This window comes from Parapedobacter flavus, from assembly GCF_035818675.1.
Taxonomy (GTDB): domain Bacteria; phylum Bacteroidota; class Bacteroidia; order Sphingobacteriales; family Sphingobacteriaceae; genus Parapedobacter; species Parapedobacter flavus.
The window spans coordinates 1-183,641 of record NZ_JAYKZZ010000018.1 but is presented as its reverse complement, the minus strand read 5'-3'; the positions used below and the strand labels follow the sequence as shown (position 1 = coordinate 183,641).

139 protein-coding genes, 6 tRNA genes, 1 other RNA gene and 1 pseudogene are annotated in these 183,641 nt (G+C 50.7%); 96 read left to right on the top strand and 51 right to left on the bottom strand.

The genetic code is table 11. The features are described from left to right. The first annotated feature begins 43 nt into the window (after positions 1-43). Genes U9S71_RS16050 through U9S71_RS16035 form a run of 4 tightly spaced genes read left to right on the top strand, consistent with a single transcriptional unit; the run spans position 44 to position 4,624 of the window. On the top strand, positions 44-1,984 hold the full coding sequence (locus U9S71_RS16050) for an OmpA family protein (RefSeq protein WP_326328627.1): 1,941 nt from the start codon (positions 44-46) through the stop codon (positions 1,982-1,984). Positions 1,985-2,006: 22 nt separating this feature from the next. Beyond that, entirely contained in the window at positions 2,007-2,246 is a 240-nt protein-coding gene (locus tag U9S71_RS16045) for a hypothetical protein (protein ID WP_326328626.1), read from the top strand. Between the two features lie 35 nt (positions 2,247-2,281). Next, positions 2,282-3,745 carry a cysteine--tRNA ligase gene (gene cysS, locus U9S71_RS16040; RefSeq protein ID WP_326328625.1) on the top strand — a complete coding sequence of 488 codons (1,464 nt, stop codon included), beginning with the start codon at positions 2,282-2,284 and terminating at the stop codon, positions 3,743-3,745. An 18-nt stretch (positions 3,746-3,763) separates the two neighbouring features. Further along, positions 3,764-4,624 (top strand): Cif family virulence factor, encoded by an 861-nt coding sequence (locus U9S71_RS16035; protein ID WP_326328624.1) that lies wholly within the window; start codon positions 3,764-3,766, stop codon positions 4,622-4,624. Positions 4,625-4,727: 103 nt separating this feature from the next. Here the strand turns inward: U9S71_RS16035 and U9S71_RS16030 are convergent, their stop codons facing one another. Beyond that, positions 4,728-6,107 (bottom strand): peptidylprolyl isomerase, encoded by a 1,380-nt coding sequence (locus U9S71_RS16030; RefSeq protein ID WP_326328623.1) that lies wholly within the window; start codon positions 6,105-6,107, stop codon positions 4,728-4,730. Further along, complete coding sequence (locus U9S71_RS16025) at positions 6,108-6,962, bottom strand: peptidylprolyl isomerase (protein ID WP_326328622.1); 855 nt, start codon at positions 6,960-6,962, stop codon at positions 6,108-6,110. It lies immediately after the preceding gene. 401 nt (positions 6,963-7,363) lie between these two features. Between U9S71_RS16025 and U9S71_RS16020 the strand changes: the two genes are divergently transcribed. Both U9S71_RS16020 and U9S71_RS16015 read left to right on the top strand, forming a co-directional pair. Then, positions 7,364-8,533, top strand: coding sequence for a Gfo/Idh/MocA family protein (locus tag U9S71_RS16020; protein ID WP_326328621.1), 1,170 nt, complete (start codon positions 7,364-7,366; stop codon positions 8,531-8,533). Positions 8,534-8,578: 45 nt separating this feature from the next. Beyond that, positions 8,579-9,634, top strand: a complete 1,056-nt coding sequence (locus U9S71_RS16015; RefSeq protein WP_326328620.1) for a sugar phosphate isomerase/epimerase family protein — start codon at positions 8,579-8,581, stop codon at positions 9,632-9,634. A gap of 11 nt (positions 9,635-9,645) precedes the next feature. Here U9S71_RS16015 and lolA2 read toward each other — a convergent pair whose 3' ends face one another. Further along, positions 9,646-10,287 carry a flexirubin biosynthesis/transport protein LolA2 gene (gene lolA2, locus U9S71_RS16010; RefSeq protein ID WP_326328619.1) on the bottom strand — a complete coding sequence of 214 codons (642 nt, stop codon included), beginning with the start codon at positions 10,285-10,287 and terminating at the stop codon, positions 9,646-9,648. Continuing rightward, on the bottom strand, positions 10,268-10,933 hold the full coding sequence (locus U9S71_RS16005) for a polysaccharide deacetylase family protein (protein WP_326328618.1): 666 nt from the start codon (positions 10,931-10,933) through the stop codon (positions 10,268-10,270). Before U9S71_RS16005 ends, lolA2 begins: the two co-directional genes overlap by 20 nt. A gap of 461 nt (positions 10,934-11,394) precedes the next feature. On the opposite strand from U9S71_RS16005, the gene U9S71_RS16000 reads away from it, so the two are divergent. The 3 genes from U9S71_RS16000 to tpx all read left to right on the top strand — a co-directional run bounded on the left by U9S71_RS16000 (position 11,395) and on the right by tpx (position 12,757). Beyond that, positions 11,395-11,622 carry a hypothetical protein gene (locus U9S71_RS16000; protein ID WP_326328617.1) on the top strand — a complete coding sequence of 76 codons (228 nt, stop codon included), beginning with the start codon at positions 11,395-11,397 and terminating at the stop codon, positions 11,620-11,622. After that, positions 11,612-12,028, top strand: a complete 417-nt coding sequence (locus U9S71_RS15995; protein WP_326328616.1) for a putative toxin-antitoxin system toxin component, PIN family — start codon at positions 11,612-11,614, stop codon at positions 12,026-12,028. Before U9S71_RS16000 ends, U9S71_RS15995 begins: the two co-directional genes overlap by 11 nt. Before the next feature lie 228 nt (positions 12,029-12,256). Further along, positions 12,257-12,757 (top strand): thiol peroxidase, encoded by a 501-nt coding sequence (gene tpx / locus U9S71_RS15990; protein WP_326328614.1) that lies wholly within the window; start codon positions 12,257-12,259, stop codon positions 12,755-12,757. Positions 12,758-12,787: 30 nt separating this feature from the next. Here tpx and U9S71_RS15985 read toward each other — a convergent pair whose 3' ends face one another. The 12 genes from U9S71_RS15985 to U9S71_RS15930 all read right to left on the bottom strand — a co-directional run bounded on the left by U9S71_RS15985 (position 12,788) and on the right by U9S71_RS15930 (position 23,598). Beyond that, complete coding sequence (locus U9S71_RS15985; RefSeq protein WP_326328613.1) at positions 12,788-13,285, bottom strand: hypothetical protein; 498 nt, start codon at positions 13,283-13,285, stop codon at positions 12,788-12,790. A gap of 62 nt (positions 13,286-13,347) precedes the next feature. Next, on the bottom strand, positions 13,348-14,994 hold the full coding sequence (gene pgi / locus U9S71_RS15980; protein WP_326328612.1) for a glucose-6-phosphate isomerase: 1,647 nt from the start codon (positions 14,992-14,994) through the stop codon (positions 13,348-13,350). Between the two features lie 15 nt (positions 14,995-15,009). Continuing rightward, on the bottom strand, positions 15,010-16,581 hold the full coding sequence (locus tag U9S71_RS15975; protein WP_326328611.1) for a M28 family peptidase: 1,572 nt from the start codon (positions 16,579-16,581) through the stop codon (positions 15,010-15,012). A gap of 73 nt (positions 16,582-16,654) precedes the next feature. After that, entirely contained in the window at positions 16,655-17,098 is a 444-nt protein-coding gene (gene rpiB / locus U9S71_RS15970) for a ribose 5-phosphate isomerase B (RefSeq protein WP_326328610.1), read from the bottom strand. 2 nt (positions 17,099-17,100) lie between these two features. Then, complete coding sequence (gene tatC / locus U9S71_RS15965) at positions 17,101-18,009, bottom strand: twin-arginine translocase subunit TatC (protein WP_326328609.1); 909 nt, start codon at positions 18,007-18,009, stop codon at positions 17,101-17,103. 73 nt (positions 18,010-18,082) lie between these two features. Beyond that, positions 18,083-19,423 (bottom strand): acetyl-CoA carboxylase biotin carboxylase subunit, encoded by a 1,341-nt coding sequence (gene accC / locus U9S71_RS15960; RefSeq protein WP_326328608.1) that lies wholly within the window; start codon positions 19,421-19,423, stop codon positions 18,083-18,085. Between the two features lie 60 nt (positions 19,424-19,483). Continuing rightward, the gene (gene accB / locus U9S71_RS15955) at positions 19,484-19,963 is read right to left on the bottom strand and encodes an acetyl-CoA carboxylase biotin carboxyl carrier protein (RefSeq protein WP_326328607.1); all 480 of its coding nucleotides are present in this window, start codon (positions 19,961-19,963) and stop codon (positions 19,484-19,486) included. Positions 19,964-20,045: 82 nt separating this feature from the next. Further along, complete coding sequence (locus tag U9S71_RS15950; protein ID WP_326328606.1) at positions 20,046-21,041, bottom strand: beta-ketoacyl-ACP synthase III; 996 nt, start codon at positions 21,039-21,041, stop codon at positions 20,046-20,048. 8 nt (positions 21,042-21,049) lie between these two features. Continuing rightward, positions 21,050-21,988 carry a phosphate acyltransferase PlsX gene (gene plsX / locus U9S71_RS15945; protein WP_326328605.1) on the bottom strand — a complete coding sequence of 313 codons (939 nt, stop codon included), beginning with the start codon at positions 21,986-21,988 and terminating at the stop codon, positions 21,050-21,052. Between the two features lie 103 nt (positions 21,989-22,091). Next, positions 22,092-22,283 carry a 50S ribosomal protein L32 gene (gene rpmF, locus U9S71_RS15940; protein ID WP_326328603.1) on the bottom strand — a complete coding sequence of 64 codons (192 nt, stop codon included), beginning with the start codon at positions 22,281-22,283 and terminating at the stop codon, positions 22,092-22,094. A gap of 51 nt (positions 22,284-22,334) precedes the next feature. Next, positions 22,335-22,871, bottom strand: coding sequence for a YceD family protein (locus tag U9S71_RS15935; RefSeq protein ID WP_326328601.1), 537 nt, complete (start codon positions 22,869-22,871; stop codon positions 22,335-22,337). A 73-nt stretch (positions 22,872-22,944) separates the two neighbouring features. Beyond that, entirely contained in the window at positions 22,945-23,598 is a 654-nt protein-coding gene (locus tag U9S71_RS15930; protein WP_326328600.1) for an epoxyqueuosine reductase QueH, read from the bottom strand. Positions 23,599-23,682: 84 nt separating this feature from the next. Between U9S71_RS15930 and U9S71_RS15925 the strand changes: the two genes are divergently transcribed. The 3 genes from U9S71_RS15925 to U9S71_RS15915 all read left to right on the top strand — a co-directional run bounded on the left by U9S71_RS15925 (position 23,683) and on the right by U9S71_RS15915 (position 25,562). Next, positions 23,683-23,973 carry a nucleotidyltransferase family protein gene (locus tag U9S71_RS15925; RefSeq protein WP_326328599.1) on the top strand — a complete coding sequence of 97 codons (291 nt, stop codon included), beginning with the start codon at positions 23,683-23,685 and terminating at the stop codon, positions 23,971-23,973. Beyond that, positions 23,957-24,400 (top strand): HepT-like ribonuclease domain-containing protein, encoded by a 444-nt coding sequence (locus U9S71_RS15920; RefSeq protein WP_326328597.1) that lies wholly within the window; start codon positions 23,957-23,959, stop codon positions 24,398-24,400. The genes U9S71_RS15925 and U9S71_RS15920 overlap by 17 nt, the downstream gene beginning before the upstream one ends. 85 nt (positions 24,401-24,485) lie before the next feature. Next, a complete protein-coding gene (locus U9S71_RS15915) occupies positions 24,486-25,562 on the top strand; it encodes a hypothetical protein (RefSeq protein WP_326328596.1) in 1,077 nt (358 codons plus the stop codon). Between the two features lies 1 nt (position 25,563). Here U9S71_RS15915 and U9S71_RS15910 read toward each other — a convergent pair whose 3' ends face one another. Then, positions 25,564-26,418, bottom strand: a complete 855-nt coding sequence (locus U9S71_RS15910; RefSeq protein ID WP_326328595.1) for a transglutaminase-like domain-containing protein — start codon at positions 26,416-26,418, stop codon at positions 25,564-25,566. 290 nt (positions 26,419-26,708) lie between these two features. Between U9S71_RS15910 and U9S71_RS15905 the strand changes: the two genes are divergently transcribed. The 17 genes from U9S71_RS15905 (at position 26,709) to U9S71_RS15825 (ending at position 52,181) form a co-directional block, all read left to right on the top strand. Beyond that, complete coding sequence (locus U9S71_RS15905) at positions 26,709-27,059, top strand: hypothetical protein (RefSeq protein WP_326328594.1); 351 nt, start codon at positions 26,709-26,711, stop codon at positions 27,057-27,059. Positions 27,060-27,650: 591 nt separating this feature from the next. After that, entirely contained in the window at positions 27,651-30,539 is a 2,889-nt protein-coding gene (locus tag U9S71_RS15900) for a SusC/RagA family TonB-linked outer membrane protein (protein ID WP_326328593.1), read from the top strand. Next, entirely contained in the window at positions 30,539-32,089 is a 1,551-nt protein-coding gene (locus U9S71_RS15895) for a RagB/SusD family nutrient uptake outer membrane protein (protein ID WP_326328592.1), read from the top strand. The genes U9S71_RS15900 and U9S71_RS15895 overlap by 1 nt, the downstream gene beginning before the upstream one ends. 8 nt (positions 32,090-32,097) lie before the next feature. Continuing rightward, positions 32,098-33,213, top strand: coding sequence for a fasciclin domain-containing protein (locus tag U9S71_RS15890; protein ID WP_326328591.1), 1,116 nt, complete (start codon positions 32,098-32,100; stop codon positions 33,211-33,213). Then, the gene (locus tag U9S71_RS15885; protein ID WP_326328590.1) at positions 33,203-34,324 is read left to right on the top strand and encodes a DUF5007 domain-containing protein; all 1,122 of its coding nucleotides are present in this window, start codon (positions 33,203-33,205) and stop codon (positions 34,322-34,324) included. Before U9S71_RS15890 ends, U9S71_RS15885 begins: the two co-directional genes overlap by 11 nt. Before the next feature lie 7 nt (positions 34,325-34,331). Beyond that, the gene (locus U9S71_RS15880) at positions 34,332-37,517 is read left to right on the top strand and encodes a SusC/RagA family TonB-linked outer membrane protein (protein ID WP_326328589.1); all 3,186 of its coding nucleotides are present in this window, start codon (positions 34,332-34,334) and stop codon (positions 37,515-37,517) included. 17 nt (positions 37,518-37,534) lie between these two features. After that, positions 37,535-39,076 (top strand): RagB/SusD family nutrient uptake outer membrane protein, encoded by a 1,542-nt coding sequence (locus tag U9S71_RS15875; RefSeq protein ID WP_326328588.1) that lies wholly within the window; start codon positions 37,535-37,537, stop codon positions 39,074-39,076. Between the two features lie 41 nt (positions 39,077-39,117). After that, a complete protein-coding gene (locus U9S71_RS15870; RefSeq protein WP_326328587.1) occupies positions 39,118-39,843 on the top strand; it encodes a hypothetical protein in 726 nt (241 codons plus the stop codon). A 4-nt stretch (positions 39,844-39,847) separates the two neighbouring features. Beyond that, entirely contained in the window at positions 39,848-41,479 is a 1,632-nt protein-coding gene (locus tag U9S71_RS15865) for a DUF5008 domain-containing protein (RefSeq protein WP_326328585.1), read from the top strand. Positions 41,480-41,489: 10 nt separating this feature from the next. Beyond that, positions 41,490-43,178 (top strand): DUF4983 domain-containing protein, encoded by a 1,689-nt coding sequence (locus U9S71_RS15860; RefSeq protein WP_326328584.1) that lies wholly within the window; start codon positions 41,490-41,492, stop codon positions 43,176-43,178. Between the two features lie 12 nt (positions 43,179-43,190). Further along, on the top strand, positions 43,191-44,561 hold the full coding sequence (locus U9S71_RS15855; protein ID WP_326328583.1) for a discoidin domain-containing protein: 1,371 nt from the start codon (positions 43,191-43,193) through the stop codon (positions 44,559-44,561). A gap of 57 nt (positions 44,562-44,618) precedes the next feature. Further along, positions 44,619-45,641, top strand: coding sequence for a PKD domain-containing protein (locus U9S71_RS15850; protein ID WP_326328582.1), 1,023 nt, complete (start codon positions 44,619-44,621; stop codon positions 45,639-45,641). After that, positions 45,638-48,382 carry a hypothetical protein gene (locus tag U9S71_RS15845; protein ID WP_326328581.1) on the top strand — a complete coding sequence of 915 codons (2,745 nt, stop codon included), beginning with the start codon at positions 45,638-45,640 and terminating at the stop codon, positions 48,380-48,382. Before U9S71_RS15850 ends, U9S71_RS15845 begins: the two co-directional genes overlap by 4 nt. Before the next feature lie 229 nt (positions 48,383-48,611). Further along, the gene (locus U9S71_RS15840; RefSeq protein ID WP_326328580.1) at positions 48,612-49,190 is read left to right on the top strand and encodes an RNA polymerase sigma-70 factor; all 579 of its coding nucleotides are present in this window, start codon (positions 48,612-48,614) and stop codon (positions 49,188-49,190) included. Further along, positions 49,183-50,133, top strand: a complete 951-nt coding sequence (locus U9S71_RS15835; protein ID WP_326328579.1) for a FecR domain-containing protein — start codon at positions 49,183-49,185, stop codon at positions 50,131-50,133. Before U9S71_RS15840 ends, U9S71_RS15835 begins: the two co-directional genes overlap by 8 nt. A gap of 7 nt (positions 50,134-50,140) precedes the next feature. Further along, a complete protein-coding gene (locus tag U9S71_RS15830) occupies positions 50,141-51,664 on the top strand; it encodes a hypothetical protein (RefSeq protein WP_326328578.1) in 1,524 nt (507 codons plus the stop codon). 37 nt (positions 51,665-51,701) lie between these two features. Then, the gene (locus U9S71_RS15825) at positions 51,702-52,181 is read left to right on the top strand and encodes a hypothetical protein (protein WP_326328577.1); all 480 of its coding nucleotides are present in this window, start codon (positions 51,702-51,704) and stop codon (positions 52,179-52,181) included. Positions 52,182-52,184: 3 nt separating this feature from the next. Here U9S71_RS15825 and U9S71_RS15820 read toward each other — a convergent pair whose 3' ends face one another. Beyond that, positions 52,185-53,540 carry a TrpB-like pyridoxal phosphate-dependent enzyme gene (locus U9S71_RS15820; RefSeq protein ID WP_326328576.1) on the bottom strand — a complete coding sequence of 452 codons (1,356 nt, stop codon included), beginning with the start codon at positions 53,538-53,540 and terminating at the stop codon, positions 52,185-52,187. Between the two features lie 177 nt (positions 53,541-53,717). Here U9S71_RS15820 and U9S71_RS15815 point away from each other — a divergent pair, with 177 nt between their 5' ends. From U9S71_RS15815 to U9S71_RS15790, 6 genes are all read left to right on the top strand, one after another. Then, positions 53,718-53,972: a hypothetical protein gene (locus tag U9S71_RS15815; protein ID WP_326328575.1), complete on the top strand. Its 255-nt coding sequence runs from the start codon at positions 53,718-53,720 to the stop codon at positions 53,970-53,972. Between the two features lie 15 nt (positions 53,973-53,987). After that, positions 53,988-54,170 carry a hypothetical protein gene (locus tag U9S71_RS15810; protein WP_326328574.1) on the top strand — a complete coding sequence of 61 codons (183 nt, stop codon included), beginning with the start codon at positions 53,988-53,990 and terminating at the stop codon, positions 54,168-54,170. After that, positions 54,158-54,772: a fibronectin type III domain-containing protein gene (locus tag U9S71_RS15805; protein ID WP_326328572.1), complete on the top strand. Its 615-nt coding sequence runs from the start codon at positions 54,158-54,160 to the stop codon at positions 54,770-54,772. The genes U9S71_RS15810 and U9S71_RS15805 overlap by 13 nt, the downstream gene beginning before the upstream one ends. Before the next feature lie 248 nt (positions 54,773-55,020). Beyond that, on the top strand, positions 55,021-57,720 hold the full coding sequence (locus U9S71_RS15800; RefSeq protein ID WP_326328570.1) for a zinc-dependent metalloprotease: 2,700 nt from the start codon (positions 55,021-55,023) through the stop codon (positions 57,718-57,720). Between the two features lie 187 nt (positions 57,721-57,907). Next, entirely contained in the window at positions 57,908-58,498 is a 591-nt protein-coding gene (locus tag U9S71_RS15795) for a hypothetical protein (RefSeq protein WP_326328568.1), read from the top strand. Positions 58,499-58,738: 240 nt separating this feature from the next. Beyond that, positions 58,739-60,205, top strand: coding sequence for a hypothetical protein (locus U9S71_RS15790; RefSeq protein WP_326328566.1), 1,467 nt, complete (start codon positions 58,739-58,741; stop codon positions 60,203-60,205). A 92-nt stretch (positions 60,206-60,297) separates the two neighbouring features. Here U9S71_RS15790 and U9S71_RS15785 read toward each other — a convergent pair whose 3' ends face one another. After that, positions 60,298-61,455: a BamA/TamA family outer membrane protein gene (locus U9S71_RS15785; RefSeq protein ID WP_326328565.1), complete on the bottom strand. Its 1,158-nt coding sequence runs from the start codon at positions 61,453-61,455 to the stop codon at positions 60,298-60,300. A 162-nt stretch (positions 61,456-61,617) separates the two neighbouring features. Here U9S71_RS15785 and U9S71_RS15780 point away from each other — a divergent pair. The 15 genes from U9S71_RS15780 to mnmL all read left to right on the top strand — a co-directional run bounded on the left by U9S71_RS15780 (position 61,618) and on the right by mnmL (position 75,856). Further along, positions 61,618-61,690: transfer RNA gene (locus tag U9S71_RS15780), tRNA-Thr, on the top strand. An 11-nt stretch (positions 61,691-61,701) separates the two neighbouring features. Then, positions 61,702-61,782: transfer RNA gene (locus U9S71_RS15775), tRNA-Tyr, on the top strand. A 6-nt stretch (positions 61,783-61,788) separates the two neighbouring features. Then, positions 61,789-61,861 (top strand) — tRNA-Gly (locus U9S71_RS15770). A gap of 77 nt (positions 61,862-61,938) precedes the next feature. After that, positions 61,939-62,010 (top strand) — tRNA-Thr (locus U9S71_RS15765). 63 nt (positions 62,011-62,073) lie between these two features. Further along, positions 62,074-63,261 carry an elongation factor Tu gene (tuf, locus tag U9S71_RS15760; protein ID WP_326328564.1) on the top strand — a complete coding sequence of 396 codons (1,188 nt, stop codon included), beginning with the start codon at positions 62,074-62,076 and terminating at the stop codon, positions 63,259-63,261. 78 nt (positions 63,262-63,339) lie between these two features. Then, positions 63,340-63,410: transfer RNA gene (locus tag U9S71_RS15755), tRNA-Trp, on the top strand. Positions 63,411-63,425: 15 nt separating this feature from the next. Further along, on the top strand, positions 63,426-63,620 hold the full coding sequence (gene secE, locus U9S71_RS15750) for a preprotein translocase subunit SecE (RefSeq protein WP_326328562.1): 195 nt from the start codon (positions 63,426-63,428) through the stop codon (positions 63,618-63,620). A gap of 17 nt (positions 63,621-63,637) precedes the next feature. Next, a complete protein-coding gene (gene nusG / locus U9S71_RS15745) occupies positions 63,638-64,183 on the top strand; it encodes a transcription termination/antitermination protein NusG (RefSeq protein ID WP_326328561.1) in 546 nt (181 codons plus the stop codon). 154 nt (positions 64,184-64,337) lie between these two features. Next, positions 64,338-64,781 carry a 50S ribosomal protein L11 gene (rplK, locus tag U9S71_RS15740; RefSeq protein ID WP_326328560.1) on the top strand — a complete coding sequence of 148 codons (444 nt, stop codon included), beginning with the start codon at positions 64,338-64,340 and terminating at the stop codon, positions 64,779-64,781. 22 nt (positions 64,782-64,803) lie between these two features. Beyond that, the gene (gene rplA / locus U9S71_RS15735) at positions 64,804-65,502 is read left to right on the top strand and encodes a 50S ribosomal protein L1 (protein WP_326328559.1); all 699 of its coding nucleotides are present in this window, start codon (positions 64,804-64,806) and stop codon (positions 65,500-65,502) included. Between the two features lie 2 nt (positions 65,503-65,504). Next, positions 65,505-66,023: a 50S ribosomal protein L10 gene (rplJ, locus tag U9S71_RS15730; protein WP_326328558.1), complete on the top strand. Its 519-nt coding sequence runs from the start codon at positions 65,505-65,507 to the stop codon at positions 66,021-66,023. Positions 66,024-66,100: 77 nt separating this feature from the next. Beyond that, positions 66,101-66,481, top strand: a complete 381-nt coding sequence (rplL, locus tag U9S71_RS15725) for a 50S ribosomal protein L7/L12 (protein ID WP_326328557.1) — start codon at positions 66,101-66,103, stop codon at positions 66,479-66,481. A 181-nt stretch (positions 66,482-66,662) separates the two neighbouring features. Continuing rightward, positions 66,663-70,472 carry a DNA-directed RNA polymerase subunit beta gene (gene rpoB / locus U9S71_RS15720; protein WP_326328555.1) on the top strand — a complete coding sequence of 1,270 codons (3,810 nt, stop codon included), beginning with the start codon at positions 66,663-66,665 and terminating at the stop codon, positions 70,470-70,472. Positions 70,473-70,506: 34 nt separating this feature from the next. Continuing rightward, positions 70,507-74,787, top strand: coding sequence for a DNA-directed RNA polymerase subunit beta' (gene rpoC, locus U9S71_RS15715; RefSeq protein WP_326328554.1), 4,281 nt, complete (start codon positions 70,507-70,509; stop codon positions 74,785-74,787). A 94-nt stretch (positions 74,788-74,881) separates the two neighbouring features. Then, complete coding sequence (mnmL, locus tag U9S71_RS15710) at positions 74,882-75,856, top strand: tRNA modification radical SAM protein MnmL/YtqA (RefSeq protein ID WP_326328552.1); 975 nt, start codon at positions 74,882-74,884, stop codon at positions 75,854-75,856. Here mnmL and U9S71_RS15705 read toward each other — a convergent pair. Both U9S71_RS15705 and U9S71_RS15700 read right to left on the bottom strand, forming a co-directional pair. Continuing rightward, positions 75,817-76,284 carry a nucleoside triphosphate pyrophosphohydrolase family protein gene (locus U9S71_RS15705; protein ID WP_326328550.1) on the bottom strand — a complete coding sequence of 156 codons (468 nt, stop codon included), beginning with the start codon at positions 76,282-76,284 and terminating at the stop codon, positions 75,817-75,819. The two genes, mnmL and U9S71_RS15705, sit on opposite strands and share 40 nt — an antisense overlap. Continuing rightward, a pseudogene (locus U9S71_RS15700) lies at positions 76,281-77,009 on the bottom strand (pseudouridine synthase); the annotation flags it as partial. The gene U9S71_RS15705 and the pseudogene U9S71_RS15700, both read right to left, overlap by 4 nt. 481 nt (positions 77,010-77,490) lie before the next feature. On the opposite strand from U9S71_RS15700, the gene U9S71_RS15695 reads away from it, so the two are divergent. After that, on the top strand, positions 77,491-78,297 hold the full coding sequence (locus U9S71_RS15695) for a lytic transglycosylase domain-containing protein (protein ID WP_326328549.1): 807 nt from the start codon (positions 77,491-77,493) through the stop codon (positions 78,295-78,297). Between the two features lie 21 nt (positions 78,298-78,318). On the opposite strand, the gene lolA1 is transcribed toward U9S71_RS15695, so the two are convergent. Then, positions 78,319-78,975 (bottom strand): outer membrane lipoprotein periplasmic chaperone LolA1, encoded by a 657-nt coding sequence (gene lolA1 / locus U9S71_RS15690; RefSeq protein ID WP_326328547.1) that lies wholly within the window; start codon positions 78,973-78,975, stop codon positions 78,319-78,321. Between the two features lie 17 nt (positions 78,976-78,992). After that, positions 78,993-81,530 carry an FtsK/SpoIIIE family DNA translocase gene (locus U9S71_RS15685; RefSeq protein ID WP_326328546.1) on the bottom strand — a complete coding sequence of 846 codons (2,538 nt, stop codon included), beginning with the start codon at positions 81,528-81,530 and terminating at the stop codon, positions 78,993-78,995. Positions 81,531-81,741: 211 nt separating this feature from the next. Between U9S71_RS15685 and U9S71_RS15680 the strand changes: the two genes are divergently transcribed. After that, positions 81,742-82,479: a DUF4397 domain-containing protein gene (locus tag U9S71_RS15680; RefSeq protein ID WP_326328545.1), complete on the top strand. Its 738-nt coding sequence runs from the start codon at positions 81,742-81,744 to the stop codon at positions 82,477-82,479. A gap of 40 nt (positions 82,480-82,519) precedes the next feature. On the opposite strand, the gene tyrS is transcribed toward U9S71_RS15680, so the two are convergent. Then, positions 82,520-83,803: a tyrosine--tRNA ligase gene (tyrS, locus tag U9S71_RS15675; protein WP_326328544.1), complete on the bottom strand. Its 1,284-nt coding sequence runs from the start codon at positions 83,801-83,803 to the stop codon at positions 82,520-82,522. 124 nt (positions 83,804-83,927) lie between these two features. Between tyrS and U9S71_RS15670 the strand changes: the two genes are divergently transcribed. The 3 genes from U9S71_RS15670 to U9S71_RS15660 all read left to right on the top strand — a co-directional run bounded on the left by U9S71_RS15670 (position 83,928) and on the right by U9S71_RS15660 (position 87,135). Beyond that, complete coding sequence (locus U9S71_RS15670; RefSeq protein WP_326328542.1) at positions 83,928-84,602, top strand: hypothetical protein; 675 nt, start codon at positions 83,928-83,930, stop codon at positions 84,600-84,602. 105 nt (positions 84,603-84,707) lie between these two features. Then, positions 84,708-86,414, top strand: coding sequence for an amino acid permease (locus tag U9S71_RS15665; protein ID WP_326328541.1), 1,707 nt, complete (start codon positions 84,708-84,710; stop codon positions 86,412-86,414). 205 nt (positions 86,415-86,619) lie between these two features. Beyond that, the gene (locus U9S71_RS15660) at positions 86,620-87,135 is read left to right on the top strand and encodes a T9SS type A sorting domain-containing protein (RefSeq protein ID WP_326328540.1); all 516 of its coding nucleotides are present in this window, start codon (positions 86,620-86,622) and stop codon (positions 87,133-87,135) included. Positions 87,136-87,151: 16 nt separating this feature from the next. Here the strand turns inward: U9S71_RS15660 and ispG are convergent, their stop codons facing one another. From ispG to U9S71_RS15635, 5 genes are all read right to left on the bottom strand, one after another. After that, entirely contained in the window at positions 87,152-89,155 is a 2,004-nt protein-coding gene (gene ispG, locus U9S71_RS15655; protein WP_326328538.1) for a (E)-4-hydroxy-3-methylbut-2-enyl-diphosphate synthase, read from the bottom strand. Between the two features lie 108 nt (positions 89,156-89,263). Then, positions 89,264-89,881: an RDD family protein gene (locus U9S71_RS15650; protein WP_326328536.1), complete on the bottom strand. Its 618-nt coding sequence runs from the start codon at positions 89,879-89,881 to the stop codon at positions 89,264-89,266. Positions 89,882-89,884: 3 nt separating this feature from the next. After that, the gene (locus tag U9S71_RS15645) at positions 89,885-90,838 is read right to left on the bottom strand and encodes a toast rack family protein (RefSeq protein WP_326328534.1); all 954 of its coding nucleotides are present in this window, start codon (positions 90,836-90,838) and stop codon (positions 89,885-89,887) included. 12 nt (positions 90,839-90,850) lie between these two features. Further along, entirely contained in the window at positions 90,851-91,465 is a 615-nt protein-coding gene (locus U9S71_RS15640; protein WP_326328533.1) for a PspC domain-containing protein, read from the bottom strand. Positions 91,466-91,479: 14 nt separating this feature from the next. Beyond that, positions 91,480-92,187: an SDR family NAD(P)-dependent oxidoreductase gene (locus U9S71_RS15635; RefSeq protein ID WP_326328531.1), complete on the bottom strand. Its 708-nt coding sequence runs from the start codon at positions 92,185-92,187 to the stop codon at positions 91,480-91,482. A 358-nt stretch (positions 92,188-92,545) separates the two neighbouring features. Here U9S71_RS15635 and U9S71_RS15630 point away from each other — a divergent pair, with 358 nt between their 5' ends. Genes U9S71_RS15630 through U9S71_RS15620 form a run of 3 tightly spaced genes read left to right on the top strand, consistent with a single transcriptional unit; the run spans position 92,546 to position 95,020 of the window. Continuing rightward, positions 92,546-93,280, top strand: a complete 735-nt coding sequence (locus tag U9S71_RS15630) for an MlaE family ABC transporter permease (protein ID WP_326328529.1) — start codon at positions 92,546-92,548, stop codon at positions 93,278-93,280. A 22-nt stretch (positions 93,281-93,302) separates the two neighbouring features. Continuing rightward, entirely contained in the window at positions 93,303-94,055 is a 753-nt protein-coding gene (locus U9S71_RS15625; protein ID WP_326328528.1) for an ABC transporter ATP-binding protein, read from the top strand. 47 nt (positions 94,056-94,102) lie between these two features. Beyond that, positions 94,103-95,020, top strand: coding sequence for a class I SAM-dependent methyltransferase (locus U9S71_RS15620; RefSeq protein ID WP_326328526.1), 918 nt, complete (start codon positions 94,103-94,105; stop codon positions 95,018-95,020). Here the strand turns inward: U9S71_RS15620 and purU are convergent. Together purU and U9S71_RS15610 are read right to left on the bottom strand one after the other, a co-directional pair. After that, positions 94,989-95,831 carry a formyltetrahydrofolate deformylase gene (purU, locus tag U9S71_RS15615; RefSeq protein WP_326328525.1) on the bottom strand — a complete coding sequence of 281 codons (843 nt, stop codon included), beginning with the start codon at positions 95,829-95,831 and terminating at the stop codon, positions 94,989-94,991. The two genes, U9S71_RS15620 and purU, sit on opposite strands and share 32 nt — an antisense overlap. A 6-nt stretch (positions 95,832-95,837) precedes the next feature. After that, positions 95,838-97,697, bottom strand: a complete 1,860-nt coding sequence (locus U9S71_RS15610; RefSeq protein ID WP_326328524.1) for a DNA topoisomerase IV subunit B — start codon at positions 97,695-97,697, stop codon at positions 95,838-95,840. 196 nt (positions 97,698-97,893) lie between these two features. On the opposite strand from U9S71_RS15610, the gene U9S71_RS15605 reads away from it, so the two are divergent. Continuing rightward, on the top strand, positions 97,894-98,361 hold the full coding sequence (locus tag U9S71_RS15605) for a DinB family protein (protein ID WP_326328522.1): 468 nt from the start codon (positions 97,894-97,896) through the stop codon (positions 98,359-98,361). A gap of 8 nt (positions 98,362-98,369) precedes the next feature. Here U9S71_RS15605 and U9S71_RS15600 read toward each other — a convergent pair whose 3' ends face one another. Then, the gene (locus U9S71_RS15600) at positions 98,370-99,272 is read right to left on the bottom strand and encodes a VOC family protein (protein ID WP_326328520.1); all 903 of its coding nucleotides are present in this window, start codon (positions 99,270-99,272) and stop codon (positions 98,370-98,372) included. 651 nt (positions 99,273-99,923) lie between these two features. On the opposite strand from U9S71_RS15600, the gene U9S71_RS15595 reads away from it, so the two are divergent. From U9S71_RS15595 to U9S71_RS15535, 13 genes are all read left to right on the top strand, one after another. Continuing rightward, positions 99,924-103,241, top strand: coding sequence for a SusC/RagA family TonB-linked outer membrane protein (locus U9S71_RS15595; RefSeq protein ID WP_326328519.1), 3,318 nt, complete (start codon positions 99,924-99,926; stop codon positions 103,239-103,241). A 54-nt stretch (positions 103,242-103,295) separates the two neighbouring features. Continuing rightward, on the top strand, positions 103,296-105,170 hold the full coding sequence (locus U9S71_RS15590) for a RagB/SusD family nutrient uptake outer membrane protein (RefSeq protein ID WP_326328518.1): 1,875 nt from the start codon (positions 103,296-103,298) through the stop codon (positions 105,168-105,170). A gap of 31 nt (positions 105,171-105,201) precedes the next feature. Continuing rightward, positions 105,202-108,078 (top strand): SusC/RagA family TonB-linked outer membrane protein, encoded by a 2,877-nt coding sequence (locus U9S71_RS15585; RefSeq protein ID WP_326328517.1) that lies wholly within the window; start codon positions 105,202-105,204, stop codon positions 108,076-108,078. 31 nt (positions 108,079-108,109) lie between these two features. Further along, the gene (locus tag U9S71_RS15580; RefSeq protein ID WP_326328516.1) at positions 108,110-109,837 is read left to right on the top strand and encodes a RagB/SusD family nutrient uptake outer membrane protein; all 1,728 of its coding nucleotides are present in this window, start codon (positions 108,110-108,112) and stop codon (positions 109,835-109,837) included. Between the two features lie 37 nt (positions 109,838-109,874). Beyond that, the gene (locus tag U9S71_RS15575; protein WP_326328515.1) at positions 109,875-110,894 is read left to right on the top strand and encodes a DUF1735 domain-containing protein; all 1,020 of its coding nucleotides are present in this window, start codon (positions 109,875-109,877) and stop codon (positions 110,892-110,894) included. A 42-nt stretch (positions 110,895-110,936) separates the two neighbouring features. Next, complete coding sequence (locus U9S71_RS15570; protein WP_326328514.1) at positions 110,937-112,256, top strand: glycoside hydrolase family 99 protein; 1,320 nt, start codon at positions 110,937-110,939, stop codon at positions 112,254-112,256. A gap of 37 nt (positions 112,257-112,293) precedes the next feature. Further along, positions 112,294-113,865: a sulfatase family protein gene (locus tag U9S71_RS15565; RefSeq protein WP_326328513.1), complete on the top strand. Its 1,572-nt coding sequence runs from the start codon at positions 112,294-112,296 to the stop codon at positions 113,863-113,865. After that, positions 113,862-117,437 carry a GH92 family glycosyl hydrolase gene (locus tag U9S71_RS15560; protein WP_326328512.1) on the top strand — a complete coding sequence of 1,192 codons (3,576 nt, stop codon included), beginning with the start codon at positions 113,862-113,864 and terminating at the stop codon, positions 117,435-117,437. Before U9S71_RS15565 ends, U9S71_RS15560 begins: the two co-directional genes overlap by 4 nt. Positions 117,438-117,487: 50 nt before the next feature. Then, a complete protein-coding gene (locus tag U9S71_RS15555; RefSeq protein WP_326328511.1) occupies positions 117,488-119,509 on the top strand; it encodes a sulfatase-like hydrolase/transferase in 2,022 nt (673 codons plus the stop codon). Between the two features lie 68 nt (positions 119,510-119,577). Beyond that, positions 119,578-121,014, top strand: coding sequence for a sulfatase-like hydrolase/transferase (locus tag U9S71_RS15550; RefSeq protein ID WP_326328510.1), 1,437 nt, complete (start codon positions 119,578-119,580; stop codon positions 121,012-121,014). A 23-nt stretch (positions 121,015-121,037) separates the two neighbouring features. Further along, positions 121,038-122,639, top strand: coding sequence for a sulfatase family protein (locus U9S71_RS15545; protein ID WP_326328509.1), 1,602 nt, complete (start codon positions 121,038-121,040; stop codon positions 122,637-122,639). Further along, positions 122,590-124,209 carry a sulfatase-like hydrolase/transferase gene (locus U9S71_RS15540; RefSeq protein ID WP_326328507.1) on the top strand — a complete coding sequence of 540 codons (1,620 nt, stop codon included), beginning with the start codon at positions 122,590-122,592 and terminating at the stop codon, positions 124,207-124,209. Before U9S71_RS15545 ends, U9S71_RS15540 begins: the two co-directional genes overlap by 50 nt. Positions 124,210-124,488: 279 nt before the next feature. Further along, positions 124,489-127,074 carry a kelch repeat-containing protein gene (locus U9S71_RS15535; RefSeq protein WP_326328506.1) on the top strand — a complete coding sequence of 862 codons (2,586 nt, stop codon included), beginning with the start codon at positions 124,489-124,491 and terminating at the stop codon, positions 127,072-127,074. Positions 127,075-127,102: 28 nt separating this feature from the next. Here U9S71_RS15535 and U9S71_RS15530 read toward each other — a convergent pair whose 3' ends face one another. Both U9S71_RS15530 and U9S71_RS15525 read right to left on the bottom strand, forming a co-directional pair. Continuing rightward, a complete protein-coding gene (locus U9S71_RS15530; protein ID WP_326328505.1) occupies positions 127,103-128,080 on the bottom strand; it encodes a helix-turn-helix transcriptional regulator in 978 nt (325 codons plus the stop codon). A gap of 8 nt (positions 128,081-128,088) precedes the next feature. After that, positions 128,089-134,181, bottom strand: coding sequence for an alpha-2-macroglobulin family protein (locus tag U9S71_RS15525; RefSeq protein WP_326328504.1), 6,093 nt, complete (start codon positions 134,179-134,181; stop codon positions 128,089-128,091). 240 nt (positions 134,182-134,421) lie between these two features. Between U9S71_RS15525 and U9S71_RS15520 the strand changes: the two genes are divergently transcribed. The 9 genes from U9S71_RS15520 to U9S71_RS15480 all read left to right on the top strand — a co-directional run bounded on the left by U9S71_RS15520 (position 134,422) and on the right by U9S71_RS15480 (position 145,455). Further along, complete coding sequence (locus U9S71_RS15520; protein ID WP_326328503.1) at positions 134,422-134,904, top strand: hypothetical protein; 483 nt, start codon at positions 134,422-134,424, stop codon at positions 134,902-134,904. 134 nt (positions 134,905-135,038) lie between these two features. Next, complete coding sequence (locus U9S71_RS15515; protein WP_326328502.1) at positions 135,039-136,571, top strand: glutamate racemase; 1,533 nt, start codon at positions 135,039-135,041, stop codon at positions 136,569-136,571. A 71-nt stretch (positions 136,572-136,642) separates the two neighbouring features. Further along, entirely contained in the window at positions 136,643-137,974 is a 1,332-nt protein-coding gene (locus U9S71_RS15510) for a dihydroorotase (RefSeq protein ID WP_326328501.1), read from the top strand. 20 nt (positions 137,975-137,994) lie between these two features. After that, positions 137,995-139,011, top strand: a complete 1,017-nt coding sequence (locus U9S71_RS15505; protein ID WP_326328500.1) for a S66 peptidase family protein — start codon at positions 137,995-137,997, stop codon at positions 139,009-139,011. An 11-nt stretch (positions 139,012-139,022) separates the two neighbouring features. Further along, positions 139,023-140,498: a M14 family zinc carboxypeptidase gene (locus U9S71_RS15500; protein ID WP_326328499.1), complete on the top strand. Its 1,476-nt coding sequence runs from the start codon at positions 139,023-139,025 to the stop codon at positions 140,496-140,498. A 144-nt stretch (positions 140,499-140,642) separates the two neighbouring features. Continuing rightward, the gene (locus U9S71_RS15495; protein WP_326328498.1) at positions 140,643-141,614 is read left to right on the top strand and encodes a DUF6807 domain-containing protein; all 972 of its coding nucleotides are present in this window, start codon (positions 140,643-140,645) and stop codon (positions 141,612-141,614) included. Between the two features lie 37 nt (positions 141,615-141,651). Next, complete coding sequence (locus tag U9S71_RS15490; RefSeq protein WP_326328497.1) at positions 141,652-142,497, top strand: ThuA domain-containing protein; 846 nt, start codon at positions 141,652-141,654, stop codon at positions 142,495-142,497. Between the two features lie 29 nt (positions 142,498-142,526). After that, positions 142,527-143,948 (top strand): Gfo/Idh/MocA family protein, encoded by a 1,422-nt coding sequence (locus U9S71_RS15485; RefSeq protein ID WP_326328496.1) that lies wholly within the window; start codon positions 142,527-142,529, stop codon positions 143,946-143,948. 115 nt (positions 143,949-144,063) lie between these two features. Further along, positions 144,064-145,455: a putative oxidoreductase C-terminal domain-containing protein gene (locus tag U9S71_RS15480; RefSeq protein ID WP_326328494.1), complete on the top strand. Its 1,392-nt coding sequence runs from the start codon at positions 144,064-144,066 to the stop codon at positions 145,453-145,455. 17 nt (positions 145,456-145,472) lie between these two features. Here the strand turns inward: U9S71_RS15480 and U9S71_RS15475 are convergent, their stop codons facing one another. Further along, entirely contained in the window at positions 145,473-146,531 is a 1,059-nt protein-coding gene (locus U9S71_RS15475) for a dipeptide epimerase (RefSeq protein WP_326328493.1), read from the bottom strand. A 5-nt stretch (positions 146,532-146,536) separates the two neighbouring features. Next, on the bottom strand, positions 146,537-147,790 hold the full coding sequence (locus tag U9S71_RS15470; RefSeq protein WP_326328492.1) for a C40 family peptidase: 1,254 nt from the start codon (positions 147,788-147,790) through the stop codon (positions 146,537-146,539). A 140-nt stretch (positions 147,791-147,930) separates the two neighbouring features. On the opposite strand from U9S71_RS15470, the gene U9S71_RS15465 reads away from it, so the two are divergent. After that, entirely contained in the window at positions 147,931-148,956 is a 1,026-nt protein-coding gene (locus U9S71_RS15465) for a glycosylasparaginase (RefSeq protein WP_326328629.1), read from the top strand. Here the strand turns inward: U9S71_RS15465 and U9S71_RS15460 are convergent. Beyond that, positions 148,930-149,811 (bottom strand): cupin-like domain-containing protein, encoded by an 882-nt coding sequence (locus U9S71_RS15460; protein ID WP_326328491.1) that lies wholly within the window; start codon positions 149,809-149,811, stop codon positions 148,930-148,932. The genes U9S71_RS15465 and U9S71_RS15460 overlap by 27 nt on opposite strands. Beyond that, positions 149,798-151,351: a phytoene desaturase family protein gene (locus U9S71_RS15455; RefSeq protein WP_326328490.1), complete on the bottom strand. Its 1,554-nt coding sequence runs from the start codon at positions 151,349-151,351 to the stop codon at positions 149,798-149,800. Before U9S71_RS15455 ends, U9S71_RS15460 begins: the two co-directional genes overlap by 14 nt. A gap of 104 nt (positions 151,352-151,455) precedes the next feature. On the opposite strand from U9S71_RS15455, the gene U9S71_RS15450 reads away from it, so the two are divergent. Further along, a complete protein-coding gene (locus tag U9S71_RS15450) occupies positions 151,456-152,190 on the top strand; it encodes a copper homeostasis protein CutC (RefSeq protein ID WP_326328489.1) in 735 nt (244 codons plus the stop codon). 23 nt (positions 152,191-152,213) lie between these two features. Here the strand turns inward: U9S71_RS15450 and U9S71_RS15445 are convergent, their stop codons facing one another. Together U9S71_RS15445 and U9S71_RS15440 are read right to left on the bottom strand one after the other, a co-directional pair. Continuing rightward, positions 152,214-152,396 (bottom strand): spore protein, encoded by a 183-nt coding sequence (locus U9S71_RS15445; protein WP_326328488.1) that lies wholly within the window; start codon positions 152,394-152,396, stop codon positions 152,214-152,216. A 26-nt stretch (positions 152,397-152,422) separates the two neighbouring features. Next, a tRNA-Cys gene (locus U9S71_RS15440) sits at positions 152,423-152,493 on the bottom strand. A 228-nt stretch (positions 152,494-152,721) separates the two neighbouring features. On the opposite strand from U9S71_RS15440, the gene U9S71_RS15435 reads away from it, so the two are divergent. After that, positions 152,722-153,366: a porin family protein gene (locus U9S71_RS15435; RefSeq protein ID WP_326328486.1), complete on the top strand. Its 645-nt coding sequence runs from the start codon at positions 152,722-152,724 to the stop codon at positions 153,364-153,366. Positions 153,367-153,441: 75 nt separating this feature from the next. Here the strand turns inward: U9S71_RS15435 and rpsJ are convergent, their stop codons facing one another. The 10 genes from rpsJ to U9S71_RS15385 all read right to left on the bottom strand — a co-directional run bounded on the left by rpsJ (position 153,442) and on the right by U9S71_RS15385 (position 162,171). Continuing rightward, complete coding sequence (gene rpsJ / locus U9S71_RS15430) at positions 153,442-153,747, bottom strand: 30S ribosomal protein S10 (protein WP_090632042.1); 306 nt, start codon at positions 153,745-153,747, stop codon at positions 153,442-153,444. A 66-nt stretch (positions 153,748-153,813) separates the two neighbouring features. Continuing rightward, the gene (gene fusA / locus U9S71_RS15425; protein WP_326328485.1) at positions 153,814-155,928 is read right to left on the bottom strand and encodes an elongation factor G; all 2,115 of its coding nucleotides are present in this window, start codon (positions 155,926-155,928) and stop codon (positions 153,814-153,816) included. 130 nt (positions 155,929-156,058) lie between these two features. Further along, positions 156,059-156,526, bottom strand: a complete 468-nt coding sequence (gene rpsG, locus U9S71_RS15420; protein ID WP_326328483.1) for a 30S ribosomal protein S7 — start codon at positions 156,524-156,526, stop codon at positions 156,059-156,061. 19 nt (positions 156,527-156,545) lie between these two features. Then, entirely contained in the window at positions 156,546-156,932 is a 387-nt protein-coding gene (gene rpsL / locus U9S71_RS15415; RefSeq protein ID WP_257657656.1) for a 30S ribosomal protein S12, read from the bottom strand. Positions 156,933-157,052: 120 nt separating this feature from the next. Beyond that, complete coding sequence (locus U9S71_RS15410; RefSeq protein WP_326328479.1) at positions 157,053-157,751, bottom strand: hypothetical protein; 699 nt, start codon at positions 157,749-157,751, stop codon at positions 157,053-157,055. Between the two features lie 136 nt (positions 157,752-157,887). Then, positions 157,888-158,255, bottom strand: a transfer-messenger RNA (tmRNA) gene (gene ssrA, locus U9S71_RS15405). A gap of 49 nt (positions 158,256-158,304) precedes the next feature. Further along, complete coding sequence (locus U9S71_RS15400; RefSeq protein WP_326328477.1) at positions 158,305-159,210, bottom strand: hypothetical protein; 906 nt, start codon at positions 159,208-159,210, stop codon at positions 158,305-158,307. A 234-nt stretch (positions 159,211-159,444) separates the two neighbouring features. Continuing rightward, positions 159,445-160,731 (bottom strand): histidinol dehydrogenase, encoded by a 1,287-nt coding sequence (gene hisD / locus U9S71_RS15395; protein ID WP_326328476.1) that lies wholly within the window; start codon positions 160,729-160,731, stop codon positions 159,445-159,447. 7 nt (positions 160,732-160,738) lie between these two features. Then, the gene (hisG, locus tag U9S71_RS15390; protein ID WP_326328475.1) at positions 160,739-161,590 is read right to left on the bottom strand and encodes an ATP phosphoribosyltransferase; all 852 of its coding nucleotides are present in this window, start codon (positions 161,588-161,590) and stop codon (positions 160,739-160,741) included. A 278-nt stretch (positions 161,591-161,868) separates the two neighbouring features. Next, positions 161,869-162,171 carry a hypothetical protein gene (locus U9S71_RS15385; RefSeq protein ID WP_326328474.1) on the bottom strand — a complete coding sequence of 101 codons (303 nt, stop codon included), beginning with the start codon at positions 162,169-162,171 and terminating at the stop codon, positions 161,869-161,871. A 372-nt stretch (positions 162,172-162,543) separates the two neighbouring features. Between U9S71_RS15385 and U9S71_RS15380 the strand changes: the two genes are divergently transcribed. Genes U9S71_RS15380 through mnmE form a run of 5 tightly spaced genes read left to right on the top strand, consistent with a single transcriptional unit; the run spans position 162,544 to position 171,199 of the window. Next, entirely contained in the window at positions 162,544-165,000 is a 2,457-nt protein-coding gene (locus U9S71_RS15380; RefSeq protein ID WP_326328473.1) for a glycoside hydrolase family 31 protein, read from the top strand. 20 nt (positions 165,001-165,020) lie between these two features. Continuing rightward, on the top strand, positions 165,021-167,042 hold the full coding sequence (gene glgB / locus U9S71_RS15375) for a 1,4-alpha-glucan branching protein GlgB (RefSeq protein WP_326328472.1): 2,022 nt from the start codon (positions 165,021-165,023) through the stop codon (positions 167,040-167,042). Positions 167,043-167,059: 17 nt separating this feature from the next. Next, complete coding sequence (locus U9S71_RS15370) at positions 167,060-168,508, top strand: glycogen synthase (RefSeq protein ID WP_326328471.1); 1,449 nt, start codon at positions 167,060-167,062, stop codon at positions 168,506-168,508. Between the two features lie 6 nt (positions 168,509-168,514). Next, positions 168,515-169,783 (top strand): glucose-1-phosphate adenylyltransferase, encoded by a 1,269-nt coding sequence (locus U9S71_RS15365; protein WP_326328628.1) that lies wholly within the window; start codon positions 168,515-168,517, stop codon positions 169,781-169,783. A 21-nt stretch (positions 169,784-169,804) separates the two neighbouring features. Continuing rightward, positions 169,805-171,199, top strand: a complete 1,395-nt coding sequence (gene mnmE / locus U9S71_RS15360; RefSeq protein ID WP_326328470.1) for a tRNA uridine-5-carboxymethylaminomethyl(34) synthesis GTPase MnmE — start codon at positions 169,805-169,807, stop codon at positions 171,197-171,199. Positions 171,200-171,243: 44 nt separating this feature from the next. Here the strand turns inward: mnmE and U9S71_RS15355 are convergent, their stop codons facing one another. Next, entirely contained in the window at positions 171,244-171,393 is a 150-nt protein-coding gene (locus U9S71_RS15355) for a hypothetical protein (protein ID WP_326328469.1), read from the bottom strand. 394 nt (positions 171,394-171,787) lie between these two features. Here U9S71_RS15355 and U9S71_RS15350 point away from each other — a divergent pair, with 394 nt between their 5' ends. From U9S71_RS15350 to U9S71_RS15320, 7 genes are all read left to right on the top strand, one after another. After that, a complete protein-coding gene (locus U9S71_RS15350; RefSeq protein ID WP_326328468.1) occupies positions 171,788-174,310 on the top strand; it encodes a DUF4268 domain-containing protein in 2,523 nt (840 codons plus the stop codon). 24 nt (positions 174,311-174,334) lie between these two features. Further along, positions 174,335-175,726 carry an RNA/DNA-binding domain-containing protein gene (locus tag U9S71_RS15345; RefSeq protein ID WP_326328467.1) on the top strand — a complete coding sequence of 464 codons (1,392 nt, stop codon included), beginning with the start codon at positions 174,335-174,337 and terminating at the stop codon, positions 175,724-175,726. A 12-nt stretch (positions 175,727-175,738) separates the two neighbouring features. Next, on the top strand, positions 175,739-176,083 hold the full coding sequence (locus U9S71_RS15340) for a DUF3024 domain-containing protein (RefSeq protein ID WP_326328466.1): 345 nt from the start codon (positions 175,739-175,741) through the stop codon (positions 176,081-176,083). 176 nt (positions 176,084-176,259) lie between these two features. After that, the gene (locus tag U9S71_RS15335) at positions 176,260-178,497 is read left to right on the top strand and encodes a 2OG-Fe(II) oxygenase (protein WP_326328465.1); all 2,238 of its coding nucleotides are present in this window, start codon (positions 176,260-176,262) and stop codon (positions 178,495-178,497) included. Between the two features lie 81 nt (positions 178,498-178,578). Continuing rightward, complete coding sequence (locus U9S71_RS15330) at positions 178,579-179,094, top strand: DUF6155 family protein (RefSeq protein ID WP_326328464.1); 516 nt, start codon at positions 178,579-178,581, stop codon at positions 179,092-179,094. A 101-nt stretch (positions 179,095-179,195) separates the two neighbouring features. After that, positions 179,196-181,001: a hypothetical protein gene (locus U9S71_RS15325; protein WP_326328463.1), complete on the top strand. Its 1,806-nt coding sequence runs from the start codon at positions 179,196-179,198 to the stop codon at positions 180,999-181,001. 120 nt (positions 181,002-181,121) lie between these two features. Next, a partial coding sequence (locus U9S71_RS15320) for a right-handed parallel beta-helix repeat-containing protein (RefSeq protein ID WP_326328462.1) occupies positions 181,122-183,641 on the top strand: 2,520 nt, incomplete at its 3' end.

The following is a 183,641-nucleotide window of genomic DNA, read 5'->3' as shown; positions in this document are numbered from 1 at the left end:
CAACAGACAATAGACAACAGACACTAGACATTAGACAGTCGCCATGAGATACCATCTGAAACGATTCTTTTTTTTCGCAGTGCTGCTTTGCATGAGCGGGGCCGCAGTTTCACAAGAACAACCCAGCCTGCGCGATCGTGCGGAGGAGGCATACCGGAAGTATGAGTATGCGAACGCAGCAAAAATATACACCAAACTTGTCGATACGCGCAAACCGCGGCTGGAGGATCTAGAGCGGTTGGCGTACAGTTACGTGCAGATGAACGACTACGAATCGGCGGAGAACTGGTATGCACGGGTGGTCGCCACAGAGGGAAGTACCCCCGAAGGCCTGATCCGCTATGGCGAGGTGCTCAAAACCAATGGAAAGTACGCCGAGGCGAAGCAACAGCTGGAAGCTTATGCCGCTCAGACCGGCGATAACCGGGCTGTTGCTACCCAGATTGCCGGCTGTGATTCGGCATTGGTGTGGATGGCTAACCCAACGGACCATAAGCTGTACAATGAGGCGGCGGTGAACACCTCCCTTTCGGAGTTTTCCGCCTATCCGGAGGGTAACCGCGTGTTTTACGCAGGTGAACCCGCAGGCAACGCAAAGGAATACGGGTGGACGGGGAATGCCTTTCTGCGCGTTTATACCGCGGCGTATGCGGCAGACGGAAAGCTGGATGGGCCTGCATTGGCGGGCGATGACTTGAACAATGCAGACTACCACATCGGACCGGTGTCACGGGCGCCGTCGGGCGAACTGTTTGTGACGCGTACCCATAGCGGCCGCGAGGGGGACGTGTCGCGCGAGCAGGGCAAACGCTACCGCACGAACACCCTGGAACTGTACATGTATAACGAAGGGCCCGACGGCTGGACCGCAGAACCTTTCGCTTATAACAACGTGCGCGAATATTCCGTTGGTCACGCTACGGTAACTGCCGACGGGCAGACACTCTATTTTGTGAGCGACATGCCGGGCGGACAGGGCGGTACGGATATCTGGTATTGCGAGCGCCAGGCCGACGGCAGCTGGGGTGAACCGTTGAATGCCGGCGCGACCATCAACAGCGTAGGGGATGAGCTGTTTCCCAATATCGCCGCCGATGGCACACTGTACTATTCCAGCGATGGCTTCGCCGGGATGGGTGGCCTCGATATCTTCCGTGCTACGGGTAGCCAATCTGCTTGGACCGCCCCGCAGAACCTGAAGTTTCCCATTAATAGCGCGGGCGACGATTTTGCATACCTAACCTCCGTTGAAGACGAAGACAGATACCGTGGATTCCTGTCCTCAAACCGCAAAGGCGGTGTTGGTGGTGATGATATCTATTCGTTCAGTTTTGAGAAACCCAAGATCATCATCATCTTAAAAGGGACCACCGCCAATAAATCCACCGGCGAGCGTTTGCCGGCAGCTGCCGTAACGCTGTATGACGGCCAACGCGAAATCGTTGCCAAGAAAAACAGCGATGAGGAGGGAACGTTTATGTTTGTGCTCGACAGGAACCAAACATATACCGTGCTCGGGCAAAAACAAGGCTACCATGCCGATTCCGCCAAGGTGAGTACGATGGGCATCACCAAATCCGATACATTGGAAGTAGCCCTCCTGCTGGAGCCGATTTTCAAAGTAGGGCAGACGTTCGAACTGGAAAACATCTATTACGATTTCGACAAACATAACATCCGTCCGGATGCTGCGGAGATACTGGATGAGTTGGTTCGTACAATGCGCGATAACCCGACGTTGAAGATCGAGCTGTCGAGCCATACGGATAGCCGCGGTAGCAATGCTTACAACGAGGCGCTGTCGCAACGGCGGGCACAATCGGCCGTGGATTATTTGGTGAGCCGCGGCATTGCGCGCGACCGGATGGTGGCCAAAGGGTACGGCGAAACCAAGCTCGTGAACCGCTGTGCAGATGGCGTGCCGTGTAGCCGCGAGGAACACCAAGCCAACCGGCGAACGGAGGTGACGGTGTTAGCTTATTAAAATGATAAAACACATGGAAACGATGGAGTCACTGAAATTCGACGAATTGATTTTCGTGGTGTTGGATCATGAAGATGGCGTAAAGGCAGCTTTTGAAGGGAATCATGGCCTCGTGGTATTCGGCGAAACCGTCGATGAACTCATTGATAAAATCTCCGGAGAAGTTGATAATCATTTTAAAGGGGAATTCACCGGAGGTATCCGTATCCGCGAGTTTAAAGACACGATTGTCAAAATACCGTTCGTTTCCGGAAAATTGTAAGGGAGCTAAGCTACTTAATTTGTATTTTCGCAGCCATGGACAACCAACTGGTGCTGTATAATACACTAACACGAGCTAAGGAAAAATTTGAGCCGCTAAACCCGCCTTTCGTGGGCATGTACGTCTGCGGCCCCACGGTTTATAGCGATGTGCACCTGGGCAACTGCCGCACATTCGTATCGTTCGACCTCATATTCCGCTATCTTCAACATCTGGGCTACAAGGTGCGATATGTACGCAACATCACCGATGCGGGCCACCTGGAGGGGGATAACGACGAAGGCGACGACAAATTTGCCAAGAAGGCGAAGCTCGAACAATTGGAGCCCATGGAAATCGTGCAGAAATATACACTGGGTTTTCATGAAGTGCTACGGTTGTTCAATACACTGCCTCCCAGCATCGAGCCTACGGCCACGGGCCATATCTCCGAACAGATCGAGATGGTGAAGGAAATCATCAACCAAGGCTATGCTTACGAAAAGAACGGCACGGTATATTTCGATGTCGAAAAGTATGTCAAAACATACGATTACACCATCCTGACCAATCGTAAGTTGGAAGACATGCTCAACAACACCCGTCAGCTCAATGGGCAGGACGAGAAGCGCGGTCGCCTTGATTTCGCCCTTTGGATCAAAGCCAAGCCCGAACACATCATGCGATGGCCCTCGCCTTGGGGTGTCGGTTTTCCGGGCTGGCACATCGAATGTTCGGCCATGAGCAGTAAATATTTGGGCGATCAGTTCGATATCCATGGCGGGGGGCTGGACCTAGCGGCCACGCATCACACCAACGAGATTGCCCAATCGCAGGCCTGCAATCATACGCAGCCGGCTACTTACTGGATGCACACAAATATGCTGACGGTAAACGGTACGCGGATGTCTAAATCTGCCGGCAACGGTTTCCTGCCCCACGAGCTTTTCAGCGGTAGCCACCCGTTATTGAAACGGGGTTATTCGCCCATGGCCGTCCGCTTTTTTATGCTACAGGCCCATTACCGGAGTACACTCGACTTCTCCAATGAGGCCCTGGATGCTGCTGACAAAGGCTATAAAAGGCTGATGAATGCCATGGCGCTGCTGCCCAAGTTGAAAGCGACGGCAAAGAAGACCGAGGTAGACATCGATGGGTTGAAACAACGTTGTTATGCGGCAATGGACGACGACTTTAATAGTCCGGTGCTGATTGCCGAACTGTTCGAAGCGGTGCGCATCATTAATAGTGTGTACGATGGCAAACTGGCCATTGATGAACCGACGTTGACGGCACTCAACATGTTGATGCAGGGTTTCGTCCATGACGTGCTGGGCCTCGTTGATGACCATACCGGATCTGATGATTTCGAGAAGCTGATGGACGTCGTTATCGGCCTCCGCAATGATGCGAAACAACATAAAGATTATGCCACATCCGACCGGATACGGGAAGGTTTGAATACCATTGGTATCCAGCTCAAAGACAGCAAAGAGGGTACACTTTGGAATAAGATTTGAATGGTTGAGCGAATGAATATGATGAATAGGGTTGGCGTTATTGTTTTGTTGGTGATTGCCTCCCATTCGGCAACGGCGCAGGTACTGGGGAAAGTAGGAAGCTTGTTGATGGCCGACCGTACCGCGGCGCGGCTTTCCGAAACACAGGGGCCGCATGCGGCATTCATGTCGGTAGTGGATCGTAATTCTACGTTTTTTACCCCCGCGCCGGTGGATGCATTGGAATACCTGGAGAACCGGCCGAACATACCCGATGTGATGACGTGGCGGCCTACGTTTGCCACTATTGCTAAAAGCATGGAGTGGGGTGTAACGACCGGTACGCTTTCGTTTCAACGTGTCGGAGCAATCAAACGGTACGGCGAGTACCTTACCGTGTGGCGGCGCGACCGCAAAGGCAATTGGAAAATCGACCTCCGTGCCCAGATTGAACATAAGGGCGGTAATGACGAACCCGACATTCATTATGTGGAGCCTGATACCGCGCAGTATAGGCGGTTCAAAACGAAAGTACGCATACAGCAGCGGAAAGAAATCGTAATGAGCAATGACCAATTGCTATCTACGGTACTGAAAACCGATGCGGGGATAGCCTATGGTGAGTTCCTGGCCGATGATGCGCGGCTCTATTTCCCATGGAAGACCCCCATTATCGGTAAGTCGGCCATCCTTGATTTCGTGAAAGAACAGGATTTGGCGATGCAAGCGAAATCATTGGTGGCTAGCCGGTCGTATAGCGGCGAACTGGCTTATTCGTATGGCGAAGCTTCCGTAGCCACAGGCTCCTCCGAAACACTGCAATGCAATTATGTACGGATATGGCAGCTGCAACCCGATTTCCAATGGCGGGTGATTATAGAAATGTTATTTGAGTCGTAAGTCCTTGCTTTTTTGTGAACTTGTTAGCGTGTGAACTTGTGAGGGCCGTAACAGGCTCACTTACTCACTTGCTCACCTGTTCACAAGCTCACCAATCACGAACCTAAAGCTTCGCCACCGCCGTTTCACTATCTTTCAGCCAGATCTTCAAGTCGTCGCAATCGTGGTAGGCCTCATGGATTTCGATAAACGTCACCTCGCGGCGGCTTTCGAACCATTTACTGAGCTCCCGATTAATCTTATCTTGCAGGGCAGCTTCCTTGATTTTAGCGAAGTCCATGTCGAGACTGGCTTGGTGGGGCGGTGTCCGCGACTTCAGGTAGGTAAACCGGTATCCTGTTTTTCCGGTACGGTCGGTAAACTGCGCTGGCCTCGAATATTCACCGGGCTGAAGCGTGTCGATGGCTGTGAAGATGTTAGCATCCAGCTTGTCGGCCGGAATCAGTGTGGTACGGCTCTGGTTTTCCATGTTGAGCAACATACCGCCGTTGTATTTGGTTTCCTTATTGTCTGAATACTCCGTAGCAGCGCTATAGAAATCCAGTTTGTTGTCTACCACCTTTTCGTAAATGCTGTCGATATGCGTTTTGGCTCGTTGCAAACTCGCGGTGGTGGGTTTTATTTGAATAAGGATATGCCGTGTATGCACCTCTTCGCCCCGGCGTTCCAAGACCTCGAGGAAGTGGAAGCCGTACTCCGATTCGAATACCGGTGAGACCTCACCGGGTTTGAGCCGGAATGCAACGGCAGAAAATTCTTTCACAAACCCGTCGCGCGTGTTGAAGCCAAGATCCCCTCCGTACGGAGCTGAGCCCTTATCTTGCGAATATAGCCGCGCGATTGTGGCAAAGTCATCGCCACCAACCACCTGTTGGCGGAGCTCCTCGGCGCGATCGCGAAACTGCTGCTTTTCCTCGCGCGTGAGCTGCGGGAACACGACCAACTCGCCCACCTCTACTTCGGTGTTGAAGTACGGGAGGCTATCGGTCGCTAGCGATTCAAAATACCGCCGCACTTCCAGCGGCGTTACGCCGATACCTGCCACGATGTTTTGCTGCATTTTGTTGGCCTTGAGCTGCTCGTATACGCTAGGTCGCATTTCTTCCTTATATTGGAGCAGTGAGCGATTGAGGAACTGCTCGAGGCGTTCCTGTCCACCGGCCTGGCTCGACATGTACCGCAGGCGCGCATTGATGTTGTCGTCCACCTCGCCCTCACTCACCTCGATGGAGTCGATAGCCGCCTGTTGGGCCAGCAGCTTCTGGGTAAGCTGCTGTTGTAGGATGTAGCATTTGATGTCTTCGTTGGCTTTATTGCCCTGCGCTAAATGTTGGGCATATTGCATTTCGATTTCCGACTCCAGGATGATATTGGATCCAACCACTGCTGCCACCCGGTCAATGACCTGGGGTTCTTGGGCCGTGGCCCAATGGGATGTACCTATTAATGCCAAAACCAGGGAAATGCAGTTGTATCTACTCATTTAATTGTATATTTCAATGTTGTTCTTCTCGCGGGCATCAGCTACGATGCTCCGTTGCATGCGATCAATCAGATCAATTTTGCGTTTGTTCAAAATCAAATTGCGAATCTGCCCCTGTGCCAACGGCAGTGGCGAGCGTTCGTCCCTCAATTTCGAATCGTGCAAAATTATCAGATATAATTCATTATTTTCAATTATTTCAAAAATTCGCGCGGTTTGTCCATAATCTGCCTCATCAATCCGTGCAAGCGGTATCTCTTTCACCACATCTTCAGCGTAGTGCCATGAGGTGTCAAGCAGCGCGTAATCCGTTGCATACATGGTGCAGTATTTGGTCAGTAAATCCTGTGCTTCAAAGTCTGGTGAAACCAAGAGTCGCTTTACGCGCTCCAGTTCGGGCGCATCCGTACGTAACCGGATATAGGAACGCTTGAAGATGGGCTGCTGTAGGATAAACAGCTCCGGCCGGTCATCGTAATACTGACTGATTTCATCATCGGTAACCACCGTGTCCAGTTTCTGGCTCACCAACGCTTGCTCATATTCATATACGATGAGGCCTTTCTTATACGTTTCTACCTGTTTGTTGAGACGCTCCGTATTCATATTGACATTGCGTTGGGCATGGTAGAGCAGCGCTTGCTGGCGTAGCCATTGTTCGATATAAGCATGCACCAATTGCGTGCTATCATCGCCGGTTACCCCGGCGGGAACAACTCCCTTCAGGTCGTCAGGATAAAGAAATTGATCAAATGATCGTGCCACTGGCTTCGGTTTTTCATGGTCGCAGGCCGAAAGCAACGAGGTGAGGATCATAACCGACCATATAAACACCCTGAACATTAGCTTTTCCATGCAACGCGCGCGACCTAACTATACAAGTGGCTAAAGTACACATTCGCAATCAATGCCCGGTGAATTTAACCAATTTTAACACATTTGGAATACCCTGCGGTACGGGAGGCAAAATCTTTGTCGTAATATGCCCGATTCTTTTCATTAATGTTATTTTTGTGGGTAATGCAGGGCGACCGCATTTAAAAATATGAACGATTAATCGTCCTTGCGAGCAAGAGCGTTTGCCAGTGAAAAGGAGCGACCGCGAAGCAGCTCCGAAGGAAACCAATCTGTTTTGATCGCAGATTGCTTCAATCTCGCGCGACCCAACACAGTTTCGATGACGACAAGTTTTAAATGCGGTTGCCCTGAGATAATACCAACGAACGCAATGTATCACTTACAAAATCAATAGCACTATGGTCAGTAATCCAATCAATCGCAAACTCAGGATGGGGATGGTAGGAGGCGGAAAAGGGGCCTTCATCGGCGAAATCCACCGCATCGCGGCTGCTATGGACAGTCAGATTGAATTGGTGTGCGGTGCATTCAGTTCCGATCCGGGGCGATCGAAGGAAAGCGGCGAGTCGCTCTATCTTCCTGCCCATCGCGTGTATGGGAGCTATCAGGAGATGATTGCCGCCGAGCGCAAACTCCCTGAGGGCGAACGCATGGATTTTGTCAGCATCGTTACGCCAAACCACGTCCATTTCGACCCCGCTATGCGCGCGTTGGAAAACGGGTTCCACGTGGTGCTGGATAAGCCCATGACGCTCGACCTGCAGGAGGCTAAACAGTTGCAACAGAAAGTCGAAGAAACGGGGCTGTTATTTCTGCTCACCCATACTTATGTGGGCTATCCCATGGTCCGGCAAGCCCGGAAGCTGGTACGGGATGGCGTGCTCGGCAAGCTCCGCAAGGTCAATGTGGAGTATCCGCAGGGGTGGCTCAGCAGGCCTTCGGAGCAGGCGGGCGACAAGCAAGCCGCGTGGCGTACCGACCCGAGCAAGTCGGGCAAAAGTGGTTGCATGGGCGATATCGGTACCCACGCACTGCACCTCGCCGAATTTATCTCTGGCTTGCGCACCACGCAGCTGTGCGCCTCGTTGTACACATTTGTGGAAGGGCGCCGGCTGGAAGACGACGGCAACATCCTCTTGCAGTTTGACAACGGTGCCAGCGGCGTACTGATGGCCTCGCAAGTGGCGGCAGGAGAGGAGAACGCATTGAAAGTGCGCATCTATGGCGAGAATGGCGGACTGGAATGGAACCAGCAGGAGCCCAATACGCTAACGGTGAAGTGGCTGGATGAGCCTGCTCAAATATACCGGGCAGGGGGCAATGCCGCTATTTCGCCGGAAGCCCGCGCCTTTTGCCGTACGCCGGTGGGGCATCCGGAGGGTTACCTCGAGGCGTTTGCCAACCTATACCGCAGTTTTGCCGATGCATGGCGCGCGCAACGTAGCGGCGTGCAACATGAAGGGGCCGACTTCCCTTCCGTTGCCGACGGCGTACGCGGCATGGCTTTCCTCGATAATGTGCTGCGCAGCAACGACAGTGCCGAAAAATGGACACCCTTTACGGTGTAGTGCCGGATAGAAATGAATCGATTATTTTTTTAACTCACAGTAATTATGCAAACAATTAAAGGTCCAGGTATTTTCCTTGCCCAGTTTTTGGGCGATCAACCTCCATTCAATTCCCTCGAATCCATTTGCCGGTGGGCGAAGGACTTAGGTTTTGAAGGTGTGCAGATACCTACATGGGCTACCGACTACTTCGACCTGCAAAAGGCCGCGGAGAGTAAAACTTACGCCGATGAGATTAAGGGGCTGGTCAATGAAATCGGCCTCGAGATTACCGAGCTATCAACACACCTGCAGGGGCAACTGGTGGCGGTGCATCCGGCTTACGATCAGCAGTTCGATGGCTTCGCCCCCGAACAATACCACAACAACCCCAAGGCGAGGCAGGAATGGGCGGTGCAGCAACTGAAATATGCGGCCAAGGCGTCGGCCAACCTCGGGCTGAACGCACACGGCACGTTCAGCGGCGCATTGCTCTGGCAAACCGTATATCCTTGGCCGCAGCGGCCACAAGGGCTGGTCGATACCGGCTTTACCGAATTGGCGAAGCGGTGGCGGCCGATATTGGATGCGTTTGACGAGCAAGGCGTGGATGTATGCTACGAAATCCATCCCGGTGAAGACCTGCACGACGGCGTGAGCTATGAGCGCTTCCTCGAAAAGGTAGACAACCACCCCCGGGCTTGCTTACTGTATGACCCCTCGCATTTCGTGCTGCAATGTTTGGATTACAAAGCGTATATCGACCATTACCACGAGCGTATCAAAATGTTCCATGTGAAGGATGCCGAGTTTAACCCTACAGGCAAACAGGGGGTGTACGGCGGTTATTCCGGTTGGGTGGAACGTGCCGGAAGGTTCCGTTCGTTGGGCGATGGCCAAGTGGATTTCAAGGCCATATTCAGCAAGTTGACGGCCTACGACTTCAAGGGCTGGGCAGTGATGGAGTGGGAATGTGCGCTGAAACATCCCGAAGACGGGGCCCGAGAAGGTGCGGTATTCATTAACGATAACATCATCCGCGTTACGGAGAAGACGTTCGATGACTTTGCCGGTGGCGATGCCGACGAAGCCAGTAACCGGCGACTACTGGGGTTGGAATAGTCGGCGGATTGTTATGGCTCGAACACGGTGCCGGGTATGGTAGCATTTTTCCGCTGATTGGCAAAGGCCAGTTGCGTGGTGTCTCCCGCCGGGTCGGTGAGCGTAACCCGGGTAAGCAGTAGGCTGGTGCCGTCGAAGGTCAGCGCTACTTGCCGGATGAACCTGCTAAGGCCTTTGTCTTTCGGTACCAGTACGGCTACGTAGTCGGCCTTATCACGATAATAGGTGATGTCGAAACGGCTTTCGTCGAGCATGTTGCCGTTTTGTACCGAGCCCGCCAGAAGGTCGTTCAGCCTTTTCATCCGCCGGTTGGCGGTTAGGTTCGTTGTTTTGGTGCGACCGCCCTCAACCGTATGCATGGTCTGGCCGTCGAAGATGACCACATAATTGGTAGGCGACACGTATTCCCACCGTATTTTGCCCGGAGCTTTGAAATAGAGCTTACCTGTGGAGCGGATGGCGTTGTCCATGTAGCTGAGTTGTTTGGTTTGGGTAAAGTCACTTTGCAGCGATTGCAGGTTTTGCGTGCTGGCGGTGATTTTGGCCTTCAGTGCCGCTGATTCCTCGGTGTTGAGTGCCTTATGCTGGGCAAACCCGGTGGTACAACACAGCAGCAAGGCCAGCGCAAGTATATCATGTTTCCGTATATGCATCCTGATCGATTAATTGAGCCACGGTAACCAACGTGTAACCGCGCTGGCAGAGCTTGGGCAACAACTGTTCCAAAACGGGTACAATCCGGTCGTGCGTATCGTGCAGCAGGATGATGGCTCCGGGCTTCACTTTTTTGATTACCGTGTGGACGATTTGTGCCGGTGAGCGGTGTTCCAGCGTGTCATAAGGGCGCACGCGCCATCCGATGGTGCGATGACCGCTCGTGCGGATGGCATTGGCAAGGTGTGGTGTGGTTACGCCGTAAGGTGGCCGGAAGAACCGCGGCCTGCGGCCGATGGCCTGCTCGATAACCGCGTCGGTTTGCCGGAGTTCGTTGAGCCAGCTGTTTTTTCCATGGAAATCGATCGTTTGTGCGTGGGAATAGGAGTGGTTGCCCACGGTGTGGCCCGCATCATGGATTTGCTTCACGACATCGGGGTGCTGTCCCACGTTTTTTCCGGTACAGAAAAAAGTTGCTTTAGCGTGGTGCTGGCGCAGCAACTCCAACACCTGCGGCGTATAGACTGGATGTGGCCCATCGTCGAAAGTGAGGGCAATCTGTTGGTCTCGGGCGTCGCCTTCATGCGTGGCTTTAAGGAAAAAGTTCGCTTGGATATGGAAGGCCCCCCGGGTGATGGCAGCCATGCAGATGGCGACTAATGTAAATAATACCCACCCGATCATCGTCGTTCTGCAGATTTCTTCAAGTACTACGTGTTCATCAAATATACGGTTTATTTCGGAATTTTTGATATATAGGAAATTTTTCAGAAATACTAAAAACCTGATAATGCGGTCGTGATGGTAGTCATGCCGGAGCAATGCTTTTGCGATGGAATGCGGTAGTTGTACTTATAGATACGCTCTGCGAATTCGTCATCGTTACCGCATACAAGCGCTTGAAATTCTACGCGGCAAAAGCCTCCAAAACGACCCTGAAACTAAAATCAACTTTCGGTTAATGCAGCATGGCCCTGCCCATCGGTTGATAATTCTTGTTGGAAAAGCGGTAAAACTGGATTCGCTGAAAAGCGAGTGCTGAAGGATAGCTAAATAGGTCAAGGAAATTTTGTAAATTTGTGTTTTACAAGAGAAAGGAGAATGTTATGGATAGGATTGTATTGGAGGTAAACAGTGAGTTGGCCAAATCTTGGCGAAAGGCTCCTGCTACCGTTAGGCAAACGCTTGAAAGAGAATTGGAGAAACGTATTGCCGAGGAAATAGCAGTTGTGGAACGTGATCATTTCTTTGCCTTGCTTGATAAGGTGCAGGAGAAAGCAGGTAAGAAAGGGCTTACCCAAGAAAAGCTGGAAAAGCTCCTAGATGAAGAATAACATATTTCTATTTGATGTTAATACGCTTGTTAGTGCATTTTTGATTGGCAGCCACACGAACAACCGCGCTTTCCGTGAGGCATTGATAATTGGAAAAGCTGTTTGCACTTATGATATCAAACGGGAATTGAGCGATGTATTCCTCCGTGAAAAATTCGATAGATATGCGTCCTTGAATGAACGTATTTCTATCCTGAGTTTCCTTGAAACCCAACTTATTGAGTTGCCTAAGCCTAATCTAACCATAAAAGAATGCCGAGACCCAAAGGATAACCAGTACTTGGAATTAGCGGTTTCTGTCGCTGCTTCGTGTATTATCACAGGGGACAAGGATTTGCTGATATTGAATCCCTTTGAAAATATCCCGATTCTAAATGCGGCTGATTTCCTTAAGGTTTTTGCCTAGACTTGAAAAATAAGTGTCCGCGCAATGTCTGTTGAACCGTCATTACGGTATTATCTGGCCGTTACCTAAAATTGGTCTTGCCCGACAGTAATCGGGATCCTTTTACCAGCATAGCTGAAATTTATATCTACGGCGATTGATTGTACCCTATCATCCACCTGTCATCAATTGGACTTTGGCTTTTAAACACGGCTGGAATTTGCTATACTTACGGAAAATCAAAAAAATATGGCAACAATAACATTCAAAGGTACAGAAGTGCATACCGCCGGATCGCTTCCGGCAGTCGGAAGCAAAGCCCCGGATTTTAAATTGATAGCTGGCGACCTTTCCACGAAGTCCCTTGGCGATTACCAAGGCAAAAAAGTTATCCTCAACGTTTTCCCGAGCATTGATACAGGCACATGCGCTGCGTCCGTAAGGACATTTAACCAAAAGGCTGCCGGACTGGATAATACGGTGGTGCTGTGTATCTCAAAGGACTTACCCTTCGCACAAGGCAGGTTCTGTGCGGCAGAAGGCATCAGCAATGTGGAAACCTTGTCGGAATTCAAGGACAGCAGTTTTTCGGATGCCTATCAATTGAAGCTAGCCGATGGCCCATTGGAAGGTCTTTTGAGCCGCGCCGTGGTGGTCATCGGTGAAGACGGCACGGTGAAATATACTGAGCAGGTGGCCGAAGTTACCAACGAACCCAACTACGACGAAGCGTTGGCGGCACTGGCGTAAGCTTAGCCGCCTACCACGCGTACTTGCCAACTAATCACACGATACCGGTTGAAAGATTTGGCCCGCTTCGAAATCGATAGCGCCCCGATCCGTAAACCGGTACGTGTTTCCGTCGGGTTCCCGGTCGCCAAAGCCCCGGATCAAATCGACTCCCTGCTTGAGAAATGCTTCCTCCGTGCGGTTGTGGCTTCCCTCGGCGTGGAAATCATAAACAACCAAGAGCGTATCGCCGTGAAAGCGACCTGTTACCGTGCCTTGGCTGCCATCTATTTGGTAGTTTTTAAAGTGTAAGGTGCCCGACACACTATCGCTCACCAGGTTGATGCTTAGCCGTACCGAATCCCGTTCGTGCGTATGGAGGTAACACGAAGTTGTTGACTCCTGAACGGTTGCGCCCTGTGGTATGGTGTCGCCTTGTATAGTGTTCGCTTTTTCCGAAGAGGTGGGGCCCTGGCAGGAGCTGCCAGCCAACAACGCCGCCGCGCTGAAGATTGTCGCCAATAATCCCCAATGATGTTGTACGCTCATAGTAACTAAGCGACAAATTCCGTGCAGGAAATCCCGTTTATCGAAAAAAACCGGCTGACGGATTAGCGCCACGCTTTATAACGGTTAATCAATCCGTTGGTCGAAGTGTCGTGCGTGGATACCGGTTCATCGTTCCGCAGCTCGGGTAATATCTTTCCGGCCAGTTGCTTGCCGAGCTCCACGCCCCACTGGTCGAAACTGAAGATATTCCAGATGATGCCCTGTACGAAAATCTTGTGCTCATAGAGGGCGATCAACGACCCGAGCGTAAAAGGAGTAATCTTCTTAAGAAGAAACGAGTTGCTGGGCCGGTTACCTTCAAACACCTTGAAGGTTTTCAAGCGGGCGATTTCCTCGTCCGACTTGCCCGATGCTTTTAATTCGGCGACGACCGCTGCTTCGTCCTTGCCATTCATCAGCGCTTCGGTTTGCGCAAAGAAATTGGACAGCAGCAGCGTGTGGTGCTCACCAATGGGATTGTGGCTTTGCGCGGGTGCGATGAAATCGCAAGGAATCAACTTGGTGCCTTGATGGATAAGCTGGTAAAAAGCATGCTGGCCATTGGTGCCCGGCTCGCCCCAGATGATAGGCCCGGTCTGGTAATCCACCGGATGACCCTCGCGGTCCACGTACTTGCCGTTGCTTTCCATGTCGCCCTGTTGGAAATAAGCGGCAAATCGATGTAAGTACTGGTCGTAGGGGAGGATGGCTTGTGTTTCGGCGTCGAAGAAGTTGTTATACCATACGCCAAGCAGCGCCATGATAACCGGAATGTTTTCCTCAAACGGCGCCTCGCGGAAATGGGTGTCGCTCGCATCCGCCCCTTGGAGCAACTGCTCGAAGTTGCCGTAACCGATGCTGAGTACGATGGAGAGGCCGATAGCGCTCCATAATGAATACCTGCCCCCTACCCAATCCCAGAATTCGAACATGTTCTGCGTATCGATACCGAATTCGGCTACCGCTTTGGCATTGGTAGAGAGGGCTACGAAATGCTTGGCTACGGCTTCTGGGGCGGCACCGCTGTCGAGCAGCCACTGCCGTGCAGAATGCGCATTGGCCATGGTCTCTTGCGTGGTGAACGTTTTGGAAGCAATGAGGAACAGGGTAGTTGCAGGGTCTATTTTTTTAAGCGTCTCGGCGATATGAGTGCCATCTACGTTGGAGACAAAATGGATATTCAGGTGGTTTTTGTAAGGCTTCAGTGCTTCGGTTACCATTACCGGACCAAGGTCGGAGCCGCCGATGCCGATATTAACCACGTCGGTGATGGGTTTGCCGGTATGCCCTTTCCAATCGCCATTGATAATCCGCTCGGAAAACCCACGCATCTTCGTGAGTACAGCTTCCACATCGGGCACCACGTCCCGGCCTTCTACCAACACCGGGCTGTCGCCCTGGTGGCGTAGTGCGGTGTGCAACACAGCACGGCCTTCGGTCTCATTAATGGCATCACCGCTGAACATCGCCTTAATGGCCTCTTCGAGGTGGCATTCACGGGCCAACTGGAGGAGCAGCGCTTTGGTCGTGTCGTCGATACGGTTTTTTGAGTAGTCGAACAGGATGTCGCCAAACGCGATCGAAAACTTGGCAAACCGATCGTTGTCGGCAGCGAACAGCTCCGAGAGGTGCTTCGGCGCGATGTCGATATAGTGGTTGCTGAGGTACTTGTAAGCTTGTGTTGCTGTAAAATTGATACGGGGTAACATATGCGTTTTTTTAAGTTATTCTTTGTTGGAATCCACGACGAGCCGCTTGTCGCGGTTGGCGATTTCCCATGCGGTATGGAAAACCAGCCGGACGCGCTTGGCGAGCATCTCGAAGTTAATCTTATCTACGGTATCTGCAGGCGTGTGGTAATCGGGGTGCAGGCCACTGAAGTAGAAAATCACCGGAATGCCATGTTTCGCAAAGTTATATTGGTCCGAACGGTAGTAGATGCGCATGGGGTCTTTCGGATCGTCGTACATATAATCCAGCTCCATGTGGGTATACTCGGCGTTGGCATTTTCGTTGATCACTTTCAATTCGGAGCTCAGTTTGTCCGACCCGATGACGTGCACATAGTTGTGGTTGCCGCGGAGGTGCTTATCGTCCACCCGGCCAATCATATCGGTATTGAGGTTCACAACGGTATTTTCCAAGGGGAATACCGGATGCCGCGAGTAGTAGTTGGAGCCCAGTAGTCCTTTTTCTTCGGCGGTGACGGTCATGAAAAGGATGCTGCGCCGAGGGCCGTGACCTTCGGCCTTTGCTTTCGAAAAAGCGCGGGCGAGTTCCAGTATACCGGTAGTGCCCGATCCGTTGTCGTCCGCGCCGAAGTAGATCGTGCCGTTCTGGTTGCCTTCGTGGTCGTAATGTGCGGTAAGCACCAGCACTTCATCCTTGAGGTCGGTACCCTCGAGGTAACCCAATACGTTATCGGATGTAAACGGTTCGGTAACCGAACCGAAGGTCGTCTTCAGTCGGGTTTTAAAGGTTTTGCTGTGGGGTTTCCGGGTGTCATCGATACGTTTGGTCAATTTATCGATGGAGGTTTCGGCACGGACGAGCAGCAGGTCGGCCATTTCGGGGGTGATGTTGGCCACCGGCGTACGGCCGGCATCAGGGACGTTGTTGGCACCTTCATCCAACGCAATACGTGGCTGGGTGAGGCGGCTTCCAACACGTTCGAGGGTTTCCGACACCGAGCTGGAAACTGCGATGATGAGTTTTGGGTTTCTCGACGTGAGGTTTTGCAGGCGCTTGGTGCGCGAGGTTACCCATTCCGAAGGGGTGTCGGTACCCGTAATCAGTGAATTTCCCTGCGCATCTTTGGGCTCACCATCGCTGATTACCAATACGACTTTACCACTGATGTCGATTTCTTCCAGATCATCATACGTTGCTTCGCTGATGCCATAGCCAATGAAGATGATTTCTTTAGCATCAACGGTGGTCTCAGGGCCACCGCCCACGAAATAGAAGTCCGTCCCGTTAGTAAATGATTTCCCATTGATGGTAAATTCGCTGACGTCGAATTGCGTACGTATTAATTTGACAGGCTGGAAGTACGACCCGTCTACGGGGCCGGTCAATCCCAAACGTTTAAACTCGTTGGCGATATATTCGGCGGCCTTTTCACCCCCGGGCTCACCGGTTCCGCGGCCCTCGAATTCGGCCGAAGCCAGGACGGAGAGGTGGGCCCTGGCGGTTTCAGGGCTGATCTCGGCAGCATATTTCAGTTGTACCGGATCTTGGGCCATAATGCATCCGCAAAGGGCCGGGATAAGGAATAACGATAACAATTGCTTCATGGTGCTTTTATTTTGAGACATTAGACGCTAGACAATAGACACTAGACCACTTTCTCCGGGCTACCGAGCACGGTCACGAACAACTCATTTTACTGACGCGGTTGGCATGCCTGCCGCCTTCAAAATCGGTGGTAAGGAACTTGTCGATGATAGCCTTTGCCAGCTCCACTTCGATAAAACGGGCGGGGATACAAACGATGTTGGCATCGTTGTGTTGCCGCGCGAGGGTAGCCAATTCTTCCTGCCAGCAGATGGCAGCGCGGATACCTTGGTGTTTGTTGGCCGTAATGGCTACTCCGTTGGCGCTGCCGCATATCAATATACCGCGGTCAAATTCACCGCTTTCTACCGCTGTCGCCACGGGATGTGCGAAATCGGGATAATCCACCGAATCGGCCGTATGGGTGCCAAAATCGTTGACGGTGTAGCCTGCGCGCGTCAGGAAATCCAGCAACTCGGCTTTATAGGTAAAACCGGCATGGTCGCCGCCGATGGCGATGGTATGTGGTTTATTCATGATCAATCCGATTGGTTTTCCTCTTCTTGTTTTTCCTCTTTATTGTAGAACTCGGCATCGGCAGCCATCCGTTTCTTGTGCACCCGCGAAGCAACCACAATACTCAACTCGTAGAGTAAGAACATAGGGAAACTAACGGTGAGCATGGTAACGACATCGGCAGAAGGCGTAATGATCGCAGCAATGATCAGGATGATGACAACGGCGTACTGGCGCGACTTCCGCATGAACTGCGGAGTCATAATACCCATTTTTGAAAGGATGTAGATGACAATTGGTAACTCGAAGATGATACCGCATCCCAGCGTGAGCGTGGCCACGAACGACAAGTAGTTCTGCACGGTGATGGTATTGTCGATATCGTTACTGATGGAAAAATTAGCTAAAAAGTTTATCGACAGTGGCACCACCACGTAGTAGCCAAATAAAATTCCGAGAAGGAATAGCATGCTGGCGTAAAACACGAACCCGCTGGCGGATTTCCGTTCAATCTCGGTCAATGCGGGCTTGATGAAGAGCCATACTTCATATAGGAGGTAGGGAAAGCCCAGCATCACCGCAATGATTAGCGACGAATTGATCTGGAGGAGGAACTGCCCCGCCATCTGGGTGTTAATAATGGTTCCCGGTACTTCGGTAACACAGAAATTGGGAATGTTGAGCCATTCCGCAATCCGGCACATCACGCGATAGGTCCAGAAATCAGCGTTCTTTGGTCCCATGATGATGTCGTCAAAAATGAAATCGTAAAACGAAAATGCGACGATCACGAAGACCATGATGGCAATGGCCGATCGGATCAGGTGCCAGCGTAATACTTCCAAGTGGTCAAAGAATGACATCTCGGCCTCAAGGCTTTTGCCTTTTTGTTTGAGGGTCTCTACGAATTTTTTGCCAGATATTTTGCTCATGATGTTGTGAAAAGCAAAAATACCATTCTATTTGATAAGAATGGTATTTTTGAAGGGATGTTGTTACATTTATTTATTCACTCAAATCAAACGTCTCCATAAACTTGGTGGTAAAGTTGCCGGCCCTGAAATTCGGGTCGCGCATTAACCGCAAGTGCAATGGAATGGTGGTTTTGACGCCCTCGATAATAAACTCGCTTAATGCGCGCTCCATGGTAGAGATCGCCTCATCGCGGGTCTGGGCCACGCAAATGAGCTTGGCAATCATGGAGTCGTAATTGGGCGGGATAACGTAGCCCGAATAGGCGTGGGTATCTACCCGTACGCCGTGACCGCCGGGCGAGTGAAAGTTGGTGATTTTGCCGGGCGAGGGTCTGAAGCCATGGAACGGGTCTTCGGCATTGATACGACACTCGATGGCATGCATGGTGGGCTCGTAGCTGGTGCCCGAAATCGGGATGCCCGCTGCCACCTTGATCTGCTCTTTGATGAGGTCGAAATTGATGACCTCTTCCGTAACGGGGTGTTCCACCTGGATACGGGTATTCATTTCCATGAAATAGAAGCTGCGGTGTTTGTCTACCAGAAACTCAATGGTACCTGCACCTTCGTAGTTAACGGCCTTGGCGCCCTTGATGGCTGCGTCGCCCATGGCACGGCGTAGCTCGGGTGTGATAAACGGAGAGGGAGCCTCCTCGATGAGCTTTTGGTGACGCCGTTGGATGGAGCAATCGCGTTCGGAGAGGTGGCATACGGTGCCGAATTGGTCGCCCACCACTTGGATTTCGATGTGCCGCGGATCTTCCACGAATTTCTCGAGGTAGATACCGTCGTTGCCGAAGGCAGCTCCGGCCTCCTGGCGTGCCGAATCCCACGCCGGTTCAAACTCTTCATCTTTCCACACGATACGCATTCCACGCCCGCCGCCGCCGGCGGTGGCCTTGAGGATAACGGGGTAGCCGATTTCATTGGCTATCGTGATCCCTTCTTTCACATCGCTTACCAACCCGTCCGATCCGGGAATAGTAGGTACACCCGCACGCTTCATGGTCTCCTTGGCCGATGCCTTGTCGCCCATCTGCTCGATCTGCTCGGCCGTGGCACCGATAAATTTGATGCCATATTGATTGCAGATGGATGAAAATCGGGCGTTTTCGGAGAGAAAACCGTAGCCGGGGTGTATCGCATCGGCGTTAGTAAGTTCCGCAGCGGAAATGATGTTGGGTATATTGAGGTATGAGTCTTTGCTTGGCGGGGGGCCTATGCACACGGCCTCGTCGGCAAAACGTACATGCAGGCTGTCGCGATCGGCAGTGGAATACACCGCTACGCTTTTGATGCCCATTTCACGGCAGGTGCGGATAATGCGTAACGCAATCTCACCCCGGTTTGCTATTAGTATTTTTTTGAACATGAATGTCTAGCTATCTTCGGTAGTATGTGTTCGTCTACGGTGCATACCTGCGCGACCGTATTATTTTGGCTCAACCAAAAATAACGGTTGGTCGTACTCTACAGGCTGTGCGTCTTCAACCAAGATCTTAACGATTTTGCCCGAGATCTCCGATTCAATCTCATTGAAAAGTTTCATGGCCTCGATGATGCAGACCACTTTGCCCGCATTGACATCATCACCAACATTTACAAACACCGGTTTGTCTGGCGATGACGACCGGTAAAACGTGCCGATCATGGGCGACTTGATGGTGAGGTAGTTCGACGTGTCATCTGCTTTGGTCGCCGCTGGCTTCGGCGCTTCTGGTGCCGGAGCTGCAGGTGCTGCCGCCGGTAGCGGTGCGGGTGCAGCCGTCGGTACGGTTGCCGTAACGTAAGTAGGGGCTTGGTTCGTCTTTATGGTGATTTTGAAATCCTCCTCTTCAATAGCCACTTCATTCACCCCCGATTTAGCGACAAACTTAATCAGGTCTTGAATCTGTTTGATATCCATGCTCATTGTTTAGTAGGTTTTGATAATAAAGAATCAAAAAAATTAGCTAATCTATTATATAACAAATAAAATCGGTATTTATTGCGCGTTAATCGCCGTATGCCCATTTCAGGTACACGGAACCCCATGTAAATCCACCACCAAAGGCGGCAAGGATGAGGTTATCGCCTTTTTTCAGCTGGCTTTCCCATTCCCAAAGGCAGAGTGGGATGGTGCCGGCGGTGGTATTTCCATAACGTTGGATGTTGACCATCACCTTCTCCTCGCTCAGCCCCATGCGGTCTGCCGTGGCATCGATGATGCGCTTATTCGCTTGATGCGGAACCAGCCAAGCCACGTCGTCGGCCGTGAGGTTGTTGCGGTTCATGATTTCGGCAGCTACATCGGCCATGTTGGTCACCGCAAACTTGAAGACCGTGCGGCCCTCTTGGTACGCAAAGTGCAGGTCGGCATCAACCGTGGCGTGTGAGGCGGGGAGGAGTGAGCCACCCGCCTTGATGTTGAGGTATGGGCAACCCGAACCATCGACTTTGAGAATGGAGTCGATCACACCCATGCCTTCTTCGTTCGGCTCGAGCAGTACAGCACCACAGCCATCGCCGAAGATGATACAGGTGGTACGGTCTTTATAGTTGATGATCGACGACATTTTGTCGCCACCTACCACCAATACTTTTTTGTGCGTACCGGCCTCGATAAACTGCGCGCCGGTGGTGAGTCCGTAGATAAAGCCCGAGCAGGCCGCTTGCAAATCAAAGCCCCAGGCGTTCACCGCACCTACTTTATCAGCCAGGATGTTGGCCGTGGCAGGGAAAGGCATATCGGGCGTTACCGTACAGAAGATAATCAGGTCGATCTCGTCAGCACCGATGCCCCGCTTTTCCAACAAGCCGTTTACCGCAGGTACGGCCATGTCTGAGGTCGCCTTGCCTTCACCTTTCAGGATACGCCGTTCCTTTATCCCCGTGCGGGTGGTAATCCACTCGTCGTTCGTGTCAACCATGGTTTCGAGTTCCTGGTTGGTAAGGATATAATCAGGTACGTACCCGTGTACAGCCGTTACGGCAGCATGAATTTTTGACATATAACAAATTAATTGAAAGCCTGTTTTATTCGTTCGATGATGTCCGATTCAATCATGGTTTTAGACAGCATGACCATGTTTTTTATCGCCTCGGGACTGGAAATGCCATGCCCGATGATGACGGGTGCATTAACACCCAGGATAGGGCTGCCGCCATACTGCTCATAATTGAAGCGGTCGAAAAACGCGTCTTTGAACCCTTTCTTCCGTGTCAGTACATAAAATGATTCAGCAAGTTTAAGCACGATATTGCCAACGAATCCGTCGCACACCATCACATCGGCCTTTTCGTCAAAGAGTTCGCGGCCTTCCACATTGCCAACAAAATTGATGTGGCTGTTTTCTTTGAGGAGGGGGTAGGCTGCCAACGTAAGTGCATTGCCCTTTTCGGCTTCCTCGCCGATATTGACCAAGCCAACGGTCGGATTTTCGATACCATATACATGCTCCGAAAAAAGGCTGCCCAGCAATCCGAACTGTGGGAGCATTTCCGGTTTGCAGTCGGCATTGGCACCCACATCGAGGAGGATACCGAAGCCGCTTTTTATTTTCGGAACGTTGGTGGCGATGGCCGGGCGGATGATACCGGGTACGGTTTTGACACTCAATACCGCCCCTACCAGCATAGCACCGGTATTCCCCGCCGAAGCAAAGGAATCGATGGCGCCCTCTTTGAGCAACTGGAATCCGCGGCTGATGCTTGAATCGGGCTTCTGGGCGATGGCTTTGGTGGGGTGCTCGCCCATGCCGATTTGATCTGGGGCATGTACGTATTCAAAAAAAGCAGGGTTTCCCCCTGCTTTTTCAATGTGTTGCTTAGCAATATCTTGGTCGCCTATGAGTACGATTTTTTGATCTTCCGAAAGCTGTTTGGCAGCTAAAACAGCACCCGCTACGGTTGCTTCCGGGGCAAAATCGCCACCCAATATATCTAAACCAATCTTCATTCGTTATTGTCGCTGAATCCGATAATACGCAAAAACATCCCAAAGTAACGCATAAAAAATCAGTTACGCATGATGGGATGTTCGATTTTTTTGAAAGATCAATTTAGGCGGAAGCAGTGTTCTCGACGATCAATTTACCATTATAATAAAGGTTGCCATCCACCAAATACGCGCGGTGTGGCAGGTGTACAGCGCCTGTTTCCTTGCAGGTTACCAAGGTGGGGCGTTCTGCTTTATAATGTGTCCTTCTTTTGTCTCTCCGTGATTTGGAAATCTTACGTTTTGGATGTGCCATCTCGTATTCTACTTATTTTGTTTATTATCTTGTTCGTTTATCTGTCTTTGCTCAATTATACTTAATTTTCTTGAGCGCATCCCAACGGGGATCTGTCTGCTTTTCTTCCTTTTGTTCGTGTGCCGGAGCCAGACCATCGAGCTTAGCCAGCACACTTTCGTCGCAAGTGATGTTTTCGCCTTGCTCGCTGCACTTGTTGTAGAGCGGTATGGATACGTTGATGTACTCATACAGTAGCCCGGCAATGTCTAGCTCGTGCTCATGTTTAGCCAGCACAATGATTTCTTCCGAGCTTTCAGCAGCGCCTTCATCCGTAAATTTAACGATCAGTCGTTCCTCGATATCGGTCTTCGCCGGAAAAGGCGACAAACAAACATCGCATGCAAGCATGACCGAGCCCGTGATACGGAACTGTAAAATCATCATGGTCTCCTGTTTGACCAGGTTTACATGCGCTTTCAACCTACCATCTTTTACGATGGAATAATCATAGCAATCAAAGAACGCTTTGCCAATGTCGAACGCAAAGTCGTGCGTGCCCAAGCTCAGCCCCGTGAAGGGAATCCGGTATTGCTTCAAATAATTCACCACCCCACAATTGAGCCCGCAAAGGTATATATAAAATATAAGATATGAAAGTTTTTTGTCGTTAACGGAGCGCTCACTCGCCGTAATAATGCTTCCCGATCTCAATCCGCTCGCGGCCATTCTCCAGCCGCCAATGGTTGGTGTCGCGTAGGGAGTATGCGCAACCGCAATATTCCTGCATATAAAACTCCTCCCGCTTGCTGATTTCGAGCATGCGCGAGGAACCGCCTTTCTTGCGCCAGTTGAAGGTCCAATACGAAATGCCGGGGTAATGGCCTGCCGCACGCTCACCGCAATCGTTGATCTGCTCAAAATTCTTCCAACGTGAAATGCCCAATGAGCTGGTGATCACCGGAAACCCATTTTCATGGGCGTATAATGCAGTACGTTCAAAACGCATATCGAAGCACATGGTGCAGCGAATACCACGCTCAGGCTCATGTTCCATGCCCTTTGCCCGGGCAAACCAGTCGTCAACGTCGTAATCGGCATCAACGAAAGGGATACCATGCTGCTCAGCAAAGCGGATGTTCTCATCTTTACGAAGGTCGTATTCCTTGCGCGGATGAATGTTGGGGTTGTAAAAGTAGATGGTGAAATCAATATCCGATGCAATCAATGCCTCCATCACCTCGCCGGAGCAGGGGGCACAGCACGAGTGCAGCAGCAGTTTGTTGCCGCCATCGGGTAATGCTAGTTTTTCGCGTTTAAACTCCGTATTGTCCATATCCCGCCAACGTTAGTGAAACGGCAAAATTAGTGATAAAGCTGGATTGTTGCAAGTGAGGGTTTCTTTATGTAACTTTGTAGTGTGCAGGTAATTGATTTCCATAGCTTCGAACATTTTCTCCGTGAAAGGAACGTGTTTTCGCGTTTCGGTCTGGAACGGATTGGCGTTTTTGGTTCATTTGCCCGCGGAGAATCATTCAATGACATTGATTTGCTTCTCGATACCCATATTGATTTGGACCGTCGTATTGCGTTGCGTGCATTTCTGGAAGATGAACTCGGTGTATCTATTGATATCGTTGTAAAGGATTTTGCCGAACCTATCATATTACATCGTGCGTTAAAGGATGTGAAATATGCAACCGCAGCCTAAAAATGATCTTGTTTATCTGCTCGGAATTCTTGAAGCAATAGGTAAGATTGAACATTACAGTAAAGATTTTGACGACCCTTACGAATTCTATATAGCGGACGATCAACTCCGCTTCAATGCATCACTTATGCTTATTGCTACCATAGGTGACTATGCGCGTAAAGTCAGCATTGATATGCAGGCCAAGTATCCTGAAGTCCCTTGGAAAGAAATGTATGGAACACGAAACCGTATCGCCCATGATTATATGGGGGTCGATTTCGAAATTACCTTCCGTATTATAAAAACACATTTGCCAGAATTACGAGTGCATATAGAAGGAATGACCAATAACGAGTTAAGGTCAGGCATCTTATCGCAGGAAGAATTAGAGATTGCACATCATAGTAGTTGGTATAAATACGTAGACTTTTCCGCGCTCGTCTAATTAATCATCCCTGCCGGGAGTTTGGGTCCGAACGAGACGTGTTTGCGTCGTCAAAAATTTATACCTTTGCACAAAACGCCGTTGGATGAAGAAATCGCTTGGTTTTCCGTGGGTAGCACTTGGTGCATTACTGGCTATTGCCGGCTGCATGCGCAACGATGATGAGCCGGAGTACCCGAAACGGCCGATTGCCCGATTGTATGTTTCAATTGAGGACTATCAGTACGATGCCTCGAAAGATGATATCGCCAACGTGGTACTGATCGATCCGGCAGATACGTCAGAGATGTACCTGGCATTGAACCACGATTCCGAAGCCGTGGGCGGTGCGGGTATCCACTTCAACCCGTTCGCTAGCCGATTATTCCAAGCAGGTTATAACGATACAACCATCCGGATAATGACCGTAGGCATGCTAGGTAACTTGGGCAACTCGGGGCGTATCGGGAACGGGTTGCTGAAACAGATGCGGGGCATTGCCTATCATCAACCCACCGAGCTGCTGTACGTGGCAAGCGCAAACACGATTTACGGTTTTCATCAACCTATGAATCGCAATGGGTTTACCGATCCGGATCGGGTGTTGCGATTAGGTGCCGAGATGCGGCCCTGGAGCGTGTTGTTATGGAACGACAGTTTATTGGTGTCTAACTCGGGAAACAATGGGGGGGTTGCGCTCTATGGTAATCTTTCGCAAATCGATTCGCTCGCACCCGACTTCCAGGCGTTGTCCAACATCCGTATTGAGGGCGCCAATGCCATCCGGGGTATCGCCTTCGTTGACTCGTTGGACTTACTGGTTGCCGCAGATTACGGTGTGGTACAAGGTGAAACTCGGTCGGCTACTGGTAAAGTGTACATCATCGAAGGCATCAAAGCGCATTTAGACAAGCCATCATCTACCGTATCACCCACCCGCACCATCAGCGGTGCCTTAACGGGTTTAACGGGGCCGGTTGACGTTGCCATAGACCCTCGGGGCGGCACCAGCAGGCGCACCATCTTCGTGGCCGACCGCGACGGGCATACCATTTCAAGATTCCCATTATCCGCCGACGGAAATGTTGCCCCGGAGGGGACCGTTTCCTTAGACGTGCCGGCAAATGACCGCCGTCCGTTTGGCATTTACTTCGATGTGCGCGGAGATGCGGTAACGCAATAACTTAAGTAAGCAGTTCGAGCATCCGGTTTATTTCGTCGGTTTTGGCCGCATTGCCCGCCTGAGAATAAGAGGTGGTCAGGTTGCGTAGCACCCTAACGATGATGTCGACATTGCTACATGGCAACACGAAATTATCACTCGGGGCGAGGTTGAGCTGCTTAAGGAACGCCACTACATCATGCCGCCCAAATATCTGCCCCCTATTAAACGCATTGATGTAAAACAAGATGCCGTCTTTACTTTCTACGGGCGTATGGTCTTCCGTGTATGCCAATATGAAATGCTTTGGCAAGTTGACACCATATATAGGGATGTCCAATTTCTGGGCAACGATACTATAAATACAGGCCAGTAGGATCGGATTGCCTTTGTGCGTTTCCAGTACCTGCCCTACGTAAGAGTTTTGGGGGTCGTGGTAGTTGCTTGTGTTACCCGAAAAGCCGTGCGCGTTGTATATGATATTATTGAGAAGCCGCACTTTCTCCACCGCACTCATGCTGTAGATCATGTCTAGCCAGGCATCGCGCTTGATGGCTTCAATTTGGTTGATGATTTTCTGCTCGTCGACATCCGGGTATTGGTACTTGTTGACGATGATTAACCCTTGGAGCAAATCGAACGAGCCGCTCAGTTTCCAGAGCTCCAGTTCCTGCAACACATCTTCAAACTGAATCTTATGGATCAGGTTTTCGATGCGGGTTTGTAGCATCACGTCAAAAGATTGGCCCCATACCGTTTCCAACCGATCGATGACCTCGGGACCCATCATGATGAGTTTTTGCTCCACATGCTGGAACACCTCGGCATCCGGGTCGTCCAACAGTTTAATCAACGAATCTATTTCTTTCTCGTTCATCTATGACAAACTTAGGGATAATAGCGTTGATATGCAATTCGATAGGTGAATATGACATGATTCTTATATGTTCGTATAAGGATACATCAACATAAGATTGGTGGTTTCGTGGCATCCAATCCTTGGGTGATAAAGGTAGCCGATAGACATATTGATAGAACAACTGCCGTTTCGAATACGGCTTCGGGACCGCTCCGAGACCGCTCCCAGACTGCTGCGGTGTTCTTGGGTATGTACGAGCTTTCCCCGCCGGTTCCGCGTGCTGTGTTCAGCAGCGAACCAGCACGGTGATGGCCGGAGTACAGCACGAAGACCCGACCATGATGCGGAGCCTTTCGGGTACCGGTACGCCTGTAGGTGAAATGCATACGGAAGCACCACGCCTTGCTGACGGCGGTCATAGGAGAGCCTACCCAATCCTGTGCTCCAACCCACCTTCCCTTACCCTTCCTCCGGGTCCTATCCCCATATGTCCCGCATATATCTCGGTAAAAAGCCCCAAAAGCGGCACTTTAGCGGAGGGTAAGCGGCTACATAGCGGGAGAAAGGCGCATTGGGGCAGGGAAAGGGTAGGGCAGGGATCGGATTGGGGTCGTGCTGGAGACCGCTTCGGGTCGGCTTCGGGTCGGCTTCGGAGGTAAGTTTACCCTCCATGCTGCCTTGTACTGCGCTTAGACTGGCGGCGCCAAACGGAGCCCAGTCCGAGTCCAAACCAAGCCCAGTCGAAATCCAAACCAAACACCGAAGCCATTCCGAAAGCTATCCCGTGAGGAGGTGGGGTAGGAAGTGTCCAGTATACAGCGGAAATGCACAATACAAAAATAAAATAAAAAAAATTTGCTAAAACGTTTTTATTTTCCATACCTTAGCCCCACAGTTAGAAACCAAGTATAATTTAATTAGTTAAACGCAAACCAAATTAAAAACTAATGAAAAGGATATGGTAAATCATTACTTTCTTTTTTAACATCTCAATGGCTACCGCTGGCGCCTAAGTAGTCGGTTGAAGATAAACCTAAAGAAATCATTATATAGTATAATCGCTGGTGGTCTGTCGCGTAGATGGACGTGGCAATGGGTGTATGGTATAACCCACGTCACCAAGGGATTAAATGACCACTGATAAGTAAAAATTGGCTAACCTAATTATAGCTATGCGTCAAATAAAAATAACGATTGTTTGCATTGTCTTGTTGTCGATAGGGCACACGGGGGCTCGTGCTAATTGGTTTTTGCAATCACTAAAGGAAGGTGATACGACCTCGGTAGCCCACGACGCGGATAGCACGGCATCGCTCGCCGGCGATAGCGCCGCGGTTCACAACCAAGTTCGACCCGATCTGGTGCCACTCGATGTGGAGCGGCTATCGCTGTCGCCCATGGTATCCCTGCAGCAAGTATTGAAAAACGAAGCGTCCGGGTTGTACGTGCAGGAAGCGACGGGCGAACCGGGAACCGTGCAGCAAATGTTCTTACGGGGAATATCCATGCCGCTGACTTCCGTTAGAGAGGTGTATCAAACCCAACCCCTGGTGGTATTGGATGGCATACCTTTAGTAGGCGAACATCCATTTGCCTATGACATCAAAATGTTCGATTTCAACCGGATCGGACCAGCCACCAACCTGTTGGCCGGAATCGACATGAACAACATCGATTACGTGCAGGTGCTCAAGGACCCGGTGGATATCGCTTCTTACGGTCCCATGGGCGTAAACGGCGTCATTGTCTTACGGACCAAGCGCGCTACGCAACAAACAAAGATCAACGTGAACTCGTATATCGGTATGGCCCAACGGCCGTTTGTCACCACCGTCAATGGCGCGTTTGAAAATGCCTTCCGCCAGCAGTTTTATGACCGCTATACGGCCACGGGCGTTTATTCCGAGGATGACAGCTATCCCCTCTACCTGAGTGATTCGTTGAATGCCGATTATTACGGCCCTTCCAATTGGACGGATAGTTACTACCGCAACGGCTTGAACCACGCCATTAATGCGGATATCGCCGGCGGGATTCAACGCGCCAAATTCAGGTTTTCGGCTGGAAAGCTCTCCAACCAAGGGGTGGCGGACGATACGAAAGTTGATCGCTACAGCACGATGTTCAACCTGTACATGCAGCCGGTGAAATGGCTGGGTTTTACCACGATGATCAATGGAAACCGGATTATCCGTGACCGTAACCGGACACTGCGCGACCGTTTTGGCGAAATGGGCTATCTTCCTGAACTTCAATCGCCATTGGCGCCTAATAATACGATTTACAGCCAGTACCTTAGCCGCTATGACGACGGGTTCGACAATAACGCCACCAACATCATCCAGGGGTTCGTTAACCTTGAATTTACCTTTTCGAAACTGCGGATCAATTCCAAATTCGCGGTCGATTACAACGAAGGGTACCGCGATATCTTCTATCCGCGCTCGCTGATGGACGACGTTAATTTCGCTTCAAACTATTACGGATTCAATCAACGGCTGGTGTTTGATAATTCCGCCCGCTACGATTGGCAGATCAATGACGCACACGCATTGCAGCTTAGCGGTGGCGGTGTACTGCAGTGGGACACCTATAAGTATAATTATGCCTATGGCTACCGCGGCATCAACGATTTCATTAAACTCAACCTGATCGAGGCCGATCGGAACGACCCCGAGTTCCTGGAACCAACCGGATTCGACCATGAGCTGGTATATAAGTTCCTGGATCGGACCCAACAAAACCTGGTGTCCTTCTACGGCAAAGCGGATTATTCCTTTAAAGATCATTACAAGCTCGCCCTCTTGCTACGTACCGATGGTACTTCCAATGCGCAACCCACCAGCCGATGGCTGTTTACACCCGCGCTTTCGTTTAAGTGGGATGTGAAGAACAGTGTGCTGCCGGAGGCCAGCGGCTTGTCCGACTTCGGGGTGCGCATAGGTGCTGCCCGTGTGGGTAGGGTGTATGCCTTTGATAATTTCTCACAGGGCCCGCAATATACGGCCGATGTAACGTACAGCGGCAATGTCACCACGCCGGGATACAACGCCATGGCCGTATTATCGCGCCCTTACAATTTCGGATGGGTAGGTTATGGTATTCCATGGGCCTATTCAGACCGGTTGAACGTGGGTGTCGATATCGGCGCTTGGAATGGCCGGTTCAATGCTTCGGTCGACGGGTATATACGCGATGATAAAGAGCAACTGTTGGGGGTGCCGGCTTTCGCCGAGTACGGATACAGCCAATCGTATGAGCACGGCATGGACGTGCGCAACGTAGGGGTGGATGTGGCGCTTGCGGGTTCCATACTGGAACCCGCCGGTCGGAATTTGGCATGGACGTCTGCGTTGCGCATTAGCTTCAACGAAAATGAGCTGCGGGCCCTGCCACGGGGGCTGGACCAATTGATTGTGGGCGACAGGTTGCTGAAAGTGGGCAGCCGGATCGATCAGTTTTGGTTACTCCAGAATGATGGGATATACGCCGCCGATGGTGAAGTGCCGCTACAGGATGGCGCGCCGCGTACATTCAATGGCATTACCCTCAAAGCGGGCGATCCGAATTGGCGGGACAATAACGGGGACAACCGGATAACGAGTGAAGACAAAGCGCTGCTGGGGAATGCATTGCCAAAGGTTTTCGGTGGGTTTGACAACCAGTTCAGCTACGGGGATTGGTCGCTCGGCATCAATTTCCACTTCCAGCTGGGCCGGAAGCTCCTGAACCAGCGGGTGGCTAACCGATTCGACTTCATCAACCGCGAAGGCGGCACGTCCATGGATGCGGTGAAGGAAATCACGTATTGGGAGAAACGCGGTGACTACGGGGATTATCCATTATATAATCCGTGGAGTACGGTAATTCCGTACCGGATTGACCAAGACCTATTCCTGGAAGATGGTTCATTCCTGAAATTACGGTCCCTATCGCTAGGATATGATTTGACGGATTGGGCCAGCCAGCGGATCAAAGGAGCGGAGCGTCTGTATGTTTACGGGTCGGTATTCAACGTGTTCACGGTGAGCTCGTTTTCCGGTGGCGATCCGGAATTGGCCGGCTACAACGGCTATTACTCGGGCTACGGGATGACGATACCCCGCACATTTACTTTGGGAGTTAAATTGAGTTTGTAATGAAGCTACAGTATAACATGATAACAGGTAATTTATTCAGACGCTTTGTTCCTGCAGCCTTGCTGGTCCTGTGTTTGTTCAGCATGGGTTGCCAGAAGATGCTGGATGTCAATTCCACCCGTGCGGTTGGCGAGGAAAACATGTGGAACACGATGGAAGACTCCCGTGCCGCACTCATGGGGCTGTATGGGCTTACCCGTGCCGCACTGGTGGATAACAACGCCCATTGGGTCTATGGCGATGTCCGTGCCGGGGAATTCAAAAGCCCCAACCGGCCGGATCTGCGGGCGGTCATTGCCAATGACCTCACCGCTTCGTATGCATCCATCGATGCCCTTTCCAATTGGCGCCGGTTTTACGCGGCCATCAATGCGGCAAATATCTTCCTGGAGCGTATCCATGAAGTCAAAGAGGCAGACCGGCGGTATACCGACAACAACTTAACCGTGGATATCGCGCAAGCGCGGTTTCTGCGCGCCTTCTGTTATTTCTATATGGTGCGGGTGTGGGGCGATGTACCGTTGATTATCTCATCGCACGACGGGGCCTTCGAGAACAAGCCGCGCGACGACCAGGATAAAGTGATGGCGTGGGCGGAGCAGGAACTGCTTGCGGCAGCGGCCGACCTGCCCTATCGGTACAGCGTGAACGACGAGCAGCAGCTGGGCAACTATTATAATGAAGATGGCAGCAGGTGGAACGGTGCCCTGGCGCGGAAGCTTTCTGCTTACGGCGTACTCGCACACCTGGCCGCGTGGCAGCGCAATTATTCCAACGTGGCCACCTACACGGACTTCGTGTTGACCAACTTTATCCGGGCGAATAACAATTACGTAACCACATCGCACCTAACCGATGCCAACGGCTTTTTCTTCGATAAGCGCAATAACCAATTGTTGAGCTTCCACTTCCAATGGTCGTATGCCGACCATTCCTTTGCAGGGCATTTGGAAGAGCTTACGCTGGCTGCGCCGATCATCAACAAAAGCATGCCCGATATCTATCTGCCCAAAGACTCCATCCTGTCGATTTTCAGTGAGGCGAAAGACGAGCGGTTTAGCCTGGATACGCTGGGTTACCCATCCAACGAGCGGTATTTCACCAATTTCAACGGGAAGTACCCGATCTTCAGTAAGATCAAGTGCATCATGGGAGGGTCTACCACCAACGCAAACTTGCGTACCTACTCCAGTGCCGTGGTGTTTACGCGGCTGGAAGACCTCACCTTGCTGCGTGCAGAAGCGCTGGCCGTGCTGGGCGACCGCAATGGTGCCATCGAAAACCTGAATGTGATCCGTGACCTCCGGGGAATGGAACCCTACGATGAGGAGATCTCCGGTACGCTGCTGGAAGCCATCTTCCGCGAGCGGCAGCGGGAGTTGATGGGTGAGGGGCACCGTTGGTACGACCTGGTCCGTTATCACCGCATCAAACGGCATGACCCCGGGTTTACGCAGTTGATTGAGCAAGGGGGGATTTATTGGCCCCTGAGCCAGTCGTTGACGGGCCAGAATACATTATTGGAACAAACTGAATATTGGCAAAAATAACCACGAAGATGAGCGCAGTTTGGAATAGCTTGAAATACGTAGCCCTCGTTGCGGCAATTACGGTCGCTTCCTGCGGGGAAGATGAGGGGTACTACGCCCTGAAAAACCCTGCCGAAGGGTTCGATGGCACGGTGTTGGAATACCTGGAGAGTAAACCCGGAGTTTACGATTCGCTCCTCCGCGTGGTGCGGCGACTGGGGTTGGAAGACGTACTGCGCGACAGTACGGTTACGGTATTTGCCCCGTCAAACGCCAGTTTCCAATTGGCCCTCACCAACCTCAATAATTTGCGGAAACGGAACGATAAGGAGCCCGAATACCTCGACAATATAGACGAAGTACAATTGGATACCATGGTTGCCCAATACATCCTGCGTGGTAACTATCCGACCGATTCGTTGGTGTTGAAAGACGGATTGCAGCTATCGAGCGTGCGGTTCGGCTACCCCATGCATGCCCGGCTCAACGACAATTCGTCGTCGGGATACGTTACGGGCGGACCTACCTCGATCCAGTTTTCCGATACCAAACGGAGCCTCTTTGAGCGCGATTGGATTTCCACTACAACAGGGTCGGTGAACCTTACTGCCGCCAACGGGGTAGTTCACGTGTTGAATCCCGACCACGTTTTCGGATTCGATGACTTCAGCAGGCGGCTGACGTATATTCCGCCGCCACCCAACCTCTTTTTCCTCATTGGCGGTACGGTTTCAGCCGAACGGGAAGCCAGTGCGGGGCCCGATAGCCGTGAGGCATCCAAGTACGTCTTTGACGGCCACCCCGGCACGAAATTCCTCATCGGAAGCATGGGATCGGTGTGGTTGCAGTATGAGCTGAATGAACCGGCCGTAGCCAATGCGTATACCATCACCACGGGCTATGATTCGGAAGCCTACCCCGAGCGTGACCCTGCCGACTGGACCCTGGCGGGCTCAAACAATGGCGAAGAATGGGTAACCCTGGATAACCGCCTCGATGAAGAATTTGCACAGAATTCCATCACGCGCGTTTACCGCATCAATAACAAAACAGCCTACAAATTCTACCGGTTGGACATCACCCGGGTACGGAGTGGCAGTACGCTGCAGATTGGCGACTTTACGGTTAATAGAGATGAACAATAAAATCCTCCATAAGATGACTGAGAACTTAGGTTTCCTGCGGTTTGCGGTAGTATTGGCAGTGCTATCCACGGTTGCCTTAAGCTGTAAGGACCTGTACGACCTGCCGGCCGAGTCGGAATACCTTAGCCCGAATATCAACTACGCCAACCGGACGTTGGAGCCCATTATCGGGCGGACGGCAGAACTGGGGCAACCGAACATGGACAACTCCACACAACCCATGGAATTTGAGATTGTGAATGCGCGCTATGGCGATGGCCGGCCGGTGACCGATATCTTCCAGGTTCGGCCGGTAAAAGTGTGGATAGCCGATTACGACGGCGACGAAACCAGCCTCGAAGAAATCGAGGCGAAGCGGCGCGTCGAGGAGCGGCCGATATTTGAGGTGACCCCCTCCGGGAAGTTCATTTTTTGGGGATCATCCACCAACGCGCTCGTGCAGCCACGGCCATCAGACACGGTGCTGCTGGTACAGGATATCCGGTATTTTGACTTGAAAGTAACCAACGCCGGCGGTACAACCATCCTCAAGGATTTTCAATTGATCCCCTGGCTGGAACGTCCGTATGACCCGTCGGACGATATCAACCCGTATACAGGGGGCATCGCGCCGGATCCCGAAGATCCGCGCCACCCGCTGAAGCGTGATTACATCCGTCCATCGCTTGCTAATGTCATCGGTGCTGAATCTGACCGTAATTTGGGAACAGATAACGACGAGTTAGACAATGTGGTGGTTTACATCAGGCCGTTCGAGGGCGGCAATGGCCATAATTTGCGGTTTGTGTTTTGGGGGCCGGACTCAACAACAATCAATCCGGCCCTTTTTAACGAAACGGTGTGGGACGAACTGGTGCACGGGTTCAACCGCGTGGAAACCGACGAGTACGTACAGTATGATGTGGCCTACCCGATTCCATTGGCGGCTATCCAGACCGATTATACGTCCGGCCTGTCTGCTAAGACGAATTTCAGGTATTCCCGGATTGGATTCGGCGATGCCTTGATAACAGCAAATATAGGATTGAATTTCCGGATTTACCGCGAAGGGGATTGGCAGGTAATTTTCCATTTCCGTAATGAACTCCCAAAGTTTGAAGATGAATTTTGATCGTACTATGGATTTATTAAAACAACTATTGGTCAAGGTAATCATCGGCGTATTGGCCATGCTGGTTACGGTGGCTTGGGTAAATAAAGCCTTTGCACAAACGCAAGCGTATACCATCATTGTAGCCGGTGATGACAACCTGCCCATGCCTGAAGTAACGGTGGCCACGGCGAGCCCCAAACGCGATTTGGGGATTACCAACGTACGGGGGATGATCACGGTGAATGTGGCGCCCGGAACTACCCTGGTGTTTACATTTGTAGGCTACGAAACGGAGCGGATCCGTGTAACCTCTGGTCAGGAGCGAATTACCGTGCGCATGCACGCCTCGCAGCAAAGCCTGCAGGAAGTGGAAGTGGTGTCACGGGGTTACGTACAGCGTTCGCGCGAAACGGACCCGGGGTCATCGTACAAAATCTCCGGTGCGGAATTGCAGGACCGGCCTGTGGCGAATATTGAGCAGCTGCTGCAAGGGAAAGTGCCGGGCATGAACATCCAATTGAACACGGGGGCACCGGGATTCCGCGGCACCACGCAGATCCGCGGGCTCTCCACGCTTACCGTTACAGGTAGCGGCGACGAATCTTTCCTGCAACCCACCTCGCCACTGGTGGTGATAGACGGGGTGCCCATTGAAGGCGATGCGGCCAGCGAATACGGGTTTGATCAGCTGGGGCCCGGCGTGTCGCCCCTCTCCCTCATCCCACAGGAAGATATCGAAAGCATCGAAATACTGAAAGATGCCCAGGCAACCGCCATGTACGGCTCGCAAGGTGCTTATGGGGTGTTTATCATCACCACCAAACGCGGGCAATCGGAAATACCTCGCGTACGGTATAATGGGGCTGCATTTTTAAAGGCCCCACCTGCGCTGCGGCCCACGCTGGGCGGCGCACTGGAACGGCGGCTAAAGATTAAACAGATTCTGGAAAATGCAACAAGTCAGGGGAATATCGATAGGATTTCAAACACCCCAATGCTGTCTGATAGCCTGAATGCCTATTTCAACAACTCCACCGATTGGCAGTCGTTGTTTTACCGCACCACATATAACCAAACACACAACCTCACCATTGATGGAGGTGACCAGCAATTTAATTACAAGGCCAACCTGGGGTACTTTCAGGAAAAGGGTATCATTGAAAACACCGGATTTTCCCGCTATAATGCCAACCTGAATTTCCAGTATCAGCCCACCCCACGGTTGAGCTTCAAAGGGTATATGTACACCCAGCTCGGTAAACAAAATAAAGGCAGCGGGCAGGGGTTACTGCAGAAGGGGGTAGCCCGCAACGGTTTTGCCTCCACGCTGCTGCCGCCGCCGAGTTTCTACCTGGCCAGTTCCGACTACCTGTCGTCACTGACCACAGCCAACGACAACTACACCCGGGTGTTGCGGCCCGTGGTTGAGGCCAGTTTTATGCTCACCGACGCCATCCGGGCAACGACCTTCTTCAGTTACGAGTTCCGGTCAGAGGGCGAAGATACCTTCACCCCGGCGGCGGCAAACGGCCAGTTTGCCGAGGTTTACTCCTATACCGGCCGCGAATCGCAGTTGTACAGCCGAACGAACGTTACGTACTCGAAATCATGGGGCGATCGACATAACTTCTTCGCCAACGTCTTCAACGAAGTCCGTATGAAGGCGCGGCAGAATTCGGCCACCCGGCAAGAACGGACGCCAAATGACCAGTTTCAAGGGCCTTTGGGGTTTGACGGCGAGCGTTCGCGCGGTGGCGGTATTCTCGATTACCGCGATGAGCGTGCCGCTTCGTTCGCCGCGATGGCATCTTACGATTACATGAAGCGTTATGTCATCGATATGGCTTACCGCATCGACGGATCGTCGGGCAACGGGTTTGAAGACCTGTATTCCCGCAACCCTACCGTGGGTGTCCGTTGGAATATCCACCGCGAAAATTTCGGCGAGAATGCCGACTGGCTGGATCTGGCCTCCATCCGAGCCAGTTGGGGCATCAACGTGGTGCCCAACGGCACGTTGGAACGGATTTATGGAAAGTACAACATTGAAGGCAATTACAACGGTGAACAGGGCATTGGCCTCGATTTCGGCCAGATACCCAACCCGCGGCTCAAACCGACCACGTCTACCCAGTATAACCTCGGTGCAAACTTTACGGTTTTCAATGGGAGGCTTGACCTGATTTACGATACCTATTACAAGAAAGTGGATTACCTGCTGTTTGAGCAGCTCCTTTCAAACACAGTAGCATTCGATAGGTTGATCAGCAACGATGCAGGGATTACCAACTACGGACACGAGTTGGCCATTACGGTCCGGCCGCTGCCGCGTACCAACCCCTTGAACCTGACCATTTCGGTGAACGGCGCGTATAACAGGGATGTGCTGCTCAGGCTGCCCTCCGATTATGGTGGTCAGTTCATCCAGTCGCGACGGGACGATGATAATGAGTCGCAACGTTACATTTTACGGGTCGGGTTCCCGTCGCTCTCCAACTATGCACTCATTAACGACGGGGTGTATTCCACGGATGCGGACGTGCCCATTAACCCGGCAACGGGGCTGCGCTACAGCGTCCATGGCCAGCCTTTCCAAGCCGGCGACCCGATTTTCCGAGACCTGAACGGCGATTATATACTCGATGAAAACGATTATACTCGCATCGGTAATACCCAGCCTCTGGTTACTGGCGGATTCTTCATCGATGCCCGGTATAAAGGGTATGGTTTATCGTTCAATGCGTCTTACACCGCAAAGCGGACCATCCTGAACAACGCCATTGCCCAACGGCTCTCGTTAATGCAATTTCCGTATGGCACAGAGGCCGGTGGGCCGGGGCCCCAGGTGGTGGTTCCACTGGACGATCTGGACATGTGGCGGCAGCCCGGCGATATCGCCAAATACCCTTACGCGTACGATTATTCCCGGATCGGGATTATCGACCCGTTCCGCTATGACCAGACGTTGTGGGCCGAAGATGGGTCCTATTTCAAAATCAACAGCATTGTGGCGTCGTACCAATTCGACCCGCGGATTGCCCAGAGCTTCGGTCTTAACCGGCTGCGTGTGTACTTCTCTATGGATAACGTCTACACCTTCTCGAGTTACTCGGGGCCCAATCCGGAAAACGTCACCGCCCTGGGGCGTGATGTCTCGAATGGATACCCCGTGCCGCGGACATTTACTTTTGGTTGTAACATCGATTTTTAAGCGATATGCAAATGAAAATGGTTAATATTCATCAAATAAAACGGATTGCACTGGTTGCTCTGCTATGCCTAGCCGGGGGGTGCAAGGAGTTTCTCACCGTGGAGCCGCTTGATCGGCTAACGGGCAATAACTTTTACCTTTCCCGCGACGACGTGGAAGCAGCATTGGCCAATATGTATAGCCTGTTTTTCGACAAACTGAGCGAGTCGTGGGTCATCGGTGCCGTGGGTGAGGCCCGGAGCGGCGAGATGCGGGCTTCGCCCGAACACCGCGAACACGATACAAAAGAAGTGGTGGAAGTGCTGGGTAAGAACCAGCTGCTAAGGGCCATGAACACGTCGTTGTATAACGGCCTTTATCGTTTTGATTTGATTACCAACTGGGAGAATTATTACAAAGTCATCCAATCGGCCAACATCCTGATCGACAAGTTACAGGAGGGCATCCCGGGGCTCAGCGCCGCGGAGACCGATCGGTATATTGCTGAGTCGACCTTTATGCGCTGTTTTACTTATTTCTGGATGGTACGGCTTTACGGAGACGTGGTGTATTATACGGATCCATATCACTCCGATCCGTTGCCGCGCGAAGACATGGTATCTGTCATCAATAAATGCATTGCCGACCTTGCGCCACACAAAGACAACATCCCCTGGGTATATGGCGATGTCGCCCTGCGTGGTGCGCGGGCAAGCCGCGGCAGCGTCATTGCATTGCTGATGCACATGAACATGTGGAATGCCGGGTTCGACCTAAGTAACCGCGAATCGTATTACCGGCAAACCGCCACATTGGGCGAAGAAATTGTAAATAGTGGGCCATACCGGCTGTTGCCGATGGATGACGATGGCTGGGCCGAGGTGACCAAAGGCCGTTCGGAAGAAAGTGTGTTTGAATTTTACCGCAGTATCAATTATGGCGATAATGTACGGTTATTGGCGGCCTTTGGCGACCATTTCCTGCGGTGGCCGTATAAACACCCCCGGCAGGATAATTTCTATAGCCAATGTTATTATACCGCCGAATACATGGAACGCTTGTTTCCCAGTGGCGAGGGCGATAACCGCAAAGAGGTGTGGTTTGAAAACATGCTGGCCGATAACGGCCTGTTCACGGCGCGGAAGTTTGGCCTGAACGTTTACGGTACGGACAATGAGAGCACCAACCCGGATAATACGTATATGATTTTCCGCTACGCGGGTGTCATATTGCTCTGGGCGGAGGCATTGGCAGAAGTGGCGGAAAACGACAAGGCAGTTACCGCATTGAATATGGTACGTCAACGCGCCGGTGCTGCTTTTTACCAAGGTGGAGGCGGGCAGGCGCTGAAAGATGCCATTTTCCTGGAACGGAACCGGGAAATGTTTGGCGAGGGCCACCGGTATTTCGACCTGATACGCACACGCCGTATTTTGAACTCCACATGGACCGCTTGGCCGCTCAACCTCGATCAGTTTAACCGCCGCGCATGGACGTGGCCAATCAGCGGTGCGGCATTGCAGTTCAATCCGGAGATGGTGTTGAATGATTATTGGTTGCCGGGTGGCGGGGGAAGTTAACGATGGCATGCGTATGATGTTTTTTAAAGCAGATTAGGAGTATGGAAAAGACCATGAAAATAATAATGATGCTGGTGGGTTTTGCCGTGATGGCTACCGCCTGCAAGAAAGACGATTACTACATCGATGGTGGACGGGCCATTGCGACCTTTGATGGCACCATCCTCGAATACCTGGAAGCACATCCGGTCCATTTTGATTCGCTGGCCCAGGTGATCCGCCTGGCGGGCTTGGAAGATGTATTCAACAACGATACGTTGACATTTTTTGCGCCCAACGACCGGAATATCCGCGAGCTGATCGGTGATTATCGCCGGGGAGGGGTAAATACGGAACTCTATCGGTTAAACCGCGACACCATCCAGCAACTATCGGATATCGATCCGCTGATCTGGCGGAAGTACCTGCTGCGTTACATGTTCCACGGCAAGAATATGCTCGCCGATTATCCGCAGGTCGACTTTAGTGTGTTGAACGCGTTCCCGGGGCAGAACTACTATTCGTACGATAATACGGTATGCAATATCGGAGTGGAATTTCACGATGCCGATGCGAATGGAAGTGTATTAAAGTATGGTGGGTACCGGCAACTGGCCATATCATACATTCCAAATGTGTCCTTTCCATTCGCCGATTGGCAGCGTGTATATGTGATCTCGTCCGACATCCAGCCAACGAACGGCGTGGTGCATGCGTTGGCCTACTTAAATTCCCGGTTTGGTTTTGATAACCGGATGTATTTTGACATAATTGATAGTAAACGATAGCGAAATGAAGAAAATGAATAACCCATACCGACTCGTTATCGGAGTGATGATCGGACTCATTTCGGTCCTTTCGTGCAAGGAAGACATTAAGTTTTTCGGCGAGCCATATGAACCGGGAAAGGAAGGCGTTGGTATTTCCATAGACCGCACGCGTCCGCCGGTTCCTGCCTCCGGCGAGCCGGGAACGGTGATTGCTGTAGAGGCTACCGGGCTATTGCCTTATAAAGACCAATTGATTTTCCGTTTCAACGGCGAGCAGGGCGAAATCCAGGAGGTCACCGAAGAAGGGATCAAAGTAATGGTGCCCACGTTTGCCAGTACCGGCGTCTTATCCATTTCGGTGGATGATGTGGTGGTATTCGGGCCCGAATTTGACGTGGAGGGAAACGTACGGATAGACCCGACGTTTGCCGCCACCCAGGGCGCAAATGGGCAGGTAGCCGATATTCTCTTTACTAACGACGGGAAGATGCTCGTGGTAGGCGGCTTCAATAATTACGACAACAAAGGTACGGTGCGGCCCATTAACCGGATAGCCAGCGCTTTCCTTGATGGTGCTTATGACCCGTCATTCCGGTCGGGTATCGGAACGAGCGGCTTCATCAGTTCCATTGTGCAGCTGGATGATAAGTACTTTATCGGTGGCTCGTTTTCCGATTATGCCCAGCAGCGGAGCAATATCAGTAACATCACCATGCTCAATAGCAACGGCACAATCGATACGATGGGCATTGATACCTGGCGTAGGCCAGACCAAGAGGATACCACGCAATATTTTTCGCGCTTCAATGGCGGGGTGCACGGCGGTGGTATAGGCAAGGTGTACAACCAAGACAACAAGCTGTTGGTTACCGGGGCTTTCCGCTACTACGTGTCGCGGCAGTACGACAAGGCCAATCGGTTAGAGACACGTGATACGGTTATTATCGATAGCATCGAAATGCGCCAGCTGGTACGGTTCAACCGCGATGGTACGCTGGATAAAACATACCGTTATGACGAGTCGACCAATAAGAGCCCGATAGGGGCAAATGCAGCGGGCGTTGCCTCCATTTATCACGAAGAAGGTGCGTTGGCCGGTAAACTGCTGATATATGGCCAGTTCAGTAAATTCGACGACCGGGACGTTGGCCGCATCTTACGGCTCAATGCCGACGGTACCATTGATGAAACATTCAATGCGGGGCAGACAGGCTTTGATTTTGATGTTTACGAGGTTACATACAATAAAACCACGAGGAAGTATATGGTTTGCGGCTATTTCCGATCGTATAACGGTACACCCGTTGGCCAGATCGTATTGCTCAACGAAGACGGCTCGCTGGATGATTCATTCCAAGCCAAGACGTTTACAAACGGAAACCCCACCTATGCCCGTCAATTAGCCAACGGATTGGTCTTCGTATCGGGCAATTTCCAGCAATATGGTGGGGTGGTGCGGAACGGGATCATGTTCCTCGACGCGGCAGGCAACCTCGCCGAGGGGTACAACAACATTGGTACGTTCCGTGGGTCGGTATCGGAAGTGTTCGAAACCCGGTCGGCCGACAATAAGCCCGCATTATTGATTATCGGCTTTTTTGACCAGTTCAATGGCGAGCCGGCACATAACATCCTTCGCATTTTACTCGATTAAGCAATTGGATATGAGCAACAAAATAAAAGGAATAATGGTAATGGTTGCGCTGTTGGGGGTGTTTGCCTGCCAGGAGCAATTCGGTCGGCTGATTCCGGAAACGGACCATAGCGACACGGTTGATGTGCAATACGGCGACCCCAAGGTACTATTGGTGATTGTGGATGGTGTCCGCGGACAGTCCATCCAGGAAATTGAACCACCCACGGTGCGCAGCTTATTGAACACGGCTATCCACTCGTGGGTATCGGTGAGCGACGAAGGTACGGTGGAGCCGGGTGCAAACTGGGCGAGCATGCTTACCGGCGTGTCCAAGAGCAAGCACGGTGTGCTGAATAATGATTTTGACAATGCCGATTTTGACGCATTTCCGCCCATGTTCGAACGGCTTCGCGAAGCCGATAATACCATCCAGTCGGCGCTATACACCTCGTCTGCACTTTTCGGTTCGGCATTTAGCGAATCGGCCGATCAAGCCGAGGTGCTGGCGGATGATGCGGCGGTTACCGCAGCAGCGGCCGCTGCACTGGTTGCAGGCGACGAAGATGTATTTACGGTACATTTTACCAGCCCCAACGCGGTTGGTGCTGCGCAGGGCTACGATGCCTCGGTGCCGGCGTACCGGGAGGCCATTATGGATTTCGACACCCGGCTGGGGGAGCTGCTCACCGCCATGCGTTCCCGTGCGGATTTCGACACCGAAAAGTGGTTGGTGGTGGTCACCTCCAGCATTGGCGGTGATTACCCGGTAGCCGACGACGATAACGACAACACGATTTTCAGTCGGCCGCTGAACAATACGTTTACCATTTTCAGCTCACCCACGTACAAAACACGCTATATCGCTAAGCCGTTCGCGGGCAACCGCTACCAGGGGAATTTCATCCGTTTTGACGAACGGCTGTACGGCACCGTAACAGACGAAGGAGACAACTCGGTCTATAATTTCGGGGAGGGATCATTTGCCATTGAGCTGAAAGTAAAGAAGAATAAAACCATCAACCAGATCTATCCCGCACTATTGAGCAAACGCGGTGAATGGAATACAGAAACCGACTCGATCGGGTGGACGGTCTTCCTGGAAGATAACTATTGGCGTTTCAACGCCCGCGGCACCACGGGCGGTGGCCAGATTTCCGGCGGCGAACTGTCAGACGGAACGTGGAACAGCATCGCCATCGTGGGGCGTATCGTCAATGGTGAGCGGGTGATCATCACGTATACGAATGGCGTGAGAAATAATGAGGTTAATGTGAAAGACTGGGGTGCCATCGACAATGAACAACCGTTGCGCATCGGATATATGGGCCCCAATGAAGACTGGGACCCGGATGCCTTCATTTCCGATGTGCGCATCTGGAAATTAGCATTGGCCGAAGAGGTAGTAAACCAGTACGCCTGCGAGATTGGGGTAGACGAGAACCATCCGTATTACGATGCGTTGGCGGGCTATTGGCCGGTGACGAATTATGATGATGGCCAGATTGAAGACCTGGGGCCATTGGGTAACCACGTGGAGCTTTCCAACACCGGCGAGTCTTCGGTGCACCTCAACGAGTTGATTTGTGCCCCCAGCAGCGAAGATCTGGCGGCAAACGTGCCCCGTGCCGTGGATGTGCCTTTGCAGATACTTACATGGCTCAAAGTGTTCGCTGAAGAGAATTGGCAATTGGATGGCCGGGTTTGGATAGATCAGTAAATAATGACGACAATGAAATTACGCATTTTTCCATCAATCTGTTTAGGGGTCGCCGCGCTAGCTATGGCATGCAGCGACACTAAATTGGAAGATTTCGGCATTGAAAGCGGAACCCCCGTTACGGTTGAAACGGGAGCGGTGGCCGACGGGATTACTAAAACCGGTGAGACGGTAACCATCCGTGTGGGCGTTACGTTATCGGCACCGGCGTCGAAAGCCTTTCAGGTAGAGCTTCAATTGAACCCCGATACCGTGGAGCAACTGGCGGCGACGGGGCAACTGGATGGAGCATTCCCTTTTCCATCGATTGGAACAACGCTGCCCAATGTGGTCAATTTTACCTATGGCGCGTCGGAGAGCACGTTCCCTGTAACGTTCAGTATCACCGAACTGGAGAAATTTTATGGCGAGAAGATCGCCATAGCCGTCGATCTCGTAAACCCCGGCAAGGGTAACCAACTCACATCGGAGACGACAACGCTGATCGTGATGAATACCACGGACCTCCTGGCGATGGAGGATATCCACTACGTATCCATCGCCAATGGCGGCGGCGGTGAATTGGAAGTGCGGAACCGACGGAATTATACCATCTCATCCGATGGGGTAAACATACCGCTTGGTATTTCATTGGTGGGCCAGCCGGGCCGCTTTTTTGATGTGAAATCAAAAGCTTCGGCCGATACGATCCAAAAATTGATTGCCGACGGCACGCTACCGCCGAATACGGTTGCCCTTACATCCGAACAATTTGAGTTGGACTCCAGTTTACGGGTTTCCAGTAATACGTCGCGTGGCGAAATGGGGATGATTGTACCCATGTCGGTGATCAACGAAAACGTAGATAAGGTATTAGCCATACAGGTCGAAATTACCGAAACCACCCGGCATTTGATCGACCCGGAAAAGAGCTACGTTATTGTGGTCATCTATCCGGAGTTTGTCATCGAGACGGATGTGACCGAGCTGGGCACGCTCAGCGTGAGCCGAGATAACAACGGCGGCCCCGACAACAACGAGGGCTCCCCGAAACTGGTGGATAATAACATCAATAGCAAGTTCCTCCAGTCGAACTTCTCGGGCGATCTATGGGTACAGTTGGTGTTTGACGAGCCGCAATTGGTAGGGGCCTACACGATGACATCGGCAAATGATGCGCAAACCAGGGACCCGAAGACATGGGACCTGCAGGGGTCGATGGATGGCGAAAACTGGGTGACGCTGGATAGGCGGCAAGATGAGGAGTTTGTGGGGAGGTTCCAGACCAAGCGGTACGATTTTGAAACCAACGTGGCATACACCCATTATCGGCTCAATATCACCGAAAACTGGGGGAGCTCCCTGTATCAACAGGCCGAATTACGGCTGATCCGTGTGCCGTAACGGTTCATCCATAGCGGTAGGTAAATTTATGAAATAGCTAAGCAAGCGAATAGCGATATGAATACGAAGATCTTTATAGGCTGGGCACTATTAGCCCTGATCATTTGGGGGTGCAGTGATAAGGAAGTTATCGAACCGCCCAAGGAGGAAGAGCCGAAGCCAACAGCGGACTTCTCTTTCGGACAGGTATCGGAAGATGATCCCTTTACGTTTAAGTTCGACAATGCGTCGACGAATTTTGCCGTTTCGCGATGGGAATTTGGTGACGATAGTACCTCCATCAACGAATCACCCACGCATACATTTCTGAAAACCGGCGTGTTTAATGTGAAATTGCGTACGGAAAATAACGACGGCTATTGGGCACAGCGAGAAGTAATCATCAACCTGCCGGCCGACTCGCTGTTGAAGTTGAATGCATCATCGGGCGACCCCGGATTCATGAGTTTAAGTTACAACGCAGTAATGCCCTTGCAGGAAGTGCGCTGGTTTGCCGGTGCCGACACCAGTGAGTTTATCACGGCCGGCCCATCGGTGGATGTTGCCGTTGAATCGGGCCGATTGGATGATCTTACCCTGAAAGGCACTACCGCCAATGGATCGGTGGTGGTGGTGTACGGACAGGTGACGGACCTGGGTTTGGTGCGTGATGTGACCAACGAGGCCAATTTAACGGTGTCCCGGGATAATTCCAACGGCCGCGAATCGGGTGAAGGTTCGCCGAAATTGATAGACAATAACACCGAAACCAAATTCCTGCAGTTCGACTATGTCGGCGACCTGTGGTGCGAGCTAGGCTTCTATGAACCCGTGGCCATCTCGGGATACTCCATGACCTCGGCCAACGACGCCGACGGCCGTGACCCGTTGAATTGGAATCTCGAAGGTTCCAACGACGGTGAAACCTGGGTGACATTGGATGTCCGCGAGGGTGAAGATTTTCCCGAGCGCTTCCAAACCCGTACGTTTCTTTTTAATAACACCACGCCATACCTGGTCTACCGATTGAATATCACCGAGGTCAATTCGGGTAGTTTGTTCCAGTTGGCAGAGTGGCGGGTATTATCGTTTCAGAATTGACGCTATACAAACATATCCGGTATATTTCCGTCATGCTGTTCATCGTCGGGCAGACGTGCTGGTGTGCTGCGCAAGCGCCATTGGATACGGTCGTAGCCAGGTTGCAAGGATGGGAGCATCAGCATCGGCCGGAGCGGGTGCACATCCATACCGATAAACCCTACTATTTAGCCGGCGATACCATCTGGTTAAAAGCCTACACGGTAATTGGCGCCGACCATCAGCTCTCCGGCTGGAGTGGAGCCGTATACGTCGATCTGATTTCCGAAACGGATTCGCTGGTCGCAGCGCTGAAACTGCCGTTGATGGCGGGGCTGGCCAAAGGAAATATCGATCTGCCCAATCACCTGCGGGCCGGTAACTATCGCCTGCGGGGGTACACCCAATGGATGCGCAATGCCGGACCAGCTTACTTTTTTGATGAATTGATTCCTGTCGGCACCATGTCGGAGGGCATACTAAAGGCGAATGCCAGCTACCAGTATCAACCCGATGAAAAGGAGGTGATCACGACCATTAGCTATACCGACGAGCAGGGGAGCCCATCCGTTGGAACCCCCGTTCGCTACGTGGTGAAATCTTCACAGGAACAAATCCGGGTGGGCAACGGGAAAACCGATGCCGACGGCCGCATTTCACTCGGATTCAAACCCAAAGAGGGGTACGATACCTTGACGATGTATATCGAGACGACGATTACCGAAGATGGTCGTAAACAGACACACAAATTTCCAATAAAATCCACGTTCGGCGATTTTGACGTCCAGTTTTTTCCAGAAGGGGGCAGCGCTGTTGCAGGCTTGCGTTCGCGTATCGCGTTTAAGGCCATTGGTACGGATGGATTGGGTCTGGATATCAAAGGAGAAATATTGGATAGCCAAGGTAAGGTGGTTGCCAACCTGGAAAGTGCCCATGCGGGGATGGGGGTATTCTCCATGCTTCAAGAGCCTGGGCAGACCTACCGCGCACGCGTGAGCCTGGCGGATGGCAGCACCAAGGAATTTGAACTGCCAGCGTCCGTTACTTCGGGCTACGTGCTTTCTGCTTATGCGCAGCACGATCTGGGCGAGGTGTTGATCCGCTTACAGGCTACGGAAAATCGGTATGGACCGGTCGGTTTGATGTTGCACCGGCAGGGGCAGGTCTATTACGCGGATAACCTTTCGCTCTCGGCACCGATGACGGTGCTGCGCTTACCGGTAACTGACATTTCTTCGGGCATTGTGCAACTTACGCTGTTTGACGCCACTGGGAAGCCGGTGAATGAGCGGGTGCTATTTATCGAAAATGCCGATACGTTAAGGTTTGGCGACAACGGCTGGCCCGTACGAGCCGACGGGCGCGCGTCAACGACCTTGGATTGGAACACGACAGATTCAGCGGGTCACCCTGTGCTTGCCAATTTTTCGGTGTCCGTAACCAATGAAAATGCACTACCGGTAGCGCACGGATCGGAGCGCACGATTTTTTCGCAGCTGCTGCTCCGTTCGGACCTGAAAGGGTACGTTGAGCAACCCAATTATTACTTTTCCGACGTAACGGATGAGAAGCGTGATCACCTCGACCTGCTCATGATGACGCAGGGCTTCCGACGGTTCCTCTGGGACGAACTTCTAAACGACAGTGAGGACATGGCCAAACTGCCCTATCCGGTCGAGAAAATGGTCAGTTCGATCAGTGGCAAGTTATTATCCCTGCGCAACCAGAAGCCGGTTCCCAACGGACGGGTTACCCTGTTTTCTACGAATGCCAATGTAGCCTTGGATACGGTGACTAACGAGGAAGGCGAATTCGTGTTTGATAACCTGATGTTGACCGATAGCATCAAGTTTACGGTGCAGGGCCGCACGGCAAAAGGTGGCGATAAGGTAGAGGTTGTTTTGGACGCTCTGCCGGGTTTGCCGGTAAGTGCGACGAAGAACCGTGCCGACCTTATGCTCGATGTTCCGACTGCCGTGGCGACCTATACCCGGCAGGCCATGGCGAGCGACTCCCTGTTGCAGACGTTGGGGCTGGAAAGCCGTATCATCCACTTGGATGAAGTAACCGTTACCGCTACCGGGCAGTCCAGGTTTGCACAGTCGGCCAACATGAACGGGCCGGGCAACGCAGATCAAATCATTACGGGCAATGAGCTTACGGCATGCCTAACGCTACGCGCTTGTTTGGAGGGACGTTTGGCAGGGGTGGTTTTTCGGACAACGCAGACCAACTTCGGTCCCGTTGGGATACCGCACAGCACCCGCGGCGGCGCGATGCTGGTGGTGGTGGATGGATGGACGATGGACCCCAATAGCGAATCCGGTCAGTCTGATATCGGTGGCATTTTCGAGCAGGGCATGCTAGACGCTTCCCAAGTTGTCAGCATTGAAGTGCTCCGTTCGCCGTCCCTGACAACCGTTTACGGCCTCGGCGGCCGGAACGGGGTGATTATCATTACCACCCGTGGCTGGCAGCCCGGCGCAACGCCCAATTACGATACCAAGCTATACGCTCCTAAAGGCTTCAGCAACGTCCGTGAATTCTATTCGCCTAAATACGGTACGTCCAAAGTCTCCGATGCCATTGCCGACCGGCGGACCACGGTGTATTGGAACCCCGATGTGAGCACCGACGCTTCCGGAAGCGCCAGTGTCCAATTTTTCAATGCCGCTGGGCCGGGTAGCTACCGCGTGGTGATTGAAGGGATTGGGGCCGGAGGACAACTGGGAAGGAAGGTTTTCCGTTATCACGTTGATTAAACCCAGAATATTCATTAGCACTTCTATTACGTGCTAAAACTGCTTCAAATTCAGTCGCTTCGCTGATATTTTCGGCCTCACATAGCGTTGCTATGCCTCAGCCTCCAAACATCCTGACTTTATTGCAGTTACAGCCCTCATTACGAAAGCTAATGAATAATCCGGGTTAAAAATCAAAAAATATTTCTGGCGTAAGGGTAAAAGGCGGCGAGGTTGTCAATGTAGCTAAATGGAAGTAACTTTGGCCAAAAGCGAAACAGTGACGTATCCCGGTCCCGAAACAGCCTTCGAGGAGGCCTTCAAAAGCAACTTCAAAGCATTGCATGCCTACGCATACTCCGTGCTTCGGGATGAACCGATGGCGGAGGAAATCGTGCAGAATGTATTTCTGAAATTGTGGGAGAACCGGGAACGGATGGCGATCCACACCTCCCTGCGGGCTTATCTCTACAAATCGGTGTACCACGAAAGTTTGAATTACCTGAAACACAAGAAAGTGCAGCGTAGGTATATGGAAGAAGCGATGGTGGAACACAAACGTCGGCAAGCCGACGAAGTGGTGGCCGACAGTGAGCTGCGACGCCAGTTGCATGCCGCATTACAACGGTTGCCCGAGAAATGCCGCACGGTATTCCAGCTCAGCCGCTTTGAAGAGCTGCGGTACCACGAAATTGCCGAACGGCTGGGTATTTCGGTGAAAACCGTGGAAGCCCATATGGGGAAGGCACTGAAACTGTTGCGGCTTAGGTTGGCCGACTTCCTGCCGTTGTTGATTGTTTTATTATCAAATCTATGCTGTTATGGATGATGCATTGTTGATGAAATACCTGCTGAACGAAGCGACTGAGGAGGAAGCCAAAGCCGTGCGCCGTTGGGTTGCCGCACATCCAGATAATAAACGTCACTACACCCGTATGGAACTGATCTGGGAGATTAGTAAGTCGGTCGGCCCCGAGAGTGGGATAGACGAGCAGGAAGCTTGGGAGCGCTTTACCGCACGTTTGGACGGCGCGGACCACGCCGCCGCGCCGTCGTCAGCCAAAACGCTCATCCGGCGAATGGGGTGGACGCGTATCGTAGCCGTGCTGGTTATCGCATTATTTACGGCGTTCGCCGGCTATTATTTTGTTGGTGTACGTATCACTGGCGATCGCCTCATGGGGGCGGTGCATGAGACAACCAATTTAGTAGATACGGATACGCTCGCGGATGGGTCGGTCATCACGCTAAGCAAGTTTGCCTCGTTGCGTTTTTCTCAGGGGTTATTCCAGCAGAAGCGAGCGGTCGAACTTCGTAAGGGGTCGGTGTTTTTCGAAGTAGCACACGACCAGGATAAACCTTTCGTCATCCAGTCGGGCAAGGTGACCGTAACGGTACTGGGTACTTCGTTCCACGTAAGCCGAAACGGCGACGAAACGACGGTCATCGTCGAATCGGGCAAGGTAAAGGTGACCGGGCTTGATAAGACTGTGGAGCTGGAAGCCCGGCAGAAGGTGACGATCAACACCAATACCCGACAATTTGAAGAACGTACGGTAATCGGTGTGCTCGACCATACCCCGTTATGGCGTATTGCCGAGATGCTGGAGGATGCGTACGGCGTGGAGGTCACCATTGGCAACGAGACGATCCGCGACCTGCCGATGACGACGACCCTGCACCAGGGTACGCTGGACGAGACGCTGCGTGTGATCACGGAAACGTTGGGGGTAACCGCCACACGGCGAGGTAATCAGTACGTGTTCAATTAGTTTGGGAATGCGGTATCGTCTGATGGTTGCCGGTTTGTTGCTGATGGGATTTACCTGCGGGGCCCAACCGTATCTGGCGCGCGAAATCACCGTTAATGGTACGGATGTCCAACGTTTGGGCGATTTGCTGGATTCGATAAGCCAGCGGCAGGCATTCTATTTTTCGTACAACAGCGACGTGGTAGCTACCGATAAACAGATAAACATGCCGCCCTATCGCGGTACGTTGGTGGGTTTCCTCGAACAAGTGTTTGGTGCCGACTACGTATTTAAGGAAAGCCCTGGTTACGTCATTATCCGTTATGCACCGCGACTGATTGACCTTACGGTACATATAGAAGAACGGCGGGGCAGGCCCTTGTTGGTGGAGGGGAAGGTGAAAGATGCCGGTAACGGAATGGGCATTAACCAAGCCAGTGTTTACGAGCGGAATGTGCTCGTGTCTACGTTATCGGACCCGGGAGGAAATTTTAAACTGGCTTTCCGGCGGCCCAACGAGACGATATGGCTAACCATTAGCAAAGAAAATTACCGGGATACGACCATCGCGCTCTTGCTACCTGTGGAGGTGGGTTCGAAAGCTGCGGCGAGGCGGTATTGGTTTTTTCCCGAAAACGATGGTGCCGGACTGGAAGGGACGGCGTTCGGGCGCTTTTTTACCAGCTCGAAACAACGCATACAGCGGATCAATCTCGACGGGTTCTTCGCCTATAATGCCTATCAGATATCCCTCACCCCGCGGATAAGCTCCCAAGGCTTGTTCAATAGTCAGGTGGTCAACCGAGTTTCGTTGAATATCATCGGCGGACACACCGCTGGCGTGAATGGCATTGAGGTAGGTGGTGTGTTCAATGTCAACCAGCGAGACGTTGGTTATTTCCAAACCGCCGGACTGTTCAACCTGGTGGGCGGGCAGGTAAAAGGCGTGCAAGTGGCCGGGATATCCAATATCGTGGCCGGCGACGTGTTGGGCATACAAGTGGGTGGTGTAAGCAACCGCGCTGGAGATGTAAAAGGCATGCAACTGTCTGGTGTGTTTAATGTGGCCGACAATGTGCGAGGGGTCCAACTAGCGGGGTTGGTCAATATTGCCGATAGCAGTGATTATCCCATTGGATTGGTCAATCTGGTGAAAAATGGCGGGCGGAGAGTTGGCGTAGGCGTCGCCGAGCCTGGCATGGCCTGGTTGACTTTCCGCTCGGGCGGCAAGGTGATGTACGGGCTTGTCGGTGTTGGTTATGGTGTGGATGGTGGGGCGCAACAATACGGTCTGGAAACGGGGTTGGGCGCCCATCTGCTAACAGCGGGCATGTTTGGGTTTGATGCGGAGATTGCCAATCTGGCCAGCACCGGATTCGAGAAAAACAGTAGGTCGCGGCAATCGCTTCGGTTATTGCCGAAGCTCCGTATCGACCATCATTGGGCGGTAATGGGCGGTCCCGTGTTAACCTACGGTTATCGAGGTACCGATAGCGGCCGCAAAAAAACGTTGCACACTGGTCTATACGGTGGCCTCACATACGGATGGTAGGCCCATCAAAACGGTATTTTATATTATTTTTGCCTTTGTGGGTAGGTTACGCTTTTATTTCGACGGGCTGAGGCACTTCTTTGTGGCGCATTCTCGCCATGGCACCCATTCACCCTTCGTTTATCGTCTAGTGGATGAAGTGATTTATGCCAAACGCCTGCCTGGCGAACCACGGGATAAGGCTAAACGCTTGACCGCGCGGCTTATTGATCGGTTTCAGCCAGACATGGTGTTTATACTGGCTAACGAACCGATACCAACAGCTCGCCCAGATTTCGTTATTGTCGACGCTGGTACGCTCGAAGAGCCTGTCGCCCAATTAGAAGCATTGTGGCCGCAACTCCATGCCGGCAGTGTAATGGTGCTGCCGGGTATCTACCGCGATACGGGGGCAAAAGCGCTGTGGAAATCCATTAAAATCAAGCCTGAAGTAACGGTAACGATCGATTTATTTCACGTTGGGCTGGTATTCTTCCATGCCGGGCAATGCAAAGAGGATTTTAAGATCAGGTACTGATCGTTAAGGCTGTAGTGCTTCCAGGTTCACCAGCTCCGCCGTAAGCTCCTCGTCGGTAAACGAATGATCACGCAGCTTGCCATCGAAATAATCCTGATAGGCCGCCATATCCACAAATCCATGACCGCAGAGATTGAAAAGGATGGTTTTAGATACCCCTTCTTCCTTGGCCTTGTTGACCTCCCGGATCACTTGGGCGATTCCGTGGTTCGCTTCTGGGGCAGGGACAATCCCTTCGGCCTTGGCAAATAGGATGCCGGCCTCGAAGCATTCCAGCTGCTGGATGGCCTGTGCTTCAATAAGTCCGTCTTTGAGTAATTGACTGCACAATACACTGGCCCCGTGGTAGCGCAAGCCACCGGCATGGATAGCCGCGGGTGTAAAGGTATGCCCCAGGGTATACATGGGCAACAAGGGGGTGTAGCCCTGCGTATCGCCGAAATCGTACATGAATTTCCCTTTGGTGAGTTTGGGGCAGGAGGCGGGTTCTACGGCCACACAGCGTAGGGGTTTGCCTGCAATTTTATCTTGTATGAAGGGGAAGGATAGGCCCGCGAAGTTGGACCCGCCGCCCAATGGGGCAATGATAATGTCGGGGTAATCGCCGGTATATTCCATTTGTTTCTTCGCTTCCTGGCCGATGATGGTCTGGTGGAGCAGCACATGGTTGAGCACGGAGCCCAATGCATATTTGGTATGCTCATCGCCCACGGCCATTTCGATGGCTTCCGAGATGGCTAAACCCAGGCTCCCCGGCGTATCAGGGTTAGCCGCAAGCGCATTCCGGCCGGCTTGGGTGTGGTTGGTGGGCGACGAGTGGACTGTTGCGCCAAAGGTGTTCATCAGGATTTTCCGGTAGGGCTTCTGGTCGAAGCTGATCCGCACCATGTAAACCTCGCAGTCGATTCCGAATTGGCTGCATGCAAAGCTCAATGCGGTGCCCCATTGGCCAGCCCCGGTTTCGGTGATGATGCGTTTTACCCCAGCCTGTTTATTGTAGTAGGCCTGTGGGATAGCCGTGTTGGGCTTGTGTGAGCCGCTGGGGCTTGTCCCTTCGTACTTGTAATAGATTTTGCAATCCGTGCCCAATGCCTTTTCCAGGTTGGTGGCCCGAATCAAGGGTGTGGGCCGCCAGATGCGGTAGGCTTGCTGCACTTCTTCCGGGATGTCGATATACCGCTCTGCCGATACTTCCTGCTCAATGAGTGCCATCGGGAAAATAGGGGCGAGGTCGTCCGGGCCTACAGGCTGTTTGGTAGCGGGGTGGAGCGGCGGCAACGGCTTGTTGGGCATGTCGGCCACGATGTTATACCATTGGGTAGGTAGGTCGCGTTCGTTCAGAAGAATTTTCTTTTCCATGTAATTTTACGTGTTTATTAACGAGTTAGGTGTGCGCTTCTAATGTACGAATTTTGGTTGAGGTTCATAACGGCACCAGCGATAAATTGCCGTTTGGCCAACGACGGGACGGCTAATGCGTGGCGGCGGCTGGATACGCGTGCTAGCAAAAATGCAGTGGGTTTTCGGTAATCGCAATTGCGAACTCCCTTCGTGGTAATGGGCCATGGCCGGGTGCATTTGGGACGCATACGTAAGTTATTGGGTGTTGCCGATAGGTCATTGGGCGGTGTGGGAGATCAGTTGGGAGCGCTTCCTGCATTTAGGGGAACCCCCAGCGAGGTTAAGGGGATCGGGCCGGGGGGTGTGGGCAGTGCCTGCTTGTTATTGGTATACAGGCTCCCGGTACTGGGCGGCAGGTATACGCGGTTTGGAAATGCCGCCATGTTGTAGGGATATGGGGGAGTGATGCTGGGAAAAGAAGGATTGGTTCTGGGGATCGGTGCATCAGTTTTGGGAATGGCTGTGTTGTTTACGGGTAATGATTTCATGTATTCGGGTAATGATTCAATTCGTATGGGAAATGAGGTGAAGTCAATTCCGATGAATTTAGTACTTTTGGGAAATGGTAAGTTGTTATGGCGTATGTGATTTATGATTTCAGCAAGGAGAAAGATGCCGATTTGGACGCTTTAGCCGAATCAATCATTACGAAGTTAACCGACAATGAACACTTTCCCGATCCTGAACCGGCCTTGGCTACGGTGCGCCGGCATTTGGAAGCATACCGGGGCGCGCTGGTGGAAGCGGCCGGTGGCGATCGGCTGAAGGGTGAGTTAAAACGTGCGTGTAAGAAGCAGCTCGCCGGTTCGCTCCGCAGCCTGGCACTGTATGTGGAGCGCGAATCAAGGAGCGATCGTGCGGCCATCTTGAGTGCCGGTATGGAATTGCGGAAATCCGCCGAACGGATCGATAGGATGCCGCTTCCGCATCGCTTCCGCGTGAAGTATGGCGAGCCCGGCAGTGGAACGGCCGTGGTGAGCGCCGGGCGTTTCGAACCCGCATTGATGTACCGTTTCGATTACCGGCTGGCCGGTTCCGGGGAATGGACAACCGTCATCTCCAGCTATTCACGCATCACGATTGACGGGTTGCAAAGCTATAGGCATTATGAGTTCCGCGCAGCCTATATCGGTAGGGGCATTGATCCCGAACCCCGCTTTGGCGAAACCATTACCACCATCATTCTCTAAAGTGCGTATTTCTTTGTTTTTTTTTGTTGACCTTTCCATCTCAACGGCGACAATCCCAATCAGGTAAAGGATTATTACGATTTAATCCGCAACGGTTTGTTTTGTAACACAAAAGTTGCGGGTGGTACGGCAATAATTTACGATGTTCGCATGCAACTAATTCGGTAACTGCGCGTCTCAACATAATGAGCCTCGGCTTTGGACGGCAAAGGACCGCACATGAATGTATTAATTTTAACCAAAATCGTATGAAGTACGCATTGTTAGCAACTGTAGTGGGTAGCCTGTTTCTGGGTGCGCCTGCTTCGGGCCATGTAGCGGTATATTCGCTGCAGGACACCCTTCCTAAAAACCAACCGGACACCGCGAAGGTGACGCCGCCGGATAGCACCGCAAAGGCGGCAGCAGATTCAGTGAAGAAAAAGAAAGACGAGAAACCCAGTGTGGACGATAAGGTGAAGTCGAGCAAGAAGATCGACGGACTTTTTACGTTATACCGGGATACTGCAACAGCCAGTTTACAGTTATACCTCACGAAGGAGCAGCTGGATAAAGACTTTATTTACCAGAGTTTTTCGATGGGCGGTCCCACAGCCTTGTACCTCAATCAGAATATGATTCGCGATACTTGGTTGTTCAGCATCCGAAAGAACCACGATAAAATCGAGTTCCTGCGGAAGAACACAGCTTTTTATTATGACCCTGCCAACCCCGTGAGCAAGGCAGCCAATGCGGATGTGGCGGAGACCATTTTTCATTCGGAAAAGATCGCTGCTTCAGACAGTGCAGGTTACCTCATTTCGATTGATGGCTTATTTATCAGCAATAAGCTGGATGCCGTAAAGCCAGTGATGCCTCCCGGAACGCCACCGACGGCGCGGTTCAACCTGGGTAACTTGAACACGGGTAAATCGAGCTACGATACGGTACGTTCGTTTCCGCACAATACGGATGTGGTGGTGCGATTGACCTATGAAAATCCGGCGCCCATGAATGGGGGCGGTAAGGACATTACCGATGCACGGTACGTAACGGTGAAGATGCAGCACTCGTTCCTTGAAGTACCCCAAAACAGCTACCGCTCGCGGCGGGATGATCCACGTGTGGGCTATTTCGGTGCCCAGGTGGATGACCTTACCTCGGTATCGCCCACGCCCTACCGCGACTTCATTAGCCGCTGGCACCTGGAAAAGAAAAATCCGAATGCGAAGTTGAGCGAACCGGTGGAGCCGATTGTATTCTGGATAGAGAATACCACGCCGTACGAGTACCGCCCCATCATTAAGGAAGCGGGCGAGAAATGGAACGAGGCGTTTGAAGCCGCGGGCTTCAAGAATGCCATCGTGATGAAACAAATGCCCGATGATGCCGAATGGGATCCGGCCGATATTGCTTATAATGTAATCCGTTGGAAATCGTCGTCCAGCCCTAGCTACGGCGCCATAGGCCCCAGTTTTTATAACCCACTTACCGGCCAGATCCTGGGGGCCGATATTACCGTGGAGTGGAAGTCGGGTGCAGGCACGCCGGTGATGGACGACCTGTTCAACGGCGGTAATGCCGCGCTGGCATCGCTACCTTGGGAACATCCTGAGCAGGCAGTGGCTCCGCAAGCGGAATACATCCACCATTCGCAGGTGAACCGGATGGCGCTGTGCAACTTGGCCAACGAGCTGAGCATGCAGTTCCAAACCGGCATCGTAGCCGTGGAGACCCTCGGTGCCAAAGGGAGTGAAACCGGTAAGTCTGACGCGGTGAAAGAGATGCACAAGCAGTTCCTGTATTACCTGATTATGCATGAGATGGGACATACCCTTGGGTTGAACCATAACATGCGGGCAAGCCAGATGCTTAGTCCCGAGCAGCTGCACGATACCAAGCTGACTCGAAAGATCGGTCTGCAGGGGTCGGTGATGGACTATCCGGCCATCAACGTGAGCCGCGACCGCAGTAAACAGGGCGATTATTACACCACCAAAGCCGGTCCTTACGATATCTGGGCCATTGAATATGGCTATACGCCTTTTTCAACGGCTGAAGAAGCCAAAGGACTGGACAAGATTTTGAGCCGCAGCACGGACCCGCAGTTGGCTTTTGGCAATGATGCGGATGATATGCGTAGCCCGGGCAAAGCAATCGATCCGCGGGTGATGATAAATGACCACTCGAGCGACATGATGGCGTATGGCGAGGAACGTTTTTTGTTGGTCAACGATATGATGCCGAAGCTGAAAGAGCGGTTTACCCGGCCCAATCATGGGTATCAGGAATTGCTGCAGCGCTATGGCCAACTGAATAGCCAACGCGCCAGTATGGCATCGGCCATCAGCCGCTACATTGGCGGGGTGTATGTAGACCGTAGTTTTGTGGGGCAGGAAACGGATGCCGAGCCGTATACCCCCGTGCCGCTGGAAACCCAGAAGAAGGCCATGGAGCTACTGGGCAAGTATGTGTATGCCCCCGATGCATTTGAAACGGACTACGCACTGTTCCCCTATCTGCAACGGCAACGCCGGGGTTTCAATTTCTTCAGCGGTACCGAAGATTATAAACCGCAGAGTACGTTTAGGTCGCTGCAGGTGAGCACGCTTTCTCACATCCTGCACCCAACAACGCTTGCGCGCATCAGCAACAGTAGTCTTTATGGTAATGCATACTCGGTCACTGATGTGATGAAGGACCTGACGACAAATATCTTTGCGGCCGACTTAGGCGGAAATGTCAACCTGATCCGGCAGAACCTGCAAACGGATTATGTCAAAGCATTGATTGGCATCCTGGAAGCCAAAGGCGGATACGACTACGCGAGCAAAGCTGGCGCGTTAGCGACGTTGAAGGATCTTAAAGTGAAATTGGATGGTGCCGGGGATGCCGACGCACAAACGGTGGCGCACCGTCAAAGTTTACAGTTTATGATTGAACAGGCGTTGTCGGTCAATAAGTCCTGAACTAGATTTTAATTGGATATTGTTATTTCCCGTCCATGCTGTGAAAGGTGTGGCGGGATTTTTTTGATTGGTTATTAGTCTGTTACCGTATTAAACGATAAGAATATTAGCTTTTTAATTGCAACATGTATCAAAAGATAGTATCTTTGTGGTATTGAATTGAAGTTAAACTTAAATCGTGTTAATCATGGACAACAATCAGCATCCTTTAAACCCGGCGCCAGTAAACCAAGCCCGCTTCCGGCACCTGAGTGCTGAGGAGATTGAAAACCCTCTCACTTATATCGAAGAACTTTGTGAACGGGAAACCGCGTTGTATTACTTAAATCGGGATATCCTTGATCTCGTGAAAACCGCCTATTCCTATCGTGAAGAATTCTTTGAGGGCATCCATAAAAGTTATGCATATAACCAAATTCAGGTCATCAAAGTCGTTGAGATTCTGTTTGTCCTGTATTGTGGCAAACTAGATTTGAAGTCCGGAAATGTACGGAGCTATGAGAACAATTTCAGCTGTTTGAATCGCGATGAGATGAATGATATCCGCGTGTTTCTGGATGATTTTTTTGCCTTTCATAGCCTTAGCGAATGGCATGAGTTTATTGATGATTTACTGATCCACGCTTATAAGGAGGGGAGCGAGGGGCTCTTCAATAATGTAAAAGAGCCATTCAAGGTGATGGCCTATTTTGAAAAGCTAGCCGAGGCAATTTTCCTTGTATACGAAATCCAACGTTTAAAGGAAAGTTATCCGAAAGCCAGCAAAAACCTAACGTGATTTCTTAACCGGACTAAACTATTTTGATAAATTTTACGGTTTTTCTTGACTTTTTTTATCTAATAGACTATTTTTATCCCCGACACCTCATCTCATGTGTTGGGCACCGTCGTACCTATTTGAGAATATTGGTGAGTGGCTCCCATGCCACTCACCCGGTACTTTTTTATAAACCATTAAACTATTTATCTAATGAAATCATTACGCCATCTTTTGAGGGGTTCGTTATACGTTTTTTTATTGACCAGTTTTTTTCTGTCCGGCTGCAAGCGGGACATTCCTCCGCTGCCGACAGACGAATTAAGGAATGTGACATTTAAACTGGAGGGTTTCACGGCGGAGACGAGGCCTATGGATGGCTCGCAGGGCACCGCCCGCTTGGCGCTCGGGGCGGCGGGTAAGGGACTACAGGCATTGAAGAATATCGAACCCAGGGTGGAACCGCAGTACTTATATTACTGGTCGTTTAATAACGAGGATTTGGTGCCGGATGTTGCTGTGGATGAGGTAGGGGCGGTGATCGCGTTTGAGGGAAAAAGCTCGAACTTCGTTAATGGGCATGCGTTGGCCCCATTTGAGGCGGGCCATGCACTTAAGATCACTGGTGCAAGCTCACTGACAATCAGTTTGCCGATTAATGCTGTCGAAAATTTAGCGGCACTGGCCTTTGATATAAAAAGCTCAGATACAGGTCCCAAAGATTTTTCATTTTTATATTCCGTAGACGATGGAGTAACATATAAAGAATGGAGTGCGAGCAATCAATTTGAGAAAACGAAGAGTACACAATGGAACGCGTACACCTTTGAAATTGCTGATTTTGCTGAATTCACTGACGTAGATATGGTGCTTTTCAAGATGGTTTTTTTGGCTGGAGATCGCGGCGAAGGCAAAGAATACAGTGAAAGTGGAGGCGTAGTTCATCTCGACAACATCCGCCTTTCGGGCGTATACAATATGGAGACTGAAGCCCCAACCACACCCAGCACATTGCATTATTACATCTTCTCATCCGAAGATGGCAGTGTGGTGCAGCAACAGCAGCTCCCGATGGATGCCCTTGGTGATGGTGGTACACTCGATGTGAATCTGGCGGATGGCAATTACGATGTGCTTTTTGTAGCGTATCGATCGGAGAAAGGCGTGCTGCTCCCCGAGAATTTAACCCATGCAAGTGAGTTTTATTTTGGTCAGCACTTTGACGATTATCGAGCGGTCTCTTATGCCGCATTATTGGAGAGTGTAATAGTCGACGAAGCCAATGTGGAAGAGACGGTGACACTGAACCGATGCTACAGTTTGGTCGAGTTCGACTTCACGGATTCGGAGACTAACCTTCAACGGGTCAAAAAGATTGAAATTGTTCGGCTACACGACAATTTTCTATACACGCCATTCGGTATGCCCGCTGCGAAAGAAGAATCGGAGGTCGAGCGTATTCAGTTCAGTGATTTTGATTTCGCTGAAGATCACATCGCCTTACACCAATTTTTCGGCTTGATTGATGTTGGAGGGAGTATCAGCTATGAGTTGATAGCTTATGGTGAAGGTGATGTGATACTCAATACGGTAACGATAACCGAAGATTTACGAAATAACCAAATACTGCGACTTACCGGCAACTTACTCGGAGATTCCGGTGCGATCAATGGCTTTTCCGTTGCGCTCGATACGGAATGGGAAGAGATTTTGGAGCACGGGTTCTGATTTCACCCGGTTCGCTCAAATGCAGGCTGATTGAGAAAGGCTGCTTTCCATGGTCGGAAAGCAGCCTTTTTCACGAGATACATGCTTAAACGTTAGAATGCTTCGCTCAGCGCGAGGTAGAACCCGCCTTGCCGTTTTTCACCCGGTCGCTTTTCGCCGAAGCCATATTCCAGCCGGATGCTGCTTTGGTGTTCCAGATCGAAGAAGTAACGGATGCCACCGCCGAAAGATGGCACGAATCGCGTATTGGACAGCCCATCGTGGTAAGTAGAACCGGTGCCGGCGAACCCAGCCACACCCAACCGCGGATGGAAGCGGTAACGCAATTCGCCTTGCGCAGCCAACAAGCTCCGGTCGCGGTAACGACCGTTATAGTAACCCCGCATCATCATATCGCCGCCCAATTCGCGATAAACATAAAAGGGTACCCGATTGCCGAAGGATGTTTCGTAATTGGCGTTCAAGCCCAAGGTGAGTTCGCCGGTGAGGGGGAAGAACGTACGCAGATCAACATCGACCAAGCTGCCCCGGAAGTTGGTGCCGCCACCGAAGCCCGGCGAATATGCATATTTGACCCGCGCATAATGGCCCTTGGTGGTATACGTGTTCCGGTTTCGGGTATCGTACAATTGGGAGATGCCCAATAGGAGGTGGTATCCGCCTTCATGTCCATAGGGTTGCATGCTTTCAAAGATTCCGCCGCTTTCCTCATCGGAAAAATGGTAGCGTTCATAAGCGATGTTGAATCCGCCATAATAGTTGGTGGCGAGCTCGCGTTCGCCCTCCAGCCGCACCCGGATCCATTGCATGAGCACCACATCTTTATCCTGTGCCACTGTTTCGTTTCCAAGTCCGTAAAAATTGAACGGGAAATTACGGAAGCGGAGTTCGCTGATGTAATGGTATCGATTGCCGGTGGTCCAGATGTCAGATTCCAATTTGAGATTGGTTTGCCGTTGGGTGGTGAACGTACCAATGAAGGTAACGTTGGAGGTACGGATGGTCGTATCCGCCTTGTTGGCATAGAAATTATAAACACCCACCAAGCCAAATTCCAATCCGGTTTCCTGTGCGTATCCCAATGCGGGCAGCACCACGAAACCGGCCGACCGTGAGGTGTCTTTCTCGGGGGAGATGAAGCGCTTGATGAGCGGGTGATCCCAAAGGTTTTTCCGCTCCTGCGCGATGGCGGGAAATACGATACCCGATAAGGCCAGGAAGAGGAAACAATGTTGTATGACGACTCCCATAGTGTGATTTATGCGGCGAAGATACAGATAAGAAGCGGAATGCAGCATCGTGTTTATATAGGGATGCCATACCCCGTTTAGATTTTTGTAAATAATTTTTGTATTAAACCAAGTTTGTATATCTTTGCAGTCCCTAAGAAAAGGGGTGTTTTTTGAGGTTTTGCCTCCTTAGCTCAGCTGGTAGAGCAACTGACTTGTAATCAGTAGGTCGCTGGTTCGATCCCGGCAGGGGGCTCAAAAAAAACTGGGGGGATTCCAGAGCGGTCAAATGGGACGGACTGTAAATCCGTTGCTTCGGCTTCGAAGGTTCGAATCCTTCTCCCCCCACACAAAGCGGAAGTAGCTCAATTGGTAGAGCGATAGCCTTCCAAGCTATAGGTTGCGGGTTCGAGGCCCGTCTTCCGCTCATAAGGTGTTTAGGCATGCATGCTCCGTCAGCCCATCAAGTTGGTGAATTGACGGGGTTTGATTGTAAGCACAAAAGCCGATGTAGCTCAGCGGTAGAGCACTTCCTTGGTAAGGAAGAGGTCATGGGTTCAAGTCCCATCATTGGCTCGTAAGGGTAACATAGGGTTAACATTTATACATTAAAATTTTAAATTACTAATTCGCATAAACATGGCAAAAGAGAAATTTGACCGCAGTAAGCCGCACTTAAACATTGGTACGATCGGTCACGTTGACCACGGTAAGACAACCACTACCGCTGCAATTACAAAGGTATTGGCGGAAAAGGGGTTTTCTGAAGCCCGTTCATTTGATTCGATTGACTCCGCTCCGGAAGAAAAAGAGCGTGGTATCACCATTAATACATCACACGTTGAATATCAAACTGCAAACCGTCACTATGCGCACGTTGACTGCCCGGGTCACGCCGACTATGTGAAAAACATGGTTACGGGTGCTGCCCAAATGGACGGTGCCATCATCGTGGTAGCTGCTACCGACGGCCCCATGCCTCAAACACGTGAGCACATCCTGTTGGCTCGCCAAGTAGGCGTTCCTGCGCTGGTTGTGTTTATGAACAAAGTTGACTTGGTGGATGACCCCGAACTGTTGGATTTGGTGGAAATGGAAATCCGTGAGTTGCTGTCATTCTACGAATACCCAGGCGACGATATCCCGGTAATCCGCGGTTCTGCCCTTGGTGGTTTGAACGGCGAAGAACAGTGGGTAGATAAAATCATGGAATTGATGGATGCGGTAGATTCGCACATCCCGATTCCTCCGCGGTTGACAGACCTTCCGTTCCTGATGCCGATTGAAGACGTATTCTCTATCACTGGCCGTGGTACTGTGGCTACAGGCCGTATCGAGCGTGGTGTTATCAACTCGGGCGATCCGGTTGAGATCCTTGGAATGGGTGCTGAGAACCTGAAGTCTACTGTAACAGGGGTGGAAATGTTCCGTAAGATTTTGGATTACGGTGAAGCTGGTGATAACGTGGGGCTGTTGTTGCGTGGTATTGAGAAGACCGATATCCGCCGTGGTATGGTTATCTGTAAGCCAGGTACCGTAACTCCGCACACCGAGTTCAAGGCGGAAGTTTACGTATTGTCAAAAGCAGAAGGTGGTCGCCATACCCCATTCTTTAACAAATACCGTCCGCAATTCTATTTCCGTACCACAGACGTAACCGGAGAGATTGCATTGCCTGATGGCGTAGAGATGGTTATGCCTGGTGATAACGTAACAATCACTGTGAAATTGATCAACGCTATCGCGATGGAAAAAGGCCTTCGTTTCGCTATCCGTGAAGGTGGTAGAACGGTAGGTGCCGGACAGGTAACTGAAATCATCAAATAAATCGGTCCTTGGGATCGGATTTATTTAGCCGATTAGCTAATCAGTAAAGTGCTGATTAGCTAATCGTGTCTAAAATACACGGGCATAGTTCAATGGTAGAATAGAGGTCTCCAAAACCTTTGATCTGGGTTCGAATCCTGGTGCCCGTGCTAATTATCGACAGAATGGCAAACGTACTTGAATTTATAAAAGACTCCTATGTCGAGATGACCCAGAAGGTCACTTGGCCCACTTGGGGGCAACTGCAGAATTCGGCCGTGGTCGTATTAGTTGCATCCATCATTATCGCGCTGCTTATTTTCGGAATGGATAAAGCATCGAGTAACATGCTGGAATTGTTCTATAATATTGGCTCTTAATTGTCGGGAAAGAAGAAATGGCAGATCAAGCACTGAAATGGTATGTTGTAAGGGCCGTAAGCGGTAAGGAAAAAAAGGTAAAGCAATATATTGAAGCTGAGGTAAACCGCTTGGGCATCAGTCATCTTGTACCCCAGGTGCTGATTCCGATGGAGAAGTATTACCAGATGCGCGATGGCAAGAAAGTCGCCAAGGAGCGCAACTTCTATCCGGGATACGTGTTAATCGAAATTGCATTGGATGGTGAGCTGGAACACGTGATCAAGAACATCAACAGTGTGGTTGGCTTCTTGGGCGATAAAGCAGGGAACCCCATTCCGTTGCGTCCGGCAGAGATCAACCGTATTTTAGGTAAGGTGGATGAGATGTCGGAACAGGGCGAGTTGATGAGTGTGCCGTTTTACGTGGGTGAGTTGGTGAAAGTTAATGACGGCCCGTTCAACGGATTTACCGGTGAAATCGAAGAGGTAAACGAGGAGAAGAAGAAGTTAAAGGTGATGGTGAAGGTCTTCGGTCGTAAGACACCCCTTGAATTGAATTATATTCAGGTAGAGAAAGAATAAAAGAATCCCTATATTAATAAAAAAGTTGTACCTTTGCACTCCGTTTTGGGGTGCGAACGTATTTAACGCGATAAGCGCTTCAAAATCTAAATGTTACGTTATATGCTTCCAACTTACTAACAAACATTTATTTAATTAAATTTAAGATCGAGAAATGGCAAAAGAAGTCAGTGCGTTAGTAAAATTACAGGTGAAGGGTGGCGCTGCGAATCCATCGCCTCCAGTTGGGCCCGCTTTGGGTGCAAAGGGGGTGAACATCATGGAGTTTTGCAAGCAGTTCAATGCCCGTACGCAAGACAAGCCAGGCAAGGTATTGCCCGTCGTGATTACCGTTTATAGCGACAAATCATTCGATTTTATCATCAAGACCCCTCCCGTTGCTGTCCAGTTGGTGGAAGTATCGGGCGTAAAGAAGGGATCGGGCGAACCTAACCGGAAGAAGGTGGGTGCGGTTACTTGGGAACAAGTGGAAACCATTGCCAAGGATAAAATGACTGATTTGAATGCATTCACGGTTGAATCGGCCATGCGCATGGTTGCCGGAACGGCGCGTAGTATGGGTATTACCGTGAGTGGTAGTGCGCCCTGGAATAATTAATTAACGAAATCAGTTTAAGAAAGTGGCAAGATTAACAAAAAATCAGAAAGCGGCACTATCCAAGATTGAAGTTGGTAAGGCATATACTTTGGAAGAGGCTGCGGCCTTGGTAAAGGATATGACCAATGCAAAGTTTGATGCGTCGGTGGATATCGATGTGCGCCTCGGCGTGGATCCCCGTAAAGCAAATCAAATGGTGCGTGGTATCGCCACGCTGCCACATGGTACGGGCAAAACTGTCCGCGTATTGGTTCTCTGTACACCCGATAAGGAAGAAGAGGCCAAGGCTGCAGGAGCAGACTATGTCGGATTGGACGATTATATCAGCAAGATTGAAGGTGGATGGACCGATATTGATATCATTATTACCATGCCGAGTGTGATGGCAAAAGTAGGTAGGTTGGGCCGTATCCTGGGTCCACGGAACCTGATGCCTAACCCGAAAACAGGTACGGTAACGACGGATATCGGTAAGGCAGTGACCGACGTGAAAGCAGGGAAGATTGATTTCAAGGTGGACAAGACGGGGATTATCCATACGTCTGTTGGTAAAGCATCTTTTTCATCGGAAAAGATTTATGATAACGCCTTGGAAGTATTGCAGACCCTTTCCAAATTGAAGCCGTCTGCGGCTAAAGGCACTTATTTCAAGAGCATTTATCTTTCTTCCACCATGAGTCCAGGTGTTCAAATTGAAATGAAATCAGTAGCGGGAATTTAATCATGAAAAGAGAAGAAAAGCAAGAAATTGTTAATGCTTTAACTGAGCAGATTAAATCGTACGGTAATTTTTACATCACCGACACTGCTGATTTGAGTGTAGCGAAAGTCAACGGGATACGCCGTAAATGCTTTGATAAAGGCATCGCGATCCAAGTGGCGAAAAACACCCTGATCCAAAAAGCGCTTGTAGCCGCCGGGGTTGATTCGGAAGAGCTAATCGGCGTTTTGCGAGGGTCATCGACCATGTTGTTTTCCGAAACCGGAAGTGCGCCGGCCAAATTGATTAAGGAGCTTCGCAAAGAAGGCGATAAGCCCGTGTTGAAAGGTGCCTATATCGATGCATCGGTGTTTATCGGTGATAACCAGGTTGACACGTTGAGCAAGCTTAAATCGAAGCAGGAGCTCATCGGCGATATCGTCGGCTTGTTGCAATCGCCTGCTAAGAATGTGGTTTCCGCACTTCAGTCTGGTGGTAATACACTGTCCGGTTTGGTTAAAACTTTACAAGAAAGAGGTTAATCGGGTCCCTCCAATCAAAAATACCCAAAGGATTGTTAATAGTTTTTTAAAAAAGTAAATTCAAAAATTAAAATAAAATGGCAGATTTAAAAGCGTTTGCAGAGCAGTTGGTAAACTTGACAGTAAAGGAAGTTAACGAGTTAGCTCAAATCTTGAAAGACGAGCACGGTATTGAGCCTGCTGCTGCGGCAGTGGCTGTTGCTGGTCCGGCTGCTGGCGGTGATGCGCCTGCCGCAGCGGAAGAAAAATCAGCGTTCGATGTGATTTTGAAAGAAGCTGGTGGTCAGAAATTAGCCGTGGTTAAATTGGTTAAGGAATTGACTGGTCTCGGCCTGAAAGAAGCCAAAGACTTGGTTGACGGTGCGCCGAAAGAAATCAAAACCGGTGTAGCGAAAGACGAAGCTGAAGCGTTGAAAAAGCAACTTGAAGAAGCAGGAGCTGTTGTTGAGCTCAACTAATTCAGTTCATACAACACACCTGAATGGGGTAGACTCTGACGTGAATTTCGTCAGAGTCTATTCCTGTTTATGACTTGTCCTCTTTGTGTCAATACCCACATCCGTGCTGTATGGGTGCCCGAACAAGGCGAAAGCAGTATCAAAAGTGCAGTTTAAATAGTTAAACTAAAATCTTATTCCCTTGGCAAACAAAAATATTCAAACCGAAAGAGTAAATTTTGCTAGCAGCAGAAAGGTAATCGATTACCCTGATTTTCTGGATGTGCAATTGGAATCTTTCAGGGAGTTTTTTCAACTTGAAACAACTTCCGATAACCGCCACCAGGAAGGGCTGTTTAAGGTATTTTCCGAAAACTTCCCCATTTCTGATTCAAGGAACATCTTCGTACTTGAGTTTTTGGATTATTTCATTGATCCACCGCGTTACGGTATACAGGAATGTATTGAGCGTGGGCTTACCTATAGCGTGCCGCTCAAGGCGAAGCTACGTCTTTCGTGTAACGACGAAGAGCATGAGGATTTCGAAACCATCGTGCAAGACGTTTATTTAGGAACCATTCCGTACATGACGCCGAAGGGGACTTTCGTTATCAACGGCGCGGAACGGGTTATCGTATCGCAACTGCACCGTTCACCGGGTGTGTTTTTCGGCCAGAGCCGACATACCAACGGTACGAAATTGTACTCTGCCCGGGTAATCCCTTTCAAAGGGTCGTGGATTGAGTTCGCTACCGACGTGAACAACGTGATGTATGCGTATATCGACCGTAAAAAGAAATTCCCGGTCACGACCCTTTTGCGGGCTATTGGCTACGATTCCGACAAGGATATCTTGGAGTTGTTCGAACTGGCCGACGAGGTGAAGGTGAGCAAATCGGGGCTTAAGAAATATGTAGGCCGCAAGTTGGCCGCTAGGGTGTTGAAGAAGTGGATTGAGGATTTTGTAGACGAAGATACCGGTGAGGTGGTTTCCATCGACCGTAACGAAGTGATATTGGAACGGGAAACCGTATTGGAAGATGACCACATCGAACTGATTATCGAAGCGGGTGTGAAGTCCATCATCCTCACCAAGGAAGATACGGCCAACAACGCCGACTATTCCATCATTTACAATACCCTGCAAAAGGATACGTCGAATTCGGAGAAAGAGGCTGTGGAACATATCTACAGGCAATTGCGTAACGCCGAACCGCCTGATGAGGAAACGGCTCGCGGCATTATCGAACGCTTGTTCTTCTCTGATAAACGCTATGACCTTGGCGATGTAGGCCGGTTCCGTATCAACCGCAAGTTGAAGTTGGATACTCCGGATGAGACCAAAGTGCTTACCCGTGAGGATATCATTGCCATTGTGAAATACCTGATCAACTTGATCAACTCCAAAGCGGAAGTCGACGACATCGACCACTTGTCTAACCGGCGGGTGCGTACCGTGGGAGAACAATTGTATTCACAGTTTGGCGTAGGGCTCTCCCGTATGGCCCGTACCATCCGCGAGCGGATGAACATTCGTGACAACGAGGTGTTTACACCTACCGATTTGATTAACGCACGTACATTATCGTCTGTCATCAATTCGTTCTTTGGTACCAACCAGCTGTCGCAGTTCATGGACCAAACAAACCCATTGGCCGAGATTACGCACAAGCGTAGGCTATCTGCCCTGGGGCCTGGGGGACTTTCGCGTGAGCGTGCAGGGTTTGAAGTGCGCGACGTGCACTATACACACTACGGTAGGTTGTGTACAATAGAGACCCCGGAAGGACCGAATATCGGGTTGATTTCGTCACTTTGTGTGCACGCGAAGATTAACAACCTCGGCTTTATCGAAACGCCTTACCGGCGCGTTGATGAAGGGCGGGTTGTGGTTGAAGAGCCGGTGATTTACCTGTCTGCAGAGGATGAAGACGGTAAAACCATTGCGCAAGCGAATGCGGAATACGACGATAAGGGGAACTTTATTACCCCGAAGGTAAAAGCAAGGTATGAGGGTGACTTTCCGGTTATTGAGCCGGAAAAGCTGGATTTGATGGATATCGCGCCCAATCAGATTACCTCCATCGCAGCTTCGTTGATTCCATTCTTGGAACACGACGACGCGAACCGCGCCTTGATGGGCTCCAACATGCAGCGCCAAGCGGTGCCATTGTTACGTCCGGAGGCACCGGTGGTCGGTACGGGTCTGGAAGGCCGCGTAGCACGCGACTCCCGGACACTGATCAACGCCGAAGCGAAAGGCGTAGTGGAATATGTGGATGCCAATGAGATTAAGATCCGGTATGAACGTACGGATGATGATCGGTTGGTTTCGTTTGATGATGATGTGAAGACCTATCGCTTAATCAAGTTCAAAAAGACGAACCAGAGCACCTGCATTAACCTGAAACCGATTGTAAAAAAAGGACAGGAAGTAACGAAAGGACAAGTGCTGTGCGAAGGATATGCTACCCAAGACGGTGAACTCGCATTGGGGCGTAACTTGAAGGTGGCATTTATGCCATGGCAAGGGTTTAACTTTGAGGATGCGATTGTTATTTCCGAACGCGTGGTGAGCCAAGACATTTTCACATCGTTGCATATCGAGGAGTTTGAACTGGAAGTGCGCGATACGAAACGTGGCGAGGAGGAGCTTACGTCAGATATCCCGAACGTTTCTGAGGAAGCGACCAAGGATTTGGACGAAAATGGCATCATCCGTGTGGGAGCCGAAGTACGCGATGGCGATATCCTCATCGGTAAGATTACCCCTAAGGGTGAATCCGATCCATCCCCCGAGGAGAAACTGCTCCGTGCCATCTTTGGCGATAAGGCAGGCGACGTGAAAGACGCATCGTTGAAAACCCCACCATCTATTAATGGTGTGGTCATCGACACCAAGTTGTTCTCGCGTGCGAAGAAAGTGGCGAAGGAAGAAGAGAAGAAAGCACTCGACCAACTGGATACTCAACACACAAAGGCGCTGAAGGTGCTGAAGGATAGGTTGATAGATAAGCTGTTCACCATTGTGAATGGTAAAACCTCTCAGGGCGTTTACAACGTATATAAAGAGTTGCTGGTACCCAAGGGATCGAAATTTACTCAACGTATCCTTACCGAGTTGGAATATGCCAATATCAATCCGACAGGATGGACGACCGACGACGACAAGAACGAGCTGATCAAGCAGACGCTCCATTTCTACAACATCAAGTTGAATGAGGAACTGGGAGCCTATAAGCGCGATAAGTTTGCCATCAGTGTCGGCGACGAACTGCCTTCGGGTATTGTGCAGATGGCTAAAGTATTCATCGCGAAGAAGCGTAAGCTCAAAGTGGGTGATAAGATGGCCGGTCGCCACGGGAACAAAGGTATCGTTGCGCGGATTGTTCGCGACGAGGACATGCCTTTCCTCGAGGACGGTACACCGGTAGATATCGTATTGAACCCATTGGGGGTGCCCTCACGGATGAACCTCGGCCAGATTTACGAAACCGTATTGGGCTGGGCCGGTAAGAAGCTGGGTGTCAAGTTTGCAACGCCGATCTTTGACGGTGCTTCTACTGAAGAGGTAGAAGGATGGGTGAAAAAGGCCGAGCTCCCGGCATCCGGACGGACTTACCTCTATAACGGGTTAACCGGTGAGCGCTTTGACCAACCGACAACGGTGGGTATCATCTATATGCTAAAGCTGGGTCACATGGTAGACGATAAGATGCACGCTCGCTCCATCGGCCCATACTCGCTTATTACGCAACAACCATTGGGCGGTAAAGCCCAGTTCGGTGGTCAGCGTTTTGGTGAGATGGAAGTTTGGGCTCTGGAAGCATTCGGCGCGTCCAATATCCTTCAGGAAATCCTAACGGTTAAATCCGACGATGTGGTGGGTAGGGCGAAGACCTATGAAGCCATTGTGAAAGGCAATAACCTCCCGACCCCATCTGTGCCCGAATCGTTCAACGTACTTGTGCATGAATTGAGGGGATTAGGTTTGGATATCACGCTGGATTAATCAAGCAAGCGCGTTTAACTTTAGAAACGAAAGTATGTCTTACAAAAAGGATAATAAGATAAAAAGCAACTTCACCTCCATTACGATTAGCTTGTCGTCGCCCGAGATCATTCTCGAGCGCTCAAGTGGCGAGGTGGTTAAACCGGAAACAATCAATTACCGGACGTATAAGCCGGAACGCGATGGTTTGTTCTGCGAACGTATTTTTGGTCCGGTAAAGGATTATGAGTGCCACTGCGGTAAGTATAAACGTATCCGGTATAAAGGGATCGTTTGCGACCGTTGCGGCGTGGAAGTAACCGAAAAGAAAGTGCGCCGTGAGCGCATGGGCCATATCAGTTTGGTGGTGCCTGTCGCCCACATCTGGTATTTCCGTTCCCTGCCCAATAAAATTGGCTACCTGCTGGGGCTTCCCACGAAGAAGCTCGATATGATTATCTACTACGAGCGATACGTGGTCATCCAGTCCGGCGTAAAGGAAGAGGACGGTATCAAGTACATGGATTTCCTTACGGAGGAAGAGTATCTCGATATTCTGGATACCTTGCCGAAAGAAAACCAGTTCCTCGACGATACCGATCCGCAGAAATTCATCGCTAAGATGGGAGCTGAAGCGCTTGAGGAATTGTTGAAACGCCTTAATCTCGACCAGCTCTCGTATGATTTGCGCCACCAAGCGGCCAACGAAACATCACAGCAGCGCAAAAACGAAGCGTTGAAACGCCTGCAAGTGGTTGAAGCGTTCCGCGGCTCGCGCGATCGGATAGAAAACCGGCCGGAATGGATGATCGTGAAAATCGTACCTATTATTCCGCCCGAGTTACGGCCACTGGTGCCTTTGGAAGGCGGTCGTTTCGCGACTTCCGACCTTAATGATTTATATCGCCGTGTCATCATCCGTAACAACCGGTTGAAGCGCTTGATGGAAATCAAGGCTCCGGAAGTGATTCTCCGTAATGAGAAGCGGATGTTGCAAGAAGCAGTAGACTCACTGTTTGATAACTCCCGCAAGGTGAATGCCGTGAAAACGGAAGGCAACCGGGCATTGAAATCGCTTTCCGACATCCTTAAAGGAAAGCAGGGCCGGTTCCGCCAGAACTTGTTGGGTAAACGTGTAGATTACTCTGCGCGTTCGGTTATCGTGGTAGGCCCAAACCTGAAACTGCATGAATGCGGTCTACCTAAAGACATGGCTGCCGAACTATACAAACCGTTCGTTATCCGTAAGATGATTGAGCGGGGTATTGTGAAAACGGTGAAATCCGCGAAGAAGATCGTAGACAGGAAAGATCCCGTGGTATGGGATATCCTTGAAAACGTATTGAAGGGACACCCCGTGTTGCTTAACCGGGCGCCAACACTGCACCGCTTGGGTATCCAGGCGTTTCAGCCGACACTGGTAGAAGGGAAAGCCATACAGCTCCATCCATTGGTGTGTACGGCATTCAACGCCGACTTTGACGGTGACCAGATGGCGGTACACTTGCCTTTGGGTAATGCGGCGATCCTGGAAGCACAGATATTGATGCTCGCATCGCATAACATCCTCAACCCGGCGAACGGTACACCGATTACGGTTCCTTCCCAAGACATGGTATTGGGGCTTTACTACATGACGAAAGGCCGCAAAACCGATGAAACTCGGGTAGTCAAAGGCGAAGGGATGACTTTCTACTCGGCCGAGGAAGTGATTATTGCGCACAACGAAAAGCAAATCGATTTGCACGCCTTTATCAAGGTGAAGACCAAGGTAAAGGGTGCGGACGGTAATATCGAAGAACGGGTCATCGAAACGACCGTTGGACGCGTATTGTTCAACCAGGTTGTTCCCGAAGAAATCGGGTATGTGAATGAGCTACTGACCAAGAAGTCGTTGCGGGACACTATCGGAAGAATAGTGAAAAATACCGGTATGGCACGTGCAGCTAAGTTCCTGGATGAAATCAAGGAGCTCGGTTTCCAGATGGCATTCAAGGGTGGACTTTCGTTCAACCTGCAGGATTTGAATATCCCGGATGCGAAGGTTGACCTGATTGAACAGGCGACAACAGAGGTTGAAGAGGTGATGAACAACTATAACATGGGCTTCATTACCAACAACGAACGGTATAACCAGATCATCGATATCTGGACCCGTATCAATAACCGGTTGACGGCAAACGTGATGGAGATTCTATCGACCGACAATCAAGGGTTCAACTCGGTGTATATGATGCTCGACTCTGGGGCCCGTGGTTCCAAAGAGCAGATCCGTCAGCTTTGCGGTATGCGGGGTTTGATGGCGAAGCCACAGAAATCAGGCTCGTCTGGCGGAGAGATTATCGAGAATCCTATCCTCTCTAACTTCAAAGAGGGGCTGTCTGTACTCGAATACTTCATCTCTACGCACGGTGCGCGTAAAGGTCTTGCGGATACGGCGTTGAAGACGGCGGATGCGGGTTACCTGACCCGTCGTTTGCATGATGTGGCCCAGGATATGATTGTGGTTGATGAAGACTGCGGTGGCTTGAGAGGTGTTTATACCACGGCATTGAAAGATAATGAAGACATTATCGAACCGTTGTATGATCGGATACTCGGCCGCGTATCGTTGCACGATGTATACGATCCGGTAACCGGTGATTTATTGGTCGCTGCCGATCAGGATATTGATGAAGGGGTTGCATCGAAAATCGAGCATTCTTCTGTTGAAGGATTGGAAATCCGCTCTGTATTGACTTGCGAGAGTCGGCGCGGTGTCTGTTCATTGTGTTATGGACGGAACCTTGCCACCGGTAAACGCGTACAGAAAGGCGAGGCTGTCGGTGTAATTGCTGCGCAGTCTATCGGTGAGCCGGGTACCCAGCTAACCCTCCGTACGTTCCACGTGGGTGGTACAGCATCCAACATTGCTGCGGAATCGCAGATATTCGCCAAATTTGACGGTATCGTTGAGTTGGAAAATATCCGATCGGTTCCACATGAGGGTGAAGAAGGCCCCGATCAGGTGGTTATCGGCCGTTCCGGCGAATTCCGGATTGTCGATCCCGAATCGAAGAAGGTATTGATGACTAACAATATCCCTTACGGTTCGTTCCTTTACGTCAATGCGGGCGATACGGTGGCAAAAGGCCAGCGTGTTTGCTCGTGGGATCCGTATAATGCGGTGATTATCTCCGAGTTCGGTGGTAAGGTTGAGTTTGAGTCCATTATCGAAGGTGTTACCTTCCGTGAGGAATCCGATGAGCAAACCGGACACCGTGAAAAGGTAATTATCGATACGCGTGATAAAACCAAGAATCCGGCGATTAAGATTCTCGATGGTAAAGGTGCGGTTATCCGTACATATAATATCCCGGTTGGCGCACACGTCTCGGTAAATGACGGCGTTACGGTAAAAGAAGGGGTAATTCTCGCTAAGATTCCGCGTTCGACGGGTAAGACGCGCGATATTACGGGTGGTTTACCACGTGTTACCGAGCTGTTCGAAGCACGTAACCCATCTAACCCTGCTGTTGTAACTGAAATAGACGGTGTGGTAACGTTGGGCGGTGTGAAGCGTGGTAACCGTGAAATATCCATCGAATCGCGCGACGGACAGATCAAGAAATACTTGGTGCCGTTGTCAAAGCATATTCTCGTTCAGGACAACGACTTTGTAAAGGCCGGTATGCCGCTGTCGGACGGATCGATTTCTCCCGCCGATATCCTTGCTATCAAAGGCCCTTCGGCCGTGCAGGAGTACCTCGTTAATGGTATACAGGAAGTTTACCGTCTGCAAGGGGTAAAAATCAACGATAAGCATTTCGAGACCATTGTGCACCAAATGATGCAGAAGGTTGAAATCGCTGATCCGGGCGACACACGGTTCCTGGAAAGACAAGCGGTAAGCCGCTGGGATTTCGTTGAAGAGAATGACGATATTTACGACAAGAAAGTGGTCGTGGATGAGGGCGATTCCGAAGAACTGAAACCAGGGCAGATTGTGTCGATGCGTAAATTACGGGACGTGAATTCCGGATTGAAACGACGCGATTTGAAATTGGTTGAGGTACGCGACGCGATACCTGCTACATCGAGCCCCTTGTTGCAGGGAATTACCCGTGCGTCGTTGGGAACGAAGTCGTTCATCTCGGCGGCATCCTTCCAGGAAACCACCAAGGTGCTGAACGAAGCATCTATCGCGGGCAAACGCGACAACCTCCTCGGCTTGAAAGAGAATGTCATCGTGGGTCACTTGATTCCTTCGGGAACAGGCTTACGCGACTACGAGGGCATCATTGTAGGGTCCCAAGAGGAATACGACCAATTGCTGGCTTCCAAAGAGGAAGATTAATCGGTGATTGGATCGATTGGTGACTAATAGTTAATTAATTCAAAACCGCCGGGGTATACCCGGCGGTTTTTTTTAACGTATCTTTGCACCCATCATGGGAACACTCCTCGATATCGGGCAGAAGCCTTATAATCATTACGGCGCGCACCTACGCGCTAAATACGATGGCAAGCGGGTATTCAAAATCATTGTAGACGGTCAATTCACCTGTCCGAACCGTGACGGAAGTAAAGGTTTTGGGGGGTGCACGTATTGCAATGTAGACTCATTTACGCCCGATTCGGCACGGAAGCTGCCTACAATCCGCGAACAGGTCGAGGAAGGTATCCAGCGGGCGGTAAATGGTTACGGGGCGGAGAAATTCATCATTTATTTCCAACCCAACACCAACACGTATGCGCCCGTTCATTACCTCAAAGCGATGTATGACGAGGCGCTTAGCGTGGCACCGGAACATGTGGTCGGCTTATCTGTAGGTACGCGCCCCGATTGCATTGACTTTGAAAAAGTTGTCTTGCTCGAAAGCTATACCGATCGCTATGACGTGGATTTGGAGATGGGTATGGAGTCCATCTATGATGAAACATTAAATAGGATCAACCGCGGATGTTCCCATCAGGAACTGGAGACAGCCCTAGGGCTTGTAAAGGGGAGTCCGTTGGATATCTGTGTGCATACCATTTTTGGATTCCCGTGGGAAACCCGCGAGATGATGCTGCGGTATGCCGATGAAATTAATCGGTTTCCCCAGATCAAGTTTGTGAAACTCCATCACCTCCATGTTGTGGAAGGTTCAATCATGGGGGTGCACTATAAGCGCGAACCATTCCATGTGTTCAGCTTGGAAGAATACACGGATTTCCTCTGCCAGTTTATTCCATTACTGCGTCCCGATATCGTCGTCCAGCGACTATTTGGGTTGGCGGACCAAGAACTGTTGATTGCCCCGAATTGGGGAAAGGGCAAATCGGCAATCCAGACATACATCGACAAAGAATTAGAGCGCCGAGGCGCCTTCCAGGGCAGTAATTACGAGCCCAATATCCCTTTCAGGTCGGCAGGGGAGTAGTAGACCGATTTAAGTGTCTTACGGTCTTCCGTACGGTAAACGAGGTAATGGCCGTCTGCTTCTTCGTAATAGCATGGTACCCCCTTATTTTGGTAATGGGCAACGGTCTCTTCGGCTTCCTGTACCGTTTTGCACGCTTTGCTCATGTTCGAGCGCTGTACTTCGTCAAACAGCTCACCGAATTTATCGGCCAATCCAAACTCCAGTACGGCACCCGACAATACGTATTGCAGATCACACAGCGCGTCAGCTACCTCTGTGAGGTCTCGGGCAGCAATCGCCTCCTCCAATTCATTGAGCTCTTCAGCAAGGAGGGCTACCCGCAATTTACAACGATTTTCGTTTGGGATCGTTGGCTCGGGGAGCACAGGATGTTTAAATGTTTTGTGGAAAGCTGCTACGGACGTAAGGGATTTCGGATCTGTCATGATGTTTTGATAAAGTGTTTGAGTTGGATGATTTCCTTTTCTTCAAGATAGCGCCACCGCCCACGGGGGAGGTCCTTTTTGGTGAGGTTTGCATACACTACCCGGTCGAGCCGGATAACGTCATAACCAAGATGCTCGAAAATACGTCTCACGATCCGGTTTTTGCCGCTATGGATCTGCACGCCCACTTCACGTTTACTGGCGCCTTGCACGTAGCTAACGGCATCGGGTTTCACGAAACCGTCTTCCAGTTCCAAACCGAAGGTGATTTTATTCAAGTCGCCCTGGGTCAGGTTTTTATCCAGCTCCACGTTATATATCTTGGCCACGTTATTGCGTGGGTGGGAAAGTTTATCAGCTAAATTACCGTCATTGGTCAACAAGAGTAAGCCCGTGGTATTGCGGTCTAGCCTGCCCACCGGGTAAATCCGCTCGCGGGTGGCCTTAGCCACCAACTGCATCACCGTGCGTCTTTCTTGGGGGTCGTCTGTCGTCGTAATATAGTCTTTGGGTTTGTTCAGCAGAACGTAAACCATCTTCTCCCTGCGCAGTCGCTCCCCATTGTAGCGTACCTCATCTTTGGCTGGATCTACTTTGCTGCCCAACTCGGTAACGACTTCGCCATTGACCGAAACTACGCCAGCCTCTATAAGTTCGTCGGCCTTCCGTCTGGAGCAGACGCCCGCATTGGCTATGTATCGGTTGAGGCGTATGAGCCCGTCGTCTTTGCGTTCCACAACGTTATGTTGCTTCGTGCGCACATCTGTACGCTCGCGCCGCTTTTTTGAGGGGTCATATGGCTTGTTGCCGTAAGTGCCCCGACCCGGTTTATCCCCCCGCGTTTCATTTCCGGGTGTATCGGGGCTACGGAACTTGCGGCCTTTCGCTTTTGAGTAGTCGGAGGTTGATTTGCGCCGGCGATTGGAGTTGTCATCGCGACTATTCCTTTTGTTACTAAATGGCATGATTTTTACCGTAAAAAATGTAAGCTGCAAAAGTAATCAAAAAATACGGGTTAAAAGGCCTATCACTCTTTATTCACGGAAAAATAACCCGAAAAGATACGTTAAAATTTGTTAAAGTACAATGTGTGATTTTGTAACTGTTTGTATATTAATAAAATAATTTTTACTTTTGTCGCCAGCTTTTTAGATCAAGCAACTTATCGTGTCGTTTATGGCCATTAAGTTGCAGAAAAGGGTTTGAATGATAAAAAAACAACTGCTCTGTTTCGGTGCGGTTTTAGTAATGGTGTCGCTCTTCAAGCTGTACACCTATGAAGTATCAGCCGATGAGCTGCATACGACAACATGGTCTGACGATTCGTTGGCTCAACGAATACTGATGCAAGCGGATATCAGCGCCATCCGAAACACACCTTATTTTGCATCCCTGTCTTTTGCTGACGAAAATGTGCCGTTGGGCGACCAGCATATTGAAGAGAAGATGATGCGTTATCTCCGCGAATTTTCATACGCTAAGCGTCGCTCCCATGGGTTGCATCGCAAAGCCGTGCACGCGTTACCCAAGGTAGCCGCCATTTTGCGTACATACGGCGTTCCGGAAGATTTCAAGTATGTTCCCTTGGTTGAAAGTGGCTTTACCAGTGGTACCACATCGCACCGCGGTGCTTCGGGCTATTGGCAGTTTATGCCTGCTACGGCCAGGTCATTTGGGCTGCGGGTGGATAGTGTGGTTGACGAACGGCAGAGCATTGAGAAATCTACCGTTGCGGCAGCGAAATACATTAAGGCTTTGTACCGTGAGTTTAACAGCTGGACGTTGGTTGCCGCAGCCTTCAATATCGGCGAGGGTAATCTTTTACGTGCAATCAACAGGCAGCGGGAAGACAACTACTTCCGGTTGAAACTGAACAAGGAGACCGGAAGCTATGTGTATAAGCTCATCTCGGTGAAGGAAATCATCGAGCATCCCAACCTACATGGCTACCGCCGCAGCGGCGTCCGTTTGGCCGACGCCTCATCGCCGGCTTCATTTGAAAACAACCTGTAGACCCTCTTGGTGCGGGAGGCCTCAGCGGAGGTCCACGATCTCCATATCGGGATAATTAGCTTTCTGGAAAATAAAGTGCTTATCTGCGAAAGGAGGATTAGCTTTGGCGTGGGTGATGGTGTAGACAAATTGATGCCCACCTTTGTCGAAAACAGTAACGTCATGTATCTGATAGGTCCGTTCATCTACACGCAGTTTGATCTTGAAATAGGCGGCATTCACCTCTTCGGGCGTCAGTTCAATAACAGCTAGCTTCTTGCCGCCAGCTTGCTCGTTGGCAGCAGATACATACTTATACCCCGCTTTATAGAACGAAAAGATATTAGCGGGCGAAATCGCGTCAGAGGCGGGGGAAACTTCGGTTACCTGAACCTCTCCGATGTCTTTCAGTACCATCCATTGCGTCTTTCCATCACTGATGATTTCTTCGTTGCCGGTGGTGATGTGATATTTGCCTGCTGATTTGTCCATCGCAATCGTGCCCGATTCCGTATGGGTCACTTGTTGTGCTTGTTTAACCCTTAGCGAAAAGTCCGCCTGAATGGTCTTGTACGCGTCATAAGTTTGGCTGACCTTGTCGAGCAGTTTTTTTGCAGCCGCGTCGGTTTGCGCATGTCCTGGGAGCGCCATGCTGACCACGATTGCCAGTATAATGGCTTTATATATGGGGTTATTCATTCGAAAACAATTTATCACTAACCTTCTTTCTTCAACCCATCCAAAAACTGTTCCAATGAATATTCGTCGGGGAATAGCACTTCCCGCGCCTTGCTCCCCTCAAACGGTCCAACAATGCCCGCGGCCTCCAGCTGATCGATGATGCGCCCGGCGCGGTTATATCCCAGCTTAAGCTTGCGTTGGATAAGGGAGGTAGACCCTTGCTGATGGAGCACCACCAGTCGCGCGGCGTCTTCAAACATCGCGTCGCGGTCGGCCATATCGAAATCGCCGCCGCCGCCTTCACCATCTTCACCCACGTACTCGGGTAGGAGGAAGGCCGAAGGGTAGCCCCGCTGATTGCCTATAAAGTCGGATATTTCCTCCACTTCAGGCGTGTCTACAAACGCACATTGTATCCGGATAAGGTCGCTGCCGGTAGAAAGTAACATGTCGCCACGACCAATAAGCTGGTCTGCGCCCCCCGAGTCGAGGATGGTGCGCGAATCCACTTTAGAGAGCACCCGGAAGGCCAATCGCGCCGGGAAGTTAGCTTTGATGGTACCGGTGATGATGTTTACGGAGGGGCGCTGTGTGGCGATCACCAAGTGTATACCTACGGCACGCGCCAATTGCGCCAGCCGTGCTATGGGTGTTTCCACTTCCTTGCCGGCTGTCATCATCAGGTCGGCAAACTCGTCGACAATCAGCACAATGAAGGGTAGGAACCGATGTCCTTCTTCGGGATTGAGTCGCCGATTCACAAATTTCTGGTTGTACTCCTTAAGGTTACGTACCTGTCCGTTCTTCAACAGGTCGTACCGAGCATCCATTTCGATACACAGCGAATTGAGCGTATTGATTACCTTTTTAGTATCGGTAATGATGGCATCTTCCTCGTCCGGCAGCTTTGCCAGGAAATGGCGCTCGATTTTTCTGAACAGCGATAGCTCCACCTTTTTCGGGTCGACCAGAACGAATTTAAGTTCTGCCGGGTGTTTCTTATAGAGCAATGAGGTGAGGATAGCGTTAATACCTACAGACTTGCCCTGGCCGGTCGCCCCTGCTACGAGCAAGTGAGGCATTTTGGCAAGGTCGGCGATATACACTTCGTTTGATATGGTACGGCCCAAGGCGATGGGTAGGTCCATGTCCGTATGCTGGAATTTCTCAGTGGCCAATACAGACCGCATGGATACCATTTCGGGGTGGCTGTTGGGTACTTCAATGCCGATGGTTCCCTTGCCCGGCATGGGGGCAATGATGCGGATACCCAACGCGGCCAAGCTCAGGGCAATATCGTCTTCAAGGTTTTTTATCTTAGAAATACGCACCCCCGGTTTGGGGATGATTTCATACAATGTAACCGTAGGGCCGATGGTTGCCTTGATTTTGGAGATTTCGATGTTGTAGTTGCCCAGCGTATCTACAATTTTATCTTTATTGGCTTCCAGCTCGTTATTGTTCACCGTAATCTTACCCGATCCGTAGTCGCGCAGCAAGTCGAGGGTCGGGTACTGGTAGCCCGATAAGTCGAGTTTGGGGTCATATTGCCCTACTTTTTCCACCAGCTCGTCCGCCGTATTGGGTTTTTCTTCCTTAATGGCAGCAACGGTCAGTGCCGGTGTTTTGAGTTCATTTTTTGCTTCCGGTTTTTCGGTGGTTTCTTCTACCGTAAAATCGGGGGTTGTATCGTCCTCAACCGGCTGCGGTTTGGGGGCATTGACGTTTTGTTGCAATTTTTCGTCTTCTTGCTCCGCTTCCTTAGCACGGTTTAAGCTGAATTCCACGGGGTCCACCCGATATTCCGACTCCCGCGCATAACGTTCCTCATTGCGCAGGGTGTTCGCATCTGCGGTCGGATCCGCTGTTAAGGTGCTGGTATCGCTACGCCGGGGCGTCCATTTGAAATCGAAATTGAACAGAATGATGAGCACCGTAAAGATGGTGAAAATCAAGAGACCAGCAACGCCGGCGGTGCCGATTTGCGCTTCGAGCAACCTGTTGGACCAAAAACCAAATGCACCCTCTAAAAAATGCGGGTAATCGCTGACAAACCCATGGATAAAGCCGAGTGTGACGGAAAGAAAAACCAATGAAAACAATGCGTAGCCCAATACTTTCCATGTGGAGATGATCTTTACCTTGAATAGCAGTCGATAGCCGATAATGAACAATATACCGACAAAGAGGAAAGAGGCCACGCCAAACCACTTGTAGATAAACTGGTGTGCGAGGAGCGCCCCCACTTTGCCCATCCAATTCTGTACAACAGGGTTCTCTATGCCTGCCAATGCTAGCTCCTCACGCGTTTTGAAAAGTGTATCCCAGCCACCGTTCGCCGCCGAAACGTAGCTTTGATCTTCTTTCCAGGTAAATAAGTAAGATATGAATGCGATAAGGCAATAAACGGAGAGAATAAGCAAAAACAAGCCAACTATCTTTATGGCTTTACTGCCAAAAATACCGACAGACCTCGAACTTGGCGATTTCGATACACGTTTTTTTCGTCGGGCAGGCTGGCCCTCCGTGTCATTTCGACTATTTTTTTTGAATGAGTTCGCTTTTCCGGACATCTAAAACACACGTTTTGTTTGAGACAAACTTACGTATTTTTTGCCGATTATCGACCGTGGTGCATCGTGGCGCAGCAACCTAACGACAACCCTATCGTTTCCGGTTTTTTGCGCCGGTGTAGCATCCTGGCCAATTGGCTCGTTATTTTTCGAGGAGTGCGTTTTCGGACGCTGGGTTGATTGGTTTTTTTTTGAGCATGACTGAAGTGAGATGAGGCAAATCGGAAAGGTATGGATAGGTAGGTGGTTTTTCGCTATCATGATGGTGGTAACGAGTGCGCAGTTGGGCGGGTGTCTTAAAGACGACAACGAACTATATCGGGTTTCGGCCGTACGGGCATTGAATGCCGTACCCGGTTCGACGCAACTGGATGTCTTCTTGGATCGCAACAAGTTTAATTTCGACGATGACCTCCGACAAGACGAGGCGTTTGCCTATATGGATTCGGTGCCCTATAAAAACGCATGGCCAAACAATCGGGTGGTGAGTATCGTCGATTCTGCCGATTACCCCCATGCTAAACCGCTCGTACAAAAAACGGTGAACTTTATTCCCGGTAGATTTTATTCCCTATATGTGGTGGGATACGACGAGTTGGATGTGTTGTATATCGAAGACGACCTGACGAGCCCAACAGAAGGGGAGGCGAAGGTCCGGTTTGCCCATTTAAGTCCCGATGCACCTGTGCTGGACTTCGAGGTCGAGACGGGTACCGACGACCCCTTGCGCATCGCCGATAAGGCATTCAAGGAGACCACGGCTTTTGTGGCTGTAGATGGCAACGTCGCTTACGAAGTCAATTTCATCGAGCACAGCAGTGGAGATGTGTTGCATTCGTTCGAATTTACACCCGAGACAGGAATGATTTACACCGTTTGGGTACGGGGTTTAAAAGACAATACCGGCGATGCCGCATTGGACTTTGGCCACGGGATCTCTACCCATTAGGGTAGCCGATTTTCTCCATACCCCGAGCGGCAGCGGTTTTTTATTCCGCAATCAACAGGAAGTAATTTTTCTTGCCGCGCTGAACAATCAAGTACCTGTCGTTCACCAGATCGCCCACACGAAACGCTTGCGTACTGTCGCTGATTTTGCGTTTGTTGACGGATACGCCCCCGCCCTGTATCATTTTGCGGGCCTCGCTCTTCGAAGAAAAAACGGTGCTATCAACAGATAATAAATCCAATAGGGGTACACCCGCATCCAATGAACTTCGCGAAATGTTGAACTGGGGTACGCCGTCAAATACGTCCAGTACGGCAGTATGCGACAGGCTTTCCAGGAATTCGAGTGAACCATTGCCAAACAGGAAGTCGGACGTTTTCACCGCGGTTTCATAATCGGCTTCCGAATGGGTGCGGATGGTGATATCTTTAGCCAATGCTTTTTGAACCACCCGTAAGTGGGGTGCTGCGCTGTGCTCCGTTATAAGCGCGTCTATTTCTGCTTTCGATTTCAGTGTAAAGATTTTGATCCAGTTTGTTGCATCTTCGTCGCTGGCGTTGAGCCAAAACTGATAATATTTGTATGGCGACGTTTTTTCGGGGTCGAGCCATACCGCCCCGCTTTCCGTTTTGCCAAATTTGTTGCCATCGGCTTTCTTGATGAGCTGGGTGGTGAGGCCATAAGCCGTGCCACTTTCTTTACGACGGATGAGCTCCGTTCCGGTAACGATGTTGCCCCACTGGTCCGACCCGCCCATCTGGAGGGCACAGTTGTGATTTTTCCATAGGTAGAAGAAATCGTAGCCTTGTATCAATTGGTAAGAAAACTCCGTAAATGAAAGCCCATTTTCGCCTTCAAGCCGCTTTTTTACCGAATCTTTGGCCATCATGTAGTTTACGGTAAGGTGCTTGCCCACATCGCGGATAAAATCCAAAAACCCGAATCCCTTGAACCAGTCGTAATTATTGACCATCGTTGCGCCATGCTCGCCCTCGGAAAAATCGAGGAACTTCGCCAGCTGCTTTTTCAGGCAGGCCACATTATGTGCCAACGTGTCTTCATCCAAGAGATTGCGCTCGGCCGACTTCCCAGAGGGGTCGCCCACCATACCCGTAGCGCCTCCTACCAACGCTACCGGCCGATGGCCCGCCCGCTGGAAGTGGATAAGGGTCATCAATTGGGTCAGGTGGCCCACATGCAGCGAATCGCCGGTAGGGTCGAAACCAATATATCCTGCTGTTTTTTCTTTGAGTAATTGCTCTTCAGTGCCGGGTATGATATCATGCAGCATACCCCGCCAACGTAATTCTTCAACGAAACCCATGGTCATTTTAACTATTCAGTGCTGTCATCAATATGACGGCAAAGATAGCAGAATGCGCCGTAAATTATGAGGTAAATTCACTACCTTGGCGCAATAAGTGTTGATTGTGCATAAAGTGAGCCGCATGAATTTCCTTTCACATTATTATTTCGAACGATATAGCCGCAACCCCGAGCTGGTGTTGGGATGCGTGCTGCCCGATTTAATTAAAAATGCGGATAAGGACATTAATGTGTTGCCACATAAGCACGAAAGCCATTTTGATGGTAACCCAAAACTTGCAGCCATTTACCGTGGCTGGGGCCGCCATGTTGAGGCCGACCGCTACTTTCATAATGCGCCGTTTTTCTATACCCATACGCACGAGCTGAAAGCGCTGTTGGCACCCGCGGTGGCCGATACGCCGATAAGGCCTTCGTTCTTGTCGCACATTGCCTTGGAACTGTTGCTCGACCACCTGTTGCTTCATCACCAGGCCGTGCATGAGTCCGATTTTTACGAATGCTTGGCTGCCGCAGACCGTGATGCGATTGCGCGTTTCCTGAAGTTTTGCGACGTACAAGACACCACCTTTTTCTTCACTTATTTCAACAGTTTCATGCGGGCGCAGTATATCGGGAGCTACCGGCATTTTGACCAGATTACCTATGCCGTCATCAATATCTGCCGTCGACTTTGGGATGTACAGCTTTCGATTTCCCAGCAACAGCGCATGACCGAGGCATTTGCACATTATGCAACCGAGTTGGATCGCAGTTTCCGGTCTATTTTTGATGATCTCGAAACACACCTTTCTTAATATCCAGTTGATTTACGTGCAAAATATATCGCCGACGCGGTTGTGATAAAATATTTTTTTTATGTTTGAACCGTTGGTAGTATATCTAAACCAATAATTACCGATATGGCACACAAACTTTTTCGCAAAAAAACCGTAGAACAGATCCTCAGTGCATCGGCCAAGACCGGCGGTCTGGAGAAGGTATTGGGTGTGCGCGACCTGGTGTCGCTTGGCGTCGCTGCGATTGTTGGGGCAGGCATATTCAGCACCATCGGTCTGGCCAGCTTTAATGGCGGTCCGGCGGTTTCATTATTATTTGTTTTTGTAGCGATAGCCTGTGTGTTTACGGCCCTTTCTTATGCTCAGTTTGCCAGTACGGTACCGGTTTCGGGCAGTGCCTACACGTATGCGTACGTGGCCTTTGGCGAATTGTTCGCCTGGATTATCGGGTGGGCGCTCATCCTGGAGTATGCGGTTTCCAATATGGTGGTAGCCATCTCGTGGTCGCAGTATTTTGTCAGTATGCTCGGCGGGTTCGGTATTCACCTGCCGGGATGGATGACGATGGCGCCCGCATACGCGTCGGAAGCGTTTGTTCGGTTGCAAGAGCAGGGGATAGACGCACTGTCGGCGGCCGACCGAACGGCGGCGATGGCATATGAGCAGGCCCCCCGGTTCGGAGATATCCCGATTATATTTGACCTGCCCGCTGGCCTGATCACCTTTTTGGTCACCTGGTTGGTTTATATCGGCATCAAGGAGTCGCGGACGGCGAGCAATGTCATGGTAATGATTAAGATCGGTGTGATTCTGTTCGTTATATTCGGCGGTGCCTTCTTCGTGAAGCCCGAAAATTGGGTGCCGTTTGCCCCCAATGGGGTGGAGGGGGTGCTGAGTGGTGTGGCTGCCGTGTTTTTTGCGTTTATCGGTTTCGATTCGATATCCACTACAGCCGAAGAATGCAAGAACCCCCAGCGCGACCTGCCCAAAGCCATGATTTTATGCCTGCTGATCTGTGCTGTCCTGTACATTTTTATTACCCTGGTGCTAACGGGGATGGTCAATTATACCGAACTGAATGTGAAGGACCCCCTGTCGTTTGTTTTCGAGTATGTGGGGGTAGACTACATGGCCGGTATCGTATCGGTAACGTCGGTGGTGGCCATTACCAGTGCTTTATTGGTCTTCCAGCTTGCACAGCCACGTATTTGGATGACCATGAGCCGCGATGGGTTGCTCTGGAAACGGTTTGCAACGATCCACCCGAAGTATAAGACACCATCCTTTGCAACGGTGGTGACGGGTTTTATGGTGGCCGTACCGGCCCTGTTTTTCAAGATGGACTTTTTCGTTGACCTCACCAGTGTGGGTACATTTTTCGCATTTATTCTGGTGTGTTCGGGCGTGCTGTATATGGATTATTCGGGCATCTCCAAGCAGTCGAAATTCAAGGTGCCTTATATTAACGGGCGTTATCTCATCACTGCTAGCCTGTTGGTGGCGGTCTATGCGGTTTACCTTTTTGGGCAAGACGCCGTTGCCGAGTGGCGGAGCATGTCTCTTGCCGAAATCCTTGAACATAAATTGCTCATCATCATCTTCTGGTTGGTGTGGGTGGTCCTCTGTATCATGGGCTACCGGCATCGATTCTCCCTATTGCCTGTTGCCGGTATTCTGGTAAACCTTTACCTGATGTCGCAGTTGGGAGCGAGCAATTGGTTCATTTTCCTGGTATGGCTGGCTATCGGCTTGGTGGTGTATTTCGGCTACGGCTATCGGCACTCTAAACTCAACGCGGCTTCTGCCGACGAAACATCGATGGGTATGTGATATATAAGCAGCATATCATGGGCCTGCCGCAGGGGACAACGTACCATTTTGTTAAAAATTGTTAAATTGATAAAAAAACCTATATTTGTCTAGGTGCATTGGGCACGATGCCCTACCTTTGTGATGAGGTAAGGGCATGGATAGTGATTTAGAGAACTTAAATTAGCGCCAAGGCATGACACCATAAATCGATGATTGGGACCCTATGAGGAAGTTTTTACACCACATTATTACAGTACTGACGTTGAGCGCGATGATTCTCGTGGGGAGTGCTAATGCTGCCCAAGAACGTGCGGTTGCGGTAGATACGAGTCGTGTGGCGAAGGGTGCCGAGGCCAAAGTGGCGGAAAAAGACACGGAATTGGCTTCCCCATCCACCGAAAAACGCTCCCAGCGGTCGTTTTTTTCTTCATTTAAGAGTTTCTTTCCGTTTACATCAAACAATGTTGCCCAAGATAAGCTGTTGAGCAGCGTAAAGGTTTTCCCCAACCCTATTGTCGATCAGATCAGCCTTTCTTATCGGTTGGATAAACAAAGTGCAGTCTCCATCAAGGTGATGGATGCATTGGGTAATGAGGTGATGACGCTTCTTAGTCAGGAGCTTGATGCTGGCCCCCAAAGCCATGTGTTTGAAACCAACAATAAACTCACAAACGGGTTTTATTTTATCCGCGTATCGGCAGGTACGGAAACCGTAGTGAAACGTATTTCCGTGCTTTAAGGCTTTATCCCTTTTCTTATTCCGGGTCGATCCACCGGTCGTCGCCTTTAATGATTTCAATAAGTTCGTCTAGTGCATTGGCCGCGCCTACATTGCGTTTAACCACTTCTTTGCCACGGTAGAGGGTTATTTTTCCCGGACCGGCACCGACGTAACCATAGTCGGCGTCAGCCATTTCGCCCGGACCGTTTACAATACACCCCATGATCCCAATCTTGAGACCTTTGAGGTGGTTGGTTCTGCTCCGTATCATTTGCGTGGTCTCTTGCAGGTCAAACAGTGTGCGGCCACAGCTGGGGCACGATATGTATTCCGTTTTGGAAATGCGCGAACGGGTAGCCTGCAAGATGGCAAATGATGCTGATACAAGCTTATCGGTCGCTATGGACGGTGCGTCTATCCATATCCCGCTACCCATGCCATCCACCAGTAGTCCACCCATGTCGGTGGCTGCGTATACCTGTAGTTTTGACAACGGCTCTTCCGGGTCCATCAGGTCGCCTTGCGGGCCCATAAAATCTGCAGCGGGGTAATGCCGCCGAATGATGACCGGATTGTCGATACCCAATTCGGTGAGTGCACCGAAGAATTGCCGTTGGTTCGCCATACCGTGCGGCACGTCTGTTTCCACGACGAAGATGATGGTTTTGTCTAACGGCAGCGCTTCGAATGCAGGCGTTGTCACATCTGCATAGCGTATCCGTACCAAGTTGAGATGGCGGTCCTTTTCGGTTGCTTCCAGAAATTGGCTTAGCGAAAACAACGGATGGATGTTGGTCTTGTCTTGGATGTTCAGCCAGGTTGGGTAATCGTACAATTGCTTCAGGTTGCCCGGCATGGTAAACGATGGCAGCGCACTGCCGAGATAGACGAAATCCACCGATTGCTCGCCCATGTGGTATTTATCGAGCCAGGGGTCGTACTTATACCCTACATCGGTAAGAATATGGGGGTCTTTCAGGTTTTTCCCCGAGATGTCCACCACCACTCGCGGCACTTGGGTACCGCCGATGAACACGTTTACTTCGTTGGAAGGATAAGGCGCCGGCTTGCTGGTGTTGATCAGGGTGGGAGCAGGGACGTTGATGGCTTCCCGCTCATTTTCGTGCTGGCGCGCCTTGTATCGGTTCACCAGCGCTATCGCCACCGGCGCTTCGAGCTCGGGTTCTTCCGTGAGTGATACACGGACCGTATCGCCCAGACCATCCTCGAGTAGGGTGCCGATGCCTACAGCTGATTTGATGCGGCCATCTTCACCGTCACCGGCTTCTGTAACGCCGAGGTGCAACGGATAGTTCATTCCCTCAGCGACCATTGTCTCTACCAGCAGGCGATAGGCACGTACCATCACTTGCGGGTTGCTGGACTTCATCGAGACGACAATGCTGTGGTAATTGAGGTCTTCGCAAATTCGGATGAATTCCATGGCCGATTCGACCATTCCCTCCGGTGTGTCGCCGTAATGACTCATGATGCGGTCGGAAAGCGAGCCGTGGTTTGTGCCAATCCGCATGGCCGTGCCGTATTCTTTGCATATTTTCACCAGCGGAGCAAACTTCGTATAGATGCGTTCCAGCTCCGACTGGTAGGTTGATGCCGTATAATTCAATTGGTCGAACTTTTTCTTGTCGGCATAATTTCCGGGATTGACGCGCACTTTTTCGACGATACGGGCAGCAACTTCGGCTGCATTGGGGGTAAAGTGGATGTCGGCAACAAGCGGCACATCGTAACCCCGCTTACGCAATTCCTTTTTGATCTCGGCCAGGTTCTGGGCTTCCTTGATGCTGGGCGCGGTAATACGTACGTATTCACAGCCCGCGTCAACCATCCGGATGGTCTGTTCCACGGATCCGATGGTGTCCATGGTGTCTACGGTGGTCATGCTCTGGATGCGGATGGGGTTGTCGCCGCCCATCGGTATATGGCCGATGGGCACTTCGCGGGTATGCCATCTGGAATATGCCGTTAAAGAATTGCAGTAACCCCCTGGGAGTATGTTTCCGGTTTTCGTATCCATGCGTACGGCAAACTTAGCTAAATTGCCAGAGATAGGCAAATTAGCGATCTCTCACCTGCCGTTGAAAAATGAGCTGTTAGGTGAAACTTAGGGATAATGGGTGATATATTAAATCAACCTGTCTTTGATAACTAACGTTCCTGCGATCTTGTCGTGGAGACACTGCTGGCGCCTGTCGAAGAAACCGGTGAGGAACCCGATACCCAACGTTGCCACCCCAACTAATTTGGCCATGTTTCGCCCTAATGCCCGTCCATAGCCAATAGGCCTGCCCTGTTCGTCGGTCACCTTTACACCGATAAGCATCTTGCCGATCGAGGCTTGTTTGCGCGATCCCTCCATGGCTACACATAAGATGAACTTCGTAAGGGGCACGATCGCCAGTCCGATGAGCAAGGCCGGGATGCTCTCTTTTGCGTTCGAGATGCCCGCAAGGTAGATGGCGGCTAACGCCGCATACACGCAGCCAGCGATGAAGTAGTCGATTGCCGTGGCCAGCAAGCGTACATCTAATGTGGCGAAATATTGGGGGCGTGTATTCTGGTAGGCAATATTTAATAGGCTACTCAATTCAGCAATTTCCCGTACTTCTTTAAATTCGGGATACCCCGATGGTTTAACGAAGTCGGTTGGATTGAGGTTCATGCGGCGCAATTCATCCAGTGAAAAGGGGCCTTCGGGCTTTCCCCGGATAACCACCTCGAACCGGTCGGGCAATGTGCTCATCGTTTAATCATAACGTTTCACGGTGAAGGAACTCAATCCACCTTTTAAGTCAACGAGAAAGCGATTGCTCGCCCCTTCATAGCCTTCGGTGGTATAGGAACCATCGTCCTGTTTGGTGAAACCCGGGAAATCCTTGGAAGAAAGTCCCGACTTGACGACGATTTTACACGCTGCGGCACGGGGTATTTCGATTTCTACACTGGCTACGCCCGATTCGGCCGCTATCGTGGTTTCTTCCAGAGGCATACCCAACTTCGCTTCGAAGGATGCCGCCCCGCCTTTGAAATGGAGACTCGCTATCTTGTATTGGGAGAGGTCAAATTCGGCCGCGCCGGCGCCCATGTCGAGTGAAATGTGCCACTTGGGGTTGCGGTTCAAACGGATTTCCGCACGGTTTTCGTTGCCCTTCATGTCCCAGTTGCCTTTTTCGGTATCGCGCATGCTGAAGGTAAGGTTGGCATTGGATCCAGTGGTTGTCGTTTCCAACTGGTGTCCGCCGAGGGTACTCGTTGCTTCAGCGTGGAACAGCTCGTCTGTCGGCCCTTCGATTTCGTATTCTACCGCCCCACCTTTAATGTGGAGATGTGCCGTCGTGATGGCATTGTCATAAGCATGGGTGAATACGCCGCTCGATTTTTCGCGGGGTCTATTGTCATTCGACGATGGACGCCTTTCCGTTTTCCAGTGTTTATGGTCAAAGATCCACCAATTGTCGTGCGGTGGAAATGTGCCACGGAAGGCGAGGAATGCTAGCGCGGCGATGGTGACCACAATGGAGATAGCGTTGCCGATACCACGTTTGGGCACCAGTAGATTAACGCCGATGATGATAAGGATAATGGGCCACATGCTAAACACCGACCGCCAGTAAAAGTCGATAATGTCTAGGTTATCCAGTAATAATACACCGCCCACGAACAGTAGGATGAGTCCCCAGCTTAATTTTTCTTTGTTCATAATCCGTTCAATTTATTTGGTGTAACCATGGTCGGTTCCTGCATTGTCTGTGGGTTCGTCCGGTTTGTCTTGGGGCGCTTGTGCCTCGGGTGCCTGTTCCTCCGGTTCGTTTACCGAAAATGGTTTTGGCTTCTGTGGTTTGAAGGCGCCGAAGATGGTAGCCACGCCCAAGAGAATAATCAACACGGGCCAGAACCGGGCGAAGTCACGCCAATAAAAAATATCCAGCTGGTGCAATAAGAAAAATACACCCAAGGCTACCAAAATCAACCCGGCCACGTACCGGTCTTTGCTTACTTTTTTATTGGCCCTGTTGAACTGGTGGCGTTGATCCCCGGCATGGGGCGGGTATCCTCCGAAATCTTCCACTGGCGGGTTAGGTTGCACGCGGTAGTCGACACGAAACGGGTCGCTTGGCAATACAAATGATTTGATGGGAAGTACGATCCAAAGCACGATGTAGACGATGGGCCCCAAGAGCCCGATGCCCATGTAGCCCGAAAAAAAGACGCTGATGACGAAAGCGACCCTTACCCACGTTTTATCTATGCCGAAATACGTGCCGAGACCGGCGCAAACACCTGCCACGGCACCTTCATGGGGTATGCGCTGAAGTTTCTTTTCCATGGATTTCTCCTTTTTTAACTGTTACCGTATTTGGGTTTGATGACGACTTCCTCCACGTTGGCCCCATCACTCATCCGGAGGCAGGTTACAATAGCCTCGGCGATGTCTGCCGGCAGAATAAACCGGTCGGCAGGGATGTCGGTGCCTTCCCACGAGGAAGTCAGCGTTGAACCCGGGATAATCTCGGTCACCTTCACGTCGTGTGGCCGCAGTTCCTCCCGTAATACATGCGTTAGACCCATCACCGCAAATTTTGTTACAGTATAGGTGCCGGCGGCGGAAACGGGCTCGCGGCTGGCGATGGAGCTGATGTTGAAGATGTGTCCACGGCGGTTTTTTCGCATGCGTTGACCGACGGCGCGCGACAGGAGGTGTGGGGTGATGTAGTTGACCTGCAATTGCTGCCGGAAATCCTCGTCGGTCTCATCCAGTACGGATACGGGTTTAAAAATACCCACGTTGTTGATGAGGATATCGATGTCTGCCGTTTGGTCATCTACCCACGTAATCAGGTTGTTTAATTGTTCGGGTGCTGAAAAGTCACAGGCTAAATAGGCCACGTGAATATCGGGATATTGTGTTTCCAGTTGTTTTTTGAGCGCAGCAAGCGCTCGGTCATTACGGGCAGCGAGCAATAGGTTGTAGCCACATTCGGCAAGTTTTTCGGTGATGGCGTGCCCCATTCCTTTGGTGGCGCCTGTGATTAATGCTGTTCGGTGCATGGGTGGTAACATGTACCTAATATAGGGGTTGCATTACACTTTTGCAAGCGCACCTTCGTTTTTTGAAGCAGAGATATTAGCGTCGGTTATGTAAATCCTAAAGCTGTGAAACGCTAGAACAGGCCTGTGGTATACCGATATAAGCCTGTCGCGGCTCGTCAGGTTGTTGGTTTGCGTAAAGATAGGCATGGAAAGACTTTTGGCGGAAATTGGCGGGATTTTCCGCCAATTTCCGCCACGGATGCGATTATTTGGTTTCGATATGGTATCCTCATCGAACAAACAATACGGCACGGATTTTCGTTGTAACTGCAAAACCTGTATCTTTAACGCTAATTGAATAGTTAGATAACGATTTATGTTTTTCACCTACTTCGGACAATACCTTTTGCTTTTGAAAGCGGTCTTCCGGCGACCGGAAAAATGGCGGATATACTGGAAAGAAATTATCCACGAGATGAACGAGATCGGCGTGGGCTCCCTCGGGTTGATCGGCATCATCTCAACCTTCATCGGTGCCGTAATGACCATGCAGATCGCCTTCCAGTTGGTTTCTGATTTGATTCCCACGTCGGTGATCGGGCAGATCAATCGCGATTCGAGTATCTTGGAGCTTAGTCCCACCATCACCGCGCTGGTATTGGCAGGCAAGGTGGGGTCGTCCATTTCGTCGCAGATCGGGTCCATGCGGGTAACCGAGCAAATCGATGCACTCGAAATCATGGGCATCAATGCACCGGGGTACCTTATCCTCCCCAAAATCCTGGCGGGCATTACGATGATTCCAGCATTGGTCATCATGTCCATTTTCCTGGCCTTAACGGGTGGGCTTTTTGGCGGGGCGATTTCCGGTGCGGTTACTCCTGCCGATTACATCAATGGGATTACCGATGGCTTTATTGGTTATACGGTTGCTGTAGCGTTGGTAAAAGCGTTTGTCTTCGGGTTTATCATCACCTCCGTTTCGGCCTTCAAAGGGTTTTATGTACGTGGTGGGGCGCTGGAGGTTGGCCAAGCCAGTACACGTGGCGTGGTTATCAGTTGCATCTCCATTCTGGTGGCCGACTATATTATTACAGCCCTTATGCTTTAACCGTTTTTACCAACAGATACGTATGATTGAAGTTCAAAACATCCATAAATCGTTCGGCGACAACCATGTACTAAGGGGCATCGATGCCCAGTTCAAGCCGGGTCAGATCAGCTTAATCATTGGCGGATCGGGATCGGGCAAGAGCACGTTGCTGAAATGCATGGTGGGGCTGCATCGTCCCGAACAGGGAAAGGTTCTTTACCAGGATGCGGATTTTACACGGATGGATTTCGAAGACCGTATACCCATCCGCAAGGAAATCGGGATGCTGTTCCAGAATTCGGCGCTGTTTGATTCGATGACGGTGGAGCAGAACATCATTTTCCCCTTGGAGATGTTTACGGATATGAGCCGGAGCGAGAAGATCGACCGAGCCAATTTTTGTTTGGAGCGGGTGAACCTGGCGGGCCGTAACAAGCTGTATCCGGCGGAGCTTTCAGGAGGGATGAAGAAGCGCGTGGGCATTGCCCGCGCCATCAGCATGAATCCGAAGTACCTCTTTGTCGATGAGCCCAATTCGGGCCTTGATCCGGAAACCGCCATCGTGATCGACGAGTTGATCTCGGACCTGACCGAAGAATATAAATGCACAACGGTGGTGGTGACCCACGACATGAACTCGGTGATGGGTATCGGCGACTACATCATCTTTCTACACAAAGGCCAAAAATGGTGGGAAGGGTCGAATAAGGAAATTGCACATTCAGATGTGGAAGAGCTGAATAGCTTCGTATTTGCCAGTCCGTTTATGAAAGCGGCGAAAGAGCGGTTTTAATCGAACGCGTTCAATTTATCGCTATCTTTGCCAAAAATAAGCTTACTTTGACTGCAAACAGCATCCAACTCCGTACCCCCGAGCACTGGGAAGACTATGAGCTCATCGATTGTGGTAATTTTGAAAAACTGGAACGGTTCGGCGACCGTATACTGATTCGCCCCGAACCACAAGCCGTATGGGCTAAGGGCCTGTCGGAGGCCGAGTGGCAGAAGCGGCACGACACGAGGTTCAAGGGCCGTTCGGCCACCAGCGGCGAATGGATCAAAAAGAACCCTAAACTGCCCGACCGTTGGCATATTAAATACAGCAATGGCGATGTGGCCATCAAGCTGCGCCTGGGCCTCACCTCCTTCAAGCATGTGGGCGTTTTTCCCGAGCAGGCGGTCAATTGGGATTATATTTCCACCGCGATAAAATCATCCAGCACGCCGAAACCGAAGGTGCTCAACCTTTTCGCCTATACCGGTGGTGCCTCGTTGATTGCCCGCGCTGCCGGTGCGGATACCACCCACGTGGACTCCATCAAGCAGGTGGTTACGTGGGCCAACGAAAACCAGGAGCTGTCGGGCCTTTCGGATACCCGTTGGGTGGTTGAAGATGCCCTTAAATTCGTGAAACGCGAGCTGAAGCGGGGTAATAGGTACCACGGGATCATCCTTGACCCACCGGCCTACGGGCATGGACCGAAGGGCGAGAAATGGAAGCTGGAAGACCACATTGCCGAAATGATGCGTGATGTGGTCCAGTTGCTCGACCCACAGGAACATTTCCTAATCTTGAATACCTATTCGTTGGGGTTTTCTTCCGTGATTGTTGAAAACCTGATCAGGGCGGCATTGCCTGATGTGCAAAATCTTGAAACGGGCGAATTGTACCTGCAAGCCACGGCCGGGAGTAAGTTGCCACTGGGCGTATTTGGTAAATTCCAAACTATTCAAACACCACGGTCTTATTCCCGGTAATGATGACCCGGTCTTCAATGACCAGCCGCAACGCCTTGCTCAATACCGATTTCTCCACTTCTTTACCAGCACGTATCATGTCTTTCACGGTGTAGCTATGGTTTACCGGGCGGATATCCTGCGCAATGATTGGGCCCTGGTCGAGGTCGCTGGTTACGAAATGGGCAGTGGCCCCGATTAATTTCACACCCCTTTCGTGTGCCTGTTTGTACGGACTGGCGCCGATGAATGCAGGAAGGAACGAGTGATGTATGTTGATGATCCGTCCGGTATACCGGTCCACGAAATCGGCCGATAGTATCCGCATGAATTTGGCCAACACGAGGTAGTCTGGAGCGTGCGCATCCAATAGTTGCGCGATCTCGTGTTCAAATTCCGCTTTCGATTTCCCTTCGTGGGTTACGTGGTAAAACGGGATGTTGAAACGCTGGGTGAATGCACTGAGTTCGTCGTAGTTGCCCACTACGCAGCAAACCTCGGCACCGAGCGTATTAAAAAAGTAGCGGACGATGATATCGCCGAGACAATGGTGTTCCTTGGTCACCAGTAGCGCCAACCGCTTTTGCTGCGGCGGGTTTACCGTTACCGTAGCTCCCGCGGGCAGGGCCTCGATGAGGTCGGTGGTTAGCAGTTCGTTGTCTTTCGCTTTACCGGCGCATACAATCCTCACGTAGAAACGCTCGGCGGCCTCATCCACATACTCGCGCATCGTCACGATATTGAGGGTGTGGCGTGCTACGGTATTGGCAATCTGGCCAACCAGCCCCACAGCATCGTGGCACTGGATAAGGATAAGGGTTTGGTTTATCATGATCTATTAAGCCACCAGTTCTTCGGTTTTCGATTCTTCGGCTATATCCACTTCCACACGGAGGTTGTTCACGATGTGTTTTTGCCTGTCGGGCGTATTCTTGCCCATGTAGTATCCTAGCAACTGTGTGATTTTCAATTCTTTTAAAAGAATAACGGGATCCAAGCGCATGTCTTCACCGATAAACAAGCCAAACTCATCCGGCGAAATCTCCCCCAGTCCTTTAAAGCGCGTGATTTCCGGTTTTCCGCCTAATTTCATGATGGCGCGCTGGCGCTCCTCATCGCTGTAGCAATAGATGGTCTCTTTCTTATTGCGCACACGGAATAAGGGCGTTTGCAAAATGGAAACGTGGCCGGCTTTTACCAAATCGGGAAAAAACTGGAGGAAAAAGGTCATCAGCAACAGGCGAATGTGCATGCCATCCACGTCGGCATCGGTGGCGATGACGATGTAGTTGTAGCGGAGTCCATCCAACCCGTCCTCGATGTTGAGGGCATGTTGTAGGAGGTTGAACTCTTCATTTTCATACACTACTTTCTTGGTGAGCCCGAACGCATTGAGGGGTTTGCCTTTCAGACTGAACACGGCTTGGGTCTGCACGTTGCGCGACTTGGTGATGGATCCACTCGCCGAGTCGCCCTCCGTGATAAACAAGGTGGTTTCCTGTGCCAGCTCGTGTTTATCGCCGTAATGCACCTTGCAATCGCGTAGTTTACGGTTATGCAGGGAAGCCTTCTTAGCACGTTCGTTGGCCAGTTTTTTGATGCCCGCGATGTCTTTGCGCTCGCGTTCCGACTGCATAATCCGCTTCAATAACGCGTCGGCCGTTTCGCCGTGCTTGTGCAGGTAATCATCAAGCGCCTTTTTGATAAAATCGTTGATGAAGGTCCGTACCGTAGGCCCCTCGGGGCCGATGCTCTGCGAACCGAGTTTAGTTTTCGTTTGCGACTCGAATACGGGCTCCTGTACCTTGATGGCGACCGCACCAATGATAGATGCACGGATATCCGAGGCATCATAGTCTTTTTTGTAGAACTCGCGTACGGTCTTCACCAGTGCTTCGCGGAAGGCTGCCTGATGCGTACCGCCTTGCGTGGTATGCTGTCCGTTTACAAACGAGTAATACTCTTCGCCGTATTGCTGGCCATGGGTAATCGCAATTTCGATATCTTCCCCTTTGAGGTGGATGATCGGGTAGCGCATGGATTCGGCGTCGATGTTCCGTTCGAGCAGATCCTTGAGTCCGTTTTCGGAAACGAATTTCTGGCCGTTGAAATTGATGGTGAGTCCCGAGTTGAGGAACACATAATTCCAGATCATGTTTTCCACGAACTCCGCGCGGTAGTGGTAGTTCTTGAAAATGCTGTCGTCGGGGTAAAAGGTTACGGCCGTTCCGTTGCGTTGGGTGGTCGATTTTTCTTCATCCCTTACCAGTTCCCCTTGGCTGAACTCGGCAATCCGTGTCTTGCCATCGCGGTACGACTGCACGGTGAACGACGTGGAAAGGGCGTTGACCGCCTTGGTGCCGACCCCGTTGAGGCCTACCGATTTCTGGAACGCTTTACTGTCGTATTTACCGCCGGTATTGATTTTGGACACCACGTCTACCACCGAGCCTAGGGGGATGCCCCGGCCGTAGTCGCGCACGGCAATCTTCTGTTCGCTCATGTTGATGTCGATGGTTCTCCCAGCGCCCATCACGAATTCATCAATGGAGTTGTCCATCACCTCCTTGAGCAATACATATATACCATCGTCGTACGCTGAACCGTCGCCCAGCTTTCCGATGTACATCCCCGGCCGGAGCCGGATGTGCTCTTTCCAATCGAGCGAGCGTATACTATCTTCGTTATATGCGGTCATTTTTTGAGACACTAGATATTAGACATTAGACAACAGACTAAAACTTGCTTCGTTTGATGCCATACCGAATAAGGTCACGCAATATTACAAAATTTTAGTTGTTTTTCCCTATTGACAAAACGTTGTCATCAACACCCCGTTTCTTTGTAGTGAACAATAAGGAATTATCAATTATCCACTATTAATTATCATTATCATGAGTATCATCACCAAAGACGAATTGTTGAAACATTGGCAAGGACACCGCACGTTAACCCGGCGGGTTATCGAAGCGTTTCCGGAAAAGGAGCTATTTACATTTTCCGTTGCCGGCATGCGGCCTTTCGGCGAATTGGCCAAAGAATTATTGTCTATCGCCGTTCCGGGTTTACAGGGTATCGTTGACCGGTCCGAAGAAGGCTTTACCGAAGACGGTTTGGGCACGATTACGACCAAAGCAGCACTATTGCAGAAATGGGATGAAGATACACCCAAGATTGATGAATTGTTCGCTCAGATTCCCGAATCGGATTTCCACGTGACGTTCAATCTCTTCGGCCAGTTCAACTTCCCCATCATTGACAACATCCTGTATTTCGTCGACAATGAAATCCACCACCGGGGGCAGGGGTATGTTTACCTACGGTCGTTGGGCATCCAGCCGCCGTTTTTCTGGGAGCGCTGATGTTTTCCCTAGCCTTGGTAGGCTTCGTTTAATTTTTTAATATCAAACTTTTTCATTTGCATAAAGGCCCGGGTTACCCGGGCTACTTTCTCCCGATCGGGGTCTTGCATCATTTCATCGAGGACGGCGGGCGATATTTGCCAGGATAGACCAAACCTGTCCTTCAGCCAGCCACATTGCTCCGCTTCGGGTACGGCCGATAGCTTTTTCCAAAGGTAGTCAATCTCCTCCTGCGTATCGCAATTCACCATCAGCGAAACGGCTTCATTGAAGCCATAATCGTGTTCCCGAGCACTGTCCATCGCCACAAACCATTGCCCTTGGAGCCGGAAGTCGGAAAACATGACCGTGCCTTCCCGGTCGGGTGCCATACCCGAAGGATAACGGGCGATTGTACCGCGACGTGCGTCTTTGAATACCGATAAATAAAAATCACCGGCTTCCTCCGCTTTTCCGCAAACATCGCCCACAAACAGTAGGGAAGGAAGGATTGGCGGACGTTCTTCCCCTTCGGGGTCGGTGAGGATGAGCTGCCAGGAAACACCATATCTATCCTGTATCCAGCCGTATCGCTCGCTGAAAGGATACTTGTCAAGCGGCATCAATACCTTTCCGCCGTCGGCGAGCTTGGCCCAAATATCGTCAAGCCGATTTGCCGCGTCCGCATCGCGCGACGGGTCAAAATTGACCATGAAAGAAATAGACGGGTTGAATTTGAACAATGGCCCAGCGCTGATGGACATAAATGAATAACCCCAAAGCTGGAAAGACACCATGTCGGCATCGCCCGAAGGGGTATCGTTAAGCGTGATGATGTTGGTGATTCGTGAATCGGGGAATATCGAGGTGTAAAACTCGGCCGCTTCTTTCGCTTCCCGGTCAAACCATAAATGGGGGATGATTTTTTGCATGACAAAACTCCTTTCAATTTGGTGCCGTACAAATATAGCGCGCAATCAACGGAAACGTTATGGGCATAAGCGCCAATTTCGGGGTGCGTTTGCGACAGAAGAAATACAGCCTTAACCCCGGAAATTCACCGCAACCACTTCAATCAGCTTACCATCCTTTGTGCAGGCTAGGGAAATCGGATGTTCCATTTAAAAAGACGGCCCAGACTATTTTATTTAATAAATTCTGATTTTTCACCCCGTGTTTGTGTTTTATTCATCGTTTACTCATCGTTTATTAAGATGGCCCGCTACTTTTGTGCTTAACTTTTTATAACGGGCGTGCAGATTATGATTCGTTTTCGTTTCGTGAATCGCTAAACGTGCTGATCAAATTAATAACGGGGTTTCTGCCCCATATAAAACTGATAGTTATGATTAATCTTATTGTATATATGTGCGTGTAAATCGGTGGATTTGCGAAATGCCGCTTCGGAACGGCGCGAAACTGATGCGCGTTCCATGGCGTTCATGAGCCTACCCCGATAAAATGCCGAAGCTTGAACGCGGACGTAGCCAAAAAGAGGTGAAAAAATAGTAGGCAAAGATAACAGGCCTAAATTGAACCAAACATCTGAATGTATGAATATAACACATGTACCAAAACGACGAATGGCAACAGTAAAATTAGCTATTGCCACGTGGTTATTTGTTTTTTTAGTAATCGGTAATTCAAAGGCTGAAACGCTGGGTAGCCACGTAGTGCTGGGTACACAAAAGGTCAACACCGTTAAGGGGATGATGATGACAGGATTTACTGGCCGTGGGGGGGCAGAAACACGGGGCGTGCTCGTTCAGAACCGTAACGTTTCCGGGAAAGTCACCGCCTATGCAGATGCCGAACCGTTATCCGGGGTTAGCATTGTCGTTAAGGGAGGTACTATCGGGACAACCACCAACGCAGATGGCTCCTATACGCTTGCCGTGCCGGATGGATCGATCCTGATATTTAGCTTTATCGGTTACGAAACACAAGAAGTGCCGGTAAGAGGCCGGGATATTATCGACATAGCCATGCAGTCGAATATTCGGGAACTCGAGGAAATGGTCGTGGTAGGTTACGGTGTCCAAAAGAAGGAAAGCGTAGTGGGGGCCATTGGAACAGTGCAAGCGGAAGATCTGGAATCCCAGGGAAATGTTTCGAACCTTCGTGATGCCTTGGTCGGCGCAATCCCCGGTATGTCCGTGCTACCGTCTTCTGGGCTGGCCGGGGGTGGTGATAGCCGGATATACAAAGAAACGGAAATCCTGATCCGAGGTAAGACGACCTGGAACGATGCCGCCCCATTGATCCTTGTGGATGGTGTTGAACGTGATATAAACGATATTGACATCAATTCAGTGGCATCTATATCTGTTTTGAAAGACGCCTCGGCGACCGCAGTGTTTGGTGTGAAAGGAGGTAACGGGGTCATACTTATCACAACCAATAGGGGGCAAACAGGTAAACCAACGTTCGAGATCGAAGCGGAGATGTCGTTGGAAACACCCAGCAGAATCGTCACACCCGTGGGGACAGCTGACGCGATTGTAGCGCGGAATCACGCGATTGCACGAACAAGGCGTATTCAGGGATCCGCTGTCCTCAACGGGTTCGTCTCCGATGAAGTGGTTGGTTACTATCGTAACGGCCAATATCCGTATGCCTATCCCGACAACGACTGGATAGATATCATGTTCAAGGATTATTCCAATTCTTACCGGGTCAATACTACGGTAAGCGGGGGTACGGAAAAGGTGAAATATTTTGCGTTAGCGGGTTACAACCATGTAGGTGATTTATTAAACGGAAAGGATGTGGGCCAGGGATATAAGCCATCGTATCGTTACGATCGTATAAATATACGGTCTAATTTCGATTTTAAAATCACCGCTACCACGGACCTGAGAGCAAATTTTTCGGGAATCCATTCCAAGCAGACCGCTCCACCGGGAGTTGCCTTGAATGCAATTTTCGATGCAACAAGCCACCTGCCGGGAAATGCGATGGTGATGGTTTACGAGGATGGTGTATATGGCGCATATAATGGAGATATATCGGCTTTTAATCCGATGTATAACCTGCTGTTTAGCGGCTTGGGAACCACCCTAAACACCTCCGTCAATATGGACTTTACGCTGACCCAAAACATGGATTTTTTGACCAAAGGTCTCTCCATTTCTGGGCTGCTGGCGTATGATAATCGCTTTGTTAACAGTGGGGTAAGTGTATCTGATAACGGGCTGATCACTAAAACGATCGACCCTGAATTTTACCTGCGGGGCGGGTATTATGACGATGCGCAGGAAGCGTATATACTAAATGGCGAGCTGATCGACGATATGGAGGCCGCTGGTTGGGCCATTTATGACGATGGTGCCGGGAGTACAACGGGCGCGGGGTTTGGATGGGTAAAAGAGCCCAGCCACTATAATCCCGAATCGCTTAGCCTAGGGGGGTCCCTGCGAACCATATACAACGAAGCAAAGCTAAATTATACGCGAACCTTTGGCAGGCATGCGGTAACTGGCCTGGCGATGTTTAGCCGCCGGCATTCCGAGGCAGGAAGTAACTGGGCGAATAAGCGGGAGGATTGGGCAGGTAGGATTACCTATAATTACAATGACCGGTATTTTTTGGAAACAAACGGTGCTTATAACGGGTCTGAAAAATTCGGACCGAAGTACAGGTTTGACTTCTTTCCTTCTTTTGCGGGCGGATGGACGATATCCAATGAGAAGTTCATGGATAACGCCACGTGGCTGAGCTTATTAAAGTTGAGGTACTCTTGGGGGCTGGTGGGTAACGACCGGGTAAATACCGGCAGTACTTGGCCCTACCTCACCATTTATACCGAACAAGGTGCTCCTTCCACGATAGAATCTTCCAGTTACGGTTATCCAATATCCAACTATTTCTATCCCCGCTATTACGAGGGCATACCTGGCAATCCGGATCTCCGTTGGGAGAAAGCGCGTAAACAGAACCTCGGTTTGGAAGTTGGGCTGTTGAGGAATACCATTATGTTGACGGCTGATGCGTTTAACGAGTACCGGAATGATATGTTGCTGGCCGCCAATGCCCGGGGCGTACCCATAATAGCAGGAAAGCCTGCCACCGCAGCCAATGTCGGAGAAGCAAAATCTAAGGGAATGGAGCTTTCAGCCTCCTATAGAAATTCACATAATGGTAACCTGAATTATTGGTTGAAAGCTAACTGGTCGGTGGCGCGTAGCGAAGTAATCTATAAAGAAACACCGGAACTTGTTCCGGCACACAAGGCGCCCGAAGGGTTTCCGATAGGGCAAACCATAACGGGGGTCCATACGGGATTTATCAATAGTTGGGATGACCTGTATTCCAGTACGAGCCCCAACACGATCGATCAAACCAGTAACCTGATGCCGGGTGACCTGGTCATGCTTGATTACAATGGTGATGGTGTCTATACCCCTAACGATGATCAAGTCCCTTACGGGTACCCGGTCTATCCCCAGAATCACTACGGGCTTTCATTTGGGGCAGATTATAAAGGATTTCAGTTTTCCGTTCAATTTGTGGGCGCCTATAACGTAACTCGAAGGATTGCAACGGATATATTCTTTTTCAATAACACCTACATCCCCGAGTATATTTTAGCGGATACATGGACTTACAATCATACAGACCCCACGTTCCCAGCATTAGCTTTAGGAGAAAAATATATGCCATTAGGACACTATCAGTTTTTTGATGGTTCCTATTTCCGTTGCAATTCGGCGCAAATCGCCTATAACCTACCCAAGTCCTTTATCCAGCGTCTCGGCATAGACAACCTTAAGGTATACGTGAACGGCAGGAACTTGTTTTTGTGGACCAAGATGCCCGATGACGGCGTAGGTGTTAACTATGACGGCAAAAATTACCCCACAAGGATGCAGTTGAATTTTGGTTTGAATATACAGTTATAATAACGTACAAACAGCATGGTCAAAGGCTCCATTTGCCAACTAAAAAACAATCAGATGAAAATCAGAATAATAATTTCAACGCTAGTTTCGATAATTATCATGGGCGGTTGTGAGAATTACTTGAATATTCCTCCCGAAGCTGCAATAGAAGAGAAAGACGTTTTTGGCACTTACGAAAGCTTTCAGGGTTTCCTTGATCGGTTGATGCTATATGTGATCGACTATAACCGGCATGGCGCACGTACCACGCAATCCTTGGGCGGGGAGTGCGTGAGTATTAACGGGCAATCCGTCATCTTTGCCAACCAAGGGAATTATTCCCATACAAGAGGGGGCTTAATGGCGAGGTTCTCTATTTATGTTCCCGTCCAAGATGGCAGTCCTGCAGAGCGTTCAAATTTTGGTCTTTATACACACTTTTGGGAGGCACTGCGTATCGCAAACCTTGCCCTTGAGAAGCTGGAGGAAGGCGTACTGACACAGGCGACCGAACAACAACACAATTGGTTGAAAGGGCAAGCCTTGTTTTTTCGGGCTTTTTATCATTATGAATTTGTTCGGTCTTTCGGAACGATCCCCTATACCGACCAAGTGATACCGCTCGATGAGCAAACGGACTTTATGAAGCGCCATTGGAGTTATGAGAAGGATGGTAGAACGTACAACGATTGCCAAGCGGTGTTCGAGCGTATCGTCGAAGATATGGAGGCGGCGGCTGACTTATTGCCGGCTGTATGGCCAACACCCACCATTAACTATGGAAGGCCAACAAGCATAGGAGCATTGGGGTACAAAGCCAAGGCCTTGCAGTATTCGGCAAGCCCCCTGTTCAATGAACAGGCCACAGGCATCCTGGATTATGACCGTGAATTGCTCCAGCGGTGTGCCTTGGCCAGTCAGCAGGCGATTGATGCGGCTAAGCGTGTCATCGGCCAACAGCCCCAAGGTATGCCGGTTGTCAATGATGATGGGCTCACAAAATGGGAAGACATGCGGCAAATGTATTGTACGTTTAGTGGCAATGTGCAGCCCGGTACGGGCGAAGTATTGTTTAAAAAGCCCACAAATGCCTATGGCGCGATATCCATCCGGCAGACAGCCGGCCGCGTCTATGGTGAAAAGATTTTGACGAATCAAGACGGTGCGCAGGCAACGCAGCAGTACGTTGATAAGTTCGAAATGAGCGACGGGACCCGTTACAAATCCGAATATGACAGGGTCACCGGAAAGCGATGGGAGAACCGTGATCCGCGGTTTGATTTGAACTTTTATGTCCATGGTGCCCAGATCGGGAATGTCCGGATGAACCTGAGCAGTCAGGTTAGAGACAAGCAAATCAACTGCTATGTCATCAGAAAGTATCTTCCGAACGGTGCGCACAGAAACAACGTGGGGAATACCGCCTACGCGACTCCGCTGTTGCGCTTGGCGGATATCTATCTGACCTATGCGGAGGCGGCTTTTGAAAGTACCGGAAGTTATACCGCCGTTCCAGAGGGGTGCAGCTTGACCGCGGAACAAGCCGTCAATATCGTAAGGTCCCGGGCGGGGCAGCCGGATGTAGCCGATACGTTACCCGCTTACGACACCATTATTCCACAAAGCTGCGAGCTTCCCTCCGATCTGTCGTTTCGGTTATTGTATCGCAACGAGCGGGCCGTAGAGCTCGCTTTCGAAGGAAGTTACTGGTTTGATATACGCCGGTGGAAGCGGGCACATCTAAAAGATGGTACCCCACTGCAGGTTCTCGCCTTTGACTTGGTCAATGGGAACAACAATGTGAATAATCCGGTTAATAACGAAACCGTTCAGCGCGTGAGTGCAGAAGCCAATGGCACCTATACGTTTAAAGAGCCACACTATTGGATGCCTTTTCGGAACGATCTCATAAACTTCACCACAGATTGGGAACAAAACCCTGGATGGTAATCGTTGCGGCTGCACTTTAGAAGATGACGATATGAATAGAAATAATAATATGACGATAAAGACAACCTGGATGATGGTAATATGCCTGTTATCATCGCTGCCACTTTTTCCACAGCAAAACGCCGAAGAAAAAGTAACTAATCAGCCTTTGGCCGATAGTTTGTGGACATCCGGGCAGCAGATAAATCTGGTTCTTGGCGAGACGTCCAAAGAAAAAACCACCGGGTCTGTAGCCTATATTGATGCCGAGGCGAGTTTGGCGAGCGATTCGAGGCCGGGCTTGGCGAATGCGATTATAGGGAAAGTTTCCGGCGTATTCGACGCTTTTAACCTGTGGGGCACCGGGCCGGGCGTAGTGGTGGTAGACGGCATTCGCCAAAATGAATACTATTACCAGCATATGGATATCCGGGAGATCGCATCCATCGTGGTACTGAAGGATGCGGCTTCTAAGGCACGCTATGGCGCACAGGGAGACCAAGGGATTATCCTGATCAATACAAAAAGGGGTAAGGCCGGGGAGCAAAAGATTCGTGTAACCGCAGAGTACTCGGTTTCCGAACCTCGGGCCCTGCCAAATTACCTCAACGCTGCCAACTACATGGAGAAGTTCAATGAAGGACAGTTGAACGATGGGGTGAGCGCGTCTTCCCTGAGGTATAGTTCACGGCTTATCGATTCTACCCATACTAGTTTAAACCGTGCCGCATATCCTGATAATGACTTTTATACCCATCAGTACCTGCGGAACTTTACGAGCGATATGCATGTTTTTGCCGATTTGACAGGTGGCAATGAGAACGCGCAATACTATGTAAATGCCGCCTGGATGCAAAGTGATGGTTGGTTGAGCATGGCTACGACCCCTGATAAGACCAACAAATTTAATTTCAGGTCCAACCTCGATTTTAACATCAACCGTTACCTGAAAATGGGTATTGACGCAATAGCCCATTTCGATTTCAACGAGAGACCACGGGTGGGCAACTACTGGAATGAGTTTGCAACGATTCTTCCCAATGCGTACCCGGTATTGTGGGATCCATCAATCATTGCCGATGAGGAAATCCGCGAGATGGTCATGACTGAAGCCCGATTAATCGATGGAAAAGTGTTGGGAGGGAATTCTTCTTACGTCAATAATCAGATCTATGGTAACCTGACGCAAAACGGAAAAACCAGATACCAACAGCGTAACATACAGTTTGGAGGGAAGCTCGAGCTTGATTTAAGCTTTCTCACCCAAGGGCTTGCTGCCGAAGGGTACGCGGGAATGAACTTTTACAACTCGTTGTTTACGCAGCAAAATTATGATTATGCAATATATGAGCCCATTTTCAGTGAGCTAACCGGGCTGGTGGAAGATGTAAACATACATGGTGTTGATAGGCCGTCGAATAGGTATAATACGAACCCCGGTAACTCCAGTTCCCATCGCCAGGTTTCCTATTATGGCAACCTGGCTTATAACCGGGTTTTTGGAAAACATGATATTTCGGCGGTTGCCCTGATTTACGGAGATCAGATCACCAATGTAGGGGAACTGCAACGAAATACATTGTTCCACACAGGCTTATCGGCAACGTATATGTACGCCAACCGTTATGTCATAGAAGGCTCAGCGATCGGTATTGGCAGCAGAAAACTACCAGAAAATCAACGGGTAGAACTGGCTCCTTCAGTGGGCCTGGGATGGATTATGTCTGGGGAAGATTTTATGAGCCATCTCTCCTTTCTAGACTACCTTAAATTGAGGGCTTCCTATGGTGTTTCCAAGAATGACAATTGGAGTATAGATGGCGTGGACGATTACTTCCTTTATCGTAACACGTTCGGCAGGGGTCCGGGGTTCCGTTACTATAACGGTACGCATATTAATCCGCAGACGGGTTATACCACCGTCGAGAATGATATTCACATGCAAAAGCGCGAAGATATCGTTTTCGGGCTTGACGCTACCATGTTCAATAAGGCATTTAACATGGAGATGAGTGTTTTTCGCAGTTCCTCCCAGGGTAATATGACCTTGATGGCGAATAGATATCCGAGCCTGCTGGGGTACCAGAATTTGGTTTATAGTAATTACGATAGCGACCGGATACAGGGAATCGAACTGGGGCTTAATTATACCGTTGGTATCACCCGTGATCTTACCGCGGTTCTGGGCGGTAACCTGTTGCATATCGCTCCGAAAATTACGCGCCGATCAGAGCCCCGCTATGCAGGTGCCGATCGTGCCCTGCAAAGAGCAAGCCGGCCGACAGATGCCATGTGGGGTCTTGTGGCCGACGGGCTCTACGGAGAAGCAGATTTTGACTTGAACGGCGACCTGGTGGGTGGCCTTGCTGTGCCGTCATTCGGAGCCGTACAACCGGGTGATATTAAATACCTCGATCAAAACAACGACGGTATAATCGATCAAAGGGATCAGCGTATGATTGGTCACGGCTTGCGTACACAATACAGTGTTCACTTGGATCTCCGCTATAAAAACATCGGATTATACGTGTTAGGCGTGGGTAAATTGGGACAATCCAACTATCGTTCGGGAAGTTACTTTCGCGTGTTTGGCGATGTTAAATTTTCTGAATACGCCATGCAGGCGTACGGGCCGGATAACAAAGATGTGAATGCCCTGCATCCCCGGCTTTCATCAAATAGTGGCGGGCATAACGATAGGAATTCGAGTTTCTGGGTATACAAGAACGATACATTTATATTGCCTACCATGCAGCTCACTTACCACTTTAAAGACAAGAAGCTGTTAAAATTCCTGAACCAACCCAAGGTTTATGCAAGGGCTAGTAACTTGCTTGTTTTTGGGGAAAACATAAGGTATACCGAGGTTAATCCCGGTGGTCCGCCAAGGACAAGAAGCGTTGTTTTTGGTTTCATCACGTCCTTTTAAATGATTTATAATTTGTAAAAATCATATACAAATGAATACGATATACAAAAACATAGGTTTTACGGTACTGATCGTACTGTTTGGATTGTTAGAGAGTTGTGAAATACTGGAACCGGAAGCATCGAATATCCATACCATGGAAGACCTTCAGGAAACCGTAACCCATGCGGAGGGTATACTGCTTGCCGCATACAATAACCTCACGGTAGCCCACAACAATTTTCCGCTGGCTTATGGTAGCGACGATGCGGTAACCAATGATCCGGCCCACACTGTGAAACAGGTGGTAGCCGGCGGCTGGACGGCCAACACCAACCCCTTCGGAAGCTGGAATACATCTTACCAGAGTATTTTATACCTCAACACTTTTTTGGAGAATATGGATGAAGTGGAATGGTGGTGGAAAGACAGGAAAATCGATTCGCTGTACGCGAAGCGATTAACAGGTGAGGCGTACGGGCTTCGTGCATGGTATTATTTTGACCTCTTACAGGCACACGCTGGCCGGGGAACGAACGGCCAGCTATTGGGGGTGCCTATTGTGGACCACGTGTTGGATGCTAGTAATCCGGACGACTACCAGATCCCCCGTGCTAGCTTCAATGAATTAGTGGATTTTATCATTTCTGACTGCGACCGTGCTATTGCTAATTTGCCGGCGCGTTACGCGAATAGCGGCGAATACAGCTATGATGAGGCTATGGGCGAACAATATACCAACAGAATAAACGGCCTGGCGGTTCGCTTAATCAAAACGAAAACGTTACTCTACGCGGCAAGCCCCGCCTATACCGATGGTACCTACACCTACGAACACGTGGCCGAAGAAGCCGCAGCCATTATGGACCTGAATGGGGGGCTCTCGCAGGTTAACTTTGATAACCACAGCCACATCCGGTTTTATAACAACCAAAATGTGGCGACAAGCAACGCGCATCCGGAGGTCTTTTGGTATTCGGCCCGTACGAATGGAAATAATTGGGAGGCAAACAATTACCCACCTTCGTTGTATGGCTCAGGGCGTACAAACCCTACACAGGATTTGGTGGATGCCTTCCCCATGCTCGATGGGACACCCGTGACCGCAGTAAAGCGCAATTCCACGAATCCTTATAGTGGCCGTGATCCCCGCCTTTCCTTGTACATTCTGTATAATGGCGCGACAATAAGTCGCTCGGGTGCGACCATTACCATGAATATCAGGGAAGGTAGCCAAGACGCCGGAGGAGGGTCCGATAGGAACGCAACGCTAACTGGGTATTACCTGCGGAAATTCATGAATGTATCTGAGGTAAATCTCAACCCCGCAGTAAATTCCCAGGGTACCCGGTATTATACCTACGCACGGTATACCGATGTTTTGCTGATGTTTGCAGAAGCCGCAAACCAGATTGCGGGGCCCCATGAGCAATTGCATGGCTATTCAGCGAACCAAGTGATTAATGCGATACGGGATAGGGCAGGAATTACCACCACTGCTTATGTGGATGGGCTAAACCAGAACGAGATGGAAGCGCTAATTAAAAACGAACGTCGCCTAGAGATGTGTTTTGAAAATCAACGCTTTTGGGATTTGAGACGGTGGATGATGGTCGATGATATTAAACAACCGGTAAGCGGCGTGCACGTATCACCCGATGGTACAACGTATTCATACGTTGAAGTTGAAGACCGTAATTATCATAATTATCAGCTATACGGCCCCATTCCTTTTGCAGAAACGTTGAAATATGATATGGTTCAGAATGAAGGGTGGTAATTCAAGTTTACGGAGCAATGAATAAACAAAAATAAGCATGAAAAGAATAGTAATAATATTGATCGCGGGTGTTGTATTTGGTTGTACCAATCGTGATATCGAATTCGACGATTACGATTATCAAAGCATTTACTTCCCCTATCAGACCCCTGTACGCACATTGATTCTGGGCGACGAATCAATCGGAGACAATGCCATCGACCTTGAGCATGCGTTTAGCATGGGGGTAACCATGGGTGGAACCTACGAAAATTACAGGGATAGGCTGGTTACCGTTGAATACGCCCCCGGGTTGGCTGAGAACATTACGGATGGTTCCGGCAACGCCTTGAAGCTATTGCCCGCTGCGTATTACGAGGCAGACGTTAGTTCAATCATCATTCCTAAAGGGAAGTTCTCAGGAAAAATGCGGGTTAATCTTAACGACGCATTCTTTGAAGACCCCTTAGCCGTTACCACGCATTATGTGATACCGGTCCGTATTACAGGTGTCGACGGCGACACCGTGTTAAGCGGCGACCCCTTGGTTTATGTGGAAAACCCCGACCCCCGGGTTGCCGAAGATTGGGTTACCCCTCCGAAAAACTATACCCTTTTTGGCGTTAAATATATCAATGCTACTCATGGGATGTACCTGCTTCGTGGAAAAAGAACCAACCAAAGCACCGGCGATGTGCTCACCTATTCCGAGCGGTTCCTCACAGATAATAACATGACCAAGTTGACCACCCGGTCATTAACCGAAAATGTGATGAACGTTGTAGGCGGAACAAATTCAGGCGGTATATACCATATGTTATTGGAATTTGATCACGATCAAAATACGGTTTCGGTATCCCAAATGGATGATGCCGCTGTTGTGGCCAGTGGAAGCGGCGTTTATTTCGCTAAGGATGACCCGGAATCCGAAGGTTACAATGGTCATAAGCACCGTACCATCTACTTGGATTACATCTATGAGGATGGAGGGGCTACTTATCAGGTACAAGATTCATTGGTTTTCGTCGATACGGATGTCGTTTTTGAAAGCTTTAATGTTGTTGTCGCTGACGAATAGCACACTGGAATATGTTACATCAATTCATAAAAATCATACGCTATGTTTAAAACGTTGAATATAAATTACCTGCTGATCCTATTTTTCTATTTAACCCTGGGATGTTCAGAAACGGATTTTAAAAGGGAAAAAGAGGAAAAACCTGAGCCGGAGGAAAGTGAAGAAAGCATCACCGAGGAGCTGCAAACCACTATTTTAGGAAAAATAATCGCAGGTTACCAAGGTTGGTATAACGCGGTGGGGGATGGCCAAAACCTGGGGTGGAAACATTACCTGATCGATGGTGAATTCGAACCGGGCAGCTGTTCGATAGACTATTGGCCCGACATGAGTGAAATGACTGCCGGTGAAAAATACCCCACACCGTTTGCGCACGCAGATGGTTCGGTAGCGCATGTCTTTAGCTCGGCCAATGCGACGACGGTTTCGAGGCACTTTGAGTGGATGAAAGACTATGGCATTGACGGCGTGTTTGTTCAAAAGTTTCTCTCCGCGATGAAAAATGCGAACAGGTATGAAAACCAAAGCGAAGTATTTGCGCATTGTTATCAGGCGGCTACAGCAAACGACCGTTTCATCGGCGTAATGTACGATTTATCCGGAGTCGCAGGAGCGGATTTGGATTACCTGATTGACGATTGGAAAGCGATGGTCGATACCTACAACCTGTTGGATGAGAACAATGAAAATTACCTCACTTACAACAGAAAGCCCATTGTGGCGATATGGGGAGTAGGGTTTAAAAATCGTAATTATTCAATCGATGATGTAAATGAGGTCGTCGAATTCCTGAAGAATGATCCGCAATATGGCGGGTGTACTGTGTTATTGGGGGTGCCCACCTACTGGCGGGAACAAATCAACGATTGCATTCCGGATGCCGGATTTCATACACTGCTTAAGCAAGCGGATATCATCCACCCGTGGTTTGTGGGGAGAATCAATAACCTCAACCAGGCGGATGCTTTTGCAGCACGTTACACAGCCGATAAAGCATGGTGCGATGATTACGACCTGAAATATATGCCCGTGGTGTTTCCGGGTTTTAGCTGGCACAATCTAAAAAGAGGGGAAGTGCAACAGGAGTCGATCCCGAGGTTGCAGGGCGATTTTTACTGGCGGCAGCTATATAATGTGATGGATTCAGGAGCGGAGACGGTGTATGTCGCTATGTTCGATGAAATGGACGAAGGAACCTGCATTTTTAAATGCACCGATAACCCGCCCATTGGCGAGAGTCCTTTTGTTACTTACGAAGGACTGCCATCGGATTATTACCTGTGGCTTACCGGTAAGGCAACGGAGATGCTGCGGGGAGAGATTCCGTTAAGTGTAACCAAACCGCAGTATCCCGGTCTTTGAAATTAAAATAGAAATAGGTGTTCAAAACGAAACGTTGATGCTACGGAAATTTTGTGTGCTTTTGATTAGTCAGGTTGCTACGACCTATTTGTCCGCACAACCGGCAAGTTCGGCTGATCCGGAACGCCCGAATATTGTCTATATTCTTGCGGATGATTTGGGGTACGGTGATGTTTCATGCTATAATGAAAATTCAAAATTAAAGACGCCCCATATCGATAAACTAGCCGCTCAGGGAATCCGGTTTACCGATGCGCACACTGGTTCGTCGGTATGTACGCCGACCCGTTACGGAATTTTAACCGGGCGGGAGAGTTGGCGGACAGACTTGAAAAGTGGCGTGCTCTCGGGCTATTCGAAAGCATTGATTGAACCAAACCGGATGACGGTGGGGCAGTTGTTACAGGAAAATGGGTATCACACGGCATTTATCGGGAAGTGGCATTTAGGCTGGGACTGGCATGTGACGGCACCTGATAACTGGCAGTCAGGGCCGTTGGGGAGTACAAAGAATCCGGAAGTGGATTTTAGCCGGCCCATAAAAAACGGCCCCAATGAGCGTGGTTTTCACTATTCATTTGGCTTTTCCGGTTCGCTTGATATGCCGCCTTATGTGTACGTGGAAAACGGTGTGGCCACCGCCGTTCCTACCGAGACAACCGTCTCTGTGGAGGATAAGGGCTTTTGGAGACGCGGGCTAACCGCGCCGGACTTTAACCATGCCGACGTATTGCCCGACTTGACAGCGAAGGCGATTCAGTATCTTGATGCGCAAAGAGAAAATGATCAGCCGTTTTTCCTGTATTTTGCGTTGCCGGCGCCCCATACACCCATTCTTCCATCAACCGAATTCCTGGGTCAAAGCAACACCAATTTTTATGGCGACTTTGTGTTACAGGTGGATGATGTTGTTGGGCAACTCATGAATGCATTGGAAAAAAATGGGCTCCGGGAGAATACGATGTTCATTTTTACCTCGGATAACGGTTGTTCTCCCAAAGCAAATTTTAAAGAGCTTAGAAGTGTCGGACACCATCCAAGTTATATTTTCAGAGGGCATAAAGCCGACATTTACGAGGGTGGGCACCGCGTTCCTTTTATCGTGCGGTGGCCCAATATGGCCACCACGGCCTCGATATCCGATGAGGTTATTTCGACGACAGATTTCATGGCTACAATGGCCGATATGCTCAACGTTCCCTTACCGGATCATGCCGCGGAGGACAGTTTTAGCTTTATGCCTGTTTTGGAGTCCGACAGCTATAAAGATCCCATCCGTGAAGCCATCGTACATCATTCCGTTAAAGGTAGGTTTGCCATCCGTAAAGGGGAATGGAAACTGATTTTATGGCCCGGATCGGGCGGGTGGAGTTTTCCCGAAGCGAAAGAGGACATCGAGGGGTTGCCCGATTTCCAGCTTTATAACCTTGAGAAGGATCCATCGGAGAAGACGAATTTGGTCAATGCGTATCCGGATAAGGTAAACGAGTTAAAAGACTTGCTATTACAGTATATCGAATTGGGTCGGAGTACACCGGGAGCACCCCAGGAAAATGAAGGTATGGATAACTGGCCCCAGCTCGATTGGATAAATAAAACGAAAAAATGAAGGGATTAAACGGTTTAAAGCTTGCCTTCTTCACCGGTGCCTTCTCGTTGCTGCATGGTGTAGCCTTAAGCGCCGAAGGGAATAACGGTTGGTTAAACGATTCCACAAGCCACAAGCCCAACATGATCATTATCATGGCCGATGATCTAGGGTATGGCGATATCGGGTGTTACGGCAATACAAGCATAAAAACGCCAAATCTTGACCAATTGGCACGGCAAGGCGTGCGGTTTTTGGATTTTCACTCAAACGGAGCAGTTTGCAGTCCCACTCGTGCAGCGTTGCTGACGGGAAATTACCAGCAACGGGCGGGCATCTCGGGGGTCATCACCGCTAAAGCTCACCGCGATGTGGGGCTACCACGCGCAGCGACCACCATTGCCGAAGTACTGAAAGGAGCAGGCTATGCCACGGGGATTTTCGGGAAATGGCATTTGGGATATCAGCGGGAATATAATCCCATTTATCAAGGTTTCGATGAATTTATCGGTTACGTGAGTGGCAACGTCGATTACCATTCCCACGTAGATCAGGAAGGATATTACGACTGGTGGCAGGGCGATGCATTAACTAACCAAAGGGGGTACAGTACGGATTTGATTTCAACGAATGCGATAGACTTTATCAGAAGAAATAAAGACAACCCCTTTTTTCTTTATATAGCACATGAAGCCCCGCATTTTCCCTTTCAAAACCGGGCATCAAAAGCCGACCGGTATCCGGGCGGTATACTGGGGAAAGATTTTCGCGCGAGCGGGTCTGAAGAAGACGTTCCACGCATGTATAAAGACATGGTTGAAATCATGGACGAAACGGTTGGACATACGCTAGCGGTTTTGGCCGAATTGGGCTTGGAAAACAACACAATCGTTATTTTCTGCTCTGATAACGGCGCCAGCCCCAAGGGAAGCAATGGTATGCTTAAAGGCCATAAAGGCTCGGTGTGGGAAGGTGGCCATCGGGTGCCCGCTATTTTTCGTTGGCCGGGGCATATCCAACAGGCCAGCGAATGTGATGAAACCGTCCTAACGATGGATATTTTCCCAACGGTCCTGGAATTGGCCGGGGTTGAAAACCCAATTAACGTGGACGGGGTCAGTATTGCCGGGTACCTGCTACATGACGAACCGATGCCCGAAAGAACACTGTTTTGGCAGCATACGGATCAATCCGGCGGCCATCATTATGCCGCCCGTAAGGGCAAGTGGAAACTCGTCATGCCATCGACCAACAAAAAACCGAAACTGTATGACTTGGAAAGCGATCCCAGTGAAACCAATGATATTGCTGATCAATATGCGGCTAAGGTGGAGGCGCTGCTTGAAGAACTTAACGAATGGGAATCAGAAACCGCCACCCGCGACCTCACCGAATCTGTGAATCCATTTATCGGAACAGGTGGCCATGGCCACACCTTTCCGGGTGCAACGTTACCCTTCGGTATGGTGCAACTTAGTCCCGATACGCGAACACAGGGGTGGGATGCCTGTGGGGGCTATCATTATTCAGACAGTTCCATATTGGGGTTCAGCCATACCCATTTGAGTGGCACCGGTATAGGAGATTATGGCGACATCCTTTTTATGCCCTTTACAGGCAATGCGCAGGTGTCGCCGGGAACCGCCGAAGATCCTGACTCGGGATACCGTTCCCGGTTCTCTCACGACCAGGAAACGGCAACACCGGGTTTCTACGCGGTTAAATTATTGGATGATGATATCGATGTGGAATTGACGGCGACTACCCGGGCAGGGTTTCATAAGTACAAGTTCCCGAAAGACAGTTCAAAAGGGATTGTAATAGACCTTGCACATACCATAAACGGGCATCGCAATGCGGTTAATGAAATCAATGTAATAAGCGACACGGAGATTTCCGGCTATAAGCTTACCAATGGATGGGCAAGGGAACATCATGTATATTTTTATGCGAAATTCAATAGGCCCTTTAAGGTAGATCTTTATCATGATAGGAGTAAAACGGAAGGTCAAAGCCTGAGCAGCACCAATGTGCAGGCCGTTTTAACGTTTGATCGCGATCTGGACACTCCCATATTGGCCAAGGTGGGCATTTCGAGTGTAGATTATGAAGGGGCCAAGAAAAACCTGCTTACTGAGATTGTCCATTGGGATTTCGATGAGGTGAAAGCCGAGGCCAAGGAAAGGTGGAATGGCCGATTGAACAAAATTCAAGTAAAAGGGGGGACGAACGATCAACGGCGTATTTTCTATACGGCATTGTACCATGCTTCCATCAGCCCGAACATTTTTAACGATGTCGATGGGCGTTACAGGGGCATGGATCATCAGATCCACCGGATGGGCGAATCGCCGGAGTATACCGTTTTTTCACTGTGGGATACGTTCAGGGCTTTTCACCCACTGCTCACCATCATAGACCCGCAAAGAAATGAAGCGTTTATCAATTCGTTATTGACCAAATACCAACAGGGGGGCGTATTGCCTAAATGGGAGCTTGCGGCCAATTATACCGGAACCATGGTCGGCGATCATGCGATACCGGTTATTTACGATGCATATAAAAAGGGAGCCAGGGGTTTCGATATTGAACTGGCCTATCAGGCCATGAAAGAAGCTACGATCTACGATACGACCGGGATACTGGCTCCCAATAAGGCTGTGCTTGAAAAACTGAAGCCGAAGGCGAAGTACTATAATGAAACGTTAGGGTTTATTCCTGCAGATCTAGCGAACGAATCAGTTTCCAAGGCATTGGAATTTGCATACAACGATTGGTGCGTCGCACAGCTGGCAAAAGATCTGGGCAAAGATGAGGACTACGAATTATTTATGGACCGTTCTAAGTGGTATCAAAAGTATTTTGACAAGGAGACTGGATTTATGCGCGGCAAAAACCGAGATGGATCTTGGAGAGAGCCATTCAATCCTCGTTTTTCGCGGCATAGAAAAGACGAGTATACCGAAGGAAATGCCTGGCAATGGACTTGGTTTGTGCCACACGATGTAACAGGTCTGGTGGAATTGATGGGTGGAGTTAGCGAATTTCAAACAAAGTTGGACTCGCTTTTTTCCATAACTTCTGAAATTGAAGGTGAACAGGCGTCAAATGATATTTCGGGATTGATCGGTCAATACGCACATGGTAATGAGCCAAGCCATCATGTTTCGCATTTATACAATTTTGTGGGCCAGCCCTGGAAGACCCAACAGCTCACAGATAGTATAATGAATATGTTATATTTTAACGATCCCAATGGCCTTTCAGGAAATGAGGATTGTGGACAGATGTCTGCCTGGTATGTACTAAACGCCATGGGCTTTTATTCTTTTTGTCCCGGAGATCCTCAATACTCTATAGGCAGACCGCTATTTGATGAAGTGATTCTTAACCTTGCCAATGGAAATAAATTTATAATTAAAGCCTCCAATAACGCTCCTGACAACAAATATATTCAAAGCGCTGAGTTAAACTCAACCCTTCACAACAAACCATTTTTTAGTCATGAAGATATCATGAGCGGCAGGGAGCTGCACGTCGAAATGGGTAGTCAGCCTAATAAAGAATGGGGAATTGGTAATGAGAAACGATAAGGTTAAAGGGTTAACTAGTTAGCGTATAGTGCCTATTCAATTACGAAAAGATGATAAAAGGAATCGGTTATTTAGTCTTACTGTCGGCAATCTTATCATTCGCAGCTATGTCGATGGTAGCCAAGGGCTCGGATGCAAAAAGGCCAAATATTATTTTCGTCCTTGTCGATGACCTGCGGTGGGATGCCATGGGGTTTATGAATAAATATACATTCCTGAAAACCCCTCATATCGATAGGCTTAGCAATGAGGGAGTCCATTTTGAAAATGCTTTTGCCACCCATTCGCTTTGTGCACCAGCCAGGGCAACCATTCTCACCGGCACGTTTTCGTATGCGCACGGAGTGAACACGAATCAAGAAGGCCGGGAATTCGATCCTGAGAAAACGCCGTCTTTTGCTCAGATCCTTCAAGAACATGGATATCGGACCGCCTTTATTGGGAAATGGCACATGGCTCCGCATAACCACCCTAGGAAAGGATTTGATTATTGGTGTAGTTTTACCGGACAAGGTAATTATGAGGGGAATACATTGAATATAAACGGGGAGATAATTCGTAATGAGGGGTATATTACGGATGAATTGAATAGGTATGCGCTGGCGTTTATTGAAGACAACGCGGATATGGACAGACCATTTTGCCTTTATTTGTCACACAAAGCGGTACACCAGCCATTTACACCCCCAGAAAGGCACCAGCATACCTATGCAGATGATCCTATCCCGGAACCCGCCTCGTGGCGTGACGACTTGAGGAGCAAACCTGCGTGGCAACGCTTTCATCCCAGTCGAAAAATAATGCGGGGAAAGGCGCTGGATACAATGGCCCGGCCAGTCAGCCGGACATTCCCCCCTTGGCCAAAACACGGCAGAGGCTCACAAAAGGATTACTTACGATGTTTGCTTGCTGTAGATGATGGCATCGGGGAGATTTATAACCTGCTTCGTGAAAGAGGAATACTAAACAACACGGTGATTGTGTTTGCGGGTGATAATGGTTTTTTTCATGGAGAACACGGGCGGGGCGATAAGCGTGTGGCATACAACGAATCCATGCGAATTCCGCTGGTGATGCGACACCCGGGAATTATGCGTGGCGGTCAGGCTATCCCAGAAATGGCATTGAACGCCGATATCGCACCGACTTTCCTCGATATAGCCGGGGTAGAAATACCAAAACACATGCAGGGCAGAAGCCTGGTTCCTGTGCTGCGACGTGAGCATGGGAGTTGGCGGGAATCTTTCCTCTTTACCTACTGGCCTGATCTCATCCATTCTATTCCCCGGATCGTTGCCGTCAGAACGAATCGTTACCTGTACTCCACAACACCCGATATCGATGACATCGATGAGCTTTATGATGAGTTTATTGACCCGTATGAACTGAATAATCTTGCGGAAGACCCTGAATACAAGAAAATAAAGGCGACACTTTCGGAAGAACTCGAACGACTTAAAGAAGAAACAGGTTACGTCAGCGACGTCCCCAGGCCTGACCCCGAACCAGAGTTGACCGTCAGGTCCGGAAAATTGCTTTCACATCATTTTGGACAGTCGTTACCCACCCCCCGTGAAAAAGGTATCAGGTCGGTTGGTGTAAAGCAGGTGCAAATTGATGGAGAAATTTGTGGGGAATTTTCAGACGGCACCTATGCCGTTGTTCATAACCGTGCTGATCTCGACCCCTCGCAAGGAACCTTTGTGATCGAGTGTTGGGCAAAACCAACGTCGAGCGATGGGGTTATTGCCTCTTCGGGTTCGCAAAGCGGAGGTTGGATGTTGTTTGTGGAAAATGGTGTTCCCGGTTTTGTGGTAGCGCACAACGGGTTTCTTCAATTCGTGGATGGAATCGAAGGCATTACCGGTAAGTGGAGCCACGTTGTGGCTGTTATTGAGAATTTTCACAACAACATTCGGCTTTATGTCAATGGTGAACTGGTTGCTCACCGGCGGATGCTAATCCCTATCCAGCCGGTTAAGGACGATGAAATTTTGATTGGCCGCAATTCGAGCGGATGGGACGATCTAGCAGCAATTTCGACATACCATTATCAAGGGCTGATCCAATAGCTTACTTTTTACCGTAAAAAGATATCCAATGATGGCGTTAACGAACTTTATAAACATTTTAAAATCAAATGAGTAGACTGTTTGAAATCACTGTGGTGTGCCGATTGATGAAACTGGCAGCATGTTTACTTTTATATACTTGCCTGCAAGTTGGTGTAGCAAACGGCCTACCGTCAGCTATTACCGATGAACGACCGAATATCCTGTTGATTTTAGCGGACGATTTGGGAACACTGGACTTGAACTGCTACGGATCGGATGACCTTGTGACGCCAAACCTCGATCGCCTAGCAAGCGACGGTGTACGGTTCACCCAATTCTACGCGGTAGCTCCCGTATGCTCACCCTCACGGGCGGGGTTGTTGACGGGAAAGACAAACCTGGGGGCAGGCCTGCCCCGAAACGTTCCAATTCCCAAAGTGGACCCCAAAATGAAATTGGGGTTGCCAACTTCGGAGGTAACTCTGGCGGAAATGCTGAAAGACAACGGCTATTATACGGCGCTGGTAGGTAAGTGGCACCTGGGCCATGCGCAAGATATGTTGCCCAATGCCCAGGGTTTCGACTATTTCTTCGGTCACCGGCGCGGCTGTATCGATAACTACTCCCATTTCTTTTTTTGGAACGGGCCCAACAAGCATGACCTTTACCAAAACGGCAAGGAGATCTACCGGCCGGGAGCGTACTTCCCGGACCTTATGGTGGAGGAAATCAATGGTGTTATAGACCGAACGGAAGACCAGCCGTTTTTTATATACTGGGCGGCAAATGTTCCGCATTACCCTTATCAGGGAACGACGAAATGGCTTGAGTACTATAAAGACCTCGATTCCCCGCGACGGGAATACGCGGCATTTGTATCGACGCTCGATGAACGTATCGGGTGGGTACTTGATAAGTTGCAGAAAGAGGGCGTGTTGGAGCATACGATCGTCATCTTCCAATCCGACCACGGTCATGCCAATTCGGAACCGGCTTTTTGGGGCGGTGGGAACGCTGGCCCCTATCGTAGCGGCAAACTCAGCATGTTCGAGGGGGGAATCCGTGTGCCGGCAATGATCCGTTATCCGGAAGCACTGCCACAGGGAATAGTATGCGATCGCGTTGCCTCCGGCATGGATTGGTTTCCTACAATAGCGGCACTGGTGGGGGCGCAATACGACGGAAAGCATTTGGAAGGCGTGGATTTGCTGCCGATCGTATCGGATACCGGCGCTACCGTACAAGCCCGCGAACTACACTGGCAGATCGGAACGTACGACGACCGTACGAGCAGCTGGGCGATGCGTAAGGGCGATTGGAAGCTGCTCGGGAATCCGGTGGATACCGATCGGGGATGGGATCCCGTTAAGACGGGCGAGGATTTTAAGGGAAAAGATCAACTGTATTTAGTACACCTGCCCACGGACACCGGGGAAAGGATCAATAGGGCGGAAGATAATCCGGAGAAAGTAAAGGAGTTGCTGGAATTGCATAACAATTGGCTCGAAAGGGTAAAAAGATAAAAAAGAAAGAGATGAAATATCAAATGAAGACTTGGATCGTGGTGATCTGTGTTACATTAGGAATCGCAGGCGCATGTATGCCGGAAAATGAACGGGTAGCGAAACAGCCCAACATCATTTACATTATGAGTGACGACCACGGCTATCAGGCAGTTAGCGCCTACGGTCACGGTATGAACGAAACGCCTAACATCGACCGGATTGCGGCCGAAGGCGTGCTGTTCACCCGTGCTACAGTGACCAACTCGCTCTGCGCACCGAGCCGCGCGGTCTTGCTCACGGGAAAACACAGCTTTATCAATGGGAAGATAGACAACATGGCTAAGTTTGACTGGTCTCAGGATAATTTTCCGAAGCTATTGCAAGCAGCGGGTTATCAAACGGCCATGGTAGGCAAAATCCACATGGATGGCCTCCCCCGGGGGTTTGATTATTCGGCCGTAGTGCCGGGGCAGGGAGATTATTACAACCCCGACTTCTTGGTGAATGGGGAAAAGGAGCGAATACACGGTTATGTGACAGATATTACCACGGATCTGGCTTTGGAATGGCTAGACAGTACAGACAAAGATAAGCCGTTCTGCTTGCTCCTGCACCATAAGGCGCCCCACCGGGAGTGGTTGGCGGCCGAGCGGCATTACAAGGAATATACGAAGATGACCTTTCCCGAACCGGAAACCCTGTTTGACGATTATGAGGGACGCGGTACGGCTGCCAAGACCGCCGAGATGAACATTTTGAAGGATATGAACTGGGCAGGTGACTCGAAAATCAAACCGGAGGTGATGGACAAACTTGGGATACCCAGCACACTAAATTGGGATAAACAGGCTTATCAGAATAACCTGGGCCGCATGGACTCGACTCAGCGTGCCGCGTGGGATGCTGTATATGATCCCATTATAGCCGATTTCGAAAGCCGCTATCAGACCATGTCAAAAGCGGACCTGATGCGCTGGCGTTATCAGCGTTATATGCAAGATTACCTGGGTACGGTTGCCGCGGTGGACGACGGCGTAGGCCGCGTGCTGGACTACCTGAAAGAACATGGGCTGGAGGAAAATACCATCGTAGTTTATACATCAGATCAAGGTTTCTATATGGGCGAACATGGGTGGTTTGACAAGCGGTTTATGTATGAGCAATCGCTCCGAACGCCACTAATGATAAGGTACCCGAAAGAGATTAAGGCGGGCATGAAGACGGATGCCCTAGTGCAGAACCTGGACTTTGCGCCCACTTTTCTGGATTACGCAGGGGTGGAAGTCCCCACAAACATGCAAGGTGAATCATTCAGGAAACTGGTGTCTGGCGAGGCGGCAGACTGGCGAGACGCCATTTATTATACCTACTATGAGTATCCGTCGATTCACATGGTCAAGCGGCATTACGGTATTCGGACAGATCGCTATAAGCTCATTCATTTCTATTACGACGTGGATGAGTGGGAGCTATATGACCTGGAAAGCGATCCGCAGGAGATGCGCAATGTTTACGGTGACCCGGCTTATAAGGATATCCGGGAAACACTGCATAAAAAACTGGAGGAACTGCGGGTGCAGTATAACGACTCGGATGCCAATAATCAAAAGTACATCGATGCCCACCTGGAAAGACGTAAATAGATGGCTTGCGATGGGTGTACTCCTCGGGCTGCCATGGAGTTTGGCTTCGGCGGGGCCGGGGAGTGGGAAATCTCAGCCACACGTCTTACTCATCCTGGTGGACGACATGGGGTACGGGGATATCGGTGCCTTTAATCCTGCATCCCGCATTCCAACGCCCCACCTTAACCAATTGGCGGAAGAAGGTATGCGGTTTACCGATGCGCATGCTCCGGGAGCGGTATGCCATCCGTCGCGCTACGGGCTGATCACAGGCCGGTACCCCTTCCGTACGGACGTGAGCGTATGGCCCGAAAAGCCAGTTATAGACTCCGGAAGGGTTACCGTTGCCGCTTTCCTTAAGTCACAGGGGTACCGAACCGCGATGGTGGGGAAATGGCATCTAGGGTTCGATGAGTCGCAGGCAGTCGCGGCCACTGGCAGCCAGGTTTCGGGCAATTCGAATAACAGTGCGGCATATCGGGTTTATCAAACGAGGCAACGGTTGCCCGGCGGCCCGGTGGACTGTGGCTTTGAATCGTTCTTTGGCATACGGGCATCTACAGACATCCCCCCTTATTTCTTTATCCGAAACGACCGCGTAGAAATACCACCAACTGATACGGTAAGCGACAACGGTAGCGACGGGTGGACCGCAATCCAAGGCGCTTTTTGGCGCAAAGGGGGGATAGCGCCGGGCATGGACCTGGCCAATGTACTACCGCAATTCTCTCAGGAAGCTGCTCGCATTATCCATGAACACGGCTATAGGGACCCAGATACCCCACTGTTCTTGTACGTGGCACTACCTGCGCCGCACACCCCGTGGTTGCCCGCAGCCAAGTATAGCGGGATCAGCGGAGCGGGCGATTACGGCGATTTTGTTGCCATGGTGGATGCCGAAATCGGAGCGATCCTTTCTGCGCTTCAAAACGCCGGCATGGCGGAGGAGACATTGGTCATCTTTGCAAGCGACAATGGCCCCGTGTGGTATCCGCGTGATATCGATCGTTTCGGTCATCATGCGGGGGCTGGTTTGCGCATGGATGCGGATGGTAAAATCGCTAATGTATCCTATCGCGGGATGAAGGGGGATGCGTACGAGGGCGGTCATCACATGCCTTTTATCGTACGTTGGCCGGGCCGGGTAGCACCAGGGGCAATAACCGGTCAGACCATTTCGTTTACCGACGTTATGGCCACCCTTGCAGATCTACTGGATGTGGGTTTGCCAACCGGTGCCGCCGAAGACAGTTTTACCCTGTTGCCGGTATTCTTAGGTAAGCAGCCAGAAAGCAGGGCAATCCGCCCGGCCGTTGTTTCGGTATCCGCGCGTGGGGTGAAAAGTATCCAAAATAGGGGGTGGAAATTGATCGAGGCGCTTGGCTCCGGTGGATTTACCCAACCTGCAGCTGTTGAGCCAATGGTTGACGGACCGAGCGGTCAGCTCTACCACCTTCGTAATGACCCGGAAGAACAGGTGAATGTGTGGTTGGAGCATCCGGAGGTTGTACATGAAATGACCAAACTGTTACGCAAATGGGAACAACAGGAAGCAAGTCGCACCACAACAACTGGATATACTTTTTAAATTAGACACCGTAAGCATCTACCTATAAAATCGTGCTCGTCAATAAAAACTCCGTTCGTCAAATCCAGCTGTAGCTAGCTGCATATTCAGCGGAGTTTGGAAGGGCGTTTATGTGTTTGCAAACAGCCCCCTACTTCTATATCGAAGTGGGGGCTGTTTTGTGTTGAATGCAGTCCCTGTAGCATTTGTCGAAAAAGCCAGAGCCAGCTCAATGACTAAATTGTATCGAAAAATTTAATTCATTAATTTTACACCCTAACCGCTTTGGTCATCGTAGTTATGGAAATCCGTACAAGCTTCATTAAGGTAACATTTATCTGCCTGCTTATTTGGAGCGGTGTGGTGTATCCCCGGCTGCTATCTGCTCAACAATATGGGTTGAAGTTTAATGGACATGAAGTCACCCTTGATAAGCGAACGGGGCTTGATTTAACGGCTGATGGCTTGTTAGTATGTAAGGGTGAATTCGAAATATCGTTCAGGCATAAAATTCATCGGTTAATACCCAACTCCAACGAAGGGCTTTTTGGCTACGTATTCAGAATCATTGATGGAGACGGCAATAATATAGATTTGTTAAGTACGCCAACACCGAAGGTTGGCCTAAACCTGGTGATTGGAAAAACCAATTTAGTTATTCCTATCAAATACCCTAATGAAGGTGGAAAAAATAACTGGGTTGAAATTCGGGTTAGATTTTTGATGGACCGGGACCGACTGGAATTAATGATCTCAGATACCACTTACGTCCAGGAAAAGGTGGGTTTTGACAAAAAGGAATCGTTTAAAATTGTTTTTGGTGCGCATAGTTACCAGCAGTTTATGAATTCGGATGTTCCTTCGATGACCATAAAAGACATCCGGACTTTCGAACGGGGTCAATTGACGCATTATTGGCCGTTGGATGAAAGCACGGGTAATGTTGCAACCGATAGCGTGAGCGGCAAACAGGCCGGAGTAGTCAATCCAGCCTGGGTAATTATGAATCATCAGCATTGGAGCCCCATTTTTAAAGGCGAAGTGGAAGGAGCGGTATTGGTAGCAGCAGACACTGGGGAGAGTAGAATTTTTATGGTAGGCACCAATGAGCTTTTTATTTATGCTGCACAAAATAGTAGTGTCAAAAGAGTGGCGTATGGAAATAACCCCCCTCCATTTTTGAATAGAAGCTATAGCGCCGTATTCAACCATCTAATCAATAAGATTTATTGTTACCTCCCGGATTGCGGAAATTACTACGTGTTGGATGTGGAAACCGGTGTCTGGACCGAAAAGGACACACCTGCGACCGATGAAATTAAATTTGGGCATCATAATCAATTTTTTAGCGGGTCTGACTCTTCAATATATGTGTTGGGTGGTTATGGGCGGCATAGGTATCATAACAATATCATCAGGTTAAATCTGAATAATAGTACTTGGGAAACGTTGCCTACGGACAGCACTATTTTTACACCACGGTATCTAGCTGGACTCGGGGCATTGAATGATACCATTTATATATTGGGGGGGTATGGAAGTGAATCAGGAAGCCAATTGGTAAACCCGCATAGCTACTTTAATATGCTGGGCTATGCCATTGAACACAATAGTCTGTTTGAAAAATTTGAAATTTCGCCACGGCTAATTGATGATATGATCGTGGGTAATTCGATGTGGATAAATGCCGAAAACAGAAACTATTATGCGCTCGTTTTCAGTAAAATAAAATTCAACAATTACTTGCAAATGATTAAAGGCAATCTTGAGTCGCCGCAAGTAGAGCAAGTTGGGAGCAAAATCCCGTTTAAATTTTTCGATGTCCGGTCAACGGCAAATTTATATTACTTCCCCACTCAGGATAAGCTATATACATATACATCGTACCACGATGATTCAACTACGCAAGTTGCGATCTATTCCATCAATAACCCACCCAATATAGCCATTGATAAACCCGAAGAGAAAACAATAAGGTCGGCTTTTTCGAAGGTTTTGCTTGGTGTTATTCTCGTTATAATATCTGTGGGGGGATTTTTAGCCGTTCGGCGTAAAAGAAATAAAAAACGGGTCTTACCTCTTCCTTCTGAAGTTAAACGGCAGAAAGATATCGTTGAAAAAGAAGCCGTTGACACTGACGAGACGGTTAAGAACCCACATTATCAACTGGTGTTTTTTGGCGGGCTTCAGGTTTTCGATAAACGGCATGATGAAATTACTTATAAATTTTCACCACTCTTGAAAGAGTTGTTCTTATTGGTTTTATTGCACTCTCTTAAAAATGATAAAGGGATTTCTTCTGAAACGATAATTGAAGTGTTATGGTATGATAGAGCCGATAAAAGTGCCCGGAACAACCTCTCGGTGAATATTCGTAAATTACGCAGTATACTTGAAGAAATTGGTTCGTTGGAAATTTCGAAAAAAACAGGGTATTGGAAAATCATATTAAAAGAGCCTGAAATAAGGAGCGACTATATCGATTTTTTGAGAATTACCAAGTTGAAAAATAACCTCACGAAACAAGAGGTAATACGGCTATTGGAAATAACCCAGCGAGGCGGGTTTTTGGTGAATGCGCAATACGATTGGCTTGATGATTTCAAAAGTTCAGTTGCAAGTATCGCTGTTGACACATTGATTGGATTTGCCAAATCGTGTAACCTGAAAGCTGAAGCAGATTTTATAACGCAGCTTGCGGACAGCACCTTTAATTTCGATATCATCAATGAGGATGCCATGATACTGAAATGCAAGGCCCAAAACAGTATGGGGAAACATAGCCTAGCAAAGGCTACATTTGAAAAATTTTGCAAAGAATACATCACGATGTACGGAGAGGCATATCCAAAACCGTTTCTAAACGTCCTTGATATGGAAAATTAGGTAATTCAAAAGCTAGTTTCTGCGGGCCTTAATCCCGGAAGTTCGACGCAACCACTTCAATCAGCTCTTTCACCCTATCGCGCAGGCTATCCGGTTCGAGTACCTGTACGCCATCGCCGTACATGAGCAACCAGCGCGGAAACCCTTCGTGGAAATCGAGGGTTTCAAACACCATGTCGGTATGCGTCCCGCCATCGTGTTCGGAAACAAAGCCCCAAAAGCGGCGGTCCCACTTCATGTGCGCGGCATGGCGGTTCTCCACACGGATGCGGGCCGTTACCTGCGGCAAATCGCTGTGGGCCTGCTCCCGTTTGTCCATGAACTCACCGAGCGGTGGATGTTCCCGTTCAAACGGGGTGTCGAGCAACTGGAGTTGCACGATACGGTCTGCCCGGAACTGGCGATAATCGTGGCGGGTATGGCAGTAGGCATACACATACCAGAAGTTCATTTCATGGAACAAGCCTACCGGCTCAATGGTGCGTTGCTTCGGTTGCTCATCATTCACCCCCTTGTATGATAAAAATACCTGCCGCCGCTGGGCAATGCTTTCAATCAAATGGCTAAGCGCATGGGGCACATTGTTGTTGAAGACATCATATCCGGGCTTTGCTACCACAATCTTCGACTCGAGGGCCGATAGCGAGTCTTTTTCGGTCATGCGCAATACCGCTTTGATTTTGTAGAGCGCCGTGTCGTAGTGCTCCTGCAGGCGGCGGTCCATGAACTTACCCATCAGTTTCTGGGCGCCCACAAAGCTCATCGCTTCTTCTTGTGTGAAGAGGACCGGTGGCAGGCGGTAGCCTTCCACGATGCTGTAACCGGCGCCGGCCTCACCGAAAATCGGTACACCCGCCTGTTCAAGGCTCCGAATATCGCGGTATATGGTGCGTAAGCTTACGCCAAACCGGTCGGCGAGTTCCTGCGCCTTTACCACGCGTTTCGATTGCAACTGGATGTAAATGCTCACGATCCTATCGAATCGCTTGGTCGTATCAACTGCCATCGAATGCGCTATTGTTTTTGTTCTACCTGCACCCTGATGCCTTTGCTATGGCTGCTGAACTCCGGTGCGTACATGCACTGGATGGTGCTGATGCCGTTGGAGAAGTCGCCCGCCTGTGCCACGAACACGGGGTATTCGAACACATAGGTACCCTTACGCAGGTAGTCGAAGAAAAAGTTGGTCGCCACATCGCGTGTGCTTTCATAGTAGCCCAGCCCACCTTGGAAGCGATAGCCACTCAACACGTTGATGGGTTCGAAACAAGCCGCCCGCATATCTTTGAGGTGCACATATTCCATGTCGCGATCTACGCGCAGCTCAATCCGCACGGTTACCTTATCGCCCACCTTCAGCGGGTTGTCGGCACTGATTTCTTCCAATACAGGGCCACGGTCGGTATTCCGTTGGACGTAAAGCTGCTTGTGTAGGCTCAACGGTGTTTCGGCGCCCGTGATTTTGTCCAGATCTTCGAAATATTGCCAGTACACTGCCCCCCAGGCCACGCCCTCATTCTCGGCCTTTGCTACGTTCACGGCGATGTTACCCATATCGGCGGTTACCGCGTCGCCGTCATAGCGTTTTTTGAAATAGCCGGTGCCCGCCTCGGTTTTCACGTCAGTAGAGCGTATGGTTTCGTTGCCTAGGGTGATGGTTACCTCGGGTTCGTTTACCAGCCAGTCGCTTCCTTGCAAGAGCAGGGCATAGATGGCGTCGGCCGTTGCCTTTGTGGTATTCCAGTGTTGGGTTTGTTTCTGTTTGATGAGCCATACCTTCAGGTCGTCCACCGCCTTTTGGTCGGATGCCACCTCCGCGAATGCCTCAATGAGCAACGCTTGGGCCTCGATGGGTGCTTCATACCACCAGTAGCCGTGGGGCATGGTTTTCCAGTACATGCCCATTTCGTCGTTGTGGATGGCGGTTTCGCGTAAGGAAGCCATGATGGCTTTGGCCTTTTCCCTATTGTCGGCACGATGCAGTGCCAGGGCCAACTGCCCTTTCAGGTAGGGGTTGAAGGTGTTCCAATAGGTAGCAGCCTGCCCCAGGAAGTAGTCGTAAGCAGTGCGGTTGTCCGAACGTATCGGTAAATCCGGCACGAGGCTGCGCATATAGAGGTACTGCACGTGGGTGTACCGCAGGTGTCGCTTGCTGAGGTCCATTTTATTTTTCACCAGGTAGTCGTGGTCGGCCTTCACTTTGCGGTCAACATAATCCACCGCTTGCGCCAGGATTTGGGTTGCCGTTTCGGAGTGGGCGGCCTCCACACCGAGCTGTTGCAGGCGCGCAATCCCCGTGGCGATGTACTGTGTAATGTAGCGGTTGCTAGACATGCCGCGGAACCAGGGGAAGCTGCCGTCGCTGAGTTGCATCTCCGCCAGTTTGGCCAGGTTTTGCTGTAGCCCCTGCGCCAGCTTATGGCTTTCGAATAGCTGGGCGATCCGGTGTTTCTGCTCGCGTTCGCTCTTCGCCTCCATCACCCATGGCGTCTCTTCCAGCAGCGCGGATTTAAGTTCCTGGTTTTTCTCCAGGTTGGATAGGAGGGCGGTGGTATCGCTGGTTCTCCATTGCTCAAAGATGGCCTTCACCCGCGGCGCTTGGTCAACAATGTGGGCTGCCAGCCCATTCGCATAAAACCGATTGAAGGTTTGTTCGGCACATTCATACGGATACTCCATCAGGTAGGGGAGTGCCTGTACCGCATACCAGGCGGGGTTGCCTGTAAACTCCACGGTGAGGGCATGGTTTACGCGACTGTCGCTCGTGGTGTTCGCCAGCTTATCCAGTGTAAAGGTTTTGGAGGCGTTGCCGCGTACGGGCAGGGGCAAGGTTTCCGTAACCAGCATGCGGTTGGTGATCACCGGCAGCGTGGTTTCCTCGCCATCGGTAAAGTTACCCGCTTTGGCCGAGATGCGTACCACCACGGCGCTGAAAAGGCTGTCCGGAACGGCGAACGTCCAAGCTACATCGGTACTTTGCTGTTCGGCGACGGAGAAGGGGTGGTCATTCAGACCATTGCCCGGAACTGAAAGCGGTTGCAGCGTCGTTGCATCGAGCAGTTCGATGAATGCCGTGCCCCGCAGGGCTTCCGTGCTGATGTTGCTTACTTTTGCGCTGAAGCGGACCTGGTCGCCCTGCCGCAAAAAGCGGGGCAGGTTGGGCATCACCATCAGGTCTTTCTGGGTTTTGATCTTTCCTTCCAGGAAGCCCGTTTTCCAGTCGGCCGTATGAGCGAAAGCCATCAGCTTCCATTCGGTGAGCGCCTCGGGCATGGTGAATTTGAAGGTTACGTTGCCTTCGGCATCCGTTTGCAGGTGGGGGAAGAAAAACGCCGTTTCTTCCAGGTTGGTGCGCACGGAGATGGTAGGCTGTTCGGTCTCCACGGTCTCCACGGCGCCGACGACGGCCTGTTTTTCCTGCTGTCCGAAGCCCACGACCACGACTTCATCCAGGTCCGCGTCTTGCTGCGCGTTGGGTGCTGCCGCGCTTACGGCCTCTTCCCGTACTGCTATCCCCCCGATACGCCCGGCAAGACCCCGTATCATGAAGTCTTTATTATGGAAAAGCTGTCGTGCCGGATAGCTGAGCAGTTCGTCATACCGTTTTTCGTAGCCAGTAGGCTGTTCCCCATTGATGTTTGTCAGCCATAAATTACCCGTAACGGTTTTGAACGTCCAGTTGGTCCCCCAGCGCAGCCCCAGCCAACGGTTGGGCGACAGGTGATTCCAGCGCCAGCTGTGCGGCTTCAGTGCATCCAGCGAGGCATCGTACAGCCCTGCCAGCAGCTCCGCCGCAACAGCTTCCTTCTTGTTTCCTTTGATGGTCAGCTGCCATTCCTCGGCAGCCCCCGGTTGCAATTTGTCGCGGTGCGTGGCCCATTCCAGTTGGAGGTCGCGGTTAGACCAGGGTACCTCCACCTGTCGGGCACCCTGGTATACCCGGTTATTGTGTACATAGAGCCAGCCGAAGCCTAAGCCGCCGCGGTCGCCCTCAACGATAGGACGGTTTATCCGGCGGTGCTCCGAAAATGCCGTGAATTCGGGTTTGATGTCGGTGTTTGTTTCCAGTACGTAAGTGCTGTCGAAGCCGGTTTTCACGGTGAGGGTTAGCGTATCGCCGGGCGCCAGTGTGGATTTGTCGGCCAATACTAGCAGGGGTTGTTGCGGTGTGGCGTCCGTAGCCGGTTTGGCGGCATAGGTGTATATTTTTTCGGTGATTTCATTGCCTTGGGGGTCGGCCGTGGTGAGGGTGATCACGTGCCATCCGGCCGATTTCCAAGCCGAGGCAGGCAGCTCCACTCCCTGCTGCTCACCGGTGTGGAGGGTGGCCGACCAGCTGGTCGCGCCGGTGGGCCAATTCATGTAGTTGGATTCATCGGCATACTCATCATCTGGGAAAAGCTGCCTGAATTCCTGTTCGGTCATGGTATACCGATCGGGTTTCTCCCACATCCGCTCGCGGTAAACCTTGCCTGGGAAGGTGAGCGGTGCGACGGATACGGCCACCTCGGCCGGCGTGGCGATGCCATTCAGGTTTTGGGTGGTCACGACCAACTGGTTTTCATGGCCGGCATCAAGCTGCCTGGGCATGGCAGCGGTGAGCAACAGGGAGCGGTATCCCGCCTGTACGTGTTGGTTGCCGCTTTGCGTTTCGCCATTGATGTCGGTTACGTCGGCATATACCGTGTAGGTAAATGTCGGCAGCGCTTGCGGGTCGATCTGTTTGTCGGGAATGGTAGTGAAGGTCACGTCAAACGAGCCGTCGGCTTCCGTCAGCACGGTGCCGTTGGCGATTTCCATTTGGGGCGACTGCGGTCGCCCCCAGCGGTAGAACGCCCAGAAGTAGGGGAACCGTGCATGCCTGACCACGCGGTATTTTACCTCGGCGCCATCGATATTGCTGCCGGCATAAGCCGTGGCGCGCCCTTTGATGGTGATTTCTTCGTTGAGGGCAATGTTGGATTTTACGGTATCGAACGCCACCTCAAATTTCGGTCGTTTATACTCTTCTACCGCAAAAAACGCATTGCCGTTCCCTGCCTTGATATGCATTCGGCCGGTGAGTCCACCTGTCGGTGCGGTGAATTTGCCCGAAAATGAGCCATAAGCGTTGGTGGTGAGTTCCATGGCGCTCACTTTCTGGCCGTTGGCATCGAGGAAGGTCACCTCGGCGGTATGGTCGGTCAATACGCGGTTTGTCATCCCATCGGCCGCATTTTCAACGACGATTCCTTTGAAATATACCGTTTGGCCCGGCCGGTAGATTGCCCGGTCGGTAAACAAGAACGTATGTTCGTTGGGTTCTTTTTCATTTTCGTCTTCTGCACGATACGAACGGAAATAACCGTCGGTGCGCAGTGTATCACCATGTGAAGAAAGGACGATGCGGCGGACGTTTTCGCGGTGGTTTTCCACCTGGATGGTTGCTTTGCCATCTTCATCGGTGGTTGTTTTGCCCACCACCACATACCGATTGGTGTTAAAGGTCTTATCCCAGAGCTCATTGAGGAACGTTACTTTGGCTCCCCGTATGGGCATGCCCGATTTGCGGTGCAAGGCAAACAGCATTTGCTGGTCATCCAGGTTATTGGTAATCAGGCTCAGCGAAGAGACCTGGATGGGGGCTACGGATAGCACGGTGCTATCCGACGAGAAATCGGCCGTGGCCGAAGCCACCAGTAGGTACCGGCCCGTCGGTAGCGGGTCTACTTTGATTTCCGTTCGGTGTTCATACATGTCTTCGCTGCCCGGCAATGCCACTTCCCACGACGACAGCGGCTTGCTGCGTAATAGCTTCTTTTTGGCCGTGCTATTATTCAGATCCCGCTGTGGATTGGTGAGCCCGGTGGGCCAGGGGTAGATTCGCAGGTATACATCCGTTAGGTTCCGATAGGTGATGAGCACCTTGCTGTTTTCCTCGGGCAGCAACACGCTTTCTGCCTGCATTTCCAGCAGTTTACTCATCAAAAGGTAGCGAAGCTGCGCGGCATTTGCGGCGCCTTCCGATTCGGGGAAGCGGGCGATGAGCGCGTCGAGCTGCTGGAGTAGGTGCTGGCGGTCTGTCGAATCCTTAGGCGTGCCTTGTGAATGGTCGAAATCGAATTGCAATAACGTGGCGTCAGCCTGTGCTCCTGCTGGGCTGTCGGCGTAGCGTGTGGCTAGCGCCTTCAGCGCAGCGCGGTAGAGGCTGTCTTTATCGGGATGAATCGAATATTGGTGTACGAACTGCAGTCGATGTAAATCCGCATCGATGAGCGCATCGGGTTGGTCATCTTCCAGATGGAGGGCCAGCAGCCGCTGGTACGTGTGCAGTGCGCGGAAGTGCAGTGCCTCCGGCGTGGCCGGTTTCACCTGTACTTCAGCCATTCGCTTGGCAGGCGCAAACCACAGGGTGCCACCAATTTGGAATTGGTATGCCGGTTTGATGACATCTTTCTCGTCGTTCTGGAAAAAATCGATGGCTCTGAATGCGAGGAGGTCATACAAGGTGGGCCGCAACCGGCGCGTGTTTTTTCCTTCCGCAAGCAGGGGTGCATAGCGCTCCACAGGGATGGTTTTGAGCAATTCGCCATCGAGGATAGAGGCCTGGTATAGGTCGCTGGCTTTGGCAATCAGTGTGGCGGCATCCCAGGTAGCGATATCGACGGGCGGCTCGCCGAGGATGGGCGTACGATTCAGAATGGTCCACCGGTTCCGTTGGTAGTAATTCCAGTACAGTTCGGCGGTGATGCTCTGCCACAGCGCCTTCTCGGCTCCGTTGGAAATCCGGATCATCGAATCAGCCTGCTCAATGGGATGCGTTACCGAATTTTCGGTTGTCAACGCTTCTTTAGCGATCAAAAAGAGCGTCGCCTTGATGGCATTGGCGTTGTCGCCCCGCTGTTGCGCCGCAGCTTTGACTTTACGGGCAATTTCTATTGCTGATTTCGGCAACCCGTTGAAGGAAAGGGAGTCGATCGTTGTCCATTCCTTGTGGAAAGGGTCGTCGTTTTTTTGTTGCTGTGCCATGGACGGAGCCGTTAGGAAAAGTGTGCCGACGATGAGTAAAACCATCGCCCGTACGGAAAAGATGCTGCGGATCATTGTGCTGTCGTGTTTGTTTCTCAAATCGATTGCTTATGCAAACTTACTTAAATCGTGTGAAATGCGGTTATGCTATAGACGCATTTTGTCGTACGGATGCGACAGGGTGCAGGATTCCATAAATCTCTGGGATTTTTTTCGGACTGGTGCGATAGGTTTCGGCTTGCGTAATCGAGGCGTTACATACCAGCGTTAAACTTTGGCATCACTTCTGTTGTCTTACAAATAGATTAGATTGATGGTTGTACGTAAAAAATTGATGCTATGAAAAGGTTATGGATTGGAGTTGCTACCCTCGCATTTTTGGTGGGTACAACGTTAGACGCAGACGCACAAGGGCGGGGAAAAGGCCATCGGGGCCACCACAAAAAGGAATACGCCAAAAAACATCAAAAGCGCGACAAGGCTTTTCATAAGCAGGAAAAAGCGTATTGGAAGTATGCGGAAAAGCGCGACCGTGAATATCGTAAATACTATGAAAAGCGCGATCGCGAATACCGGAAATACGCGAAGCAACATAAACATCGGTATCGTGATCACGACCATTGGTACTATGGTGAGCGGTTTCATCACCGCAACGAGTATGTGTATTTTCCGGAATACCGCACGTACTATGACCCCTACCGCCGTGGATATGTGTACCATCGGAACAACGCCTGGGTGTTTGCCCAAACCATGCCGTCGTTTATGGTGGGGTTAAACGTTGGCGCACTGAACGTGCAGTTTATGGCTAATCTGCCTAGGTAGGGCCGCAATTAGATAGGAGAAAGGGCATAGATAGGAGAAAGGGCACTGAGCAAAATTCGGTGCCCTTTTTCTTTTGGTGAAAATAGGTCTGTTTTGCCGTTTTTTGCGTTTCTTTGTGTAAAGCAAGCTCCATCATGAAGGTAGACCCAATTATAGCCGTTATCGCCAGCGCTTTTACCCTTGTATCGTGTGCAGGTAATGAAGAGCATACCGATCAAACGCGCCCGATCGACCCCATGGTTCATGCCATACTGGAAGATACCGCCAGCTTCTACTATGTGGATGTACGTGATTATCCCACAGATGCGACCCTCCCCATCGGCATCTTCGATTCGGGCACCGGCGGACTCACCGTAATGGATGCTTTGGTGCGGTATGACGCCAACGGCAATGAATCCCGTATTGCCGGCAGCGATGGCCTTCCCGATTTCAGCAAAGAGCAATTCATTTACCTCGCAGACCAGGCAAACATGCCTTATGGTAATTACTATAGCGAGGACAAGTCGGATTTGCTGGTTGAGCATGTATTGAAAGATGCCCAATTCCTGCTGTCGGAACAATATTATCCCGAGGCATCGGCAGTTAACTTTGTAACAGGTAAACAACGGGTAAAAGCCATTGTCATTGCGTGCAATACGGCCACGGCATATGCCAAGGAAGATGTGGAAGCACTCATCCAGAAAACGGGATTGGATATTCCGGTCATTGGGGTAATCGATGCAGGCGCACGTGGCGTGCTGGACATATTTGAAAAGGACGAAGATGGTGCCATAGGGGTCTTCGCTACCGTGGGTACCATTGCTTCTAAAGGTTACGAGCGTACCATCATGGAATTGAAAGACCAACTGGGCTACCGCGGTGACATCCAGATCTACAACCAAGGGGGCTATGGGATGGCCGAAGCGGTGGACCGTGAACCGGGCTTTATCAGTGCTGTTGCGCACGAACCCCGAGAGGACTATCTGGGGCCATCGCTCAACCACGGGCAATACCCCATCGAAAAGGCGCTGATGGATACCTACCGGTTTGATTTTTCGGACAATAAGATGCTGTGTGATTCGCGGAGTAGCGATGATTGTAACGTGCTGCAGATCAACTCGACCGATAACTACGTCCGGTACCACCTGGTATCCCTGCTGGAACAACTACGGAACACACCCGGTGCGCGCCCGCTCAAAGCATTGGTGCTTGGCTGTACCCACTATCCCTACCTCACGGACGAACTCCACCGCACATTGGATGAGTTGTATGCATACCAACACAATGGGGAGTACGTGTACCGCCGATTGATGGCGCCACAGATACAACTGATTGATCCAGCCGAGAACGTAGCCGTCGAACTGCATAACCACCTCGCCGAAAACGCACGGTTCAATCCAAGTGGTAGCATGGACAGCAGCGAGTTCTACATCGCGGTGCCCAACACGCACAATAACCACGTACAAACCGATGGCAAGGGGCATTTCACCTACGCATATAAGTACGGGCGTAATGTCGGTGAGATCCAGGAATACGTCAAAGTGGTACCCTTCAGCAAAGCCAATATCCCCGCCGAAACGCTCGGCCGCATGGGCGACCAGATCCCTGAAACATTTGAGCTGATCCGAATATTCAACAATACAAGTGATAAGACAGCCACCTTTCCCGCAACGGACCGTATCCGCTAGTGCTGGAGCATGTGCTCCCGGTATTTATTTATTAAGCCAACTTTAGCTAAGTTTGTAAAAAAGATACGTACATGTCCAAAACCCTTATAAAAGCCGCAACCGTTGTCAATGAAGGAACGATAAATACGTGTGATGTGTTGGTTGTCGATGGTCGCATCGAAAAAATAGCGCCTCAGCTTGATTTGGCGGTAGATACCGAGATCAATGCCGAAGGGCTGCATCTGCTACCGGGCCTGATCGACGACCAGGTGCATTTCCGCGAACCGGGGCTCACGCACAAGGCAGATATCTGGCACGAAAGCCGGGCAGCCGTAGCTGGCGGCACCACCTCGTTCATGGAAATGCCCAATACCGTGCCCAATACACTTACCCAAACGCTTCTGCAAGATAAGTACGACATCGCCGCGCAGCAGTCGCTAGCCAACTACTCCTTCTATATGGGGGCGGCCAACGACAACATCGACGAAGTGCTCCGCACCGATCCGCAGCAGGTGTGCGGCATCAAGGTGTTCATGGGATCGTCCACGGGTAATATGCTGGTCGACGATGAATATACGCTCGAAGGCATTTTCGCCAATTCGCCCATACTCATCGCCACGCACTGCGAAGATGAAGTAACCATCCAGCAGAACCTGGCCCGGTATAAAGCCACCTATGGTGAGAAACTGACGCCCGATATGCATCCCCTTATCCGGTCGGCCGAAGCCTGCTACATCTCTTCTTCCCGCGCGGTAGACCTTGCCAAAAAACACGGTACGCGACTCCACATCCTGCATATCTCCACAGCGGAGGAGGCTAATTTGTTTGAAGCGCTGGCGCTCACCGAGAAGCGGATCACCGCCGAGGCGTGTATACACCACCTGTGGTTCAGCGATGCCGATTATGCCGAAAAAGGTAATTTCATCAAATGGAATCCGGCGGTAAAAACGGCGGCCGACCGCCAAGGGATATTGGCCGCGCTGCTCGACGGGCGGATAGATGTGATTGCTACCGACCACGCCCCGCATACGCTGGCCGAGAAATCGCAGCCCTACAGCAAGGCACCTTCCGGTGGCCCGCTGGTGCAGCATGCGCTGCAGGCACTTTTGGATATGCACCACGATGGCCGGCTGACGCTCGAACAGCTGGTGCAGAAAACCGCACACAATGTGGCTACCTGCTTCCAGGTGGCGGCGCGCGGCTTTATCCGCGAAGGGTATTGGGCCGACCTCGTATTGGTCGACCTCAACAAACCATATACCGTAAGCCAGGATAACATCTTGTCTAAATGTGGTTGGTCGCCGTTTGAAGGGCATACGTTTACCTCAACGGTCACTCACACCTGGGTGTCGGGCAAATTGGTATATGAACACGGGAAATTATTGGAAAAAGGCAGTGGCCAACGGCTGTCGTTTGACCGCTAACGCCATTCGTAAAAGCAACTATGGATAAACGCACCTTTATCAAAACATTGGGTCTGGGGATGGCCGCATTGCCGGTATCCATCGGCGGTCCGGCTGCCGTGCATCGTTCCCGTTCCTCCATCCATCCACCTACCATCCGGGAGGGGGATACCGTGGGGGTGATTACGCCATCGTCGGCACTGGTCGACGAGGAGGGGTACAACATCGCCGAGGCAAACATAGAGGCGTTGGGTCTGCACCTCCAATGGGGCCAGCATGTAGGTAAGAAATATGGATACCTGGCGGGCAAGGACGTAGAGCGGATGGCCGACCTGCATGCCATGTTTGCCGACCCTAAGGTGAAAGCCATTGTGTGCCTACGGGGTGGTTCGGGTGCTGCTAGGTTACTTGATAAACTGGATTATGGACTGATTGCCCGCAACCCGAAGATCTTTATGGGTTACAGTGACATTACCGCCTTCCATCAAGCCATCTACACGCAAACGGGACTGATTACCTTCCATGGGGCGGTGGCGAACAGCAAGTGGACACCCATTGTTTTCAACCAGTTCAAACAGCTCTTTTTTGAAGGCAAGCCGCCGGTATATTCAGCCAATCAGCGCCCGGTGCGCACGCTGACACCGGGAACTGCAGAAGGGAAGCTGCTGGGCGGCAACCTCACCGTGTTAACTGGCCTCGCCGGGTCCCGGTATTATCCCGATTTTAACGACAGCATCCTGTTCTTGGAGGATATCGGTGAAGAGCCGTACCGCATTGACCGGATGTTCAGCCAGTTGGCGCTGTCCGGAGCCTTGCAGCGCATCAAAGGGTTCGTTTTCGGCCGGTGCTCCGACTGTGAGGCATCGAACCCAGGCAATTCCCTAACGCTGAATCAGATATTGGACGACTACATCAAACCGCTGGGTATCCCTGCCTATCAGGGGGCATTGATCGGGCACATGGATGAACAGTTTATCCTGCCCATGGGGGCCAGGGTTCGGATAGACGCGGATAATGGCTCCATTACCGTTGCCGAAAACATTTTTTCCGCTGGCTAGTTAATTTCACCATGAAGCATGTTATCCATTTTTTGACCATAGCCTTGATTTCGACGGCCTGCGAAGGGGTAGGCCAAAGCCGGATGGTTTATGAGCCTGACACCGCCATGCTGGGGGAAGCCTACGAGACCTACCGCGAAGCATCCATCGCGCACCGGCGCTTCAAACACGCCGACATCGAACCGCTTATCCTGAAGCGACAGGGCGGTGAGGCTTTTGAGGTGACCCGGTTAGGCATTTCCGTGCTCAAAAAGCCCATCTACCAGCTCCGGTACGGCAACGGCCCCAAGCGGGTAATGCTGTGGTCGCAGATGCATGGCAATGAACCCACGGCAACCAAGGCCCTGATGGATCTGTTTAACTTCCTCGAAGCATCGGGCGACGGGATGGATAGCATCCGAAACCTGCTGAAAAACGAAACCAGCCTGTATTTTATCCCCATGCTCAACCCCGATGGGGCCGACGTGTACACACGCCGCAATGCGATGGACGTGGACCTGAACCGCGATGCCCGCTCGGGCGCCACCGTGGAAGGACGTATACTGATTAATGCAGCGAAAACAGTGGAACCGGATTATGGGTTCAACCTACACGACATGCATATTTATTACAACGTGCCGGGTACGCCCACACCCGTCACCATCGCGCTGCTGGCGCCCGCCTACAATGCCGAACGTGAGGTCAACGACGTGCGTGGCGATGCGATGAAGATTGCCGCCGGTATCAACCAGCTGTTGCAGGGCTATGTGCCGGGGGGCGTGGCTAAGTATGACGATACCTACTCGCCACGGGCATTCGGCGATAACTTCCAAACGTGGGGTACACGTACGGTGCTGATCGAGTCGGGGGGATATAAAGGAGACCCCGAAAAACAATTCATCCGTAAGCTCAACTTTATCGCCATTCTCAATGCGCTGATTGAAATTGCCCAAGGCAGCTATGCGCAATATGATATTGAAGCTTACGAGTCGATTCCGTATAGCGATTCCAAGCTGTCGGATGTGCTGCTACGGCATGTCAGTGTTTCGCGCGATTCAATGGAGTATACCGTTGATTTGTCGATTAACCGGAATGAGTATACGGTAGATCGTGACTATTATGTACAATCGCGCATCAGCGACGTGGGCGATCTGGGTGAAAATTTCGGCTATGCTGAATTGGATGCCGTAGGCCTCCATTTCATGCCCGGAAAGATATACCCTAAGGTGTTCGATAGCATTGATGAGGTATCCTTGGAGCAGGCGATGGACTTGTTGAGGCAGGGCTACTGTGCCATCCAACTGGCACAGATGCCCGAAGATCGTCACCACGCGTTGCCGCTTGTGGCCTTCTACCAACAGGCACCCAGTGCCGCCAGCCCGCACTTGGGTAGGCCAGCTAACTTTTTCCTCGCGAAAGATAATAGACCGGTGTATGCCGTGATTAACGGTTACCTGATTGATCTCTCGACACCACCACAAGAAACGTTTAAGAACTATGTGCAGTAACCGGCGATTTTTGGTATATCGGTTGAATACCCCTTAAATCACCGAATAGCCAATTTAGATCGTTAACAAAAAGACGCTGATGCATTAATCAGTCGGATTTTTGATAACTTTATCGTTGAATTAGTTATAAATCCATCGAGATCCATGTTGAGAACCGTGGTTGCCGTTTTTTGCTTATGTGTTGGGTCGTCTTGTGCTTTCGGGCAGGGGGGCAACAGTGATAGACCGTATTCAGCGGTAAAAGGTAGTGACGAATTGGTGTTATCCAATCCGGAAGGCAACCCATTGGTTACCTATAGGTATACCGTCAAATCCCCACCTCCAGGTGTGGACGCTGCCTACGGTCGCGCCGGATACATCCACCCCTTGCAGACCATTTCGGGTAAAGTGCTTACCCATATCCAGCCGCCGGACCATTACCACCATTATGGTTTGTGGAACCCGTGGACGCACGTGGAGTACAAGGGGGAAATGTATGACCTTTGGAATATCGGCGACAAAAAAGGCACGGTGCGATTTGTGAAGTTTAACGATATTTTCGAAGATAGGGAACATGCCGGTTTCGAGGCGGTCCATGAACATGTGATCTTCGATGCCGGCCAGGAAACCGTCATTATGCGAGAAAATTGGCGCATCGTCATTTCGCAATTGGATGCCAACAGCTATGCGGTGGATATCCGGTCTACCCTGGTTCCGATGACCGATGCGCCGGTGGTACTGAAGGAATACCGCTACGGTGGATTGGGGTTCCGGGCGACCCCCGAATGGACAAACAAGAACAGTGATGTGCTCACATCTACCGGCAAAACCCGCAAGGATGCCGATGGGTCGCTCGAACGTTGGACCATCATGTCCGGCCAACTGGGCGAGAGTAGGGGTGGTGTGCTTTTCCTGTCACACCCCGATAATTATAATTTTCCGGAACCGGTGCGGATCTGGCCCGTGGATGCCAATGGTGGCCGCGGCGATCAGTTCTTCAACTTCTCGCCTACCAAGAATATGGATTGGTTGCTGGAAGCCGGAAAAACGTATACCCTGCAGTACCGACTTGTTGTTTTTGACGGCTCGTTGCAGGCAGAGGAAGCCGAACGATTATGGCAATCTTTTGCTAACTGATACCCATATGGGTTAAAATGATATATTTATAGAGACGATGAAATTTAACTTTTTAGTACAATTAACCCGCGGGGTGCTACTCGGCCTGTCCTTATTGCTTTGTGCCCATGCCTCATTTGCCCAATCCGTAAACTGGAAAAAAATCAAGGTACTGGTGTATACTAAAAACGGGGTAGGGTTTGTGCACGACAATATCGAGAATTCCATCATCGCCCTGAAAGCGCTGGGCGAACAACACGGGTTTTCGGTCGACGCCACCGAAGACCCCTCGGTGTTTACCGATGCTAACCTGAAACAATACGATGCATTGGTATTTTCGAATACGAACAATGATGTCTTTGATACCGATGCACAGCGTGTGGCCTTGATGCGCTATATCCAAGCAGGAGGTGGCTTTGTAGGCATCCACTCGGCATCGGGCACCGAGCGCAATTGGAAGTGGTTTAAGCAGATGCTAGGGGGCACCTTCTATTGGCACGATAAATACCAGCCGTTTACGGTCAACATCATCGATGCCAAACACCCGTCGGTAGCTCATTTGCCCCGTAAATGGGTGCGGGTAAAGGGCGATGAGTTTTACTACGTGAAACAAATGAGCGTGAACCTGCATGTCGTGGCCGTGAATGATGCCACGACGTTGGCGGGGGAAGACGATCGACGCTCGGATACGTTCGGCGATGTTTTTCCGTCCGTTTGGTGCCACGAGTTTGATGGGGGCCGGGCCTGGTACACCTCGCTTGGCCATAGCAAAGAAGACTACAAGGATGATGAGTTCATGAAACACATTCTCGGTGGGCTCGAATGGGTGGTGAAAGGAACGAAAAAAAGAGACTATAGCAAAGCTTACGCAACCTCCCCGGACGATGTGGTGCGGGAACGTTGAATAATTTTCAGACGATAAAGAAGAATACCATGGATAAGAAACACAAGCCACTGAACAGACGCACATTCATCAAGCAATCGGCCGGTGGGGCGGCACTGTTGGCAGCGGCGTCTGCTTTCCCCACGATTGTGCCGGCATCGGTATTCGGGAAAAATGCACCGAGCAACCGCATCCAAATCGGGCAGATTGGCTTTGGCCGGATTGCCAAGTCGCACGACTTGCCTGAAGTGCTGAAACACGCATATGTGCGCGTCGTTGCCGTAGCCGATGTGGACAGCAGCCGCGCGGCGGCGGGCAAGGAATGGTTGGAGCAGCAGCAAGCGGAAAAGAACGGCGGGAAGCCGGCCGTCGATGTGCGAACGTACGGCGACTACCGCGACCTGATCGCTGCTAAAGATATCGATGCCGTGGTGATCAGTACACCGGACCACTGGCATGCCCAACCCGCTATGGAGGCTGCTATTGCAGGGAAGCACATTTACATGCAGAAACCTACATCGCTGACCATTAGTGAGGGGCGTACAATGGCCGATATGGTAGCCCGCAAGGGCGTGGTATTCCAACTGGGTAGCCAGCAACGTTCTGTACACCCATGGCCCCAGTTCAAACGGACATGCGAGTTGGTGCGTAACGGCCGTATCGGAACCATCAAGCGTGTCATTGTGGGGCTTCCGGGCGATCCGGCAGGTGGTAATCCGGTCGAGATGCCGGTGCCTGCAAATCTCGATTATGAACGCTGGCTGGGCTCCACGCCGCTTGTTCCCTATACACTCGATCGCGTACACTCCCAAACCGATATTTACGATCGCCCGGGTTGGTTGCGTTGTGAGCAATTCGGCGCAGGGATGATCACCGGTTGGGGCTCCCACCACCTTGATATCGCCCACTGGGGGATGGGTACCGAGTTGAGCGGACCGCTGGAGGCCGAAGGATGGGCAACGTTCCCTACCAGTGGCTTGTGGAACGTGCACGGCGATTTCGAAATACAGATGCGATACCCCAACGATGTGGTGATGGAGATTAGCGGAAAGCACCCCAATGGCGTGCGTTTTGAAGGAACCGAAGGCTGGATATTCGTGTCGCGGGGAAATGTGGGCGTTACAGCCACCGACCCGGGTGCCGCCGATGGCAAGGAAAACGAAGCTTTCAAGGCAAGCGACAGTAAAATACTTCAATCCGTGATTGGCGACAACGAAACCAAACTCTACGAAAGCCCCGAGCAACACCAGAACTGGTTGGAATGTATACGCAGCGGCAAGCAGACCATTAGCCATGTCGAAATCGCCCACCGCTCGGGGTCGGCTTGCCTCATTGCCCATGCAGCGATGAAATTAGGACGAAAACTGCGGTGGGATGCAAATAAGGAACGGTTTATCGGCGACGAGGAAGCCAATGCGCTCCTTTCCCGCCCGCAGCGGTTTCCCTATGGTACATCCTATGTAAAAGGATAGCTCCACTCCACCGGATCGTTGATGACCCTTATAGACAGATGGAATGATATCAGGTGAAAACAATAAAATAGATGAAAACCTGCATAAATTGCCGTAAAAAAACAAATTTATTCGAATGAAAAAGCAACCGACATTAGTTATCGTAATGGCTGTGATATGCCTTTCCGCATGCGGCCCCCGCGAAAATGATGTGCAACGCAAGGAAGTCCAATTGATTACCGTGGCACCTGGCCATTTCCATGCGGCACTGGTGCAGAAAAGGATGTATCCGCAGGTGGATAGCTTCGTCCATGTCTATGCACCCGAAGGAACCGAGTTGGCAGCTCACCTCGCCTTGATCGACCAATACAATACGCGCGAAGAAGCACCAACACAGTGGAACGAGGTCGTCTATACGGGGCCCGATTTCTTCGAAAAGATGTTGGAAGACCCAAAAGGCAACGTGGTGGTGCTGGCAGGTAACAACCGCGATAAAATCGACTACATCACCCGGTCGATCGATGCCGGGTTGAATGTGCTGGCCGACAAACCCATGGCCATCAATCCCGAAGGGTTTTCGAAGTTGGCCGACGCATTCGACAAGGCCAACGAAAAGGGCGTCTTGCTGTATGATATCATGACCGAGCGCTACGAAATCAATACGTTGCTACAAAAAGAGTTCTCGCAGGTAGCTGATTTTTTCGGCGGTATGGAAAATGGTACGGCCGACAACCCGGCCATTACCAAGGAGAGCGTACACCATTTCTTCAAAGAAGTATCGGGCAAGCCGCTCGTACGCCCCGTATGGTTTTATGATACCAAGCAGCAGGGCGAAGGACTGGTGGATGTAACGACCCACTTGGTCGATATGGTGCAATGGGAGAGCTTCCCCGGCGAGACCATCGACTACATGGAGGATATTCAGTTGGTTTCGGCTAAGCGGTGGCCCACGGTACTTACCCCAGCCCAGTTCGAACGTTCTACAGGTCAGTCGGAAATCCCGACATACCTCGGGGAGTCGATCGGCGATGATGGTAACCTTGCCGTATTTGCCAATGGGGAGATCAATTACACGTTGAAAGGTGTCCACGCCAAGGTGTCGGTCATTTGGAACTTCGAGGCCCCCCAGGGCACCGGTGATACCCATTATTCGATCATGCGTGGGAAATATGCCAACCTCATCATCAAGCAAGGTGCCGAAGAGCAATATAAGCCGGTGCTGTATGTGGAGTCGACGGGCGAGCGGGATACCGAGGCATTTGAGGCCGCGCTCACCCAAGCTGTTGAACAATTAGGCGCCGCTTACAAAGGACTGGCGTTCGAACCGGTAGCTGCGGGTCGGTACCGGATCACCGTGGACCCATCTTTCGTGACCACACACGAGGAGCATTTCGCGCAGGTGACCGAAAAGTACCTCGATTTTCTGCAATCGGGTACGATGCCCGAATGGGAAGTGCCCAACATGCTTGCTAAGTATTACTTGACAACGAAGGCACTGACAGAAGCGGAGACGATAGAGGCCCCTTAAACGGTCGCGCTGCCGGCTTAACCGGTCGCGGCCTCGTTTAACAGGATACCGATACCCGGGGTCTGCGGCAATACCACTTTGCCGTCTACCACTTCCATCCCTCGGTATGCATCGTTACGGATGAGGAGTGCGCCGTCCAGATCGGCCCAATCGACCATTGGCGATAATTGTGCGGCAGCAGAAATCGCACACGATGTTTCGGTCATACAGCCCAACATTACCTTCATGCCCAATGCCCGCGCCAATTCGGCCATCTGGTGCGCCTCGCGCATACCGGTGCATTTCATCAATTTGATATTGATGCCGCTGTATACGCCAAATGCCTTGCGCACATCGTCGAGTCGCTGCACGGCCTCGTCGCCAATGGTGGGTATGGGGCTATTTTCGGTAAGCCAGGCGTTATCGTCCACCTGCGCTTTGGGCATCGGCTGTTCGAGGAAAACGACCCCGCGATCGGCCAGCCAATGCGCCATCTCGAGTCCTTCTTCCCGATGTTTCCACCCTTGGTTCACATCCGCGCAGAGCGGCTTGTCGGTTACTTCGCGGATGGTTTCGATCATCATCTTATCCGTGTCGAGCCCCAATTTCACTTTCAGCATCTTGTAAAGCGCCGCCTCGTGCACCTTTTGCCGCACCACTTCGGCGGTATCGATGCCAATGGTAAACGAGGTGTTGGGGGTGTCCGCTGGATTGTACCCCCATATCCGGTGCCAGGGTTGGTTCATCATCTTTCCCAGCAGGTCGTGCAAGGCGATATCCACCGATGCTTTGGCTGCCGTGTTTTTCGGCGCAAGCTGGTCGATATAAGCTAAGATGTCCGCGGTATGGAACGGGTCGCTGAACCCAGAAAGGTCCACCCGGTCTAGAAACGCCAGCACCGTTTCGTGCGATTCGCCCAAGTAGGGTGGCATCGAGGCCTCGCCATAGCCGACAACCCCGTCGTATTCCAGCTCAGTGAGGACGACGGGAGTGGTGCTGCGCGAACCCGCGGCAATGGTGAAGACGTGCCGGAGCTCAAGGGTATATGGACGGTATCTGAGCGTAAATTTACCGAACTTGCGGGTGATGGTTTGCATGGCTATTAGCGGTTGTCTGTCGTGGCCGACTGGTAAAACGAGTTTGAAGCGACGGGTTGCAGACCCGGGTCGTCTTGTCCCACATACCTCCGGGCGCTCACTAATGTGCGTGATTGGAAATCGCTGTAATTGGGCGCATTGGGGAGCATGCTATTGATGCGTACGGTGCCCGCAGCATGAATAAACTCACCCTTGCCCAAGTATAAAGCGACATGGGTAATGCGCGCATCGGGCGACCGCCCTTTGCCCGAAGCGAAAAAAAGCAGGTCGGCCGGACGCAGGTTCCGGAGTGCTTTACGGATGTCTAATTCACCGGCCGATAAGATGTCGATGGGCTCGCCGACCAGCACCTGCTGCGAAGCATCGCGCGGGATGATCACCCCGTTCATCAGGTAGGCTGTTTTGGTAAAACCACTGCAGTCGACACCTTTTACCGAGGTGCCCCCCCAAAGGTAGGGTACCCCCATCATCGATTTGGCAATGGTCAGCACGTTTTCGGCGGTGACCTCCCGTGTACCCAACCATGCATCAAATGGGCGGACCAGTTCATTGTCGACGTAAGCAAGGCGGCCGTCGGGGTATTGTACATGGTAAAAGTTGCCCGACTGGCCCAAGGTGGTCAGTAAATTGCCCATCACCAAGTCTGACACCCGAAGCGATTGGTGGTCGGGCTGCGAATAGGAATACCCGAAGTCGGCCGTGACAATCACTCTATTAGCCGATTTCCATCGCTTTACTTCCAACGGTGTCATGGGGGTGATGGACGATGTAGCCACCCAGGCAATGTACCCTTCCGGGGTACGGACGCGGTAGTAACCGTGTTGCTTTTGCAGCAGGTCAACCGTGGCGCCCAACAGTACCTGCGATGCTAATTCCGCCTGGTTCCCCGGCGTGACGCGCAAGTTGGCAACGGAAAGGTTGACTATCCCCGAAACATTCTCCCCTACGCCGCTATCGGGCAATAGATTTATCGTTATCTTTGTTTCAGCAATGTGATGATCGGCCAGCCGTTCTCGGAAAGAAGGCAATGCCTCCGCTTCTGTCGTAATCACTTCGTATCGGGCTGACGAGCCGTCTTCCGGCGACTGCAGCTCAAAAAGGGCTGTCCGTTTGTCGGGCGCATATTCGGCTTTTACTTCTTCGATAATGTGCGTTATTTTGTGGTATTCAGTAGAATCCTGCACAGAAACCTGCGCGTGCGCTGTTAAGCCGGGAGACCAATGGAGTAGTGTTATTAGAAATATATATAGGATTTTCATGCTCAGATACGTTTTGTACGAAGTTAAGTGATAATTCGTTATTGAACAATTATTATGAGAAAAATCGTTTTAAGCGTGGGAATTACCGCATGAATAGGCATATCGTAAGGCTGGGCCGAGGCAAAGCGAAAAAACAAAGGATGATCGACAGAAGGACTTTTATAAAAACCGGGACCATCGGTGCTTCGGTACTTTCCATGGGCGCGATAGCGACGGCCTGCGCTGAAAGGCAAACTTCAGGGGGTACGGTCAACAAACCCATCGTAATCTCGACATGGGATTTCGGTGTGGCGGCCAACCAAGCCGCTTGGCCGATACTGAAGGACGGCGGGAGCGCTTTGGATGCCGTGGAAGCCGGTGTCCGGGTACCAGAGGCCGACTTGTCGAACCTCACCGTGGGTAAAGGTGGGTATCCGGACCGCGACGGCCATGTCACACTGGATGCATGTATCATGGACGATCAGGGTAATTGTGGGTCTGTCGCGGCGTTGGAACATATTGCCCATCCGATTTCCGTAGCGCGACTGGTGATGGAAAAGACACCCCATGTGATGCTCGTGGGTGAAGGGGCGCTACAGTTTGCCCTGGAAAACGGGTTTGAACGAGAGGAACTCCTCACACCCGAAAGCGAGGCCGCTTGGAAGGCGTGGCTTAAGGAAGGTAAATATGAGCCCGTTATCAACATTGAAAACAAATCGTTCGCCACGGATAGGCTGCCGGGCAACCGATACAACCACGATACCATCGGTATGCTGGCATTGGATAGCAGCAGTAACCTTTCCGGCGCGTGTACCACCAGTGGTATGGCTTTTAAAATGCGGGGCCGGGTAGGAGACAGCCCCATTATCGGCGCAGGCCTTTATGTGGATAATGAGGTGGGTGGCGCCACTGCGACGGGCGTTGGCGAAGAGGTAATCCGCACCGTGGGCAGCTTTTTGGTCGTGGAACTGATGCGGCAGGGACGGTCACCGCGCGACGCGTGCCGCGAAGCCGTAGAGCGTATCATCAACAAGAAGCCCGAAACTGCAAAGAAAATCCAGGTCGGCTTTCTGGCGTTGAATAAGAAGGGCGAGTATGGGGCATTCTCCTTGCAAAAAGGTTTCTCGTATGCGGTTTGCGATGCAAACCAGCAAGATTTGCTAGTGGCTGGAGAGCACGTTTTTTGATAGCGCCCGCTGCGTTCGCCGATAGGCCCACCGTTCCTTGAAGTCTAGCCAGTTTTGACCCCGTAACTTCCGCATGGTGTTGTCCACAACCCGCATCACGAAGACATTATATAGCATTTGTGTCATCCGCCGCGGGGTACGCGGTAGCGCCCGCAGCGTCATGGAAAAGCCGCCGTCGAGGTAGGTGATGTAATGCCACCATCCGCTCGGTATATAAAGGGCATCGCCGTGTTTCATATGCACTTCATACCCTTGTACGTTCTTCAGTGCGGGGTATTGTTCGAAGTCGGGATGGTCCAAGTCTATCTTGTCGATATTATGTATCGAAAAGGGCACCTTGTACAGGTTTTTGCTTTGGTCAGGTCCAAAGAGTACGACCCGTTTATTGCCCTCGAAATGGATGTGTAGGTTGTCTGGTAAATCGATGTCGTAATGAGGGAAAACCTTGGATAGTCCACCGCCAAAGAACAACGCCGGTAACCGTTTGAAGAATTTCAGCCCGATATCGGGGTACTCGAAGTCTTCGAGTAACTGCGGGCAATGGTCCTTCAGCGTGTAGAAAAAAATCCGGAGATCGGTCGGTTCCGTTTTGAGCAAATCGATATAATCGCCAAACCGCATTTTCATCACCGGTTCATAAACACTTTCCTTCCCTTCGGCAGGCTTGTTATTATATAACGGGACGGTCTGCTCGCCAGCGAGGGCTTTGATATGGTCAAATGTCCATTTTCCGTTCCACGTATCGGTGAGACGTTCGATGAGTACCGGCTGTTGCGTGCGGTAGTATCGTTTGAGGAATTCCTGTTTGGGTATCGGCTGTATACGTTCGAGGGGGGTGAGATTAAGCGCTGTCATATACATCGAGGGTTTTCAATCCGTTTTTTTTATTGATTTTCTGAAGGAGGTATTCCCTGCCCAGTATTTCCGAACAGGTTAGCACGGCACAAATGGTTACCCCCAGGATGCCATGCATGTTGACACTTTGTCCGGTGAGCAACAGGTTCTTGACCTTGGTGCGGGGAGGGAGGTTGTTTTTCAACGGCTGGTTAGCGTCCTTTACGAAGCCGTACATCCCACCCGTTTCGCTGCCGATATAATCGCGGTAGGTGAGTGGGGTAGACGTGTATGTGGCTCGGATGTGCTTCCGTAAGTCGGGGAATTTCTTTTCCAGCTCGTTGAGCATGGCCTCCGTTTTCCGTTGTTTGAATTGCTCGTAACCATGTCCCCGGTCAGTTGTCGATGCGACCGTATTATGGGTGGTTGCCCATTTGGCTACTTCATCATACCGCATGTACGTGAATACGGTCATTGCCTCTGCCCATCGGTCGTTCGCGCTTTTTGCGTTCATCGACACCATGTACCCCCGGGGCCAATCGGCCTCGCGGTAATCGATATTGCCCCATACGCTGGCTTCGTCTTTGAAATGGTAGAAATTGTGGTTGAGGTAAGGAACGCGGCCGGGCTTCAGCACGATATAGAGGCTGAACGATGAAATGGTATCTTCCGCCTGCCGGATGTGGTTGGCGTACGATTTCCTTATGGGGTAATCGCCCATGAGGCGAAGTGTTTGCTTCGGATCGATGTTGGAGACGAATGTTTTCGCCCGATACGTTTTTCCGTCGCTGGTTGTTACCGCCCGGAGCAGGTCGCTTTCGATGTGGAATTGAGACACCTCTTTATATTTGAGTGTTTTGCCACCGTTTTTATGGATTTCCTTGATGAGCAGCTTGGCAATCTGGCTACCACCGTTTATGCACCGCCACGCACTTTCGATGTAAGAGTTAATCGATAGTGCATGCACAAAAAAAGGCGTTTTCTCGGCCACGCCGGCATACAACAGGTTAGCACCAGCGAGGACGGCACGCAATTTCGGATTGGTGGTACAGTTGTTTATCACATCGCGGACTTTCAAACCCAATGTTTCCTCGTCCCATTGGTAGGTGGCTTGGCCGTCGAGGTGATAGAGCGGAAATTGTTGGCAAACCGTTTGCACCCGACTGTAAAACTGAGTGATACCGCTTCGCTCGTCGGGAAAATACCGGCAGAGCTGATCGATGAAGTTTGCGCCGCCTTGTGCGTAAGGGTATTCGTTAGCGTCATTGTCGAAGGTGATCCGGTCGAAGCCATCCCGGTCCATCCGTTTTAGACGGAGCTTGTCGGCGATACCGAGATAGTTGAAATACTGGTAAAGGTTTTGGCCCGTTTCTAGTCCGCCCAGGTAGTGCACCCCTGTATCGAAAATACATCGGTTGCGCACGAACGTCTGGAGATTACCGCCGTATTGCTTGTTTTTTTCCAATACCAATACGCTGAGCCCTTCTTTGGCCAAAATCGTGGCACAGACGAGCCCCCCCAGACCACTGCCGATGACGATGATATCGAACGATTCGCGCATACAGCGGTAAAGATAAGGATTTGTTGGATGCGATTTTTGCTTTGCCGCATTGCATATAAAAGTTAATTTACCTAGGTTTGGGGCAACAAACAATCAAAAGAACCATGAGTAAAACCTACCAATTAGAGATTTGTGCCAATTCGGTATTATCAGCTTTGAATGCGCAGGAAGGCGGTGCCGACCGCGTGGAACTCTGCCAGAACCTTGAATCGGGCGGAACGACACCCTCATTGGGACAGGTGTGGCTTGCCCGTGGAGGTCTGTCTATCGGTGTACACGTCCTTATCCGGCCGCGGGCGGGCGGTTTTCTGTATTCTGATATCGAGTTTTTAGAAATGAAAGCGGATATTATGTTTTGTAAGGAGGCGAAATGCGATGGGGTGGTTATCGGTATGTTGCTCGTAGATGGGCAGGTCGATACCGTACGTATGGCCGAACTGATTGAGCTTGCTCGGCCCATGCACGTGACCTTTCACCGGGCATTTGACCGCTGCCGGGACCCGTTCGAAGCTTTGGAAGTCATTATCGGCCTCGGTTGCGACCGTCTGCTCACATCGGGCATGAAAGACACGGCTGCGGAAGGCGCCGAAACGATCGCGCGACTGGTTGAACAAGCCAATGGTCGGATCGAAGTGATGCCCGGGTCGGGTATCAACGAAGAAAACATCCTTCAAATCGTGGCATCTACCGGGGCTAGTTCGTTCCACACGTCGGCCAAGGTCGAACAGGAAAGTACGATGGGTGATCTCGGTGGTGAGGTCGGAGGGATGGGCGACACCACCTGGGTGTCTGCAAAAGAAAAAATCCGCCAAATGGCGGATATGTTAAAAAGTCGTTAGAAAAGCCGAACCAAACGGTAGGCTTATTTTTTCAATGCTGCTTCCAGTTGGTCAAGGACAGCGTTGTTCTTAACAATCTGGCTGCCGGCCGGCATTTTAGAACGGCTGCCGGTCTCAAGGTTGCGGCCAAGTTTCAAAAACTGTACTTCGTTCTTTGCTACGACCTTATTTCTTCTGTCTTTTCTTTTTAAGCGTGTAACTCCCATTTTTTTATTCTTTTGTCATAAAAACGAGGTCGGAAGCGGATTCGAACCGCTGTAAAAGGTTTTGCAGACCTCTGCCTAGCCACTCGGCCACCCGACCCTTCGCTAAAGGACTGCAAAGCTAAGATAAATTATTGATAATAGGAAAGACGTGATGCATTTAATTCCATTAGTGTATAATAATCCATACACTCGCCCAAATGATTCGTTTGAAATATAGACGACTGATAATTAATTGATTAAGCAAGCGTGGCCAATCGTGGCGCATATCTTGTAATTCACTGTCTAAGTTTTAAACACGAGTATAAACGAAAAGGAGAAAGTAGAAATGAAAAAGTTATTATCAGTATTAATTGCATTAGGTGTTTCAATAGGGGCTTTTGCCCAGGAGACCAGCTTTGGTGTGAAGGCAGGCGTGAATTTGGGGAAGTATAGCAACGTGCCGGATGAGGCAAAGGACTACCAGAAGATGAACCCTTCTTTTTATCTCACAGGATATGCGGATTTGCCCGTGGCACCGCAGTTCTCGATTCAGCCGGGCATCTCTTTGCAGGGTAAAGGGAGCAAGTTCTCGTACGACGGGGATGGGCTGGATGGTAGTGTGACAAACAATGTGATGGATCTGGAGATTCCAGTGAATGCCGTTTACTACATCCCTACGGGCGGTGCTGGATCGGTATTCCTGGGGGCTGGACCGTATGCTGCTTATTCGCTGAGTGGAAAGGTGAAGGCTAAAGGGAATGTAGGAGACGTAGGTGGCGAGAACGAATACGACCTGGATTTCGGTGGTGATGACAGGGACCAGAACGCATTTGACTTCGGATTGAATTTTATGGCCGGTTACCGGTTGGCGGGTGGTTTCACTATCAACGCAGGCTATGGCCTCGGTTTGGCCAACTTGTCGCCAAGCGATAACAGCGACAACAAGTTTTCCAACAGGGTGTTGTCATTCGGTGTTGGTTTTCAATTGTAACCAAACAAAGGTTTAAACTAAAAAGGCCGGGCTCGTGTAAAACGAGCCCGGCCTTTTTAGTTTGCAATGAAACCGTCACACCTTGATTTCAACCTCAACACCGCTGGGTAGCTCAAGCTTCATCAGCGCGTCTACCGTTTTGGAGTTGGAGCTATAGATGTCCAACAGTCGTTTGTATGCACAGAGCTGGAATTGTTCACGGGCTTTTTTGTTCACGTGTGGTGAACGCAAAACCGTGTATACTTTCTTTTCTGTTGGCAAGGGAATGGGACCACTTACCACAGCACCTGTGGGTTTTACTGTTTTCACGATTTTCTCGGCAGATTTATCCACCAGATTGTAATCGTACGATTTCAATTTGATTCTGATTCGTTGGCTCATGTTATTTAGTTAAAAGTGAAGGCTGCCCGTTAGAGCTATTTACAACCAAGCAGCCTATCGTGTTAATTAAGCGTTTATTTTTCCTTTTGCCTTGGCAATCACTTCCTCTTGTACGTTTTTAGGCGCCTCAGCATAGTGGTCGAACTCCATCGTGGACGTAGCCCGTCCAGACGTAATCGTACGTAGCTGGGTTACATATCCGAACATTTCCGAAAGTGGCACAAGCGCTTTGATCACCTGTGCGCCGGCACGGGTATCCATACCTTGCAGCTGACCACGGCGACGGTTAAGGTCGCCCATTACGTCACCCATGTTTTCTTCTGGCGTGAGCACTTCAATTTTCATGATGGGCTCCAAAAGCACGGGTTTACATTTCGGCAAAGCCTCGCGATAAGCGGAACGCGCACAAATTTCGAAAGAGAGCGAGTCGGAGTCGACCGCATGGAAAGACCCGTCAATGAGACGCACCTTTAACGCGGTAAGCGGGAAGCCGGCCAATACACCGTTTGCCATCGAAGACTCGAAGCCTTTTTGTACGGAAGGAATGTACTCCTTAGGAATAGCACCACCGGTGATTTCATTGACCCATTGGAGTGGTGATTTGCTCACGTCATAATCTTCGTCTACCGGAGAAACAACAAACTGGATGTCTGCAAATTTACCACGGCCACCCGTTTGTTTCTTGTAAGTTTCACGGTGCTGAACCGTTCCGGTAATTGCTTCCTTGTAGGCTACCTGAGGTGCGCCCTGGTTCACTTCAACCTTAAACTCACGCCGCAACCGATCGATGAGGATATCCAGATGAAGTTCACCCATGCCGGAAATGACCGTTTGTCCAGTCTCTTCGTCCGTTTGGACACGGAACGTAGGATCTTCCTCGGCCAGTTTGTTCAATCCTACACCCAATTTATCGATATCCGCCTGCGTTTTCGGTTCGATGGCCAAGCCGATAACCGGGTCTGGAAAGTTCATGGATTCCAATATAATCGGGTGCTTCTCATCGCATAGGGTATCTCCGGTTTTGATGTCCTTGAAGCCTACTACTGCGCCGATATCACCCGCGCTGATGTTTGCAATCGGATTTTGCTTATTGGCATGCATTTGGAAAATGCGCGAGATACGTTCTTTGTTATCCGAGCGGGTGTTGTACACGTAAGACCCGGCGTCCAAGCTGCCTGAATACACCCGGATAAAACATAGGCGGCCTACAAAGGGATCCGTTGCAATCTTGAATGCTAAGGCAGAAAAAGGTTCCTTCACGTCTGGTTTACGCAGTAATTCAACGTCTGTACGTGGGTCGGTACCCCTTATGCCTTCTTGGTCCATCGGCGAAGGCAGCAGTTCCATCACGAAATCGAGCATCGTCTGTACGCCTTTATTCTTAAAGGAAGAACCGCATACCATGGGCACGATGCTATTATCCAGCACTGCTTTACGCAACGCATCCAGCAGTTCACGCTCCGTAATCGAGTTCGGGTCATCGAAGAATTTCTCCATCAATGATTCGTCATAGCCGGCTACTGACTCCAATAATTTCTCGCGCCACTCGGCAACTTCGTCGAGCATATCGTCGGGAATGGGAACTTCCGTAAAGGTCATCCCTTTATCTTCCTCGTTCCATACGATACCGCGGTTGTTGATCAGGTCGACTACGCCTCTGAAGTTATCTTCGGCACCGATAGGCAATTGCAAAGGCACAGCTTCTGAGCCGAGCATCTCCTTCACTTGCTTAACCACGTTCAGGAAATCTGCGCCCGAGCGGTCCATTTTATTGACAAACCCTATCCGGGCTACGTTATAGTTGTTGGCCAACCGCCAGTTGGTTTCGGATTGCGGCTCCACGCCGTCAACAGCCGAAAACAGAAATACCAACCCATCCAACACCCGCAACGAACGATTCACCTCAACGGTAAAGTCAACGTGTCCAGGCGTGTCAATGATGTTCATGTGGTACTTTTGGCCCCGGTAATTCCAGTCTACCGTCACGGCGGCCGACGTGATCGTAATGCCGCGTTCTTGTTCCTGAGCCATCCAGTCGGTCGTGGCCGACCCTTCGTGCGTTTCGCCGAGTTTGTGGTTTACCCCGGAGTAAAACAGGATACGCTCGGTGGTGGTGGTTTTACCGGCATCAATGTGCGCGGCAATACCGATGTTTCTTGTGTATTTTAAATCCCTTGACATAATGTTCTGAGATAATCCGCTGTATGCGGATGTGATCAAATTGCGTCATAAAAAATACACCGACTTTAGTGGATAAGATTGCTTTCCTCTAAAAATCGGTGTAAGTTCATTTGTGCTGTGTTATTAATGCTTAAAACCGGAAATGCGAGAATGCTTTATTGGCTTCGGCCATCCGGTGGGTGTCTTCCTTTTTCTTAACGGCAGCACCTTCGCCTTTGGATGCAGAGATGATCTCAGCGGCCAGTTTTTCGTACATGGTCTTTTCGCCACGTTTGCGGGCGAAGCTGATCAACCATTTCATGCCCAAAGCAATCTTACGCTCCGGGCGTACCTCTGTAGGAACCTGGAAGTTAGCTCCACCTACGCGGCGCGACTTCACTTCTACTGCAGGCATGACGTTGTTCAATGCTTTTTTCCAAGTTTCCAAGCCGTTTTCGCTGGTCTTCTTTTCGACCAAATCCATCGACTTGTAAAATATGCTGTAAGCAAGTGATTTCTTGCCGTCAACCATCATGTTGTTGACAAAGCGGGTTACCTGTGTTTCATTAAACTTCGGGTCAGGCAGGATAATCCGTTTTTTTGGTTTTGACTTTCTCATCTTCTTGTCCTCCGTTTAATTATTTAGCCTGTCCTGGTTTCGGACGCTTTGTGCCATATTTCGAGCGCCGTTGGTTACGTCCTGCAACGCCCGAGGTATCCAACGCACCACGGATAATGTGATAGCGCACACCAGGCAAGTCTTTCACCCGCCCGCCGCGGATCAACACGATAGAGTGTTCCTGTAGGTTGTGGCCTTCACCAGGAATGTAGGCGTTCACCTCTTTACCATTGGTAAGACGTACACGCGCCACTTTACGCATTGCTGAGTTTGGTTTTTTAGGGGTAGTGGTATACACGCGTGTGCATACGCCTCTTCGCTGTGGACAGCTGTCCAACGCTGGGGACTTACTCTTGTCTTCCAGAGCTACTCTACCTTTTCTAACTAATTGTTGAATAGTAGGCATTTACCTTTTTTTAATTTATTGCTTTTATCCTAAAACTATTTTAAGGACGGCAAAGGTAGATAGATTATTTTTGATTATCAAGGGGTTCGGTAAAAAAGTATGCCCCGAACCCCGCAATGCTTATATTTCTTCGAGTGCCACCTCGATACTGGTGTAATATAGGGTGGTTCTGCCCTCGAAACCCGAATCGGTACCCACCACCAACCAGAGGACCCCCTGGTGATCGGTTTCGGCAGAAAACCCACCGGTTCGCTCAATGGATGTATATACATCGCCGTCTGTGCCGTTTGCGACGTCGCCTATAACCACCATATCGGTGCCGTCCGTGCAGCATTGTTGTATTTTGCCGATGTTCATGCGGTAAAAATTCTCTTCATCGGCTGATGATACGGGCTTGTCGGCCGTCAGTCCAACGCCCAAACCTACCGATTCGCCGGGAGCGCCACCGGCACCCACGCCGCCAGTCGGCGCGTTGGATGCCAGCCGGATCTTGAACCGTCCGTGGTACCGTACACCCGGCTTTAACCCCTGCACGCGTTTGGTAAGGAACATGAAAAGGTCGTCACTGCGGTTCATCCCCGAAATACGGTATGCCGATTGTGCCTCATCCAACGGCGCAGGTAGCGGAGCTATTCCTTCCTCCAACTCATAGGTTTCGGCGTTATCCCCGCTATATTCTGAAAAATCCGCCTGCCAGCCATCTTGACCTTCGGAGAAATCGGAATATACCGTAACCATTTGCTGGGAGCCTTCATTTTTCAAGCACGATGAAAAAACAAGCAACGCGATACTGACCCCACTGAAGAGTAACTTTCTCATAAAGATTTCGCTATTTTTTTGTGTTATTCATTGTTCTGCAAGGACAAACCGACAAGCTGTGCAATTGTTTTACAAAATCGGTCTTCATACAAAAAAACAAAACCCCTCGCGTTAGGCAAGGGGTTTTGTTTTTGTAAAGTGGATCCGGAGAGATTCGAACTCTCGTCCAGCCATGGTACAGCGTACGCTTTCTACATGCTTAGCTTCCGTTTAATTGTCGGGAAAGGGAAGGCCGGATGCTTGCCTGTACCGTTTTCCGTAGTTGCTTTATCTCATCGGCCTGCCACAACAACAGGCCAACCAGCTCCGTAATTCGGTGCCCCTGATGCTACGCTACGGAACCAAGCGCAAGCGGGACAAAAGCTGTGCTAATTCTAAATTAGGCAGCTAAGGCGTAGTTATTTTCGCCATTTACAAAGTTGAAAGTTGAGATTAAAGCGCCATACTCACAACGCGCTGCATGCTTACATAACCGTCTCCATCCTGTCAATTCCGGTCGGACCCTTGTTATGAAACTAAGGGCAAAGATACGGAATTTATTGGAATAAAATGGCTAGCTGTTTTCGCTCAGCCATATGTAGTAATCGCGCATCGCTTTACTCAATTGATGGCCGTGTGTACGGAGGTAGGTGGGTATCGCCGCTTTGAGGCCGTCCCAATCTTCGCGTATTTCCATGAGTTGGATAGCCATTCCATCAATGAGGTGAGCGAGTTTATCGTGGGGGTATGTTAATTTAACCTGGGCAGAGAGGGCCTCCAAATCAACGTTTTTCTCGTTAAGGTACGGAGCGAATGCTTCATCGAAAATGATAGAAGCTACTTTTTCCGCGGTTTTTCCGGCGCCTAATACCTGGTCTGCCGTAGCCATATCGTTAAGCAAAACGGCAAAACCGGGGTCGTTACTGGTGTTGGTGTGCTTGGCCAACAACCGGATCGCTGCTGGGGTCATCGGCGACGCTTGGGTGTGTAGGTATGCTTGCATCAAACGGGGTGCATTTTCCCGGTCCCCCGCATCGGCCGAGCCCATGATGAGGTTTTCCAACAATGCAGCCGAGCGATCGCCATTGTCGAACCGGGCAAGCAGCGTGTAATATTGCTTGTCGGGATTAAGGGCACATTTGATTTTAACCGCCAATTCGTACGGGTAGGGCTCATTGGCCACCCGGTGGACCAATTCCTGCTGCTGATTGTAAATCAAGTACAGGTCCTGCTCGCTTGGGTTTGTCTGCTGTTCGATGATGAAGTGAGCATCTAGGAATCGGGAAGTGTGCTGGTTCTCGAGTATATGGGCGGCCATGCCCTCGTGAGACTGGCTGATGACGAGAATGAGCTTGTCTGTCGCTTTGGCCGCCTCTACGGTCTGTTTGGCGGGACGAATAACTGCTCCGTTCGCGCTACCCGCTGCAAAATTTAGCGCCGGGATCGATACCAGGGCAATAATCAGGGTTTTCAATTTCATAACATTCAATCTTCTTATTTCGATTTAAAATAAAACGTCACAAAAGTGAATTTTTCCCCTTCGACCAACTGTAGGATTATGGCTACAGCCTACAAAGTGTTTATTCCGTATAGTTGTATGTTGTTTTGTTTATTGCTGCATATCAGTTATTTAGTCATCGGTTGACTGCTGTTCGATGAGGCGCATTCCCGTACGTTATAAATATAACTTTGTGGATGTTTGCCGACAGGTTGCTTAGCGTAGCCTGATCGAGACAGCGTTTTTATGCGCTTGCAATCCCTCCAGCTCCGCCAACACCTCTACCGTGGGGCCGAGGTGTTGCAGCCCTTCTGCCGTAATGTGCTGGAAGGTGATTTTTTTGACAAAGGAGTCGACCGATACGCCGGAATAAGAACGGGCAAAGCCGCTTGTGGGCAATGTGTGGTTGGTGCCGGAGGCGTAGTCGCCCGCGCTCTCGGGTGTGTTGTGCCCCACGAATACAGAGCCTGCATTCACCACCTTCCGCAATAGCGGTTGCCAGTCGTCGGTTTCGATGATCAGGTGCTCGGGGGCATACCGGTTGCTGAATGTGATGGCTTCATCTAGTGTGTCGCACCAAATCGCATACGAGTTGGCGATGGCTTTCGCCGCAATCGCGGCGCGTGGCAAGTCGGCAAGCTGCGCGGCGAGGGCGGCCTGCACATGGTCAATCAGTTGCTGATCGGTAGATACCAGCACGGCCTGGCTATCGGCCCCGTGTTCGGCTTGTGCCAGCAGGTCAGCGGCAACGTATGCTGGGTTGGCCGTATGGTCGGCAATGACCAGTACTTCAGAAGGGCCCGCGGGCATGTCGATGCTCACTTGGGTGAGCCCCTGTATAAGCCCCTTGGCCTTAGTGACGTATTGGTTGCCGGGTCCGAATACCTTGTCTACCTGCGGTACGCTGGCCGTACCATACGCCATGGCAGCCACGGCTTGTGCACCCCCTACGAGGTAAACCCGGTTGATCTGGAGCAGTTGAAGGCAGTACGCCACATAACCGTTGATGCGGCCGTCGGCCTGGGGTGGCGAGCAAACCACGATCTCTTTGCAACCCGCAATACGGGCGGGCACGCCGAGCATGAGCAGCGTACTGGGCAGTACCGCCGAACCACCGGGGATGTAGAGCCCCACCTTCTCGATGGGCCGCGGCTCCCGCCAGCATTTTACACCGGGCATGGTTTCCACTGTCCGCTCTTTGCGTTGCTGCGTTTCGTGGAAACGGTGAATGTTGGCAAAGGCAATTTCCAGCGCCCGCTGCTGCTCGCGCCCGATGGAGGTGGCTAGCGCAGCAATCTCGTCGGCGTCCAGATACAGGCGTTCCAGTTGCACGCCGTCGAACTCAGCCGCGTAGTTTCGGAGGGCAGCATCACCGTTCGTGCGTACGCTGTCGATAATGGCGGTGACCGACTGCTGTATCTCGTTCGATGGGTCCGTATTACGGGCAAGCAGCTGTTGGATATCCTGCTCTTGGAGCGATTGGTATCGGAATGTTTTCAACATGGCGTAATTACATGATGACTTTCTCTACGGGCATCACCACGATGCCTTGGGCACCGGCAGCTTTCAGCTTGTTGATTTTGTCCCAGAAGTCCTGTTCGGAGATCACAGTATGTACCGCCACCCAATTTTCCTCGGCCAACGGCACGATGGTGGGGCTTTTCACGCCGGGGAGCAGGGCGATGATCTCGTCGAGGCTACTGCGCTCCACGTTGAGCACCACGTATTTTGTTTCCGCCGCCCGTAATACCGACTGGATACGCTGGATCAGCTCGCGCACCACAGGGTTGCCGTCGATGCCGTTTTTGCTGATGAGGACGGCCTCCGATGTCATGACGTCGGCAAAAGGTTTGAGTCCATTGCTGCGCAGTGTGCCACCGGTAGAAACGATATCGAATATGGCATCACTCAGCTCCAATGCCGGTGAAATCTCTACCGATCCGGAAATGGTGCGGATATCGGCGGATATATTGTTTCCATCGAGGAATTTTTTGAGGGAAGTGGGGTAGGAAGTGGCAATAGCCTTGCCGTTGAGGTCGGCCAGTTCCTTGAATTCGCTGTGTGTTGGAACGGCAATCTTGAGGGTACACTTGCCGAATCCCAAGCGTTGGAGGTAGCGCACGTTGGCCTCGGTTTCGACGATAATATTTTCGCCCACGATGCCGAGGTCGGCAATCCCGTCTTGCACATACTCGGGGATATCGTCATCGCGGAGGAAGAGGATTTCCAATGGGAAATTCGCCACCGTGGTGATCAGTGAGCTTTTGTAGTTTTCGAAGGTCAAGCCGCAGTTTTTCAGGAGTTGAACTGATTTTTCGTTGAGCCTGCCGGATTTCTGTATCGCTATTTTCAAATTGTTCATGCGTTGATGATATTTTTTTAAACGCCAGCGGAGTTTACGGGTAATTCCATGCTGGTTTCATGCGTTTTTACTTATTAATTCGAGGAGATAAAAAACATTGGGTTTCAAATTGCTTCACGTAGAAACATACAAATTACATATCGCCGCAATGGCGATGGTGGTGTATGAACGGATGGATGAAAGCAAGCTGCATGTTTTCCATTAATAATCCATGAAGTTGGTGGGCAAATATAGGATGTAAATGTGGGGTGTGCAAATTTTTATTGTTTTACGCTTTCTCACCACGAGGCGACGTCTTTTCTTTTTTCCCGCTCTATGCCGCGGGGCTTATTCTTTCCCGCTCTGTGCCGCGGAGGCATGGCACTTGGAATGCACCCAAGTGCCCAAGGTGCTTCGGCTTGCCTGCTCTGTTGCAACCCGTTGCCGCATGCGCCGCAGCAAACCGAAGCCACCCCCACAAACCAACCCCTCCCTTCGTTCGTCGGTTCGCTATCGGGCATGCCTGGCTGCCGGTTGCTGCCTCCGCAGGCTAGGCCGTCTGCGTTCGGATAATACCTCCGGATGGCTTCGCCCCAACGCATCTAGCCTTACGCATGCTCGCCATAGGTATGACGATGGTGTTGAAGCATTGATAAGTCTGTGGTAGCTCCATTTGGCCATATGCAGTAGCGTTCGTTCGGAGGCAAGGCCTTGCGCTTTGGTTCTTTGGGGCAAGCCAAAGAACAGAACCATACCCCGCGGCATAGCGCGGAAAAGAAAAAATCACCATGGCTAGAAAGCGGAGGGAAGAACAGAACCATCTTGCGGCCAGTGACAACCACCGCACAGATATGCATAAATAAACAAACAATTGATAACTAGCAGGTTGGTTCACCGCCCTCATTTTATAAACCGATAAATTGTTTTAATTTCTCAAAACATGTACTTTGGCTAAAAATATGAGGTGATTATTTATGGCGAAGGATTCTATTAAACAACCAGAAACAGACGGAAACGGTGCTACCCCGGTATTGGAGGAAGGCGTACACCACGTGAATAACCCGGTATTGGATCTGCCGGAGATTGTGAAGAATTATTTGGGGCCTGTAGCGGGGTACCATCAGGAAAATAACAATTATTATTTCAATGACGGCAATGCCACGGTGGAGGTGAAGGTGGTGAGCGACGAGATCATCCGCGTGCGGCTTGCCCCGAGTGGCCAGTTTTTGGAGGACTTTTCGTATGCCGTTCCGAAAACCGACCAACATGTAACCGTGTACAACTTCGACGAAGACCAGCACGTGTACCGCGTAAAAACCAATACGGTGACCTGCGTAATCAACAAGGCCGATTTCCTGATTTCCTTCGAGGATCGGGAAGGGAAGGTGTATAATAAGGACCATTCGCCCATGCACTGGGAGGAAAACCCCGAGTTCGGTGGATATTATGTGTATAGCACCAAGGATGCCATGGCCAATGAAGCGTTTTATGGACTGGGCGACAAACCCACTCACCTCAACCTCCGTGGAGGGCGCTTTACCAACTGGAATTCGGATACCTATTCGTTCCAGTTCAACCAAGATCCGCTATATCGCAGCATTCCTTTTTATATCGGCTTGCACGAAGGGAATGCGTATGGTATCTTCTTCGACAACACGTTCAAAACCTATTTCGACTTCGCTGCCGAAGCACAAGATCAAACGAGCTTCTGGTCGGAAGGTGGCGAGCTGCAGTATTACTACATCCATGGGCCACACATGATGGACGTGGTGAAACGCTACCACAGCATCACCGGTACCCATTACCTGCCGCCGCTGTGGGCCCTCGGGTTCCACCAGTGCCGTTGGAGCTACTATCCGGAAAGCAAGGTGCGCGACCTCGCCAAGAACTTCCGCGACCGTAAAATTCCTTGCGATGCGATTTATCTCGATATCGACTACATGGACGGCTACCGGTGCTTTACATGGAACAAACACTATTTCCCCGATCCCAAAAAGATGATCAAGGAGCTGGCCGATGATGGCTTCCGCACGGTGGTGATCATCGACCCGGGTATCAAAGTAGACGAAAACTACTGGGTGTTCAAAGAAGGCAAGAAAAACCGCTACTTCTGTCGCCGCGGCGACGATTATTTCATGGAGGGCTACGTATGGCCCGGCCGTTGCCAGTTTCCCGACTTCACCAACAAAGAAGTGCGCGAATGGTGGGGCGGATTGTTCGAGGAACTGGTAGAGGCCGGCGTTGCTGGCGTATGGAACGATATGAATGAGCCGGCGGTGTTCGGTAGGGGTACCTTCCCCAATGATGTACGCCACAATTTCGATGGCCACCGGGGCTCGCACCGCAAGGCACACAACGTATACGGCATGCAGATGGTGCGTGCTACCTACGATGGCCTGAAGAAGCTTTTCCAAAAAAAGCGGCCATTCACCATTACCCGGGCCGCCTATGCCGGCACGCAGCGCTATGCATCGGTGTGGACGGGCGACAATGTTGCTACGTGGGAGCACCTCCGGTTGGGCGTACTGCAGTTGCAGCGGCTGTCGGTGTCCGGTTTGCCGTTCTGCGGAACAGATATCGGTGGTTTCAGTGGCGAGCCGGATGCTGAGCTCTTCACCCGATGGATACAGTTCGGCGTGTTCTCGCCATTTATGCGCGCCCATTCCGCCGGTGATACTTCCGAGCGCGAGCCGTGGAGCTTTGGTCCCGAAAGTGAAGCGCTGAATAGGAAGTTCATCGAATTGCGATATAAGCTACTGGCGTATATCTACTCCGTGTTTTGGGAACACACCAAATATGGTTTTCCCATTCTGCGGCCGGTAACGATGGTTGAACAGCACCTGGACAGCAACATCCAGCGCGAAGAAGAGTTTTGCTTCGGCGACAAGCTGCTGGTATCGCCGGTGCTGAACCCCGGGCAGCAGCGCAAAAAAGTGTACCTGCCCGAAGGCACGTGGTATGACTATTGGGAAGATGCCCGCTTCGAAGGCGGCAAGGAGCACGAGGTGGAAACGCCAATCGACAAGATGCCTATATTCGTCAAGGCCGGGACCGTCTTGCCCGAATATCCGGTGATGCAATATGTGCATGAAAAGCGCATCGAATCATTGAAGTTATTAGTATACCACACGGATAAGAAAACAAATTCATACCTTTATGAAGACCACGGCGATACGTTTGCTTACGAGCAGCATATCTATTTGGAGAAAAAGTTCGTGGTAAAAGGTACGTCCAAGGGCTTGACCATTGCGCAGCACATCGACGGACTGTATTCAGAGAAATATGACACGTACGACCTGCATTTGGTGGCCATGCCGTTTGAGGTGAAGCAGGTGGTGGTAGACGACAAGACAACAGCATTTGAAAAGGATGATGAAGGCCGTTATGTCGTCAACGTGCCGAAGGATTTCAGGAATATAGCTATTGCTTAAAACCATTTAACCCAAACGTTATGCAGCATTCGGTAGAAGTACATTCGTTATTTACGGATTTTGATGTAAACCTCTTCCAGGCCGGCAAACATCACAAGCTATATGAGAAGTTTGGCGCCCATGCCCTGCTGCGGAATGGAACGAAGGGAACCTATTTTGCCGTATGGGCACCCAATGCCGAATCGGTATCGGTAGTCGGCAATTTCAACGGGTGGAACCCGCATGCGCATACGTTGCTTGTACGTTGGGATGGATCGGGCATTTGGGAAGGGTTTATACCTGCGGTGGGCGTGGGCGAGTTGTACAAATACCACATCCGGTCGTACCAGGGTGAGACGTTGGAAAAAAGCGATCCCTTCGCATTGAATTGCGAAGTGCCGCCGAAGACAGCCTCGGTGGTCACTACCACGTGGTACGAATGGGGCGATGCCGACTGGATGCAAACCCGCCATGAACGCAATGGGCTCAATAAACCCATTGCCGTTTATGAGCTGCACCTCGGGTCTTGGATGCGTAGTCCGGACGACCCTGCCCAGCTGCTTGGCTACCGCGATATCGCGACGAAGCTGGTGCCCTATGTTGTAGAGGCGGGCTTTACCCATGTGGAGCTGATGCCCGTCATGGAGCATCCCTATTACCCGTCGTGGGGCTATCAGATTACAGGCTACTTCGCCGCCGCATCGCGTTATGGGGCTCCGCAAGACCTCATGTACCTTATTGAAGAACTGCACCGAAACGGTATCGGTGTGCTGTTGGACTGGGTGCCCTCCCATTTCCCTGGCGACGCGCACGGACTGCACCGGTTTGACGGCACGCACCTGTATGAGCACCAGGACCCGCGCCAGGGCTTCCACCCCGACTGGGGTTCGTACATCTTCAACTACGGGCGCAATGAGGTCCGTTCGTTCCTCATCAGCAATGCGGTATTCTGGTTGGATAGGTACCACATTGACGGACTGCGTGTAGATGCAGTGGCTTCCATGCTCTATCTCGACTATTCGCGCAAAGAAGGCGAGTGGATACCCAACGAACACGGTGGGCGCGAAAACCTGCAAGCCATCGGGTTCCTGAAAGAGCTTAATGAAGCCGTGTATGGCTATTTTCCCGATGTGCAGACCATCGCGGAAGAATCCACCTCCTGGCCGGGCGTGACCCGCCCGGTGTATAGCAGTGGTCTCGGCTTCGGTATGAAATGGATGATGGGGTGGATGCACGACACACTGGAATATTTCGGCCGCGATCCGCTATACCGCCAGCACCACCATGGCCAAATTACATTCAGTATGCTGTATGCCTTTCATGAAAACTTCATGCTGCCCTTATCGCACGATGAAGTAGTGCATGGCAAAGGCTCCATGATGCAGAAGATGCCGGGCGACGAGTGGCAGCAGTTTGCCAACCTCCGCACGCTCTATCTTTACATGTACACCCATCCGGGCACCAAACTGCTGTTCATGGGATGCGAGTTTGGGCAAACCACCGAGTGGAACCATAATCAGTCGCTCGATTGGCACCTGATGCAATACGAACCCCACCGGGGCATGTTCGAGTTGGTGAAGTCGCTTAATTACCTGTACCGGGGCGAGCCCGCGCTGTATGAACACAGTTTCAGTCCGGAGGGTTTCGAATGGATAGAAGCGGGCGATTCGTCCAATTCCGTGTTGGCCTATGTGCGTAAAGGAATCAGGCCCGAAGACGATCTGCTCATCATCCTAAACCTCACACCGGTGGTACGGTACGCGTACCGCTGTGGCCTGCCCACTGAGGGCGAGTGGACGGTTGTCCTCAATTCGGATGATCGCCGGTACTACGGCAGTGGTGTCGACCAGCCCACGGTGAAGGCCGAGCCCGTCCGCTGGATGAACAAAGACTGGTCGGCCATGTTTACCCTGCCGCCGTTGACCGGGCTTGTACTCAAACGTAATGCGGAGCATCAGCCTGCCCATAAGCAGGTGCAGCAAAGCAAAAAGAGGCCGTTTATCCATACCGGAAAGGTGGATGAGCCGAAGGTTGAGTCAAAGAAAAGACAGGCAAAAAAATAAGGAAAATAACAGATACGATGGGGAAACGAACAACACGTCGGGCGGATAAGCACGTTATCCATTTGAGTGCAGAATGTTATCCGGTGGCTAAGGTAGGTGGCCTGGGAGATGTGGTGGGCGCCCTGCCCAAGTATTTGCGGCAAGCCGGCCTACGCACCTGGGTGGTGTTGCCTTGGTACAACAAGCCGTTTGTACAGCAGCACACGTTTGATGTGGTGTACACCGGTTCCTTCCACCAGGGGTCGCGGCTGTTGGAGATGACAGTACTCAAAGAGCAAAGCGACGTGTTGGGTTTCGAGCTCTATCTCATTAAGATGCCCGGTTTGCTTGACCGCGACGAACCCTATGGGTACGCTGATGAGAGCGAACAGTTTATGGCCTTTCAACACGGGTTTCTGCATTGGATCACGGAAGTAGGCCTTGTACCCGACGTGGTGCACTGCCACGACCACCATACGGGCCTCATCCCATTCTTGATGTATTACTGCGAACGGTTTGCCGCACTGAAGAAGGTGCCCACGGTAGGCACGGTGCACAATGGCCAGTACCAGGGCTGGATGGAGTGGAATAAGGCCATCCTATTGCCCCCGTTCGATACCTGGAAATGGGGCTTGCTGGATTGGGATAAAACCATTAACCCATTGGCGGCGTTGATTAAATGCTGCACCGCATTTACCACCGTTTCCGAAGGTTACCTCGGTGAGCTGATGACGCAGGCCAATGGCTTGGAACATCTTTTTGCCATGGAACGTGCCAAAGGCATCGGTATTGTCAATGGTATAGATACCGCCGTTTGGGACCCGGCGAGCGATGCGGCGCTGCCGCACCATTACACGCGGGGCCGGATGCAGTCGGGCAAAAGTAAAAACAAGGCCTTCCTGTGCGATGCTTATGGATTGGACCCGGAGAAGCCACTCGTGGCTTATATCGGCCGTTTCGCCGGTGAGAAAGGTGCAGACCTTCTGCCGGATATCATCGAGCGCCTGTTGGGCCGCGAGGGTGCCGAGCTCTCCATCATGGTGCTGGGGTCGGGCAATCCGCAAGTGCAGGCAGCTATTGCTCACTTGGCCGAACAGTATCCCGGCAAGCTGGGGGCGTACATCGGCTATCAGGAGGAGCTGTCGCATCGGATCTACGCTGCGGCCGATTTCCTCATCATGCCCTCAAGGGTAGAACCCTGCGGGCTTAACCAGCTTTATGCCATGCGCTACGGTACGGTGCCGATAGTGCGGAGTACCGGTGGATTAAAAGATACGGTGCGGGATATCCATGAGGCGGATGGATATGGCATCACGTTTGTCGATGCTAATGCTGCCGATGCCGCAGCAGCTGTAGACAGGGCGTTGGCATTGTACGCCAACCGGAAGCAGTTGCAGCAATTGCAGAAACAACTGATGGCACTCGATTTCTCGTGGGATAAATCGGCCGTTGCATATATGGAACTTTACAAGCATATAACCAAATAGATTATGATCAAACACAATGTAATTTCTGTCGTATTGGGCGGAGGCAAGGGCACCCGCCTTTATCCGCTTACACATAAGCGCTCGAAGCCCGCTGTACCGATTGCGGGCAAATACCGGTTGGTGGATATCCCGATTTCCAATTGCCTCAACTCGGGGTATAACCGCATTTTCGTACTTACGCAGTACAATTCAGCGTCTCTCAACTCCCACATTAAAAACACGTATAACTTCAGTGTATTTAGCAAAGGTTTTGTGGATATATTGGCCGCTGAACAAACACACGAAGGCGACCGGTGGTACCAGGGCACGGCCGATGCCGTTCGGCATCTCCAGCGGTACCTGGCCCATCACGATTATGAACATATCCTTATCCTTTCGGGCGATCAGCTGTATCAGATTGACTTCCAGGAAATGATCGAACACCACATCGAGGCGGGCGCAGAAATATCTGTGGCTACCATTCCGGTAAATGCCAAAGACGCCACCTCGTTCGGTATTTTGAAATCGGACGACGAGGGTAATATCACCTCCTTTATCGAGAAGCCGAGCACGGACAAGCTGGCGGGATGGGAATCCGATGTCAGTGCCGACATGGAAGAAGCCGGCAGGGTGTATCTTGCCTCGATGGGCATCTATGTGTTTAACAAAGCGGCGATGACCAAATTGCTTAGCGAGCATCAAGGGATGGACTTCGGCAAAGAGCTTATTCCAGATTCCATTGGTACCTATAAGGTGCATAGCTATGAATACCGCGGGTATTGGACGGATATCGGTACCATCGATTCATTTTTCGAAGCCAACATCGGTCTTACGGATGATATCCCCAAGTTTAACCTCTTTGATAAGAACACGATTTTTACACGCGGGCGTATGTTACCGCCGTCGAAGGTGTCCGGAACCACGTTAGACAAGGTCGTGATTGCAGATGGTTGCATCGTAGCGGCAGAACGGATTGAACAATCCGTCATCGGTGTGCGGTCGCGTATCGGTACAGGAACGGTAATCAAAACCACCTACATGATGGGATGCGATTTTTACCAGACGCTGGATGAAATCGATGCAGCCCATGAACAGGGCGTGCCGCTGGCCGGCGTGGGAGAGCATTGTTATATCGAGAACGCTATTCTCGATAAGAACTGCTGCATCGGCAACAATGTCCGCATTACGGGTGGCTCGCATCTGGAAGATGGCGACTTTGAAACCCATGCCGTGCAAGACGGCGTTGTGGTGGTAAAGAAGCGGGCCGTATTGCCAAGCGGCACGGTGATTGGATAGCGATTCCGTATCTTTGCCGCCATGGCAAATCAAGACACGATTGTAGCGCTGGCAACGGCCACCGGAAACGGGGCCATTGCCGTTATCCGGGTATCGGGTGCGGATGCGATAGCCATCGTTAACCGGGTTTTCAAGGGCAAAGACCTGTCGCAGCAGCCCTCGCATACCATTCATTTCGGAACCATCCGCGATGGTGAAGAGGTATTGGATGAGGTGCTGGTATCGCTGTTCATTGGCCCGAACTCCTACACGGGTGAAAATAGCGTTGAACTCTCCACACACAACTCAAGGTACATCATCGAACGGGTTATCCAACTGCTGATCAAGATAGGTGCCCGTGCCGCCCAGCCGGGCGAGTTTACGTTACGCGCCTTCCTCAATGGCAAGATGGACCTTTCGGAAGCCGAGGCCGTCGCTGACCTGATTGCATCCCATTCGGCTGCATCCCATCAGGTGGCGATGAACCAAATGCGCGGAGGTATCAGCAATAAGCTGCAACAGATGCGCGGGCAGCTAATCGATTTCGCGGCATTGTTGGAATTGGAGCTTGACTTCGGAGAAGAGGATGTAGAGTTTGCCGATCGGGAACAATTCATTACGCTTATCGTTGAACTCCAGTCGCACATCGCCAAACTCATCAGTTCATTTGCCTACGGCAATGCCATTAAGCATGGCGTGCCGGTAGCCATTATCGGGAAGCCCAATGCGGGTAAGTCGACTTTGCTGAACACGTTGATTGATGAGGAGCGTGCCATTGTGAGCGATATTGCCGGTACCACGCGCGATACGATCGAGGAGATGGTTAACCTCGATGGCATCACGTTCCGCTTCATCGACACGGCGGGACTGCGTGAAACAGCCGATGCCATTGAAGCCATCGGCGTAACCAAGGCCAAGGAAAAAGTAAGGCAAGCCAAGGTATTGCTTTACCTCTACGACGGAATGGCCAGCACGGCCGACGAGGTAATCCACCAGGTAAGGGAACTCCATTACCCCGGGCTCATTGTCATCCTCGTCCGCAACAAAATAGATATGGAGGGCGGTTATCAACCCAATGAAATGGATGCAGCGATTAAAGAGGCCCTATTTAGCGATTACGGCGATTCACTGGTGGCAATATCGGCCAAAGATAGTCGTACGGTGGAAGGGTTGAAAAATGAATTGGTCGGGAAAATCCGCGACTTGGCCGTAGACGACCAACAGGTTATCACCAACACCCGTCACCTGGAAGCGCTACATGACGCCCTCGACTCACTCAGCCAGGTTGAGCAGGGGCTAGGTATGCAGCTTCCGGGCGATTTGTTGGCCCATCATGTTCGGGATGCGCTACGGCATATTTCGAGCATCACCGGAGATATCGATGTCGACCGCGATATTTTGGGAACTATCTTCGGGAAATTTTGCATCGGGAAATGAAAGACGCATCGAAAACCAAACTTGTTGCGTGGGTCATCCAAAAATCACCTCTTCCGTCTGTTATAATAAGCCCGTACCATTAACAACAAACACGCGGTAGCCAGCGCGATGGCCAACCACCTGAACGAGAACCCCACAACGGGCTGGCGGTAGGTTTCCGATGCACGTTCCTTGGCATGGTGGATGTTTTTCAATACGGTAAATTGGTGTGATGAAGATAGGGGGGTTGATGGGAAACCATAGGGAGAGACTGGTTTTAACCTAAATTTGTCGCTAGATAACGATGACGAAAGTGGATTTATGTTTACCTTGCGAGACAACTGAACATGCTAAGCAATGAACTGAATAAACGTTAAAGATGATGATAATTTACAGAAGATAATGGATGGGCCTGATTTTAAGACATAAAAAAACGTTGATTTGCTGGTTCAACGTTTAAGACCTTTGTTGATTCCCTACCAAGGGTAAAGAACAATACAAAGGTATATGCTTTATTGCATATATCAAATACTATGCGCAAAAATACACCCAAATTGAGCTATTTAACGAAAGTGTGTTCTTACTTTTTTTTCATCATCAATATAAGCAATGAAAGCAAACGAACTACAAGTCATCAGTTTCTTACAGAAACCAAACGTCCAATTTGTGATACCTGTGTATCAAAGGAATTACGATTGGACGGAAACGGAATGTAAGCAGCTATTTAAAGATGTTAAGGCCGTTGAAAAGGAAGATCGTGGTACGCACTTCATCGGTAGCATTGTGTTTATCCATGAGGGCGTTTATACCACAGATAATCTTCAGGAATTAGTCATCATTGACGGACAGCAGCGGCTGACAACGATTAATATTCTTTACGTTGCGCTCTATAGATTTGCAAAAGAGAACGACCAGGCGTACGAGGCTGATCGGTTGTATAATATGTTTTTGATTAACCAATATGTGCAGGACGAAAAGAGTAAACTGAAGCTCAAACAGACGGACGAAAACTCAAAAGCTTTTAAGGCCATACTGAATGGGACTGAGAGACACTATGATGGCTACTCGAACGTCATCGAAAACTATAACTATTTCCGGTCGGTCATCAACTCGGATAATTTTGAGACCATATTACGCGGCCTGAATCGACTCATATTTGTAGAGATTTCGCTGGAGCGGGGCAAGGACGACCCGCAGCGTATTTTTGAAAGTTTAAATTCCACCGGCTTGGAGCTTTCGCAATCTGATCTGATTAGGAATTACATTTTGATGGATTTAGCGCCTAAACGGCAGCGTGAGGTGTTTGAAACAATCTGGAATCCCATTGAGGAGAATATCCGGGATGTACAAAAGCAAACTTCATTGGTTTCCGATTTCATCCGGGATTACTTAACCTTGCGTAATAAGAAGATACCGAACAAGAGTAAGGTATACGAAGAGTTTAAGCTTTTGCACTTTGATAAAAATAGTGAATCTTTTGGCCAGGAACTGGAACTCATCAAGTCTTTTTCGGTACATTATAAAAAATTCATCAATCCGTCAACGGTAGCTGAAACGGATGTCCGTAAAGAACTGGAATATATCAACAGACTGGAAATCAATGTCGCCTATCCGTTCCTACTCCAGGTGTTTGAGGATGCCGAAAATGGCGTGCTTTCCAGATTGGAGCTAATCAACGTGTTACAATTGATTCAAAGCTATGCATGGCGTAGGTTTGTAGCAGGGTATCCTACCAATGCGCTCAATAAGATATTCATGACCCTATATTCGGAAGTGGATGCTGACGAATACTATGAGTCGGTCGCAAAAGCATTGTTAAGGAAAAAGGGCAGCGGTAAATTCCCGACCGATGAAGAAGTGAAGGCGGCGTTGAAAGACAAGGATCTATATAACATCAAAGCGAAAAATCGGAGTTACCTCTTCGAATTGCTGGAGAACCACAACAACAGGGAATGGGTAGATACTTCAAACGAACGAATTACTGTGGAGCATATTTTTCCGCAAACCCCCGGAAAAAGTTGGAAATCTGCCCTTGCTGAAGAGGACTTTTTTTTATTCTCGGAGAAATATCTCAATACCATAGCGAATCTGACATTGTCAGGGAATAATGGTTCATTAGGCAATAAGTCGTTCCTCGATAAAAAGGACATGAATATCGATGGTAAGGAGCAGGGTTATCGGTACAGCCGATTGTGGTTGAATACCTACCTGAATTCGATAGACAGTTGGGGTGTATCCAGTTTTGAAAATCGGTTTGAGCAGATTTATCTGCGATTTTTAAACATTTGGCCACATCCGGATGTCGAAGTGCAAATCACAGAAGCATCGTTTGAAGAGCAGACCATCTTTGATGCGGAAAGCCCAAGGTATAAGAAATTGGAATATTTTATATTCGAAGATACGAAGGTTGAGGAAGAGACCGTTGCCCAAATGTATTTCTATGTGATCAAGCAGCTGTATGAGCGAAACCCGCAACTGTTGGTGGAACATCAGGATGTGTTCAAAGTTACTCGTGAGCTCTCTGATTTTCGATCTCCGCAGGAGATTGCAAACGGATGGTACGTAGAATCGAATATTGATAGCGACACAAAGTTTTCCGTGTTAAAGAAATTGCTAACGTTGTTTGGAATGGAAGACGAATTGCTGATCCAATATGCTGCCGACTCAAGTATCTCAGCGAGCGAAGCCTCTCGACACAGAATAAGAAAAGAATTTTGGAAGCAACTCTTGCCGCAAATCAAAGATACTCGCCTGTTTGCCAATGTGAATCCAACTAAAGACCACTGGCTGACTGCGGGAGCCGGGATAAGTGGTTTAGGCTTTACTTTGGTGGTGACCAAATCTTATGCAAGAATTGAGTTGGCCATTTCAACGTCAAGTAAGGAGGCTAACAAGCGATATTTTTACCAATTGTATAAGAATAAAAGTGAAATCGAGAATGCATTTGGTGAGGAGTTGGTATGGGAGGAATTGCCGGACGGCAAGATGAGCCGTATTAAAGCTGAATTACAAGGTGTAAGCTTGTATAACGAAAATGATTGGGAAGCGATGAATGTTTACCTGATATTGCGGTTGTCGAAATTTGAATCTGTTTTTCGTCCCAATATCAATAAGTTGAAAAAAGCAAAGTGATCAATAGTGTAAATAGATGGTACCATGCCCGAAACCAACCGCATAGAATACAAACGCGAACTCCATACCGATGTGGATATTGAAAAGGAGGTGATTGCGTTTTTGAATTACCACGAAGGGGGTGTTATCTATATCGGCATCGACAAAACCGGTAAAGTCGTGGGCGTATCTGATGCGGACGGTGATGCACTCAAAATCAAAGACCGAATCAAAAACAATATATCCCCATCGGCCATGGGCTTATTTGACGTGGTGGTAGAGGAACGGGAGGGCAAGGAAATCATTAAAATCACTGTGGCCAGTGGCAGCGAAAAACCGTACTTCAAAAAGAAATACGGGATGACGGAAAAAGGCTGTTTCATCCGCATAGGAACGGCAGCTGAGCCGATGCTGCAGGGGATGATTGATAGATTGTTTGCCACCCGCACCCGTAATTCCATTGGCAAAATCCGATCTCACCGTCAGGATTTGACCTTTGAGCAGCTTCGTATTTATTACGAGGAAAAGCGCAAGCCGCTTAATAGTCAATTTAGGAAAAGCCTGGAGTTACTTACTGAGGAGGGTACGCTCAATTATGCAGCATACCTGTTGGCTGATGAAAACGGTGTATCGATGAAGGTGGCAAAGTATAGCGGCACGAACCGAGTAGACCTTATCGAAAATAACGAGTACGGCTATTGCTCGCTCGTAAAATCGACGAAAAGCATATTGGATAAAATCGAGCTGGAAAACCGGACAGCAACGCAAATCACGTCCAAAGAGCGGATAGACCGCAGGCTTTGGAATCCGGTGGCCATCCGCGAAGCCATTATTAACTCGATTGTACATAACGACTTTACCCGTGAGGTGCCACCCAAGTTTGAGATTTTTGCCGACCGCATCGAGATCACTTCTGCAGGTATATTGCCAGAGGGATTGAGTGAGGAAGATTTCTTTGATGGCGTATCCATTCCAAGGAACAGGGAATTAATGCGGGTGTACCGCGATTTGGAATTGGTGGAACAGCTTGGTTCAGGCGTGCCGCGGATTTTGGAAAGCTACGGCAGGGAATGCTTCCGCTTTATGGACAATTTTATACGGATGACGTTTCCGGCTTCAGAAGTGATCACCCCGCAAGTCACCGAACAAGTCACCGAACAAGTCACCGAACAAGTCACCGAACAAGTCACCGAACAAGTCACCGAACAAGTGTTGAATTTATTGGCAGTGGCAGACCAAACCGGACGTACAAGCGCAGAATTGATGGCATTGGTCGGCATAAAGCACCGTCCTACTTTTTTATACAATTATTTACAACCAGCGGTTGATAAAGGATTGCTGGAAATGACCATACCCGATAAGCCCAAAAGCAGCAAGCAGCGTTATGTATTGACGGCGTTGGGAAGGCGGATGGCGGAAGAGATTAATAAGGATTAAAACGTTGCGAACATGCAGAAACCACCCATTTCAATGATTGAAGTTCAATTAAGAAGCTTTATTGAATCGTTACGGCCAACAGATGAAGAAATTCGCAAGCAGTTGGATTTTGGTTATTCCTGGGATGGACAAAGTGCTTTATTGTTTGAAATTAGGCATCAATGGGATGATCCAACGAATATTTTAGAGTTACCGTTTGCTAAGCTCCGTTTTGTTAAATCTTCCAAAATATGGAAATTGTATTGGATGCGGGGATCAGGTAAGTGGGAAGCCTACGAGCCACAACCGGAAAGTATTGATCTGTATAAATTGTTGACCGAAATTAAAAATGACGCATACAGCTGTTTTTTTGGATAGTGGGAAAAGACGGACAGGAACCTCAATTGGAGGAAATGTATTCCCGATTGCGAACGCACTGCGTTCACAATTCGATGCGGAGAATAAGTGGTTTTATATCCGCATATATTGCGGAGTATATCCTTACTTTTGGCACTTTGAATCAAGGACGATAATTAGCAACTGAATAGAGCTCCATGGGTGATTTTGAACAGGGATTATTAGCTGCGTTAGACGAAATCAAGGGAAGCGGTTCATTCGTGAGCAGCGGCTCAGAGCCCTTCACCTTTCCCGGTCTGCATCTTCGGGGGTATGGCGAAATAGGTTTCCCCATCCACGAAAGGGTCTGTGCTGATCTCATTGCCTTGGCACACAAAGCTCCATTTGGTAAGGGGAGTCAGACGTTAGTTGACGCGAATGTGCGTAGCGCGTGGGAAATCGACGCCGAAGCGTTAACCTTCGTCGGCGAGACATGGGATAAGCAACTGGTGCGTATCCTATCCCAGGTGAAGTCAGACCTGGGGCTGGAAGGACACGATGTACACTCCCACCTGTACAAGCTGCTGGTTTATGAAACGGGCGATTTCTTCGTGGCGCATAAAGACTCGGAAAAGGAACCGGGTATGTTTGGTACACTGATCGTAGGCTTGCCCAGTGAGCACACCGGCGGCGAGCTCCAGGTGAGTTTAGGTGGCAAGGTGGTGCCGATTGATTTTTCGGATTCGGTGGCCGCTTACCGGATACCGTATGCCGCGTTCTACGCCGATTGCACCCACGAAATCCTACCCATCACCTCCGGTTACCGCGTATGCCTGGTGTACAATTTGGTGCACGGCAAAAGTGCCGCCGTCCAGCAACCCGAAAGCAATGCGGCAATCGTCCACCAGATCGCTAAGGTATTGGAGAGTGCGACGGAGGATACCGACATCCCGAAGATCGTGCTTTTAGGCCATCAATACACGCCGTCCAACTTCACGATGGATACACTCAAGCTGGCCGACCGGCCTAGGGCTGAGGCGCTGTTGGCCGCGGCGGAAACTGCTGCGTTTTATGCCAAACTGGGGTTGGTCACCTCGTATCAGGCTGGTGAACTCGAAATCGATACCCCTCCGGCACGGCGCGGCCGACGCCGGAGTTATTACGGCGATGATCATTATTCGGACGAAGAGCTGGAGGAGTATGGCACCATGGGCGAGGTCTATAACGAATATGTACAGCCCGGCGGGTGGATGGAGGGTGGGATACCGCCGTTGCGCGGCTTGCAATTCGAGTACGACGACCTGATTGCTGCATTCCAGCTGAACGAAGGCGAGCCAATCGAGAAGGATGCCGAAGGCTATACCGGCAATGCAGGGATGGAGATGGTGTATTGGTACCATTACGGTGCCGTATTCCTGTGGCCAAAAAAACACCATATCGAGTTGCTGGTGCAGGAAGGTGCAGTCAACCAGCTGGAGTGGCTCGCCTATTGGAACCAGCGGTGGGATACATTGACGGATGCTGAGATTGCCGGGATAAGGAAGCTTTTGGCGGAAGGTTTGGGCAGCGCCAGTTACAAGCGCCCCGACTACAGCCCGCTGGTCGATTCCCTGATGCTGCTTGGTGATGTCGACTTCCTACATGCTACAGGCGGCCGCCATCTTGTGGATCATTTTGCTGCCGTCGGGGTTGGGAGCTTAATGCGGTTGATTGAGGCCTATCCGGCCTATCCATTCTCCGACGTATGCGTCGCCGTGCTGGAAAGCGGCCGCATCGCCGATTTAGCGCAGCTACTGGCGCTTTTGGATAGGTTGAGGTCATCGGGTGATACCCATAGCCGGTTCATTGACGAGCAATTGGCTCGGTTGCCCGAATACTTGAGTCAGGCACAGCTCACGCTGAAAGAAAATCATGCTACCGTGCTGGGCCTGCTTAGGCACCTGAGCGGGCTAGTCCGCCCGAAAGCAAGCGACGAGGATTGGATGGGACGATTGGTCGAAGCCTTGGTCACTCCGCTCACCCGTGGTTATGTCAACAACGTGTTGATGCCACTCATCGTGGAAACCGATCCGGGGAATCCACTGGTAGACCGTTTGGCCAAGGTCGGACACCGAGACTTGGCCGCGCGGGTGGCCGACAAACCACAACCCCCGGCGGATTGGTCACGTGACGTCCCGACAGCCGATCGATACGGACGTGTATGGGCATTGTTGGTGGGCTTCCTCCAATCGCCCACGGAACAGCTCTTCGATTATCGGGCCAACCAATCCGAGCGCTCGTTGGTGGAAACCGCCTTGGCCAACGTGCGCATTGACATCAAGACCGAGACGATCCGCAAAGGGTCACCACATACGCTGAGGCTCACGAAAACACAAGAAGCATATGAAAACGCGTTAGCCAAGTGGGAAGTGGACGTGGACTTGCTGGAGCAATTGGACGCAATTATTATGCACTAAGATGCACCATCCATGAGGCTTATGGATCCGTGTGTTTCCGAAAAGTGCAGTTACAGCTTTGAAATCTAAGAATGTTTGCCAATGTCTTTTACCACCGTAAAGAAAGAATTGAACCGGCTTGATAAGGCCAAGCTCATTGCGCTGATCGGCGATCTGTATAAGAAGCACAAGAACGTGCAGGAGTACCTCGACCATTTCGCCAGTCCGGATGAGAAGGGATTGTTTGAAAAGTACAAAGAGCAGGTCATCGGGGCCTTTTTCCCATTAAGGGGATGGGATTATGATTTGCGAAAAGGTAAGCAGGCCATTTCCGATTTCAGGAAATTGGAGCCGTCACCGCAACAGCTCGCAGGTTTGATGCTGGTCTATGTGGAAACCGGGGTTGAGTTTACCAATCAATTCGGTGATATTAATGAGACGTTTTACAATAGCTTGGAAAGCGTTTATCATCAAACCTTGAAACTGCTTAAAAAGGAAGGCTTGCTGCCAAAATTTGAGAAAAGATTACGTAAGGTGTTGACAGATACGAGCGATATAGGGTGGGGCTTCCATGATACGCTATCTGATTACTTTTTTGAGTATTTCGATCACACTTGACCACAGGTCGTCAATACCCGGTTTATGGCAGTGGTCGAGGGGATATGAATGGCTTTAGCCAGATTTTTTTTATTTTGCCGGACGGAGCATTTACAGCAGCGATGAAAACAAATCTCATTATCCCGTTACTTTTTTTCCTTTTAGATGGCTTATCCATACAGGCCCAGCCCGTGCTAAGCGAAACCCAGGCCACTATTAGCAAAATGGACAAACTACTGTTGAAAAATAAGCTACCGGAGGCGTTGCATCTGCTTGAAAACGCCATCGCGGCGACCGACCTTCCCGCGGATCTCGCCTATCTATATGCAAACCAGAGCGGATTGTATGCCTCGATGGATAGCCTATTGGTCGGAAAACGACTGCTGGATTTAAGCTTGGAAAATGCGGAGAAGTCTGGCAGGAGTGCATCCAAAGCGGCAGCCTATCGTGCGAAAGCTTACCTGAACAACAGGCTGAATAGCCCGGATGAAGCGGTGAAAGACGCGCTGGAAGGCTTGGCACTTCTTGAAGGGAATGAGGATGAGCTGACCACTAAGTATCACTTCAATTACCTACTATACAGCGTATACAGCAAGTGGGACGATGGACAACGCATGGAAAAATACATCCGGACATGCCACGAGTACGCCGTGCAGGCCGCTGATCCAAACCTGCAGGCCAATGCTATTAACGGCATTTCGAGCATGTACGTGGCCCGGTACCGAAAGACCCAAACGGCGGGAATGCTCGACAGCGTATACACCTATCTGAACCGCGCATTTGCCCTCGATGATGAATATCCTGGGAAGGTGAACGGTAATACCTTCGTTATTACCTGTATTAACCTTGCCAACTATTACTTGGAGTTTTCTGCCGAAACGACGTCCGAGCGGATGCAAAAGGCGTTTCGATACCTCGACCTGGCCGAAGATAAACTCCGGCGTGGAACGGCTTCTGCCGAGAAATGGGTCAATGTATTCGGCATCCGCAGCGGTTTTGCCAAAGCAATGGGAAACATTGCGCTGGCCGAACAGTACCTGTTGGAGGGACTTACCCGGCTAACGGGGGCCGGTGTGGATAATTTTGATCTCGAATACATGGTGAACAAGGAGCTGGCGGATATTGCGCGAACGAAGGACGATCTGCAATCGGCCATCTCTTATCAAGAAAGCGCCGAAGGGCTTTTGAAAAAGATGTTTGATCACCAGCAGGCGCTGAATGCCCAGAAGCTGGAAATACAATACGAAACGGAAAAGAAGGACCGGGAACTAACGTTGCTGAAAGAACGTGCCGAACTTCGGAAACGCCAGAACTACTTGTATGGCGGTATTGCCATCGCCTCGATTTTCGCACTTGTTTTCATGTTTTCGTCCTATCGTTTCCGGCTGCGGTATTCCAGGGAACGGGAAAGGAAACTTCAGCGCGAAAAGGAAGAGGCAGAACAACGGTCGGCTATACGGATTCAGCTGGAAAAAGAGGAACATGCCCGGTTGAAAGCCGAGCAGGAACTACTCGACCTGAAGCGTCAGCAATTGGAAAAGGAAGCGCTGGCCAACACGCTGATCATCGAACATAAGAACGATACGTTGAAGCAAATTCAACATAAAATCCGGGAGGGCGATGCGGGAAACGTACAGAAATTGCTGAAGGAAGAAATGCTGATGCGCGCGGACTTTGACGATATCAAACTGCAGATGCAACAGCTGCATCCCGATTTCTTCAATCGACTGCATAAAAAAGCCACCCAGAAACTCACCCCTCTCGATCTGCGATACTGTGCATACATCTACCTGCAGATGAATACCAAGCAAATTGCCCAAGTGCTGCATATCGAACCCCAAAGCGTGCGGATGTCCAAATACCGGCTGAAGCAGAAGTTCGGATTGGATAAATCGGTGGACTTGGAATTCTTTTTAAGCCATTTGTAGATGATTTGTAGATACTGCACACGTGTTTCGTAGACACTGTGTATGGGTGTAAAACTGGATTGCGCATGGTTGTCCCGGTAACTTTGCCGGGTCGCTGTTACGAGCAGCGATACCGGGAAGATGCAACGTTTCATTTGGTTTAGTGGTTTGATGTTTAGGGGCCTGCTGTTACTTGGGTGCCCGCCCTCCGTGCTACAGGCGCAGACCACCCGTTATGTCTCACCAGATGGGGTAGGTGACGGCTCAACATGGGCCCAGTCCAGCAGCTTGGCAGATGCGGTAACCAATGCGTCATCGAACGATCAGCTTTGGTTGAAGGCGGGGATTTACGAGATCGACCAAACGGTCGAATTTTCCTATAGCCATTCGGGCATCCATGTGTACGGGGGGTTTGATGGTACCGAAACAAACCTCGACCAACGGAACGTTGAAAGTAATGAAACGATATGGGATGGCCTTGGTGAACGGCGTATTTTGCGAATCGGTGCAAATGACATTATGCTAGATGGCCTTACCTACCGTAATGGTTTCGTTGAAGGTGACAACGACGGCGGAGGGGCAATCTACATTAGTGCATCGGGCACTACGATACAGCATTGCACGTTCCGCGAGAATATCGGAGCGGGTGGGCGTGGGTCGGGAGCAATCTATTACCGCAATGGTAACGGCCTTCTGATCGATCATTGCCTGTTTGAAAACAACCGAACACAAACCTATCCGGGGGATGCCAACGGGGGCGGGGCGATCTTCAGTTGGGCTTCTGATATGGTGATCAGCCATACGGTTTTCCGCAATAACGCATCGCACAACGATGGCGGAGCGATTTATTCATGGGATAGCATGGCATTGAGCGATTGTGTTTTTGAAGGTAATCAGGCCGAAAAGACAGGGGGAGCGATAAGGATTCACACATCGTCAACTGCGGTTATCCGTAATGTGGTTTTTTCAAATAACCATGCCAACGAGGACGGTGGGGCTATTTGCGTAGGCTCATCGGCGGAGGCCACTATTATCAATAGTCTGTTTGACGCAAACACTGCTGGGGATCAGGCCGGTGCCATCTATAACACGGCCGGCCTGAAGGTTACAAATACGACCTTCGTTAATAACCAACATCAAGCTATCGTTTTTCGGTCATTTTCGGGAGATGATGATTGCTTCACCTATATATACAATAGTATTTTTTATGGTAACACTTCTCCGGAAGGTACGTCTCCTGATATTTCTCCCTTGATCGACTCGTACACTTCGGTTGACGTTGAATTGAGAAGGAATATATTGCAGGTCGATCCGCATCCCCTGTATACGGTGGGCGGGAACCTGGTAGCTGCCGACCCGGTGTTTGTCGACCCGCTTAATGCCGATTTCCGTTTTCTGCCAGCAAGCCCGGCTATTGACGCGGGCCGCGCGATGTTGTTCAACGGCGTATCGGCTACCAATGCGGGAGCATCCACAGATTTGGAGGGGAATCCGCGGGTGCAAGGTGCGAATATTGATATGGGGGCTTACGAGGCGGAGCCGCCTGACATTCCGGAATGTACAACAGTTAATACGCCTGTTGACGGTGCCGTGGATGTGCCGCTTGATGCGGAGATTAGGTGGGAAGCTGTTGATGATGCTACGGGTTACCGGGTCACCATCGGTACGGAAGCTGGCGGTACGGACGTGATCGATGGGCAGGAGGTCAGCGGCACGGCATTCGTATTGCCGGACGGCTTTGCTGAAAACATCGCCTATTACGTTACGGTGGTGCCGTATAATTCCGCAGGTGAGGCATCGGACTGTGCCGGGATCAGCTTCACGACGGAGACCTTACCGGTGCCGCCAGTTTGCGCGACGATTACCGGTCCGATGGACGGCGCCATGGATGTGCCACTCGATGCGGAAATTACGTGGGAGGCTGTTGATGATGCTACGGGTTACCGGATTTTCATTGGCACTTCGGCTGGCGGCACGGACGTGGTGGACGGACAGGAGGTCAGCGGTACGGTATTCGGATTGCCTGACGGCTTTGCTGAAAACACTGCCTACTACGTTACGGTGGTTCCTTATAACTCCGCAGGTGAAGCTTCAGACTGTACCGGGGTCAGTTTCACCACGGAGACGTTACCGGTGCCTCCCGGGTGCACCACGATTACCGGTCCGGTGGACGGTGCCACGGATGTGCCGCTGGATGCGGAGATTACCTGGGAAGCCGTTAATGATGCTACGGGTTACCGGATTTCCATTGGCACCTCGGTGGGCGGTACGGACGTGGTTGATGGGGAGGATGTCAGCAATACGGCATTCGTATTGCCGGATGGTTTTTTGGAAAACGCCACGTACTACGTTACGGTGGTGCCGTATAATTCCGCAGGTGAGGCAACGGACTGCGCGGAGATCAGCTTCACGACGGAGACGCTGGTAGTGCCGCCTGTTTGTACCACGATTACCGGTCCGGTGGACGGTGCCACGGATGTGCCGCTGGATGCGGAGATTACTTGGGAAGCCGTTGATGATGCTACAGGTTACCGGATCACTATCGGTACGGAACCGGGCGGTACGGACGTGGTTGATGGGCAGGAGGTCGGTGGTACGGCGTTCAGCCTGCCGGACGGCTTTGCTGAAAACACCGCCTATTACATCACGGTAATTCCTTAC

Excerpts from the sequence above, each read along its gene's own strand:
- U9S71_RS15885 (WP_326328590.1), top strand. The coding sequence starts at position 33,203 with ATGAACAATAAAATCCTCCATAAGATGACTGAGAACTTAGGTTTCCTG.
- U9S71_RS15510 (WP_326328501.1), top strand. The coding sequence starts at position 136,643 with ATGTCCAAAACCCTTATAAAAGCCGCAACCGTTGTCAATGAAGGAACG.
- U9S71_RS15550 (WP_326328510.1), top strand. The coding sequence starts at position 119,578 with ATGAGTAGACTGTTTGAAATCACTGTGGTGTGCCGATTGATGAAACTG.
- U9S71_RS15515 (WP_326328502.1), top strand. The coding sequence starts at position 135,039 with ATGAAGGTAGACCCAATTATAGCCGTTATCGCCAGCGCTTTTACCCTT.
- U9S71_RS16050 (WP_326328627.1), top strand. The coding sequence starts at position 44 with ATGAGATACCATCTGAAACGATTCTTTTTTTTCGCAGTGCTGCTTTGC.
- U9S71_RS15505 (WP_326328500.1), top strand. The coding sequence starts at position 137,995 with ATGGATAAACGCACCTTTATCAAAACATTGGGTCTGGGGATGGCCGCA.
- U9S71_RS15685 (WP_326328546.1), bottom strand. The coding sequence starts at position 81,530 with ATGTCCGGAAAAGCGAACTCATTCAAAAAAAATAGTCGAAATGACACG.
- U9S71_RS15540 (WP_326328507.1), top strand. The coding sequence starts at position 122,590 with ATGCCAATAATCAAAAGTACATCGATGCCCACCTGGAAAGACGTAAAT.
- U9S71_RS15915 (WP_326328596.1), top strand. The coding sequence starts at position 24,486 with ATGAAGAAATCGCTTGGTTTTCCGTGGGTAGCACTTGGTGCATTACTG.
- U9S71_RS15495 (WP_326328498.1), top strand. The coding sequence starts at position 140,643 with ATGTTGAGAACCGTGGTTGCCGTTTTTTGCTTATGTGTTGGGTCGTCT.
- purU (WP_326328525.1), bottom strand. The coding sequence starts at position 95,831 with ATGATAAACCAAACCCTTATCCTTATCCAGTGCCACGATGCTGTGGGG.
- rplJ (WP_326328558.1), top strand. The coding sequence starts at position 65,505 with ATGAAAAGAGAAGAAAAGCAAGAAATTGTTAATGCTTTAACTGAGCAG.
- U9S71_RS15335 (WP_326328465.1), top strand. The coding sequence starts at position 176,260 with ATGGGTGATTTTGAACAGGGATTATTAGCTGCGTTAGACGAAATCAAG.
- U9S71_RS15705 (WP_326328550.1), bottom strand. The coding sequence starts at position 76,284 with ATGACAGATCCGAAATCCCTTACGTCCGTAGCAGCTTTCCACAAAACA.
- U9S71_RS15840 (WP_326328580.1), top strand. The coding sequence starts at position 48,612 with ATGGAAGTAACTTTGGCCAAAAGCGAAACAGTGACGTATCCCGGTCCC.
- U9S71_RS15665 (WP_326328541.1), top strand. The coding sequence starts at position 84,708 with ATGGCACACAAACTTTTTCGCAAAAAAACCGTAGAACAGATCCTCAGT.
- U9S71_RS15625 (WP_326328528.1), top strand. The coding sequence starts at position 93,303 with ATGATTGAAGTTCAAAACATCCATAAATCGTTCGGCGACAACCATGTA.
- U9S71_RS15465 (WP_326328629.1), top strand. The coding sequence starts at position 147,931 with ATGATCGACAGAAGGACTTTTATAAAAACCGGGACCATCGGTGCTTCG.
- tpx (WP_326328614.1), top strand. The coding sequence starts at position 12,257 with ATGGCAACAATAACATTCAAAGGTACAGAAGTGCATACCGCCGGATCG.
- U9S71_RS15820 (WP_326328576.1), bottom strand. The coding sequence starts at position 53,540 with ATGGAAAAGAAAATTCTTCTGAACGAACGCGACCTACCTACCCAATGG.
- U9S71_RS15385 (WP_326328474.1), bottom strand. The coding sequence starts at position 162,171 with ATGCGTTGGGGCGAAGCCATCCGGAGGTATTATCCGAACGCAGACGGC.
- U9S71_RS15800 (WP_326328570.1), top strand. The coding sequence starts at position 55,021 with ATGAAGTACGCATTGTTAGCAACTGTAGTGGGTAGCCTGTTTCTGGGT.
- U9S71_RS15350 (WP_326328468.1), top strand. The coding sequence starts at position 171,788 with ATGAAAGCAAACGAACTACAAGTCATCAGTTTCTTACAGAAACCAAAC.
- U9S71_RS15865 (WP_326328585.1), top strand. The coding sequence starts at position 39,848 with ATGAAGAAAATGAATAACCCATACCGACTCGTTATCGGAGTGATGATC.
- nusG (WP_326328561.1), top strand. The coding sequence starts at position 63,638 with ATGGCAGATCAAGCACTGAAATGGTATGTTGTAAGGGCCGTAAGCGGT.
- U9S71_RS15455 (WP_326328490.1), bottom strand. The coding sequence starts at position 151,351 with ATGCGCGAATCGTTCGATATCATCGTCATCGGCAGTGGTCTGGGGGGG.
- tuf (WP_326328564.1), top strand. The coding sequence starts at position 62,074 with ATGGCAAAAGAGAAATTTGACCGCAGTAAGCCGCACTTAAACATTGGT.
- U9S71_RS15810 (WP_326328574.1), top strand. The coding sequence starts at position 53,988 with ATGCTGGGAAAAGAAGGATTGGTTCTGGGGATCGGTGCATCAGTTTTG.
- U9S71_RS15635 (WP_326328531.1), bottom strand. The coding sequence starts at position 92,187 with ATGCACCGAACAGCATTAATCACAGGCGCCACCAAAGGAATGGGGCAC.
- mnmL (WP_326328552.1), top strand. The coding sequence starts at position 74,882 with ATGGGAACACTCCTCGATATCGGGCAGAAGCCTTATAATCATTACGGC.
- cysS (WP_326328625.1), top strand. The coding sequence starts at position 2,282 with ATGGACAACCAACTGGTGCTGTATAATACACTAACACGAGCTAAGGAA.
- U9S71_RS15895 (WP_326328592.1), top strand. The coding sequence starts at position 30,539 with ATGAAGCTACAGTATAACATGATAACAGGTAATTTATTCAGACGCTTT.
- hisD (WP_326328476.1), bottom strand. The coding sequence starts at position 160,731 with ATGTTGAAAACATTCCGATACCAATCGCTCCAAGAGCAGGATATCCAA.
- U9S71_RS15870 (WP_326328587.1), top strand. The coding sequence starts at position 39,118 with ATGGAAAAGACCATGAAAATAATAATGATGCTGGTGGGTTTTGCCGTG.
- U9S71_RS16030 (WP_326328623.1), bottom strand. The coding sequence starts at position 6,107 with ATGAGTAGATACAACTGCATTTCCCTGGTTTTGGCATTAATAGGTACA.
- U9S71_RS15975 (WP_326328611.1), bottom strand. The coding sequence starts at position 16,581 with ATGAAGCAATTGTTATCGTTATTCCTTATCCCGGCCCTTTGCGGATGC.
- rpmF (WP_326328603.1), bottom strand. The coding sequence starts at position 22,283 with ATGGCACATCCAAAACGTAAGATTTCCAAATCACGGAGAGACAAAAGA.
- lolA2 (WP_326328619.1), bottom strand. The coding sequence starts at position 10,287 with ATGCATATACGGAAACATGATATACTTGCGCTGGCCTTGCTGCTGTGT.
- U9S71_RS15595 (WP_326328519.1), top strand. The coding sequence starts at position 99,924 with ATGGCAACAGTAAAATTAGCTATTGCCACGTGGTTATTTGTTTTTTTA.
- U9S71_RS15560 (WP_326328512.1), top strand. The coding sequence starts at position 113,862 with ATGAAGGGATTAAACGGTTTAAAGCTTGCCTTCTTCACCGGTGCCTTC.
- U9S71_RS15785 (WP_326328565.1), bottom strand. The coding sequence starts at position 61,455 with ATGGGAGTCGTCATACAACATTGTTTCCTCTTCCTGGCCTTATCGGGT.
- U9S71_RS15535 (WP_326328506.1), top strand. The coding sequence starts at position 124,489 with ATGGAAATCCGTACAAGCTTCATTAAGGTAACATTTATCTGCCTGCTT.
- rpsL (WP_257657656.1), bottom strand. The coding sequence starts at position 156,932 with ATGCCTACTATTCAACAATTAGTTAGAAAAGGTAGAGTAGCTCTGGAA.
- U9S71_RS15520 (WP_326328503.1), top strand. The coding sequence starts at position 134,422 with ATGAAAAGGTTATGGATTGGAGTTGCTACCCTCGCATTTTTGGTGGGT.
- U9S71_RS15380 (WP_326328473.1), top strand. The coding sequence starts at position 162,544 with ATGGCGAAGGATTCTATTAAACAACCAGAAACAGACGGAAACGGTGCT.
- ispG (WP_326328538.1), bottom strand. The coding sequence starts at position 89,155 with ATGGATACGAAAACCGGAAACATACTCCCAGGGGGTTACTGCAATTCT.
- U9S71_RS15875 (WP_326328588.1), top strand. The coding sequence starts at position 37,535 with ATGGTTAATATTCATCAAATAAAACGGATTGCACTGGTTGCTCTGCTA.
- U9S71_RS15695 (WP_326328549.1), top strand. The coding sequence starts at position 77,491 with ATGATAAAAAAACAACTGCTCTGTTTCGGTGCGGTTTTAGTAATGGTG.
- U9S71_RS15490 (WP_326328497.1), top strand. The coding sequence starts at position 141,652 with ATGAAATTTAACTTTTTAGTACAATTAACCCGCGGGGTGCTACTCGGC.
- U9S71_RS15890 (WP_326328591.1), top strand. The coding sequence starts at position 32,098 with ATGAGCGCAGTTTGGAATAGCTTGAAATACGTAGCCCTCGTTGCGGCA.
- U9S71_RS15400 (WP_326328477.1), bottom strand. The coding sequence starts at position 159,210 with ATGAAATTGAAAACCCTGATTATTGCCCTGGTATCGATCCCGGCGCTA.
- U9S71_RS15605 (WP_326328522.1), top strand. The coding sequence starts at position 97,894 with ATGAGTATCATCACCAAAGACGAATTGTTGAAACATTGGCAAGGACAC.
- U9S71_RS15480 (WP_326328494.1), top strand. The coding sequence starts at position 144,064 with ATGAAAAAGCAACCGACATTAGTTATCGTAATGGCTGTGATATGCCTT.
- U9S71_RS15640 (WP_326328533.1), bottom strand. The coding sequence starts at position 91,465 with ATGGAAAAGAAACTTCAGCGCATACCCCATGAAGGTGCCGTGGCAGGT.
- mnmE (WP_326328470.1), top strand. The coding sequence starts at position 169,805 with ATGGCAAATCAAGACACGATTGTAGCGCTGGCAACGGCCACCGGAAAC.
- U9S71_RS16020 (WP_326328621.1), top strand. The coding sequence starts at position 7,364 with ATGGTCAGTAATCCAATCAATCGCAAACTCAGGATGGGGATGGTAGGA.
- U9S71_RS15370 (WP_326328471.1), top strand. The coding sequence starts at position 167,060 with ATGGGGAAACGAACAACACGTCGGGCGGATAAGCACGTTATCCATTTG.
- rplL (WP_326328557.1), top strand. The coding sequence starts at position 66,101 with ATGGCAGATTTAAAAGCGTTTGCAGAGCAGTTGGTAAACTTGACAGTA.
- U9S71_RS15930 (WP_326328600.1), bottom strand. The coding sequence starts at position 23,598 with ATGGACAATACGGAGTTTAAACGCGAAAAACTAGCATTACCCGATGGC.
- rplK (WP_326328560.1), top strand. The coding sequence starts at position 64,338 with ATGGCAAAAGAAGTCAGTGCGTTAGTAAAATTACAGGTGAAGGGTGGC.
- U9S71_RS15460 (WP_326328491.1), bottom strand. The coding sequence starts at position 149,811 with ATGACAGCGCTTAATCTCACCCCCCTCGAACGTATACAGCCGATACCC.
- rpiB (WP_326328610.1), bottom strand. The coding sequence starts at position 17,098 with ATGAATAAACCACATACCATCGCCATCGGCGGCGACCATGCCGGTTTT.
- U9S71_RS15325 (WP_326328463.1), top strand. The coding sequence starts at position 179,196 with ATGAAAACAAATCTCATTATCCCGTTACTTTTTTTCCTTTTAGATGGC.
- U9S71_RS16005 (WP_326328618.1), bottom strand. The coding sequence starts at position 10,933 with ATGGCTGCCATCACCCGGGGGGCCTTCCATATCCAAGCGAACTTTTTC.
- U9S71_RS15680 (WP_326328545.1), top strand. The coding sequence starts at position 81,742 with ATGAGGCAAATCGGAAAGGTATGGATAGGTAGGTGGTTTTTCGCTATC.
- U9S71_RS15610 (WP_326328524.1), bottom strand. The coding sequence starts at position 97,697 with ATGACCGCATATAACGAAGATAGTATACGCTCGCTCGATTGGAAAGAG.
- U9S71_RS15950 (WP_326328606.1), bottom strand. The coding sequence starts at position 21,041 with ATGTCAAAAATTCATGCTGCCGTAACGGCTGTACACGGGTACGTACCT.
- U9S71_RS15330 (WP_326328464.1), top strand. The coding sequence starts at position 178,579 with ATGTCTTTTACCACCGTAAAGAAAGAATTGAACCGGCTTGATAAGGCC.
- U9S71_RS15485 (WP_326328496.1), top strand. The coding sequence starts at position 142,527 with ATGGATAAGAAACACAAGCCACTGAACAGACGCACATTCATCAAGCAA.
- rpoC (WP_326328554.1), top strand. The coding sequence starts at position 70,507 with ATGTCTTACAAAAAGGATAATAAGATAAAAAGCAACTTCACCTCCATT.
- U9S71_RS15475 (WP_326328493.1), bottom strand. The coding sequence starts at position 146,531 with ATGCAAACCATCACCCGCAAGTTCGGTAAATTTACGCTCAGATACCGT.
- plsX (WP_326328605.1), bottom strand. The coding sequence starts at position 21,988 with ATGAAGATTGGTTTAGATATATTGGGTGGCGATTTTGCCCCGGAAGCA.
- rpsJ (WP_090632042.1), bottom strand. The coding sequence starts at position 153,747 with ATGAGCCAACGAATCAGAATCAAATTGAAATCGTACGATTACAATCTG.
- U9S71_RS15995 (WP_326328616.1), top strand. The coding sequence starts at position 11,612 with ATGAAGAATAACATATTTCTATTTGATGTTAATACGCTTGTTAGTGCA.
- tatC (WP_326328609.1), bottom strand. The coding sequence starts at position 18,009 with ATGAGCAAAATATCTGGCAAAAAATTCGTAGAGACCCTCAAACAAAAA.
- U9S71_RS15585 (WP_326328517.1), top strand. The coding sequence starts at position 105,202 with ATGAATAGAAATAATAATATGACGATAAAGACAACCTGGATGATGGTA.
- U9S71_RS15545 (WP_326328509.1), top strand. The coding sequence starts at position 121,038 with ATGAAGACTTGGATCGTGGTGATCTGTGTTACATTAGGAATCGCAGGC.
- fusA (WP_326328485.1), bottom strand. The coding sequence starts at position 155,928 with ATGTCAAGGGATTTAAAATACACAAGAAACATCGGTATTGCCGCGCAC.
- U9S71_RS15910 (WP_326328595.1), bottom strand. The coding sequence starts at position 26,418 with ATGAACGAGAAAGAAATAGATTCGTTGATTAAACTGTTGGACGACCCG.
- U9S71_RS15530 (WP_326328505.1), bottom strand. The coding sequence starts at position 128,080 with ATGGCAGTTGATACGACCAAGCGATTCGATAGGATCGTGAGCATTTAC.
- U9S71_RS15630 (WP_326328529.1), top strand. The coding sequence starts at position 92,546 with ATGTTTTTCACCTACTTCGGACAATACCTTTTGCTTTTGAAAGCGGTC.
- accB (WP_326328607.1), bottom strand. The coding sequence starts at position 19,963 with ATGAGCATGGATATCAAACAGATTCAAGACCTGATTAAGTTTGTCGCT.
- U9S71_RS15435 (WP_326328486.1), top strand. The coding sequence starts at position 152,722 with ATGAAAAAGTTATTATCAGTATTAATTGCATTAGGTGTTTCAATAGGG.
- U9S71_RS15830 (WP_326328578.1), top strand. The coding sequence starts at position 50,141 with ATGCGGTATCGTCTGATGGTTGCCGGTTTGTTGCTGATGGGATTTACC.
- tyrS (WP_326328544.1), bottom strand. The coding sequence starts at position 83,803 with ATGGGTTTCGTTGAAGAATTACGTTGGCGGGGTATGCTGCATGATATC.
- lolA1 (WP_326328547.1), bottom strand. The coding sequence starts at position 78,975 with ATGAATAACCCCATATATAAAGCCATTATACTGGCAATCGTGGTCAGC.
- U9S71_RS15565 (WP_326328513.1), top strand. The coding sequence starts at position 112,294 with ATGCTACGGAAATTTTGTGTGCTTTTGATTAGTCAGGTTGCTACGACC.
- U9S71_RS15880 (WP_326328589.1), top strand. The coding sequence starts at position 34,332 with ATGGATTTATTAAAACAACTATTGGTCAAGGTAATCATCGGCGTATTG.
- U9S71_RS15450 (WP_326328489.1), top strand. The coding sequence starts at position 151,456 with ATGAGTAAAACCTACCAATTAGAGATTTGTGCCAATTCGGTATTATCA.
- pgi (WP_326328612.1), bottom strand. The coding sequence starts at position 14,994 with ATGTTACCCCGTATCAATTTTACAGCAACACAAGCTTACAAGTACCTC.
- U9S71_RS15590 (WP_326328518.1), top strand. The coding sequence starts at position 103,296 with ATGAAAATCAGAATAATAATTTCAACGCTAGTTTCGATAATTATCATG.
- U9S71_RS15500 (WP_326328499.1), top strand. The coding sequence starts at position 139,023 with ATGAAGCATGTTATCCATTTTTTGACCATAGCCTTGATTTCGACGGCC.
- U9S71_RS16000 (WP_326328617.1), top strand. The coding sequence starts at position 11,395 with ATGGATAGGATTGTATTGGAGGTAAACAGTGAGTTGGCCAAATCTTGG.
- U9S71_RS15345 (WP_326328467.1), top strand. The coding sequence starts at position 174,335 with ATGCCCGAAACCAACCGCATAGAATACAAACGCGAACTCCATACCGAT.
- U9S71_RS15645 (WP_326328534.1), bottom strand. The coding sequence starts at position 90,838 with ATGAACAAAGAAAAATTAAGCTGGGGACTCATCCTACTGTTCGTGGGC.
- U9S71_RS15600 (WP_326328520.1), bottom strand. The coding sequence starts at position 99,272 with ATGCAAAAAATCATCCCCCATTTATGGTTTGACCGGGAAGCGAAAGAA.
- U9S71_RS15650 (WP_326328536.1), bottom strand. The coding sequence starts at position 89,881 with ATGAGCACATTGCCCGACCGGTTCGAGGTGGTTATCCGGGGAAAGCCC.
- U9S71_RS15570 (WP_326328514.1), top strand. The coding sequence starts at position 110,937 with ATGTTTAAAACGTTGAATATAAATTACCTGCTGATCCTATTTTTCTAT.
- U9S71_RS15340 (WP_326328466.1), top strand. The coding sequence starts at position 175,739 with ATGCAGAAACCACCCATTTCAATGATTGAAGTTCAATTAAGAAGCTTT.
- U9S71_RS15920 (WP_326328597.1), top strand. The coding sequence starts at position 23,957 with ATGCAACCGCAGCCTAAAAATGATCTTGTTTATCTGCTCGGAATTCTT.
- U9S71_RS15850 (WP_326328582.1), top strand. The coding sequence starts at position 44,619 with ATGAATACGAAGATCTTTATAGGCTGGGCACTATTAGCCCTGATCATT.
- secE (WP_326328562.1), top strand. The coding sequence starts at position 63,426 with ATGGCAAACGTACTTGAATTTATAAAAGACTCCTATGTCGAGATGACC.
- U9S71_RS15445 (WP_326328488.1), bottom strand. The coding sequence starts at position 152,396 with ATGGGAGTTACACGCTTAAAAAGAAAAGACAGAAGAAATAAGGTCGTA.
- U9S71_RS15855 (WP_326328583.1), top strand. The coding sequence starts at position 43,191 with ATGAAATTACGCATTTTTCCATCAATCTGTTTAGGGGTCGCCGCGCTA.
- U9S71_RS15670 (WP_326328542.1), top strand. The coding sequence starts at position 83,928 with ATGAATTTCCTTTCACATTATTATTTCGAACGATATAGCCGCAACCCC.
- U9S71_RS15985 (WP_326328613.1), bottom strand. The coding sequence starts at position 13,285 with ATGAGCGTACAACATCATTGGGGATTATTGGCGACAATCTTCAGCGCG.
- U9S71_RS15470 (WP_326328492.1), bottom strand. The coding sequence starts at position 147,790 with ATGAAAATCCTATATATATTTCTAATAACACTACTCCATTGGTCTCCC.
- U9S71_RS15835 (WP_326328579.1), top strand. The coding sequence starts at position 49,183 with ATGGATGATGCATTGTTGATGAAATACCTGCTGAACGAAGCGACTGAG.
- U9S71_RS15660 (WP_326328540.1), top strand. The coding sequence starts at position 86,620 with ATGAGGAAGTTTTTACACCACATTATTACAGTACTGACGTTGAGCGCG.
- hisG (WP_326328475.1), bottom strand. The coding sequence starts at position 161,590 with ATGAACAATTTGAAAATAGCGATACAGAAATCCGGCAGGCTCAACGAA.
- U9S71_RS15575 (WP_326328515.1), top strand. The coding sequence starts at position 109,875 with ATGAAAAGAATAGTAATAATATTGATCGCGGGTGTTGTATTTGGTTGT.
- U9S71_RS15555 (WP_326328511.1), top strand. The coding sequence starts at position 117,488 with ATGATAAAAGGAATCGGTTATTTAGTCTTACTGTCGGCAATCTTATCA.
- U9S71_RS15805 (WP_326328572.1), top strand. The coding sequence starts at position 54,158 with ATGGCGTATGTGATTTATGATTTCAGCAAGGAGAAAGATGCCGATTTG.
- U9S71_RS16015 (WP_326328620.1), top strand. The coding sequence starts at position 8,579 with ATGCAAACAATTAAAGGTCCAGGTATTTTCCTTGCCCAGTTTTTGGGC.
- U9S71_RS15410 (WP_326328479.1), bottom strand. The coding sequence starts at position 157,751 with ATGAGAAAGTTACTCTTCAGTGGGGTCAGTATCGCGTTGCTTGTTTTT.
- U9S71_RS16045 (WP_326328626.1), top strand. The coding sequence starts at position 2,007 with ATGGAGTCACTGAAATTCGACGAATTGATTTTCGTGGTGTTGGATCAT.
- rpsG (WP_326328483.1), bottom strand. The coding sequence starts at position 156,526 with ATGAGAAAGTCAAAACCAAAAAAACGGATTATCCTGCCTGACCCGAAG.
- accC (WP_326328608.1), bottom strand. The coding sequence starts at position 19,423 with ATGTTCAAAAAAATACTAATAGCAAACCGGGGTGAGATTGCGTTACGC.
- U9S71_RS15905 (WP_326328594.1), top strand. The coding sequence starts at position 26,709 with ATGGCCGGAGTACAGCACGAAGACCCGACCATGATGCGGAGCCTTTCG.
- U9S71_RS15860 (WP_326328584.1), top strand. The coding sequence starts at position 41,490 with ATGAGCAACAAAATAAAAGGAATAATGGTAATGGTTGCGCTGTTGGGG.
- U9S71_RS15580 (WP_326328516.1), top strand. The coding sequence starts at position 108,110 with ATGAATACGATATACAAAAACATAGGTTTTACGGTACTGATCGTACTG.
- glgB (WP_326328472.1), top strand. The coding sequence starts at position 165,021 with ATGCAGCATTCGGTAGAAGTACATTCGTTATTTACGGATTTTGATGTA.
- U9S71_RS15795 (WP_326328568.1), top strand. The coding sequence starts at position 57,908 with ATGGACAACAATCAGCATCCTTTAAACCCGGCGCCAGTAAACCAAGCC.
- U9S71_RS16035 (WP_326328624.1), top strand. The coding sequence starts at position 3,764 with ATGATGAATAGGGTTGGCGTTATTGTTTTGTTGGTGATTGCCTCCCAT.
- U9S71_RS16025 (WP_326328622.1), bottom strand. The coding sequence starts at position 6,962 with ATGGAAAAGCTAATGTTCAGGGTGTTTATATGGTCGGTTATGATCCTC.